205 protein-coding genes, 3 pseudogenes and 1 riboswitch (1 of these 209 cut by a window edge) are annotated in these 230,686 nt (G+C 44.4%); of the genes and pseudogenes, 98 read left to right on the plus strand and 110 right to left on the minus strand.

Annotated features, from left to right (window positions below):
- Together mnmG and M3I01_RS17430 are read right to left on the minus strand one after the other, a co-directional pair.
- Positions 1-1,501, minus strand: a 1,501-nt coding sequence (mnmG, locus tag M3I01_RS17425) for a tRNA uridine-5-carboxymethylaminomethyl(34) synthesis enzyme MnmG (RefSeq protein WP_255897214.1), incomplete at its 3' end; no start/stop codon positions are given.
- A gap of 965 nt (positions 1,502-2,466) precedes the next feature.
- Positions 2,467-3,522: an NAD(P)-dependent alcohol dehydrogenase gene (locus M3I01_RS17430; protein ID WP_255897204.1), complete on the minus strand. Its 1,056-nt coding sequence runs from the start codon at positions 3,520-3,522 to the stop codon at positions 2,467-2,469.
- Positions 3,523-3,710: 188 nt separating this feature from the next.
- Between M3I01_RS17430 and M3I01_RS17435 the strand changes: the two genes are divergently transcribed.
- The 11 genes and pseudogenes from M3I01_RS17435 (at position 3,711) to M3I01_RS17485 (ending at position 15,674) form a co-directional block, all read left to right on the plus strand.
- Positions 3,711-4,589 (plus strand): AraC family transcriptional regulator, encoded by an 879-nt coding sequence (locus M3I01_RS17435; RefSeq protein WP_255897203.1) that lies wholly within the window; start codon positions 3,711-3,713, stop codon positions 4,587-4,589.
- Positions 4,590-4,673: 84 nt separating this feature from the next.
- Positions 4,674-5,339: an acrylate utilization transcriptional regulator AcuR gene (acuR, locus tag M3I01_RS17440; protein ID WP_255897201.1), complete on the plus strand. Its 666-nt coding sequence runs from the start codon at positions 4,674-4,676 to the stop codon at positions 5,337-5,339.
- A 92-nt stretch (positions 5,340-5,431) separates the two neighbouring features.
- A complete protein-coding gene (gene acuI / locus M3I01_RS17445) occupies positions 5,432-6,412 on the plus strand; it encodes an acrylyl-CoA reductase (NADPH) (RefSeq protein ID WP_255897199.1) in 981 nt (326 codons plus the stop codon).
- A 124-nt stretch (positions 6,413-6,536) separates the two neighbouring features.
- Positions 6,537-7,694, plus strand: a complete 1,158-nt coding sequence (locus M3I01_RS17450) for a sugar diacid recognition domain-containing protein (RefSeq protein ID WP_255897198.1) — start codon at positions 6,537-6,539, stop codon at positions 7,692-7,694.
- Between the two features lie 190 nt (positions 7,695-7,884).
- Positions 7,885-9,242: pseudogene (locus M3I01_RS17455) on the plus strand (GntP family permease).
- A gap of 84 nt (positions 9,243-9,326) precedes the next feature.
- On the plus strand, positions 9,327-10,484 hold the full coding sequence (locus tag M3I01_RS17460) for a glycerate kinase (RefSeq protein WP_255897215.1): 1,158 nt from the start codon (positions 9,327-9,329) through the stop codon (positions 10,482-10,484).
- 131 nt (positions 10,485-10,615) lie between these two features.
- Entirely contained in the window at positions 10,616-11,686 is a 1,071-nt protein-coding gene (locus M3I01_RS17465; RefSeq protein WP_255897216.1) for a sensor histidine kinase, read from the plus strand.
- Positions 11,683-12,372, plus strand: coding sequence for a response regulator transcription factor (locus M3I01_RS17470; RefSeq protein WP_275565213.1), 690 nt, complete (start codon positions 11,683-11,685; stop codon positions 12,370-12,372). The genes M3I01_RS17465 and M3I01_RS17470 overlap by 4 nt, the downstream gene beginning before the upstream one ends.
- 44 nt (positions 12,373-12,416) lie before the next feature.
- Positions 12,417-13,070, plus strand: coding sequence for a potassium channel family protein (locus M3I01_RS17475; RefSeq protein ID WP_255897219.1), 654 nt, complete (start codon positions 12,417-12,419; stop codon positions 13,068-13,070).
- Between the two features lies 1 nt (position 13,071).
- Positions 13,072-14,439: a TrkH family potassium uptake protein gene (locus M3I01_RS17480; RefSeq protein ID WP_255897220.1), complete on the plus strand. Its 1,368-nt coding sequence runs from the start codon at positions 13,072-13,074 to the stop codon at positions 14,437-14,439.
- A gap of 200 nt (positions 14,440-14,639) precedes the next feature.
- Entirely contained in the window at positions 14,640-15,674 is a 1,035-nt protein-coding gene (locus M3I01_RS17485; RefSeq protein WP_255897221.1) for a virulence RhuM family protein, read from the plus strand.
- Positions 15,675-15,749: 75 nt separating this feature from the next.
- Here M3I01_RS17485 and mnmE read toward each other — a convergent pair whose 3' ends face one another.
- From mnmE to rpmH, 4 genes are all read right to left on the minus strand, one after another.
- Positions 15,750-17,129, minus strand: coding sequence for a tRNA uridine-5-carboxymethylaminomethyl(34) synthesis GTPase MnmE (gene mnmE / locus M3I01_RS17490; protein WP_275565214.1), 1,380 nt, complete (start codon positions 17,127-17,129; stop codon positions 15,750-15,752).
- A gap of 148 nt (positions 17,130-17,277) precedes the next feature.
- Entirely contained in the window at positions 17,278-18,930 is a 1,653-nt protein-coding gene (yidC, locus tag M3I01_RS17495; protein ID WP_255897222.1) for a membrane protein insertase YidC, read from the minus strand.
- A 94-nt stretch (positions 18,931-19,024) separates the two neighbouring features.
- A complete protein-coding gene (rnpA, locus tag M3I01_RS17500) occupies positions 19,025-19,423 on the minus strand; it encodes a ribonuclease P protein component (protein WP_112135447.1) in 399 nt (132 codons plus the stop codon).
- A gap of 8 nt (positions 19,424-19,431) precedes the next feature.
- Complete coding sequence (gene rpmH / locus M3I01_RS17505) at positions 19,432-19,566, minus strand: 50S ribosomal protein L34 (RefSeq protein ID WP_084035504.1); 135 nt, start codon at positions 19,564-19,566, stop codon at positions 19,432-19,434.
- 512 nt (positions 19,567-20,078) lie between these two features.
- Here rpmH and dnaA point away from each other — a divergent pair.
- The 4 genes from dnaA (at position 20,079) to gyrB (ending at position 26,400) form a co-directional block, all read left to right on the plus strand.
- Positions 20,079-21,635: a chromosomal replication initiator protein DnaA gene (dnaA, locus tag M3I01_RS17510; RefSeq protein WP_255897225.1), complete on the plus strand. Its 1,557-nt coding sequence runs from the start codon at positions 20,079-20,081 to the stop codon at positions 21,633-21,635.
- A gap of 32 nt (positions 21,636-21,667) precedes the next feature.
- On the plus strand, positions 21,668-22,765 hold the full coding sequence (gene dnaN / locus M3I01_RS17515; protein ID WP_255897226.1) for a DNA polymerase III subunit beta: 1,098 nt from the start codon (positions 21,668-21,670) through the stop codon (positions 22,763-22,765).
- Between the two features lie 104 nt (positions 22,766-22,869).
- Positions 22,870-23,976: a DNA replication/repair protein RecF gene (gene recF, locus M3I01_RS17520; protein WP_255897227.1), complete on the plus strand. Its 1,107-nt coding sequence runs from the start codon at positions 22,870-22,872 to the stop codon at positions 23,974-23,976.
- Positions 23,977-26,400: a DNA topoisomerase (ATP-hydrolyzing) subunit B gene (gene gyrB, locus M3I01_RS17525; RefSeq protein ID WP_255897228.1), complete on the plus strand. Its 2,424-nt coding sequence runs from the start codon at positions 23,977-23,979 to the stop codon at positions 26,398-26,400.
- A gap of 189 nt (positions 26,401-26,589) precedes the next feature.
- Here the strand turns inward: gyrB and M3I01_RS17530 are convergent, their stop codons facing one another.
- Both M3I01_RS17530 and M3I01_RS17535 read right to left on the minus strand, forming a co-directional pair.
- Entirely contained in the window at positions 26,590-27,873 is a 1,284-nt protein-coding gene (locus tag M3I01_RS17530; protein WP_255897229.1) for an NAD(P)/FAD-dependent oxidoreductase, read from the minus strand.
- A gap of 12 nt (positions 27,874-27,885) precedes the next feature.
- Positions 27,886-29,376, minus strand: coding sequence for an aldehyde dehydrogenase (locus M3I01_RS17535; RefSeq protein ID WP_255897230.1), 1,491 nt, complete (start codon positions 29,374-29,376; stop codon positions 27,886-27,888).
- A 214-nt stretch (positions 29,377-29,590) separates the two neighbouring features.
- On the opposite strand from M3I01_RS17535, the gene aguB reads away from it, so the two are divergent.
- Both aguB and aguA read left to right on the plus strand, forming a co-directional pair.
- Positions 29,591-30,469, plus strand: coding sequence for an N-carbamoylputrescine amidase (aguB, locus tag M3I01_RS17540; protein ID WP_255897231.1), 879 nt, complete (start codon positions 29,591-29,593; stop codon positions 30,467-30,469).
- Between the two features lie 8 nt (positions 30,470-30,477).
- Positions 30,478-31,554, plus strand: a complete 1,077-nt coding sequence (gene aguA / locus M3I01_RS17545; RefSeq protein ID WP_275565215.1) for an agmatine deiminase — start codon at positions 30,478-30,480, stop codon at positions 31,552-31,554.
- Between the two features lie 81 nt (positions 31,555-31,635).
- Here aguA and M3I01_RS17550 read toward each other — a convergent pair whose 3' ends face one another.
- Together M3I01_RS17550 and M3I01_RS17555 are read right to left on the minus strand one after the other, a co-directional pair.
- Complete coding sequence (locus M3I01_RS17550) at positions 31,636-32,757, minus strand: extracellular solute-binding protein (protein ID WP_317133938.1); 1,122 nt, start codon at positions 32,755-32,757, stop codon at positions 31,636-31,638.
- 85 nt (positions 32,758-32,842) lie between these two features.
- The gene (locus M3I01_RS17555; RefSeq protein ID WP_255897233.1) at positions 32,843-34,186 is read right to left on the minus strand and encodes a glutamine synthetase family protein; all 1,344 of its coding nucleotides are present in this window, start codon (positions 34,184-34,186) and stop codon (positions 32,843-32,845) included.
- Positions 34,187-34,426: 240 nt separating this feature from the next.
- Here M3I01_RS17555 and M3I01_RS17560 point away from each other — a divergent pair, with 240 nt between their 5' ends.
- Together M3I01_RS17560 and M3I01_RS17565 are read left to right on the plus strand one after the other, a co-directional pair.
- Entirely contained in the window at positions 34,427-35,704 is a 1,278-nt protein-coding gene (locus M3I01_RS17560; protein ID WP_275565216.1) for an NAD(P)/FAD-dependent oxidoreductase, read from the plus strand.
- Between the two features lie 103 nt (positions 35,705-35,807).
- Positions 35,808-36,461 (plus strand): TetR/AcrR family transcriptional regulator, encoded by a 654-nt coding sequence (locus M3I01_RS17565; protein ID WP_275565217.1) that lies wholly within the window; start codon positions 35,808-35,810, stop codon positions 36,459-36,461.
- 33 nt (positions 36,462-36,494) lie between these two features.
- Here the strand turns inward: M3I01_RS17565 and M3I01_RS17570 are convergent, their stop codons facing one another.
- The gene (locus tag M3I01_RS17570) at positions 36,495-37,316 is read right to left on the minus strand and encodes a response regulator transcription factor (RefSeq protein ID WP_255897236.1); all 822 of its coding nucleotides are present in this window, start codon (positions 37,314-37,316) and stop codon (positions 36,495-36,497) included.
- A 563-nt stretch (positions 37,317-37,879) separates the two neighbouring features.
- Between M3I01_RS17570 and M3I01_RS17575 the strand changes: the two genes are divergently transcribed.
- From M3I01_RS17575 to M3I01_RS17600, 6 genes are all read left to right on the plus strand, one after another.
- On the plus strand, positions 37,880-39,214 hold the full coding sequence (locus M3I01_RS17575) for a glutamine synthetase family protein (protein ID WP_112135420.1): 1,335 nt from the start codon (positions 37,880-37,882) through the stop codon (positions 39,212-39,214).
- Between the two features lie 123 nt (positions 39,215-39,337).
- Positions 39,338-40,429, plus strand: coding sequence for a polyamine ABC transporter substrate-binding protein (locus M3I01_RS17580; RefSeq protein ID WP_255897237.1), 1,092 nt, complete (start codon positions 39,338-39,340; stop codon positions 40,427-40,429).
- Positions 40,430-40,505: 76 nt separating this feature from the next.
- On the plus strand, positions 40,506-41,660 hold the full coding sequence (locus M3I01_RS17585; RefSeq protein WP_255897238.1) for an ABC transporter ATP-binding protein: 1,155 nt from the start codon (positions 40,506-40,508) through the stop codon (positions 41,658-41,660).
- Positions 41,661-41,713: 53 nt separating this feature from the next.
- Positions 41,714-42,589 carry an ABC transporter permease subunit gene (locus M3I01_RS17590; RefSeq protein WP_394358989.1) on the plus strand — a complete coding sequence of 292 codons (876 nt, stop codon included), beginning with the start codon at positions 41,714-41,716 and terminating at the stop codon, positions 42,587-42,589.
- The gene (locus M3I01_RS17595) at positions 42,589-43,398 is read left to right on the plus strand and encodes an ABC transporter permease subunit (RefSeq protein WP_255897240.1); all 810 of its coding nucleotides are present in this window, start codon (positions 42,589-42,591) and stop codon (positions 43,396-43,398) included. The genes M3I01_RS17590 and M3I01_RS17595 overlap by 1 nt, the downstream gene beginning before the upstream one ends.
- Positions 43,399-43,425: 27 nt before the next feature.
- Positions 43,426-44,130 (plus strand): glutamine amidotransferase-related protein, encoded by a 705-nt coding sequence (locus tag M3I01_RS17600; protein WP_255897241.1) that lies wholly within the window; start codon positions 43,426-43,428, stop codon positions 44,128-44,130.
- Positions 44,131-44,242: 112 nt separating this feature from the next.
- Here M3I01_RS17600 and M3I01_RS17605 read toward each other — a convergent pair whose 3' ends face one another.
- Positions 44,243-45,091, minus strand: coding sequence for an SDR family oxidoreductase (locus M3I01_RS17605; RefSeq protein ID WP_255897242.1), 849 nt, complete (start codon positions 45,089-45,091; stop codon positions 44,243-44,245).
- A gap of 83 nt (positions 45,092-45,174) precedes the next feature.
- On the opposite strand from M3I01_RS17605, the gene M3I01_RS17610 reads away from it, so the two are divergent.
- A complete protein-coding gene (locus M3I01_RS17610) occupies positions 45,175-45,600 on the plus strand; it encodes a winged helix-turn-helix transcriptional regulator (RefSeq protein WP_255897243.1) in 426 nt (141 codons plus the stop codon).
- A gap of 198 nt (positions 45,601-45,798) precedes the next feature.
- Here M3I01_RS17610 and fhuB read toward each other — a convergent pair whose 3' ends face one another.
- The 6 genes from fhuB to M3I01_RS17640 all read right to left on the minus strand — a co-directional run bounded on the left by fhuB (position 45,799) and on the right by M3I01_RS17640 (position 53,366).
- A complete protein-coding gene (gene fhuB, locus M3I01_RS17615) occupies positions 45,799-47,775 on the minus strand; it encodes a Fe(3+)-hydroxamate ABC transporter permease FhuB (protein ID WP_255897245.1) in 1,977 nt (658 codons plus the stop codon).
- Positions 47,772-48,707, minus strand: a complete 936-nt coding sequence (locus M3I01_RS17620) for an iron-siderophore ABC transporter substrate-binding protein (RefSeq protein ID WP_255897246.1) — start codon at positions 48,705-48,707, stop codon at positions 47,772-47,774. The genes fhuB and M3I01_RS17620 overlap by 4 nt, the downstream gene beginning before the upstream one ends.
- Entirely contained in the window at positions 48,701-49,468 is a 768-nt protein-coding gene (locus M3I01_RS17625) for an ABC transporter ATP-binding protein (protein WP_255897247.1), read from the minus strand. Before M3I01_RS17625 ends, M3I01_RS17620 begins: the two co-directional genes overlap by 7 nt.
- Complete coding sequence (locus M3I01_RS17630) at positions 49,456-50,199, minus strand: siderophore ferric iron reductase (RefSeq protein WP_255897248.1); 744 nt, start codon at positions 50,197-50,199, stop codon at positions 49,456-49,458. Before M3I01_RS17630 ends, M3I01_RS17625 begins: the two co-directional genes overlap by 13 nt.
- Before the next feature lie 17 nt (positions 50,200-50,216).
- Entirely contained in the window at positions 50,217-52,373 is a 2,157-nt protein-coding gene (locus M3I01_RS17635; protein WP_255897249.1) for a TonB-dependent siderophore receptor, read from the minus strand.
- A gap of 117 nt (positions 52,374-52,490) precedes the next feature.
- Positions 52,491-53,366 (minus strand): AraC family transcriptional regulator, encoded by an 876-nt coding sequence (locus M3I01_RS17640; protein ID WP_255897250.1) that lies wholly within the window; start codon positions 53,364-53,366, stop codon positions 52,491-52,493.
- A 275-nt stretch (positions 53,367-53,641) separates the two neighbouring features.
- Between M3I01_RS17640 and M3I01_RS17645 the strand changes: the two genes are divergently transcribed.
- The gene (locus M3I01_RS17645) at positions 53,642-54,769 is read left to right on the plus strand and encodes an MFS transporter (RefSeq protein WP_255897251.1); all 1,128 of its coding nucleotides are present in this window, start codon (positions 53,642-53,644) and stop codon (positions 54,767-54,769) included.
- A 52-nt stretch (positions 54,770-54,821) separates the two neighbouring features.
- Here M3I01_RS17645 and gmhB read toward each other — a convergent pair whose 3' ends face one another.
- The 7 genes from gmhB to def form a co-directional block, all read right to left on the minus strand.
- Positions 54,822-55,379: a D-glycero-beta-D-manno-heptose 1,7-bisphosphate 7-phosphatase gene (gene gmhB, locus M3I01_RS17650; RefSeq protein WP_255897253.1), complete on the minus strand. Its 558-nt coding sequence runs from the start codon at positions 55,377-55,379 to the stop codon at positions 54,822-54,824.
- A gap of 38 nt (positions 55,380-55,417) precedes the next feature.
- On the minus strand, positions 55,418-55,891 hold the full coding sequence (ybaK, locus tag M3I01_RS17655; RefSeq protein ID WP_255897254.1) for a Cys-tRNA(Pro) deacylase: 474 nt from the start codon (positions 55,889-55,891) through the stop codon (positions 55,418-55,420).
- A 12-nt stretch (positions 55,892-55,903) separates the two neighbouring features.
- Complete coding sequence (locus tag M3I01_RS17660; RefSeq protein ID WP_255897256.1) at positions 55,904-57,352, minus strand: TrkH family potassium uptake protein; 1,449 nt, start codon at positions 57,350-57,352, stop codon at positions 55,904-55,906.
- Between the two features lie 124 nt (positions 57,353-57,476).
- Complete coding sequence (gene trkA, locus M3I01_RS17665; protein WP_275565218.1) at positions 57,477-58,850, minus strand: Trk system potassium transporter TrkA; 1,374 nt, start codon at positions 58,848-58,850, stop codon at positions 57,477-57,479.
- Positions 58,851-59,220: 370 nt separating this feature from the next.
- Complete coding sequence (gene rsmB, locus M3I01_RS17670) at positions 59,221-60,579, minus strand: 16S rRNA (cytosine(967)-C(5))-methyltransferase RsmB (protein ID WP_275565219.1); 1,359 nt, start codon at positions 60,577-60,579, stop codon at positions 59,221-59,223.
- Entirely contained in the window at positions 60,576-61,562 is a 987-nt protein-coding gene (fmt, locus tag M3I01_RS17675) for a methionyl-tRNA formyltransferase (RefSeq protein WP_255897259.1), read from the minus strand. Before fmt ends, rsmB begins: the two co-directional genes overlap by 4 nt.
- 103 nt (positions 61,563-61,665) lie before the next feature.
- Positions 61,666-62,181 carry a peptide deformylase gene (def, locus tag M3I01_RS17680; RefSeq protein ID WP_255897260.1) on the minus strand — a complete coding sequence of 172 codons (516 nt, stop codon included), beginning with the start codon at positions 62,179-62,181 and terminating at the stop codon, positions 61,666-61,668.
- A gap of 261 nt (positions 62,182-62,442) precedes the next feature.
- On the opposite strand from def, the gene dprA reads away from it, so the two are divergent.
- Entirely contained in the window at positions 62,443-63,702 is a 1,260-nt protein-coding gene (dprA, locus tag M3I01_RS17685) for a DNA-processing protein DprA (protein ID WP_255897261.1), read from the plus strand.
- Between the two features lie 73 nt (positions 63,703-63,775).
- Here dprA and M3I01_RS17690 read toward each other — a convergent pair whose 3' ends face one another.
- Positions 63,776-64,195: an RNA-binding S4 domain-containing protein gene (locus M3I01_RS17690; RefSeq protein ID WP_255897262.1), complete on the minus strand. Its 420-nt coding sequence runs from the start codon at positions 64,193-64,195 to the stop codon at positions 63,776-63,778.
- Positions 64,196-64,239: 44 nt separating this feature from the next.
- Between M3I01_RS17690 and cysQ the strand changes: the two genes are divergently transcribed.
- Entirely contained in the window at positions 64,240-65,079 is an 840-nt protein-coding gene (gene cysQ / locus M3I01_RS17695) for a 3'(2'),5'-bisphosphate nucleotidase CysQ (protein ID WP_255897263.1), read from the plus strand.
- Positions 65,080-65,168: 89 nt separating this feature from the next.
- On the opposite strand, the gene M3I01_RS17700 is transcribed toward cysQ, so the two are convergent.
- The gene (locus tag M3I01_RS17700) at positions 65,169-65,762 is read right to left on the minus strand and encodes a TetR/AcrR family transcriptional regulator (RefSeq protein WP_255897264.1); all 594 of its coding nucleotides are present in this window, start codon (positions 65,760-65,762) and stop codon (positions 65,169-65,171) included.
- Between the two features lie 163 nt (positions 65,763-65,925).
- On the opposite strand from M3I01_RS17700, the gene fabF reads away from it, so the two are divergent.
- The 4 genes from fabF to M3I01_RS17720 all read left to right on the plus strand — a co-directional run bounded on the left by fabF (position 65,926) and on the right by M3I01_RS17720 (position 70,891).
- Positions 65,926-67,194 (plus strand): beta-ketoacyl-ACP synthase II, encoded by a 1,269-nt coding sequence (fabF, locus tag M3I01_RS17705; RefSeq protein ID WP_255897265.1) that lies wholly within the window; start codon positions 65,926-65,928, stop codon positions 67,192-67,194.
- 257 nt (positions 67,195-67,451) lie between these two features.
- Positions 67,452-68,390 (plus strand): LysR family transcriptional regulator, encoded by a 939-nt coding sequence (locus tag M3I01_RS17710; RefSeq protein ID WP_255897266.1) that lies wholly within the window; start codon positions 67,452-67,454, stop codon positions 68,388-68,390.
- Positions 68,391-68,498: 108 nt separating this feature from the next.
- Positions 68,499-69,170 carry a GntR family transcriptional regulator gene (locus M3I01_RS17715; protein WP_255897267.1) on the plus strand — a complete coding sequence of 224 codons (672 nt, stop codon included), beginning with the start codon at positions 68,499-68,501 and terminating at the stop codon, positions 69,168-69,170.
- Positions 69,171-69,376: 206 nt separating this feature from the next.
- Positions 69,377-70,891: an aldehyde dehydrogenase (NADP(+)) gene (locus M3I01_RS17720; RefSeq protein ID WP_255897268.1), complete on the plus strand. Its 1,515-nt coding sequence runs from the start codon at positions 69,377-69,379 to the stop codon at positions 70,889-70,891.
- A gap of 62 nt (positions 70,892-70,953) precedes the next feature.
- Here M3I01_RS17720 and M3I01_RS17725 read toward each other — a convergent pair whose 3' ends face one another.
- From M3I01_RS17725 to M3I01_RS17775, 11 genes are all read right to left on the minus strand, one after another.
- Positions 70,954-71,973, minus strand: coding sequence for an Ldh family oxidoreductase (locus M3I01_RS17725; protein WP_255897269.1), 1,020 nt, complete (start codon positions 71,971-71,973; stop codon positions 70,954-70,956).
- A 35-nt stretch (positions 71,974-72,008) separates the two neighbouring features.
- A complete protein-coding gene (locus tag M3I01_RS17730; RefSeq protein WP_275565220.1) occupies positions 72,009-73,034 on the minus strand; it encodes a trans-3-hydroxy-L-proline dehydratase in 1,026 nt (341 codons plus the stop codon).
- Positions 73,035-73,064: 30 nt separating this feature from the next.
- Positions 73,065-74,318: an NAD(P)/FAD-dependent oxidoreductase gene (locus M3I01_RS17735; RefSeq protein WP_255897270.1), complete on the minus strand. Its 1,254-nt coding sequence runs from the start codon at positions 74,316-74,318 to the stop codon at positions 73,065-73,067.
- A 35-nt stretch (positions 74,319-74,353) separates the two neighbouring features.
- Positions 74,354-75,307 carry a 4-hydroxyproline epimerase gene (locus tag M3I01_RS17740; protein WP_275565221.1) on the minus strand — a complete coding sequence of 318 codons (954 nt, stop codon included), beginning with the start codon at positions 75,305-75,307 and terminating at the stop codon, positions 74,354-74,356.
- Positions 75,295-76,257, minus strand: a complete 963-nt coding sequence (locus tag M3I01_RS17745; RefSeq protein ID WP_255897271.1) for a dihydrodipicolinate synthase family protein — start codon at positions 76,255-76,257, stop codon at positions 75,295-75,297. Before M3I01_RS17745 ends, M3I01_RS17740 begins: the two co-directional genes overlap by 13 nt.
- Before the next feature lie 88 nt (positions 76,258-76,345).
- On the minus strand, positions 76,346-77,068 hold the full coding sequence (locus tag M3I01_RS17750) for an amino acid ABC transporter ATP-binding protein (RefSeq protein ID WP_255897272.1): 723 nt from the start codon (positions 77,066-77,068) through the stop codon (positions 76,346-76,348).
- Complete coding sequence (locus M3I01_RS17755; protein ID WP_255897273.1) at positions 77,065-77,727, minus strand: amino acid ABC transporter permease; 663 nt, start codon at positions 77,725-77,727, stop codon at positions 77,065-77,067. Before M3I01_RS17755 ends, M3I01_RS17750 begins: the two co-directional genes overlap by 4 nt.
- A gap of 14 nt (positions 77,728-77,741) precedes the next feature.
- Positions 77,742-78,404 (minus strand): amino acid ABC transporter permease, encoded by a 663-nt coding sequence (locus tag M3I01_RS17760; RefSeq protein WP_255897274.1) that lies wholly within the window; start codon positions 78,402-78,404, stop codon positions 77,742-77,744.
- A 65-nt stretch (positions 78,405-78,469) separates the two neighbouring features.
- The gene (locus M3I01_RS17765) at positions 78,470-79,270 is read right to left on the minus strand and encodes a transporter substrate-binding domain-containing protein (protein WP_255897275.1); all 801 of its coding nucleotides are present in this window, start codon (positions 79,268-79,270) and stop codon (positions 78,470-78,472) included.
- 297 nt (positions 79,271-79,567) lie between these two features.
- The gene (gabT, locus tag M3I01_RS17770) at positions 79,568-80,845 is read right to left on the minus strand and encodes a 4-aminobutyrate--2-oxoglutarate transaminase (protein WP_255897276.1); all 1,278 of its coding nucleotides are present in this window, start codon (positions 80,843-80,845) and stop codon (positions 79,568-79,570) included.
- A gap of 84 nt (positions 80,846-80,929) precedes the next feature.
- The gene (locus tag M3I01_RS17775) at positions 80,930-82,393 is read right to left on the minus strand and encodes an NAD-dependent succinate-semialdehyde dehydrogenase (protein WP_275565222.1); all 1,464 of its coding nucleotides are present in this window, start codon (positions 82,391-82,393) and stop codon (positions 80,930-80,932) included.
- A gap of 363 nt (positions 82,394-82,756) precedes the next feature.
- On the opposite strand from M3I01_RS17775, the gene M3I01_RS17780 reads away from it, so the two are divergent.
- Complete coding sequence (locus M3I01_RS17780; protein WP_255897277.1) at positions 82,757-83,110, plus strand: hypothetical protein; 354 nt, start codon at positions 82,757-82,759, stop codon at positions 83,108-83,110.
- 58 nt (positions 83,111-83,168) lie between these two features.
- Here M3I01_RS17780 and M3I01_RS17785 read toward each other — a convergent pair whose 3' ends face one another.
- From M3I01_RS17785 to lpdA, 3 genes and pseudogenes are all read right to left on the minus strand, one after another.
- Positions 83,169-83,549 (minus strand): helix-turn-helix domain-containing protein, encoded by a 381-nt coding sequence (locus M3I01_RS17785; RefSeq protein ID WP_255897278.1) that lies wholly within the window; start codon positions 83,547-83,549, stop codon positions 83,169-83,171.
- A gap of 13 nt (positions 83,550-83,562) precedes the next feature.
- Positions 83,563-83,739, minus strand: a pseudogene (locus M3I01_RS17790) (type II toxin-antitoxin system HigB family toxin); the annotation flags it as partial.
- A 260-nt stretch (positions 83,740-83,999) separates the two neighbouring features.
- Complete coding sequence (gene lpdA / locus M3I01_RS17795) at positions 84,000-85,409, minus strand: dihydrolipoyl dehydrogenase (protein WP_255897279.1); 1,410 nt, start codon at positions 85,407-85,409, stop codon at positions 84,000-84,002.
- 139 nt (positions 85,410-85,548) lie between these two features.
- Between lpdA and M3I01_RS17800 the strand changes: the two genes are divergently transcribed.
- The 5 genes from M3I01_RS17800 to M3I01_RS17820 all read left to right on the plus strand — a co-directional run bounded on the left by M3I01_RS17800 (position 85,549) and on the right by M3I01_RS17820 (position 90,191).
- The gene (locus tag M3I01_RS17800) at positions 85,549-86,115 is read left to right on the plus strand and encodes a TetR/AcrR family transcriptional regulator (RefSeq protein WP_255897280.1); all 567 of its coding nucleotides are present in this window, start codon (positions 85,549-85,551) and stop codon (positions 86,113-86,115) included.
- A gap of 85 nt (positions 86,116-86,200) precedes the next feature.
- Positions 86,201-87,142 (plus strand): lauroyl-Kdo(2)-lipid IV(A) myristoyltransferase, encoded by a 942-nt coding sequence (lpxM, locus tag M3I01_RS17805; RefSeq protein WP_275565223.1) that lies wholly within the window; start codon positions 86,201-86,203, stop codon positions 87,140-87,142.
- Positions 87,143-87,197: 55 nt separating this feature from the next.
- Positions 87,198-88,142 (plus strand): oxygen-dependent coproporphyrinogen oxidase, encoded by a 945-nt coding sequence (hemF, locus tag M3I01_RS17810; RefSeq protein ID WP_255897281.1) that lies wholly within the window; start codon positions 87,198-87,200, stop codon positions 88,140-88,142.
- Positions 88,143-88,192: 50 nt separating this feature from the next.
- Complete coding sequence (aroE, locus tag M3I01_RS17815) at positions 88,193-89,002, plus strand: shikimate dehydrogenase (RefSeq protein ID WP_255897282.1); 810 nt, start codon at positions 88,193-88,195, stop codon at positions 89,000-89,002.
- A 31-nt stretch (positions 89,003-89,033) separates the two neighbouring features.
- The gene (locus M3I01_RS17820) at positions 89,034-90,191 is read left to right on the plus strand and encodes a GNAT family N-acetyltransferase (protein ID WP_275565224.1); all 1,158 of its coding nucleotides are present in this window, start codon (positions 89,034-89,036) and stop codon (positions 90,189-90,191) included.
- Positions 90,192-91,362: 1,171 nt separating this feature from the next.
- On the opposite strand, the gene M3I01_RS17825 is transcribed toward M3I01_RS17820, so the two are convergent.
- Positions 91,363-92,322, minus strand: coding sequence for a helix-turn-helix transcriptional regulator (locus tag M3I01_RS17825; protein WP_255897284.1), 960 nt, complete (start codon positions 92,320-92,322; stop codon positions 91,363-91,365).
- 177 nt (positions 92,323-92,499) lie between these two features.
- Here M3I01_RS17825 and M3I01_RS17830 point away from each other — a divergent pair, with 177 nt between their 5' ends.
- Positions 92,500-93,153, plus strand: coding sequence for a glutathione S-transferase family protein (locus tag M3I01_RS17830; protein WP_255897285.1), 654 nt, complete (start codon positions 92,500-92,502; stop codon positions 93,151-93,153).
- A gap of 122 nt (positions 93,154-93,275) precedes the next feature.
- On the opposite strand, the gene hmpA is transcribed toward M3I01_RS17830, so the two are convergent.
- Entirely contained in the window at positions 93,276-94,466 is a 1,191-nt protein-coding gene (gene hmpA / locus M3I01_RS17835; RefSeq protein ID WP_255897286.1) for an NO-inducible flavohemoprotein, read from the minus strand.
- 203 nt (positions 94,467-94,669) lie between these two features.
- Here hmpA and norR point away from each other — a divergent pair, with 203 nt between their 5' ends.
- Complete coding sequence (norR, locus tag M3I01_RS17840; protein ID WP_255897290.1) at positions 94,670-96,256, plus strand: nitric oxide reductase transcriptional regulator NorR; 1,587 nt, start codon at positions 94,670-94,672, stop codon at positions 96,254-96,256.
- Positions 96,257-96,354: 98 nt separating this feature from the next.
- Here the strand turns inward: norR and M3I01_RS17845 are convergent, their stop codons facing one another.
- Both M3I01_RS17845 and M3I01_RS17850 read right to left on the minus strand, forming a co-directional pair.
- Positions 96,355-96,783, minus strand: coding sequence for a group II truncated hemoglobin (locus M3I01_RS17845; protein WP_255897291.1), 429 nt, complete (start codon positions 96,781-96,783; stop codon positions 96,355-96,357).
- Between the two features lies 1 nt (position 96,784).
- Positions 96,785-97,000 carry a hypothetical protein gene (locus tag M3I01_RS17850; protein ID WP_255897292.1) on the minus strand — a complete coding sequence of 72 codons (216 nt, stop codon included), beginning with the start codon at positions 96,998-97,000 and terminating at the stop codon, positions 96,785-96,787.
- Positions 97,001-97,406: 406 nt separating this feature from the next.
- On the opposite strand from M3I01_RS17850, the gene M3I01_RS17855 reads away from it, so the two are divergent.
- A complete protein-coding gene (locus M3I01_RS17855) occupies positions 97,407-98,711 on the plus strand; it encodes an MATE family efflux transporter (protein WP_255897468.1) in 1,305 nt (434 codons plus the stop codon).
- Positions 98,712-98,716: 5 nt separating this feature from the next.
- Here M3I01_RS17855 and M3I01_RS17860 read toward each other — a convergent pair whose 3' ends face one another.
- Positions 98,717-99,493 carry a GntR family transcriptional regulator gene (locus M3I01_RS17860; protein WP_255897293.1) on the minus strand — a complete coding sequence of 259 codons (777 nt, stop codon included), beginning with the start codon at positions 99,491-99,493 and terminating at the stop codon, positions 98,717-98,719.
- 230 nt (positions 99,494-99,723) lie between these two features.
- On the opposite strand from M3I01_RS17860, the gene M3I01_RS17865 reads away from it, so the two are divergent.
- Positions 99,724-102,606 (plus strand): FAD-binding and (Fe-S)-binding domain-containing protein, encoded by a 2,883-nt coding sequence (locus M3I01_RS17865; protein ID WP_255897294.1) that lies wholly within the window; start codon positions 99,724-99,726, stop codon positions 102,604-102,606.
- A gap of 58 nt (positions 102,607-102,664) precedes the next feature.
- Here the strand turns inward: M3I01_RS17865 and M3I01_RS17870 are convergent, their stop codons facing one another.
- From M3I01_RS17870 to M3I01_RS17880, 3 genes are all read right to left on the minus strand, one after another.
- Positions 102,665-102,862 (minus strand): P-loop NTPase fold protein, encoded by a 198-nt coding sequence (locus M3I01_RS17870; RefSeq protein WP_255897295.1) that lies wholly within the window; start codon positions 102,860-102,862, stop codon positions 102,665-102,667.
- A gap of 143 nt (positions 102,863-103,005) precedes the next feature.
- Positions 103,006-103,812, minus strand: a complete 807-nt coding sequence (locus M3I01_RS17875) for a sulfite exporter TauE/SafE family protein (protein WP_255897296.1) — start codon at positions 103,810-103,812, stop codon at positions 103,006-103,008.
- Between the two features lie 72 nt (positions 103,813-103,884).
- Positions 103,885-104,775 (minus strand): LysR family transcriptional regulator, encoded by an 891-nt coding sequence (locus M3I01_RS17880; RefSeq protein ID WP_255897297.1) that lies wholly within the window; start codon positions 104,773-104,775, stop codon positions 103,885-103,887.
- Between the two features lie 149 nt (positions 104,776-104,924).
- On the opposite strand from M3I01_RS17880, the gene M3I01_RS17885 reads away from it, so the two are divergent.
- Positions 104,925-105,140: a DUF2798 domain-containing protein gene (locus M3I01_RS17885; RefSeq protein ID WP_255897298.1), complete on the plus strand. Its 216-nt coding sequence runs from the start codon at positions 104,925-104,927 to the stop codon at positions 105,138-105,140.
- Between the two features lie 101 nt (positions 105,141-105,241).
- Here M3I01_RS17885 and M3I01_RS17890 read toward each other — a convergent pair whose 3' ends face one another.
- The 3 genes from M3I01_RS17890 to M3I01_RS17900 form a co-directional block, all read right to left on the minus strand.
- Entirely contained in the window at positions 105,242-106,648 is a 1,407-nt protein-coding gene (locus M3I01_RS17890; protein ID WP_275565225.1) for an alanine/glycine:cation symporter family protein, read from the minus strand.
- Positions 106,649-106,976: 328 nt separating this feature from the next.
- Positions 106,977-107,624: a pyridoxamine 5'-phosphate oxidase family protein gene (locus M3I01_RS17895; protein ID WP_255897305.1), complete on the minus strand. Its 648-nt coding sequence runs from the start codon at positions 107,622-107,624 to the stop codon at positions 106,977-106,979.
- 21 nt (positions 107,625-107,645) lie between these two features.
- Entirely contained in the window at positions 107,646-108,095 is a 450-nt protein-coding gene (locus M3I01_RS17900; RefSeq protein ID WP_255897306.1) for a GNAT family N-acetyltransferase, read from the minus strand.
- Between the two features lie 115 nt (positions 108,096-108,210).
- On the opposite strand from M3I01_RS17900, the gene pdxR (M3I01_RS17905) reads away from it, so the two are divergent.
- The 7 genes from pdxR (M3I01_RS17905) (at position 108,211) to M3I01_RS17935 (ending at position 117,257) form a co-directional block, all read left to right on the plus strand.
- Complete coding sequence (pdxR, locus tag M3I01_RS17905; protein ID WP_255897307.1) at positions 108,211-109,719, plus strand: MocR-like pyridoxine biosynthesis transcription factor PdxR; 1,509 nt, start codon at positions 108,211-108,213, stop codon at positions 109,717-109,719.
- A 755-nt stretch (positions 109,720-110,474) separates the two neighbouring features.
- Positions 110,475-111,518: a ubiquinol oxidase subunit II gene (gene cyoA, locus M3I01_RS17910; RefSeq protein WP_255897309.1), complete on the plus strand. Its 1,044-nt coding sequence runs from the start codon at positions 110,475-110,477 to the stop codon at positions 111,516-111,518.
- On the plus strand, positions 111,518-113,497 hold the full coding sequence (gene cyoB / locus M3I01_RS17915) for a cytochrome o ubiquinol oxidase subunit I (protein WP_275565226.1): 1,980 nt from the start codon (positions 111,518-111,520) through the stop codon (positions 113,495-113,497). Before cyoA ends, cyoB begins: the two co-directional genes overlap by 1 nt.
- A 2-nt stretch (positions 113,498-113,499) precedes the next feature.
- Positions 113,500-114,111 carry a cytochrome o ubiquinol oxidase subunit III gene (gene cyoC / locus M3I01_RS17920; protein WP_255897310.1) on the plus strand — a complete coding sequence of 204 codons (612 nt, stop codon included), beginning with the start codon at positions 113,500-113,502 and terminating at the stop codon, positions 114,109-114,111.
- On the plus strand, positions 114,111-114,431 hold the full coding sequence (gene cyoD / locus M3I01_RS17925; protein ID WP_255897311.1) for a cytochrome o ubiquinol oxidase subunit IV: 321 nt from the start codon (positions 114,111-114,113) through the stop codon (positions 114,429-114,431). Before cyoC ends, cyoD begins: the two co-directional genes overlap by 1 nt.
- Positions 114,432-114,502: 71 nt before the next feature.
- The gene (gene cyoE, locus M3I01_RS17930; RefSeq protein ID WP_255897312.1) at positions 114,503-115,393 is read left to right on the plus strand and encodes a heme o synthase; all 891 of its coding nucleotides are present in this window, start codon (positions 114,503-114,505) and stop codon (positions 115,391-115,393) included.
- Positions 115,394-115,601: 208 nt separating this feature from the next.
- Positions 115,602-117,257, plus strand: coding sequence for a tannase/feruloyl esterase family alpha/beta hydrolase (locus tag M3I01_RS17935; RefSeq protein ID WP_275565227.1), 1,656 nt, complete (start codon positions 115,602-115,604; stop codon positions 117,255-117,257).
- 17 nt (positions 117,258-117,274) lie between these two features.
- On the opposite strand, the gene M3I01_RS17940 is transcribed toward M3I01_RS17935, so the two are convergent.
- Positions 117,275-118,024: an SDR family oxidoreductase gene (locus tag M3I01_RS17940; protein WP_255897313.1), complete on the minus strand. Its 750-nt coding sequence runs from the start codon at positions 118,022-118,024 to the stop codon at positions 117,275-117,277.
- Positions 118,025-118,295: 271 nt separating this feature from the next.
- Positions 118,296-118,835 (minus strand): hypothetical protein, encoded by a 540-nt coding sequence (locus tag M3I01_RS17945; protein WP_275565228.1) that lies wholly within the window; start codon positions 118,833-118,835, stop codon positions 118,296-118,298.
- Between the two features lie 311 nt (positions 118,836-119,146).
- Between M3I01_RS17945 and M3I01_RS17950 the strand changes: the two genes are divergently transcribed.
- Together M3I01_RS17950 and M3I01_RS17955 are read left to right on the plus strand one after the other, a co-directional pair.
- A complete protein-coding gene (locus M3I01_RS17950; protein WP_112135884.1) occupies positions 119,147-119,755 on the plus strand; it encodes a gamma-glutamylcyclotransferase family protein in 609 nt (202 codons plus the stop codon).
- Entirely contained in the window at positions 119,745-120,806 is a 1,062-nt protein-coding gene (locus tag M3I01_RS17955) for a class I SAM-dependent methyltransferase (protein WP_255897316.1), read from the plus strand. Before M3I01_RS17950 ends, M3I01_RS17955 begins: the two co-directional genes overlap by 11 nt.
- An 83-nt stretch (positions 120,807-120,889) precedes the next feature.
- On the opposite strand, the gene M3I01_RS17960 is transcribed toward M3I01_RS17955, so the two are convergent.
- Together M3I01_RS17960 and M3I01_RS17965 are read right to left on the minus strand one after the other, a co-directional pair.
- Entirely contained in the window at positions 120,890-121,939 is a 1,050-nt protein-coding gene (locus M3I01_RS17960; RefSeq protein WP_275565229.1) for an HAD family hydrolase, read from the minus strand.
- A 128-nt stretch (positions 121,940-122,067) separates the two neighbouring features.
- Positions 122,068-122,685 carry a LysE family translocator gene (locus M3I01_RS17965; protein ID WP_275565230.1) on the minus strand — a complete coding sequence of 206 codons (618 nt, stop codon included), beginning with the start codon at positions 122,683-122,685 and terminating at the stop codon, positions 122,068-122,070.
- A gap of 186 nt (positions 122,686-122,871) precedes the next feature.
- Between M3I01_RS17965 and M3I01_RS17970 the strand changes: the two genes are divergently transcribed.
- On the plus strand, positions 122,872-123,330 hold the full coding sequence (locus M3I01_RS17970) for a YehS family protein (RefSeq protein ID WP_255897317.1): 459 nt from the start codon (positions 122,872-122,874) through the stop codon (positions 123,328-123,330).
- Positions 123,331-123,425: 95 nt separating this feature from the next.
- Here M3I01_RS17970 and M3I01_RS17975 read toward each other — a convergent pair whose 3' ends face one another.
- The 7 genes from M3I01_RS17975 to M3I01_RS18005 form a co-directional block, all read right to left on the minus strand.
- Positions 123,426-124,454 carry a peptide ABC transporter ATP-binding protein gene (locus M3I01_RS17975; RefSeq protein WP_255897318.1) on the minus strand — a complete coding sequence of 343 codons (1,029 nt, stop codon included), beginning with the start codon at positions 124,452-124,454 and terminating at the stop codon, positions 123,426-123,428.
- On the minus strand, positions 124,451-125,419 hold the full coding sequence (gene dppD / locus M3I01_RS17980) for a dipeptide ABC transporter ATP-binding protein (RefSeq protein WP_275565231.1): 969 nt from the start codon (positions 125,417-125,419) through the stop codon (positions 124,451-124,453). The genes M3I01_RS17975 and dppD overlap by 4 nt, the downstream gene beginning before the upstream one ends.
- 11 nt (positions 125,420-125,430) lie before the next feature.
- Positions 125,431-126,345 (minus strand): dipeptide ABC transporter permease DppC, encoded by a 915-nt coding sequence (dppC, locus tag M3I01_RS17985; RefSeq protein ID WP_317133940.1) that lies wholly within the window; start codon positions 126,343-126,345, stop codon positions 125,431-125,433.
- 10 nt (positions 126,346-126,355) lie between these two features.
- On the minus strand, positions 126,356-127,366 hold the full coding sequence (locus tag M3I01_RS17990) for an ABC transporter permease subunit (protein WP_275565232.1): 1,011 nt from the start codon (positions 127,364-127,366) through the stop codon (positions 126,356-126,358).
- Between the two features lie 120 nt (positions 127,367-127,486).
- On the minus strand, positions 127,487-129,079 hold the full coding sequence (locus M3I01_RS17995) for an ABC transporter substrate-binding protein (RefSeq protein WP_255897329.1): 1,593 nt from the start codon (positions 129,077-129,079) through the stop codon (positions 127,487-127,489).
- 555 nt (positions 129,080-129,634) lie between these two features.
- Positions 129,635-130,504: an NAD(P)-dependent oxidoreductase gene (locus tag M3I01_RS18000; RefSeq protein WP_255897330.1), complete on the minus strand. Its 870-nt coding sequence runs from the start codon at positions 130,502-130,504 to the stop codon at positions 129,635-129,637.
- Positions 130,505-130,938: 434 nt separating this feature from the next.
- Positions 130,939-131,565, minus strand: coding sequence for an SGNH/GDSL hydrolase family protein (locus M3I01_RS18005; protein WP_255897331.1), 627 nt, complete (start codon positions 131,563-131,565; stop codon positions 130,939-130,941).
- A 149-nt stretch (positions 131,566-131,714) separates the two neighbouring features.
- On the opposite strand from M3I01_RS18005, the gene M3I01_RS18010 reads away from it, so the two are divergent.
- Positions 131,715-133,148, plus strand: coding sequence for a coniferyl aldehyde dehydrogenase (locus tag M3I01_RS18010; protein WP_255897332.1), 1,434 nt, complete (start codon positions 131,715-131,717; stop codon positions 133,146-133,148).
- Between the two features lie 254 nt (positions 133,149-133,402).
- Complete coding sequence (locus M3I01_RS18015; RefSeq protein WP_255897333.1) at positions 133,403-134,569, plus strand: MFS transporter; 1,167 nt, start codon at positions 133,403-133,405, stop codon at positions 134,567-134,569.
- 139 nt (positions 134,570-134,708) lie between these two features.
- Here the strand turns inward: M3I01_RS18015 and M3I01_RS18020 are convergent, their stop codons facing one another.
- Both M3I01_RS18020 and M3I01_RS18025 read right to left on the minus strand, forming a co-directional pair.
- Positions 134,709-136,694 (minus strand): methyl-accepting chemotaxis protein, encoded by a 1,986-nt coding sequence (locus M3I01_RS18020; protein WP_275565233.1) that lies wholly within the window; start codon positions 136,692-136,694, stop codon positions 134,709-134,711.
- A 162-nt stretch (positions 136,695-136,856) separates the two neighbouring features.
- Positions 136,857-137,606, minus strand: coding sequence for a DeoR/GlpR family DNA-binding transcription regulator (locus tag M3I01_RS18025; protein WP_255897337.1), 750 nt, complete (start codon positions 137,604-137,606; stop codon positions 136,857-136,859).
- A 143-nt stretch (positions 137,607-137,749) separates the two neighbouring features.
- Between M3I01_RS18025 and M3I01_RS18030 the strand changes: the two genes are divergently transcribed.
- From M3I01_RS18030 to M3I01_RS18055, 6 genes are read left to right on the plus strand one after another with little or no spacing between them, the layout of a single operon-like run.
- On the plus strand, positions 137,750-138,727 hold the full coding sequence (locus M3I01_RS18030; protein WP_255897338.1) for an ABC transporter substrate-binding protein: 978 nt from the start codon (positions 137,750-137,752) through the stop codon (positions 138,725-138,727).
- A 50-nt stretch (positions 138,728-138,777) separates the two neighbouring features.
- Positions 138,778-140,460 carry an ABC transporter permease gene (locus tag M3I01_RS18035; protein WP_275565250.1) on the plus strand — a complete coding sequence of 561 codons (1,683 nt, stop codon included), beginning with the start codon at positions 138,778-138,780 and terminating at the stop codon, positions 140,458-140,460.
- Entirely contained in the window at positions 140,448-141,503 is a 1,056-nt protein-coding gene (locus M3I01_RS18040) for an ABC transporter ATP-binding protein (protein WP_255897340.1), read from the plus strand. The genes M3I01_RS18035 and M3I01_RS18040 overlap by 13 nt, the downstream gene beginning before the upstream one ends.
- Positions 141,500-142,600 (plus strand): MBL fold metallo-hydrolase, encoded by a 1,101-nt coding sequence (locus M3I01_RS18045; protein WP_255897344.1) that lies wholly within the window; start codon positions 141,500-141,502, stop codon positions 142,598-142,600. Before M3I01_RS18040 ends, M3I01_RS18045 begins: the two co-directional genes overlap by 4 nt.
- Positions 142,584-143,138, plus strand: a complete 555-nt coding sequence (locus M3I01_RS18050; RefSeq protein ID WP_255897345.1) for a histidine phosphatase family protein — start codon at positions 142,584-142,586, stop codon at positions 143,136-143,138. Before M3I01_RS18045 ends, M3I01_RS18050 begins: the two co-directional genes overlap by 17 nt.
- The gene (locus tag M3I01_RS18055; protein WP_255897346.1) at positions 143,135-143,587 is read left to right on the plus strand and encodes a phosphatase domain-containing protein; all 453 of its coding nucleotides are present in this window, start codon (positions 143,135-143,137) and stop codon (positions 143,585-143,587) included. The genes M3I01_RS18050 and M3I01_RS18055 overlap by 4 nt, the downstream gene beginning before the upstream one ends.
- A 371-nt stretch (positions 143,588-143,958) precedes the next feature.
- Here M3I01_RS18055 and M3I01_RS18060 read toward each other — a convergent pair whose 3' ends face one another.
- A complete protein-coding gene (locus M3I01_RS18060; protein WP_255897347.1) occupies positions 143,959-144,369 on the minus strand; it encodes a gamma-glutamylcyclotransferase family protein in 411 nt (136 codons plus the stop codon).
- Between the two features lie 157 nt (positions 144,370-144,526).
- Positions 144,527-145,579 carry a bifunctional transcriptional activator/DNA repair enzyme AdaA gene (locus M3I01_RS18065; RefSeq protein WP_275565234.1) on the minus strand — a complete coding sequence of 351 codons (1,053 nt, stop codon included), beginning with the start codon at positions 145,577-145,579 and terminating at the stop codon, positions 144,527-144,529.
- Between the two features lie 229 nt (positions 145,580-145,808).
- Between M3I01_RS18065 and M3I01_RS18070 the strand changes: the two genes are divergently transcribed.
- The 6 genes from M3I01_RS18070 to M3I01_RS18095 all read left to right on the plus strand — a co-directional run bounded on the left by M3I01_RS18070 (position 145,809) and on the right by M3I01_RS18095 (position 150,906).
- Positions 145,809-146,570 carry a sulfite exporter TauE/SafE family protein gene (locus tag M3I01_RS18070; protein WP_275565235.1) on the plus strand — a complete coding sequence of 254 codons (762 nt, stop codon included), beginning with the start codon at positions 145,809-145,811 and terminating at the stop codon, positions 146,568-146,570.
- A gap of 33 nt (positions 146,571-146,603) precedes the next feature.
- Entirely contained in the window at positions 146,604-147,224 is a 621-nt protein-coding gene (locus M3I01_RS18075) for an FMN-binding negative transcriptional regulator (protein WP_255897350.1), read from the plus strand.
- A 476-nt stretch (positions 147,225-147,700) separates the two neighbouring features.
- A complete protein-coding gene (locus tag M3I01_RS18080) occupies positions 147,701-149,245 on the plus strand; it encodes an alanine/glycine:cation symporter family protein (RefSeq protein ID WP_275565236.1) in 1,545 nt (514 codons plus the stop codon).
- Between the two features lie 328 nt (positions 149,246-149,573).
- Positions 149,574-149,972 carry a hypothetical protein gene (locus M3I01_RS18085; RefSeq protein ID WP_275565237.1) on the plus strand — a complete coding sequence of 133 codons (399 nt, stop codon included), beginning with the start codon at positions 149,574-149,576 and terminating at the stop codon, positions 149,970-149,972.
- Positions 149,973-150,356: 384 nt separating this feature from the next.
- Positions 150,357-150,614: a type II toxin-antitoxin system Phd/YefM family antitoxin gene (locus M3I01_RS18090; RefSeq protein ID WP_255897353.1), complete on the plus strand. Its 258-nt coding sequence runs from the start codon at positions 150,357-150,359 to the stop codon at positions 150,612-150,614.
- A gap of 1 nt (position 150,615) precedes the next feature.
- On the plus strand, positions 150,616-150,906 hold the full coding sequence (locus tag M3I01_RS18095; RefSeq protein WP_255897354.1) for a type II toxin-antitoxin system RelE/ParE family toxin: 291 nt from the start codon (positions 150,616-150,618) through the stop codon (positions 150,904-150,906).
- 381 nt (positions 150,907-151,287) lie between these two features.
- Here M3I01_RS18095 and M3I01_RS18100 read toward each other — a convergent pair whose 3' ends face one another.
- From M3I01_RS18100 to dgt, 4 genes are all read right to left on the minus strand, one after another.
- The gene (locus M3I01_RS18100; protein WP_255897355.1) at positions 151,288-152,442 is read right to left on the minus strand and encodes a hypothetical protein; all 1,155 of its coding nucleotides are present in this window, start codon (positions 152,440-152,442) and stop codon (positions 151,288-151,290) included.
- A gap of 110 nt (positions 152,443-152,552) precedes the next feature.
- On the minus strand, positions 152,553-153,170 hold the full coding sequence (locus M3I01_RS18105) for a DNA-3-methyladenine glycosylase I (RefSeq protein ID WP_255897356.1): 618 nt from the start codon (positions 153,168-153,170) through the stop codon (positions 152,553-152,555).
- Positions 153,171-153,173: 3 nt separating this feature from the next.
- Positions 153,174-153,812: a Vat family streptogramin A O-acetyltransferase gene (locus tag M3I01_RS18110; RefSeq protein ID WP_255897357.1), complete on the minus strand. Its 639-nt coding sequence runs from the start codon at positions 153,810-153,812 to the stop codon at positions 153,174-153,176.
- 25 nt (positions 153,813-153,837) lie between these two features.
- Positions 153,838-155,346 carry a dGTPase gene (gene dgt, locus M3I01_RS18115; RefSeq protein WP_255897359.1) on the minus strand — a complete coding sequence of 503 codons (1,509 nt, stop codon included), beginning with the start codon at positions 155,344-155,346 and terminating at the stop codon, positions 153,838-153,840.
- Between the two features lie 202 nt (positions 155,347-155,548).
- Here dgt and M3I01_RS18120 point away from each other — a divergent pair, with 202 nt between their 5' ends.
- The 6 genes from M3I01_RS18120 to M3I01_RS18145 are packed head-to-tail and all read left to right on the plus strand — an operon-like array spanning position 155,549 to position 161,559.
- Positions 155,549-157,207: a phosphotransferase gene (locus M3I01_RS18120; RefSeq protein ID WP_255897361.1), complete on the plus strand. Its 1,659-nt coding sequence runs from the start codon at positions 155,549-155,551 to the stop codon at positions 157,205-157,207.
- On the plus strand, positions 157,197-158,093 hold the full coding sequence (locus M3I01_RS18125) for a GAK system ATP-grasp enzyme (protein ID WP_275565238.1): 897 nt from the start codon (positions 157,197-157,199) through the stop codon (positions 158,091-158,093). The genes M3I01_RS18120 and M3I01_RS18125 overlap by 11 nt, the downstream gene beginning before the upstream one ends.
- Positions 158,090-159,193, plus strand: a complete 1,104-nt coding sequence (locus M3I01_RS18130) for an HprK-related kinase B (RefSeq protein ID WP_275565239.1) — start codon at positions 158,090-158,092, stop codon at positions 159,191-159,193. Before M3I01_RS18125 ends, M3I01_RS18130 begins: the two co-directional genes overlap by 4 nt.
- Positions 159,190-159,900, plus strand: a complete 711-nt coding sequence (locus M3I01_RS18135; protein WP_255897366.1) for a histidine phosphatase family protein — start codon at positions 159,190-159,192, stop codon at positions 159,898-159,900. The genes M3I01_RS18130 and M3I01_RS18135 overlap by 4 nt, the downstream gene beginning before the upstream one ends.
- Before the next feature lie 58 nt (positions 159,901-159,958).
- A complete protein-coding gene (locus M3I01_RS18140) occupies positions 159,959-161,284 on the plus strand; it encodes a metallophosphoesterase family protein (RefSeq protein ID WP_255897369.1) in 1,326 nt (441 codons plus the stop codon).
- 5 nt (positions 161,285-161,289) lie between these two features.
- Positions 161,290-161,559, plus strand: a complete 270-nt coding sequence (locus tag M3I01_RS18145; protein WP_255897370.1) for an amphi-Trp domain-containing protein — start codon at positions 161,290-161,292, stop codon at positions 161,557-161,559.
- 97 nt (positions 161,560-161,656) lie between these two features.
- On the opposite strand, the gene M3I01_RS18150 is transcribed toward M3I01_RS18145, so the two are convergent.
- The 5 genes from M3I01_RS18150 to M3I01_RS18170 all read right to left on the minus strand — a co-directional run bounded on the left by M3I01_RS18150 (position 161,657) and on the right by M3I01_RS18170 (position 168,111).
- Positions 161,657-162,463, minus strand: a complete 807-nt coding sequence (locus M3I01_RS18150) for an inositol monophosphatase family protein (RefSeq protein ID WP_255897371.1) — start codon at positions 162,461-162,463, stop codon at positions 161,657-161,659.
- A gap of 15 nt (positions 162,464-162,478) precedes the next feature.
- A complete protein-coding gene (locus M3I01_RS18155) occupies positions 162,479-163,552 on the minus strand; it encodes an ABC transporter ATP-binding protein (protein ID WP_255897372.1) in 1,074 nt (357 codons plus the stop codon).
- Complete coding sequence (locus M3I01_RS18160) at positions 163,549-165,783, minus strand: ABC transporter permease (protein ID WP_255897373.1); 2,235 nt, start codon at positions 165,781-165,783, stop codon at positions 163,549-163,551. Before M3I01_RS18160 ends, M3I01_RS18155 begins: the two co-directional genes overlap by 4 nt.
- A gap of 85 nt (positions 165,784-165,868) precedes the next feature.
- Positions 165,869-166,900 (minus strand): ABC transporter substrate-binding protein, encoded by a 1,032-nt coding sequence (locus M3I01_RS18165; RefSeq protein ID WP_255897374.1) that lies wholly within the window; start codon positions 166,898-166,900, stop codon positions 165,869-165,871.
- A 185-nt stretch (positions 166,901-167,085) separates the two neighbouring features.
- The gene (locus tag M3I01_RS18170) at positions 167,086-168,111 is read right to left on the minus strand and encodes a LacI family DNA-binding transcriptional regulator (RefSeq protein WP_255897375.1); all 1,026 of its coding nucleotides are present in this window, start codon (positions 168,109-168,111) and stop codon (positions 167,086-167,088) included.
- A gap of 378 nt (positions 168,112-168,489) precedes the next feature.
- Here M3I01_RS18170 and M3I01_RS18175 point away from each other — a divergent pair, with 378 nt between their 5' ends.
- The gene (locus M3I01_RS18175) at positions 168,490-168,843 is read left to right on the plus strand and encodes a hypothetical protein (protein WP_275565240.1); all 354 of its coding nucleotides are present in this window, start codon (positions 168,490-168,492) and stop codon (positions 168,841-168,843) included.
- A 700-nt stretch (positions 168,844-169,543) separates the two neighbouring features.
- Here the strand turns inward: M3I01_RS18175 and rarD are convergent.
- Positions 169,544-170,458, minus strand: coding sequence for an EamA family transporter RarD (rarD, locus tag M3I01_RS18180; RefSeq protein WP_255897379.1), 915 nt, complete (start codon positions 170,456-170,458; stop codon positions 169,544-169,546).
- Between the two features lie 155 nt (positions 170,459-170,613).
- Positions 170,614-170,811, plus strand: a riboswitch (FMN riboswitch).
- A 151-nt stretch (positions 170,812-170,962) separates the two neighbouring features.
- Here rarD and M3I01_RS18185 point away from each other — a divergent pair.
- The 4 genes from M3I01_RS18185 to M3I01_RS18200 all read left to right on the plus strand — a co-directional run bounded on the left by M3I01_RS18185 (position 170,963) and on the right by M3I01_RS18200 (position 175,938).
- On the plus strand, positions 170,963-171,892 hold the full coding sequence (locus M3I01_RS18185; RefSeq protein ID WP_255897380.1) for a DMT family transporter: 930 nt from the start codon (positions 170,963-170,965) through the stop codon (positions 171,890-171,892).
- A gap of 245 nt (positions 171,893-172,137) precedes the next feature.
- The gene (locus M3I01_RS18190) at positions 172,138-173,346 is read left to right on the plus strand and encodes an MFS transporter (protein ID WP_255897381.1); all 1,209 of its coding nucleotides are present in this window, start codon (positions 172,138-172,140) and stop codon (positions 173,344-173,346) included.
- A 224-nt stretch (positions 173,347-173,570) separates the two neighbouring features.
- Entirely contained in the window at positions 173,571-175,721 is a 2,151-nt protein-coding gene (locus tag M3I01_RS18195) for an FAD-dependent oxidoreductase (protein WP_255897382.1), read from the plus strand.
- Positions 175,722-175,725: 4 nt separating this feature from the next.
- Positions 175,726-175,938 carry a hypothetical protein gene (locus tag M3I01_RS18200; RefSeq protein ID WP_255897383.1) on the plus strand — a complete coding sequence of 71 codons (213 nt, stop codon included), beginning with the start codon at positions 175,726-175,728 and terminating at the stop codon, positions 175,936-175,938.
- A gap of 95 nt (positions 175,939-176,033) precedes the next feature.
- On the opposite strand, the gene M3I01_RS18205 is transcribed toward M3I01_RS18200, so the two are convergent.
- Genes M3I01_RS18205 through M3I01_RS18230 form a run of 6 tightly spaced genes read right to left on the minus strand, consistent with a single transcriptional unit; the run spans position 176,034 to position 182,120 of the window.
- Positions 176,034-176,885 carry a DMT family transporter gene (locus M3I01_RS18205; RefSeq protein ID WP_255897384.1) on the minus strand — a complete coding sequence of 284 codons (852 nt, stop codon included), beginning with the start codon at positions 176,883-176,885 and terminating at the stop codon, positions 176,034-176,036.
- Complete coding sequence (locus tag M3I01_RS18210; RefSeq protein WP_255897385.1) at positions 176,878-178,344, minus strand: opine metallophore biosynthesis dehydrogenase; 1,467 nt, start codon at positions 178,342-178,344, stop codon at positions 176,878-176,880. Before M3I01_RS18210 ends, M3I01_RS18205 begins: the two co-directional genes overlap by 8 nt.
- A 1-nt stretch (position 178,345) precedes the next feature.
- On the minus strand, positions 178,346-179,125 hold the full coding sequence (locus tag M3I01_RS18215; protein WP_255897386.1) for a nicotianamine synthase family protein: 780 nt from the start codon (positions 179,123-179,125) through the stop codon (positions 178,346-178,348).
- Positions 179,126-179,158: 33 nt separating this feature from the next.
- On the minus strand, positions 179,159-179,944 hold the full coding sequence (locus tag M3I01_RS18220) for an ABC transporter ATP-binding protein (protein WP_255897387.1): 786 nt from the start codon (positions 179,942-179,944) through the stop codon (positions 179,159-179,161).
- Positions 179,944-181,008 (minus strand): FecCD family ABC transporter permease, encoded by a 1,065-nt coding sequence (locus M3I01_RS18225; RefSeq protein ID WP_255897388.1) that lies wholly within the window; start codon positions 181,006-181,008, stop codon positions 179,944-179,946. Before M3I01_RS18225 ends, M3I01_RS18220 begins: the two co-directional genes overlap by 1 nt.
- Positions 181,008-182,120: an ABC transporter substrate-binding protein gene (locus tag M3I01_RS18230; RefSeq protein ID WP_255897389.1), complete on the minus strand. Its 1,113-nt coding sequence runs from the start codon at positions 182,118-182,120 to the stop codon at positions 181,008-181,010. Before M3I01_RS18230 ends, M3I01_RS18225 begins: the two co-directional genes overlap by 1 nt.
- Positions 182,121-182,239: 119 nt before the next feature.
- Between M3I01_RS18230 and M3I01_RS18235 the strand changes: the two are divergent.
- Positions 182,240-182,572 (plus strand): annotated as a pseudogene (locus tag M3I01_RS18235) (pyridine nucleotide-disulfide oxidoreductase); the annotation flags it as partial.
- Positions 182,573-182,592: 20 nt separating this feature from the next.
- Here the strand turns inward: M3I01_RS18235 and M3I01_RS18240 are convergent.
- From M3I01_RS18240 to M3I01_RS18250, 3 genes are all read right to left on the minus strand, one after another.
- Positions 182,593-183,585 carry an NAD(P)-dependent alcohol dehydrogenase gene (locus M3I01_RS18240; protein WP_255897390.1) on the minus strand — a complete coding sequence of 331 codons (993 nt, stop codon included), beginning with the start codon at positions 183,583-183,585 and terminating at the stop codon, positions 182,593-182,595.
- Between the two features lie 63 nt (positions 183,586-183,648).
- The gene (locus M3I01_RS18245) at positions 183,649-184,119 is read right to left on the minus strand and encodes a hypothetical protein (RefSeq protein ID WP_255897391.1); all 471 of its coding nucleotides are present in this window, start codon (positions 184,117-184,119) and stop codon (positions 183,649-183,651) included.
- A 101-nt stretch (positions 184,120-184,220) separates the two neighbouring features.
- Positions 184,221-184,862 (minus strand): class I SAM-dependent methyltransferase, encoded by a 642-nt coding sequence (locus tag M3I01_RS18250; protein WP_255897392.1) that lies wholly within the window; start codon positions 184,860-184,862, stop codon positions 184,221-184,223.
- Positions 184,863-185,134: 272 nt separating this feature from the next.
- Between M3I01_RS18250 and M3I01_RS18255 the strand changes: the two genes are divergently transcribed.
- Positions 185,135-186,037, plus strand: coding sequence for a LysR family transcriptional regulator (locus M3I01_RS18255; protein ID WP_255897393.1), 903 nt, complete (start codon positions 185,135-185,137; stop codon positions 186,035-186,037).
- Between the two features lie 211 nt (positions 186,038-186,248).
- Here M3I01_RS18255 and M3I01_RS18260 read toward each other — a convergent pair whose 3' ends face one another.
- A complete protein-coding gene (locus tag M3I01_RS18260; RefSeq protein WP_255897394.1) occupies positions 186,249-187,148 on the minus strand; it encodes a LysR family transcriptional regulator in 900 nt (299 codons plus the stop codon).
- 142 nt (positions 187,149-187,290) lie between these two features.
- Between M3I01_RS18260 and M3I01_RS18265 the strand changes: the two genes are divergently transcribed.
- On the plus strand, positions 187,291-188,016 hold the full coding sequence (locus M3I01_RS18265) for a sulfite exporter TauE/SafE family protein (protein ID WP_255897395.1): 726 nt from the start codon (positions 187,291-187,293) through the stop codon (positions 188,014-188,016).
- A 5-nt stretch (positions 188,017-188,021) separates the two neighbouring features.
- Here M3I01_RS18265 and M3I01_RS18270 read toward each other — a convergent pair whose 3' ends face one another.
- The 4 genes from M3I01_RS18270 to M3I01_RS18285 form a co-directional block, all read right to left on the minus strand.
- Complete coding sequence (locus M3I01_RS18270; protein ID WP_275565241.1) at positions 188,022-188,873, minus strand: ABC transporter permease; 852 nt, start codon at positions 188,871-188,873, stop codon at positions 188,022-188,024.
- On the minus strand, positions 188,873-189,706 hold the full coding sequence (locus tag M3I01_RS18275) for an ABC transporter permease (protein WP_255897398.1): 834 nt from the start codon (positions 189,704-189,706) through the stop codon (positions 188,873-188,875). Before M3I01_RS18275 ends, M3I01_RS18270 begins: the two co-directional genes overlap by 1 nt.
- Before the next feature lie 110 nt (positions 189,707-189,816).
- Positions 189,817-190,965 (minus strand): ABC transporter substrate-binding protein, encoded by a 1,149-nt coding sequence (locus M3I01_RS18280; protein WP_176334069.1) that lies wholly within the window; start codon positions 190,963-190,965, stop codon positions 189,817-189,819.
- A gap of 12 nt (positions 190,966-190,977) precedes the next feature.
- Complete coding sequence (locus tag M3I01_RS18285; protein WP_255897399.1) at positions 190,978-192,063, minus strand: ABC transporter ATP-binding protein; 1,086 nt, start codon at positions 192,061-192,063, stop codon at positions 190,978-190,980.
- 181 nt (positions 192,064-192,244) lie between these two features.
- Between M3I01_RS18285 and M3I01_RS18290 the strand changes: the two genes are divergently transcribed.
- The 5 genes from M3I01_RS18290 (at position 192,245) to M3I01_RS18310 (ending at position 197,204) form a co-directional block, all read left to right on the plus strand.
- Positions 192,245-193,063: an MBL fold metallo-hydrolase gene (locus M3I01_RS18290; protein ID WP_255897400.1), complete on the plus strand. Its 819-nt coding sequence runs from the start codon at positions 192,245-192,247 to the stop codon at positions 193,061-193,063.
- Between the two features lie 4 nt (positions 193,064-193,067).
- Positions 193,068-194,117 (plus strand): LacI family DNA-binding transcriptional regulator, encoded by a 1,050-nt coding sequence (locus tag M3I01_RS18295; RefSeq protein WP_255897403.1) that lies wholly within the window; start codon positions 193,068-193,070, stop codon positions 194,115-194,117.
- Position 194,118: 1 nt separating this feature from the next.
- A complete protein-coding gene (locus tag M3I01_RS18300) occupies positions 194,119-194,886 on the plus strand; it encodes an inositol monophosphatase family protein (protein ID WP_255897404.1) in 768 nt (255 codons plus the stop codon).
- Positions 194,887-195,016: 130 nt separating this feature from the next.
- Positions 195,017-196,408: a sensor domain-containing diguanylate cyclase gene (locus M3I01_RS18305; protein ID WP_255897406.1), complete on the plus strand. Its 1,392-nt coding sequence runs from the start codon at positions 195,017-195,019 to the stop codon at positions 196,406-196,408.
- 256 nt (positions 196,409-196,664) lie between these two features.
- Complete coding sequence (locus M3I01_RS18310; protein WP_255897407.1) at positions 196,665-197,204, plus strand: YgjP-like metallopeptidase domain-containing protein; 540 nt, start codon at positions 196,665-196,667, stop codon at positions 197,202-197,204.
- A gap of 2 nt (positions 197,205-197,206) precedes the next feature.
- Here the strand turns inward: M3I01_RS18310 and M3I01_RS18315 are convergent, their stop codons facing one another.
- Both M3I01_RS18315 and M3I01_RS18320 read right to left on the minus strand, forming a co-directional pair.
- Entirely contained in the window at positions 197,207-197,878 is a 672-nt protein-coding gene (locus tag M3I01_RS18315) for a 7-cyano-7-deazaguanine/7-aminomethyl-7-deazaguanine transporter (protein ID WP_255897409.1), read from the minus strand.
- A 221-nt stretch (positions 197,879-198,099) separates the two neighbouring features.
- Positions 198,100-198,597, minus strand: a complete 498-nt coding sequence (locus M3I01_RS18320; protein WP_255897410.1) for an HPP family protein — start codon at positions 198,595-198,597, stop codon at positions 198,100-198,102.
- Positions 198,598-198,708: 111 nt separating this feature from the next.
- Between M3I01_RS18320 and M3I01_RS18325 the strand changes: the two genes are divergently transcribed.
- The gene (locus M3I01_RS18325; protein ID WP_255897411.1) at positions 198,709-199,263 is read left to right on the plus strand and encodes a TetR/AcrR family transcriptional regulator; all 555 of its coding nucleotides are present in this window, start codon (positions 198,709-198,711) and stop codon (positions 199,261-199,263) included.
- 27 nt (positions 199,264-199,290) lie between these two features.
- Here M3I01_RS18325 and M3I01_RS18330 read toward each other — a convergent pair whose 3' ends face one another.
- From M3I01_RS18330 to M3I01_RS18340, 3 genes are all read right to left on the minus strand, one after another.
- Positions 199,291-200,148 (minus strand): PA4780 family RIO1-like protein kinase, encoded by an 858-nt coding sequence (locus tag M3I01_RS18330; protein ID WP_255897412.1) that lies wholly within the window; start codon positions 200,146-200,148, stop codon positions 199,291-199,293.
- Between the two features lie 105 nt (positions 200,149-200,253).
- Positions 200,254-201,162, minus strand: coding sequence for a hypothetical protein (locus tag M3I01_RS18335; protein WP_275565242.1), 909 nt, complete (start codon positions 201,160-201,162; stop codon positions 200,254-200,256).
- A 551-nt stretch (positions 201,163-201,713) separates the two neighbouring features.
- Positions 201,714-202,964, minus strand: a complete 1,251-nt coding sequence (locus tag M3I01_RS18340; protein ID WP_255897414.1) for a DEAD/DEAH box helicase — start codon at positions 202,962-202,964, stop codon at positions 201,714-201,716.
- An 855-nt stretch (positions 202,965-203,819) separates the two neighbouring features.
- On the opposite strand from M3I01_RS18340, the gene M3I01_RS18345 reads away from it, so the two are divergent.
- On the plus strand, positions 203,820-204,782 hold the full coding sequence (locus M3I01_RS18345; RefSeq protein ID WP_255897415.1) for a carbohydrate porin: 963 nt from the start codon (positions 203,820-203,822) through the stop codon (positions 204,780-204,782).
- A 126-nt stretch (positions 204,783-204,908) separates the two neighbouring features.
- On the opposite strand, the gene gss is transcribed toward M3I01_RS18345, so the two are convergent.
- Entirely contained in the window at positions 204,909-206,783 is a 1,875-nt protein-coding gene (gss, locus tag M3I01_RS18350; RefSeq protein WP_255897416.1) for a bifunctional glutathionylspermidine amidase/synthase, read from the minus strand.
- Positions 206,784-207,016: 233 nt separating this feature from the next.
- Here gss and M3I01_RS18355 point away from each other — a divergent pair, with 233 nt between their 5' ends.
- Both M3I01_RS18355 and M3I01_RS18360 read left to right on the plus strand, forming a co-directional pair.
- Positions 207,017-208,096 (plus strand): alkene reductase, encoded by a 1,080-nt coding sequence (locus M3I01_RS18355; RefSeq protein ID WP_255897417.1) that lies wholly within the window; start codon positions 207,017-207,019, stop codon positions 208,094-208,096.
- Between the two features lie 325 nt (positions 208,097-208,421).
- Positions 208,422-210,767 (plus strand): bifunctional diguanylate cyclase/phosphodiesterase, encoded by a 2,346-nt coding sequence (locus M3I01_RS18360; RefSeq protein ID WP_275565243.1) that lies wholly within the window; start codon positions 208,422-208,424, stop codon positions 210,765-210,767.
- Positions 210,768-210,834: 67 nt separating this feature from the next.
- Here M3I01_RS18360 and M3I01_RS18365 read toward each other — a convergent pair whose 3' ends face one another.
- The 6 genes from M3I01_RS18365 to M3I01_RS18390 all read right to left on the minus strand — a co-directional run bounded on the left by M3I01_RS18365 (position 210,835) and on the right by M3I01_RS18390 (position 217,091).
- On the minus strand, positions 210,835-211,242 hold the full coding sequence (locus M3I01_RS18365) for a GFA family protein (RefSeq protein WP_255897421.1): 408 nt from the start codon (positions 211,240-211,242) through the stop codon (positions 210,835-210,837).
- Between the two features lie 164 nt (positions 211,243-211,406).
- Positions 211,407-212,180 (minus strand): 3-hydroxybutyrate dehydrogenase, encoded by a 774-nt coding sequence (locus tag M3I01_RS18370; protein ID WP_255897422.1) that lies wholly within the window; start codon positions 212,178-212,180, stop codon positions 211,407-211,409.
- A gap of 30 nt (positions 212,181-212,210) precedes the next feature.
- Positions 212,211-213,572, minus strand: a complete 1,362-nt coding sequence (locus tag M3I01_RS18375) for a TRAP transporter large permease (RefSeq protein ID WP_255897423.1) — start codon at positions 213,570-213,572, stop codon at positions 212,211-212,213.
- A 16-nt stretch (positions 213,573-213,588) separates the two neighbouring features.
- Complete coding sequence (locus tag M3I01_RS18380) at positions 213,589-214,191, minus strand: TRAP transporter small permease subunit (RefSeq protein WP_255897424.1); 603 nt, start codon at positions 214,189-214,191, stop codon at positions 213,589-213,591.
- 92 nt (positions 214,192-214,283) lie between these two features.
- Positions 214,284-215,342 carry a TRAP transporter substrate-binding protein gene (locus M3I01_RS18385; RefSeq protein WP_255897426.1) on the minus strand — a complete coding sequence of 353 codons (1,059 nt, stop codon included), beginning with the start codon at positions 215,340-215,342 and terminating at the stop codon, positions 214,284-214,286.
- A gap of 330 nt (positions 215,343-215,672) precedes the next feature.
- Positions 215,673-217,091 carry a sigma-54 interaction domain-containing protein gene (locus tag M3I01_RS18390; protein ID WP_255897427.1) on the minus strand — a complete coding sequence of 473 codons (1,419 nt, stop codon included), beginning with the start codon at positions 217,089-217,091 and terminating at the stop codon, positions 215,673-215,675.
- A 114-nt stretch (positions 217,092-217,205) separates the two neighbouring features.
- Between M3I01_RS18390 and M3I01_RS18395 the strand changes: the two genes are divergently transcribed.
- Positions 217,206-217,340, plus strand: coding sequence for a hypothetical protein (locus M3I01_RS18395; protein ID WP_255897429.1), 135 nt, complete (start codon positions 217,206-217,208; stop codon positions 217,338-217,340).
- A gap of 127 nt (positions 217,341-217,467) precedes the next feature.
- On the opposite strand, the gene M3I01_RS18400 is transcribed toward M3I01_RS18395, so the two are convergent.
- From M3I01_RS18400 to M3I01_RS18410, 3 genes are read right to left on the minus strand one after another with little or no spacing between them, the layout of a single operon-like run.
- A complete protein-coding gene (locus tag M3I01_RS18400) occupies positions 217,468-217,677 on the minus strand; it encodes a tautomerase family protein (protein WP_112135720.1) in 210 nt (69 codons plus the stop codon).
- A 9-nt stretch (positions 217,678-217,686) separates the two neighbouring features.
- The gene (locus M3I01_RS18405) at positions 217,687-218,055 is read right to left on the minus strand and encodes a nuclear transport factor 2 family protein (protein WP_255897430.1); all 369 of its coding nucleotides are present in this window, start codon (positions 218,053-218,055) and stop codon (positions 217,687-217,689) included.
- Positions 218,055-218,681 carry a glutathione binding-like protein gene (locus M3I01_RS18410; RefSeq protein ID WP_255897432.1) on the minus strand — a complete coding sequence of 209 codons (627 nt, stop codon included), beginning with the start codon at positions 218,679-218,681 and terminating at the stop codon, positions 218,055-218,057. The genes M3I01_RS18405 and M3I01_RS18410 overlap by 1 nt, the downstream gene beginning before the upstream one ends.
- 109 nt (positions 218,682-218,790) lie before the next feature.
- Here M3I01_RS18410 and M3I01_RS18415 point away from each other — a divergent pair, with 109 nt between their 5' ends.
- The 3 genes from M3I01_RS18415 (at position 218,791) to M3I01_RS18425 (ending at position 220,449) form a co-directional block, all read left to right on the plus strand.
- The gene (locus M3I01_RS18415) at positions 218,791-219,141 is read left to right on the plus strand and encodes a winged helix-turn-helix transcriptional regulator (RefSeq protein WP_255897433.1); all 351 of its coding nucleotides are present in this window, start codon (positions 218,791-218,793) and stop codon (positions 219,139-219,141) included.
- 266 nt (positions 219,142-219,407) lie between these two features.
- On the plus strand, positions 219,408-219,857 hold the full coding sequence (locus M3I01_RS18420; protein ID WP_255897434.1) for a PA2169 family four-helix-bundle protein: 450 nt from the start codon (positions 219,408-219,410) through the stop codon (positions 219,855-219,857).
- A gap of 142 nt (positions 219,858-219,999) precedes the next feature.
- On the plus strand, positions 220,000-220,449 hold the full coding sequence (locus tag M3I01_RS18425; protein ID WP_255897436.1) for a PA2169 family four-helix-bundle protein: 450 nt from the start codon (positions 220,000-220,002) through the stop codon (positions 220,447-220,449).
- A 105-nt stretch (positions 220,450-220,554) separates the two neighbouring features.
- Here the strand turns inward: M3I01_RS18425 and pdxR (M3I01_RS18430) are convergent, their stop codons facing one another.
- On the minus strand, positions 220,555-221,946 hold the full coding sequence (gene pdxR / locus M3I01_RS18430; RefSeq protein WP_275565244.1) for a MocR-like pyridoxine biosynthesis transcription factor PdxR: 1,392 nt from the start codon (positions 221,944-221,946) through the stop codon (positions 220,555-220,557).
- Positions 221,947-222,069: 123 nt separating this feature from the next.
- Between pdxR (M3I01_RS18430) and M3I01_RS18435 the strand changes: the two genes are divergently transcribed.
- The 3 genes from M3I01_RS18435 (at position 222,070) to M3I01_RS18445 (ending at position 225,900) form a co-directional block, all read left to right on the plus strand.
- Positions 222,070-222,678: an FMN-dependent NADH-azoreductase gene (locus M3I01_RS18435; protein ID WP_255897440.1), complete on the plus strand. Its 609-nt coding sequence runs from the start codon at positions 222,070-222,072 to the stop codon at positions 222,676-222,678.
- Positions 222,679-222,747: 69 nt separating this feature from the next.
- Positions 222,748-223,812, plus strand: a complete 1,065-nt coding sequence (locus M3I01_RS18440) for a TlpA family protein disulfide reductase (protein WP_255897441.1) — start codon at positions 222,748-222,750, stop codon at positions 223,810-223,812.
- A 30-nt stretch (positions 223,813-223,842) separates the two neighbouring features.
- Positions 223,843-225,900: a protein-disulfide reductase DsbD family protein gene (locus M3I01_RS18445; protein WP_275565245.1), complete on the plus strand. Its 2,058-nt coding sequence runs from the start codon at positions 223,843-223,845 to the stop codon at positions 225,898-225,900.
- 75 nt (positions 225,901-225,975) lie between these two features.
- On the opposite strand, the gene M3I01_RS18450 is transcribed toward M3I01_RS18445, so the two are convergent.
- From M3I01_RS18450 to M3I01_RS18460, 3 genes are all read right to left on the minus strand, one after another.
- Positions 225,976-227,616, minus strand: coding sequence for a diacylglycerol kinase family protein (locus tag M3I01_RS18450; protein ID WP_275565246.1), 1,641 nt, complete (start codon positions 227,614-227,616; stop codon positions 225,976-225,978).
- Positions 227,617-227,763: 147 nt separating this feature from the next.
- Positions 227,764-228,759: an ABC transporter substrate-binding protein gene (locus M3I01_RS18455; RefSeq protein WP_255897448.1), complete on the minus strand. Its 996-nt coding sequence runs from the start codon at positions 228,757-228,759 to the stop codon at positions 227,764-227,766.
- Between the two features lie 133 nt (positions 228,760-228,892).
- On the minus strand, positions 228,893-230,686 hold the 3' portion of the coding sequence (locus M3I01_RS18460; protein ID WP_255897449.1) for a B12-binding domain-containing radical SAM protein. The gene runs 135 nt beyond the window's last position; 1,794 of the gene's 1,929 nt are visible here — the last part of the coding sequence; the start codon falls outside the window, past its right edge; the stop codon is at positions 228,893-228,895.

Genomic DNA, 230,686 nt, shown 5'->3' on the forward strand with positions numbered 1-230,686 from the left:
TTTCCAATTTTGGATTAATAATATCTGATTCCGGTGAATTAGGTACAATCCAGCTTGATTTGAGTCGTTGTGTTTCAAGCTCAATCGCTTCGCGTTTTTTACAAAATGCAGCCCAACGTTCATCAGACACCAGACCCAATTCACGGCCTTTCTCTGTTAGGCGCATGTCGGCATTGTCTTCACGTAAAATCAAACGATATTCCGCACGACTGGTAAACATACGATAAGGTTCTTTGGTTCCCATAGAAATCAAATCATCTACCAATACACCAAGATAGGCTTCATCACGACGAGGTGTCCAAGCATCTTTATCTTGTGCCAGTAATGCCGCGTTTAAACCCGCCAATAAACCTTGCGCCCCCGCTTCTTCATAACCGGTTGTACCGTTGATTTGTCCGGCGAAAAACAAACCTGGCATGTGTTTGGTTTCTAAAGAATATTTTAAATCTTGAGGATTAAAGTAATCGTATTCGATAGCGTAACCAGGACGCATAATATGCGCGTTTTCCATTCCTTTCATCGAGCGAACTAGCTCAATTTGAACATCAAACGGCAAGGACGTCGAAATACCATTGGGGTAAAGTTCGTGTGTTGTTAAACCTTCTGGCTCAATAAAAATCTGATGTGAATTTTTATCCGCAAAGCGCACTATTTTGTCTTCAATAGAAGGACAATAACGCGGCCCTACCCCTTCAATTACACCAGTATACATAGGAGACCGATCCATACCAGCACGAATAATGTCATGAGTTCGTTCATTGGTATGGGTAATAAAACATTCAATTTGACGAGGATGCATCGCTCTATTTCCCATGTACGACATAACGGGCGTAGTGTCGTCGCCGGGTTGTGCTTGCATTTGGGAAAAATCAACTGAACGTGCATCAACTCTAGGCGGTGTACCTGTTTTTAAACGATCAACTCGAAACGGTAGAGCGCGTAACTTTTCGGCCAAACCTATTGAAGGTGGATCTCCAGCTCGGCCACCAGAATGATTCTGTAAACCAATGTGTATGATGCCACCTAAAAAAGTCCCCGCGGTTAACACGACGGTTTTACCATTAAAACGAATACCAGTTTGGGTAATAATACCTCGAGCGGCACCATCTTCAACGATGAGATCTTCTACGGATTGTTGAAAAAGCCAAAGATTTTCTTGATTTTCTAATTTATAACGAATAGCCGCTTTATATAATATGCGGTCAGCTTGAGCACGAGTTGCTCGAACAGCTGGACCTTTTCGAGAGTTCAAGGTGCGAAATTGAATACCTGCTTTATCGGTTGCCAATGCCATAGCACCATCCAAAGCATCAATTTCTTTTACTAAATGGGATTTTCCAATGCCACCAATAGCAGGGTTACAGGACATTTGTCCTAAAGTTTCAATGTTGTGGGAAAGTAACAATGTTTTAACGCCCATACGTGCTGAAGCCAAAGCAGCTTCTGTACCAGCATGTCCACCACCAACCACAATCACATCAAAGCGACTTGGGAAATCCACAGGAACCTCGGTATTACTAAATAGAAAAATGAATGAAAAACGATCAACTATCGATAAGGCCGCTTAGTATATAGGCAAAATTCTAAAAAGGAAGTGAGTGAAATCCCATTTACCCGGTCATCAATATTAATATATATAAGTAGTATATAAGGTCTTTTGTTATTGTTATGTTTATATAGGAAGCAAAAATCTGTTAGTAAGTATTTTTTATACATATAAATCATATTGATACAGCGATGACATCTTGTGAACTATCCCCCTCTCTTCCTGTGTTGTGGGTAACTTATTCCTGTGTATAAAAGTACCACTTATACACGGCCTGATTTTTACCTCTAAGTTGTTAAAAACTGTGCAAAACTTCTTATCAACCTATTACCATACTTATCAACAGGTGGTTTTTTTTAAATAGTCGATATTAAGTTGTTGATTTTTAAAAGTTTAATTTATTTTATAAGCATTTTTTTGCCTTTATTTTAAAAAAACAATCCACAAGCAAAAAAATTAAAATTTCTAATTAATTGTATTTTTATGACTTATAAATGTGAATAGTTTCCATAGACGCTGGTTTTCAAAGGGGTTGAAGCATTGTGGAGAAAGAAAGACAATTTTTTAAAATCACTCTCTGTGAGTAACTTTAATTTTTTGACTCTTTGAAAGTGACTTTAATCAAGGCTAACTGCCAAAATGAAGACTTGTTTGTATAGAGCAATAAAAAATAGCTACTTGTCGGTCGGAAAGGAAGGCTGACTGGGTCGTGATTGATAGGAATGTCACTGACTAGTAATGTAACTGACTAGCAATGAAGGCATCTCCTTAGTGGGCACGTCTTTCAAAAAAGTCACGTAAAAATGAAGGTTTGCTTTGTGGGGAGAAAGACAAATAAAAAAAGCGCCCTCTATACTTAATAGAGAACGCTTTTTATTGCTAGATTTTTTGTTCCTAAGAAGAACGAAGAAATTTAACGATTAGCTGTTTTTAAGGCTTTTCATGTCAATGATAAAGCGATATTTAACATCGCCTTTTTTCATGCGTTTATACGCCTCGTTGATATCTTGGATATTAATCATCTCAGCATCACATTCAATATTATGTTCAGCACAAAAATCTAATACTTCTTGAGTTTCTGCAATGCCACCAATCAAAGAGCCTGTCAGAATACGGCGTTTTAATACCAAATTAGCAGCATGAACAGTGGGATCCATTGGTTCAATCAAACCAACTAAAATGTGTACACCATCGACCTTTAAGCAATTGAGGTAGGGGTTTAAATCATGTTGAACAGGAATAGTGTCTAGTAAAAAATCAAAATTCATTGCCACTGCTTGCATTTGGGTGTCGTCGGTTGAAACAACAACGTGATCGGCGCCTTGTTTTTTTGCTTCGGCTATTTTATTTTCAGAACGAGTAAAAATAGTGACTTCCGCGCCCAATGCTTTGGCTAATTTAACCCCCATGTGACCTAAGCCGCCCATACCTAGAATACCAATTTTATCACCTGCTTTGACGCCATAATGACGCAGTGGTGAAAATGTGGTTACACCAGCGCATAATAATGGCGCTGCTTTACTGGCATCAAGTGCTTCTGGAATGGACAAAACGAATTTTTCACGGACAACGATATGATCAGAATAACCGCCGTAAGTTAAGGTGCCGTCAATTAAATCGTGAGCCCCATAAGTTCCAACGGGGTTATTATCACAATATTGTTCTAAGTCCGCTGAACAGTGTGAACAATGTTGACAAGAGTCAACCATACAACCAACGCCGACAACATCACCCACTTTGTATTTAGATACTTTACTGCCGATTTCTGTGACTTTACCGACAATTTCATGACCAGGAACGATTGGGTAATTACTTGGCCCCCAATCACTTTCCGCCGTATGAATATCAGAGTGACAAACACCACAATACAGAATATCTATATTTACATCGTCTTCACGAAGAGAGCGGCGTTCAAATGAAAATGGTGCTAAAGGGGTTGTTGCAGAGAGTGCCGCATACGATTTTGCTTGGCTCATAAATTATGACTCCAGAGTTTGAACATGAAATACGTGATGGCTAGTTTAGAGTAAATTTCCTCGTTTTGTGTTGTGCATTTTTGTTATAGTTTTGCCTATTCCTCTAAATAAAGAAAATTTAACTTTTCCTACACAATCTTGAGTGGATACTAAATTTATTGATTTTTTTATAGATAGGCCAATCGAAGATGACCGATAGAAACTTAGTTGATTTGATCAAAACTCTGATGATAGAGGATGGCTTTTTAGACACCTCAATTGCCAATGTTCGACTAATGCGCAGTGAAAAATCCTTCCCGAGGATGCCGCTTATTTACAGTCCAGGATTGACTATCATAGTTCAAGGTCGAAAAATTGGTTATTTAGGTGATCGTGAAATTCACTACAATTCCGGTCATTATTTAGTACAAACCCTTCCTTTGCCTTTTGAATGTGAAACCTTTGCCAGTAAAGAAGAACCCCTTTTTGGCGTGTCGATTAATATAGATCCTGCATTATTATCTGAGTTGGTTTCTGATACTACTGAAAGTAACTTAAAGCTGTCTGTACCTTATTTTCCCATGTCATCTGTTGCTATGAGTCCAGACATGGAAGAAGCCGTTAAACGACTTATTAGAGCGCTACATGATCCAAAAACCGCAAAAACCATGGGACAGAGTCGAGTGAGAGAAGTCATTTTTGAAGCTTTACAAAGCCCGCAAGGCGATGCTTTACGGGCCCTTGTTGTAAACCAAGGTCGTTTTTCTCAAATTGTCCATTCTTTGAAACAGCTGCAGTTGCAATTAGATCAAGAAGTGCGAATTGAACAACTCGCCGAAGGCGCCAATATGAGCGTTTCCAGCTTTCACCATCATTTTAAAGCCGTTGCAGGGTCTTCTCCTTTGCAATATTTAAAGAGACTCCGTTTATTGAAAGCGCAAATGCTGCTTAATCAAGGCCACCTAAATGTGGGCCAAATTGCTTTAGAAGTCGGCTACAAAAGCATTCATCAGTTTAGTCGAGATTATAAGCGGTATTTTGGTGTGCCACCGACCAAAGACAAGCAAAAAGATGAAGTGGCTGTGTGAAATAAGTTATACAGAAATTTGATTTTAGTAGACGACTGGTCTAAATTTATTGCTCTTGTGTTTTATCCGTATAGGTATGGCAATTTGCTCAATTTCATTCATGAACAAGACTTAATAATAAATGCCCCCGAAAAGCCTCGTCGAGGACGACCAAAAAAGCTGTCTGCTGATTCTTTTGATACGCGTGAATCTTTGTTAAGAGCAGGTATGTTAATGCTGACGGAAATCGGCTTTTCTCGTAGTGGTATTGACCCTATTTTAAAGTCTGTAGGGGTTCCTAAAGGGTCTTTTTATCACTATTTTTCTAGTAAAGAGGTGTTTGGTCTTGCTGTTCTTCAGCGCTATCGTTGTTACTTTGAAGCTAAATTAGATCGTTTTTTATTAGATGACGCTTTTTCTCCTTTAGAGCGATTGCAGCGGTTTGCAAAGGATGCTCAGGACGGTATTGTGCGTCATGACTTTAAACGAGGCTGTTTAGTGGGTAATTTAGAGCAAGAATCGCCTAATTTATCCAATGTGTTTCGTGAGCAACTTCAAGAGACTTATCAGAGCTGGCAAATTCGTGTCGCTGCGTGCCTTCTGCTGGCATTGAAAGCGGGTGAAATTAAGCTGCATAATTCTATTGAAGATACATCTCAAGCATTTTGGATTGGTTGGGAAGGTGCGGTTCACCGGACACGATTAATGAAAGACACTCAGCCCTTAAGTCTTTTCTTAGACTTCTTTATACAGGCGATTAAGGTGAAATAGCCTTGTTGTTCTCTGGAACCATGGAGCCAAGCATCATTACTTGGCTTTTTTTAGTTATTTAATTAGACGATCGGTCTAAAAGTGGAGGTAATATGTTTAAAGGTGTATTGATTACTCAAGAAGATAAAAAAAATTTAGTGTCTGTGACAGAATTGAATGAAAGCCAGTTGCCCGAAGGCGATGTCTTGGTGGATGTCTATTACAGTACGTTAAATTATAAAGATGGTTTAGCGATTACTGGTAAATCCCCCGTTGTTCGATCCTTTCCTATGGTGCCCGGTATTGATTTGGTTGGCAAAGTGACTCAGTGTGACTCAGACGCTTTTTCTGAAGGGGATTGGGTATTATTGAATGGTTTTGGGGTGGGTGAAATGCACTGGGGCGGATTGGCTGAAAAAGCACGCTTAAAAAGTGATTGGCTCATCCCACTTCCAAAAGGTATAGAACCTAAGCAATCTATGTCAATAGGTACAGCGGGTTACACCGCCATGTTGTCGGTTTTAGCCCTTGAAAAACAAGGTGTTATGCCTAATTCTGGCGAAATTCTTGTCACTGGGGCAAACGGTGGAGTGGGCAGCTTCGCCATTCGTTTGCTCAATCGTCTTGGTTATCATGTGGTGGCGTCAACAGGACGAATGGAAGAAACTGACTATTTAAAAGCACTTGGCGCCAGTGAGGTTATTGATCGCAATACGCTTTCTGAGCCGGGTAAACCTTTGCAAAAAGAGCGTTGGGCTGGCGTCATCGATTGTGTTGGTAGTCATACCCTAGCCAATGCCTGTGCGAGCACAAAATACGGCGGTGTTGTTACCGCTTGTGGCTTAGCGCAAGGCATAGACTTCCCTGCTTCCGTCGCACCGTTTATTCTGCGTGGCGTCAAACTCATCGGCATCGACAGCGTGATGCGCCCTAAAGCGGATCGTATTGAAGCTTGGCAGCGTTTAAGTGAATTACTACAACCACAAGATTTTGATGTAATCAGCACAGAAATTGGCTTAGAGGACGTTGTAGAAACGGCCTATAAATTACTTGATGGTCAAGTACGTGGTCGAGTGATTGTCGTAATAAGATAGGCTCTGTGATGAAAACAGCTTAGTTTATGGTGGAGTAAAAGCACAATCACAGATGCTATCTTGGCTGTTTTCCTTTCTTAACTTCAGTAATATGGCGTCGCCTTTATTATTGATTGGAGCCTCAATGTACGTTTTAGACCCAGCTATCGCCATGCAAATAGTCAGCCGTACCATGAGTATTTTGGGACACAATGTGAATGTAATGAACAATCGTGGTGTGATTCTTGGCTCGGGCGATAATCTGCGTATTGGTGCTATTCATGAAGGGGCGTTATTAGCGATTACTCAAAATAGAGTGGTAGAAATTACCTCAGAAGCCGCATCAGGACTTATAGGAGTAAAGCCCGGTATTAATTTACCTCTTCATTATCAAGGTCAAATTATTGGTGTTATTGGTATCACAGGGGAATTCAAAGAAATAACGCCTTACGGGCAGTTATTGAAAATGACCGCTGAGATAATCGTTGAGCAAGCCAATTTACAAGACAAACTACAATGGGAAAATCGCCAAAAAGAAGAGTTTATTCTGCAACTGATTAAGGGGGATCTCCGGGATAAACCTCAGCTCATCGAATGGGCTTCTCAGTTAGGTATTTCTCTTGAAACGCCTAGAGTTGCAGCGATTATAGAGGTGAGCGATATAAACTCTAAAACTTTGAATAACGGTCATGATACGAACAATCTGAAAGAGGTATTACACCTTTTACAGTATCCTGAGCGTGGAAATTTAGTCGCTATGACGTCTCTGAATCAACTGGTTATTTTAAAACCTGCTTTTTTAGATGGACATAACTGGGATCCTACCCTAGAAAGTGCGCGTATTGATGAACTCTTAAAACGTTTGCCTCATCATATCAAAGACGGTACAAAAATTGCTCTAGGGCATTATTTTCCAAATATAGATGGCATAGCGCATTCCTATCAAACGGCTCAGGAAACCTTGATCATTGGTAAGCAGTTTAACAATGAAGAGAGGAAGTATTTGTTTGAGGATTATTCTTTGCAGGTTTTATTATCTGGTCTTAAACATAATTGGCGAGGTGAGATTTTATCTAGTCATTACCAACAACTTCAATTCGCTGATAATAAAGGATCGTTACGAAAGACGCTCGCTGCCTACATTACTCATTTTGGGGATTTACAGCAGTGTGCTAATGCCTTACACATTCACCGTAATACGTTGCGGTATCGGTTAGATAAAATTCAACACATTACCCAATTAGACATTCATGCATTAGAGGGTCTTTTTAGACTCTATTTAGGCCAATTAATTGCGGATTAAATGACAGTAAAATGGCTTATTGAGAGTATAAAATTCAATAATTTTGTGCAAATGAACAAAAAAAGCATACAAAAGAGCGTTATATCCAGCTAAGTGGCTAAAGCTTAAGTTGGCTGTTTATTGAATAATAAAAGTCCTAAAAACAGGTGTCATTGACTCCAACACTAAAAATAAAAAAGGACATTACTCGATGAGCTTAGTACTGATCTTGATAGGGGTTATCGCCTTTATCGTCGTTGCAACATCTAAATTTAAACTTCACCCTTTCTTAACCCTGATATTAGCGGCATTTATCGCAGCGTTTGCTTATGGTTTACCTAGTAGTACCATTGCCAAAACGATTACATCGGGCTTTGGTGGGATTCTTGGATACATAGGACTAGTGATCGTCCTAGGTACGATTATTGGAACCATTTTAGAAAAAGCGGTGCCGCCATTACCATGGCCAATTGCGTTATTAAGCTTCTAGGAAAACGCTTTCCTACTTTAACCATGTCCTTGATTGGTTATATGGTTTCCATCCCCGTGTTCTGTGATTCTGGCTTTGTTATTTTAAACTCATTGAAACAGTCCATGGCAAATCGCATGAAAGTTTCCAGTGTGTCTATGAGTGTGGCTCTGGCCACTGGGCTTTATGCGACACATACCTTTGTACCGCCAACGCCTGGCCCTATTGCGGCGGCAGGGAACTTAGGCCTAGAGTCAAATTTGGGTTTGGTTATCTTGGTGGGTATTTTTGTCGCTGCTGTTGCGGCTTTGGCGGGAATGTTATGGGCAAATCACTTTACTAATATCGAGCCTGATGGTGAAGGCGCGGATGAACTAAAAGCTCAAAATGAAGATTACGAAACGTTAAAACAAAGCTACGGTACACTACCAAGCCCATTTAAAGCCTTTGCACCGATCTTTGTACCTATTTTATTAATATGCTTTGGATCTATTGCTGGTTTTCCTTCTGCACCTTTGGGAAAAGCGACTTTATACGATGCATTCGTCTTTTTAGGACAACCTGTAAATGCCTTGTTAATTGGCCTGTTTTTATCTTTATTACTGTTAAAAAGTGATAAAAAAATAGAAGAGTTTAGCGAGCGCATTAGCCAAGGTTTGGTTGTTGCTGCTCCTATTTTATTAATCACAGGTGCCGGTGGTGCCTTTGGTGCGGTTCTTAAAGCGACGCCGATTGGTGAATTTCTTGGTACATCATTGTCTGCGCTTGGTATTGGTATCTTTATGCCATTTATTGTCGCCGCCGCGTTAAAGTCAGCACAAGGGTCTTCTACGGTGGCTTTAGTCGCAACATCAGCTTTGGTTGCGCCAATGTTGGGTGATATTGGCTTAGCCAGTGAAATGGGTCGCGTATTAACCGTAATGGCTATTGGTGCGGGTGCTATGACGGTTTCTCATGCCAATGATAGTTTCTTCTGGGTTGTAACTCAATTTAGCCGTATGAGCGTATCACAAGCTTATAAAGCGCAAACGATGGCGACCCTGATTCAGGGTGCTACGGCAATGTGCCTTGTGTATATTCTGAGCTTGTTCTTACTTTAATAGATTGCTTTCGCGCTTATTTAGATAATTAGATAGGCGCACTTACTGCTTTGATTTAAAGATCAAAAGCATAAAAGGACGAGTATGAAAATCATTATTGCACCGGATTCTTTTAAAGAAAGCTTAACCGCGCTTGATGTCGCGAATGCAATTGAGACGGGCTTTCGTCAGGTATTTTCTGACGCGGAATACATCAAAGTGCCGATGGCCGATGGCGGAGAAGGCACGGTGCAATCTATGGTCGACGCGACGCAAGGTCATTTGGTCGACCTTGAAGTCACAGGGCCGTTGGGCAATCAAGTTAAGGCACAATATGGCATTTTGGGTACGGATAACGGTCAAGAACCAACCACTGCCGTGATCGAAATGGCGTCTGCTTCTGGTTTGCATTTGGTGCCACGAGATCAGCGAGATCCTTTCTTTACTACCAGTTTTGGTACTGGCGAGCTGATCAAAGACGCACTTGATCGGGGCATAAAGCACATCGTGCTTGGATTGGGTGGCAGTGCTACGAACGATGCCGGTGCAGGTTTAGCACAAGCGCTTGGCATTCAATTTAAAAACGATAAACAGCAAGCATTGCCGCTTGGTGGAATTGCATTGGCGCAATTGAGTTATGTTGATGTGAGTCAGGTACACCCTCTTTTGGCTGGATGTCGTTTTGATGTTGCGTGTGATGTTGATAATCCTTTGTGTGGCGAACGTGGCGCTTCCGCTATTTTTGGCCCACAAAAAGGTGCAACGCCCGATATGGTCGAGCAATTGGACAAGACGTTAGCCCATTTCGCGGATGTTTTAGTGCAAAATGGTTTTGACGATCACCGATTAGATTCCGGTGCAGGCGCTGCAGGCGGTATGGGGTTGGGCGCGAAAGTCTTTCTCAATGCGACACTAAAACCTGGTATCGAGATTGTTATGGAAACCGTTGGCTTAGCTGAAAAGCTTCAAGGCGCAGATTTGGTTATTACCGGCGAAGGTCGAATCGATGGCCAAACCGTCTTTGGTAAAACCCCAATGGGCGTGTTGAAACAAGCTAACGCAAATAGGGTTCCAACCATTGGTATTGCTGGTAGTTTGGGAACAGATGCAGAGGCTATTTTGGCTCATGGCATGTTGGCAATATTCCCCATAATTCCGGCGCTCGATAGCTTAGATAACGTCTTAGCTCAAGCTGAGATCAACCTAATTAACTCATCACGAAACATCGCCGCTACTATTCAATTAGGTCGTTTGATGAGCTAATTGATGTGATGGCCCACTTAATGTGATGGCCAATGAAAACGTTACGGTTTTTTTACGCGCCAATACCTCTGCCCTTTGCTACAGTCTTGCTTGTGCTCTTCCTTACTTAAAAGGCGTTGACAAGCGACACCATGAAAATGAAAACACCAACAATTCCCTCTCACTACTTAGCTGTGTTGGCTGTTAGCATGGCTTTGCTGATCAGCTATGGGTTGGATATTTGGCTTGGGTCCAATATTGCCGTTTTGCTGATTTTGCAATTGGCGGTGGTTGTGGTCGCTTTATACTGTCGTTCTCGTTGGGTGTATGGTGTGGCTCTGTTTGAAGCGCTTTGCTTTAACTTCCTGTTTACCATTCCGCGTTATTCGTTCGAGATGTTTAATGGCGATGACATGGTGAATTTACTGGTATTTCTGCTGGTGGCGGTGATCACCAGTAAATTGGCGGAGTTATATCAACATCAGCAACACCAATTAAAACAAGAGCAGCTGCGTAACAGTATTTTGTTGTCGGTTTCTCATGATTTACGCACGCCGCTGTCGACCATTATTGGTACTTTGAGTACTTTAAAAGAATACATGGATAAGCTCTCGGAGCAGGAAAAACAAGAGTTGCTAGACAGCGCCACCATCGAAAGTCACCGTCTTCATCAATACATAGAGAATTTACTGCAAGCGACAAAACTGCACCACGGCGTGGTGATACCAAGCGTGTCTGAGCAATCTGCCGTTGCCATTATTCATCTTGTTTTAGATCGCTTTAGTCAGCAAAAGCCCCGTTTAATCCTACAAATAGATGACAAGCTACCACTGGTTTCGGTGAGCGCTTCGCTTATTCAGCAGGCAATTTTTAATGTTATCGACAATGCCTTGCGATACTCACCAGCAGATAAAACGGTCACCATTTCGATAAAAAAATTAGATACAGATAACAAGCATTCACAGGTAGTTATAGAGGTACAAGATCAAGGGATTGGTGTTAGTTCAGCCCAGTCTGAGACTATCTTTGAGCTGTTTTACTCGGTCGACTCTTTCAAGCGAAATGACAGCGGTACTGGTTTAGGTTTAGCGGTATCAAAAGGCATTATTGCGGCTCACCATGGTTCTATTCAATCTATTCCTGTCGAGCAAGGCTGCTTGATTCGTATCTGTTTGCCTGCATGCGCTGAGCCGTCAATTAACGAAAAAGGTAATGCATCATGACGCCTTATAAAATCTTGGTGGTTGATGACGAACCACAAATCCACACCTTCATTCGAATTTCATTGGCTGCTGAAGGGTTTGATTATTATGGTGCAGAATCCATCGCCGCTGCAAAACATGTGATTGAACAAGAGTCACCACATGTATTGATATTGGATCTGGGATTACCTGACGGCGACGGCATGGATTTGGTCAACTTTGTGCGTGCCACCAGCAACACGCCCATTCTTATTTTGACTGCCCGGGATGAAGAAGATGAAAAAATTCGTCTGCTTGAAGCAGGCGCGAATGATTACCTAAGCAAACCCTTTGGTATTCGAGAATTGATTGTTCGAGCGAAAGTTTTGTTGCGGGATTTAGTAAATACCCAGGCATTATCAGACAGTCTAGAAGCCAGCGGTATCAAGTTAGAAATCAGCACCAATCAGGCTTGGTTACAAGGTTCACCCTTGGCGTTAACTAAGAAGGAATTTGCCTTTTTACGCATGTTGATGACCACGCCAGACAAACTGGTGATGCAAGAAGAGCTACTAGCCAAAATTTGGGGTGTGACTCACACCCGAGATTCGCATTACTTGCGGATTTTAGTCAGCCAACTGCGTAAAAAGCTCAACGATAATGCCAATGATCAGCGTGTTATCAAAACGGAACCTGGCTTAGGTTATCGCTTGTTATCGGACAGTTAACTCATTAAAAAACTCTCAAAAGGCATAAATAAAAGGTAATCAATATGGCGCATTTTACGGTGATTGGTTTAGGGCGTTTTGGTATTGCAGCAAGCATGGAGCTTATTTATTTAGGCCATACGGTAACGGGCGTAGATCGAGATGCAAAAATTGCTGAAAAGTATGTCGATGACTTCACTCAAGTAATGATTTGTGATTCCACCGACGAAAACGCGTTAAAAGAGCTCGACCTAATTAACAGCGATGCTGTGCTGGTGGCCATTGGCGAAGACATGGAATCCAGCCTGTTGTGCATCTTGGCGCTGAAAAAGATTGGCGTGAAAGAAATCTGGGTCAAAGCCAGTAGCCGCGCACATCACACTATTGTTTCCAAACTTGGCGTGGCGCGTATTATTCATCCTGAAGAAGAAATGGGTGTGCGTGTTGCTCAGGCACTGAATTACCCGATGGTGAATGATTACTTGTCTATCGGTCATGGTTTGTACGTGGTGGAAATTCATATCAAACCACAACTAGATAGGCGTCCTCTTAGCGATGTTTTAGACCCAGCAAAAGGAAAAGTCGATGCTGTGATGGTTAAACGTGAGCAAGAGACGTTTTTGCAATTAGATAAAACCTTTGTGCTGAAAGAAAAAGATATCTTGTTGCTGTGTGGCCCTCGCAGTGAACTAAAACACATTGCACCAAGGTTGGCTTGAGATGGTAAATTGGGATCCTGCCGTTGCCGCCATAGAACGTCACCCAAAAGCGGCGAAAAAAATCATGGCGGCGCCACCTTTGATTTTATGTGGTGGTTTCTTATTGCTGATTATTATCGGTACCTTGCTGCTTAAATTACCGATCGCTACCACACAACCTATTTCGTGGTTACACAGTGTTTTTACCGCCACGTCTGCTGTTACTGTGACTGGCTTAGTGGTAGAGGATACTGGCACTGCCTTTACCACGTTTGGGCAAGTGGTGATTGCGATTTTGATCCAGTGCGGCGGTCTTGGCCTAATGACCTTCGCTATCGTGACTCTCGTCGCGTTGGGCGGTCGAATTGGTTTTTTGCAACGCACGGTAGCCATTGAAGCATTCAATCAAACAGATGCCTCTAGCATCGTTTCTACGGCCAAATCAGTATTACTATTTTCCTTGATTGTAGAAATCATCGGTATGTTAATTCTCGCGGTACATTGGAGTGATACCTTGGGTTGGAAAACCAGTTTATTTCATGGCTTTTTCTACACCATCAGCGCCTTTAATAACGCCGGATTTGCGCTTTCCTCGGATAGTTTGATGCCCTACGTGGCCGATCCTATCGTGAATTTTACGATTAGCGGCTTGATCATCATCGGTGGTTTGGGTTTTTCCGTATGGATTGATCTGATGAAAAACCGCCGCTGGGCGAGACTTTCTCCCTACAGCAAAATGATGATTACCGGCACCATTGTCATTAACCTTGTTGCCTTGCTTGCCATCTATTTTATTGAATACAGCAACCCGAATACTCTTGCTCCACTTAGTGAAACAGGCAAATGGCTGGCGTCTTGGTTTCAAGCGGTTACCCCGCGCACGGCGGGTTTTAACACCCTCGCCATAGAAGAACTAAGAGATGCCACGACCGCGCTGATGTTAGTGCTGATGTTCATTGGTGGTGGGTCATTGAGTACCGCCAGTGGCATCAAGGTGGTGACTTTTATGCTGCTGGTCTTAGCAACCTACGCTTATCTGCGCCGTGATGAAGAAGTAAACGTTTTTAAGCGCGAGATTCCTAAGGAAGTGATAAGCAAAGCTCTGGCCTTGAGTATGATTTCCATCGGTGTCACTTGGTTAGCGATCTTCATTTTATTGGTGAGTGAAAAACACGCCCAAATGATCGACGTCGTCTTCGAAGCCGTCTCGGCATTGGGCACCGTTGGCCTTTCTCGTGGGTTAACCGGATCATTGAGTAACACGGGGGAAGGCATCATTATCTTCTTGATGTTCATCGGCCGCCTCGGGCCATTGACGCTGGCCTACTTCCTCGCCAGCCCAAGAAGCAAAAAAGTCCGCTATCCAAAAGTCAAAATGACCGTGGGATAGGGATTCTCCAGTGATGGTCTGGGGTTAGACGGAGGATAAATTTCTCTCGGCTCTGACTCACCTTTTTTTCAACTTTCTTTAGCTATCTTGATGTTTTCTCGCATTTTTAAATACAGTGGGATAGTGTTGATGGGTAAATAATATGAGCAGGGTTACTCTCATCAAATAGTAAGGATCAATAGAGTATAGAGGTTGACTGAATGACAGATAAAATCCCACAAGCACCTCAAGGTGAGTTTGTTTTATTCACCAGTGTTGACGGTCAAACCCGCGTCGAGTGTCGTTTTGAGTCCGATACGTTGTGGCTTTCTCAGGCTGCAATGGCTGAGCTGTATGATAAAGACGTTCGTACGATTAATGAGCACCTAATCAATATCTACAATGAAGGTGAGCTTGTACAAAACGCAACCATCCGGAAATTCCGGATAGTTCGATTAGAAGGTGCTCGTCAAGTTTCTCGTGAAATTGATCACTACAATCTCGAGGCAATTCTGTCGGTAGGCTATAGAGTTCGTTCGCAACGTGGTACACAGTTTCGCCAATGGGCGACACAAGTGCTGAAAGAGTACCTTATCAAGGGATTTGCTATTGATGACGAGCGCTTAAAAAATCCGCCTGTTGGTCATTCCGCGGTGCCGGATTACTTTGATGAAATGCTGGAACGCATTCGCGATATCCGAGCCAGCGAACGACGTATTTATCTGCGGGTAAAAGAAATTTTCACAATGGCCGCCGATTACGAGCCATCCAACCAAGAGACCAACCGCTTCTTTCAAATCATTCAGAACAAGCTTCATTATGCCAGTACACATATGACGGCCGCTGAGCTTATCGCTAGCCGTGTGGATGCCAGTAAATCGGATATGGGCTTAACTAGCTATAAAGGCGATGAAGTGCGCAAGACAGACGTCACTGTTGCAAAGAACTATCTACGTGAAGATGAAATCAAAGAGCTCAATCGTATCGTTAATATGTGGCTCGATTTTGCTGAAGACCAAGCTTTACGCCGCAAGCAGGTATTCTTGCAAGACTGGGCTGATAAGCTTGATCAGTTCTTGAGTTTTAATGATCGGGATATATTAAATGGAGCTGGAAAAATCTCCAAAAAAGCAGCAGATGATAAGGCTAAATTGGAATTTGACAATTTTGCAGAGCAGCGCCGTCGCTTGAAAGAGGCTGAGGGTGAACAAGCAAATATAGCGGCGCTCAATGCGATGGCTAACAAGGACAAATAGCCGCCATATCTAGGTTAGTGCTCCTGAATGAATTTTCTGAGCACATCTGACGCAAGAATAGAAAATACCTTCTAATCACTTCCCAATACAAAACGAGCCAAAAATACGGCCAAGCAAGTCATCACTGGTAAACGCGCCGGTGATTTCGCTCAGGGCTTGTTGGGCTTCTTTTAAATCTTCCGCGAGCAATTCCCCTGCGCCGTAGCCGTGAAGTTGCTCGTCCCCTGCGTCTAAAAAGCGTTTTGCCTTGTTAAGCGCTTCGATATGTCGACGACGAGCGATAAAACCGCCCTCTGTCGTGCTGTCGAAGCCCATAACGGCTTTTAGGTGATCGGTAAGATCATTAACGCCCTCACCTGTTTTTGCCGATAGAGAGATCACAGGGACACCTGAGACCATTTCAATGCCTGTGCTTTCTTTGGTTAAGTCGACTTTGTTACGCACTAAGGTTAGATGTTTGGTGTCGCCGAGTTTTTCCATGAATTCTGGCCAAATCTCGCTTGGATCTTTTGAATCAATAGATTGGCTATCGACCATCATTAAAATACGATCGGCTTTGCTGATTTCGTCCCATGCGCGCTGAATCCCGATGCGCTCTACTTCGTCTGGGCTATCGCGTAAGCCAGCGGTGTCGATAATATGGAGCGGCATACCATCTAGATGAATATGTTCGCGCAAGACGTCACGCGTTGTGCCTTCGATGTTGGTCACGATGGCGGATTCTTTCCCTGATAAGGCGTTTAGCAAGCTGGATTTTCCGGCGTTTGGACGGCCTGCTATCACGACGTTCATACCTTCACGAATCAAGGCGCCTTGGTTGGCTTCTTTTAAAACGGTTTGCAGCTTAGCTTGAATCCCAGCCAATTCCGCGGCGACTTTGCCGTCACCAATGAAGTCTATCTCTTCTTCTGGGAAATCAATCGCCGCTTCCACGTAAATACGCAGATTAATCAAGGCTTCGACCAGTTCGTCAACGCGCTTTGAGAAGGCGCCTTGCAAGGATCGTAGTGCGCATTTAGCCGCTTGCTCAGACGTGCTGTCTATCAGATCGGCAATGGCTTCCGCTTGGGTTAAGTCCATCTTATCGTTCATGAAGGCGCGTTCTGAAAACTCTCCTGGGCGGGCTAAACGTGCACCAAGGGCAACGCAATGACTCAACAACATGTCCATAATCACTGGACCGCCATGTCCTTGTAGTTCAAAAACATCTTCGCCTGTGAAGGAGTTTGGACCAGGGAAATACAGCGCTAAGCCCATATCGAGCTGATCGTCGCTAGCGTCTTTGAAGGGGACGTAATGGGCGTAACGCGGTTTAGGTTCAAAGCCGACGATTTGTTTGGCAATGGACAAGCTCTTTGGACCGGATAATCGGATGATCCCTACGCCACCCCGGCCGAGTGCGGTGGCTTGTGCGGCGATCGTGTCTTGGTCTGTGGCGTATTGGAAATCGGTCATAATCAAACTCTGTGCGGTGAACTGGAAAAAAGAATGAGTAGAAATTATCGCCATTGTCTATTAGCAAGGAAATCATGGCAATCTAAACGTAAAAAAGGCCTCCCAATGGGAAGCCTTTTTTATCGAAGAGCAGATTAACGCGAGTGCGTTATGCTTCTCGTTCGATACGTTTGGTAATGATGTACTGCTGTATGATCGACAAGCTGTTGTTGGTTACCCAGTACAAAACGAGACCGGCTGGGAACCACAAGAAGAAGAAAGTAAATGCGATAGGCATAATTTTCATAATACGCGCTTGCATTGGATCTGGAGGCGTTGGGTTCAACATTTGTTGTCCCATCATACTTAGACCCATCAAAATTGGCAGTATAAAGTACGGATCCATTACCGCTAAGTCATTGATCCAAAGGAAGAATGGAGCATGACGCAACTCAACGGATTCCATCAATACCCAGTACAAAGAAAGGAAAACTGGCATTTGAACCAAAATAGGTAAGCAGCCACCCAGAGGGTTAATTTTCTCTTTTTTGTACAGTGCCATCATGGCTTGCGACATTTTTTGTCTATCATCACCATGCTGTTCTTTCAGCTTAGCAATTTCAGGGCCGAATTTACGCATTTTCGCCATTGAACGGTAGCTTGTGGCAGACAACTTGAAGAAGATGGCTTTCACACAAACAACGATCAAGATAATGGCAATACCCCAGTTAATCACGAAAGATTGAATCAAGGTTAGCAACCAGAATAGTGGTTTAGCCAACCACCACAACCAGCCGTAATCGACAGTCAAATCTAGGTTTTCAGCAGTACTTTCAAGATGATCTTGTAGTTTTGGGCCAACGTAGAACGTAGAACTCAAAGTACCTTGTTTACCAGGTGCAATTTCAACAGGAGAACCTGTGAAGCCGATGATGTTGAAATCACCATTGGTTCGCGCTTGCAAGGTAACTTTTTGACCTTGTTCTGGAACCCAAGCAGTCACAAAATAATGTTGCAGTACGGCAATCCAACCTTTTGTTGTGGTTGTTTTAACCGGTTCTTCTTTCATATCCGAAAAAGATATTTTGTTGTACTTGTTTTGCTCATCCGATAACGCACCACCTAAATAAGGCTGTAGGCCCATGCTGGTCGCTTGGCTTGGATCTGGCGTATTGTCACGCTTGATTTGAGCAAACAAGTTACCGCGCCATGTTGAAGACGTTGCGTTGTCCACGGTGATCAACTGACGAATACGGTATTTTCCTTTGGAGAAGCGGAAAGTTTTGGTGTATTTAACGCCTTTTGCATCGGTGTAATACAGATTCACATCAAGTGAATCTTCACCATCAGCTAAACGGTAAGACGTCTTTTCTGCTTGGTAAACTGGGCGACCTTCAGTAGAAGCATCGGGACCATTTTGACCAACCAAGCCGCTTTGCGTCACGTATGTGCGCTCAGAGCCGTCTTCTAAGATAACAAAAGGATCAGGTTTGCCTAATTCTTTTTTGTACTGAAGAAGGGCTGCTTCAACAAGGTCACCACCAATAGGGTTAATAGCAACACGTAATGTATCGGTTGTTACTATAATCAATTTTCCTGGTGCAATATTAGTTGCACTTTGCGGAATTTCTATATTGGCATTGGTTGTGGTGCTTTGAATTGCCAAAGGCAAATCATCGCTCATTTGAGTATTTGTCTCAGATTGAGAGCTTTGAGCTACGCTTTGAGTGGACTGAGGACCATAATCTTGGCTCCACTGTAGAAACAGTAGGTAGCCACTGATAAAAAGCGCACCCCATAAAAAGTAACGTCTGAAATCCATGGTATTCAACTAATTTGTTTGGTTGGACAATAGGTTCACAGAACCCTGATTAAAATCACGCGCTATTAAACCAGCCTTTGGCAGTTTTTTCAGCCTATTTCTGCTTAGAGTGATCGCGTTTTTTATTTTGAGTGGGTTTTAGTGCTTTTTTCGCCAGTTGATCCCATGCTTTTTCCAAGCGTTTGTGCAGATCAGGGTTGTCTAGCTCTTTGATACCTTGCCGTGCTAGAAAGACAATGTCTAGACCTTCAAGGAGCGTTTTATTATGGCGAAATGAATCACGTACCAAGCGTTTGATACGATTCCTGCCCACCGCACGTTTATCCGTTTTCTTAGACACAATAAGACCCAACCGAGTTTGGTTATCATCTCGTTTTCGTGCCAATAAAAGGAATTCGCCTGCGAAGACTTTGGAGGAAGTGTCATTAAAGACGGATTGATAATCCCCGGCATTCAGTAGTCTGACATGCCGGGGAAAACAATAATCGGTCATCAGCGGTTTTATGCGCTTAATACCTTGCGGCCGCGGGCACGACGGCGAGCGACAATTTGGCGTCCGCTTTTAGTTGCCATACGAGCACGGAAGCCGTGGTTACGTTTGCGTTTCAAAACGCTAGGTTGGAAAGTTCTTTTCATCTTTATTCTCTCACTGAATGCAGTGTTTGAGTTTTGAGGGTTAGCGACCGCCAAGCCTCTACAATTGATCGTCAAATCAGGGCGCGGATTTTAGTGCCTTTCTCTAGTTAATTCAATGCCTAACACAGTTTTATTATTTAAAAAATGGTCTTTTAAAATATTAAACACTTACGCACAGAGTTTTACCCTATTAGTGGATAAATGAAATTAGAATATTTTTTCTTATCCACAGGCTTTGTTTTTATTTCATTATTGTGCATAAAAATCAAAAAGATAATCTTACTTATCCTTGTGTATAACATAAAAATAATTCATTATTACTGTGTGTATAACTCATCCTTTTATACACATGGAAAAACTTTATCTACTGATGTGTATAACATTGGCTGTTATTAACATTTCTCTCTTTTCGGCAGAGTTGTTCCGTTTTTTCTATTAATGTGTGGATAACTTCACATGAGCGAGGTAAAATCCGCTTCTTATCTGTCACTCAACCAGGGAGTACGTCTACAGTGTCTTTGGAACATTGGAATCTTTGTCTGCAGCGCTTGCAGGGTGAGTTTTCCACATCCCAGTTCAACACCTGGATCCGTCCATTACAGGCTGAAATGATGCCGAATGGAGAGTTGTGCTTAAGTGCACCGAATCGTTTTGTGTTGGATTGGGTGAGTAACAAATATCAAATGCGCATAAAAGAGTTATTGTCTGAATTTGCAGGTGATGATCTTGCCCCGCCTTTAAAATTGACAGTGACCGCTCAAAACTTTGCTCAAGCAAATCAGATGTCTCCACCTCCCCCTCCAATCCCTAGTGCGCCGGTTTCCAGCCCTTTAAATAATGAAGTGGCTAGAGAATCCGGCTATCGTCCTGGATTTGGGCTAATGGATGACGAAGAAGGCTCGCCACCAGCGGGTCTTGAATTTGAAGCCCCTTTGACACTTTCTGCGACGGGAAGAGGATTACGCGGGGAACTTGAACCGTATGAACAGGGTCAGTTACCTTTAGCAGCTCCAAAACGTAAAGTTCAGGTAGAAGGTGGGATCAATCACGGTGCGAATCTGAATAATTCATTTACCTTTGACAACTTTATAGAAGGTAAATCTAACCAGCTTGCTCATGCGGCCGCATTACAGGTTGCTGAAAATCCCGGTGGTGCATACAACCCTCTGTTTATTTATGGTGGCGTTGGTTTGGGTAAAACCCACTTAATGCAAGCCGTGGGCACCGAGTTAATGCGTCACAATCCGAATGCCAAAGTGGTCTATTTGCATTCTGAACGTTTTGTGGCGGATATGGTAAAAGCGCTACAATTGAACGCGATTAATGATTTTAAACGCTATTATCGTACGGTTGATGCGTTACTAATTGATGATATTCAGTTTTTTGCCGGTAAAGACCGAACACAAGAAGAATTTTTTCATACGTTCAATGCGCTACTAGAAGGTGGTCAGCAGATGATTCTAACCTGTGACCGCTATCCAAAAGAGATTCAAGGGCTAGAAGATCGTCTTAAGTCTCGTTTTGGTTGGGGACTAACGGTTGCTATTGAACCGCCAGAACTGGAAACGCGAGTCGCTATTTTGATGAGCAAAGCGGAAGAAAGTGGCATTAAGTTATCTTATGACTCCGCTTTCTTTATTGCTCAAAAAATACGTTCAAACGTGCGAGAATTAGAAGGCGCTTTAAAACGTGTTATTGCCAACTCACATTTTACGGGTCGAGCAATTACACCGGATTTTGTTCGTGAGTCCTTAAAAGACCTTTTGGCCTTGCAAGATAAGCTGGTAAACATTGATAATATCCAGCGAATTGTGGCGGAATACTACAAAATTAAAATCAGTGACCTACTGTCGAAGCGTCGTAGTCGGTCCGTTGCACGTCCTCGTCAAGTGGCGATGTCGTTAGCAAAAGAATTAACGAATCACAGTTTGCCAGAGATTGGTGATGCATTTGGTGGACGTGATCATACGACTGCCTTGCATGCGATTCGTAAAATAAAAGAACTGCAAGATACGGATTCGGATATCCGTGAAGACTACAAACAATTGATGCGAATTCTGACCACCTGATGGTCTAAGACTTTGAGTTTACGAGGAAAATAATGAAATTTTCAGTCGTCCGCGAGACACTTCTTAAGCCACTTCAACTAGTGGCAGGCGTTGTAGAGCGCAAGCAAACTATGCCCGTCTTGGCTAATGTTCTGCTTGAAGTTAAAGACCAAATATTAACCCTTACCGGTTCAGATTTAGAGGTAGAGTTAATTGGTCATGTACCATTAGATGAGTGCGAAGAGGGTCGTATTACCGTCCCTGCTCGTAAGCTGATGGACATTTGTAAAAGCCTACCTGACAGCGCAGTGATTGAATTTACACTGGATGAGCAAAAAGCCGTGATCCGCTCTGGCCGTTCACGCTTTAGTTTGTCTACGTTACCAGCGGATGAATTTCCAAATATTCAAGACATGCAAGGTGATTTGACGGTTTCTATTCCTCAAAACAGTGTACGTCGTTTGATTGATCGCACAGGCTTTGCTATGGCGAACCAAGATGTGCGTTATTATTTGAATGGCATGTTATTGGAAGTGGCTGATGGTCAGTTACGTGTTGTTTCAACCGATGGCCATCGATTGGCAACAGCGGTTGAAGATGCTCAAGTGAGTGGAGATTTGACGCAAGTCATTGTTCCTCGTAAAGGTGTTTTGGAACTAAACCGCCTATTAAATGACACGGATGAATTAGTTGAGCTTGCTATAGGCACGAATCATATCCGTGCCAAAGTCGCAGAGTATATTTTCACTTCAAAATTGGTGGATGGAAAATTTCCTGACTACCATCGAGTTATTCCTCGCAATAATGAAAAAATCATCATTGCAGATCGTTTAGAGCTGCGTCAGGTTTTCTTACGAGCGTCGATTTTATCAAACGAGAAATACCGTGGTGTACGCTTGATTTTGTCTAACGGTATGCTGCAAGTGTTTGCCAACAATCCAGAGCAAGAAGAAGCCGAAGAGTCGGTTTTGGTTCAATACCAAGGCGATAATATGGAAGTGGGCTTCAATGTTGGCTATTTGTTGGACGTATTGGGTGTTGTCGATACACAGGAAGTACGTTTGTCACTAAACGACTCTAACAGCAGTGCTTTGATTGAAGAAGCTGACAGTCATGCTGCGCAATACGTTGTTATGCCAATGCGTTTGTAAGCACGATCTAAAAAATCTGTTTAATAGCAATACAACCCGTTTGGCATTTTAGCGCATTAAATAGCCAAGCGGGTCTTCCCTACCCTAAGTAAGGTTTATCTGTTATGCCGCTGGTGCGTTTGGACATCTCTCATGTTCGCAACCTTTCTAGTGTGCGTTTTGAACCTTCGCCTCAAGTAAATGTGATTGTCGGAAAAAACGGCAGTGGCAAAACCTCCGTATTAGAAGCCATTCATTTGCTGTCGTTTGGTCGATCCTTTCGTAGCCATAAATACAAAACCTACATTCAATACGACAACGACGCTTGTGTTGTGTTTGCCCAGTTGCATCAAGCGCAAGGCAACCCGATTCCTGTCGGCCTGCAGCGTTATCGAGATGGTCAGATTGATGTGCGTATTCAAGGTCAACGCGCGCAATCGGTGATTGAGCTCGCTGAACGTCTACCTGTGCAGCTAATTAACCCTGATGCATTTCGATTATTAGAAGGATCACCGAGTATTCGGCGCCAATTTATCGACTGGGGTGCTTTTCATTTTGATAAAGGCTTCATTCATGCGTGGAGAGGCTGGCAAAAAGCATTAAAACAGCGGAATACCTTGCTCAGACGTGGTAAAATCTCCAGCAGTTTATTGGCGGCATTTGATCAGGAACTGATCCGCTTAGGTGGACAAGTGAATGAGTCCCGAAAAGCCTATGTGGAAAAACTCACACCACATTTCACGACCGTTTTGTCTTTGTTATCGACGGAACTGTCAGTTGATTTGCAGTTTTTTCAAGGTTGGGACGCACAGAAAAGTTTACAAATGGCGGTTGAAGCTGGGCGAGAGCGAGATATTGAGCTGGGTTACACACATACTGGCCCCCAAAGGGCAGATTTACGTGTAAAGACCGCCACGGGTGATGCGTTAGATTCGCTGTCTCGTGGTCAATTAAAGCTGGTGGTATCCGCGCTTAAAATTGCTCAAGGACAGCTACTGATCGATATGGGTCGCCCTCTGGTATTTTTAGTGGATGATTTACCAGCAGAGTTAGATGCCAATCATAGACAGAAACTCTGTCAATTATTGGAATCATTAAACAGCCAAATTTTTATTACCAGTGTTGAACCCGATACAACGGATTTTACTTGGGCCGACACAACAGACGTTCGTCAGTTTTCTATGAGTAACGGCGAATTGTCTCTATTGAGCAAAGGTTTGCAGGAGAGTTAAATGAGTGAAAATAATTACGATTCGTCCAGTATCAAGGTGCTCAAAGGACTAGATGCCGTACGTAAACGCCCCGGCATGTATATTGGCGATACGGATGATGGTACTGGTTTGCACCACATGGTATTTGAAGTCGTGGATAACTCCATTGATGAAGCCCTTGCTGGTCATTGTGACACTGTTACTGTGCTGATTCACCCAGATGAATCCATCTCTGTATCGGATAATGGCCGTGGTATTCCGGTTGATATCCATGAAGAAGAAGGTATATCAGCTGCAGAAGTGATCATGACTGTTTTGCATGCTGGCGGTAAGTTCGATGATAACTCTTATAAGGTATCTGGTGGCCTTCATGGTGTTGGTGTTTCTGTTGTAAACGCCCTATCTGAAGCCCTCACCCTTACCATCCGCAAAAATGGCAAAGTATACGAACAATTTTATGTGCATGGTGTGCCACAAGCACCATTGGCGGTTGTTGGCGATTCTGACGGCGCAGGCACCACCGTTCATTTCAAACCATCCCCTAATACATTCAACAACATCTTATTTGTTTATGATATTTTGGCGAAACGTCTACGTGAATTGTCATTCTTGAACTCAGGTGTGGCTATTCGATTAAAAGATGAGCGCACAGGTAAAGAAGACTTTTTCAACTATGATGGTGGTTTGCGTTCGTTTGTTGAGCATTTGAACACGAACAAAACACCGATCAACGACATTTTCCACTTTATTTGCCAACGTGATGACTTAGAAGACGGTATCGCCGTTGAAGTGGCATTACAGTGGAACGAAGGCTTCCAAGAAAACATCTACTGTTACACCAACAATATTCCACAACGCGATGGCGGTACTCACCTAGCCGGTTTTCGTGGTGCGTTGACGCGTACGCTAAACAACTTTATTGAAAAAGAAGGTCTAGCGAAAAAGCAGAAAGTCGCGACAACGGGCGATGATAGTCGTGAAGGTTTGACCGCCATTGTGTCTGTGAAAGTGCCCGACCCTAAATTCTCTTCTCAAACCAAAGACAAGCTCGTGTCTTCAGAAGTAAAAACTGCAGTAGAGCAGGAAATGAGTAAACGCTTTTCCGAGTACTTACTTGAGAAACCAGGCGAAGCCAAAATCATCGTGAATAAGATGATTGATGCGGCTCGTGCTCGTGAAGCCGCGCGTCGTGCTCGTGATATGACTCGCCGTAAAGGCGCGTTAGACATTGCCGGCTTGCCAGGTAAATTGGCAGACTGTCAGGAGAAAGACCCAGCGCTTTCTGAAATCTACTTAGTGGAGGGTGATTCTGCCGGTGGTTCAGCAAAACAAGGTCGTGACCGTCGTACTCAAGCGATTTTACCGCTTAAAGGTAAAATCCTTAACGTCGAAAAAGCACGCTTTGATAAAATGTTGGCGTCTGTTGAAGTTGGCACCCTAATTACCGCACTGGGTTGTGGTATCGGTCGTGACGAATTCAACGCCGACAAATTGCGTTACCACAGTATCGTCATCATGACCGATGCCGATGTGGATGGATCGCACATTCGAACTTTGCTGTTGACCTTCTTCTTCCGTCAAATGCCAGAAATCATCGAACGTGGTCACATCTTTATTGCTCAACCACCTTTGTTCAAAATCAAACGTGGCAAGCATGAACAGTACATCAAAGATGAAGCTGCCATGGACCAACATCTTATCGAGGTGGCGCTTGATGGTGCTCACATGCACGTTAACGCCGATGCTCCTGGGATTCAAGGCGAGTATTTAGCGAAGCTTGTACGTGATTACATTCACATTGAAACGGACTTAAATCGTTTGTCCCGTGTGTACCCAAAAGATGTAATGAGCAAACTATTGTACTGCAAAGCGTTGACACAAGAAAACCTTACCAACGAAGTGTCGGTATTGGAATGGGTCGAAGCGATTCGTAGCCAAATGCCACAAGATGCACGTACTGGTTTCCGTTTTGATTTCTCGGTTGAAAAAGACGATGAGCGCAATATCTACTTGCCTGTCGTTGATATTATGTCTCATGGTGTGTCGAACCGTTATCGTTTTGAAGGGGCTTTCTTTAATTCGCCTGAGTACAAACGTATTGTCGCTATGTCTGAAACTGTCGCGGAATTGTTTGGTGAAGAATCCTTCATTCAGCGTGGTGAACGTCGTGAAGCCGTGAAAACCATCAGCGACATGAAAGCGTGGTTGATGAAAGAAGCGTCGCGTGGCATGACAATCCAGCGATACAAAGGACTGGGTGAGATGAACCCAGATCAGCTTTGGGAAACCACCATGGACCCTGAAGCTCGCCGCATGCTTCGTGTTACCATTGATGACGCTGTTGCAGCGGATCAAATGTTCACGACCTTAATGGGTGATGAAGTTGAACCGCGTCGTAATTTCATTCAAGAAAACGCCTTGAACGTAGCGAACTTGGACATATGATTTTTTGATTAGCAAATAAAAAAGCGGTTAGAGCTATCACTCTAACCGCTTTTTTTATCGATTCCTGTGACACTTTGATGAACCACACTTCTTCCCGTTTACTCGTCCAACACAATAACGTATTTAAAAATCACTAAAGCCGCTCGAAAGCGGCTTTATTTTATGTTGATACGGTATTGAGGGTAAGAACTAAATGCCCAGCTTATCTCGTATATTGTAGTACGCGGCACCAACTGCGGTGTAAGGAATACGTAGTAGTCGCCCACCAGGGAATTGATATTGCGGCATGCTGGCGAATACATCAAAGCGCTCTGTATCACCGTGAATCGCATCGGATAGAATTTCTCCCATCAAATGGGAATTGGTCACACCGTGGCCTGAATAGCCTTGGGCGTAGTAGAGATTATCGCCAATCTTACCAACTTGTGGCATACGCATCATGGTCAGAAGAAAATTTCCTGTCCATGCAAAGTCGATTTTCACGTTTTGAAGAATCGGGTAGGTTTTGAGCATTTTCGGTACGATAATGGATTCAATTTTGCCTGGATCACGAGCACCATAGGTTGTCCCGCCCCCATAAATTAGTCGACCGTCTCCTGAGAGACGATAATAGTCTAATAAATAGTTACAGTCTTCGACACAATGTCCAGTTGGTAACAGTCTCTTTTGGATGTCTTCAGGTAAAGGTTCGGTGGCGATGACTTGGGTGCCACAAGGCATGGCTTTTTTCTCTACTTCTGGAAGTAAACCAAACATATAAGCATTACCAGCAACAACAATGGTGTCTGCAACAACAACGCCTTGTTTGGTCACCACTCTGCCAGGTTTTCCTGGTTCAAGACGAATGACTTCGGAGTCTTCAAAGATTTGACCACCGAGTTCTTCAAAGGATTTTGCTTGGCCGAGTACCAAGTTCAATGGCTGAATGTGTCCGCCCTTTCGATCTAATAAGCCACCAACGTAACGGTCTGATCCAATGTGGTCTTGAATCGATGAGGCTGAAAGCAATTCTAGCTCGTTGTGACCGTGTGATTCCCACAAGGCTTTTTTGGCTTTGAGGTCTGCAAATTGTTTTGGGTTGCAGGCTGCAAATACGTTGCCATGTTTTAGATCACAATCGATGTTGTATTTTTCGATGCGGTGGCGAATCAACTCAGAACCGGCAAAGGCCATTTTGGCCATTTTCTTGCCGATGTCATCACCGTAGCTTTTGAAGATGTAGTCGATGTCGCGGTTGAAGCTGTTAACGATCTGACCGCCATTTCGACCAGACGCACCGAACCCGATACGACTGCCTTCGACCACAATGACTCGTTTGCCTTTTTCCGCTAGGCTTAATGCAGTTGAAATACCGGTGAACCCTGCACCGACAACACAGACATCGCAATGATGTTCGCCAGTCAGTTGAGGACGAACGACTTTGTCATTAGCAGAGGCCGCGTAATACGAATTTGCATGATTTGGAGATGACATAGATAACCTCTGTTATTTTAAGCTGATCCAAGTGTTTTTAATTTCGGTGTATTTTTCCAGTGCATGCCAAGATTTATCGCGGCCATTACCAGACGCTTTAACACCACCAAAGGGTACCGTAGTGTCGCCATCACCCCATGTATTAACCCAGACCATGCCGGACTCTAATAGACGACTCACACGGTGCGCACGCCCCAAATCATTGGTCCATATTGATGCCCCTAAGCCATACTTTGAGTCATTTGCTAATTCGATGGCCTCTTCTTCAGTATCAAACAACATTACTGCTAACACTGGACCGAAAATTTCTTCGCGAACGAATTCCATCTCGTGACTGGCGTCCGTAAAGATGGTCGGTTTAGCATAGAAGCCTTGGCCTTTTTGATAATCAGGAATTCCCCCGTACGTAAGCGTAGCACCGTCTGCGATCGCACTTTCGATAAAGCGTGTGACGGTATCAAGCTGAGCTTTGTCGACCATGGGCCCCATTTTTGTTGCAGGGTCTAATGGATCGCCCGGCACGTAGGCTTTTGCTGCGTCGAGCAGTGCAACCATGAATTCGTCTTTGATACTGCGATGAACATACAAGCGGGAGCAGGCAATACATACTTCCCCTTGGTTAGTGAAGATAGCCGATGCAGCGCCTTTTGCGGCTGCTTGGATGTCTTTACAGTCATCAAATACGATGCAGGGTGATTTTCCACCTGCTTCGAGCCAAACCCGTTTCATGTTGGATTGACCCGCGTATTGCATCAGTAGTCCTGCCACGCGGCTAGAACCAGTGAACGCTAAGGTGCCAATATCGTGGTGCAGCGCAAGGGCTTTTCCAGCGGTATGACCAAAGCCTGGGAGGACGTTGAATACACCGTTTGGAACCCCTGCTTGGGTTGCTAACTCGGCAATTCTGAGAGCGCTCAACGGCGATTTCTCAGACGGTTTTAAAATGATGCTGTTGCCCGCAGCCAAAGCCGGTGCAATTTTCCACATCACCATCATTAATGGGTAATTCCAAGGCGTAATAATAGCGACAACGCCCAATGGTTCGCGGCTGATCAGTGCCAAATTGCCTGGGTTCGTTGGTGCGATTTCACCGTATAATTTGTCAATGCACTCCGCTGACCAGCGTAAGCTGTCGATCGAATCCGGCACGTCTATGCCAACCATTTCTGATATCGACTTACCCATATCCAAGGTATCGATTAAGGCCAGTTCATCTTGGTGTTGTTCTAGCAAATCTGCCCATTTTTGTAGGATACGTTTGCGCTTGTTCGGCGCCATATTCGACCAAACGCCGCTTTTAAATGCCGCTTTGGCCGCCGCGGTAGCAAGGTTCACATCCGCTTCATCGCAGCTGGCGACTTTTGCCAACAAGGATTCGTCCGTCGGATTGACACAATCAAACGTGTCTCCGCTTTGTGCAGGCGTGAAAACACCATTAATGTATGCGTCGGAATGCAGGCTAATTGTGTTACGAAAGGCTTGCCATTCTTTATAGGTTTTCATACGTAATTCCCTTCTTTGTCGTTGAACAAAAAACGTTCAATGAGTTGCTATGAATCTAAATTAACTGAATACCGCCCTTTCACACCATATCCCCGTGGGGGTATATCGTAATTTTCCGAACGCTCTAATATGACGTAATTCGCTCAAGAACAGCGTTTAGCTTTATAAACAATGAACACTACCTTAATAAAATATCGCTTGGAGAACTCTGCCTATGTCAAAGATAACGGTTGCTGCCACGCAAATGCATTGTACGTGGAATCAGAAAGATAACGTCGATCGTGCTGAAAAGCTAATACGTTTGGCGGCAGCAAAAGGCGCTCAAATTATTCTTATTCAGGAATTGTTTGAAACGCCATATTTTTGCATTGAAATTCACGAGCCTTATCATAATTTAGCCACAAGGCTAGAAGAAAACGTGGCTTTTAAGCGTTTTCAAAAACTGGCTATAGAGCTCAATGTTGTTCTGCCATTTAGTTGGTTTGAGAAAGCCGGACAAGTGCGTTTTAACTCACTGGCTATGATCGATGCTGGTGGCGAATTACTTGGCGTCTATCGAAAAACACACATTCCAGACAGCGATGGCTATCTTGAAAAATATTACTTTAGCCCTGGAGATACGGGCTTTAAAGTGTGGAATACTCGATTTGGTTGCATTGGTGTGGGTATCTGCTGGGACCAATGGTTTCCAGAAACAGCGCGTGCCATGGCATTAATGGGTGCTGATTTGCTGCTTTTTCCAACAGCAATTGGGTCTGAACCTAGTCAATCTGATCTCGATAGCATGCCTCATTGGACTAATACGATGCGTGGTCACGCAGCAGCGAATCAAACGCCAGTGGTTGCTTCTAATCGTATTGGCACTGAGCAGGCTGAACATCGTGATTTAGCGTTAACATTTTATGGTTCGTCATTTATTTGTGATGAGCGCGGTGAGCTCATCGAGCAAGCTGATCGCGACAGTGAATGTATTCTTGTGCATACGTTTGATTTGGAGAAAGTTCGCACTCAACGTAAAGCATGGGGGCTTTTCCGTGACCGTCGTCCCGAGCATTATGACGTCATCAAAACCCTCGATGGCCAAATAAAATAGGAGGTAGCATGTTAACCACGCCAAAAGCAGATGGTTTCTGGATGCCCGGAGAACATAGCCCACAGAGTACGGTATGGCTAGCATGGCCGACGCGTCCCGATAACTGGCGCGATAATGGCTTGCCAGCACAAGCGGCGTTTATACATTTTATTGAACGCTTAAGTGGATATGTCACCGTAAAATTAGCGGTTTTGCCCGAATTTGAAGCGCAAGCCCAAAGTATGTTGCCCTGTTCTACTCAGCTTTTTCCTATGGCCTACAATGACGCTTGGATGAGGGACATTGGCCCAACGATGCTGGTTAATGAAGCGGGTGTTAAACGAGCTGTAAATTGGAAATTTAATGCATGGGGCGGTGAATTGGATGGGCTCTATGATGATTGGTCTGACGATGAAAACGTCGCGACTCATGTCGCACAGCAAGAAGGCGTAGAAGGTTATGACGCGCCTTTTGTACTTGAAGGTGGCTCGATTCACTGCGACGGCGAAGGCACACTCTATACAACGGAAGAGTGTTTGTTGCACCCCAGTCGGAATCCTGAGTTAAGCCGTGAAGACATTGAAGCGCAGCTCAAAGAATACTTGTCGATTGATACTGTTATCTGGTTGCCTCTAGGGTTATTTAATGATGAAACCAATGGTCATATCGACAACATCTTGCATGTTATTCGCCCTGGGGAAGTATTACTGACAGTCTGTCATGATAAAGAAGATCCTCAATACGCCATCAGTCAGCAGGCATTAGAAATATTGTCTAGCGTACGTGATGCCCGCGGTCGTAACATTATTGTGCATGAGTTGCCTATGCCTGGGCCGCTATTTATGACTGAAGAAGAAGCTTCAGGGTTAGTACAGCCTGACCGTATGCAACGCGCAACAAATGATCGTTTGGCAGGCTCTTATGCGAATTGTTTAATTTGTAATGGCGCCGTGTTTTATCCATTACTAGATGAAAAAAACGACAAAATCGCCCATGGTGTCTTACAGACAGCTTTTCCCAACCACGAACTGATAGGCATTCCAGCGCGTGACATTGTGTTAGGGGGTGGAAACTTGCACTGTATTACACAACAAATTCCTGCTTAGTTTTCTTATTAAGTATCTGAAAAAAAATGCCTAGCAATCGCTAGGCATTTTTTATGTTTCTATAAGGACGGCTAAATGAGATCAGTGTCCAGTTTTAATATCCGTCCATAATCGCACCATTAAACGATCGATTTTTAACCCTCTTACCTTCTGAGCGAACATTTTTTTCTTCACTTCATCGCTTGGATAGATGCCTTTATTGTTTGCAATATCAGGGTCTTGTAATGACATGGCATCTAAGTTCGGATTGGCATAAGCAACGTAGTTTGAGACATCCGCAATGATTTCAGGGCGCAATAAGAAGTTGATAAATTTATAGGCTGCGTCTTTGTTTTCAGCGCCTTTTGGCACCGCGAGCATGTCAAACCAGATCTGTGTTCCCTCTTTAGGAATACTGTATTCGATGTTCACACCGTTGTCCGCTTCGATGGCTCGATCTTGTGCTTGAATGACATCTCCTGACCAACCAATGGCCACACAGATGTCGCCGTTAGCAAGCGCGCTGATGTATTGAGAAGAATGGAATTGACTTACATAGGGACGAACACTTTTGAGTAAGGTCGCGGCCTCACTGTCTAGTGCATAGTCTTTCGGATCGCGACTGTTTGGGTTTTTACCTAAATAGTTGAGCGTCAGTGGGTACAGTTCATCTGGTGAGTCTAAAAACATAACACCACATTTTTGCAGTTTAGCCATGTTCTCTGGTTTAAGCACTAAGTCCCAGCTGTTTACGGGCGCATTTTCCCCTAATACTTCTTTAACTTTATCGACGTTGTAGCCAATCCCCGTTGTTCCCCATAAATACGGTACGCCATATTGGTTGCCCGGATCGACAGCTTCGAGGAAGGACAACAGTTCTGGGTCGAGGTGTTTTAGGTTGGTTAACTGGTCTTTGTCCAGTTTGCCAAACACGCCTGCTTGAATTTGACGGCCCATAAAAGAGGCAGTAGGAACCACCAAATCATAACCTGAACTACCCGCAAGGAGCTTTGCTTCTAGTACTTCATTACTGTCAAAAACGTCTTGTATTACTTGAATGCCAGTTTCTTTTTCAAAACGTTCAATGGTATCTTCAGCAATGTAATCTGACCAATTGAAGAATTTTAGTGTTTCTGCAGATACGGAGGTGGCTGCCGTACCTAACGCACAGACGATACCCACAATCGGTAATATTTGGCGCATTTTATGATTTTTTTGTATCATGATTTGGTTCCTTCAATGATAAAGTTATATAAAACCACGCAAGGCTTTTTTATCCTTGTCATGATCTATAGCAGATTAAAAATGATTACACATTGAGCAAAAGATGTTCTCGTTCCCAAGAGCTTATGACCCGATTAAAGGTTTCGAACTCACTGCGTTTTACGCCCATATAAGCGGTGACAAAGTCATTTCCTAGGATGTCACATAATGGTTCGCATTCTTCCAATAGGCGCAAGCCTTCTTCTAGCGTTCGAGCAATTTCTACTTCCGGATGATCGGATGGAGGCTCATTGTTTTTGACAGGATCCGTTGGCTGTATTTTTTGTTTCATACCTAAATAGCCACAAGCGAGAGTCGCAGCAATGGCAAGATAAGGGTTGGAGTCGGCGCCAGGGAAACGGTTCTCTATACGTGTGGCTTCTGGTGGTGCAAAGGGAATGCGTAGCCCAGCGGTACGGTTATCAAATCCCCAATTCATATTGATAGGCGCTGCCATTTCCGGCGAAAAACGACGATAAGAATTGACGTTTGGAGCAAAGAAAGAAATCGCATTAGGTGTGAATCTCTGCAACCCCCCTAAATAGTGGTAAAACAATTCGCTGGGCTTACCGTTGTCGTCAAAGACGTTTTTGCCGGTTTTGGCATCCACCAAACTTTGATGAATGTGCATCGAGCTGCCGGGTTCGTTTTTCATTGGTTTTGCCATAAAGGTCGCATAGACACCATGTTTAAGCGCCGCTTCACGTAAAGTACGTTTGAACACAAACACTTGGTCAGCTAGGTCTAATGGGTCACCATGAATAAAGTTAATTTCCATTTGCGCGGCACCTGATTCATGAATCAAAGTGTCAACATCCAAATTTTGAGCTTCACAATAACTGTATAGCGTATCAATGATGCCATTGAATTCATTGACGGCATCAATACTGTATGAACGACGTGATGTTTCTCTCTTTCCTGAGCGCCCGACGGCAGGTTTCAGTTCATAGTCTGGGTCCGTATTGGGTTGGATTAAATAAAATTCGACTTCTGGTGCGATGATGGGCTTTAGGCCTTCTTTTTCGTAAAGCGACAATATGTGGCGCAAAATAGTACGACTAGCCAACGGATGAAGGTTGCCATCGGTGGTATAGCAGTCGTTGATTACTTGAGCGGTAGGTTCGTCGGCCCAGGGCACCATACGCAGTGTGTTTGGATCAGGCTTAAGTACCATGTCACGATCACTTGCGTCGATAATGTCGTAATGGTTGTCGGCCCAATCACCTGTCACACTTTGCACCAGAACGGTTTCTGGAATGCGACCAGTCTTCTCTGCAAGGAATTTGAAGGTAGGGTAAAACTTCCCCCGTGCGTTCCCTGTCATATCTGCTAGTGTTGACTCGACTTCAGTAATTGCATGCTCTTTTAAAAAAGCTTCAAACGCTGTCATAACTCACCTTAAGTTGGCTGCTTCACGAATATTTTTTGAGCAGTAAGTTATTATTTACTGCCTCTGCATTTCAATTTTTATTTTCTGGTAACCCGAATAATGCTTCGGTTTAAACATTATTTTACTTTGATCATTAAATCAACACCTCGTTAAAAAATAAGTTCAGATTCCAATTGACACTACCTATAAAATCGATTAATCATTCGGTTATTGAGTCTTGAACTATGATAGGAGTGCACCTTGAAGAAACACGAACCATCGTATTATGAAGCTACGGCGAAAAACGTAAGAGATCGTCCCCAATTGGTGGGCGATCACAGTGCCGATATTTGTATTATAGGTGGTGGATTTACAGGAGCATCTGCGGCGTTGCACCTTGCTGAGGCGGGTTACCAAGTCATTCTATTGGAAGCCAATGAAATTGGCTGGGGGGCATCAGGTCGTAATGGAGGGCAAATTTGCCAAGGCCATAATATGGGCCATGCTGATATGGTCAGTAAAGTAGGAAAAGAAACGGCTGACCTACTGTGGCAAACCTCAATTGATTCTGTGACCATGGTCAAAGATCTTATTACGAAATACCAAATTGATTGCGATTTAACCTCAGGCGTCTTGCACGTGGCCTCTAAGTCACGCCATGCCGATGAAATTAAAGAAGAGGTTCATTATAAACGCAACATTCTACAGTACGAGGGCGTCGACTTTCTCGATGCAAAGGCCGTATCCGATAAGCTTGGCACTGATCGGTATTACGGCGGTGAGTGGTACAAAGAAGGCGCTCACATTCACCCTCTAAATTTTGCGCTTGGGTTGGCAAAAGCCGCAGAGGCTCACGGAGCTAAACTGTACGATAACTCAGCCGTATTGGAATATCTCGATGGTAAAAATCCAGAAGTCATAACAGCGAAAGGCCGAGTGAAATGTCGTTATTTGTTGTTTGCTTGCAATGGTTATCTTGGGAATTTAAACGGCCCTGCAGCACGCAAAATAATGCCTATTAATAACTTTATTATCGCCACTGAGCCATTGCCAGAAGCCGTTGCTGATCGTATTAATCCTGATCGTATTGCAGTTGCTGACTCAAAATTTGTGGTGAACTATTATCGCTTATCACGTGACAGGCGCATGCTTTGGGGGGGAGGTGAAAACTACAGCCAACGTTTTCCTAAAGACATTGCTGGATTCGTCAAAAAACATATGGTGGCAACTTACCCAGAGTTAGGTGATTACCATATTGACTATGCTTGGGGTGGTACGCTTGCCATCACGCTTAACCGCATGCCGCATATTGCGCGTCAACAGGAAAACATATTTGTTGCTCATGGTTATTCCGGACACGGGGTGGCAATGGCAACCTATGCGGGGGCGATTTTTGCCAAGGCTGTACAAGGTTCGTTAGAAGAAATCGATGCATTTGAAAAGCTGCCTACTCGCGACTTCCCCGGCGGTACATTGCTACGTTGGCCGGGATTGGTCGCTGGCATGCTGTATTACTCGATGTTAGATCGTTTGCCGTGATTTGAAAAATGCCTAAGTATTGGTGTATTTAGTGCTCTTTGGTATGTGTATAATTTAAACAAATATTTGATGTATCCTGTTGATAAGGAAGCTACACCCAACCATGGCCACCCCCCCTACGACAATGAAAATTATGCAATCTGTTTCACCCCGCAGCGAGCCTGTTCAGTCTCGTTCTATTAAGCGTGCGCAGCAAATTTTAGATGTCACCAGTGAGTTACTGGAAACCGTTGGATTGAATGATCTAAACACAGCGATTATAGCGAAAGAAGTAGGCATTTCGGTGGGGTCGTTGTACCACTACTTTCCTAACAAACACGCCATCCTTTATGCCATGGGTAAGTCATGGCTCGACAGTATCGAAGAAGTACTTAAAGAGATCCAAGAGTGGACTCTAGAGGACATGACACTGGCGCACTTTATCGATCAAGTAGTGGATATCAATCTACGTACCTACCGACAACAGCGTGCCGTATTACGCTTGGTACAAGCGATGTTCTCGGTGCAAGAATTGCGAGAATTGGACGAACGCCATGATGACATGGTGATCTCACAAATGGCCAAAGTGTTTAAGCGTATTGGCTTCAAAAAACATATTCGTGAGCGAGAGCGTATTGCACGTTTATATCTAGAAGTGACTCATAGCACGTATTTGGTCGTGGTAAACCAAAATGAGCGTCGTGCTGCGCGTACCCTAGCCGATCTCAAGTTGATGCTGACTTGTGTTCTTGATCATCATCTTAATGAACCTGAATAATCACCTCTGATACAGACGATAACTGAATGTTAACTAACTCTTTTTTCTATCTAATGTATCTAGATGACTTAAGAATAAGGTAAAAATCTCAGACTGTGTTGAAGTGTCTAATCTGGCGTGAATGTTTTTCCGATGAACTTTAACGGTCCCGGCACTGATTCCTAGCTCGCTGGCGATGGACTTTGACGAGTGACCTTTGAGTAAGAGTCCTAGAATTTCCTGTTCACGAGTCGTTAATACACCGTGTGCAAAGCTTTTAAGTGCATATTTGAGTGGGCCTGAACTAGAGGCTCGTTCAACAAACTCCCCTGCTTGCGTCAACCAGAACTGACGAATCAACGCTTCCAATATAGGGAAGACGCTTTTCAAATTATTCAATTCTGTACGGCGAATCGATCCCACTACTTTTTGACGACCTAGTGAAACGGCACACGTTGTTGTTTTGTCTAATTCTACTAAGATATTAATCTCATCAACTAAATCAAAGTTACGGTAACAAGTTTGGTAGTACTGCGTTTCTTCAAATGAATCGGGTGCCATGTCAACCAAGCGATATACGCCTGGTGTAATACCTTGTTGGATGGCATTAAACAGAGGGTCTAGCAGGTAGGCTTGGTTTAAATACATCCTTAGAGTGTGGCTCTGTTCACTCGGGTTACTGGGATGAATTAAAAGCGGTTTTAGCGTTTTTTTGTACGTTACCATGATGATGGTATCAAAATAGCAAAGGTGACTAAGAGCGCTTTCTAAAGCAATGGGAAAACTAGGTACTCGAATGTGATTGGCGAGTGAGCCAAGGTCTTTCATTAGCTCGGGTAACGATAATTGTCCTCTAAGTGTATTGCTCGGCATCATGTTAAGTCCTTCCTCATGCACTGCTGTTTACAAGCAATGCATGAGCGTGCGCTGAACTTGCTTTTTTTTGAAAATATATAGAATGCAAACAACAGGCTACTTTTTTATTTGTGTGTGTCATTGAGATTAAATCGAGTTTTTACTCGGTTTTGTTCTCGTCTTTAAAATTGAACGTCTTGTATAAAATTTCCATCGACTTTTTCATTCTTTCTGTAGTAAAAATGAATACTTAACCTGAATGATTTTTCGGCTTATGAAGATTCAAAGTGCAGAGGTGCTGGCACTTTAAGTCATTCTTTATTAATACATATCAGTAAATTAGCTGAATGTGAAGAAAAGACGATATCTTTTTTAGAGTGATTTATATACAAGTGGTTTTATCTTTGCATATACCTACTCGGGGATAGTTACTCGCATCATTTGCTCGGGTTAAGGTAATTTATATCGGAAGAATTTGACTTTAATCCTATGAAAACAATATTAAAGTCGAATTAAAGCTCGATTATTAGATTAATGATGGCGCTTTCTTTCACAGTTAGACTAATTTCATAAGAGAACATTTTATGTCGGATATGTACGAAGGGAACAACGAGTTTGATCTGTTCATCACAGATTTAAACGGTAATCTACGCGGCAAGCGCATGCCCTCTAGTGGTTTAAAGAGCGTGATGACGCAAGGAGTAAAACTTCCTCAATCAGTGATTGGTTTTGATCATTGGGGTGATGATGTTCTCGATAACGGCATGGTTTTCGAGACTGGTGACAGTGATGGTTTGTGCTTGGCTGTCCATCCTGAGCCCATCTCTGTGCCTTGGGCTGAGTCTGCACGCGATCAAATTTTGGCCATGATGTACAACGTTGATGGCACACCATTTTACCCAGATCCACGCCAAATATTGACGCGAATTGTTAAGCGTTTTAAAGCGTTAGGTTACACGCCAGTGGTGGCAACGGAGCTTGAATTCTATTTATTAGATGGCCAGTCTGAAGCAAAGCGTCAACCTTCGCCTCCTATCATAGTGGAAGGCAACGGTGTGCGTTTGAATAAGACAGATTGCTACTCCATCGAAGAAATGGACGGTCTAGAAGGCTTTTTCGCGGAAGTGCGTAGAGCATGTGAAATCCAAGGTATCCCAGCAGACACTATTATTTCTGAGTTAGGCCCAGGCCAATTCGAAATCAACATGAAACACAGTAATGATGCCGTTCAAGCGGCAGATCACGCAATTATGTTTAAGCGTTTGATCAAAGGCGTTGCACGTCAGCATGACTTCGGTGCCACTTTCATGGCGAAACCTTATGCGGATAAGAGTGGCAACGGTTTTCATGTGCATTTTAGTTTGTTGGATGAGCAAGGTATCAATGTGTTCGACAATGGTACAGATGAAGGCTCCAGTTTGTTACAGCAGGCCGTTGCTGGATTATTGAACCATATGTCAGATTCCATGCTGGTGTTTGCACCACACATGAATTCCTACCGTCGTTTTCAAAATGGCGCTCACGCTCCAACATTTGCCAGCTGGGGGTATGAAAACCGTACTGTTGCAGTGCGTATTCCGGAAAGTGACAATGTGGCACGTCGTATTGAACATCGTGTGTCTGGTGCAGATGCGAACCCCTACTTAGTGTTGGCTGCCGTGTTAGGTGCTGCGTTACATGGTATCGAAGCCAAAATGTCACCGCCACAACCAATCGAAGGTGATGCGTATGCTATGTCAGAACATTTTGAACTTTTACCAAACCGTTGGGAATTAGCCACTGAGTCTTTTGCAGACAGCGCGTTCTTACGTGATTATTTAGGTGAAGAATTTGTGCGTGTTTACGGCGCAGCGAAAGAACAAGAGCAACAAAAAATACATGGCCGTATTTCCAATGTGGAATATGAAGCCTATTTATAAAACGCTTTGCTGATCAGAACTGCATTAGAAAATAGAGCCCGATAGAGGCTTTGCTTAAAATAAAAAACCACATCACAACTGGAACCAGTCAATGACAATTGGCTGATAATTGGAGAATCTTACATGAAACGCAATGTATTGAGTTTATTGATCGCTGGCGCAGCTTCTACGTTCGCTGTTAGCAGTTATGCAGAAGACGTTTTAAACGTTTACAACTGGTCAGACTATATGGCGCCAGGCGCTTTGGAGCAGTTTTCTAAAGAAACAGGCATTAAAGTTAACTACGATGTGTATGACAGCAATGAAGTTTTAGAAGCAAAGCTGATGGCTGGTGGTTCTGGCTACGATGTCGTCATGCCATCTAACTCGTTCTTTGAGCGTCAAGTTAAGGCGGGTGTGTATCAAGCAATTGATAAAAGCAAGCTGAGCAATTATGGCAATCTGGATCAAACCCTGGCTAAGCAAATTGAAAAGCATGATGCTGGCAACCTACATAATATTCCTTACGCTTGGGGGACGATTGGTATCGGTTACAACACCAAAATGATTGAGGAACGATTGGGTACTGCGGATATCGACTCTTGGGACATTTTATTTGATCCTAGTATCGCGGCTAAGCTGAATGATTGCGGTATCGCTGTATTGGATTCTCCAGCGGAAGTGATGTCGGTAGTCAATAACTATCGTGGTATTGATCCAAACTCAGAAGACAAAGATGAGTTGGTAGAATCCACCAAACTTATGTCTATTGCTCAAGACAATGTAAAATATTTTCACTCCAGTAAATACATTTCTGATTTAGCAAATGGCGATGTGTGTGTGGCAATTGGTTATAACGGCGATATTCTGCAATCGCAGAGTCGTGCGGAAGAAGCGGGCCAAGGTGTTGACATCAAGTTTGTCATTCCTAAGGAAGGCACTTTGGTATGGTTTGATTTAATGGCAATTCCTGCTGACGCGCCTCATCCAGAAGCGGCACATAAATTCATCGACTTCATCCTGAAAAAAGACATCGCTGCTGCGATCTCGAATTATGTTTTCTATGCAGTACCAAACACGGCCGCTGTACCGCTTTTAGATGAAGAAGTGGCGACAAATAAAGGTGTGTACCCAACTCAAGAAGTAAAAGAAAAACTGTTTGTGCAAGTTGCTCATGCTGCGCGTTTCGATCGCCTATTGACACGTGCTTGGACCAACATCAAAACTGGTCGTTAAGCAGCCTTCTGTACGTGGGTGACACGGTATAGTGTCACCCTTCTTGAATACTTATTACCATTCTGACAGGTGTTTTATGTCTGTGTCTTCTGTTTCTCCCATTGTGACCTCTCAATCGATGCCTGCTTGGCGTCAAAAAGACGCTGAGCCTTTTGTTCGTATTGAGCAAATCAATAAAGCGTTTGGCGATTTCACTGCAGTGAATAACGTCTCTTTGGATATTTATAAGAACGAACTATTTTGTCTACTGGGCGGATCGGGTTCGGGTAAAAGTACCTTGTTAAGAATGTTGGCGGGATTTGAATCCCCTACTTCGGGGCGTATTATCATCGACGGCGTGGACATGTCGAATGTGCCACCGTGGGAACGTCCGGTAAACATGATGTTTCAGTCTTATGCCTTGTTTCCACATTTAACAGTCGAAGCGAATGTCGCGTTTGGTTTAAAACGCGAAGGTTTGCCAAGCCATGAAGTGAAAAAGCGCGTCGCAGACATCTTAGACATGGTGCAATTGGGGCACCTATCTCGCCGTAAACCGCATATGTTGTCTGGTGGTCAGCGCCAGCGTGTGGCTTTAGCGCGTTCTTTGGTTAAGCGCCCTAAGCTGCTTTTGTTGGATGAGCCTTTGGGTGCGTTGGATAAGAAACTGCGCGAAGAAACACAGTTTGAATTGATGCGATTACAAGAAGAACTTGGTATTACCTTTGTCGTAGTGACTCATGACCAAGAAGAAGCGATGACGCTGGCAACGCGCATTGGTGTGATGAATAACGGCGTGATTGTCCAAACGGCTGAACCTCACGAAATGTATGAATACCCAAGCAATCGTTTCGTCGCGGAGTTCATTGGTAATGTGAATTTGTTTGACGGCACTGTGATCTCGGATGAGCGCGATAGCGCCTCGATTCAATGCGATGACACCAATGGCCTTATTTATTTGGATCACGGCATCAGCTGCGCGCCTAACCAAGTGGTAAACGTAGCGATTCGTCCTGAAAAAATGCGTATAGCACGCGAAGCATCCAATGCTGAAAATAACGCTGCAGAAGGGATTATTACGGAAGTGGCGTACATGGGGAGCCAGTCTATCTACAAAGTGCGTTTGCAGTCAGGGAAAGAAGTGCGTATCACGCAACCCAATTCTCACCGAGATACCGGTGAGCGTCTAACATGGGATGATCATGTATACCTATCTTGGGATGCCGACAGTAGCGTGGTACTAACATCATGATAAACGCACCTACCAATACAACACAGCCGACGCTGTTACAGCGTTTGCAAACCATGCGTCTGGGGCGCTGGTTTGTCATCCTAATGCCAATGTTGTGGTTGGCAGCGTTCTTTTTTATCCCTTTTTTGGTGGTGTTTAAAATATCGCTTTCAGAGGCAATGATTGCGGTGCCTCCCTACTCACCTTTATTGGAATGGGATCCAAGTAACGCCTACGCGACGTTAAAAGTCACCTTTGGCAACTATTTGTTTTTGTTTGAATCACGTTTTTACTTAGACGCTTATTTAAGCTCTTTGCGCATTGCCGCGGTGTCGACTTTTTTCACTTTAATCATTGGTTTTCCGATTGCTTATCTTATCGCTCGTAGTGGTCCGATGGCACGTACGATATTGTTATCCTTGGTTATTTTGCCTTTCTGGACGTCATTTTTATTGCGCGTTTATGCTTGGATGTCGCTGTTGAAAAAGAATGGTTTGGTCAACGACACATTGATGTCTTTAGGCTTGATTGATCAGCCACTGCAAATCCTACAAACGGATGTGGCTGTGTATATCGGTATTGTTTACACCTATCTTCCGTTTATGATTCTGCCGCTTTATACCACGCTAGAAAAAATGGACATGAGCTTGATTGAAGCCGCGAAAGATCTAGGTGCTAAGCCATGGCGAGCATTTTGTTCTGTCACTTTACCATTGGCGAAACCTGGCATCATCGCAGGTTGTTTGTTGGTGTTTATCCCTGCTGTTGGCGAGTTTGTTATACCTTCGCTGTTAGGCGGCTCAGATACTCTTATGATTGGACGTGTACTGTGGGACGAATTCTTCCTTAATCGAGATTGGCCTTTAGCGTCTGCTGTCGCGATCATTATGCTGATCGTCTTGGTCGGCCCCATTATGTTTATGCGAAATGGCAACAAGGAGGCAATGTAATGAAAGATCATTCCTTAGCTTTAAAGCTCAGTGCAGGTTTTGGTTTCTTGTTCCTATACGCGCCAATTGTTGCTTTGATTATCTACAGTTTTAACGAGTCTAAACTGGTGACGGTATGGGGTGGATGGTCACTTAAATGGTATGTTGAACTGTTCCGTAATGAACAGATTATGAACGCAGCCTGGGTGAGTTTAAAAATTGCGTTTATTAGTGCGACGCTTGCGTCGATACTTGGCACGATAGCGGGATTTGTTTTGAGTCGTATGGGCAAATTTCGTGGAAAAACCATGATGGCTGGTTGGGTGACGGCACCTCTGGTGATGCCAGAAGTGATCACAGGTTTGTCATTGTTATTGCTCTTCGTAGCAATGGAAAGCATGTTTGGTTGGCCTGCAGGTCGGGGTATGACGACGATTGTGATTGCCCACACAACGTTTTGCTTGGCGTATGTCGCAGTTGTCGTACAATCGCGTTTATCATCGATGGATGAAACGTTGGAAGAAGCGGCAATGGACCTTGGTGCAAAGCCTGTCTCGTTGTTTTTTCTGATTACGTTGCCATTGATTGCACCCGCGATACTGTCTGGCTGGTTGCTGTCGTTTACCTTGTCGCTTGATGATTTAGTGATTGCTAGTTTCGTATCTGGACCAGGAAACTCTACATTACCTATGGTGATTTTCTCTAAAGTGCGTCTTGGTGTCACCCCTGAGATTAATGCCCTAGCGACGTTAATGATATTGGTGGTTTCCATTGCTGTGATTGCGGCCATTTTCTTAATGCGTCGTCAAAATCGATTTCAAAATCCATAAGCGTTGTATTTTTGAGGTACGTTATTCATGAAAATAGGAATTCTTGCAGCGGGCATTACGCCTGATGTATTACGCTCTAAGTACCCTACTTATGCGGAAATGTTTGCTCAACAGATTGCGGCAATGGAGCCGGACTTATCGTTTGAGATATTCGATGTGCGTTTGGACGAATTTCCTGAAAGCATAGATTGCTGTGACGCTTGGTTGATTACAGGCTCTAAATCCGATGCTTATGGAGATGACCCATGGATCACGCGTCTGTGTGAGTTCATTTGTGAAGTGGATGCCAAGGACAAAGTACTGGTTGGCATTTGTTTTGGCCATCAAGTTATTGCCCGAGCATTAGGCGGGCGCGTTGCCAAATTTGATGGTGGTTGGGGCGTCGGCGTTCACCACTATCAAGTAGCAGAGAATGTTGCCACCCCTTTGGGCCGTAAAGACGTTGCTTTTTGTGCATTCCATCAAGACCAAGTGCTGGAAAAACCTGAAAAAATGATCAGCTTCCTTAGCAGTGATTTCTGCCAACACGCTGGTTTAATTTATAAAGATCGAATCTTGACTTTCCAAGGGCATCCGGAGTTTTCTAAAGCTTACGAAACAGAATTGCTTGACCTATACGACGGTGTCACCCTCACATCAGCGGTTGCTGCGAAAGCACGTGAAACCGTTGCGCAAGAAGAAATAGATAACCAACAACTGATGGCTTGGATTGGAAAATTCTTGAAAGGATAATGTTACATAACCACTAATGAGCAATCCCTGTAACGTATACACCAATAAGGCGCACCCGTCTCCGGATGCGCCTTTTGTAAGATTTTTATCCCTTTCCTTTCTTAAATACGGCTTACAACGCCGCTTTGATACTGTCTTCAATGGATGTTGTAGGACGTCCAATCAGTGTTGATAGATCTTTGCTGTCGTTGAATAAGGCTCCCTTTGACGCGCCGACATCAGAATCCGCTAATATGCCAGCAAAGCCTTCGGGTAAGCCCATGCCGACTAAAGCCTTGGTGTACTCTGCTTCTGGAAGGTTTTGATAAATCACGGCTTTGCCGCTGAGATGACTGATTGCTTGAGCGTATTCACTGAGAGTGAATGCATTGTCTCCTGCTAATTCGTATATTTTACCTGCTTGATTGTCACGGGTTAGCACGACTGCAGCCGCTGCCGCGTAGTCTGCTCGTGCTGCCGCAGAAAATTTGCCTTCACCTGCACTGCCTAGTACCGCGCCGTGCTCAAGTGCCATACCAATTGTTCCCGTGTAATTTTCAGAGTACCAGCCGTTGCGAAGCAATACATGCGGCACGCCAGATTCCGCTAATAGCTTTTCTGTCGCTGCGTGTTCTTCTGCCAAGATAAGCGATGAGGTATCTGCTTTTAAAATACTGGTGTAAGCGATGAGAGAAACACCTGCGGCCTTTGCTGCCTCGATGACATTTTTATGTTGAATTTCACGTTGACCGACTTTGCTAGAGGAAATGAGCAGTATTTTTTCTACGTTAGCGAGCGCTGTTACCAAGGTATCTGGTTGAGTGTAATCTGCTTGGCGAATGTGTACGCCTTTCTCGGCTAGGTCTTTTACACTGTCGATATTACGAACGGCTGCAACAATGTTGCTGGCGGCTGTTTTTTCTAATAAAGATTCAATGACCAAACGGCCAAGTTGGCCTGATGCACCTGTTACTAAAATCATGGTTTTCTCCTTTGAGTTTTAAGTTGATGAGAGTAGAATAAATCACTAACAAACTTTTAGTAAGTACATACAAAAAGGTAAGTATGAAGAAAAATCATTTAATTGAAGATCAACGAAAAAAGTCCGGATTATCAGCGCATTTTGAAAGAGGCGATGTATTTTCTGATCAGTGCCCTTCTCGGGATGTGTTGAAGCACGTGACGAGCCGTTGGGCTGTGTTGGTTTTACTGGCATTAAAAGGCGGTGAAACACATCGCTTTAGTGAACTGCGTCGTACTATTAATGGCGTAAGTGAGAAGATGCTTGCACAGACTCTACAAGCGCTAGAGCAAGATGGTTTTGTATTGCGAGTGGCATATCCTGTGGTACCACCTCATGTGGAATACAGTTTGACTGATAGTGGTATGCAAGTAGCGGAACATGTGGTCGGATTAGCAGATTGGATTGAAGATAATATCGCTACTATTTTAGATAATCAGTCTCAGCATATTGAAAAAATCAGTGCGTAATCGGTCTTGGTTGATCGCATTTTTATAGTGTAAATGAGGGTGTCAAAGCGATAAATAGAAAGTGAGTACTTACATATAATTACATTTTTTAACGTTTTTAAACCTCTGCCCTGATCTGCCCTACGCGAATTATTAGGGCTAGAGTTCTAGTTTATTCGATCAATAGACGTCGTCGTGACTGACTGTAAAAACAAAAAATTAGCCTTTTAAACGTTGACGATTTTTAAGCAAGATCACCATAAAATAAGCGCCTCCCAAAATCGCCACCATGGTTCCCGCGGCAAGATGATTAGGATAAATAACGGTTTGGCCGAGCCAATCGGACGCTTGTAACAGTGTGGCTCCTAATAGAGCGGACAAAGACAATTGCATGAGTACCGTTCGTGCTCCGAGTAAACTTGCTAAATGTGGCGCAACAATACTAATAAAGGCAATGGGGCCAAGCAATGCGGTTACTGTGGCGCATAACGCCGCCGCCAGCACTAATAGCAACACAAAGGTGGGTTTAACGGCGATACCACGAGCGGCTGCTGCCGTTTTCCCCATCGACATTAAGGTTAGCCAGCGATGCAAACTAAGAGTGATTAATATGAACACGCTGGAACAAATCATAAGCAGAATAGCTTGGTCTGGTGTCACTCGATAGGTTGAGCCCGCAAGCCAGCGCAAAATATCATAAATTTCTTCTGTACCCTTCATCAGGCTAAATTGAACAAATGTTTCTATTAATGCGGACAGTGCGACGCCTGTTAATATCATTGGCGCGGGGGCAAACCGAAATCGCTTGCCTAATAGAAGTAAAACAAACAGCGCACTCATACTGCCCGCAAAGGCGACAAGTGGCCCAAGTTCCCCTAAACGAATGCCTAAAAAAGTACTGCTGCCGACCAATGCGAGTACAGCGCCTGCAGACAAACCCAACAAGTCTGGGCTGGCTAATGGGTTGTGAATCAGGCGCTGCATAATGACGCCCGAGACGGCCATCGCGGCGCCAGCAAACAAACTAGCAGTAATTCTTGGCCAACGCAGTGGCCAGCTAAATTCATCAGGCCAGCGTAATTGATACTGGCTTTGTTCAATGTGTGACAGCACACCAATCATAATAACGAAGCAAAGTACTCCGATAATCATGATGAAACGATTACGTGAGAAAGGTTTTTTCCCATAAAGAATGTTGAAGTGACTGTTTTCTGTTTGGTGTAAGCGTTGTCTGATTAACCAAATCAATAACGGCGCACCGAGCAAGGCGGTTGTCAGACCTGTTGGAACAATATCCAATGTGAAATAGCTGATGAGCAAAGCAAGGTTATCCGCCGCGACCAGTAACGTCGCGCCGAGCAAGCTAGACCAACAGAGTTCTGATGTAGCGGTTCTTGCACCTAATAGACGCGCAAGATTCGGCGCGACCAATCCTAAAAAGCCAATAATACCCACCATGGTAATGGAAGCAGACAACATCCATAAACCAGCCAACATAAGCACTAAAAACAAGGCTGTGACATTAAGACCGCGACCTGATGCGGCGTTTTGTCCTAGTTTGAGCATCGTAAGCGGTTTACCGGCGTAAGCTAAAATGCCAATACCGATTAAACAATGTGGCCATAACCAGTGGAATTTATCCCAACCATTTTGGCTTAGATCCCCTGCTCCCCAGATAAACAGATTCTGCGCGTATTGATTGTTCAGCAAGATGAGCGCGGTCGTAATCGCGCCAAACAGTAAATTGACCGCCATCCCCGACAACACAATGGACAAGCCTGTCAGCTGCCTGACGCCACTGATAAGCAATACCAGAGCCAGCGCTAAGAGAGCACCCAACATGGCCGCCATGGCTTGATAGTGGGTTTGTCCTTCCGGCCAAAAAATAGCTAAAACAATCAGCCCGAGCCACGCGCCACTGGAAGTGCCTAATGTCACCGGAGACAACAAAGGGTTACGAGTAAGCTGTTGAATAACGCTGCCAATCAAGCCCATGACGGAACCCACCAGCAAGGCCATGACTAGCCTAGGTAAGCGAGAAAAAGCCCAATCCACTTGCTCGAAATCGGTTGATATATTGCCTTGTAAAATTAACCATTGGCTGTGAAAGCTTAGGTTATTATCGATTTGCAAAAAGCCAACCGATAATAAACATAAGACAAGAATCGCTGCGACGTTAGAAAACGATGACTTCATTGTTCATTCGCTACCTTAAGCAAAGCGTCTGTCATGGATTCCGCCAAATACTGCAAAGACATGGCGCCGCCGTATGTCCAAGTGGATTCGATTGACGCCACTTTATTCTGTTTCACAAAAGGCATGGCTTGCCATAAAGGCGATTTCGCTAGTTTCTCTTCTTGGTGAAAAGGTTGGAAATACAACACAACGCCTTGATTTACAGAGCGCAAAAACGTCAAACGCTTTTGCGCCAGACCCCATTGGCTGTTTTCTATCGTCATTGGGTTCTTAATACCCAGTTTTTCAAGCGCGTACTGTGGCATAGAGTTTCCACCATAAACATACGCCGACGTGGTATTGGCGAATCGCATCGTCACCACATCGGGTAAGCCATTCGGGAAGGCTCTTTCCAGTCTTTTTTGAAGTTCTAGAAACCTTGTTTCTCTTTGCGCTAATTTGGCCTTGGCTTGTTCTTCCTTATTCAATAACGTGGCTAATTTTAGAAACGCTTTATCTGCTTGTTCGGCGTTGTTGTGGTCTGCACGGTAGTTATCAAAAAAGACGACGGGAGCGATGCGTTCCAGTTTGGCTTGAATGTCTTTTTGTGCAAGGTTGATTAAGATGACATCGGGTTTGAGCTGCGCCAGCTTCTCTAAATTCGGCTCTGCGCGGTCGCCAATGTCTTGGGTTGCTGCTGGAATGTTAGGCACTCTAACCCATTCTGTGTAGCCTTTAATGTCTGAAATGGCGATGGGTGTGACCCCCAATTCGATGACGCTTTCGACTAACTCCCAACCGAGCGCGGCAACGCGTTTTGGTGTTTTGTTTACGAACGGGTCTAGCGAGTTATCTTGATGGTTTGTATCGCCATAGCCTAATGACGAAAAGCAGAAAGAAGCGAGCAAAAGGATTGTTGTAAAAAATGTTTTTGTGGAAGTGAGTGCTAACATACTAAAGCAACCTTACTATCATGTTGAGGGTGTTGAATAAGTGACATAGGAATACCGTAAAGTGCTTCTAAACGCTCTGGCTCCATGAGTTCTTTTGGTGAACCTTGAAAGAAACAACGGCCTTGTCGCATCGCCAGGATATGATCGGCGAACCGTGCCGCAAGGTTGATATCGTGAAGAATCACCACGATGCCCTGACCCGTTTCTCTATTGAGCTTTTGTAGCAGCGCCATGAGCTCATACTGATGGGCAATGTCTAATGCGGATGTGGGTTCATCTAATAACAAAACAGGCGATTCTTGCGCCAGCAACATCGCAATCCAAGCTCGTTGTCGTTCGCCGCCAGATAAATCTTCGATAAATTGATCTGCGTAATGGTTCATACTGACCTGTTCTATGGCGGTCGCTACAATCTTATGGTCTGCTTCTTGTAATCTTCCCCATGTTCCACGCCAAGGAAAACGGCCTAGTTGAACCAGTTCTCTGACGGTTAAGCCGGTGCTAGCGGGCAATGACTGAGGTAAAAAGGCAATTTGTTGAGCCAGCTTACGTTGTGATAATTGGCCTAAGGGGTAGCCATTAAAAGTCAGCTGACCTTGGTCTGGTACCAATTGACGTGCCAGACATTGCATTAAGGTGGTTTTACCTGAGCCATTGTGTCCAAGGATGACACACACTTTATTACTAGGAAGTTGAAGATTTGGAATATTCAGAATGTGTCGTTGACCTCGTTCAACACAAACGTGTGTTAGTTCAAACATGTAGCTCCTTGTTTGGCTTTAGTTTGCTTGGCCTTATGGGCACGAGGACAGTCTGCGCAGAGTGCACCATCAGCACGGCGAAAATGTAGGCAACAGGTACGACGAGTAAAAATGACTTTGTCTGTGTCCTGTTTTAAACGATTTAATATATTTGTCGGTAGATCTAGATACCTTGCCCACAATTGATATTCATTTTGAATATCAAAAAGGCTTGCTGATGCCCCAACGGCCGTTACCATGGTCGCCATAATCTGGTCGGCTAACAGCGCTTGATACAAGACTTGTTGTCCACCAAATTGATTGAGGTGGGCGGTTTGTAAGGCGTCAAATAATGTTTTGAGTTGTTTGGCGGTGTGTTGGACTAAGGCTTCATGCTCATCTGCTAGCCATTCACCATCGGGTAAAGCATAGCCAGCCACATAAGCTTGCTGCTGAGTTTGATGCAATCGTCCTAAACTGTTTGGAATGAGTTTGAGGTGATAGACGCAAATCAACGCCAAATAAATTGGTTGCCAGCAGCTTAATCCCCATGACCTTATGCGCCAATAAGGCGCACCCGCTTCCGGATGCGCCTTTTGCAAAGCGCTGTGTAAATTGGCTAAGAAGGGTTCCGCACAAGCCGCAGATAAAAGGTTTGGATCTTCTTCTAAGCCAGCACCTAGCTCAACCCCTTGTAAAGGCGCTAGATACTGTTTGCTCTCCAAGAAAAGACGGCTTAAATGTCTTTCCATCTTATTTACTCAACATGTTAGAACGCATAACGAGCGCTGACTTCGAAAGATCGCTGGTCGCCAAACCAACAATTAGATTCGTCATAACAACTGTAATAGGTTTCATCCAGCGCATTTGATATGGCTAATTTTACGCTGGCCCCTTTCCATTGAGGAGACAGCATGGCTAAGTCATAACCAATGGAGAGATCCACTAATGTGAAGGATGGTACTGTGTTGGAGTTCGCTGCGTTCAATTGCATTTGCCCAACATAACGCGCGCCTGCACCGAAGGATGCACCGGCCAATGCGCCTTGCTGTGGTGCATAGGTTATCCAAGTATTCAGCTGTTGCTCTGGCACCCAAATTGGTGTTTTTCCTTGGATACCGCTGTTGTCTTTGGTGACTTCCACATCTTGTCGTGTGTAAGCGGTTTTGATACTGACATCGCGAGTGATGGCTTGTTGAAGTTCTAGTTCGATGCCTTGTGACCGAACCTCACCAACTTGAATTTTGTCATAGGCTGAGCCATTTGGGTCGCGTGTTAAGACGTTACTTTTGACGATTTCAAATGCGGTTGCGGTAACGGCAATGTTGTTACGTTTGTATTTTAGTCCTGCTTCCCATTGGTCCGCGGTGGAGGTATCAAATGTATTGCCATTACGATCTGCTCCTGTGATGGGTTCAAAGCTTTGCGCATAGCTTACAAACGGAGCAATACCATTATCAAATTCGTATAGTGCGCCGATTCTTCCACTGAATTGGCTTTGGTCTACTTTGGTGTTTGTGTTGCTGCCATATTTGAGACCTTTTTCGGTTGCTTTAAAGCTATCGTAACGCCCACCAGCAATGAACACCCATTGATCTAGACGTATTTGATCTTGTAAGTAGAGGCCAAGTTGTTCCTTTTCGATAGTAAAGTCACTGCTGTAACCAGAGGCGGCAAAGTCGAGATTGCTTTTTACTATCTGATGGTGGTTTGGGTTATAAAGATCGATGCTTGGCGCGACGGCGTCTTCATATTCAATATCTGACGTGAGTGTTAAGTAGTCCACACCGACCAATACATTGTGTTCAGTATTGCCAATATCAAACACACCAGAGAATTGGTTATCGACATTCAAACCAGTTGACGCTTCATCAGTGAGGTATGCTCGACGATTTAATGTTCTTTCATCGCTGTCTAAACTTGTTGAATAGGTGTTTTCTTGGGCGGCTTTTGCCGTTGTAAATCGGGTATTTTGTAAAAAGCGCCACGTGTTATTGATGGTGTGGTCAAGTTTGTAACCCAGTAACAGCACGTCACGGTCATAGGTTTCCCAGTTTGCATCGCCTGCGTAACTATCGGAGGGCAATTTGCCGTTGATATTGTCGTAGACTGTGCCTTTTGAAGGCAACGCGGAATAGACGCCCATGCTTGGGTCTTGTTGGTAATACAGATTCAGGTTCAGTTGTGTATCGTCGCTTATTTTAAGATCAAGAGACGGTGCAATCATGATGCGTTTTTCATCCGAGGTCACCGCCTGCCCTTCTTTCTCGCGAATCAAAGCCACGACACGATAGTTCATCAGCTCATTCAATGCGCCCGTTGAATCGATGGAAACATCGCGTTTTTTATCGCTACCTAACGCTATTTCGACACTGCTTTGATCGGTTGATTGTGGTGCTTTACTGATGAGGTTCACCATACCGCCTGGTGGCATAGCACCGTACAGCGTGGACGTTGGTCCTTTAAACACTTCTATTTGATCCACAGCCGCCATGTCAATTTGTGGCTGTAAGTTCCAATCGTTATAGAGCAACTGCAGGCCATCATAGTACGCTTTGTCATTTTGGAACCCACGAATATTAAACAGATCCAAACGCGTTACTGCGCCGCCTCGTAATTCGGTATTAATCCCCGAAGAGTAACGCACTGCTTCCGCAACCGTTTCGATACCGCGCTGTTCTAAGCTGCCTGCATCGATAATAGAAATACCTTGAGGTGTTTCTTCTGGATCAAGTTGAGTTTTGGTGGCTGTATTTCGATAAGTCAGCCCTTTTACTTCTAAAGTACTTAACTGATCCTCATTAAGGTAAATTTCTTTATCTGTGCCTGTTGTTGTATCTGTGATATTCGCTGCCAATGAATAAGTCGATGCACTTGTGATCGCCAAGGCGAGTAATGTGGGAGGAAAGGACAAAGCCGTTTTCATTTTAACTCCGAGGATTGAATAAGTTTATAATTGAGAATGACTATCATTGTATTTATTCTCAAAGAGAAAACTTAACTTTTTGGTGCATCTTTAACGCAATCGGCTGTTTTGTTGTCTCTATCTTGGCTTAATCGGCAACCAGTATTCCATGTAGCTTTGGGAGCTTTTAGGGTCGTAATGGGGTTCATAAACTTCTAATTCGTAGCCTGAAATCCCATCGTAATCCGACTCTGGAAGCCAGCGATGGATAAACCACTCAACGGCTTGTTCAACCGCAGCTACTTTGCCATGAACGGGAATCACGGCGTATTCTTGCGACGGCACATCAATGGTGTCATACGTGTTTTTAGATTGGCCTAAATACCCTGCCCAGTAACACATCTGGTCTGGGTTCTGAGGATGGTAATGTGTGTCTATGATGCCGATGGGTTGAGCGGTAGGAGCGAAATATTCGTTCTTTGTATCTATGGTTTCCCAAAGCTGTGGAACACGCTCTATAAAATCTGGCGTCGAAGAAAATGGTCCGTGTATCCAACCATGCACACCATTAAGCTGGAAAGCATCGCGACTTTCGATTCGAATCTGAGTAAAGGCTTTTGGTTTGTTGCCAGCCTGAGTCTTTTCTGTCCGGTATTGTAAGGGTGTGCGCAGACCTTGGCGCTTTCCTCTTAGACGGTATTCACGAGGCGTGCAGTTAAACATGTTTTTGAAAGCGCGACTGAAGCTAATTTCTGAATCAAAGCCACATAATATGGCAATGTCTATATGTCTTTTTTGGCTCGAAAGTAACAGTTCTGCGGCTTTGCTTAAACGTAATTCTCTTATGTATTGCGCGACGGTGAGCCCTGTTGCTTCTCCAAAGACTCGTTGAAATTGCCAGCGGGACCAACAGCTTTTTTCAGCCAGACTTGCGACATGAATAGATTCATCCAAATGCTCATGAATGTAGTCTAAAACTTTTTCAATGCGAGTGAGTTTGTGTTGCAGAGGCATAATGTTCAAATATATAAATAATAATGATTATCATCTAATTTAGGCGTCATTGCCAATGCTTGTGTAGCAATTTGGCTATCGTTTTCATAAAGCATTATTTGACGTAAATTCGCTTGTCGTAGTAACCGATCTATTTTCACTGGGTGTCTATTAATTAATCAAGTTGCATGATTAAATAAAATTATGCTCGTTTATTCTGACGGACTCGAATTGTTAACCTCTCCCTAGGTTCATTAGGTTGTTTCAATCCCCAAAAAAATAATATGGATGCAGCTATGAAAGAATTAGCGCGTACCGCCACTTATTGCTCGATGTTTGTGGCAGCAGGTGCTGTGAGCGGAATACTTGGCCCAAGTCTTATTTACCTTGCTGATTTGATTCATGCTTCAGTGGCTGAAATCTCAGTCGTCTTTGGTGCACGAGCCATCGGCAATATTCTCGGCGCTTTGTTGGCAGGACGCATGTTCGACCGCTGGCAAGGCCATCATTACTTGATTCTTATGTTGGCACTGGTGATTGTTGGACTGGTATTGGTGCCCTTTTCTATTAATTTGCCGATGTTGGTGGCTTTATTCTTTTTGCTTGGCGCCGCGGAAGTCTCCGTCAATGCGGGTGGCAACATGATGATGCTGTGGCTACACAAAGAAAAAGTGGGTTCTTATGTGACCGTACTTCATCTTTGCTACAGCACAGGCTGCATGATTGCGCCTTTAGTGTTGGTTTTCAGTGAGTGGATGGGCCAAAATTATGGCGTCGGTTATTGGCTGTTGGCGTTGTATGCTCTACTGCTGCCCTTCTTATTATGGCGTCAACCGAGTCCACGCTTCAAAGCTCGTGAGAGTGAAGTGGTACCGGAAGCAAAACAGAAAGCAACGTTTCTGGCTTTTTTAACTGTGATCTTTGTGTATGTGGGTTTTGAGATCACGATCGCGGGTTGGATCAGTACCTATGGTATTTTGATGGGCGAAGGCCAAAACCAAGCGGCGGTGCTGGTGTCTTGGTTTTACGTGAGCTTGTCACTTGGGCGTTTAGTATCGGTGCCGCTATTACGCTGGATACCGTTGCAGCATGGTTTATATGGGCTGATCTTTTTTAGCATTATTGGTTCTGTACTTATGTTTGCTTTCCCTGATCTTTCTCTTGTTATTGTTGCTCTCTGGCTTGGCCTTGGGTGTTCTGCGATCTTCCCCATGTTGTTTGCCTACGCCAGCAGCATTATGTCTTTGAATGGAAAGCGAACGGGATGGATTTTTGTATGCTGCGGATTAGGTGCGTTGGTTGCGCCTTCATTGACGGGTCCCATTATTGATGCTTTTAGTGTGTCAGCCTTTCCCGTGGTGTTGATTGTGTTGGCGTTACTGATGTGGGTAAGCTTTCGTCGTTTAGAAAAAATGACTACTTAGGAAGGCTTAAATGTAAACAAGAGTAAGTGTTCACTTACTCTTGTTTACATTGTTATTGGTACTTGTGAAGTGTAGCAACAGTAAAGGCAGCAAGGTCGGTATAAATGTCGAAATAGAAATCGATGCTCTTGTATTGCGTCTCACGGCCTTTTCCAGTCAACACTAATACTGGCGAACAGCCGCGCAAGTTTCCTGCCTGAAGGTCTCTCAGAGAGTCTCCAACCATAATCGCCGGGCAGTCTTCGAAAGAGACACCTAACTGTTTTTCAATGTTTTCAATCATGCCGCTTTTGGGTTTTCGGCAAGTACAATTATCGTCTGGGCCATGAGGACAATATTGAATGCCTGAAATGGTACCGCCTTCTGCTTCGACCAGTGCCGTCATTTTATCGTGCATGGCATGCAATGTTGCTTCGTCGTAATAACCACGCGCAATGCCAGATTGATTGGTGACAACAAATACTTTAAAGCCCGCTTTTGACAATGCGGCAATGGATTTAATACTACCGGGTATGGGTTGCCATTCGTCAACAGATTTGACGTAGGCATCAGAGTCTTGATTGATGACGCCGTCTCGGTCTAACAAAATGATGGGTTTAGGTTGCGTCATGAAAGTACCTTAATGATGAATCTAGATAATGAGTGTGGCTATTTGTGTTCACCGATATCAGCGAAGATGGCGTTGCGACAAGTAAGGCTAAGGTCTTGTGGCGCGAGACCAATATCCAAACCTCGTTGTCCGCCGCTGACGTAAATTTTTTCAAGAGATTGTGCGCTTTGGTCTATGCAGGTCATGAGGCTTTTTTTCTGGCCAATAGGACTGATACCGCCAACTAAATACCCTGTGAGGCGTTCGGCTTCTTTGACGTCGGCCATGCGTAATTTTTTTACCCTGAGTGCTGATGCGGCACGTTTTAAATTTAACGTGCCGGTCACCGGTACAATGGCGACAAAAAATTGTTTATCGTCACTGACTAATAAGGTTTTGAAGACATCAGCAGGATCAAGATTTAGCTTTTGAGCGGCCTCTTCGCCAAAGTTAGAGCAATGTGGATCGTGCTCATATTCATGAATACTGAACTCGATCTTTTGTTTCTTTAATTGATTAATAGCCGGTGTCACCTTTGCTTACCTCTACTTTTGCCAAAACATTGGCGTGAATAAAACCAATAAAGTAAAGACTTCCAAACGGCCCAACAGCATAGAAAAACACAACATCCATTTAGCGGAATCACCAATATTAGTATAGCTGGCCGCTACATCGCCTAATCCCGGACCAAGGTTATTTAGTGTCGCGGCGACTGCTGACCACGCCGTTACTTGATCCAACCCTGTTGCCATCAAGCCAATCATTAAGACAATATAAACCAGCAAATACGCAGAGAAGAACCCCCATACGGCCGACACGACTCTTTCTTGAACCGCCTTGCCGCCGACTTTAACGGGAATAACCGCATTAGGGTGTATCAGACGTTGTATCTCACGGATGCCTTGTTTGAGGATCAATAGAATACGAATAACCTTCATACCGCCGCCAGTCGAACTGGCACAGCCACCGACAAATGAGGTGACGATTAATAAGAAGGGTAAAAAGTGTGGCCAGCTAGAAAAGTCTGACGTGCCGAAGCCGGAGGTGGTCGCGATAGACACACTTTCGAACACCGCATAACGCAGTGATGTGTCCCAGTCATAAGTCGAGGTCATGGCCAGTACCAGCGTGGAAAGAATGACGGTGCTGGAAAGAATCAATAAAAAGAAACGTGCTTCAGGGTCTTTGAAATAGTGCCAAACGCTTTTGTGACGCCAAGCGTAAAAATGCAAAGCAAAGTTGAAGGCCGACACAATCATAAAGAAGGTGCAAATCATCTCGATGGCGACACTGTTGAAGTAGCCGATGCTGTCGTCGTGAGTCGAGAAGCCGCCAATGGCGACGGTCGAGAAGCTGTGACAAATGGCATCGAATAAGCTCATACCAGCAATCCAATAACCTAAGGCACAAACACCCGTTAGCGTCGCGTAGATGTACCAAAGCGCTTTGGCTGTTTCGGCAATACGTGGCGTTAGCTTGGTGTCTTTTACCGGTCCTGGTGTTTCGGCACGATAAAGCTGCATACCACCGATGCCTAACATTGGCATGATAGCAACAGCCAATACGATGATCCCCATGCCGCCTAACCAAGTGAGTAGTTGTCGATAAAACAGAATGGACTGCGGTAGATCGTCAATACCTACAAGGATAGTTGCCCCTGTTGTCGTGAGACCCGAGATGGATTCAAACAAAGCGTCAGTAAAGGACAGGTCTGGATTTTCTGCTAAGAAAAAAGGCACAGAACCAAATAATCCCAGCACCGTCCAGAACAATACTGTTACTAAGAAGCCGTCGCGAATTTTCAATTCTCCACGCTCGTTACGAACGGGAAACCATAAAAGAAAGCCGCCTAATAAGTTCACGCCAAACGCATAAAGAAACGCATTAAGTGCACCATCAGAATAAATCAGAGAAACGATAATGGGCGGGATCAGCGAGACACTGAATACCATTACCAATAATCCAATGACACGTAAAATGACACTAAAATGCATACTTACTTCCTAGAACCTGATTTTTCTTTTATCAGGCCATTGTTAAAAATTCTGGCGAAAACCGTGCTTGGCTTTTTACTGGTATTACTTTTTGTCTTATTTTTTTGCTCTAACAAGAGTCTCATTAAAAGAAACTTAAACCCACTTGAAAGAGCTGCTCTACCGCGGGAATTTGTTTTTTATTCGTCACAAAGATGATCACGTGATCTTCTGCTTGAATAACCAATTCGCTGGTGGCGATGATCATATCGTCTTGGCGAACAATGGCACCGATTGTTGCACCTTCAGGCAAGTTCAAATTAGCGATGCTTCGACCGACTACTTTTGAGGAACGATAATCTCCATGCGCCACCGCTTCCAATGCTTCTGCTGCGCCTTTTCGCATCGAGTGAACATTCACCACGTCACCGCGTCGAATATAGCTTAATAGCGAACTGATAGTGGTTTGTTGAGGCGAGATGGCAATGTCGATCATGCCTTCTTGCACGATATCGACATAAGCAGGATTGTTAATAATCGTCATAACAGTACGAACGCCCAATACTTTTGCCAGCATGGACGACATGATATTCGCTTCGTCATTGTTGGTCAGCGCACAGAAGACGTCGGTGGATTCGATGTTTTCTTCAAGCAGCAACTCTTGTCTAGATGCATCGCCATTTAGGACAATGGTGTTATCCAATGTCTCGGATAAATAGCGGCAGCGCTCAGGGTCTCGTTCGATGATTTTGACGCGATATTCTTTTTCGAGACTTTGTGCCAAGCGCTCACCTATGTTGCCACCGCCCGCAATAATAATGCGTCGATAAGGTACGTCCAACGGACGCAGTTCACTCATCACATCCAGTACGTCACGTTGAGCGGTCAGGAAAAAGACTTCGTCGTTGGCTCGAATATAGGTATTGCCATCAGGCGAAATGGATTTTCCATCACGATAAATTGCCGCGATACGTGTTTGAATGGATGGCATGTGCTCTTTCAAAAAACTGATGGGTTGGTCGATTAAAGCCCCCCCTTTTTCAGCCTTAACAACGACGAGCTGTACTCTGCCTTCGGCAAACTCCATAACTTGCAAAGCGCCGGGGTAACGAATCAATCTGCTAAGGTGTTTCGTCACCTCTTTTTCAGGGCTGATTCGAACGTCCATAGGTAAGGCTTGATCGCTAAATAGCTCTGGGTATTTGGCATAAGCGCTTGAGCGTATACGACCGATTTTAGTGGGCGTCTTAAATAAGGTATGAGCGACCTGACAAGCGACCATATTGGTTTCATCTTGGTTGCTCACCGCGATCAGCATGTCGGCATCATTGCAGCCGGCTTGCTCTAATACATCTGGGTGTGAGCCACTGCCTTCCACCGTTTGAATGTCGAGACGATCTTGCAATTCTCTAAGGCGGGCTAAATCTGTATCAATGACGGTAATATCGTTATCTTCACTTGCTAGGTTTTCTGCAAGTGTGGCGCCTACTTGGCCCGCACCTATAATGATGATTTTCATAGTCTGCCTTAGAGCGTTATTGGTTTTTGGCTCTTTGTTAAGTTTGTTTATTCAATTATCAAAGTGAGTCGTGATGTCTGATCAAGTGTGCATATTTTTGCTTTAATCACGTAGTGCAAGTTTACCCACATAAAGACAATTATTTAACTTGAACTTGAGAAATACTCGGAATTAATTTCGTTGGGTTTTTAATTAAGCTTCTTTATTAGTTTGAGCGTTATGAAACAGAGAAAACAGTCTATTGGGGTCGTATTAAACTAGAAAGTGAAACGTAAAAAAGCCCAGTCAACTGTGTTCCATGTGAAACAATTGACTGGGCTTTTATTGAAAGTTGCTTATGTATTATAGATTTATGTGGTTCAGTCTGTGCCTATATTTTTTGAAGCAGGCAATAATAGAACCCATCGTGACTTTCTAGGCTAGGAAATAACTGGCGGCCATGGCTGACAGGAATCCCCCACTCTAGTGCGAAGTCTGCTGCTAGCGTGTTTAATGGAACTTCTGCCGCGTCTTTTTGAGTTTCAAGAAAGCGCTGAATTTGCAGCTCATTTTCTTCTGGCATTAAAGAGCACGTTGCGTACAACATAAAACCGCCAGGTTTTAGTGTCGTCCAAACATGATCCAGAATGTCACGCTGAATACTAACCATCTCATCAATGTCTGCGGGTTTGCGATTAATTTTAATATCTGGGTTACGACGAATTACGCCGGTAGCAGAACAAGGTACATCCAACAGAATCTTGTCAAAATGTTCGCCATCCCACCAAGCATCCAATTCACCAGCATCGGCGCAAATTAGCTTAGCGGAATAGTTAAGGCGCTCAAGGTTTGATTCAATTTTTTCCATACGCCAAGGTTCAAGCTCCACCGCGGTCAGTTCGACGTCGTCGGCTTTTTCTAGCAGGTGTCCTGTTTTACCACCCGGTGCTGCGCACGCATCGAGTATTTTATCTCCGGCTTGTGGCGACAATATATATGCAGAAAGTTGTGCGGCTTCATCTTGAACGCTAACAAAACCGTCTTCGAAATTAGGTAACTCTGCAACACGAACTGCATTTCTTAGGTACAGCGCGGCGCTTGAGAACTCACCTTCTGTTGATTTTATCCCTTTTTCCATTAGCGTCGCTTTGTATGTTTCACGTGAAACGCGACTCTCATTCACTCGTATACACATTGGTGGGTGCGTGTTGCTTGCTTCTATAATTTCTTCAAGCTGATCTGGCCAATGTTTGTTAAGCCGCTTAACCAGCCATTTTGGATGGTTGTATTCAATGGATGGCATGGCTTCTAATAGTTCAACAATGTCATCGGCCTCACGTTGATAGCGGCGAAGGACTGCGTTCATTAGTTTGGTTGCCCAATCTTTATTAAGCAATCTACAGGCTTCAACCGATTCATTAACCGCCGCATGGTCTGGTGTGTTCATGTAGGTCAACTGATACAAACCCAAAAGCAGCGTTGCGTATAGATCTGTGTCCTTTTCTTCAAAAGGGTGTTCTAACAAATGCAATGCGATGCTGTTCAGTTTTGGATACTGACGGCAAACACCGAAACACAGCTCTTTTAATAGAGGGATGTGTTCGCTAGCAACATCCAATTGATGGCGAGCGAGTTGTGTGCTGAGCGACCCTTGCTGAAGCAAAATGTTGCTGATGACTTCAATCGCCACTTGGCGAGCACTGTGCTGAATAGAGGTTGTGTCGGATGACATAGTATTTTTTTGACTCATAATGGTTGCTCGATAAGACCAAGGCGTTGGCCAATTTCTAAGGCCGCTTTGTGTTTTCCATTGAGCGCATCTTTAACTTTCATGCGCTTGCCGCCGGCAAATTGAATGTCTGTGATCAGGATAGAGCCTTGCCCTGTGGCCACGATTACCCCTTCTTTACTGACAACTAAAATATCGCCAGGCGTGGAAGCTTCATCGCTGACGCTTGCAATGTGCGCGGCATGAATTTTCATCACGCCCGCAAGACTGTTTGTGTAAGCCACGGGCCAAGGCGATAAACCACGGATTTGACGCTCAATCAATTCTGCCGACGCAGACCAGTTTATGTTCGCTTCTTGCTTGGTGAGTTTTGCGGCGTAGCATGTCAGGCTGTCGTCCTGTACTTCTGGTACGAGTGTGTTTGCTTTCAGCATTTCCAGTGCTTCGATTAAGGTGTCGCCTCCAATCATCGCTAAGCGGTCATGTAAGGTTGCTGAGGTGTCTGCTGGTTTTATATCGCAAAATGCTTTTAGCAGCATGTCACCCGTGTCTAAACCAACGTCCATTTGCATGATGGTAATGCCTGTTTCGCCATCACCTGCTATTAAGGCTCGATGAATCGGTGCGGCACCGCGCCAGCGTGGTAACAATGAAGCATGTACATTTATGCAGCCCAGTTTGGGCGTATCTAATACGGTTTTTGGCAAGATGATACCGTAAGCGGCAACAATCATGAGGTCAGCGTTAAGCTCAGCCAGTTGTGCTTTGTCTTCATCTAGTTTGAAATTCAGCGGCTGAAACACAGGAATGTTATTCGTCAGCGCAAGTTGTTTGACTGGGCTTTGTACTAGCTTTTGACCACGACCTGCAGGACGGTCGGGTTGGGTATAAACGCCGACTATGTCATATTGATTGGCCGCTTGTTTTTCAAGAATGGCCTGTAAGCTGGCAGCAGCGAATTCAGGTGTGCCGGCAAAAACAATACGCAATGGAGATGTTGGCATAAAGGTTCCTTAACAAAAAATCAGGCCAAAGCCTGATTTTAAAAATACTTGTATCAATGATCTAGACGTTCAAAAGGTCTAGTCGTGTCTAAAGCCGGATTGCTTAGCCTTCTTTTAGGGCTAATTTATGGGCTTTTTCTAGTTTGCTTTTAATGCGATTGCGCTTCAACGGCGACAAATAATCCACCATCAATTTGCCATCAAGATGGTCCACTTCATGCTGTACACAAACGGCCATCAACTCATCCACTTCCATTTCAAAGGGATTGCCATGGCGATCAAGTGCTTTGACTCTGACTTTGGCTGCTCGATAAAGGTGTTCATAGAATCCAGGGACAGACAAACAGCCTTCTTGAAATTCGTTAGGCTCATCGTCCAATACGTCAAACTCTGGATTTATAAAAACGATTGGGGCGTTGCGTTCTTCGGAGAAGTCCATCACGACAAGGCGGTGATGGTAATCCACTTGCGTAGCGGCTAAGCCCAAACCATTTTCGTCATACATGGTGTCTAACATGTCGTCGATTTTAGTTTGCAGCGCGTCAGTGAACTGGGTAATTGGCTTCGCAATTTTGCGTAAGCGTTTATCTGGGTATTCAAGTACGGTTAATACAGTCATGATCTTTTCCACGATGTGTCTTTGTTCATGAGTGGAGACGCTCTCTCCTACTCTTTTCATTCTGTCTATTGTAACGCAACTCTGTCTATTGAGCAGTCTTCTCATGGCGGTTTTTTGGTCAATATGATTGAATGGCATCTATAGCCACAGTCTATTGAGGCTTAGTTTGGTATTTTAAGTAAAGCATTGGGCAAGGAAAGCTCAGTTTTAAATGAGACGATTACTGTCTCGTCATCCGGATAAGCAAGGAAGCGTTTTGTTATGGATACATCTTATGCTGCAGGTCTAACTCAAACCGATTGGTTATGCCTTAGTTTTTTATCGGGAATCGGACCTGCTCGACTATCTCGCCTTTATACCTACCTAACGCAATTCCAATCAGATACATCACAGGATCAAACGGAAAAAGTATCGTTGTTTGAAGCGGATAATAATCCCCCCGACATCATTTCGTACGATGTATTGCGAGCGCTAAAATGGCCTGAGGTAACAGCGCGTCAGGCAATGGATTACCTATCCACGGGCACATTAACGGAGCAGCAAATCATCAAGCGCGATCAATCCTTGGCGTGGTTGGCGGAACCGCATCATTTTTTAGTGCTGCAAGAAGATCTATGTTATCCCAGTGAATTGAAAGAGATTAGCGTGGCACCTGCTTTTTTGTATGTTGAAGGTGATCGAAACGCTTTGGCTTTGCCTAAAATCGGTATTGTTGGAGCACGAAAATGCACTCGCCATGGTCGGGATATAACCTTTCAGCTGGCCGAACAATTGGCATCTCGTGGTATTTGTGTGGTCAGTGGTGGTGCTATTGGCATTGACACTGCTGCACATCAAGGTGCTTTGCAGGGTAAAACAACACCAACCATAGGCGTCATGGGAACCGGTTTATTGCACCACTATCCAACTCAAAATACCGCATTGTTTGAACAGATTGTAGAACAAGGTGGTGCTTTGATTAGTGAATACCCACTAACGACAAGTCCGCGCCCTCACCTCTTTCCGCCACGAAATCGAATCATCAGTGGTTTGAGTATGGGTGTGCTGGTCGCTGAGGCATCAATTAAAAGTGGATCATTGATCAGTGCCAGTTATGCCGTGCAGCAAAACCGAGATGTGTTTGCTTTGCCTGGCCGTTTGTCAGATAAACAGTCGGAAGGTTGTCATCAGCTTCTTCGACAAGGCGCAACCTTGGTTCGTAATGTCGATGATATTCTTGAGGAGTGCTCTGCAACGTCATTGCTATTTGAAAATACCGCAATGGCAGAAGATAAAACGACAGAGCGAGTTGTCGGACCCAGAAAAACGCCACTTCACGGATCACTTCATCAAATACCTAAGACAGCATCCGAAGGCGCAAAAACGTTGGTGACGGTTTTGGAAAAAGAAGCAACGGCAATGGATTTTGATGCCTTAATACGCCTTACACAAATGAATGCCGGCAGGATGATGCAGGCGTTAATGGAACTGGAACTGTCTGGGTGTATTGAGAATCGTGAAGGGCTTTACGGGCGTTGCTGATTTTACTCTCTATAAAATCAAATGTAGCTAATAAGAAGAGACGCTAAGTAGGCGCCTCTTCTTCACTTTTAGGTTAGTCTGAACCACTAAATATATCGTGCTTTAGTTGCTTAATATCACGACGCTCTTTTTTATTTGGCTTATGGTCCGTCATGATTCGACCACCGAAGGATTTGTTTTCGAGCGCGCGTTTTTCGCGTTTCTTAATTGACTCGGCGGTTTCTTCATACAAGAGTTGTGCTTCTGGCGCGCCACGACGTTGTCCACTAATGGCTATGATTTTCAGCACCTTTTCATCCCAGCCAGCTCGTATACCAATCAAGGCGCCTATTTCCACATTGCGACTGGCTTTCCCCTTGCTGCCGTTATAGGACACCTTGCCACCGTCAATGGCTTCTTTGCAAAGTGAGCGAGTTTTATAAAAACGTGCGGCCCAAAGCCACTTATCTAAACGAACGGCTTGTGGTGCCGACTGCTTTTCTGGTTTACTCATAAGGAATACGTTGACCCTATTCTGTTGTTATATTTGAGGCTGTTATGCAGGACATTAGTAAACACCCAATTTTCCAAGCTCTTCAAAAAATAATACACGATGCCGCCGATGTGATCATGGACATTTATCAACGTGCCGATTTAGGTATTGAGCAAAAAATGGATGATAGTCCAGTGACGGCTGCTGATCTAGCTGCACACAAAGTGATTCTAGCAGGTTTGCAGGCGCTTACACCGGATATTCCAGTCTTGTCCGAAGAAGGCGTCGTTTCGTTCGAGGAGCGCTCTGGGTGGCCTATGTTATGGATTGTCGACCCATTGGATGGTACCAAAGAATTTATTAAGCGAAATGGCGAGTTCAGCATCAACATAGCCTTAGTCGAAAATGGCGTGCCTATTTTAGGTGTTGTTTACCTACCGACCACAAGCGAAGGGTATGTTGGTGTTACTGAATCGTGGAAAGACTTACCAGTTGGTGCGTTCAAATGGCAAGGCAATGAATTTGAAAGCATTAAACTTCGCGATCCGCGTGATCCGATTATTGTCATGACAAGCCGCAGCCATGGCCCCGCCCTACCTGCCGATCTAAAAGCGACGTTAAAGTTGGCTTATGAGCAAGTTAGAGAGTTACCTAAGGGCAGTTCAATAAAAGGCTGTCGAATTGCAGAAGGCATTGCGGATTTACATTTACGTCGTGGACCGACCAGCGAGTGGGATACGGCGGCCCAGCAAGCGATAATCGAAGCCGCTGGCGGTATGCTCGTTACGCCAACGGGACAACCGTTTCGCTACAATCAACGTAAAACATTACTTAACGGACACTTCTTTGTCTCTGGGCCTGAACTCGCCCCAAGCGTTATTGACTGGTATAAAAAACAAGACTAAGGCGATTGGCTTAGTCTTGTTACCCTTCTCTTTTCCTTTTCAGTACTCACTCATCTTTTGTGTCACGTGAAACAATTGAACCTATGCACTTAACTTTCCCTAGTATGTAAACCACTGTTTAGACGCTTAACAATGCGTTCTTGAGCGCGTTTTAAGAAATCATTTTGCAGTGGCTGAGTGAAGGACCTGGCAATGGCGACAGTGCCAACTAATGACACCACCGTTTCTTCCGCTAAGGCGTCGGCGTCTTGGCTACCGCGCTTTTTCAAAATTCCCGCAAGACGTTCGACTAAACTGTCGAAGCAAGCTTGATAGGCTTGGCGAACTTTTTCTTCTGTGTGTGCGGCGTCCGTCACTAAAAATTCCAATGGAGACGGGTGTTTTTTATCGCTTTTACTCCAGCTCAAATAACGCGAGACGAGCGCTTTTAAATGCGTTTCTTTGTTCTCGGTTTGCTTGTCATCGCGAGCCCAAAAAGCATGTGACGTAGCGAATTGCATCGCGGCTTCGTACAAACTGCTTTTCGCTGAAAAATGCGCGTAGAACGCCCCGTGAGTCATGTTGGCTTTTTTCATGATCTGTGTGAGCGTGACGCGATCAAAACCGTGCGAGCAGAACAACTTAGCCGCGGCTTGTAAGATGCGTTGGCGAGTCTGTTCTTTGTGCTTTGGTGTGTAAGGCATGTTTAGTCTCCTAAACGTAATCTTTGTCTGTCGATTAATACTCTTCGAACGACCCCTTTCTTTAATGACATTGTACAAGGGGGTTTTAATATTATCTTGATCATATATAGACTCACTCTAGCATGGGGACTTTCTTTCTGCAGAAACTTAAGAGGGTTTTCTCATGTCGCTTAAAGACCGAATTGTTATTACAGGAATGGGTTTGGTGTCGCCACTAGGTTTGGGCGTGGCATCGGTTTGGGATCGATTGATACGAGGTGAGTCCGGTATTCGATTATTACCAACCACACTGTCCGATGGTTTGAACACACACATTGCTGGACAAGTGCCAAGTCACACGGAGCAGGACAATGGTTTGAATGAATCGGACTATCTGTCACCAAAAAATCGTAAGCGTGTAGATCTGTTTACATTATTCGCTTTGGCGGCGGCCGAAGAAGCCCTAACCCAAGCGAACTGGCAACCAACAACAGAAGAAGATCAGCAAGCAACGGCGACCATCATCGCAACCGGTATCGGTGGATTACCAACCATCACCCATGCGCAATCGGTATTAACCAATCAAGGCGCGCGTCGATTATCGCCTTTCACTGTGCCAGCGTTTCTTGCCAACCTCGCGGCAGGGAATGTATCGATCAAATATGGTTTTAAAGGACCGATTGGTACACCGGTGACAGCGTGTGCTGCGGGCGTACAAGCGATTGGTGATGCGATGCGTCTGTTGCGTACGGGTGAGGCGAAAGTTGCCTTGGCTGGCGGTACAGAAGCTTGTATCGATCCATTGTCTCTGGCTGGGTTTGGTGCATTGAAAGCATTATCGACACGCAATGACGATCCGGCAAAAGCGTCTCGTCCGTTTGATAAAGACCGAGAAGGGTTTGTGATGGGCGAAGGTGCTGGCTTGGTTGTGCTAGAAACCCTCGAACATGCGTTAGAGAGAGGCGCAACGCCGTTAGTTGAAATCGTGGGTTATGGCACCAGCGCAGACGCGTATCATCTAACTTCTGGGCCAGAAAACGGCGAAGGCGCAGCGCGTGCGATGCAAACGGCATTGACTATGGCGGGCATTACGGCGGATAAAATTGGGTATGTGAATGCACATGCAACGTCTACACCTGTTGGTGATCGTGGTGAAATCAATGCACTACGACGTATTTTTGGTGAGAAAATTAGTGACGTCGCCATCTCTTCAACAAAATCTGCGACAGGTCATTTGCTCGGCGCCGCGGGTGGCGTTGAAGCCATTTTTAGTGCTCAAGCATTAAGAACGGGTACGTTGCCGCCGACCTTGAATCTACACGAACCTGAAGAAAGTATGGCGGACTTGGATCTTATCCCATTGGTTTCACGTGAAAAAAGCGTTGAGTATGTACTGTGTAATGGCTTTGGTTTTGGCGGTGTGAACGCGGCGCTGATTCTGAAACGTTATTAGGTTTTAGAGAAACTTTGGATAGAAATATAACAAAGCAAAGAATGAAAAAAGGCGGCTTACCGAGCTGTCTTTTTTTATGGCAGTCAATTTTATTTAGCCATCCATTTGTTTGGCAACCAAGTTACCCGCTCTGGAAGCATCATCACGATACTCAATACGAGTAGCCTCAATAGTACAAATCCGCTAAATTCACCTATTTAGCGCAGGCTCATAATAATAAAATATGTTTAGATGATAGATAATAAATGGGAGCAATAATGAGTCTAAAAAACTACTCACTGGGGCAAGTCGGTGATTATGAGATTAAACAACTAAAAGTCTTTAAAATCGTGGTGGATTGCGGTGGGTTTTCAGCGGCGGAGACGTCTCTTAATATTGGTCGATCGACGATTAGTTTGCATATTTCTAATTTAGAAGCGCGTCTTAACCTTGTTTTGTGTAAGCGTGGTCGAGGTGGTTTTTCTCTTACCGAGGAAGGCGTCATTATTTACAAAATGACCGAGAACTTACTCGAATCTCTCGATACGTTTCGAACGACGGTGAATAACTTAAACGCCAGCTTAACGGGTAAGCTTCGTCTTGCTCTCTCTGATAAAATCAGCCTTGATCCTCGTAGCCACTTTCCTGAGCTCATCCAGCGTTTTTCTAATGAGGCACCAGAAGTTCTCATTACGACTAACGTCTCTTCGATGTCCAATATCGAACGCATGATACTAAACGATGAAGCAGACATCGGCTTTATACCGTACCACCGTAAACTAGATGGTCTGAGTTATGTTCATTTATACCGTGATGACTGTTACCTCTATTGCGGTAAAGATCACCCATTGGCAAGCATGTCATCTAAAGACCAAGAAGCTCAAGCAGATCAATACCCTGCCACCCATGCTGGCTTGAAACCACACGAAGCCGTTAGTGAGCAAATTTCACACATGAACCTCACCGCTATTTCCTATTTTTATGACAGCCGATTAGCGTTGATTTTATCGGGTAAATTTATTGGTTTTCTGCCAGAGCATTATGCTCACTCTTATGCAGAGACAGGCGATATTGTTGCGGTGGCACCGAATGATCGTTCTTACACACTTGGCGTCGCCGTTATCTGTAAGAAAACGACGCAGCCCAATAAGCCTCGTGAGTTGTTTCTCAAAGTATTGCACCAAACCGTAGAAGAATTAATTGTGGCTCCGTATTAGCCGTAAAATCGAGTATAATTGTTTTTTAGTTTGTCTATAAAGACGCTTTTGATTTCATTATGAAGTCATTGCTTGTCTTAATTCCATGTATCAAGTGAGGGTAGAAAATTGGCTCAAAAGAGGGCTGTCGTACGTCAAAGTTTGCCTGATGTCATCGCGACTGATTTGCGTAATCGAATTTTGTCTGGTGACCTAGCAGAAGGTGATCTTATTCGACAAGAATTATTAGCTGAAGAATATGATGTGTCTCGAATGCCGGTTCGAGAGGCATTGAAACGGCTTGATTCAGAAGGGCTGGTTGTTTTTATCAACAATAGAGGCGCAACTGTTACAAAGCACTCATTGGCTGAAATCGCTGAATTTTTTGATGTTAGGATTCTCTTAGAAGTTGATCTGCTTAAAAAATCCATACCATTAATGGACGAGCACCACTTTGATCAGTGCAGTGAACTGCTCGATGAAATGGAAGCATCATACGCCGCTGGAAATGTGGCTGACTGGGGGCCATTAAATGCGCAATACCACGCCATGTTGTATGAAGCGGCTAATCAAAAGCTGACGATGCAGTTGCTTGAACGCGTCAGTATGCAGGCCAATCGGTATGTCAGCATGCATATTGATCAACTCAGAAAAGCAGATAACGCTGAACATGACCATCGCTCTTTATTCAATCTAGCTCGTTTGCGTGATGTTGATGGCGCTGCAAATCTATTGAGAGCCCACCTTGAGAATACCAAGCAACAAATACTAGAGTTGATTGCAGCAACACGCTCTAAATAATCCATTTTGTGTTAACTGAATACTGTTGCTAAGGAAAGGCAGCGCTATTCAGTCCCCTCTTTATTGTCTACTTTACTAGTGTGGTTTAAATAGCTTACGGCTTCTTTATGATGCGTATACGCATATTACTTGTACAATTTGTATTTTTGGATACAATATCCACATAAAGATTCACTTCAAACGAATACTAATGGAGCAAGAACAACATGACTTTCATGCCACATGGTAAACATTTAATCGCTGGACAATGGATCACTTCAGATCAAACGTTCCAATCTTCCCCTGCTACTGGTGAAGCGCATGCCTTTGCAAAAGGTTCTGTTACAAATGTCAACGACGCCGTTGAGGCTGCAGAGCTGGCTTTTCTTGAGTATGGTTATTCTTCGCGCGAAATACGAGCCAATTTTTTAAACGCCATTGCCGATGAAATAGACGCCCGTGGTAATGACATTACCGCCATTGGTTGCGCAGAAACGGGATTGCCTGAAGCCCGATTAATCGGCGAGCGCGGACGCACATGTGGTCAGTTACGCTTGTTTGCACAACATATTCTGCAAGGTGATTATTTAGATAAGCGTCACGATGCGGCTTTGCCAGAGCGTCAGCCTCTTCCTCGCGCCGATTTAAAACTTATACAGCGCCCTATTGGTCCTGTTGCCGTATTTGGTGCGTCAAACTTCCCATTGGCCTTTTCCACCGCCGGTGGCGATACCGCTGCCGCTTTGGCTGCCGGTTGTCCCGTTGTCGTAAAAGGACACAGTGCACACCCTGGAACCGGTGAAATTGTGGCCGAAGCCATTCATGCGGCCATCACAAAGTGTGGTATGCCGGCTGGTGTGTTTAGTTTAATACAAGGCGGCAATCGTGAAGTCGGTTCTGCGTTGGTACAGCACCCATTGATCAAAGCGGTCGGCTTTACGGGTTCTTTAGCGGGAGGCCGTGCCTTATTTGATTTGTGTGCCGCACGTCCTGAGCCAATTCCCTTCTTTGGCGAATTAGGGTCCGTTAATCCCATGTTCTTGTTTCCTAATGCCATCGCAAACCGTGGGAAAGCGTTGGGCAAAGGCTGGGCCGCTTCTTTGACGATGGGAGCCGGACAGTTTTGTACCAATCCTGGGATTGCCGTGTTGCTCGCTGGCCCTGAAGCAGATGAATTTGTATCTACTGTGAGTAATAATCTATCATCAGTACCCGCTCAAGTAATGCTAACGGATGGGATTGCGCAAGCGTATCGTGCTGGTCAAAAACGCATTGCGGCGGCGACAGGCGTACGTGAAATACTGACAACGTCTTGCGAGTTACGTGATGCAACACCGTATCTATACGCCACAACTGCGGCAGAATGGCTGGAGAATACGGAACTAGCCGAGGAAGTATTTGGTCCATTAGGGGTGGTTGTTTTGGCCGCGTCGATTGAGGAAATGTTGCAAGTTGCCAAAAGCTTAGAGGGTCAACTGACTTGCACTATCCATTTGGATGAGTCTGATATTGGTGCCGCAAAAAGCTTCCTTCCTGTACTGGAGCGTAAAGCGGGTCGTATCTTGGCGAACGCCTTCCCTACCGGCGTGGAAGTGTGTGACAGCATGGTTCATGGTGGTCCGTACCCAGCGTCTACCAACTTTGGCGCGACGTCAGTAGGAACCATGTCGATTCGTCGATTCTTGCGTCCAGTGTGTTATCAAGATATCCCCGCGGGATTATTACCAGAAGACCTTATTTAATATTACGGTTTATTAGACAATAAAAAGCCGCGCCAAGAGCGCGGTTTTTTTTGCCTGAACCATTAGGATTTACGCAATGTGAGGAGCTCTTCGTACAATGTTCGAGGAATCTCTATCGCATCACGCTTCATGTTGTTCTCGCGAGCCACATAACGTCGCTGAGATGGCAAACGTGCGCCTTGATCAAGAATGTCTGCAAACAATCGCTCTGCTCGCTCATCATTGGCAACGGCTTTGCCACCGCTCAATAAATTCGGATCGATCGCGATCAGTATTTCGCCATGATAAGGCGCTTCGGGTTTGCCTTCGGCAAATTCCATACTTTCTTTACTGGTCAGGTCGTCGATAAGTGGCCCTGCCAGTAACTCAATCATGATCGACAAAGCAGAGCCTTTATAACCACCAAACGTCAGCATGGCGCCATTCATCGCGGCTTCTGCGTCTGTGGTTGGTTTTCCATCTTTATCGATAGCAACGCCTTCTGGTAGCGCCTTCCCTGCTCTGCGATACAGTTCAACTTCGCCTCTGGCAAATTGGCTAGTGGCAAAATCAAAGGTAAAGGGATGTTTGCCTCTGCGTGGCCAGCTGAACGCTAAAGGGTTGGTGCCTAACGTACCGCGAGTTCCACCAGCAGGTGCCACCCATGCATGGCTGGGAACCATGGCAATGGCGGCCAGTCCGGCTTCAGACAGTTTTTCGACTTCAGGCCAAAGTGCAGAAAAGTGATAGCAGTTATTAATAGCCAGCGCGGCAATGCCGTTTTTCTTTGCCTTTTCTATTAATTGTGGCAGTGCGGCCTGTAAGGCAAGTAAAGACATTCCCTTGTTGGCGTTGGCTCGAACCACCGAAGGGCCTGCGTCTGTGATGGTAGGTACTGCAGTGCCATCGATGCGTCCAGATTGGATACTTTCAACGCACATAAGTAGGCGATGAAGGCCGTGAGAGTGGCAATCATCTTGCTGACAGGCGTACATGATATCGGTGATGGAACGGGCGTGATCTTTATTAAAACCATTGTCCATGAGTATTGTTTCGCTTAGCTCGCGCATTTCAGCCAAACGTAGGGTGACGTTATCGCTCATACTTTCTCCATTATGTTTTATTATTCTTATAGAGGCTAGGCGCCCCAAGTATCACTCAGCTTATAACCTTCAGGCCACGGATCATCTGGGTCTAGCATATGCTGATGTGTGCCTGTAATCCATCCTCGTCCGCTGATTTGTGGAATCACGGCAGGGTGACCATTAACCTGAGTGGTTTCAATAATCTTGCCATTAAATTGCGAACCGATGATGGACGTTGCTGTTAGTTCTTGCCCTACTGCCATCAAGCCTTTGGCGTGCATTAGCGCCATTCTAGCGGAAACGGCCGTGCCTGTAGGGGAACGGTCGACTTTGCCGGGTTGTATTGCGACCGCCGATTTACTGCTAAACCCCTTATCTGTCGCTTCGAGCGGTCCACAAAAAGCACAAAAAGAAATGTGTTTCCAGTTCGGATTCGTTGGGTGAGTAAAGCCCAGTTGCTCGTTTGCGGCATTGGTGATTTTCACCCCCAGCTGAGCAATGGCTTTGGCTTCGCTTTCAACAATATCGAAACCTAATGATTGCGCGTCTACGATAACAAAACTGTCACCGCCGTAAGCGGTATCAACCATGATTGTACCTAATCCATCAACGTCCAAAGGCACATTGATCTTATCGACAAAGCTTGGCACGTTTTGCACAAAAATGCGCTGAGCTTTGCCGTCACGACATTCTGCGCGAACATACACGAGTCCACCGGGGGCTTCTAGAACGATGTCGGTGTAGGGTTCTTGCATTGGCAAGATACCACTGTCCAAGAGAACAGTGGACACACAAATAGAGTTGGAGCCCGACATAGGAGGCGTGTCTTCAGGTTCCATGATAATAAACGCGGCGTCAGCGTCAGGGTGTTTAGGCGGCACCAATAAATTTACATGACGAAACACACCACCGCGAGGCTCGTTCAACATGAAATTCCGTAAGGTTTTATCTTGCTCGATGAACGAGCGCTGCTCCCATAAGGTGTTTCCGGGTGGCGGTGTCACGCCACCAACAATCACATCACCGACTTCTCCTTCGGCATGGGCGGAAATAACATGGATCGTTTTACGGCTGCGCATTGGGCTGGATGTCCTCTAAAGTCTGATGAGTTATTGGAAGCGTGTTGCAGAGTAAGGTCGCATAGAAATATCGATTGGCCTTTCAGCCAGAAGATCGCTGACTAGCTCGGCCGTGCCGGCAGATTGAGTAAGACCTAAATGGCCGTGCCCAAAGGCATAAACGACACGTTTAGACTGAGTGGCGTAACCAATCACCGGCAAGCTGTCTGGCATGGATGGACGAAACCCCATCCATTGCACTCCTCCCGTAATGTTTAGATCGGGTAAGAAATGAGCGGCTTTATTGAGCAGAACATCGGCGCGTTTATAATTCGGTTTAAGAGACAGACCGCCGAGCTCTACGGCGCCACCGACTCGTATACCTTGCCCTGCTTTCGTCACAACAAAGCCGTGGTTACTAAAAGTGATGTGAGTTTTAAGATCAAACGCGCCAGCTGGCAATGTCGTGTTGTACCCTCGTTCGGTGTCGAGCGGTAAATTGTCACCCATTGATTGCGCTAATGTTTTTGACCATGCGCCTGCCGCGAGCACCACATAGCTTGCTTCATAATCTTCGTCATTGCTTTTTAAGAGGACGCTATTGTCTTTTAAATCAATCGCACTGATGGACGCAATGCGTATTTGACCACCTAATTTTTCGAAAGCGTCTGCTAAGTATTGTGTCCATTGGGCGGGATGGACGACGTTTTTCCATTCTGGAGTAAAAGCCGCATGGGTAAAACGGGGGTGAATACCGGGCTGGATGTTAGCGATGGCTTCAGGGCTTTCTAGAAACTCAAATACGACGCCGTGTTCTTTGCGAGTTTGCCAACCGGCAAGGCTTGCTTTGAATTCAGCGGCGCCTTCATACAGTTGTAACTGCCCTTCTCGTCGAATCAAGGATTCACCATTGACGGCGGTTATTTGGCGCTCTAAGGCGGCTTTTGATAACGCCATCAAACTGGCTTGTGCTGTGAGAGCGGCTTGATATTTGTCTTTCCAACTGGCTCGCCAGAACTGGAACATCCAAGGCAAGATTTTTAGCGCGTAAGCAGGACGAAGAGATAAAGGGCCAAGAGGGTCAAGGAGCCACTTCGGGGCTTTGCGCATAATACCCGGCGTAGCAAGCGGAATAACGTCCGCAAAAGCGAATGCCCCCGCGTTACCTGCGGACGTTTCAGCGGCGACGCCTTTACGGTCTAACACAAGCACCTGTCTGCCTTCCGACTGCAATTTAAGGGCGGTACTGATACCAATAATGCCAGCCCCGATCACAATAACATCCGGTTTTATTTTGTCGCTCATAGTAACTCCTTCCTCATAGTGACTCCTTGCTCGTGTTAGCTCCCTAGTACGATGCCTTTTCTGAGAGGATCGTTTGGGTTATTGATGAGAGTTGCTTCACGAGTGATAAAGGCCTGACCGGTAATAGACGGCACAATACTTCCTTTTGGAGCAGTTGGGCTGGTGGACACTTCATAGCTCAAAGTATAACTACTGCCAATGGTGCTTTCTTGATAAATTTCCTTACCAGGGGCAAGTCGATTATCGGCCGCAAGGCATGACAAGCGCGCTGAACAGCCCGTTCCGCAAGGTGATCTATCGTAGGCATCATCAGGGCATAGAACGAAATTACGCGTGTGTCCTTGCTTGGTAAGCGCAGGGCCATACAGCACAATATGATCGATAATACCGCCATTTCCCCCTTCAATACCTTGAGCGTAAATGGCTTCTCGAATGGCAATCCCTGCTTCTGTTAAACCACGAATATTGCTTGGTAGCACAGGTGTTGGGCTATCATCGACCATAAAGAACCAGTTACCGCCGTAAGCAATATCACCAGTCACTTTGCCAATACCTTCTACTTCTAGCGTGATGGCTTTTTTGAATCGGTAACTGTCGATGTTTTTTACGGTTATCGTATTTTTATCGCTCAGTGTGACTTCAACAATACCGACCGGTGTTTCTATTTTATGCGTGCCAATACCAATTTTGCCAATGTGAGCCAGTGTAGCAGCGACACCAATTGTGCCGTGCCCACACATACCAATGACCGCCGCCGCATCAAAATAGATAACACCAGCAACGCATTCAGGGTTCGTTGGTTCGGTCAATAAAGCGCCAACCATGGCCTCTTGCCCATAGGGTTCAAGCACCACAGAGCGATAGAAGTCTTTATATTCGGTTGCTAGACGTGCCGCCCGCTCCGTCAAAGGCCCTGATCCAAGATCAGGGCCTCCTTCTAGAATCACTCGGGTAGGTTCGCCTTCGGTATGGCTATCTACGATATGCATTCAGTAATCACTCCACCTTGTTTTACCCATTGAGCAAACCACGTTTTGAAAAGCTGGTATTGCTTTTCGCAGTATCTGCGTTGCTCTTCGTTTAGTTCATCTGTTTCATTAAAGTGTAGGCGATACTCTTCTTCACCATTCAATACCAATAGGTATTTAAAGAAGAGTACAAGCTCAGGGCCTTCATCAAAACTGGCAAGAACGGACATGGCTTCTTCTAGCTCTTGAGCTCGTACTCGTGCTTCTGCATTTCCAGTAGCGGCCATTTTTGAAAGATGCGTAAGCAACAGAACTTCTTTTGGTAATGCCGTCCCTATCCCTGTAATGGACCCTGTGGCGCCACAGTTTACGAACCCATGAAATACTCGAGTATCTACGCCAACCATCAACAATACTTCTTCATCGTTAGACGTAATGTTTTCAGCGGCATAGCGCATGGCTTCTTTACTGCCAAACTCTTTGAAGCCAATAAGGTTTTTGTGTTCTTTACGAAGTGCAAAGAAGACATCGGCTCGTGTTTCAAAACCGTATACAGGGCTGTTGTAGATGATGGCTGGAATAGACGGTGCCGCCGCAAGAATGGCTTTGAAATGATTAATTTGTGCAGAAATCACCGAGCCACGAGACAAAACACGTGGAATGACCATGAGGCCAGCGGCACCCACTTTCTCGGCATGGGCTGCGAGAGCGACAGCCGATTTTGTATTGATCGCACCAGTGCCGACCATCACAGGAACGCCCGCTTTCACAAGGCGGTCTACGCCTTCCATACGCTCTTCATCCGTCAACAACGGCCAATCGCCCATGGAGCCACAGTACACAACGGCAGACATGCCCGCCGCTATCATCTGCTGGCCTTTTTTTACTAAGGCATCGTAATCCGGTGTGCGGTCTGCTTTGCATGGGGTCATTAGTGCTGGTATTACGCCGTAAAAAATATCTTTGTTCATTCTGTAACCCTTTTGTTTTTATCAGTAGTTTTGTGTTTAATATTGTATGTTTAAACGAATAATAGACGTTGTCTTAAACTGCCATAGATTAGCGGACATTCATAAGAAATTTACGTGTGTGTTCTGACTGAGCGTCTTCAAAAATTTGTTGTGGTGGACCAATTTCTTCCATGATTCCCTCATGGAAATAAGCCACTCTATCGGAGACTTCTCGTGCAAAGCCCATTTCATGGGTAACGCAAATCATCGTCATACCCTCTTCAGCAAGAAGACGCATGGTGTCGAGAACCTCGCCTACTTTTTCAGGGTCCAGTGCCGACGTTGCTTCGTCAAATAACATGTATTCTGGTTCCATAGCGAGTGCGCGTGCTATGGCCAAGCGTTGTTGTTGACCACCAGACAGTGACACGGGGTAATTTTTTAATTTATCACCCAGTCCAACGTGTTTTAACTGCTTAGCGGCAAGCTCTAGAGCTTCCTCCTTAGACTTTCCTTTTACAATACGTGGCGCTAACGCCACATTTTCTAAGGTAGTTAAATGAGGAAAGCTGTTCCACTGCTGGAATACCATACCCAATTTTTGGCGCAATTTATTAATGTCAGTACTTTTAGCGTGTACATCGGTGCCATTGATATGAACCGTGCCTTGCTGAATGGCCTCAAGCCCATTAATGCAGTACAGCAAGGTCGATTTACCCGAGCCTGAAGAGCCAATAATGGACAACACTTCTCCCTTACTGACATCGAGGTTAATGCCTTTAAGAACATGAAGGTCGCCGAAGTGTTTATGTAGATCTCGTATTTGAATCATTTCGCCCACCTTTTTTCGAATCTAGAGGCATACAGTGAAATTGGATAAGAAAGCGCAAAGTAAAAAACGCCAGCGATAGACAAAATGAGCAAGGGTTCTTGTGTTCTCGTAATAAGAATTTGACTGGCTTTAAGTAACTCCACATAGCCCAACACAGAGACCAGCGCGCTGTCTTTCATCACCCCAAGCACAACACCGATCCAAGCAGGAAATACAGTACGGCCACCAATAGGCAGCACGACATGAAATAAATCTTGCCAGTAAGTGAGGCCAAGTGAGCGAGAAGCGCGACGCATAGACATTTCAACGGACTCTATTCCGCCTCTTGCCACGTTTGATACTAATGACGCGGTATAAAAAGTCAGAATGACAACACCAGAAAGGAATGGATTAAGATCCAAACCCACCATAGGGGCGAAATTGTAAAAAAGCACCAACTGTATAATCAGAGGAACAGAGCGAAAAACATCTAAAATAGGAGCAAGGATAATGCCACCGGCAAATCTGCTCTCATGGAGAATCCAGCCGAAAACACAGCCCATCACACTGCCGACGGTAATCGACAATATGGAAATCCAGAGCGTTTTAAGTGCCGCCTCGCCTAAAAACCAAAGATCATTTGGATTAAAACCGGTAAAGAAGCTTATAGGTTCTTGCATAATATAAAGCCTCGTTAATATCGAAATAGACGCATCGCTAGCAAGCGAGAAGCACCTAGAACTATTTTGACAATGACATAGTAAATAACCGCCGCGACGGCAAAGTACTCAAATACGCGAAAGGTTTTACTGGCAAAAAATTGAGTTTCTCCACTGAGTTCTTTAAAGCCGATCAGCATCCCTAGAGAAGACATCAGTACCGCCCAGACCATTTGATTGGTAATGGGGTAATAAACAATCCGTAAAACTTGAGGAATGACAATGCGAGTGTAAGCCTGCCAGCTATTCATGCCTAAGCAGCGAGCCGAGTTGATTTGCATCACGGGAATGGCTTGGAAACCGCCGCGAAAATTTTCAGCAAGGTAGCCTGCGCAATTAAAACTGAGCCCCGTTAAAATAATAACAAAGGGCGATAAGTTGATGCCAAAAGCACCTAAACCAAAACCAAAAAAGAACAGCTGGAACAGTGCGGGTGTGTTACGTGCGATTTCAATCCAGGTTACGGCAAACCACTTTAGTGGACCTGTCATATTCATGCGCATTAATGCCAAACAAAGGCCGATAACAACACCCAAAAACATCGCCAAAGAGGCTATTTCAAGGGTGACGAGACCTGCTTGGATCAGGTCGGGAAGGCTTTTTAAAACAGGCCGCCAATGGAAATTATAATCAAACATTCTGGTATCTCCTGAGGCTTCCCTTCTCATAAAAAGAAGGGAAGTGATGGGTCATCATTTATGTATTAATACATGACGCCTGGGATACGCAGATCAGGAGCATCACCTCCAACATATTTGCCCCAAAGCTCTTGGTAGCGACCTGAGCGAACTTGATGAGTAACAAACAGATTCAAGTAATTTAACCAAGTGACATCCTGACGTTTGCCAACAATAGACGTGTAATCCGCTACCCAAGGCATGCGCGGACCTGCTTCTAAATTCGCGTATTGCTGAGTGATGGGTTTGATAGCAGTATTTGTTGTGAGACCAATGTCAGCCTTGCCTTGCGCCACAGCGAGAAAGACTTCGTTTTCAGACTGGTAGCTCTGGTACAAGTTTTCTTCGCCCCATTTCGCTGCGATTTTTAACCACTCTTGTTCTGGTAGAGTACCTAGCGCAGCGGCGACGCGTTTGCCACGAATGTCATCAATGGACGTGATGTTACTTTTTGAGTTCACGACTCCCTGAGAATAATAAATGGCATAAGGAATACTGAAACCGACCGTTCGTGCACGGGCTAAACTGTCAGAGGTGCCACCAAATACAACATCGGCGCGACCTGTCGCGATAACTGGCAAGCGTTCAGACCATGTGAGAGGCATGATTTGCACATCCACTTCTAGCGACTTAGCTAGGTCATTACAGTAATCCACATCGAATCCTGCTGGTTCGTTATTGGCATCGCGATAGCCAATCGGTGGGAAATCAAGCACCACACCACAACGTAGGGTTCCTCTGTCTGCCACATCATCTAGCGTGTCTGCTGTGACCGAGACGGAATTCAGGGCGGCGATAGACAAAAGAGCCGTTATTATTTTCTTCATTTTAATATTCCTTTCTATAAGCAGTTTATTTTTGTTTTTACGGGATATTGGATACAAAATACATTTTACACCTGAAAGCGTCAAGAGAGACTTAAAAATTAAACAAAGAAAATCGTACAAAAAGAGGGGGATCTAGATCATGCGAAGTAAGTTTTTATTTTATAAATACATGATTTTAATAAGAATATTGAATGGAATAGAAGGGGTCAAAAATTTAAAAAGCCACTGTGTTACCACAGTGGCTTAGGACAAAGTTTATTCTTGCCAGCGGAAGGTGTTGCTCATTTCAAAAGCGGCTTAAACAAGTTCTTTAAAGCAGCGCTTGAAGATATCCATGCCTTCATCAATGATGCGCATCTCGATGGTCAATGCGGGCAAGAAGCGGATAACGTTGCCGCGAATACCACAAGACAACAGCACAAGGCCATTTTCGGCGGCTTTTGCGGACAGCTTCTTCGCCAATTCTGGGTAAGGTTTGCTGACATCACCATCGTGTACAAACTCCATGGCAATCATAGCGCCAGCGTTACGCACGTCGCCGATGATCTGTGGGTATTCCGCTTGCATTTCAGTGAGGTGTTTTACGAAGTGATCACCTACTTCTACTGCGCGCTCGCACAGTTTCTCTTCTTCTATCACATCAAACACCGCAAGACCCGCTGCACAACCGACAGGTGAACCGCCGTAAGTACCGCCAAGGCCACCAGGAATCGGCGCGTCCATGATGTCGGCTTTGCCCACAACCGCTGCGATAGGGAAACCGCCCGCGATACCTTTTGCCGCGGTCATAAGGTCCGCTTCGATGCCCGCTTGTTCGTGGCAAAACATGGTGCCGGTACGAGCAAAACCGGATTGGATTTCATCCATGATCAACAAAATACCGTGATCATCACACAAGGTGCGCAGTTTCTGTAGGAAGCTCGCAGACGCTTGGTAGAAACCGCCCTCGCCTTGTACTGGTTCGATGATAATAGCCGCCACGCGAGAAGGCTCAATGTCGCAGGTAAAGCGCAGGTTTAAGTCCTCTAGCGCTTGTTCTTCCGAAATACCCAAGTAATCATTTGGATAAGGAACATGGAAAATATCGCTTGGGAATGGACCAAAGCCAATTTTGTACGGGTTCACTTTGCCGGTTAAGCCCATGGTCATGTTCGTACGACCGTGGAAACCACCGTTGAACGCGATAATGCCAGGACGACCCGTGTACGCGCGCGCAATCTTCACGCAGTTTTCAACCGCTTCCGCACCGGTTGTCACGAAGATGGATTTTTTCGGCGTGTTACCTGGCGCCGCCGCGTTTAGTTTTTCCGCTAACGCAACCGCAGATTCGTATGGGCTGACCATCACACATGTGTGAGTGAAGCGTTCTACTTGCGCCAAAACGGCCGCTTTTACTTTCGGGTGATTGTGACCTGTGTTCACCACGGCAATGCCGGCACCAAAATCAATATGACGTTTGCCTTCCACGTCCCAGATTTCGGCGTTTAAAGCACGATTAACGTACACTGGCGCCATGTTGCCTTGACCACGTGCGATAGCACTTTCTTTGCGTTTTTGTAGATCAGCGTTGTTCATTTTTCTTCACCTTATCAATAGATGGCTCAGCATGATATTTGCCATGTAGAGTCTGAGTTATGTCGTCAGTTATTTTGCAGTGGGTTACGCTAATCCACCCATGCACATGTATTTGATCTCAACGTATTCATCGATGCCGTACTGAGAACCTTCGCGGCCACTTCCAGACTCTTTCACACCACCAAATGGCGCGACTTCACTGGAAATAATGCCTTCGTTAATGCCCACCATGCCGTATTCCAAAGCTTCAGAAACACGCCAGATACGCGCAATATTTTGGGAATAGAAGTAAGACGCCAAGCCAAATGGAGTATTGTTCGCCATGGCAACGGCTTCTTCTTCGGTTTTGAATTTAAACAAGGGCGCAACAGGACCAAAAATCTCGTTAGAGAAAATGTCCATGTCTTCGGTCACGCCCGTTAAAATGGTTGGCTCGAAGAAACGCTCGCCCGCTGCTGACTTGTTTCCGCCGATGAGCGCTTTCGCGCCTTTGGCAACGGCATCGCCCACCAATTGTTCGACTTTGCTGATGGCCGCGTTATTAATGAGTGGCCCAATGGAAACGCCGTCAGAAAATCCATCGCCGGTTTTGAATGTTGCCACACGCTTCGCTAATTTTTCAGCGAACGCATCGTACACGCCCTCTTGAATCAACAGGCGATTTGCACACACACAGGTTTGGCCAGCGTTACGGTATTTCGACGCGATCGCGCCTTCAACAGCGGCGTCTAGGTCGGCATCGTCAAACACGATGAAAGGCGCGTTGCCGCCTAACTCCATCGAGGTACGCTTCACGGTTTGCGCACATTGCGACAGCAATAATTTGCCGACTGGTGTTGACCCAGTGAACGACAATTTACGCACCGTTGGGTTGCCTGTCAGTACGCCGCCAATGGCTTTGGCGTCTTTACCGACAACGACGTTTAACACACCGGCCGGAATTCCCGCTTGATGCGCCAGTTCCGCTAGTGCAAGCGCGCACAACGGTGTTTCGTCAGACGGTTTGATGATAATCGCACAACCCGCCGCCAGCGCTGGGCCGGCTTTACGAGTGATCATCGCGATTGGAAAGTTCCATGGCGTAATAGCCGCGACCACACCAATGGGTTGTTTTATCGTTAATATACGTTTGTCTTTCGCAAACGTGGGAATGACATCGCCATTTAAACGACGCGCTTCGTCGGCAAACCAATCAATAAAGGACGCGCCATAAGCGACTTCCCCTTTGGCTTCAGCAAGCGGCTTGCCTTGCTCTAATGTCATTAAGGTCGCTAAGTCGTCTTGGTTATCGAGAATAAGTTGGTTCCAACGACGTAATAAAGTAGCGCGTTCTTTTGCTGTTCGGCCTTGCCATTCTTTTTGGGCTTTTTCAGCGGCTTCAACCGCCAGCGTTGTTTCTTCCGCACCTAAGTCTGCGACGTCTATAATGTGTTCACCGTTTGCAGGGTTGGTAATCGAAAACGTCTTACCCGACTTAGCACCGACCCACTCACCTCCAATATAAGAATGGCTTTTTAATAGAGTAGGCTGAGATAGTATTGCTTTCATATAAGACTCCAAGCTTGGCGACGTAGGTTGATGAATAAGTGAACCGTTAGACTAACAACCGCACTGTTAATAGCAATCCATAGTAGGCAATAGTCGACGTTTGAAAAATGAGACGCTATCAATTCAATGTTTGATGTTGTTCAAACATTGTTTGAGGGAAAATCTGTTTTGGCGTACAGACAACGTATAAAAAAGCGTTGCGCATTTCATGTGTCTTCGAAGGGGAGGCTTAGGGAGGGGGTGAATTTGATGGTTAACCAGCTAAAAGCGATCCGTTGAAAACGGCGGAAAGATTACGCGAAACACAAGTTACCTATAAAATAGAAAGGGCTAACGTGATGGGGTTCATTCAGGAGAACAGTTTTGCCTTATTTAGAGCAGTTTATGCAGCAGTGGAAAGCGTATTTGTTGAACGAGTTTACCGCTCACGGGCTTGGTTATCTGGAAACAGAGGACGGTGATTTTTTTGATATCAAAGCTAATTCCTTGGCCTATTTTTGTTGGCTACGGACGACTTCTAGAGCGGATAATGGTTTGGATGAATCAAGAGACGCTATCGCTTGGAAGATGCTAGAGAGGCAGTTAAGAGAACTCGCGAAAAAAGCCGAAAAAGGCACCTTTTATCTTGTCTCTAAGCTGCATCTCGAAGAAAGCCAAATTCAGATTAGTCTCAATTTCAGCTACGACGATGAACAGCATATTGTTTATGTAAGTTGATATGTATTTCGGACTAGGTTCTGCATTCCATGAAAGATAAAAGTCAAAGCCATTTTGATCAAACGGCTTTTTCATTATCTAAGCGATAGTCTTTAATCAAACATTCTAAAGGAATATGCAGGCCTTTATTTAAGCTGCGAATCATGGTTAGGCTTAGTCGTCTTTTCTTGTTTAGCACTTCACTGACGCGACTACGCTGACCTAAAAACTCCATTAAGTCGGTATCTTTTAATCCCATTTGCTCCATACGGAACTTGATCGCTTCTATCGGGTCTGGTGGGTCGATAGTGTGATGTTTTTCTTCATAGGCTTCCGCAAGCGCCGCTAATATTTCGATTTCATCGCCTTCTGGCGTATTAGGTTTAGCGCCACGAAGGCTTCGCATGCGTGACACTGCTGTATCAAAATCATCATCGTTTTTAATAGGCTTAATATTCATTTTTCTACCTCTACTAAAGTGAATCTACATCCACTTTGTCGTATTGCTTGTGAGTGCCAACGAAAAGAACATAACAATGAGCGTTTTCATAAGTGACTTCGACAACTAAGCGATATTTATTGCCATGGATATTGAAAACAACCTTATTGTTTTTCACTATGCTCACGCTTCGATAGAGCTCTTTAATATCATGCGGTGTTTTCTATTCCGCTCGCTTGGCTTCGTCATGCCATGCTTTCAAGGGCTGCTCAGAATCTTGGTATTTCTTTTGTTCCCAAAATTCTCTTAATGTTCTTTTAGTGAATATTCTCATGTGACTGACCTTCCATGTAAGTCAATTTCCCATTATGGGAAATATTTTTTGCATTACAACTATTTTTTCCCAAAACGGGAAAAGCCGACTACAAGTCGGCTTTTTATCGAATGAATTATAAAAGGTGTCCAAAAACGCTATTTGGCCTTTTTCGCTTTCTTATTCGGTAAGTCGGTAATGGTTCCAGCTCCTAACTCCGCTGCTAAGCCAACCGTTTCATGAAGACTTGGATGAGCATGAATCGTTAAGGCGATGTCTTCCAGTGTGGCACCGAATTCAATCGCTAAAGTCAGCTCCCCAAGTAATTCCCCTGCATGAGAGCCAACGATACCAGCGCCTAAGACGCGTTCTGTTGCTTCGTCGTAGATGAGTTTGGTTTTGCCCTGAGTCACGCCAGACGCGATCGCTCGGCCGCTGGCGCTCCAAGGGAAAACAGCGGTTTTGACGGTAATATTTTGTTTCTTCGCTTCGGTTTCCGTCAAACCAACCCAAGCCACTTCTGGGAAGGTATAAGCAATGGAAGGGATCGCCAGTGGTTGGAAGTCCACCTTGTGGCCCGCAATCACTTCGGCCGCTGCGTGGCCTTGGTGAGACGCTTTGTGCGCTAGCATCGGGCCATGTGTTACATCACCAATGGCGTAAATATTGGATACAGATGTTTGGCACTTGCCATTAGTCAATACAAAGCCGCGTTCGTCTAGCTTTACTCCGACGTCAGAAATACCCGCGGTTTTGCCATTCGGAGAGCGACCAACGGCGACGAGTACGGCGTCTACCGCTAGATTGCGTTCGCCGTCTTTGTCTTGCAAGGTGACATTCAAGGCTTCAGGCGTGGCTTCTATGTTGGTGACTTGGGTCTTGGTTAAAAACGTCATGCGATCTTTGTTTACTTGCTCGAACACGCGAACGAGATCTTTGTCGGCGCCGGTCATGATTTGCTCACCAAGCTCCGCGACGGTGATTTTCGCGCCGAGTGATTGGTAAACCGTTGCCATTTCTAAGCCAATAATACCGCCGCCAAGCACCAATAGATGCTCAGGAATGCGCTCAAGCTGCAGTGCGCTGGTGGAATCTAAAATTCTTGAGTCTTCATAAGGCACAAAAGGCAGTTTAATAGCACGAGAACCGACGGCAATAATGGCATTTTTAAATGCGACTTTTTCCTCTGAACCGTCTTTGGTAACAATAATGGAGCTGGTGGAGTCAAACTTACCTTCGCCATGAAGTACGGTAACTTTTCTGCCTTTGGCCATCATGGTTAGACCGCCGGTTAATGTGTCTACGGTGGATTGTCTGTGTTGTCGAATGTCGTCTAGATTGATGGTTGGTTTAGCAAATTGCACGCCGTGAGACGGTTCGTCGGCCATGAGGATTTTTCCAGCGACGTGCAAAAGTGCTTTAGAGGGAATGCAGCCGACATTGAGACAAACGCCGCCCAAGGTGTCATGGCGCTCTATCATGGCAACGGTTAACCCTAAATCTGCAGCACGAAAGGCGGCCGCATAACCGCCAGGACCGCTGCCTAAAACCACAAGATCGTATGTCATTATTTACTCCGTTCGTTGTTTTTTCGAGGAAAGATAAAAGCTATCTATCACTAGGTAGGTTAAATATAACTTGTGAATTTACGTTGGGTCAATAAAATACCTATCACCAGATAGACAAATCTTGCGATGAGACACCTTAATGACTGTTGAGAAAAATGACACAAAGAACAAAATACAGGACGCCGCTGAACGTTTAATTATTCAAGGTGGCTATGGCGCGTTTAGTTTTCGTGATATTGCCGAAGAAGTCGGTATTAAGAGTGCAAGTGTTCACTACCATTACCCGACCAAAGGCGATCTTGCTTCGGCGGTCATGACCCGTTATATCAATGAGTTTTCAGTGCAGCTACCCAATCCGAATGATGAGCGTCTCGACCCTAACGTGATGTTGGAGGGGTTCATTAATGGCTTTAAAGCCAAAATTGTTGACCACCAGGATATGAGTCTCTGCACTATGCTGACGGCGGATAAACACATCTTGCCAGACGAAGTTAGCGCTGCCCTTGCGACATTTTATAATGTCAAAATAGAATGGTTAACCTTGCTTTTTATGCGCTTGGCATCTTTGCCGGAAGCGCAGGCGAAAACACAAACGATTCAGTTTCTCGCCACACTCCACGGTGCTTCTGTTTTGGTGCAAGCAACCGGTAATGCGGAATTTTTTGAAAGTGCCGTGTCTTATTGGAGAATGGCATACGTTAAATAAAAGACGCTATATAAAATAACGGCTTCCTTGGGTAACATGATTCTCCAATAGAAAAATTCACTTATAAATGAACGAAACGACCAACATGACTACATCAGATAAAAACCTGCATAACCCTAAGTTTACATGGCGTTTTCTTGCCCCACGGTTTTGGCCCACTTGGCTGGTAGTACTGTTTGCGCTTGTCTTGGCTTATGTGCCCTTTCGTATACGTGACAAGTTAGCGACGAAAGTCGTTCCTTTGATTATGAAGAAAAAAAGCGGAGCGTTAAAACGCGCTCGCTTAAATATTCAGCACTGTTTTCCAGAAAAGTCGTTAGAAGAGCGAGAAACTATTTTACGTAGGAGTTTAGAAACCGCTGCCCAATTTTGTTTTGCTTACGGTGAGCTGTTGGTTCGTAGCGATAAGTATAAAAAAAGCCGCAATGAGATCATTGGCGGTGAGAATCTGTTTCCTTTGTTGGATCGAGGCGAAAATGTCATTACCTTGGTGCCGCATTGCTGGTCCATTGATTACACGGGTTCAATGTTAGCCTCGCTTGGCTACACCGTGACAACCATAATGAAACCTCAAAAAAATCCATTAACCGATTGGTTATTGCACACCCAACGTATGCAGTACGGACGTGGTGTTGTTTACCCTAGAAGTGCAGGCATTAAACCCTTTCTTCAATCGGTTAAAAAAGGGTATGTAGGTTATTACCTGCCAGATGAAGATCTAGGAGCTCAGCATTCGGTTTTTGTGCCCTTTTTCGGCGCTGAAAAAGCCACCATGAAAGGCTTGGGCAAGCTAACCAAATTAACAAAAGCCAATATCGTGCCTATGTTTCAAGCCTATAACGCAAAAACAGGGAAGTATGAACTGCATATTTCCCCAGCGCTTGAGAACTTTCCTACGGGTGATGACACTCAAGATGCCATTGTGATGAACAAGGCATTAGAAGCCATGATTGAAACACACACAGAGCAGTACATGTGGATTTTGAGTTTGCTGCGCAGCCGACCTGATGGCACTACGCTCTATTAGTTATAAAGCGTTAAGTGCATGATTTCTTTTAGTATTCGATTTAATGGAGCCAGATATGTCTGAGCGCTCAACCTCCCCTCATGATATAGACATTCATGCGGTTAAAAATTATCTACTCTCTCTTCAAGATGCGATCTGCTCATCTTTAGAAACAGTTGAACCTTCTATACGATTTAAAGAAGACGCGTGGGACAGACCAAACGGCGGCGGTGGCCGAACACGCGTCATCGCGGGTGGCGATGTCATTGAAAAAGGCGGTGTGAATTTTTCGCATGTGATGGGCGATAACCTTCCGCCTTCCGCAACAGCGGATCGTCCTGAACTTGCAGGTGGTCGATTTGAAGCCATGGGCGTGTCGTTGGTGATTCATCCAAACAACCCAATGGCTCCCACCTCTCATGCCAATGTGCGTTTATTTATTGTTTATAAAGACGGAATGGCACCTGTTTGGTGGTTTGGCGGTGGCTTTGATCTGACGCCTTATTACGGCTTTGATGAAGATTGTGTTCATTGGCACCAAACGGCACACGATGCCGTTGAGTCCTTTGGTGAAGGCTATTATTCTCGGTTTAAAACATGGTGTGACGAGTATTTCTATCTAAAACACCGCGGCGAACCTCGTGGTATTGGTGGTTTGTTCTTTGACGATTTTAACGAAGGTAGCTTCGAACAGTGTTTTAGTATGATGAAAGCCGTGGGTGACGCTTACGTAACGGCCTATTTACCTATATTAGAGCGTCGTAAAAACCTGCCTTTTAGCGAGCAGCAGCGTGACTTTCAACTGCATCGTCGTGGACGTTATGTTGAATTTAATTTGGTGTTCGACAGAGGTACGCATTTTGGTTTGCAAAGCGGTCTAGGTCGTACGGAATCCATCTTGATGTCATTACCGCCGGAAGTACGTTGGACGTATGAGTATCAAATTGAACCTGGCAGCGAAGAAGCCAAGTTAACCGACTATTATCTAACATCGAAAGATTGGCTTGCTGGAATTGAATGATACTCAGCTTAAGCCAATCGCGTTTTACAGAATAAATAAGAGGATACATTTTGGATCAATATGTTGTGGTTGGTAATCCGATTGCTCACAGTAAATCGCCTAGTATACATAAGTATTTTGCCGAGCAAACACAGCAAGAACTTACCTATTCGACGCTCTTAGGCGACGATGTTCAATTTGAGCGCCAAGTAAGAGACTTTTTTGCCAACAGCGGCAAAGGCATGAATATTACGTTGCCGTTTAAAGAACGTGCTTATGCCATGTGTGACGTATTAAGCAAGCGAGCAGAACAAGCTGGCGCAGTGAATACCTTGCTTATGAGTGAAAATGGCGACATTTTCGGCGACAATACCGACGGTTTCGGCATGGTTCGGGACATAACGCATAATCATGGGCGAGTATTAACCGGCAAGCGTGTGTTGATTTTAGGCGCTGGTGGAGCGGTGCGTGGTGTGCTTGAACCTCTTTTATCTGAGAAACCAGAATCTGTCACCATTGCCAATCGTACTGTCGAAAAAGCGCAGGCGTTGGCTGAGCATTTTGATTGTTTAGCTTCGACATTTGAAGGGTTAGAAGGTGAGTTTGACATTATAATCAATGGTACATCGGCGAGTTTGTCCGGCAATCTACCGCCATTAAAAGACGAATTAGCGGGCTCGAAAACATGGTGTTATGACATGATGTACGGCAAAGAACGTACGGTATTTCTACAATGGGCCGATGACCATGGCGGCAAAGGAGCAGACGGTCTTGGTATGTTAGTGGGTCAAGCCGCAGAAGCGTTTTATCTATGGCGTCAGGTTCGTCCTGACACCGCCAGCCTAGTTGCCTTGATGCGCAAACAAATGGAAGCCAGCTGATCAGTAAAATAAGCGAACGAAAGGACACCGTATGAAAGCGCAATGGTTCAATTCTGTTGATCAAATAGGCGAAGCCAAGTGGCAGGCGGCTATTGGAGAAACGCGTTATCCCTTTGCGCAATTTGCCTTTCATAAAGCCTTAGAGCAAAGCAAAAGTATCGGTGATGGCACAGGCTGGTATCCAGAATATTTACTGGTGATGGACGATGATGACGCCCCGCTTGCCATTGCACCCACCTATTTAAAAACCCATTCTCAAGGTGAATTTGTCTTTGATTGGTCGTGGGCAGACGCTTACCAGCGTTACGGCATGGATTATTTTCCTAAACGCATTTGGGCGATTCCCTTCTCCCCGGTCACGGGTTTAAGAATTTTTTCTCGCCTCGATCCAAAAGGCGATGACGTTCAGTTTTCCCATCTGTACCCTGCGCTTGCGCAGTTGATGACACAAGCAAACCAAGATCGAGGTTTTTCAAGCTGGCATCTGTTATTCACCAAGCCTGACCACGCGGCCTTGTTCGCGCCAAACAAAGACCTACTGCATCGTATTTCCTGTCAGTTTCATTGGTTTAATCGTGACTATCAGGACATGGAGCATTACTTTTCTTACTTCTCCAGCCGCAAGCGCAAAGCCGCGCGTAAAGAGAGAGAGAAAGTCGCCAAGCAAGGCGTGACACTCACGCGTACGCTAGGCAATAAACTCACTTCGGCCGAGATCGACTTCTTCTACTTGTGCTATCAATCGACATACGCCAAACGCGGCCAACAAGGGTATTTAACGCGTGAATTTTTTGGCGAATTAGCCGATACCATGGGCGATAAAATTGTTTTGGTACAAGCTTACCGAGATGAGGAGGTGATCGCGGCTTCGTGGTGTTTCTTCGACAATCACTCATTATATGGCCGTTATTGGGGTTGTATGGAAGAAGTTGATTGTTTGCACTTTGAAGCGTGCTATTACCAAGGTATCGAATTTTGTCTTGAAAAAGGGTTACAGCATTTCGACCCAGGCACTCAAGGAGAGCACAAAATCGCCCGCGGCTTTGAGCCCGTTTTTAGTCATAGTATTCATTACATAGCCCACGAGGGTTTTCGTGATGCCATTGGTAACTTCTGTGAGGAAGAAGCGGAATCAGTGCGTAGATATCATCAAGATACCCACGCCTTGTTGCCGTTTAAAGAAAATTAACTTATCCATGTTCCATTCAAGCGCTTTGTATTTATTAGCTTTTTTCCGCTCTGCTGAGCGGGTAACTTTTTGCTAGCGCCCAAAAAGTAACCAAAAATTCGCTTTAGACATTAAATGCCTGATTTTTTGTGTAGGCACATAATTGTTCCCTTACGCTCGTTGTTACGTAAGGTATTGATGGATTCTTTATGTGTTTTAGAATCTAGCTTTACTATGTCTCGTGAGGATATCATGGTCGTTCAATCAGGATTGAATCGAATATTTTTCGCTGAGGGTAAAGTGCTCCAAGTGATGACACCAAAGGCCTAAGTCTCTTCCCCTTTTAAAAGGGAAAGACGGAAGATGGGGTTTTGTCTTTTGTTTTGTATTGGTGGGACGGAACTTAAAGGAAGCAGGCCTCTTTAGAACCACCAGAAATAATATCCTACAGTTAGTACTACTATTAGAGTTGCGAACACTGCATAGACCACAACTACTCGTTTCTCCAAATAGGTCATTCCCTTAGCGTGTCGATCATGATTATTTATATCTAATCTAAGCTGATCTATGAACGCAAACGCTTTTCCTACTATATTCATAAATCTTTGAGTTACTTGGTAAAAATGAAGCTCTTTCAGTGTAATGTTCTTTATACCGCTTAACTTCAGGTATTTCAGAAACCATGATGATTTCGAATGAGCTTCGGTCTACCCCTTTTCCAACCAAGGAGCTAGTAGATTGAAGATGAAATAAGAGAGAGTCTTTATCCTTAAGGCAACCTGGTGTAATTGCAAACCGTTTATCATTCAGCCTTGCTGATTTATCGCTGTATATAATCGATTGCAGTCGCTCTCCCTCTCCCTCGTCATTCTTATAGCCAACAATGTATATAGCATTACTTGGTACTGTTCTCATCTCTCCGTTAATAGTTTGATATTGAGCACTGTAAGTCTCTAACGTAACAATGTTGTTATTGTGTAAACTATCAATAATCGGATTCCAACCTTTCTTCCTCTTTTTAGTAATGTACTTCCCCTACTAGTTGCTAGCACAATTCTTTGTGGCCATTTTTTGCTATTTCCTAGGACCTTATTTATATCAACACCGTATCCGTTACAGCCATAGCCAGATATGGGCTGATAATTACGCTGAACAATTTCAAAAATTGTTCTGCTTAACTCGGCGCTGTATTTCAGTGATATAGCACTGCCAAGGACGACACCAGCTCTTCCATTGCTAAGCGTAGTTCTGGTGGGCCAATGACTTCTAGTTCGGCGCCAAAGCGCAACAGTTCAGCGCAGCCGTGTACTGATTCGCCTACTGGCAATTTAGCTCGATGCCAGCCGGAATCGTCCATTGGCTCAATCGTCGCTTGATTCACCGCATAAGAAGAGCACGCAAACTGCATGATCTTAACGCCCAACGCGGTTAAACGTACTTCGGCAATAATCGGAAATTGAATCGCTTCCATACGACGTAAACTATCCTGCCAAAACGCCGCTAAATTGAAGTCTTTGGGGCGTTCAAAATTCTCATCCAGTAACGTCAGGGATTCAATACGGGATACGCGATAGGTCCGAATGTCATTATCTACCTGCGCGAGCAAATACCACTGTCCACCTTTTAAAACGATGCCCAGAGGTTGGGTCTGACGCTTTACTTCGGCTTTCCAACTTTGATATTGTATGACAACACATTGCTGTTCTAATACCGCTGTCATCAGTGTTGGCAAGTAGGTGACTTGTTCATCGTCAGCAAACCAATTCGGCGCATCCAGCAAAAATCGGCTCTGTAAGCGGTCGGACTCGTAGCGCATGTCTTCCGGCAAGGCGGCTTTCAATTTCAATTGTGCATCGGCAAGGGTAGCTTGTAATCCCATCTTTTGAGCTGGGCCTGATAAACCAGTCAGAAATAACGTTTCAGCTTCCTTCGCGGAAAGTCCATTTAAGCGGGTCCGGTAATTGTGTAACAGCCGATAGCCACCTTGTACGCCTTGCTCACTGTAAACGGGCACGCCAATTTCACTAAGCGCATCGATGTCTCGATAAACTGTGCGGATCGACGTCTCACAGGCGTCAGCTAATGCACGCGCGGTGACCTTTTCATGGGTCTGTAACATCATCAGGAGTTTCAGTATTCGGCTGGCTCGCATGGGGTTCTCCTTTCGTTGCACTAAGTCGCCGTGCTATGTCATCTGCCAACTAACAGCGCTAAGCGAATTTTATTTTGTCAGTATAAAGGAAATACCTGACATCAGGTGGCAGGTTTAATCGCTAACATAACTCATGTAGCAAGCACTATTTCTCCAATTTTTTTTGAGGTAACTGACATGAATAATATCCACGACAACACAGCTCGAAACAATGGCTCCATCACCCTATATCATGCCCCACAAACCAGAGGCACTGGCGTTTTGGTTTTGCTAGAAGAATTAGGTGTACCCTATGAGATGAAAGTGCTGAATTTTAAAGCAGGAGAAAACCAGCAACCGGAATTTTTAGCGATAAACCCTTTGGGTAAATTTCCAACCCTTGTTCATAATGACACTATTGTCACGGAACAAGTCGCTTGTTACCTATATTTGGCCGATCTGTTCCCTGAAAAAGGCCTCGCTCCAGCCCTTAATGATCCTAAACGTGGTGCCTATTTGCGCTGGATAGCCTACCAAGGCAGCAGCTTTGAACCCGCTATGATCGACAAAGCCTTTAATCGCTCTCCCGTTGAGGCTTCTCAACTGTCTTATGGCAGTTTTGATAAAATGCTAAAAACTGTGTTCGACCAAATAGCCAAAGGCCCTTATTTATTGGGGGAGCAGCTTTACGCGGTAGATATTCTTTGGGGAATGAGTTTGAAATGGTGTCGTACGTTTGGGCTAATCACGACGAACCCTGTGGTCGACGCTTATATTGAACGCATTACCTCACGTCCAGCGTTTGTTAAAGCGGAACAGCAAGACCAAGCGTTGTTGCTTGACCACTCGTAGTCAATCGCCTTTTATAAGGCATAGCATTTAGCAACCTTCTCCCTCTTAGCTGAGGGAGAAGGTCTTATTTAGCGTGGGTCACCTTCTCTTATCTTCAAGGGAAGGGTCGAGAAGGGTTAAAATCACACGTCTTTATGTGGGCCAAACAATTCGTAGTGAATACGATCTGCTTCTACACCAAGCGTTAACAGCTGTTGCTTAACAAACATCATGAAACCAACCGGTCCGCACAAGTAGAATTCGCCATTCGAAATCGGCAATCCTTCTTTGATAACGTCTAGCTGCATGTTGCCTTGATAAACGCCCTCTTCTGTTTTGTCTGTTTGCTCATACCAAGTGTGTACGTTTAACGCCAAAGACCCTTTTAGACCGTTTACATGGCTTTTAAAGGAATGCTGATCTTGGTTTGCACAAGCATGCAAGTAATGGACTGGCTGCGCGTAGCTTTGTTTGGCGAATGTGTTCAGCATGGCTTGCATTGGTGTTAAGCCAACACCACCAGAAATAAGTACGACAGGCGTTTGCTTGTCTTTAAAGAAGAAGTCACCTGCAGGTGGCATGGCTTCGATTTCGTCTCCTACGTTTAGGTGATCGTGTAGATAATTGGACATAACGCCGGCCATGTCGTCGCTGCCTTCGCGTTTTACACTGATGCGATACGTCTGGTTATTTGGCGCGGTTGATAGCGAATATTGACGTATCTCATCGTATTCACTGCCTTTTGGATGTAACTTAATGCCCAAGTATTGGCCTGGAAGATAGTCGATGACTGGACCACCGTCGGTTGGTTCAAAAACAAAGCTGGTCACCAGATCAGATTCAGGTGTTTTTGATGCGACACGAAAGCGGCGAAAATCGGTCCAACCACCGGCTTGAGCGGCACGTTCTTTATAAAGATCGCCTTCTATTTTGATAAAAATATCGGCCAATTGACCATAAGCGGCAACCCACGCTTCTTCGACGTCTTTGGTAAACGCCTCTGGCGCAAGTTCGCGCAATGTTTCGATCAAATGATGGCCGACAATATCGTATTGATCTGGTTGAATATTAAAGCTGGTGTGTTTATGAGCGATACGCATGACGGCGCTGGTGAGCACTTCTAGATTGTCGATGTGTGTTGCGTAAGCGGCAATGGCGTTGAATAAGGCCGCAGGTTGACCGCCAGTCTTTTGGTGCGTCATATTAAATACGTGTTTTAGCTCAGGGTTGTGCGAAAACATGCGTTTGTAAAAGTGCTCAGTAATAGCTGGTCCTGCGGAAGCAAGCAGCGGGATAGTGCTTTTAACTGTGTCTATGTGTTGTTGAGATAACATTTTTGTTTCCTTTTAAACGATGAATAGTAATTTCTTATCTATAGTAGTGCTAAGAACATGCCAACTAATAATATACCTATAAATCATTGGCTTACGTTATTTAGGTTTGATAGTGAGTCAATAAGACTCACAAATAAAGAAGTCTATATGATATGTTAGAGTCTAAATGACACGGTTAGTCTTTCTTCTTATGAGTGATGATCATGAATCAGGTTTCCAATAACGCCCTCCTTAGCTTTGCTTTAGATCTTGCCAGTGCTGTGACGCAACCCAATCGTTTTGAACAATTAGTCTACGCGGTACGCGCTACGATCAATTGCGATGCGGTTGTATTGCTGATCCATAACAATGCGGTGTTGACGCCGATTGCTCAGCGAGGCTTGTCAGAAGACCTAATGGGTCGACGCTTTACGATTGCGGAGCATCCGAGGTTAAAAGCGATTTGTGGTGGGCATTACCCTGTTCGCTTTGCGGCCGATTCCCCTCTTCCAGATCCATACGATGGCATGGTGCTGGGCCATGATGAGCAGTTACGAGTGCATTCTTGTATGGGGGTGCCCTTGTATCTGGAAGGAAAATTGATTGGTGCTGTGACGCTAGACAGTATCTTGCCGGGTGTTTTTGATGACATAGATGCTCGTGCTTTAGAAATCATTGGCACCATGGCCGCGATGACCTTAAACACCGCCATTTTGATGGAGCAATTAGAAAATAAGTCACAACATGCCCAGCATGTTTTAAAAGTGATGAGCGAACAAACTCTCGAAATGATTGGGCAAAGTAAGGTCATACAAGAACTTAAACAGTCTATCGATTTGGTTGCACCGTCAGATTTTGCCATTCTGATCGAAGGGGAAACCGGTGTTGGTAAAGAGCTGGTGGCGCGTGCACTGCACGAACATTCCTCTCGATTTGATGCGCCTATGGTGTATGTCAACTGCGCGGCGATTCCTCAGCATCTTATCGAAAGTGAGCTATTTGGACATGTAAAAGGCGCGTTTACCGGCGCCGATCGCGATCGCCAAGGCAAATTCTTATTGGCCGATGGTGGTACGTTGTTTTTGGATGAAGTCGGTGAGCTGCCACTAGAAGTGCAAGGGTCATTACTCAGAGCGATTCAAAATCAAGAAATTCAAGCGGTCGGGAAAGATCAAATTCGCAAAGTGGATGTGCGCATCATTGCGGCCACTAATCGACATCTGGAAACGGAAGTTGCGGAGCATCGTTTTCGTGCTGACTTATTTCATCGACTCAGTGTGTTCCCTATAAAAGTGCCGGCGTTACGAGATCGCCAAGGCGATGTTCCTTTACTCGCGGGTTTTTTTGCTGAGCGCTTTCGTCGTAAATTAGGTTTGCAGCAACTGACATTATCGCCATCAGCAATCCACCTGTTAGAAGCCTACCATTGGCCTGGTAACATCCGAGAGCTAGAGCATGTGATTTCGCGCGCGGCCCTATTTGCAAAAGCAGAGAACGCAAAAGACGAAAGCCCTACAAGTATCACCGTTATCTCACCTGAGCATTTAACAGGGTTACAAATTGAAAAGGGTTCTAAAGAAGAGATACAAAGCGTGATAGAACATACGCCGAAAGACGCTATAATATCCAATGAACCAATCGATTTACGTGAAAAAACAGAGACTTACCAGCGCAACATGATTCGACAAGCATTAGAGGTAACAGAGGGAAACTGGACCAAAGCCGCCCAGCATTTATCCATGGATCGAGCGAACCTAGCAAGATTAGCAAAACGGCTGGGTATTCGTGTTACCAAAGAAGTTCGAAGTTAAACCCCCTCCCAACCTCCCTCTTAGCAGGGGGAGGAGCTAGTGCTTGTCTTGCTCCCTCCCCTTATCTTCAAGTGGAGGGGGAGGGGTTTTAAAAGATGTTAAGCATTATGCCGAGCAGCACTGACTTGTCGAATGCGTTCAGCAGGAAACTCAAGCTTCGGAAGTAGGTACGCTTTTACGTCTTCTGGGTAACCCAGTTCGTCCAGCGCGGCGGCCATACAATTTAGCCACATGGCTTTTTCTTTTTCAGTGATGATTAGATGTGCATGGGCCTGAGGTAGGCTAATGGGCCCATACTTTTGTGTAAATAACTTTTCGCCACCCATCCAACCGGATAAGAAAGACACCAGTTTGTCGATGGTCAGTTCAAGGTTATTTGGATGCATGTCAAATAACGGTCTGAATTCTGCTGTGTTTTCCATGATGCGGTAAAATGTTTCTACCAGCGTTTGCAAGCCAGTGAGACCACCTACTTTTTGTAAGGTGCCATCTCTTTCACCGTAAACAGGTAGGTTAGAATCGGTCATTTTATTCTACGTCTTGTTTGGAGGTGTTTGGCTGATTTTGCTCTTTTTTAGCCGCTTTTTCACGATCCATTTTGATTGAGTTACGATAGCCGCCTAGTGCGGCCAAAGCGCCGATGATAAAACTCATGTACAACGGAATTTCAAACAACATAGTGATACTAATAAAAACACAACCGACGGCCAAACCTTCAATAAAGGGTTTAAGTTGCTTGGGCATAAGTTTTCTCCGGAAGATGAAAAATAAGCGCAAGTTTAGCAAATTTATACGACGATGCGAGCCAGATTGTGGAAAAAAGCATGAGTTATCCCATATTTGAGAAATATAGAATCAACTGTCTTTTATTTTCTTGCTATGTGGACAAGTGATTGAAATACGAAATTAATGGTCATGTATGGTCTCCTTGTGGTTGAAAAACGCACAAAAACATTAAGGTCTGACGCTAAATGTGAATAACTGCTATGATTTTCCACAGATCACGGCAAGTAACAATGATTGGTTTGGTTGAGTTTTATCCACAAAATATGAAATATCCACAAGTGAGACTCGTGTGTCGAAGTTATCCCTAAATTCTATCGTTTGCGCACATCGTGCAAATGCCCCACTGAATCGCAAGATTTGGCATATGGCATGGCCACCGATGATTTCAAATATCACAACACCCCTACTTGGTTTGGTTGATACGGCGGTCGTTGGACACTTGGGAACGGCAACACATCTTGGCGCTGTTGCGATTGGAGCAAGTGTTTTCAGCTTCTTATTTTGGGCGTTTGGTTTTTTGCGGATGGGCTCGACGGGGTTGACGGCTCAAGCTCTGGGCCAAGGCGATGATAGACGGGTTCGTGAGCTGTTGTTACAGTCGATTTTAATGGGCATTTTCATCGGTTTAATGTTGATACTGTTTCGTGCCCCTTTGATCGATCTTTTTATTCATTTGATGGCGCCCAGTGCGGATGTTGAACCTTGGGCACGCATTTATTGTGAAGCACGAATTTTCAGTGCGCCAGCGGTATTAGCAGGCTATGCCTTAATGGGTTGGTTTTTTGGCGTACAGTATTCCAAGGGCGCGCTGTGGATGTTGCTGGTGATCAACGTCGCTAACATGGCGCTCGATTATTTTGCCGTTTACGGTTTAGGAATGGCCAGTGACGGCGTAGCGTGGGCGACGGTTTTTGCGCATTACATCGGTGTGATAGTTGCGGGCATTTTAGCGTGGCATAAGCTGAAAGGTTTCTCGGGTCATGTACCCATGCGAGCGTTGGCGCAGTGGCGTGAATATGTAGCGCTGGTGCAAGTAAATCGTTATTTGTTTGTGCGCACTATTCTCTTGTTGCTGGTGATGTTGTTTTTTACCGCTCAGGGCGCGCGCCAAGGCGATTCCATTCTTGCCGCCAATGCCGTTTTACTGACTTTTTTGATGATCATCTCGAATGCGTTAGATGGCTTTGCGTTTTCTGTGGAAGCCTTGTGTGGTGAATATTATGGCCGTAAAGACAAGGCCAACTTTAAGAAAGTGATTCAGCTTTCAACCTATTGGGCTTTGTTGGCGGCTTTGATTTTGATGTTCATTTTCTGGATTTTTGGTAATCAAATCATTGGCTTATTGACGAGTGTTCAAAGCGTCCGTGACGACGCCGCACTGTACCTACCTTGGCTGATTTTCTTTCCACTGTTGGGTATTTGGTCGTTTATGTTGGATGGCATCTTCATCGGTACAACCAGCGTAAAACAAATGCAAAATACCATGATTATCTGTGTTCTCGGTGTTTTCTTTCCTGTTTGGTACTTCTCTCAACATCTTGGTAATGAAGGCCTAGGCAATCATGGTTTATGGCTTAGCCTTGCTGTGTTGTTCATTGCTAGAGCGATCACGCTATATTGGTGTTATTTACAAAATATGAAGAAAGGCGTGTGGTTTAAAAACCAGTAATCCTATCAACGCGGATTTTGGTGCTCGTTTCTTCGTAGCGAGCGCTGTATCCGTGTTTCTTCTTGGCGCATTTTAAGTAAGTTATCTTCCACAAATACCAAGTGTGTGTGAGCGGCGGCTCTCGCCTCTTCTGCTTTACCTTCCATGATGGCTTGATAAAGGTGAGTGTGCTGCTCCATAACACGCTGCCGTGCGGCTTTTTTCTCGAATAAATTCTTTAAATTACTCGAAATACTTTTTGCTAACATAGCGTGCAGACTGCGTAGCGTGTGTAACAAGACCACATTATGAGCCGCTTCGGCAATGATCATGTGAAACTCTACGTCGAGCTTGGCCTCCAGCGCGAAAGCTTGGTTTTGGTTGGCTTCTACCAGCTGAGTAAAGCACTGTGTGAGTTTGTCTTTATCGGTGTTGGTGCTTCGCAATGCGGCGTAATAAGCGGCAAGGCTTTCCAATGCGTCACGAAACTCTAATTGGTCGTATAAGAACTCGTCGTGGGCGCAGAGTAAATCTTGCAGCGGATCGGCAAAAGAACTACCAAGTTGTTCTGAAACATAGGTTCCGCCGCCATGACGACTGAATAATACGCCGCGAGCGATCAGCTTTTGAATGGCTTCTCGTAATGACGGACGTGACACGTCAAATCGTGCGGCCAGTTCACGCTCTGCTGGGAGTTTTTGCCCTGCCGTGAAACTGCCTTCTACGATCATGCTTTCGAGTTCTTTCATGATGATGTCGGAGATTTTGGGTTGTTTAACACGACCAAAGTGATTGGATTCCATGATTTTCCCTAAAATTAGTTTCTTTAAAGACTTCTGTGCATAACTTAAAAAGTGGTAAAACCAATTGATATTGTCGCTAAAATACACGAAATGGTGTCTAAACTAGTAGTTGACAAAGTTTCTCAAGCTTCTTAATGTTCCTTGTATTCAGAAGGTAAATTGGTCTTACCAATTTGTCTAGCATTTATTCTTTGATAATAAAAAATAGGCTACTCGCCGTGGAATGTCTGATGAACTCTGCCTCAACTGCTAATGACTCGCTTGCTTATAAAGCAGCGCAATACCGTGATCTATACCTTGCCCTGAAAGACGCTAAAGACGGCGCGATTGATGAGACTCGATTAATCCAAGACCCACTTCGAACGTTAGCGTACGGGACGGATGCGAGTTTTTATCGATTGATTCCACAACTTGTAGTGCGCGTGGACAACGAAGACGACGTGCAGTTGGTGTTGAAAGAAGCCAGAAAACGCCATTTACCTGTGACGTTCCGTGCCGCGGGGACTAGCTTGTCGGGGCAAGCAGTAACAGATTCCATCTTGATGCAATTATCGGATCAGTGGAAAGGCCATAAAATTCATCAACATGGCCATAGTGTTTCCCTTCAGCCCGGTATTATCGGTGCTCGAGCTAATCAATTGCTCGCGCCGTTTCAACGAAAGATCGGACCAGATCCCGCGTCCATCAATGCCTGTATGATTGGTGGCATCGCAGCGAACAATGCCAGCGGCATGTGTTGTGGAACCGCACAAAACAGTTATCACACAATTCAAAGTGCGCGTTTAATTTTCGCTGATGGTTCTTTATTGGATACCGCTGACGACGCCAGCCGTTTGGCGTTTGCTAATAGCCACGCTGATTTATTAGATACATTAACGCGCTTATCAGAGAGCGTGAAAGCCAATATCGAATTGGCCCATAAAATCAGACACAAATATCGATTAAAAAATACTACAGGATACAGTTTAAACAGCTTGATCGACTTCGACGATCCGTTCGATATTCTGCTGCATTTGATGATTGGCTCAGAAGGCACTTTGGGTTTTATCAGCGAAGTGACCTATGAAACGGTATTGGATCATCCCATCAAAGCCGCCGCGATGATCTTCTTCGATAACATGGAAGTCACTTGTCATGCAGTAACCGCTTTAAAAAGCGCGCCAGTGTCGGCGGTGGAATTAATTGACCGTGCAGGTTTGAAAGCCGTGGAAGACAAGCCTGGCATGCCTGAGATGTTAAAAACGCTTGGACCCAATGCCGCGGGATTATTGATTGATGTTCGTGCCTCCGACACGAAAGAATTAGACGCTAACCTTGTGGCTGTTTCTGAAGCATTAAACGGGTTAGAGACGATTAACGAGATTAAATTTACCCAAGACAAAACCATTTACGACTCTTATTGGAAAATCCGAAAAGGCCTGTTTCCTGCGGTTGGCGCGGTGCGCCCTGTTGGTACCACGGTGATCATTGAAGACGTGGCTTTCCCTGTTGAACAGCTTGCAGAAGGTGTATTGGAGCTTCAAGGTATTTTTCAGAAGCACGGTTATTCTGAAGCCATTCTGTTCGGTCATGCGCTAGAAGGTAATTTACACTTTGTGTTTACTCAAGGCTTTGAAGACCCAGCGGAAGTCACTCGTTACGAAAAGCTGATGAATGAAGTGGCGCATTTAGTCGCCGTTAAATACCAAGGTTCCTTGAAAGCAGAACACGGCACAGGCCGAAATATGGCGCCGTTTGTTGAGCTGGAATGGGGTAAAGAAGCCTACGATATTATGTGGGAAATCAAACGTGCCTTTGACCCACAAACATTATTGAATCCAGACGTCATCCTTTCTCACAATGCAAATTTGCATGTGCAGAATTTAAAGCCAATGCCAAAGGCAAACGACAAGGTTGATACTTGTATCGAATGCGGTTTTTGTGAACCTATTTGTCCTTCTAAATCGCTTACATTAAGCCCTCGCCAACGAATTGTTATTTGGCGTGAAATTCAAGGTTTACGTGCTTCAGGAAAAGACCCTGAACGCCTGTCGGTATTGCAAAAAGACTATGATTATCAATCGATTGACACTTGTGCAGCCTGTGGTTTGTGTTCAACACAATGCCCTGTTGGCATCAACACGGGTGATTTAACGAGAGAGCTACGACACGACAGAAACCCAGACAGTAAAGTCGGCTATTGGGTCGCGGATCATTTTGAAGGTGTCACCAAAACCGCTAAGCTTGGGCTGACTGTTGCTAATGGCGCGCGTCATATTCTTGGAGATTCAGGAATGAACTTGGCGACGTCTATGATGAATACGGTGACTGGCGGATTGGTTCCTAAATGGCACAACCAAATGCCGAAACCAGCGGGCTTGATTCCTGTGATTCAATGCAATGATTTGGAATCGACAGATACTTTAAAAGAAGTGGTTTACTTCCCTAGTTGTGCAACGCGAGTGATGGGTGTTGGCCCACATTCAAGCGACAAACGGACGGTTATGGACGTGATGTTTTCTGTACTTAAAAAAGCAGGCTATAAAATAATTGTACCTGAAGGTGTTGAAAGCCAATGTTGCGGCATGGCATTCCAGTCCAAAGGTCAATTCGATGCGGCAAAGCAAAAAGCCAATGATCTCAATAGTTTATTGTTAGCCGCGAGCGACAATGGCCGCATACCTATTGTTTGTGACGTGAGCCCTTGCTTGCTACGCATGAAGGAAAGCCTTGATCCTCGCTTAGAATTACACGAACAAGTGGGCTTTCTATCAACGCATGTGATGCCCAATCTAAGGATGAAAGAAAAACTCGGCAAAATAGCGCTTCATGTTACTTGCAGCACAACCCGCATGGGACTTGCCGACAGCTTCGTGCAGCTGGCACATCAACTTGCCGACGAAGTCGTGATTCCGCCAGACATTAGCTGCTGTGGCTTTGCGGGCGACAAAGGCTTCTCGACACCCGAACTTAACGCCAGCGCTTTAAAGACCTTAGCCAAAGCGGTAGAAGGCTGTGAAGTGGGTTACTCAAACAGCCGCACCTGCGAGATTGGTTTATCAGAACACAGTGGCATCGAATATCATTCCATCGTTTATCTGGTTGATCAATTGTCGCACCCTTTAGTTTCTTAGGCTCGCTTATTAATAGGACGTTTTGCTTGCGTCACTGACGTCGTCAGCGCAAAACGTCCTATTGAACTGCTTGTATAATTGGTGAATTCGTAACAAAGAAAGTTTTCCCTGTTCCCCACACGCCATTGAGGTTTACAACATAGACATTATCTTTTGTGTCGCGCCCTTTTAAATATTGAGTAAAACGCTCCGCGAGTTCTTTTCGATTATTCCCTGCCGCGCAACCGGCAAAGGCTTCAGTTTTGGTATCGCTCATAGGGCATTCCTTTGTTAAATCAACCTAATAATAGTCTATGTCACAAAATCAAAGTTTCATGCCAGTCACAAGATCAATCCTGCGCGGATGTTTGCGCTTTAGCGTCGGGGCGCGGGTTGATCTGGTGATAGCGACACTGCGGACTAAAGCATAAACGTTGAATACAAGCCAAATCCACAAACGATGAGTAGCGCCCAGCCGACGAATTGAAAGAAGACGGGTGTTTCGGCTTTTTGAATGCGGTTGTGGAGCTTTTGCCCAAACACATGGCCCAGTAAGGCGCATGGTAATAACCAAAGCTGATGAATAAGTTGTAGGTCGATGCCAGCGATGAGGAAAGACACCATTTTGATCATCACGAGAATGAACCAGAGCACAAACAGAGTATCGCGAAGTTGGTGACGCGGTACTTTGGTGGCGAAGACGGAGACGATGAGCGGAGCGCCAATTAAGGAGGTGCCGCTGACGTAGCCGCCGAGCATAAGGAAGATGGTGTCGAGGAATTTGTTGTTGGTATAAAACGGTTTATTGAGGATATAAGACACGGCGAATACGGAGACGATGACAAAAATCACGCCGGTGACGATGTTGCCCGGTAAGGTCAATAAACCAAATACGCCAATCAGTTTGGGCACAATCATGATGCCGAGGGCTTTTTTTAAGTAACCCCATGCAATGTTGCCCTGCTCTTCTTTCGGCGCTTTACCTTGCTCTGCGGCGAGGATGGCTTGCTGTTTGGTCTTTTTCGCTCCTTGCCAAGCAATCCAGCTCGAAAATACGAGCAAATGCACGGAAATGATCGGTAAGAATAATAACGGGTCGTTTTTCACTAGTAATAGGAAGGGCAAAGCAAGCACGGCACCGCCAAATCCTAAGCCACTGCGAACAAAGCCGCTCCAAATAAAAATGGCGCCAATTAAGGCATATTGCCACCAGATTAAGTTTTCCATGCTTGTCCTTTGGGAATATCAGAGAAAGAGAGTTGACGCTTTGGTTAGTGTAACTAAGTTTTCATTTATAGACTAAGGGCTTGGGTGAAACCAAGTTTGTTGTTTAAGAAATTGAGTTAACTCATCTCTCAATAACTTGGCTCTGGCTGACAAGCTACGTCGATAAGGCCAGACGAAAAAAATCTCTCTATTTTGACCACGCCATTCTGGTAATACTCGAATCAACTCACCTTTTTCAAGTGCGTCATACACCATGCTCATGGGCATTAATGCAACCCCTGCGCCAGCTTTGGCAAGGTTGAGTGTGATATTCATATCGTTACTGATGTGTTGGTGTTCTTTTTTCAGCGGGTGTATTTCACCTTTGTCATTCGTTAGTAACCAATCGGGGCACACGTTGGACGCGATACTTGGAGCGTGTTGTAAGGCGTCTATCGACTCAGGTAGAGGGAATTGCACTTGGGGTGATATGACTAAAATTGGAACAATGTGTCCAAGACGTTTTTGAATCAATGAAGAGCTAGGTTGATTCCCAGAGCGTAAAGCGATGTCTGCACGAGTGTCTCTTATGTCTTGTAGCGTATTGCTCAGTTCTATATTTAATTCAATATCTGGATATCGTTTTACAAAATCTTGCCAAAATGCATTCAGTAGTCCACTGCCCAGGTTTACCGGAGCCAATACCTTTACGCTGCCTTTTAAACTGTTGAGAGTTTGATCTAGGTTGGAAATACGCTGGTCTAAGGCTTCGATAAATTCAGCACATTCTTGATAGTAACTTTCCCCCACAGGCGTGAGCGTTAGCCCTTTTGTTGAACGATGTAATAACTGGCATCCTAATTTCTCTTCGAGGGCGCTGATACGACGAGATACCGTCGCGATGGTCATATCAAGATGCTGTGCAGCAGCAGTGAAACTGCTTTTATTAGCAGTGGTGATAAAAATTTTTAGATCATCTAGCATTTTGCAATTTTGTAAATTCAATTATAAAAAATCAGTATATTTACAAATATTGTTATTTGCTAGTCTTTAAAAAGGCATTGAGTCGTTTACTGACTTTCCGTTTGGGCACTTTTTTAGAGAAGGAATGGAAAGTTCATTAGGAGAGAAAAATGAAACATAGAATTATTTTTGCAATATTTATGTCGTTTACACTGTCGTTGTTTATGTCCGCGTGGATTACGTATTTGAACATTGGTATTAGATCAGACTTTGTTACGTTTTGGATGGGGGCTTGGGCATTGGGATGGCCTGCTGCAGGTATTATCTCTTTTATTGCTGGGCCATTTTTACACAGTTTGGCTCATAAAATTGCCAGTAAGGTTTAAAGCAGTTTGGTAACATTAAACCTGAACTAAAGTTTAAAAAACCGCTAATCAGAAGTTAGCGGTTTTTTATTGAGCTTTTATCTAGTGTTAGATGAAAGCTATTATTTCTGAGGTTTTTCGTCCCAAACGGTTAGATCGATGTCATCTCGTACTTCTGGGTAGTCGTCTGAGTTGAATACTGGTGTATGGGTTTTAAGCTGAGCAAAATAGTCTTTGGTTAACTTCACTACGGTGCCAGACAGCATCATGATCGCAATCAGGTTAATGGTCGCCATTAAGCCCATTGCTGCGTCGGCAACATTAAATACCATTGCTACGCTTTCGTATGCGCCCCATGGAATCATTGCGAGTGCCAAAATGCGCAGAATGAAAATCCCCGGTTTGTTTGCCCATTTAAGATACGTCAGTGCATTTTCTGCGTAACTGTAGTTACCTATGATGGAGGTGAACGCAAAGAAGAAAATAGCCACTGCCACAAAATACTGCCCTGCGCTGCCGATATGTGTTGTCACTGCGGTTTGAGTCAAGGTGATTCCTGTTTGACCGTTCCCTAACGCACCAGAAAGTAGAATCATCAAGGCGGTTGCAGTACAAATTAGGATGGTGTCAATGAACACACCTAATGATTGAACCATACCCTGTGATGATGGATGGTGAGGGTTGGGTGTGGCCACGGCTGCGATGTTTGGCGCTGAGCCCATACCAGCTTCGTTCGAGAACAAACCGCGTTTTATACCATTCAGCATTGCCCCTAACACACCGCCAGCGGCTTGTTCGATGCCAAATGCGCTTTTAAAGATGAGTGCGAACGCAGCAGGAACTTCGTCGATGTTCACGAAAATCACGTATAACGCGACCAAAAGATACAGCACGGCCATAAATGGCACGACTATTTCGGCAAAGCGTGCGATTTTCTTGATACCGCCGAAGATCACAATCGCTGCTAATGCCATGATCACCAAGCCTGTTACGTTAGTATCAATCCCAAACGCGCCTTCCATAGCACCCGCAATGGAATTTGCTTGTACCGCATTGAAGACTAGGCCAAAGGCTAAAATAAGCGCCAGAGAGAAAACCGCGCCAGCCCAAGGGGCTTTTAATCCTTTACTGATATAAAAAGCCGGACCGCCACGCAATTGGCCATTTTGGTCGCGCATTTTATAAAGCTGTGCAAGCGTGCTTTCAGCGTAAGCCGTCGCCATGCCAATTACAGCAACAACCCACATCCAAAAAATGGCACCAGGTCCTCCTAAGAATAAAGCGACTGCCACACCGGTCATGTTGCCAGTTCCAACTCGGGAGGCAAGACTTGTACAAAGTGCTTGAAAAGGAGAAATTCCACCACGGTCAGATTGCGGTGCTTTAAGAACGGTGCGAATAAATTCTGGAAAATGGCGGATTTGGATAAAGCCTAAACGCAATGTGAAATATACCCCCACCGCTAGGAGGCCATAAATGAGGATGTAGCCCCAGAAAATCGTATTTAAAAAGTCTATGATAGCGGCCATGTTAGGCACTCCCTTAATTCGATAATATCGATTGTTTTATTGTTCGTGGGTTGAATGATAGGAATGCATTTTGATAAAAATGCACCCTAAGAAACGCGCAGAAGCTTAAAAAAGTGTGCAAGATTAGCGAATTTATTGAAAACCGCAAGGCAAAAACCACGATAATGTGCACAAATAGTGCATAAAAAATGGGTTTACTCGGTTTGGATAAAGCGGGCTTAATTTGAAGGGGAAAATGACGTGGCACCATGAGCTGCAGGGCGACCCATGGTTAACCAATCAAATTTTATGCAATGCCGGTTGATGACTTGATTTTATGAATTAATGGTCAGTAGGCGTTTGGATTGGTCGGTAAGGCGAAGTCTTTTGTTTGAATCGGGTCTTGCTCTGCCTTAGCCCATTTTTTGTCTAACGGAATGACGCCAGCCCAAACAGGCCAATCGTTGTCTTCTGGGTCATCAATCGGCGGTTCCGCTCGCATCTTGATTGACGCTTCTTCTATTTTGATTCGAACTAAGCCTGTGGCTTTTATCTCTATGTCATTGACGGGGCGTAATTTTTCCCAGCGGCCGGGGCTAACTTTGTCTAAAAATAGTTTAAATTGACGAACTTTTTCTTCTTTATCATCAATCAGTTCTGGAACTCCAAATAAAGTCACGGAGCGATAGTTTACTGAATGGTGCATCGCTGAACGCGCCATGACCAAACCATCCAATTGGGAAATGTTGATGCACACCTTTTCAGGTTCGTCGATTGGGCCTTTGACGTTACGTGCTTTGGAATGAGCGTGCCAGTAGAAGTAGTCGCCTTCGCGCCAGTGGCACGTTGGTGTGACAAAGACTTGTCCGTCTTTCGTTTGACCAACATGGCACATTAACGACGCATCCATAATATTAAACGCAGTTTCTTTGTCGTATTGAGCGCGGTTTGGCCCACGCTTCACTTTACTTAATGCTGTTTCGAGAGAGTCGCTCATCATGCTTGTCCTAACTATTTTTTAAAGGTCCAATTCGTAATAAAAACTTTGGCTTTTACTAAAGCCAATTTTTTTATACAGAGCTTGCGCGGGCAGGTTGCTTGCAGAGGTTTCTAGTACCAAACCTCGTGCGCTGGTTTGTTTCGCCAGTTCTTTGGCGTTTTCTATGAGCTTTTCTGCAATGCCTTGTTTGCGATAATTTGCATCGACAAAAAGGTCATTTAGCAACCAGAGTTTTTTTAGTCCTGTTGACGAAAAAAGTGGGTAGAGTTGAACAAAACCAATCACGGTATTGCCTTGCATGCTGTCCTCAGCAATGAAAATAACAGACTCTTGTTGTTCTATTCGAGTTTGAATAAAGTTCGTTGCCAGTGCGATATTATTTTCACATTGATAAAAATGTCTGTATTGCTCAAATATCGAGACAGTAGAGTTCAGGTCTTCTAGTTCTGCTTTGCGGATGTTAATCACCTGTCGTATGTCCTTTTAATGATTGTGGATGGCAAGGGATAGCGCTATAAACAACAGTAGCCAAATCTGGCTTCTTTAAAAATAGCCAGAATGAATATAAAAAATCAGGCCAGTTATGAAGCATGCGATTGCTAGTTTACGTTTTTCATTAGATGAAAATGGAGCACCCTATTACCAACAACTGATGGGACAAATTCAGCAGGGCGTGGTATCGGGAGAGTTGTCTGTGGGCGACAAACTGCCCTCTTCTCGTTTTTTGGCTGGGTCGTTAGGCGTGTCACGAAGTACCACATCACGGGCTTATGATCAGTTAATTGCAGAAGGCATTTTAACCAGCGAAGAAAAGCGCGGAGTGTTCGTTGCGGCGTTGCCGATGGTGAGTAATCGCTTGAAAAAAACACCAAACTCTTCTGCTCCATCTACTCCGAAGGATTCAGAAACGTTGGCATTTGATTCGGGTGTTGATGTGTCCGTGTTTCCAACCAAAGAGTGGGCAGCAAGTATGCGGCGAAGTTGGTTAAATCCAGATTTAACCGTATTGCAAGGCGGTTATTTAACTGGGTATCCAAGTTTAAAAGAAGCCATTGTCGACTATTTGTATCGCGTTCGTGGCCTTGAGTGTGTGGCTGAGCAAGTGATTGTGACGGCGGGCGCTCGTGATTCATTGTTGCTTCTGCAGCATGCAATCACGTTATTGGCTCGCTTGGAAACGAATTCCGGTGAGCGCTTAGATACTCCAACCATGAAATGGTGGACGGAAGAGCCCACTTACCCGCCCATCCGCGAGGCGATCCGTTCGCATGAACAAACCGGTGCGCTGCTGATTGACGAAGAAGGACCGTGCCTGCCCGCGAGTGACATTGTTTCGAATGTGGCGGTAATGACACCAAATCGACAATACCCACTTGGCGTGAGCATCAGTTCTGCTCGCCGTCAACGCTGGATTCAAGCGATGCAGATGACGAATCCACGCTGGTGGCTAATAGAAGATGATTACGATAACGAGTTTGTGTATCAGGGCCGGAGTAATGTGCCATTTATGCAAACAGTGAGTGTTCATGATCAAGCAAAAGATCGGGTTTTCTTTGTGGGCAGCTTCTCAAAAGTGTTGTTTCGCGGCTTAAGGTTGGGGTTTATTGTCGCACCTGTGATACATGTGCCAGTCTTACAGCAAAGCCAACGAGAATTAGGGTCATCCGCGTCGTTACCGATTCAGCCTGCGGTGGCGGATTTTATGCAGCAAGGCCATTTTGACCGACATATGAATCGTATGCGTCGTCATTATCGACTTAAGCGCGATGCGCTGTTAATTTTATTAGAGGCGCATTTAGCGACGTGGTTTGATTGGAAAAAACCACGCGGCGGTATGCATGTCTTGATTGAAATTAAACCCGAATTTATTTCTTTGGTTCGCACAGAGGCTGTTTTAGATCAGAGAATTGCCCACGACATCGCCAAGAACGGTATTCTACTTTCTACCTTGTCTGAGCATTTTTCTCACAAACAGCATCATGACGGTCGATTTGGCTTTGTGTTGGGGTTTAGTGGGCCATCGGAAGAAAAAATGCGAAAAATAATTATCGCACTAGAAAAGTGGTTTACCGAGACATTAGGCAATGTGTAAGACTTACAAATTGTAAGGAATTTGTACTGAAAGAGTGCTAACCTCTGTGTTTTAACATTCAGTTGTCAGAATTTACTCAAGACAAGAATGTGAATTTTTATGAAAAGACCGTGAAGCAAACAGAAACAAAGGCTAAACTAGACTTTGTGCGACTGTTTTAATTTTGCTATATTTCGCACACTTAAAATCGTATGACGCGAATAAAAACAGCATTTTCATTTTAGTTTTTATGGGTTGGATGAAGAAATTGAACATTTTTCAAGACATTCTGCATTTTTCTGTGCATTCGTTATCCAGCGTTTTGGCGGCCTCTGTGCGTCCATTTATTACCATACCTTGCTTGTTTTTGTGCGTTTTTGTATTTACTACATTATTCTCTTCATCTGTCGAACCTATTCTTAATTCGGGGCTACTTTTTGGTCTCGCATTAATCACCCTGTTATTGGTTAGTTATTTGTCCCTTATGATAAATATCAACCCTGCTCGCCAAAAAATGGCCTTCTTTTTAACTCGTGTTGATGCTCCTAATGAGTACTTCAGTCGTGCTGAGGCACGATGCACGAAGAGATGTAGAGCTCCCTTTTTCAGATTTAGGTGATCCAAAAAAACCATTGCTGCGTTAATACTCTTAACTAGGTAATGGTCTTTGTGCTGTTTTCAGTGTGGTGATCTTTACTGAAATACCCGGCATTGCCGGATTTTCGTTCTGTTGCTTGATGGTCAGGCGGCAGTTTTGTGAACCTCGGGGTTAGAGGATGATTCTCTTGTTAACTCGTATCCTAAGTAAAGTCGCTTTGGCGGTAATGGTGGGCTTGCTCGCCGGTTGTCAGGGTGGTGTGCTCGATCCTAAAGGGCAAGTTGGTATTGAAGAAAAGCAACTAATTATTGTTGCCACTTTATTGATGCTTCTTGTTGTGATTCCTGTCATCTTCATGACGCTTTATTTCGCTTGGAAATATCGTGAAGGTCGTGACGAAATCTACGAACCAAAATGGTCGCATTCCACAAAAATTGAAACTATAGTTTGGGCGATTCCAATCGTCATCGTCATTATTCTTGGCGTGATCACATGGAAATCTACTCATGCATTGGATCCTTACAAACCTTTGAAATCGGATAAAGATCACATCAATGTTCAGGTCGTTTCGATGAACTGGAAATGGTTGTTTATCTATCCGGACCTTGGTATTGCTTCTGTGAACGAGCTTAGATTCCCAGCAAACGTTCCTGTTGCTTTCCAAATTTCATCTGAAGGCACGATGAACTCTTTCTTCATTCCGCAACTGGGTAGTCAAATTTACTCGATGGCAGGCATGGTGACTAAGCTTCATTTGATTGCTAATGAACCAGGTACGTTTGATGGTATTTCCGCAAATTACAGCGGTGCCGGATTTACTGGGATGAAGTTCAATGCGATTGCCACTCCAACAGAAGCTGATTTTGATGCTTGGGTTGAAGGTGTTAAGGCTGGAACTCATGATGTCATTAACAATGGCATATTGGATCAAGCAGCCTATGAAAAACTAGCTGAGCATGACCTAGATGAACATCATATTGAACCAACACCTGTTCAATATTACAACTCAATTGTATCAAGTATTTTTATGGACAACGTTATGAAGTTCATGAAAGACCACGGCAAAGTTGAGTTGCTTAAAGGGACAGTGTTTGATTCTAAAATGATTCACGATAATTCCAGCCATGGTGAAATGAATCATGGTGAAATGAACCATAGTGATATGAATCATGACGAGTCTCAAAACTCATCGCATGATATGCATACGGAGGCTGAAAAATAATGTCTGCACTCTTAGGCAAACTATCGTGGGACGCTCTTCCGTACGACCCGATTGTTATTGGCACATTATGTGTCGTTGCAATCGCGGGTTGTGTACTCGCTTTCCTACTTATTAAGTACAAATTGCTCGGCGTACTCTGGAATGATTGGTTGACCTCTGTTGACCATAAAAAACTGGGTATAATGTATATCGTTCTGGCATTAGTGATGCTTATCCGTGGTTTCGCGGATGCCATTATGATGCGTTTGCAGCTCGCGCTTGCAACGAACGGGGATCCGGGTTATTTACCTCCAAGTCACTACGACCAAATTTTTACGGCTCACGGTGTCATCATGATCATCTTTATGGCAATGCCATTTATGATAGGTCTGATGAATATTGTTGTACCGCTACAAATTGGTGCTCGTGACGTAGCTTTCCCATTCCTAAATAACCTTAGCTTCTGGCTAGCGGTGTCTGGTGCGATATTGATTAATATTTCATTGGGGCTTGGGGAATTTGCGAAGACTGGTTGGGTAGCCTATCCGCCACTCGCTGGCTTGCAATACAGTCCAGGGGTCGGGGTTGACTACTACATATGGGCACTGCAGATATCCGGTATCGGTACGACATTAACAGCAGTGAACTTCTTGGCTACTGTTTTCAAAATGCGTACACCAGGTATGAAGTTGATGGATATGCCGATCTTCACTTGGACCTGTACTTGGGCCAATATTTTGATTGCTGCATCATTCCCGATTTTGACTGCTGTTCTAGCAATGTTGACGCTTGACCGTTACTTAGATTTCCACTTCTTCACGAATGATGGTGGCGGTAACTCAATGATGTATATCAACTTGTTTTGGGCTTGGGGTCACCCTGAGGTGTACATCCTTGTACTTCCAGCATTTGGTATCTTCTCTGAGATCATTTCTACCTTTACTGGTAAACGCTTGTTTGGTCATAAATCTATGATCTGGGCAAGTGGTGCGATTTCCATTCTTGGTTTCATCGTGTGGCTGCACCATTTCTTTACCATGGGTTCAAGTGCGAACGTAAATGCCTTCTTCGGTATTATGACAATGATCATTGCCGTGCCGACAGGTGTGAAACTGTTTAACTGGTTGTTCACTATGTACCGTGGTCGCCTTCGCGTGACGGTTCCGGTTCTATGGACACTGGGTTTCATGGTGACTTTCACTGTTGGTGGTATGACTGGTGTTCTTCTAGCATTACCTGGTGCTGACTATGTATTGCATAACAGCCTATTCTTGATAGCTCACTTCCACAACACCATCATTGGTGGTGCGGTATTTGGTTATCTAGCGGGTTTTGTTTTCTGGTTCCCGAAAGCGATGGGCTTCACACTTAATGTGAAGTTGGGTAAAGCTGCTTTCTGGTGTTGGTTAGTTGGTTTCTTCATGGCCTTTATGCCTTTGTACGTTCTAGGCTTCTTAGGTATGACCCGCCGTCTAAACCATACAGATAACCCTGATTGGAATATTTGGTTGTATATCGCTTTGGTTGGTGCCTTTGTTATCTTGGCAGGTATTATCTGCCAGTTGCTACAATTGTACGTCAGCTTCCGCGACCGCAAGGACAACATGGACACTACTGGTGACCCATGGAATGGACATACGCTTGAGTGGTCTACGTCGTCTCCGCCGCAGTTCTACAACTTTGCGGAACTACCTGTTGTGTCTGATATCGACGCTTTCACTGATATGAAAGAAAAAGGTACAGCCTACGTTCGTAAAGAAAGCTATGCGCCTATCCATATGCCTAAGAATACGAACGCTGGGGTTATCATCGGTGCTCTTATTACAGCATTTGGTTTTGCAATGATCTGGCATATTTGGTGGTTAGCAATCGTTGGCTTGATAGGTTCTATTGTGGCCTTTGTGGTTCGCGCCTACACCAAAGATGTTGATTACTATGTTCAGCCTGATGAAATCGCTCGGATCGAAAATGAGCACCTAGATAACGTGGCTAAGGGGTAATCATGAGCACGACACATATGAATACGCACGATGCTCACGAAGTTGATGCGCATCACGATACTGGTGGAGACACGGTATTTGGTTTTTGGATTTACCTAATGACGGATTGCTTGCTATTCGCATCCGTCTTCGCTACCTACGCTGTGCTCTTTATGAACACAGCGGGTGGAGTGTCTGGTAAAGAGATTTTTGATCTTGAGTTGATTCTTGCGGGAACGGCTGCGCTACTTATTTCAAGTATCACATTCGGTTTTGCAATGATTTGCGCTCATAATAAAAATCGTACTGGCACATTAATGTGGTTACTTGCGACTTTTATTTTTGGTGGTGTCTTTATCGCACTAGAAATATATGAGTTTCAGCATTTAATCCATAATGGCAACGGTCCTCAAGCCAGCGCATTTTTGTCAGCGTTTTTTAGCCTTGTTGGCTTGCATGGTTTGCACGTTACTGCTGGCTTGATTTGGATGGTTATTTTGGCTGTCGAAATCATGGTTACAGGGTTAACAGGCCGATCAATGACTCGTCTGGCTTGTCTAAGCTTATTCTGGCACTTTTTGGATATAATCTGGATTTGTGTTTTCACCGTTGTTTATCTGATGGGGGCGATCTAATGAGCGATCATTCTTCTGAAGCGCACTCACACGGTAGTGTTAAGTCTTATATCATTGGGTTTATCTGGTCAGTTATTTTGACTGGTATTCCATTTTGGATGGTAATGACGGAAGCGTTCGATAAGGGTCCAACTTACATAACAATTATATTGTTAGCGGTTGTTCAGATTTTTGTACATTTGAAGTATTTCCTTCACTTGAACTTCTCTGACCAAGGTAAGCTGGACACTTATTCATTTATTTTTGCTGCTGTTGTTATTGTGATGGTTGTCGCGTTATCCGTATGGATTATCTACGCTTCCAACGCAATGATGATGTAAGCAGAGCTATCTGATGAATATGCGGACTTCTTTCATGATAAGTGATATGTGTCCGATGGGAGTTTATAAAGATGTTTAAGCGTTATCTTCAGGTAACAAAACCTGGCATCATTATGGGCAACCTCATCTCTGTTGCGGGAGGCTTCTTTTTAGCCTCTCGTGGCGAGATTGACTGGATACTTATGCTAGCGACGGTGATTGGCTTGTCGTTGGTGGTTGCTTCTGGCTGTGCCATTAACAACTATGTTGATAGAGATATTGATGCCAAAATGCAGCGTACACGTAACCGTGTGACTGTAAACGGAGAAATGTCAGGTAAAGCGGCGTTCTTCCATGGCGTTGTATTAGGTATTGTTGGTTTTGCTTTACTCGCATTTTTCACTAATTGGGTCGCCGTCGCTTTTGCGGTATTCGGTTATGTGGTTTATGTTGGTTTTTACACACTTTACTTTAAGCGCAAGTCCGTTTATGGGACTTTTGTTGGTAGCTTATCTGGCGCTGTGCCTCCTGTTGTAGGTTATTGTGCCGCAGCGGGTCAGTTCGATGCTGGTGCGGCGATTTTGCTGACTATGTTTTGTATTTGGCAAATGCCACATTCTTACGCTATCGCTATTTTTCGCTACAAAGATTACGAAGCAGCGGGCATTCCTGTATTGCCTGTTTCTCAAGGTATAGCGAAAGCTAAACGACACATCATTTTTCACATTGCCCTCTTTGCGATAGTGGCGGCGCTTTTACCGCTGACGGGTTATGTTGGGATTGGCTTTATGGTCGTTGCGTTGGCAACCAGTCTTTGGTGGCTTGCTATGGCGTTACGAGGTTATCGTCCGGGTATTGATGTGAATGGTTGGGCACGACAAGTGTTTTTCTTTTCTATCATTACGGTTACTGCACTTAGCGTGACAATGGCGTTAGACTTTAATGAAGTGTCGCCGAACTTACTGGTGTTTTCAGCACATTAAGCTATATTTTTAAAAAACGGGCTTCTGAGCCCGTTTTTTATTTTAACGCATATCCCTTCCTTGTTAACTTCCTATTTTGTCAATTATTCGCTATTTTGAATGCCTGCTCGTTAAATCTCATTATCAAACAATAACGCTTTTTTCTATGATTGTTATTATTTGGTATGTGCCTTTGATTTGACGCCCACAATCAAAAAGGATGATGTGAATGAAAACGCTTTTAACTTTATTGACGTTGGTAATAACGCTTTGCTTGTTGGCTTCGAATACAGCTTATGCAGATGCGGTACGTTGCCAAGCGTTATTAACCAAAGCGCCAGAAAAGGTTCAGATTACGGCGGTCATGCAAAGGCCAAATAAAGAGGTAAGAAGCCCTTATTGCTTGGTCACAGGTATTATGGCGCAACGAATAGGCGTTGATAGTAAATTATATTCCATACAATTCGAGCTACGTTTGCCCAATTATTGGCAAGGGCGTTTCGCTTATCAGTTTAATGATGGCGAAGTGAAGCCAGCATTGGGCGCGATGACAGGGCTTCTTGGTTCACAGTATGCAATTAACCAAGGCTTTGCGGTTGTTTCAAGCAACGGTGGACACGACGCAAGAGCTAATCCTGAGACAGGTCTTGCTGGAGGCACCGTGTTTGGTCACGACCCAGAAGCACGTCGTGATTACGGTTACAGCGCTGTACAAAAACTCAATCCGGTTGCTCGTTCTTTGGTTGAAAGCTACTACCAAGCTCCGATCAAATATTCTTACGGCATTGGCCAGTCCAATGGTGGTCGTATGGCGATGGTCGCCGCGTCTCGTTTCCCTGATATGTTTGATGGCTTATTAGTGGGTTATCCCGGTTTCAACTCGCCCAAAGCCGCGCTGCAACATGCTTGGGATATACAGGCCTTACATCGCGTCAATGACGATATTAGCCAAGCGTTAACTCAGCGAGATTTGGACGTGTTTGCGAAAAGTATTCTTGATCAATGTGATGCACTAGATGGCATCAATGATGATATGATTTTTGCCACAGAAGCTTGTCAAAATGTCTTCCAGCCAAAAGCCTTAGTTTGCACCAATAATTTTGATCGAGACTGTTTATCACTTAATAAAGTTGCTGCTTTGATTCGCATGCACAAAGGGCCACACAACTCAAAAAACCAAGCGTTGTACACTAGTTGGGACTACGACGCGGGTATTCGCTCTACAAATTGGCGTATGTGGAAAGTAGAAAGCACGGTATCCGCTTGGAGTAATAAACCCATTGGCGTCGTGATGGGCGCCGCTTCTTTAGCACATATATTCACCACGCCTTTTACGAATGTCGCCGGCGATATTTATTCTCTTGAAGACTACTTACTCGCATTTGATTTTGACAAAGATGCGCCCAAAATTTATGGGACGAATAATCAATTTAAAGAATCGGCGATGTCGATCATGACCCCGCCTGATGCCGTAAAACCAACACTGACTGAGTTCAAACGGTTGGGCGGAAAAATGATGATTTTTCACGGTAACAGTGATCCGGTTTTTTCCGTGAAGGATAGCATGCGCTGGTATGACTTCTTGAATTTCGCTTTAGAAGATCGAGCCCATGAGTTTGTGCGTTTGTATCGAGTTCCGGGTATGCCTCATGGTCAGGGCGGGCCATCTACGGATCAATTCGACATGCTTCAGCCATTGGTTTCATGGGTAGAAAGGAAAAAATATCCTCAGGAAGTGATGGCGGCAACTCGTTCTAAAAATCCAGAGATTACCGCTCGCATGGCTGGTATGACACGCCCTTTGTGTCCTTATCCATCTTACGCTAAATACAAAAAAGGCGACTTTCTTAAAGGGAGCTCTTTTCAATGTGTTGTCGCCAAATAATATAAGTCTCTTCTGGGTTAACGGCCGCCGCCTACGTCAATAAAACCACCTGTGGTGTAGCTGGCTTTGTCGCTGAGTAACCATAGAATTGCTTCAGCGACTTCTTTTGGTTGCCCACCACGTTGTAGCGGCAGATTGGGGCTGATTCGATCAACACGTCCTGCTTCGCCGCCGTCGGCGTGCATATCGGTGTAAATCAAACCGGGTCGAACGACATTCACGCGAATCCCATCATTGGCGACCTCCAGTGCAAAACCTCTAGAGAAAGAGTCTACCGCCCCTTTGCTCGCCGCATAATCCACATATTCATTTGGAGAACCGTACACAGAAGCAAGAGAGGAAACGTTAACAATGCTGCCGCCTGAGCCGTTTTGGCTGATTGCCATGTGCTTAAAGGCCGCTTGACTGCACAGCATCGTCCCGAAGACATTGGTTTCAAAAATGCGTTTCCAGCGGCTCAGGTCGGTTTGAGAGAACGACATTTGAGTTTCTAAAATACCCGCGTTGTTTACGAGACCACGAATGGCGCCCCAATGAGTATGAATGTGATCGAATAATTCGGTGACTTGTTCTGCATCACTTATGTCGGCTTGTATGCAATGCGCTAAGCCGCCAAAGGCGAGAATATCGGCGACAACTTTCTCTGCTGACGTTGCGCTCTCTCTATAATTAATAATGACTCGATAACCTTGTTGGGCTGCCAATTTAGCGGTGGCCGCCCCAATGCCTCTCCCTCCGCCAGTGATCAATAAAATAGGCTTGTTCATATCATTCTCCCTGTATTCTTACCGACGATGGTTTAACAATAACCTGCTTCATTCAGCAAAACCAAATGACAAATTATTACGACGTTGTAGTTCGCTCTCTTGGGAAATTCCTTAAACTTTATAAAGTGTTAGTGAAATCGCTTATGCCCTAGGCTTTCAGGATCCAGCTTACTTTACTCGTATTTTAAACGCTTAACTGGTACTGCCCCCAAAACTTTCAGGCTAAGGGTGGTGCCTAAATCCTCTGAATATTTCGCCCTGTAGGAGGACTTTACATCCTGTCTCGAATTGGGCTAAGGGGGGCAAGAGGTGGCATACTCTGGAATAGTGAAGCAACATCACACCACGGATAAGGTAATACCCCCACCCAATCCAATATTTGGCTCGCATAATCAGGGGAAAGTAAAACCATCTGTTCAATGGTTATTGTTAAGTGATCCGCTAATGGAACGGGTTCATCATTAAAGACCCAGTCATAACTTCCGTTCCCCACACGCACAGCCCCACCGTCTTTTTCCGTCATACAGACTAACCAATCACAAGATAAGGCATTTTTATCGCTTGTTAGAGAGTCTGAAACACAAAAGGTATAGACGTTTTCATATGTCTGGCCGAATTTTCTTACCAATACTTCAGAAATTTCATTCAGACCAAGGGTATTAGAGGGAAAGGCGATGTTTTCTGTCTTCAAAATCATTTTAAGACTCGCCGAATCAGTAAACGCCTCTTTCAATAAATGTGGCCTGTTACCATCCTTGGCATAAATATATTGACAAATTTGGCGCTTTTGAGTCTCAATTATACTACCCATGTTTACAACCTCCTCGGTTCAGTGTGAATTTGCGAATGTATGCAACAGCAAGACTGACAGCGGCTGCACCATTAATCATAACTCATCTGATTTCTTTGGTAACCCAATGCGCCAAGCACTTTAGGCGTAGAGGAAACACTGCAAATTTAAACGATTTTGGTCATAAATCTGGTTTTTTTACCATCACACATCAAGCTTGAAAGGCATTTTTTGTGTCTTTGTCGATCAATGTAGACATAAGCTAGTACTGTCTACGGGCACACGTTATCATGCGCACTTATCTATTATCTTGGTTTTGTCTGGAGGCTGGCATGAGCTCATTAGATCGACATTTTATTTTGGGCTATGGAAGCTTAATCAATGGCGAAAGCCGTGCGATGACGGGTGAAACGGGGAATGTTTGGCCGGTTAAATTGCAGGGCTTTGAACGCCATTGGTCGGTGATGTCAGTCGATTATGGTATGAGCTCGGTTGCGGTTATTGAAGCACCGGAAAAAGCCTGCAATGGCGTATTAGTCGAAGTACCATACGATCAATTTCCTTTGTTTGATGAACGAGAAAAAGGCTATCAGCGAGTCATGCTTAAAGCTGAACAGTTAATAGCGTATCAAGACGATCCTTTACCAGAAGGCACGTATTGGGTTTATCATACTAGGGATGTGGTTGAGCCTCATCATCATTGCCCCATTGCGTTGAGCTATCTTGATGTTATTTTGTCTGGCTGCTTAGAATATGGCGATGCGTTCACACAAGATTTCCTGACGTTAACCAAAGGCTGGACATCGCCTCTACTGAATGACCGAAAAGCACCCCGTTATCCTAGAGTGCAACCAGACCTTGCGACAGAGCGTTTGAATATATTATTAGCGCCTGTAACCACCCTTACTATTAAAGAGCTATCCGTAACTTATGAATCTTAACTCGACGAGTCAATTACTGGCACGCAACGAAGACGAACTTTCTGGTAAAATTTTATTTGCCAATCCAGAAGACACGTACCCTCAGAATTTAAGCAAACAAGCCGATGTGTCTGCTTGGTGCCAATCAAAAACCATTTATGATGCGTTGACGCGAGTCGGTTTTGCGGAAGAAAAGCTGTCTTTGTCCGCGCAATGGTCTGTCAACAATGGCAGTGACTTTGATCACATTGTGATTTATCAGTCAAAAGCCAAAGAATTATTAGACTACTTACTAGCGGCAGTATTGCCTCTTTTAAAAGAAGGCGGTCGAGTATGGTTGGTGGGAGACAATAAAAGCGGCGTGAAATCCTCTATGAAGCGTTTAGAGGTCGGTTTGGACGAAGTAGGTAAACATGATGGCGCCAAGCACTGTTTACTTTACAGCGGCTTCAAGCGCCGTCCTGCTAAACCTTTTGTGTTCGAAGACTGGATTGTGACGTGGAAACAAGACGTGGCAGGACAAAGTGTGACGTTATGCAGTTTGCCGGGCGTGTTTGGTCACGGTAAATTAGACAAAGGCACTGAGCTTTTCTTGAATCAACTGAACCAACATCGCTTTATTAGCGACGTGGCCAACGCTCGCATACTCGACTTTGGTTGTGGCGACGGTATTCTTTCTCTTTGGCTACACAATAAAACAGGCGCACACATTACCGCACTGGATGACAGCGCATTGGCGTTAAAGGCAACGGAATTAACGTTTGCGGCAAACCAACTAAGTGATGCCGTGACTTTGGTTGCTTCGAATGGTTTGTCAGAAGTAAAAGGTCGCTTTAATTATGTCGTCTCAAATCCGCCTTTTCACAAGGGCGTAAATACCGATTACAGCATAGCGGAAAGCTTTTTCATGACGATCAAACAGCACTTAACATTGAACGGTGAATTGTTTGTTGTGGCGAATGACTTCTTACGCTATCCGCCAATGTTAGACGCCGCATTGGGTTCTCATACTCGCCTTTTCCGAGACAAAGGCTACGCGATTTATCAAGGCCGACAACCGAAAAAACGCTAAAATCTAAGTTTTTGGCTTAACAAAAAAACGCGCATATCTTCACAGAATGCGCGTTTATTTTAGTTTATCTATTGCGGTCTATTTTAGTGTAATTGATCTGGCGTCACGACTAACCAGTTTTTATCCGCTGTCACTGGCTGACCTAGAGCGGATTGCTGCTTAGCGGCATCATCCCACCATGCTTCCATCTGCTTCATGTATTTCGCTTTGCGGTTGACCCAAATACGCATGCCGCCTTTATCGGTATCTGTACCGTTGAACAACATGTAACCATCGGAAAGAGGAGAATCTCCCGCCACTAATACGGGTTTTTTCCACTGATCAATCCACCCAAGGATCGAACCAAGTTTGCCTTCGTACCATGTCATAGGGTTCATCAAGAAGGAGGTTAGTTGTAAGTCAAGGTTCTTTTCTTGATCATACGTCCCCTTCTTGATTTGCAGTCTCGACGTGGTTAAATCGCCTGTTTTCGTGTCTTTTAACAGCATGTTTACACCAATAACATTCTCAGGTTTAACGTTATAGCCGTATTGAGGATCGCTGGCGATCATTCGTACGATTTCTTCGCTCGCTGCCGTCATTACATAGACTTCAATGCCATTTTCTTGAAGACGGCTATAAAGTTCCGTCATACCGGCAAAGACTTTAGGTGTGTTTACGCTGCTTTTTACGACCTTGTCACCATCGTAATAAGTGATTGGAACGGGTTTATTGTAAGCCATCACTTCATCTACATAACCTTTGAGTTCTTTTAAGGTGAATCCAGCGAAGATTTGAGCGACCCACGGATAGCAGACTAAATTATCAATCTCACAGAGGCGATAGTAATAGCTGTTTAGGCTTTCTTTGTAATCGACGGTGTCTTTGAATGGAATCAACTTTAACGATTCGTCCATCGTTTCTCGGGTTAACAAACCTTTCATTTCCAAATAAGGCAATAGAGATTCTTCTATATCGTACTGGTAGCTGGTGTTATCCATATCGAATACAGCATAAGCACCAGTATTCGCATTTTTCTCGATCATTGTATTGAGTTCATCAGCAACGCTTTCGGGCCAGTGAGTGAGCTCGGTTGCGTAGATAGATACACTGCATAACATGAGAGAAGTACAGAGAATAGATTGGAATTTCATAAGGCTTCCTTATTTCATTAATGAGTGATAAGGGTAACGTTTGTAAGAACTCAATACCAATATCAAAAGCGACATATTCTTGCTCACTAATAGGATAGAGATGAGAAAACTAGTGGCTATTTAGATGGTTAACGTTCAGTAAAGACCAATTTAGCGGCCAATAAAGCGAAACTCGCGGCAAAGGCTCGTTGTAGATATTTTGCCACGTTAGAGGAGCCAATTAAGTATTGGCGCGCTTTGCTAGCAAGTACCCCGTAGAGAATAAAAACCACGAGAGTCATGCCCATAAAAATACCGCCAAGCAGCAACATTTGGCTAACAGAAGAACCTGCATTTGCGACGATAAACTGAGGCAAAAAAGCCAAGAAAAAAATTGTGAGCTTTGGGTTTAATACATTGATCAAGCCGCCCTTTAGCGCAACTTGTAATAGATTGATATTTTGAGTTCCTTTTTTTTCCAACGTTAAGCCGCCTGTTTCTCTCCACATACACCAAGCCAAATAGAGTAGATACGCAACACCGACAAACTTCACGACCTGAAATGCCAATGCGCTGGTATTAAGAATAACTGCCAAGCCAAAAATACTCGCTAACATGGAAGGCACGATGCCTAAAGTACAACCCAATGCCGCCGCGAACGAAGCACGCACTCCCTGAAAAAGCCCTGTTGAGAGGGTGTAAATAACGCCAGTGCCGGGGATCAGAACCAGAATAAGAGACGTGATTAAAAACTCTGTGCTTACCATTGGCTATTCCTTTATTTGTTGGCGTTAGGCTGTATTTTTTATTCTGGACTAATGATAGCTCAAAATACGGTGGTTATTATCCAAATAATAAATAGGGCGCTTTCCCCAACTCTGTTAAAATGATAACGATGAATCTCGCAGCCCATTATGTTGATGGCGCTGACACCCTAACACTAGGAATTTACTGTGAACAATAATGATATCTTGCGCCGCCTTCGCTACACTTTTGATCTTAAAGAGCTGTCCATTGTAGACATTTTTTCTTCTGCAGATGGCGTTGCAACACAAGAAGAAGTGGTTAGCTGGCTGAAGAAAGAAGATGACGCAGGTTATGTTGAAATGATCGATCTAGAGATGGCAACGTTTCTAAATGGCTTCATCAACACCAAACGCGGCAAACGTGAAGGCCCACAACCTGAGCCTGAAAAGCGCCTGACCAACAACATAATTTTTATGAAATTGCGCATCGCTTTGAATCTGCAATCGGAAGAAATTTTAGATATTATGCAATTGGCAGAATTCAACCTTAGTAAGCATGAACTGAGTTCTTTTTTCCGCAAGCCAGACAACCGTCACTACTGTGAATGCAAAGACCAAATTCTGCGTAATTTCTTGATGGGAATACAGAAACACTATCGAGCGTAAGCTATTCACGAGTCACTTTTTTTGAGCATAAAAAAACGCCCTTTCGGGCGTTAAAAACTCACTGGGAGTGAATATCCTTTTCGTGCTGTTAACCTTTAAGCGGCACCTTCCTCAAGTATCTCAATTCGGTTTTCTTCTACGGCGTGACACGCAATTAAATGTCCTTGTTCTTGGCTTTCTTCGCTGTCTAATCTCAATACTGGCGTTTCGCTGCTGCAGCGGTCGTTTGCATAGCTGCAACGTCCGTGAAAAGCACAGCCAGATGGTGGATTAAGTGGCGAAGGCAGTTCGCCTTCTAGCTTAATACGAACACGGCGCTTATCTGGTGAAAGCTGTGGCGTACTGGAAAGCAAGGCCAATGTGTAAGGGTGCTTTGGATTTTCGAACAGTTGTTTACACGAACCTTGTTCAACCACTTTCCCTAGGTACATCACCATCACATCATCGGCGATGTGTTCCACCACGGACAAGTCGTGGGAAATGAACACATAGCTCAAACCAAACTCTTGCTGTAGATCCATCATCAAGTTCAATACTTGCGCTTGAACCGACACGTCAAGCGCTGACACAGGCTCGTCTGCGACGATGACGTTTGGATCGAGCATAAGGCCGCGAGCGATGGCAATACGCTGACGCTGCCCACCAGAGAACATGTGCGGGTAGCGGTCGTAATGTTCTGTCTTTAGACCCACTTTCGCCATGATAGCGAGGGCTTTCTTTTTGCGTTCAGCTTTAGAAAGCGTGGTATTGATCACCAAAGGTTCTTCTAAAATAGAGCCGATTTTCTTACGCGGATTCAATGAGCCGTAAGGGTTTTGGAAGATGATTTGGATCTTCTGACGTAACTTAGCTTGAGCGTCTGCGCTCAATGTTAGTAAGTCTTCACCTAGGTGAGCCAAGCTACCACCAGTCGGTGTTTCAATCATGGTGAGCATGCGACCAAGGGTGGATTTACCACAGCCAGATTCGCCTACTACTGCAAGGGTTTTGCCTTTTTCAAGGTTGAAGCTAATACCATCAACGGCTTTCACTACTGCGTTTGGTTTGAAGAAGCCTTGTTTTACCTGATAATGCTGTTTTAGATTTTCAGCTTTTAAAATTAATTGGCTATCGGATTGGTTCATGCGGATGGTCTCCCTTCACTGTCCAATGGCGTGTGGCATTTCACTTGGCGATCAAGGTCGCCTTGGTTCGCAGGTTCAACCTTGCGGCAATGGTCTGTCACGTAAGGGCAGCGAGGGCTTAACAAGCAACCCAAAGGACGATCGTATTGACCCGGCACCACACCTGGTAAGGCTTCAAGTCGTGCTTTACCCGCTGCCGATTCTGGTAGCGATGCAAGTAAGGCTTGCGTGTATGGGTGCTTTGGTGTGCTGAATACTTCTGACGCAGGGCCAGATTCAACAATTTGACCAGCGTACATAACAATCACGCGATGAGCGACTTCGGCAACTAGTGCCAAATCGTGAGTAATTAACACCAAACCCATTTGCTTTTGACGTTGTAAGTCGATCAACAAGTCGATGATCTGCGCTTGAATGGTTACGTCAAGCGCCGTAGTCGGCTCGTCAGCGATCAATAGACGTGGATTACAGCCAATGGCCATGGCAATCATCACTCGCTGGCTCATACCGCCTGAGAGCTGATGTGGGTAGTTGTCCAAACGTGACTCTGGCGCTGGGATGCCCACTTGAATTAATAGTTCTATGGCGCGCGCTTTCAGTTCTTTTTTGCTGCCGCCTTGATGGGTTTTCAAGGCTTCAATGATCTGATAACCCACGGTAAAGCAAGGGTTAAGGCTGGTCATCGGATCTTGAAAGATCATCGCAATGTCGGAACCGGTAAGTTTACGACGTTGCTTTTCTGGCATGGCTTGCAGATCTTGGCCATCAAAGGTTAATTGATCTGCACTTACCTTACCGGGGAAATCGATCAAGCCCATGATGGACAAAGAGCTCACACTCTTGCCGGAGCCAGATTCGCCAACGATGCCGAGAACTTCCCCTTCTTCGACCTTGTAACTGATGTTATCCACGGCGCGAAAATTGCCGAAGGTAACGCTTAAATTTTCCAACTGTAACAGTGACATAAAAACCTCTCTTACTGTTTCAACTTGGGATCAAGGGCATCACGTAAGCCATCGCCCATGAGGTTAAACGCCAGTACGGTGATCAAAATCATCAAACCGGGGAAAGTAACTACCCACCACGCGCGCTGTACGAACTGCAACGCATTGGCCAACATAGATCCCCATTCTGGGGTGGGTGGCTGCGCGCCAAGACCCAGAAAGCCCAACGCCGCCATGTCAAGAATCGCACTGGAAAAACCAAGAGTGGCTTGTACGATAAGTGGCGCTAAACAGTTTGGTAAAATACAAACAAACATCAAACGCAATGGACTGGCGCCGATCACGCGAGACGACGTGACGTAATCACGGGACATCTCCGCCATGGTGGCGGCACGAGTCAAACGCACATAATGCGGCAGCGAGACAATGGAAATGGCGAGCGCAGCGTTGACGATGCTTGGCCCTAAAATCGCCACAATGGCAATGGCCAAAAGCAAGCTTGGCATAGCCAACATAATGTCGACGATACGCATAATTGCGGTGTCGATCATGCCTTTGAAATACCCAGCCACAAGACCCAGTAAAATGCCGATTACTAAAGACGCGGTCACGGCCACGATGCCAACCGCAATAGAAAGACGAGAACCATAGATCAAACGCGATAAAATATCGCGGCCTACGTCATCGGTTCCCAGAACAAAAGACCAATTACCGCCTTCTAACCACGCTGGTGGCAACAAAAGCGCATCGCGGTACTGATCGGATGGTGAATGGGGGGCAACAAAGTTGGCGAATACCGCCATGAAGCAAATTATGGTGATAATAACAAGGCCAGCGACGGCGCCTTTGTTAGTACGAAAATAATGCCAAAACTCTTGAAATGGCGTCATGGGTACTGGCGCAGTGACGACGCCGCTGTCCGTTGACGTTTTTATAGAAGTTGTCATAACGTCTCCTTTATCGGCTGTGTCGAATGCGTGGGTTTACAATGCCGTAAGTAATATCTACCAAGAGATTTACGACAATGATGATACAGGCAACAATTAAAATACCGCCTTGTACAACGGGGTAATCACGGCGTCCAATGGATTCGATCAACCATTTACCAATGCCCGGCCAAGCGAACACGGTTTCGGTCAAAATCGCACCAGACAGCAAAATACCGACTTGCAAACCGATCACGGTAATGACAGGAATTAAGGCATTGCGCAGCGCATGAATCACAATGACTCGCCAAGGCGCGATGCCTTTCGCACGAGCCGTTCGAATGTAATCTTCGCTTAGTACTTCCAACATAGAAGAACGGGTCATACGAGCGATTACAGCCATAGGAATTGTGCCGAGGACGATACTGGGCAAAATAAGGTGTGACACGGCGGACGAAAAGGCGCCAGCTTCGTCAGACAACAAAGAGTCGATCAACATGAAGCCAGTGACATTTTCAATCCAATACACCACGTCGATCCGCCCCGAGACGGGCGTCCAGCCGAGGTTGACGGAAAATACCAGCATTAATAACAGTGCCCACCAGAATATGGGCATCGAATAACCAGTGAGAGAAAAAGTCATCACTGAGTGATCAATAAAGGTTCCACGTTTAACCGCTGCAAAAATACCGGCGGGTAAACCAATGAAAATAGCAAAAATAGCGGCACAAGTGGCCAATTCTATAGTGGCGGGAAATAGAGTGAGGAACTCTTTCATCACAGGCTCTCGGGTGATAAGAGAATTGCCTAAGTCTCCTTGTAAAACCCCGGTTACGTAGTGAAAGTATTGAACATATAGCGGCTGATCAAAGCCTAATTGTGCACTAAGCTCGGCATGGCGCTCTGCGCTCACACCGCGTTCTCCGGCCATCACTTCGATGGGGTCTCCGGGAATTAAGCGAATAAGAGTAAAAGTCAGCAAGGTAATTCCGATGAAAGTCGGAATAACGAGGCTTAAGCGACGAAAAATAAATTGGAACATAAAGGGCGGGCTCTCTTGCGATGTTATGTGATCGAGCAAGGTGCTCGGTCAACAAAACACCTACTCGCATCTCAGCGAGTAGGTGTTTCATAGTCCGAAGGACTTACTTCAAAACGTCGATTATTTGCTGACGTTATAGAAGTAGTGACCACCAAGTGGATCGATTTTGTAGCCTTTTACTTCTTTACGAATTGGCTCGTACACGACAGAGTGAGCAATCGTTACCCAAGGCGCTTCGCGTTTGAAAACAACCTGAGCTTCTTCGTAATCTTTAGTACGTTTTGCTTTGTCAGACGTTTGTTTTGCTTTTAGAAGCAAGTTGTTGAACTCTTCGTTACACCATTGTGCACGGTTAGATCCGCCAACAGCATCACACCCTAGCAATACATATAGGAAGTTATCTGGGTCACCATTATCACCAGTCCAACCTAGCAATACCGTATCGTGCTCACCTTTCTTAGAACGGTTTAGGTATTCACCCCATTCGTAAGAAACGATTTCGGCTTTAACGCCAACTTTAGACCAATCCTCTTGCATGATTTCAGCCATACGACGAGCATTTGGGTTGTATGGGCGTTGTACTGGCATTGCCCAGATATTGGTAGAGAAACCATCTGGATAGCCGGCTTCAGCCAATAATTTTTTCGCTTTCACAGGATCGTATGGGTAATCCACGACTTTCTTGTTGTAAGACCACATGGTTGGTGGAATTGGGTTTGTAGCCACTTTACCTGCGCCTTGGAAAACCGCGTTAATGATCGCGTTTTTATCGGTTGCATAGTTTAGAGCTTGGCGAACACGAATGTCAGTAAAAGGTTTTTTCTGTGTGTTGAACGCAAGATAACCGACGTTCAAACCTTCTTGACTCATTAGGTTGATGTTTGGATCAGATTCCATCTGTTTAAGGTCAGCTGGATTCGGGTAAGGCATCACATCACATTCGCCTGCTTTTAGTTTCGCGTAGCGAACAGAAGCGTCTGGAGTGATAGAGAAAACAAGACGATCGATTTTCGCTTTACCTTGCCAGTAGTCTTTAAACGCTGTGTAGCGGATCAAAGAATCTTTTTGATACTGAACTTTTTGGAAAGGACCGGTAGCAACTGGATCAAGATCCAATTTCTCAGGTGTGCCTTTTTTCATGTAGAAATCGGCTTGCTCTTTCGAAAAGATAGACGCAAAGTCCATTGCAAGGTTAGCAATGAAAGGTGCTTCTGGTTTGCTCAAAATGAACTTAACAGTGTAGTCGTCGACTCTCACCATTTTTTTGATCAAAGTGTCCATGCCCATGCCAGTGAAGTACTCATAAGAGCCGCCAGAGACTGTGTGGTAAGGGTTATTTTTGTTGCCCTGACGGTCAAAAGTGAAGATGACATCGTCGGCATTAAAATCACGTGTTGGTGTGAAATCTTTAGAAGTATGGAACTTCACGCCTTTACGCAAATGGAAAGTGTATTCAAGACCGTCGCTAGAGACGTCATAGCTTTCTGCTAAGCCAGGCACTGTTTCTGTTGTGCCCAGTTTGAATTCAAGTAAACGGTTGAACATGTTTTTCGATGTCGCATCGAAAGTGGTACCAGCCGTATAAAATGCAGGGTTAAAGCCTTCAGGGCTACCTTCTGAACAATAAACCAGTGTGGATGCAGCGTGAGCAGAAGTGCCAATTGCTCCAGCCGCCATGAGTGCAAGCGTAAGTTTTGCTAGCCCTTTTTTCATTGAAACTCTCCATTAACGTAATTATATTTCGTGTTAAACACGTGGGAAGTCGAATTAAGGTGTTCGTTACTTTTGTGATTTTTTTTGGCGGGCAAAGAGCCTTCTTTAATTAATATGAGAAACAAACCCCATCCAAACTCCTAGTTTAAATGGGGTTGTTCTGCCTCATCCTTGAGCCCCCTTTAGCCATAGATGGTGGAAGAACCACCAAAAACAGCGTCTTTGAAGATTACTCAAGCCTATCTAAATGACCAATCGAAATAACGATATACCCTATGCATGGAATGAATACCAACTGGCGATAAGGGCTGAAGAGGCTTGTAAACAAAGGTTTTGAAGACAAAGGCGTTATGTAAAAAATGTGGAATAAAAGAGGTCGTTTTTTTTAAGGAGTAAGAAATGTTTCGGTATTTTTATGTAATTTCGACATTTATAGTGTGATTTTGGCTATTAAACGAGAGGTATCAAAGACAATAAATGAGCGACAGAACAAAGAGATAAATAAGCGAATCCTCTAAGATTTTTAAAAAATTCTTAGAGGATTAAATCATGAAGTTAGGCTTTTTTATCGAAGGCTTTCACGAGTACCGATGTGTCTTGGCGACCACGGCCTTCCGCTATGAGATCTTGATAATCTTCATCGACGGCTTGAGTCAGTGGCAGCATTAACCCCATTTTTTCAGCGTGAGCCAAACACAGCCCTAAATCTTTATGCATCCACTCGATGGCGAAGCCAAAATCAAACTCGTCTTTTGACATGGTTTCACCGCGATTCTCTAATTGCCAAGAACCCGCCGCGCCATGTTTTAGGGTATCGACTAACGTAGCGACGTCCAGACCGGCTTTTTGAGCAAAACGAATGCCTTCGGACAAACCAGACAACACGCCACCGATAAGAATCTGGTTGACCATTTTGGCAATTTGGCCATTGCCAACTGGTCCCATTAATGTGCTGGCTTTTGCATAACAATCGAGCACAGGCTGAGCTTTATCTACATCGCTTTTTTCGCCGCCAATCATCACCGTAAGCACACCATTCACAGCACCGGCTTGACCGCCCGAGACAGGTGCGTCCATAAAAAAGAAACCATGTTCTTGGGCTGCTTGATGTAACTCTTTGGCGACCTCTGCCGAAGCGGTTGTGTGGTCGATAAATAACGTGCCTGCTTTGGCGTTTTGAAAAGCGCCATCTAGGCCTAAATAGACGGCGCGTAAATCGTCGTCGTTCCCCACACAAGTTAAAACAATGTCGCTATCTTGTGCTGCAAGCGCGGGTGTCGCTGCGTAAATGCCGGTAAATTCCTTGCACCAGTTTTGGGCTTTTTCTGTCGAGCGGTTGTAGACGGTAACAGCATGTCCCGCTTTGCTAACGTGCCCTGCCATTGGGTAACCCATAGTACCTAGTCCGATGAAGCTGACTTTCATTGTTTTTTCCTTTTGTCTTGGTTCGTTATTGCTAGATCATACGGATTTACTCGTTGATTACGAGGTACAAAAAAGACGAATATCAGGCATACAGAAGGGTGTTTTTAAGTGTTTTTGCACGATTGAGTGGCATTTTCGTTGATATTTGGATAAAGGAGATTCGCCTAAATTTCCTGTGGATAAGTTTGTGCAAGAAAATTTAGACGATGGATTATTTCATTAAAAAGCGAGTATTTGTAAAGAATCGTGCATATATCATACGATTTTCATTCTTTCCTTATCGGCTGCAAGTTATTGCCTGTTTTGTCAAGGGCCATAAGCAAGATTATTTGAAGAAAATACATCTTAAAAATCTAATATTTAATGATTGATTATTTTTTCGTCTTTTATTGAAATTAACTTGATTTTATAAAAAACCATTAAAAAACAATATACTAGCTCTTTATTGCATCTTTAATGAGCATATAAACCGCTTGGGCGAGTTGTTCATTTGCTTTTGTGTCTAAATGCACGCCATCAGCCTCGCTGGGTTGTAAAATGCCAGCTGCATTAAGGAAAATGCAATGGTTATGAATGGCAATATCTTGGTAGTGCTGATGAAAATGTTGTGACTTTTCAACGGCTCCGTCAAAACTTTCCGCCATAGAGCCCGTTGGGGATAAAATATTTGGCGGAGCGATCACCACAAGGCTTGGGTGAGGGAAATCGTGAGAATCTGGCATTCTTGACTTCCCGATCAATTTCTCAACGCCTTTTGCCGCTTCAAAGGCGCCAACATGAAAGTGTCGCTTCAGGTCATTGGTTCCCAACATTAAGATTAAAATATCGACAGGACCGAAGGTTTCTAATGCCGCTTGGAGATACGCTAAGCCATTTCTGCCTTCTAAGAAGGGGTCATTCCAGATAGTAGTTCGGCCTGGTAAACCAAAATTAATGACTTGATGCTGACTGCCTAATAACCCGTTTAGGAGGGTAGGCCAGCGCAAATGTTTAGGGTAGCGTCCACCATTAGGAATGCGCCCCCAAGTGAGAGAATCGCCATAACATAAAATAGTCGCCATGATTTGCTCCTTGCATTCTGTGTGAGTCATTAGATAGTGTAGTTAATGAAGCGTAGGTTTGATCGATAATCGTCGCTATAAAATAGAGATTTCACAATGCGTGTCAGGGTTTGATCATAAAATAGGAATGCGCATAAGAAGAGGCCACCATGACAGTCACCGTATCACCTTCTTTTTCTTCTAAAGATGATATTCACTCGGCGTATTCTCGGCTGAAAAATTTGACTCAGCAAACACCTTTTCCAACGGCAGAAGAGCGTCGACAATGTTTGCAGCGTTTACAAGCGGCATTATTGGATAATGAAGGACCTTTATTAGACGCTTTGCAGTCAGACTTTGGGCATCGTGCTCCGCAAGAGTCAAGACTGCTTGAGCTCATTCCTATTATGGGAGAGATAAAACACGCCAAACGGCATTTATCGAAGTGGATGAAGGCGTCTCGCCGACGTGTGCACATTAGTACGCTACCTGGGAGCGCTAAGGTGCTCTATCAACCTAAAGGCGTAGTAGGAGTGATCTCACCTTGGAACTATCCTGTCTTGCTATCTCTGGGGCCTTTAGTGGGTGCTTTGGCGGCGGGAAATCGGGTGATGATGAAAATGTCGGAGTTCTGTCCAGAAACGAATCGTGTGTTGCGTGACATAGTGAATCAATCACTTGGTGAGAATTGGGCGGAAGTAGTCGAAGGCGAAGCAGAGATTGCCAACGAGTTTAGTCTGTTGCCGTTTGACCATTTGCTGTTTACTGGCTCGACTTTAGTGGGTCACATTATTATGCGCAACGCCGCCAAGCATCTAACGCCAGTCACACTGGAATTAGGCGGTAAATCGCCATTACTTGTAGCGCCTTCTGCCGATTTAAAAGACACTGCGAAAAAGTTGGTGTTTGGCAAAGTCCTTAATGCAGGGCAAACCTGTGTCGCCCCAGATTATGTATTGTGCCATCAGGATCAAAAAACACGCTTGATTGACTATATTAAACAGGAGCTCGCCGCGTATTACCCTGACGGCGTTATGAGCTCCGATTACACCAGTTTGATTAATGTCCGCCAGTTGGATCGCCTGAAAGGTTATCTAGTTGAAGCACGAGCCGCTGGTGTCGAATGTGACAACTTGATGCCGCAAGGGCCGGTAGAAAGTAATGGAAAACTGGCCTTTCATATCGTGCATCAGCCGGACGATGGGTTAAGCGTGATGCAAGACGAGGTATTTGGACCTATATTACCGATTCTGACGTACTCCAATATGGATGAGGCGTTATCGTATATTCAACAAAGACCTCGACCTTTATCAATGTACTTATTTACTCAGCAAAGTGACGATCAGACGCGATGTGAAGAACGCATTGTGAGTGGCAGTTTGGTAATCAACCACACACTCGTTCAAGTGGCACAAGCAGATTTGCCGTTTGGTGGTATTGGGGCGTCTGGAATGGGGGCGTATCATGCTGAAGAAGGTTTCCGCACGTTTTCTCATAGTAAGTCCGTGTTGCGCAAGCGTGGACCAAATACCTTAGCGCTGCTACGACCGCCTTATCGACGAGGAATGCATAAACTGATCGCCAAATACTGGCCTTTTTTATGAGGCTTTATTTCAAAACTCGTTAACACTTTTAAGTTAAGCCAGTGAGGTGATATCTGTACTTTACTGGCTTTTTTATACTCTTTTTTTGCTGCCTTTATTTCCTGTTTATCTTTAATACAATCACGTTTAGTTTTAACGAAGGTTAACTATTACGTTAAACACAGTTCATTTCAAAAGAATTTATGTGGCTTTGTTGGTTATTTATACTCTTCGTTCAATGATCACCTCGATAATGTTAAGGGATGAAATTAATAATGATGAAAACGTATGTGTATCCCACCTTACTTGTGCTCGTCCTATTTACGGTCACTTTTGCCGTTAACTTACAAGCTCCGTTATATGGCGTATATGCTCAAGAAAGTAATGTTGGCTCCGTTGCTGTCACCATTGCATTTGCCGCTTATGTGGCAGGGTTACTACCGACGTTACTTTTCCTCGGAGGACTGTCTGATCGTGTGGGGCGAAAGGTGCCAATTATTATCTCATTAGCCCTAGGGATCGCCGCAACGGCTTTATTAGTGGTGTCGCCAAATTGGGCCAGTCTTTTTGTTGCTCGGCTGCTGCTTGGCGTTGGTACAGGGTTAGCAACAACGTCTGGCGCCGCTTATATGACAGAGCTAGTAGGTGAAAATAAGGCGGGCACTGCCACTGTTCTTGTTACTTCAGCCACCTCTCTTGGCTTTGGCAGCGGGGCATTAGCGACGAGCTTTAGTCTTAGTTTATACGGGCCAACGCTTTTGCCTATTAGCTATATTATTCTCTTTATATTGGGAACGGTGCTCATTATGGCATCGGCTATGATGCCGAAGACAGATAAAACAAAAAGCCTTTCATTGTTTAGACTACCTGTTTTCCCTTCAGGAACATGGGTATATGGACTTGCTATGATGTTATCTTGGGCGACAACAGGCATGATCATTGCCGTCGTCCCTTTAGAGCTGAAGGCATTGAAATTAGACCAGTGGATTGGGTTGGTTATTTTTCTTGGGATATTTGTAGGCTTTCTATGTCAGCCTCTAGCAAGAAAAATAAGCTCGTTTAAGTCGCTCACTTTAGGCCTTATTTTTATTCCTGTCGGTTTTTTTGTGATTATATTAGGGGCTGTTTCTTCTTCAATATCTTTAATTCTTATTGGCTCTTCTATCACCAGCGCGGCAAGTTATGGCTTTCTCTATCTTTCTGCCTTATATGAGTTTGGTTCTAGAGACCCTAAAAATAGAGCGAGAGCCACGGCCGGCTTGTTTATTTATGCCTATGCTGGCTTTTCAATTCCTGTTGTTCTTAGTGGCGTATTAGCCGATCTTTTTGGCGTGATAGTCGCTATGAAAATATTCATGCTTTTTATCACCATTGTGACGGTATTTATTTCGATGTTGTGTTTCTTTAAAAGAAAAAGTGCCAGCTCCCATGTTTTAACATGAGCTTTATCCAATCGTTTGGAAGGTCTATCACTCAATTCATTTTACGCAGGAAAAAAACCAATCTTTACCTTCTTTTACGACCATAAAAAAGCTCATGATGTTGCCATCATGAGCTTTTTTCACGCTTCTATTTTGGTGTTTATTTTAGTTCGTTGAGTCGATTTGCAATTGCATCGATTTCTTTACTCATACGACTAAGGTGACTCGAGTCACTGGCATTACTGCCTGTCAGTTCCTGCAAGCGAGACACAAACATACTCAAATCTTGAGATACTTTTTGTTGTTCTCCAGCGGCTACAGAAATTTGCGTTGCTTGGTCCGTAATTTGCGAGAACGCATCCACCACCTGTTGTAAATGGCTTGCTGTTGATTCTGCAGTTGTTACGGCCCTTTCTGTTTCACTGTGACCAAGCTCCATTGAAGTAACAGACTCCTTAGACGCGACTTGTAAGCGGCCTAGCACCTGCTCAATCTCGACCGCGGAGCTTTCACTTTTCGCAGCAAGGTTTCGAACTTCATCCGCTACCACCGCAAATCCACGACCCGTTTCACCAGCCCTTGCGGCTTCGATAGCGGCGTTTAGTGCCAATAAGTTCGTTTGCTCTGCGATATCCCGGATCACGCCTAGCATGCCATTGGCGCGACGACTGTCTTCGTCGAGTTGGAGGATGTTTGTCTGTGCTTGTTTCATAGCACTGGTTAATGAACGCATGGTTTCAATAACCATATTCATTTCTTTACCACTATTGCGAACGTCCTTATGTATCCGCTCAACGGTAGCTTTGGTTTCGTTGGCGTACATGGCAACATCATGAGATGTGGCACCGAGCTGTTCGGTCGCTGCGGCGAGCGTGATATTTTCATCGCTCAAACTGTTGGCTTTGTTTAAAAAGTCGTTACTAAATTTGCTTAGACGACCCGCATCACCCACTAGGTTCGCGGACTCTATGTGAATCTGCTCAAGTAATTTTTTCAACTTATCGCCATAAGCGTTAACGGCTTGACGTAAATCGCCCAGTTCATTCAACTTACCAACAACCAACTCTTTAGTACTGCCACCATCGGCTAAGTCTTGGATCTGTTGTGTCGTTTGATTGACCTTGCCAAGTAAACTACGGAAGAAGGAAACGGCAATGATGCTAACAATGATTAACAACGCGCCGATCGTTAACATAAGGAACCAACCCATATTTTGGGCCGTTTCTATCATGCGAGCTTTGGGAACGACTAAACCAATCGTCCAGCCTGTTTGAGGATGCTTGAATAAATCAACATAAGCTGCGCCCCCCAAAATCTCATCATTATCAAGAGAGACTACTTGTTTACTACCGGTCAGCTTAACCAACGCGGGTTTTAACCAAGGTAGTTCGCTGCCAAGTTGGCTTGCTGTCAGCATGCTGCCATCACTTTTGACTAATGCGGCTTTGCCTTTTGGAAAACTTAATACTTGTCCCGTTTGGTCAATAGCGAATACATAGCCTTGATTTTCTGTGCCATATTTTTCTAGCGTTTTCGTGATGCCATCCAACATCATGTCGACAGTCGAGACACCGGTGAATTTACTGTCCTCTTTCATTGGAATGGTACAAGTCACCATCGGGATGTTGGTAACGGGATCAATGTAGGCTTCAGACCATGCACAAAGCTTAACCGATGCGGTTTTACCGACCTTGTACCAACCTTCATTATGATACCCAGATCCTGCTGGATCATTGTAATCGTCTAAATAGCTCATTTTAGAGCCATCACGGCCCCAGAAAAAACTGCGACGTTCTGTGCCCTTATTAAAAGCAGAGGGTTCAGGCCAAATACCACCACCAGCGATGCTTTTGTCATCGTGATTATTAATAATGCTGGGAAATACTTTTTTGAAGAGCGCTTCATCTTTAGGAAGTTGAGACCCCGCGAGAGCCAGTGTACTGGTGAGAAGTTGAATTTTTTCCAGCTTCGCGCTGAGTAGCTCACTTAACCCTTGTTGGTTAACGGCGATTTGTTTTTGGCGTTCATCGGTAAGATCGGGCTTTACTTTTACTTCAATGACGAGATAAATACTGGCCAGAGCGAGTAAAAGAATCACGACTAAGCCTATACCTATCTGCTGACTGATTCTAATGGGGGACTTCATAAAAAAACCTCAAACTGTGCAATACATGTACTAAGACAATAGACCGATATAAAGACTCAGAGCAAGTGCATTTTGTACTCAATTTGCGATTGTTATTATTTGCTATTTAGAGCGGACCAATATGAATGAACATTTTATCGCTGACGTAACCGATTTTTTTGTTTAGTACAGTATTTCGACACCTTGATAAGTGAGGGTGCTTAATAAAGCAGGTGCAGGTTGTTGGTCGGTGATAACACAATCATAATCGCTCATTTTCCCCCATAAACAGCGGGATTCTGTGTCGAATTTTGTGCTGTCGATCACTAAAATACGATAGTGGCAATGTTCCACTAACGCTTCTCTGGCCATGACTTCTTCATCAGTAAAATCAAATAAGCTGCCTTGTTTATTGGTTGCTGCCACAGAAAAAATACCAATATCGGCGCGATAGCGTTGGAAAAAACGCATGGCATCGCCGCCAATCACATCTTGGTCACGCATCCGTACACGCCCGCCCGAAATCGTCAGCTCGCAATCGGGGTGTTCACATAAGTTGCGCGCGGCATGCAAGTTAGTCGTCATGACTTGCAGACCTTTAAACGGTGCGAGTTGGCTCGCCACTTCAGCAACACTTGAACCGCTGCCGAGAAAGATCGATTGATAATCCGCAATCTTACTCACACAAAGGTCGGCGATATGTTTTTTGCCCGCGGCATGACGAATCCGTCGTTGGTCAAAGCTGATATTTTCGCGATGAGGAAACGGAATGACTTCGCCGTGGCTACGCAGTATTAGCCCTTTTTCTGTTAATAATCGAATGTCTGAACGAATGGTTTGCACCGAAACCGAAAACTGGTCTGCGACGGCTTGTAACGTCTGTCTTCCTTGTAAATTCACCCATTGGACAATGTCGTGATGTCGCTTGTTCATAGGATTTAGTCCTTTTTAGTGTGTTTTTTTACGTGGCTTTTCGAAACGAAAGAAGATCGGTATTAAACGAAAACTTTTTGTCACTATAGTGTCAAATTGTGTCGGTATTGTTGCAACTCCCTTATCAAAAAGAGAGTTTCCCAATGACCGTCAAGAAGACTTTATTGATATGCGCAGCGGCACTTGCTTTTCCTCTTTCTGCGCAAGCTCAAGAGACGTTGACCCTTTATACCAGTCAGCCAAACAAAGACGCACAAATGACAGTGGACGCTTTTGAAGCGGCAAACCCGAATATCAAAGTGGAATGGGTTCGCGATGGCACCACGAAATTGATGACAAAGTTGCGCGCTGAATTGTCTTCTGGCGTGGTGAAACCTGATGTGTTGTTAATCGCCGACAGCGTGACGATGGAATCCATGGTGTCGGACGGTTATTTAGAATCCTACCTAAGCCCTAACCGTGCAAAATACGAAGACAGCTTGTACAGCGACAAAGGTTATTACTACGGCACAAAATTGATCACGACGGGCATTGTTCGTCATCAAAAAGCACCACAGCAGCCAACGGATTGGTCGGATCTAGCAAAGCCTGACTATAAAAACCAAGTGGCTATGCCAAGCCCACTTTATTCTGGCGCGGCGTTGATCCATTTGGCGACGTTGACGGACGAAAAATCGTTAGGTTGGAATTACTACGAGCAATTGCATACTAATCAAGTGAAAGCTCAAGGTGGCAACGGCGGCGTATTAAAAGCCGTTGCGTCAGGCACAAAACCGTATGGCGTCATTGTGGATTTCTTGGCCATTCGCGAAGCGGCGAAAGGCTCGCCAATCGAGTTTATCTTCCCTAAAACGGGCGTAAGCATGGTGACGGAACCTGTTGCGATTATGAAAGGCGCGAAAAACAAAGCGGCCGCGAAGCGTTTTGTGGATTTTCTATTGTCCAAAGACGGCCAGCAGCTGGTATTGGAGCAAGGTTATTTGCCCGCTCGTGGTGACATCGGCGTCCCAGCCGGCTTTCCTAAGCGTGACGCGATTCGTTTGATGCCATTCGATGCCGCGAAGACCCTAGAAAACAATGAAGTGAATAAAGCCCGCTTCAGCAAGATCTTCGAAGGTTAAGCAGAATGACACCTTCTTTGTTTAAAGCACGTGTTATGGATGGATTGACGATGGACAGCCAGCTTCGCTGGTTGTCCATCGGACTCTTCATCTTGATTGCGACCTTGAGTGTCGTGCCCAGTTTGCGTTTGCTGGTGGAAGCGCTAAGTCATGTTACGTTTTCGGCGTCATCGCCTTTGGCAGAGGTATTACGCAGTGAGCGTACTTGGGTTGCCTTGAGAAACAGTTTTTATACGTCTGGTTTAGGTACCTTGATTGCGGTGATTCTGGGTTGCGGTTTTGGCTTTATTGTCACCTTGACGAACATTCGTGGTCGCGCGATTTGGGTGTTTTGTTTCATGTTGCCGATGATGATCCCACCCCAAGTTACGGCGCTGAGTTGGTTGCAACTGTTTGGACCGGCGAGCCCTATTTTAAACACATTGGGCATGGCGCCAGCGTTAGGCAGCCCACAGCCGATGTATTCAGCAGAAGGCATTGCCTTGTTGTTGGGAATCCAAAGTGCGCCCTTGGTGTATCTCGCGCTTCGAACGCAACTTATTGCATTACCGCAAGACTTAATGGAAGCCGCGCAGTTAGCAAAAGCATCTCAGTGTCGAGTTTGGTTCGACATCATAGTGCCGTTGTGTCGCAGTGCGATTATCGCGGGTGCCGCATTGGCATTTGTGTCGTCACTGGGTAATTTTGGTATTCCTGCAATGCTGGGTATTCCCGCCGGTTACATTGTTTTGCCTACCTTGATTTATCAGCAAATGGCGGGATTCGGTAACGATATGCTGAGCCAAGTGGCTGGGTTATCGATGATCATCGCTTTATTGGTTTTGGCGGGCATGTTGTTACAGCAATGGTTACAGCAACGCAGCCGTTATGCCTTACTGGGTCACACGGCGCAGTCGATTTCATTTCGGCTACAGCGCTGGCGTTTGCCATTGGAAGTGCTGTTGGCCTTGGTACTTTGTTTTATTTTAGTCGCGCCTTTGTTTGCCTTGGTAGTGAGTTCATTGGTGCCCGCTTTGGGCATGCCTCTCACCGCTGATACCATTACTTTTTCTGCGTTTTACGAGATGATCAGCCGCCAAGGTGTGACCGCAAGAGCGTTTGAAAATAGCGTTTTCTTGGCTTTTTCCTGTGCTTTGGTTCTCATGTTGGTGTCCTTGCCTTTGGGCTATTTGTTGATGCGTTTGCCAATGCGCACCAGAGCCGTGATTGCCAGCTTGATCGAAGTGCCTTACGCCATTCCCGGTATTGTCTTGGCGATTGCCTTTATTTTGTTGTTTGCCAAACCCTTGCCGTTTATCCAAGTGAGCCTGTACGGCACCTTGGGCATTATTTTTTTGGCGTACCTTTCTTGCTTTTTGAGTGTGTGCTTGAAGCCAGTATTAAGTGCCATGTCTCAGTTGGATCCTGCGTTAGAAGAAGCCGCTCAGCTGGCTGGAGCAAGACCAATACAGCGTTTGATCGACATTATTTTACCTCTCACGGCACCCGCTTTTTTCGCGGGTGGGTTATTGGTATTTCTTATCTCGATCAATGAACTGACGGTGTCGGCTTTGTTGTGGAGCGCGGGTAACGAAACCTTAGGCGTACTGATTTTTAACCTAGATGAAAGTGGCGACAGCGTACTGGCGTCAGCCATTGCCGTGCTGGTGGTGTTGCTGGTCGCAGGACTGATGAGTCTATTGAGCTTGTTTGCTTCGCGTCTGCCGAAAGGAGTGATTCCATGGCACGATTAATATTAGACAATATCCATAAATCTTTTCATGGCGAGCCCGTTGTTAAGGGCTTGAGTCTGACTATTGAACCTGGCGAATTTGTCGCGCTGCTTGGGCCAAGTGGCTGTGGTAAGTCGACGATTCTAAGAATGTTAGCGGGATTTGAACCGGTTTCCGGCGGACAAATCATTCACGGAGCCGACTGTCTTTCTAGCGCGAGACAGCATGTTCCGACGGAAGACAGAAATTTCGGCATGGTGTTCCAATCTTATGCGCTGTGGCCGCACATGAGCGTCAAAGACAATGTTGGCTATCCGCTTAAAGTGCAAAAAATCAATGTGGCGGAACGCAATAAACGCATTCAAGAAGCCTTGGAAATCGTTCAGCTCGAAGACTACGCCGATCGGTTGCCAGCGCAGCTTAGCGGCGGACAACGTCAGCGTGTGGCCTTGGCTCGAAGCTTGGTGACCGAACCGGATGTGGTGTTATTTGATGAGCCGCTGGCGAACTTAGATCGTCATTTACGTGCCACCATGGAAGAAACCTTCCGCGCGTTTCATAAGCGCACGGGTGCGACCATTGTGTATGTGACGCATGATCAATCCGAAGCTATGTCGTTGGCGGATCACATCGCGGTCTTAAACAAAGGCCAATTAGTGCAATGGGGAACGCCGCAGGAATTGTACGCGACGCCGAAGAACACTTGGTTGGCGAACTTTATTGGTCGAGGTTCCGTGTTGAACGTGGAAGCGGTTGAACCACAGCAATACATTAATAGCGCCGATTTACATCGTTTGATTGCTGGTTATTCACCACAAAAAATCACCAGTAATGTATTGGTTCGACCACAAGATATTGTGTTTGTCGATGCGAGTACCGATGCCAGTCTTGATTCACTTGAAGTGAGCGTGCGCAACTGTATTTTCCGTGGTGAGCGTTATGACATCGAATTAACGCTAGATAATGGCCAGACATTATTGGCTTACAGCGATGTGCCGATGACGCTCAGCAGCAAATGTCATGTTCGTCTTGGGCAAGCTTGGTCGCTTGAGAGTGAATCATGAACGTCAGCATTGATATTCTCAGCGGCGCAGGTCGAAAAACGGCTGCCGCGATTTTGGTCACTTATCAAGCGTCACCTCACGCTAGAACGCTGCGCTTTTTGCTCGATGCTGGTGGCGCGTTAGAAGCGGGTGAAGCCAAGGGCTGGACACAACCCGATAATTTGGATGCCATATTCATTTCCCACGATCACCAAGATCACATGGGCGGGTTAGACGGCGTCGACAGCAAGGTTCCGGTTTATGCGACCTTGTTGGTGCAGAAACAACTACCGAGTCATCTGAATTTACAGACTTTGCCGGTGTGCGGCACGACGGTGGTTGAAGGCATTGACGTCACCACGGGCTCCGCAGGACATTCATTTGGCGGTGTTTGGTTGCATCTCAATATTGGGAAGGGTGTGTTTTACAGTGGTGATTTTAGTCTGGAATCCACTTTATATCCTTTCACTATGCCGCCGAAAGCCAGCATCGCCTTGCTCGATGCGTCTTATGGTTTGTATGACAACTCGTTAGAGCAATGTAAAAGTGCCTTGGTGAATTTTCTCGACGATGAACGAGCGTTACTAATGCCGGTGCCACAAAGCGGCCGCGCATTAGAAATTGCGTGCTGGCTTACGTCTTTTGGTTTCGACGATTGGACATTGGGCGACGATTGTTTGTCGCCAGAGTCGGCTTTGTCCGCGCCAATAGAAGGTATTTGCACCGAGGTTCGTCCTATTTTAGAACGTATTAAGCGTCAGCCGTTTAACCCAAACGCCAAAGTGGTGTTATGCGGTGACCCTGATGGCATGAGTGGCGAAGCGGAAGTGTTACTGCAGCAGCCCGAGCGTTATTTGCCCGTTTATACCGGACACCTTCCTGAACACGCGCGCCAGGCTGTTAGTGAAGACAAGGCACATTTTGTCCGTTGGAACGTGCATCCTCGAAAGCGAGACTTAAAACGCCTTGTCGATCATCTAGAGTGCGATGTGTGTTCGCCTCTTTTTCACCATATGAAAGATCTAAATGAATGGCGACAGGCTCTTGGCCCAAGCGTCACTGCAGATTCTTATACTGAGTTAGATTATACAGAGTTAGATTATGACCTTACTGTCTAAGCCTTTTGTCTTTGCTCGTCATGCGCAAAGCGAGTACAACGCCGCATTTCGCATTGGTGGTTTTACCGACAGCCCATTGAGTGAAAAAGGCATACAACAAGCCCAACAAGCAGCGCCGATTCTGAATGCTATTGGGTGGAGCGCGGTGATTACCAGCACGCTGCAACGCACTCAACAAACGGCGTTTCATGCGGTGCCTGAACACGCCATTTTACCCTACGAGCAGCTTAAAGAACGTAATTGGGGGGACTTAGAAGGTTGTCCTATTGAGCAGCAACTAGCCTATGAAATCACGCCGCCCAATGGTGAATCTTGGCATGACTTTGAAACCCGTGTTATCAGCACGCTAAACACCATTTTAAGTGAACACGACTGGCCGTTAATCATTGCGCATTCGGGCGTGTACCGCGTGTTGAATAACGTGATTAATGGCACACCGTATTGCCCCAGAATTGGTAACGTTACCCCCATTTCTTTCGCCCCCAGCCAAGATGAAAACGGCTGGACTATCTCCCCTTTTAAAGGAAATTTCGTATGACTCCAAACGCCGTTATTGTTGATTTAGATGGCACCCTTGCTGAATTTGATCACACCCAAGTTGCCCATTGGGTATTGGGCGCTGAAAAGCATTGGGACCCATTTTTCGAGCACATGAAACATGCGCCAGTGATCGAAGATGTCTTGCGTTTGGTAAATATTCTCAAGCAACAAGGTCAACATATTTTAATTTGCAGTGGTCGCCCAGAATCTCATAAGCAACATTCGATTGATTGGATTCAAAAACACAATATACCGTGCGATGGTATGTATTTGCGTCCTGATAATGCCGACGCTGTGCCTGATGAAGAAGTCAAAAAAGCCTTGTTAGAGCAAATTCATCGCGATGGTTTTTCGCCTTGGCTGGTTTTAGATGATCGCGATGCAGTGGTACAAGGCTGGCGTAATTTGGGACTGACTTGCTTACAGTGCGCGCCGGGGGACTTTTAACCGCTGCGTGCAATGGCGTTTTTGACGTGCTAACCTTTCCTAAATTTAAATCGGAAAGGTTCACTTCGTACCATGAAAACTCTACTCGCAATTTTTTTTATTGTGGCGGTGGTTGGCTGTAGTAAAAAAGAGCTATACGGCAATTTACAATACAGCCATGCCAGTTCGTGTGACCGCTTAAAATCGACCCAATACGATGATTGCATGAGTCAATACAATGACTCGTATGAGGACTATACCCAAAAACGCACAGGTACATTTAATAAATAGAATGATGTGCCCCGTGTTTCGTCAAAAACCAACACCTTGTTAGTGATCATCGTTTGGGAAAGTATGGGTACATTGACGAAAGGTTATGTTGTATGTCTTGGCTACATGGATTGTGTGCCTTGGTGAGTCATCGTTGTTCTAGAAAATCGTGTCCAGTCGCCTGCTTCCATGTAGGGCGCGTTGTCTAAAGATTTGTTGTAAAGGTAAATCCAGCCTCGACCATACGGCGAAAAAATACGTTTTCGAATGTACATTGAAGTGTCTACCGCATTTGGATCGTAGCCTTCAAGCCGATCAAGTTCTTCTAAAATCTCATCCGATACGTCATACCATTCCACCCGAATTCGACCACCGTCGTCATGGGTTGATACAATGCCTGGGAAATCGCCTAAATTGTGCATACGGAAGCCCGTCAACCAGCCAAGACCGATGCGTTTGCATTCCGAAATTAACGTATGATTGTTTAAACCTTCGCGAAGAGTTCCATATACAGCGACAATGTTGGTGGGCATGTTGAATTCCATCTTATAGCTATCAAAGTGCACACGATGGACTTGCTTAGAGTGCATTTCAAGCTCTGTAGAGGGAAATTACATTGCCATGACACAACCTTGATGTATTCATGAAACTACGAGCCCTGAGACGCAGTTTTGTAAGCAGATCTGTTCATCAGCAGTGGTTTTTTTCATGGTCGAGTAACCAGCGCTTTCGTTCTAATCCGCCTGCGTATCCGGTTAAACTGCCGTCTTTGCCAATCACCCGATGGCAAGGAATGACAATGGCAATGCGATTCATACCATTAGCGCGAGCGACAGCTCGAACCGCTTTGGGGTTATTTAAGCGTGTGGCTTGTTCTTGATAACTTGCGGTTTCGCCATAAGGAATTGTGCCAAGCGCTTGCCAGACGCCATTCTGAAAGTCGGTGCCAGGCGTGTGAAGCGGCACGGTGAAATGTTGTCGGTTGCCTAAGAAGTATTCTTCTAACTCTTGTTTGAGTTGCTTCGTATGTGCGTTTTCACCCGCGACAATAGGGGCTTTTAGACGACGCTGTAAATCTTCAAATTCGGTTTCTAACATGCGTCGATCAACAAATTCTAGCAAGCAAATACCGTCGTCCGTGGCGCACACAAACATAGGACCAATCGGTGTGGTAAGTCGGTCGATTAGAATCACTGGATTCTCCAAATTAAGGGTCGGCGAATGGCCGAGTATTTTTTTAAAAGTGTAACCGAAACCACTCAAAGAGTCGTAGCCTGAATCCAATGCAGCGTTAGTCGCACTTTTCCCTGTTTTCAATTCCTGAAACGCATAATTAATACGATACATGCGCTGAAAGGTTTGAAACGTCATGCCGTAATGTTGATTAAACCAACGTCGAACAAAGATCGGTCGTATGTTGGCTTCTCTTAATTGCTGATCGGTGATTTTTGCTTTGGTGCAGTCTCGTACCAAATCCATTGCGGCTTTCACTTCATCAGGTGCTTCATGCGCATTCTCTGTTGGACGGCAGACTTTACAAGGACGAAATCCGGCGTCCATTGCGTCTTTAAAATGAGTATAAAACAGTACGTTCTCACGCTTTGGTTTACGGGCTCGACACGTCGCAATACAAAAAATCGACGTGGTTTTGACGCCGACAAAAAACACACCCACGTAACTAGGTTCTCGACTCAACAAGGCTTGATAATAACCGTCGGCTTGCTTCTCATTTGTTATTAACATGTTTTTGTCCGTTGCTGGTTATCAGTTTAAATGCCACTGAGTCAGGTTAGCGTGATTTACTTGTTCGCAACAACCGAAAACTGGACGAGCATTTTTAATTTTCTATCGAAGAGCATGTTTAGTTAAATAGCGTGAAGAATCCTTTGTCACTCTGTCTGATACTCCTTATTATTCGTTCTCTCTTTTGATACTTTTCTGACTCGCATACGGGTCTTTTTAGGACGATGTTATGGATTACAGTCTATTTACCATTTCACTTTTGATTGGAACGGGGTTTATTGCTGGCATTATAAATACACTGGCGGGTGGCGGTTCTAATTTAACGTTACCGGCGTTAATGGTCATGGGCATGCCTGCCGACATCGCCAATGCGACCAATCGCGTTGGCGTGTTCTTACAGAATGTCACCGCCACATTTGGTTTTCGCCAAGCCAAAAAGCTCGACACTGCGGACATCATGCCGGTGATGATTCCGTCTTTATTGGGTGGCGTGGTCGGTGCGTTTGCCGCGAGTTACGCACCCGAAACATGGCTTAAGCCGCTGTTGCTAAGCGCGATGATCGGCATGACGTTAATTATGATCATTCGTCCTACCTTAATCGCTCCGCCAGAAGGCACTGTACCTTTTAAAGTAAGTGAAAAGCCGAGCGCGTGGATCGCTCTGTTTATTGCCGGTATTTACGGTGGATTTGTCCAAGCGGGGGTGGGTTTTATTTTAATTGCAGCGCTAGCAGGCACATTGCGCTACGACCTTGTTCGCACCAATGCGTTAAAAATGGTCTGTACACTGGGCTTCACTGCACTGGCGTTGGGGGTGTTTATCTGGAATGACCAAATCCTCTGGATTCCCGGTTTAATACTCGCTTCTGGCACCATGTTAGGTTCTTATCTTGCGGTAAAAATGGCGATTAAAGCCAACCCAAATCACCTCAAATGGTTCCTTTTCATCATGACGGTGTGTGGCAGTGCCGCGGCGTTATTGAGTGATTGACTATTTGTATTCTGAATAAAGGATAAGCCATCAATGTACGCACCAAAACATTTCGAAGTGAAGGATCAAGCTGAGTTGCTTGAATTTATTAACGCATTTCCTTTCGCTTCCCTAGTGACCAATGGCACAGAGGGCTTAAACGCCGATCATATACCTATGAGGGTTCACGTCGATGCTGACAGCAAAGTGTTCCTACAGGGACACATCGCCAAAGCAAATACACTTTGGCAAAAAGTCGCGAACAAAGCCGATGTGTTGGTCATATTCCAAGGTGAGAATGCCTATATCTCACCCAACTGGTACCCATCGAAACAACGTGATGGCAAAGCCGTCCCTACGTGGAACTATCAAGCTGTTCATGTCAAAGGCTCAATCGAATTCATTCATGACGTTGAGTGGAAACTGGCACTGTTAGAAAAACTCACCAACATACATGAGCAAACCCAGTCTGCCCCTTGGTCAATGTCCGATGCACCACAGGAATACATAGATAGACTGCAAGCTGCTGTTGTTGGAGTAGAAATAGAAGTGACGGACATACAAGGTAAATTCAAACTCAGCCAAAACCAAAGTGATGAGAATAAAAGTGGTGTACGAGAGGGTTTAACCACAACAAAGCATTCTATGGCGGAGCTGATTCAAAAGGTTAATTAATTTTATCTCTGTCCATTATCTAAGGCTACTTTTCAATGCTAAAGGCGGCATTTTACAAGGCGCAGTCAGCTCTATTTTGTATCTCTCATTGAAGTCAATTCATTTATCTTGTCTATGTTGAAAGGCCGCTAGGTTCAGGGATAAATAAAAAAATGCACATTTTTTGCTTATTTTTATAAAAAAGGGCATATTACGAGAGTGGTTGAATCAAATTGGTGCAACCAGCTAAAGGTTTGATTTTAAGTGCATGATTCAAATCGTATTTTTATGTCCGGCATCATTTCTTATACATAGATACCCTAAGGATATTTTATAGAATAAATAGTAAGTAGCTCGATCACTTTTTATTCTATAAAACTTCCAATTATCTATGACGCCTTTTAGGCGCTGTCGAAAGTCATCACCATGCAGCAGCTTTAAAAAGATATCAAAAAATACATGTATGGAAAATACTTACTATTACATTAGGAGAGAAAATGAAATTAATAAGAGAATTTTTTTTAGGCTGTTTAGTCGCCTTTAGTACAAGTGCTTTTGCTGAAGAAGCAAGCTCGTTTAAGCAAAGCATTGCTTCATTCAGTGAAAGTGTCGACGGATTTTTTAACGATTATACTGGTTGGTTTGTCGGTTTAATTTTTAAAAGCGTACCAATTGGTGAGGTGGGCTTTCCAATCATTGTTGGTTGGTTATTGCTAGCCGCTCTGATCTTTACTCTTTACTTTGGCTTTGTTCAGTTTAAACGTGCTGGCATGGCGATTGATATCGTAAAGGGCAAATACACTGACCCTAATGCTAAAGAAGACGGTGAAGTATCCCACTTCCAAGCGTTAACAACGGCGCTGTCAGGTACGGTTGGTCTTGGTAATATTGCCGGTGTTGGTGCAGCGTTGGCTATTGGTGGACCGGGTGCGACTTTCTGGATGATCGTATGTGGTCTTCTAGGTATGGCATCTAAGTTTTGTGAGTGTACTTTAGGTGTGAAATACAGAACGGTTTTACCATCAGGTGTTATCTCTGGTGGTCCAATGTATTACTTAAGCCAAGGTCTTGCTGAAAAAGGCTTAGGCGGTTTAGGTAAAGTATTGGCCATTGGTTTTGCGCTAATGTGTATTCTAGGCGCGTTAGGTGGCGGTAACATGTTCCAAGCTAACCAAGCTCACGCCATGCTTACTTACGCTTTTGATGTTCCAAGCGAATACGGCGTTATTACAGGTCTTGTACTTGCTGCTTTAGTATTCTCGGTTATCGTTGGTGGTATGCCATCAATTGCATCGGTAACAGAGCGAATTGTTCCGTGGATGGCGGGTTTGTATATAGGTATGGCGATCATTGTCATTCTTGCGAATATTAGCCAAGTTGGCGCTGCATTCAGTGCTATTTTTGAAGGTGCATTTACCGGTGCTGGTGTTGCTGGTGGTTTTATTGGTGCATTGATTCAAGGTTTGAAACGAGCAACATTCTCGAATGAAGCCGGTGTTGGTTCAGCAGCGATTGCTCACTCTGCGGTTAAAACAAAAGAGCCTATTACGGAAGGTCTAGTATCATTGTTAGAGCCGTTCATCGATACGGTTGTGATTTGTACAATGACCGCTTTGGTTATCACAATTGCAGGCTTGAACGTGGGTCCATTCGATGGCAGCGGTTTAACAGGTGTAACTCTGACCGCAGCATCATTTACTGAAACAGCTGGCGTATTTAAGTACTTACTAGCGTTAGCGGTTGTGATGTTTGCATTCTCTACGATGATTTCTTGGTCATACTACGGATTGAAAGCATGGACTTACTTGTTCGGTGAAGGTAAGAAAATCGAATTGGTCTTTAAACTGATGTTCTGTGTTTTTGTTGTTATTGGTGCCACTATCCAGTTTGGTGCGGTTATCGACTTCTCTGATGCGGCTATCTTCGCAATGTCTATTTTTAACATTATCGGCTTATACTTCTTGATGCCTATTGTTAAGAAAGAATTGGCATCGTTTATTGCTCGCGTGAAGTCTGGTGAGATCAAAACGTACGAGAAATAATCACGGTATAAACGTTATTAAGTAATCAAGTAATCAAGTAATTAAGTAATTAAGTAATTAAGTAATTAAGTATTATAAAAGCCCACTACCGTGGGTTTTTTTATACGTTAGTTTCATCATTAAAAAGTGTCATTAATATATCTGCACGATAGAGAAAAATATGAACGAAAATGATTCTTGTGTTGTTAATCTAGAGCGAAGCATTCTTAAGGATGGACCTGATTTTCTATCGCACAAACTCTTTATCTATAACGATACTGTCTACATAAGGCCAACACTCATCGCGATGTCGTTTTGTGTCATATATATTGTAGTGGGGTGTTTTTTAATGGGGCTTTCACTATACATTTTTGGGTTTTCAACGAAATACGACCTTGTCATTTTTTTAGGTGGCTTTGGTATTGCGATTACAACGTTTGGATTTTCCCTTATTAGACCTTTCCTGCGTCACTCCAGCTTTAATAAGCGATTAGGTATCTTTAATAACCATAAAGATCATAATGTTCAGTTACAGAACATTGTTTCCTTTCAAATAAACAACAAAATTATTAAACGTAAGCATGGGCTAAATTACCCTTGTTATGAACTGAACTTACTGACTCAACATGGTCGCAGAATTAACATCCTGAACCATAATGACCTACAGCAAATAGAGCATGACGCCTCGTTATTAGAAGCGTTTTTACATATTGAGGTCAGAGACTACTGCAAGGAAATTATTCTATAAGAATAGAAGGCTAGCCATCGGCCTTTTTTGAATCAAAGTGATGATCTACTAGAATATTTTAAGTTAATATCAGTAAAGACCAATATAATAAAGAATATACAGGTCTTTGATCTGCTTTTAGTCTTTAAATAAATCAAGTGTTTCCGGCATGTACGCCTTCACAAATAAAGATCCAAATGTAGTTAGTTGTGTGGTTTGAATAAGGTTTTCAGTTTTTATTAATGTGTCATACCCAAATCACGCGACACTTTTTCTACAAAACCCGCGCATTTGACTGTTTCACGGAAAGCGTATCTCGTCCGATTTTTTGGTATCGATGTGTATTGCTAAAAGGCTTGAACCTATATCGAGTGATATTTTCTGATTTTTAAGGTCGTTTATTTTATGAAAACTGAGCTAGTAACAACCCTTAAAAGGCAGGCGACCAAAATCTTAGCGGATCTTCATCAAACGAAAGAGCCCGTGCTGATTACAGAACATGGTCAGCCATCAGCCTATCTTCTTGATGTTTCAGATTATGAATTTATGCTTGAGCGCATGAAAATATTAGAAGGCATAGTCCGCGGGGAAGCAACGATACAGGATGGACGAACGCTTTCTAATGATGACGCTAAGGAGAGAATGTCTAAATGGCTCAAGTAACATGGACGCAGCCCTTGAGAACGTAAACGAACTAGCCGAATACATTGCACTATCTAACCCACAGGCGGCTAGAGCACTTGTGAAAAATATTTTTGCGACTGTTGATAGGCTGGATGTATTCCCTTTGTCAGGCCGTATTCCAGAAGAACTTAACGAATTCAACTATCGGGAAGTCATTGTTAATCCCTGTAGAGTTTTCTATAAAATTCAAAATGATGACGTTTATATTTTGTACGTACTGCGTCAGGAAAGAGACGTCCGGCGTTATATCATTGAATTGAGTAAAAACTGATGCCCTATGGAAATTCGACAGTTTAAAACTGCTGATGCAAAAGCCATTACCAATCTTTTCCACGGTTCAGTGCATTCAATTCTTGGTGTTTGACGTGTGAACGAAGACCATGCAGATCTACATTGGCGATTTTCGCCGCATCGGTGCCTTTTAATTAGTAACCCTGTCTCTTTCAAAACACGCTACTTCGTACTCGGGCTAATGTCTGGGTTATCGTGCATTGCTGTGACCAGCAACAAACGACGTTCAGGCCAGAAAATGTTTCGATTCAATGATTGGCTTTTCACAGTGTGAGTGCGAAAAATGGCGGTCTTACATAAGGGGAATAAAAACCGCTCCGTGATAGGTGCCTATCACTGAGGATTTATGGCGGTGTTTTGATTAATTGCAGGCGAGCGTGTCTACGTCTGACAATACTGCGTAATAGGTTAGGCTTGGTTTAATTGAACTGGTCATTTTTTTGGCTTCGAAAGTCGCCGGTATAGTGATGCTTTTATAGTTATTAAGGGTAATCTCTGGTTTGGTTAAATACCCTTTGGATGCAATGGTTCTACTGGCATTTATGCTGGCTTGAATGTCTAATTTTAGTGCTTTCCCATCTTTGTCCAGTAGTTTAGAGAGCATTTTGAGTTCATCTGGGGTGAATGAAAATGCGGCATTTAAAGAAAGGCTAGCTTCCTCGTTAGCGTTGTAATACAGCTCTTCTGCCGCCAAGGTCATGGTAACGATTTTTAATCGGCCAGCGTCGGGGCGCTTTTGGAGTAATCCTAGTTCAGAGCAAGACATCTGATAGCGTTCAATAATTAGACCCTTTATTACAGTATAACCAGAGGCCTTTTTATTTGAGTTTACGGTTGCCGAATTTGACTCTGATTGAACAACCACTCCACTTTTCAACTCATGGTTTTCTGCCCAGTTATAGACTATTTGATTGGGTGCGATGGCGAGCGCTTCTACTTTCAAGCTGGCTTCTTGTAATGCCAGTAGCGCATTTTCTTTTGTTTCTCTCTCTGTCGCGCAAGCCGATAGTGCCTGCCGTTTTTCATCAGAGGTTATATTCTTTGCGTCTTGAATTGGGTGATTCGTCAAACAGGTTAAAAAATGTGTATTTGAAGTGACGTATTTTAAAGATAATTTCTTTTCTTCGGTGATGGCTTTAAGTAGATCTGCAATGGTTTTACTTGGAGACATCTCATCGCTTTTAGAAGGGTAATATTCTTGATAAATTCTTCCTTTATATCCTGAATTTGGGTTTTCGTTTGTAGTCGTCGAAAAATCTAGCGTACTGAGGCAGTTAGACGTGAAAGGAGAGCGATAGCCACTTGCGACACAAACTTGTCCGACCCTTAGCCCTAGTTGCCCATTCAAAGAAACATAGGTTGTTTGTAATGGGTGGCCTTGGATAAACCACTTGGAAGGGTGCATTCCAACGCCATCGTTCTGAGCGGAGACGGTTAGACTATCCACCACATTGAGTTGAGTGTTTGAGCAAGCGGTTAATAGTGAAATAAAAATAAGATAGAGTAGAGAGCGCATAACAGCTTGCCTTTTTTATTTACGATTTCCTGACAAAGATAGATTGTTTTTCGATCATCGGCAAGTTCGCCTTTAGGGTAATCCTTTTAAAAAGCATCATCTTCAGTTCTTCAGTAGTTCTTCAGTGCTCGCGGCCTTTTAAACACCTTTCTTGCTTTGTCTATTTCTTCTCGCATAAAACATCCTTCGGCATGGTCGTTGATGAGTCCCATGGACTGCATGAAGGCGTACAGTGTTGTTGGGCCGACAAATTGCCAGCCACGCTTTTTAAGTTCTTTCGAAAGGGCGACAGACTCTTCGCAGATCGTTTGCGTTTCTGGTGGGGGAAGGGTGCTTGCGTTGGGTTCGTAACGCCATAAAAACGCCGCCAAAGATCCTTCTATTTCTATCATTTCTATTGCGCGTTTAGCGTTGTTGATGACGGCGAGAATCTTGCGTTTATTTCGCACAATCCCTTTGTTATTAAGCAGTTTTTCGACATCGTCATCATCAAATAACGCCACTTTGTTGAAGTCGAAATGATAAAACGCGCGACGAAAATTTTCGCGCTTAGTCAGAATGGTTCGCCAGCTCAGGCCTGATTGAAACGTTTCTAGGCAGAGCTTTTCAAACAAACGCCGATCGTCATCAATAGGAAAGCCCCATTCCGTATCGTGGTAATCAGGGAAGTCTGGTGCAGAGCTCGCCCATGCGCAGCGGTGGTTATCGTCTGTCATGATTTTAGTCATGGGTCAGTCGTCTTTTGCGGCTTGTAAACGGCTCAAATCAGCGCCGACGATCGCGTCTAGGTGTCGGGTGATTTTCTCTGCGCTCCAATTCCACCAAGCCATGTTTTGTAATGTTTGAATCGTACTGTCATCAAAGCGATATTTGATGATTTTTGCAGGGTTGCCTCCGACGACGCTGTAAGCGGGAACATCAGCAGTGACCACAGATTTGCTGGCGATGATGGCGCCGTTTCCGACGGTGACGCCGGGCATGAGGGTGGCGTCGTAGCCAATCCACACATCGTTTCCTACTGTCGTATCACCTTTATAGGGGAGATCACCTTCTTTGGGCGCGGCTTTTTCCCAGCCATTGCCGAAGATGTAAAACGGATAAGTCGAGAACCCTGCATTGGCGTGGTTTGCGCCATTCATGATGAATTTGACGTCTTTTGCGATAGCACAAAACTTGCCGATAATTAATTTATCCCCAATAAAATCAAACTGATAAAGCACATTTTTTTCGAAGCGTTCAGGCCCGTCAGGATCGTCATAGTAGGTGTAATCGCCGACAATGATATTGTCACGGCTAATGAAATTTTTAAGATAACCCACTTGTGGGAATCCATTCATAGGTTCTTTGTTATCTGGGTTTGGTCCTTTCATTTGTTGTCCTATTCCACTGGTGTTGTTAACTGTCAATCACATGCAAGGCGCGGTATTCGTCGTAGGCGAATTGGTCTGTCATGCCACTGATGTAGTCTTGGATTAAACGGCAACGGAAGTAGAACTCCCAAGCATTGTCGCTGATGGCTTCAAGTTCGCTGCCTTTGAAGTGATTTTTAAAGCCCGTTAGTTTTTCAATGGCTTGTTGGTAAGCGGCGAGATGTTTGCCTGAAAGCTTATTGCACAATCGAGTCTCATAAATGGGCGTTTCTTTTGCTTTGTTGATGATACGAGTGAAGGTATTTTTGTCTAACGTGAGCAGTGGTTTGTAGATGTCTAATAAACCAGTGATGATTCGATAACCTTGTAATTCGCGTTTTTGAACTTCTTTGGCGCTGAAAACGTATTTAAAGGCCACGGCTTTGAGGGTTTCTAGTAGAGCATGACAGGTGCTTTTGTCTTCTACCAAGGCCTGATTGTATGTGCCGTTGAATATGGCTTCAATGTTGTTTTTAAACTGATTACTGGCGTGTTCAACCGCGCGAGTGTTAATCGCAACACGAAAAGAGACGAAAAAATCGCCTACGATATTGGATACTATGTAGCGTTCTTTGGATTTTTTAATTAGCTCTTCCATTAAGCTTTTTTCGTTATCTTTCACTGAGTAGCGTTGGCTTTGCTCAATAAACTCTTCTTTTAGCTTGCCGAGGAGTTCATCAAATTTCAGAATGCCTTTTTCCACAGCGTCTTCGATGTCGGCAATACAGTAGGAAATATCGTCTGCGGCTTCCATCACATAGGCAAATGGCGAGCGACAACCTTCTTGTATTTCCAGTGCTTTATTGATGTCTTTGATAATGGGAACTTCACTCAGATAAAAGCCAACTTTCTTTTTCAAGTAGCTTTGTGGGTCATTTTCTTCTTCTTTGGGTTTGTCCTGATCAGCTCGTCGAGTGTATTTAATAATGCCGGACATTTGCGTGTAGGTTAAATTAAGCGTTTGGAGTGAATGAACGATACGCAAGGCCTGCGCATTGCCCTCAAAGCTGCCTGTATCTTGTTTCAGTGGTGATAGCATTTCATCTGAGTCTTTTATGTCTTCTCGTTCGAAAAGTTCTGTGATGTGGTCATGGAACCATTGTTTTATCGCTTCTTCACCAAAATGACCAAAAGATGGGTTACCGACATCATGCATAAGACAAGACATTTCGACGATAGATTCAAATTGGCGCTCTAAGTCTTCTAATCCATATTCTTGTCGTTTGTCTTTGCCCAGTTTTTTAACGATTTGCTGACTGATAAAGCGTCCGACTTGTTGAACTTCCATGGAATGCGTTAAACGACTTCGCACCGCGGCGTTGCGTTCTAACGGGAAAACTTGGGTTTTCTGCTGCAAGCGGCGGATGGCGGCGGAATTGATAATGCGGCCGCGATCACTTTCAAAGTGCCATAAAGCCGCTTGCTCATCATCGCTGGAGTTGAGGCTGTTATGTTGGCGGTTAGAGCGGATTTTTTGTCTAAAATTGATCGGCATTGTGAGCATCCTTGACCTATGTTTAGTATGACTACTTTGGATAGTAACCAGTTTTTTATTGTTAGGTCATCTCTATTTGACGATTTTTTAGCCTATTTTATGCGATTTCGCCGACTTTACATTACCCTGTAACATAACTGTCATCTAGATGTTTTCTAGTATCTGTATAGTCTGAAGTAATGTATTAAGGTCACAAATATTTATGCCTTCAAACCCCGTTTTATTGACGCTTCAAGAACATGTTCATTTTCTCTTGAATGAAGTTGAAACACATTGCCATATAGTAGAACTGTTTTTCACATCAAGCGCTACCGGATTGCTGTCCAATATTCGTGGCCGACGCGGCTATGTTCAAGCGCTGCGTGAGAAAGCAGACATTGAAACGGCTCGCTTATTAGAGCGCCGTAAAGCCAATACGACGTTTCATGCACAAGTGAACGGAATGCACTCTTTGGTGATCGCCCTCGAAATGCTGACCAAGCATTGTTTTGATTGTGTGCGTGAAGGAACGTTAAGTGCGCCCTATGAACATCCTACCGGTCAAGATTGTTGTAAATTGGTTAAGCGCATACGACGTGCTTTGCGACTCGTTAAAGTCGGTGTGGCCGATAATCGGCGTCGCACTGGAATCAAGTTAGGTCGACGCACACATAAGCTGCTCGCCAGCTACAACGAACTGCAAGCACAGACATTACAAGCCAAATTAACCTTGAGCGATGAGCAGTTACAAGCGTCGATTTTAAGCAATGTTGGTTTAAAGCGATTGATTGAGCAACTGAGTGTGGTGGCGGAAGCTTTGATTAAGGCCGATCTTGGCCAAGTTGCGACCTTGCAGAATTACCCTCATTTATTGGACAGTGCGTCTAACCTTAACTACAACTTGAAAGATCTAAAAGTCAGGCGTTTAGCATTAACTCGGTCTGGCAGTGCGATTGCAGCGATCTCGCATAAAAGTGAGTCCGGAAAAAATGTGCTCGCGGTCTACAAAGAGGGAGATCGCATCAAAATTGATGAGGAAGTGGCGGGTGTGAACCATTGGCGCACTATCGACCCTCGGCTTGCGCCCAGCGTTCTTTCTCAAACAGGAAGGCCGAAGAATGGCGAAGAGAATGAGCAATCGTCTTTGTTAATCGAGCATATTCCGGGCAAAACGTTAGAAAAACTGTTGCTTGATGGTGACAAAGACGGCGTACAGGCCGCCCTTAACATTTTGTTTAAAACACTCAACCGGACGTGGAAAACCACGTTAACGCCAGAACCGTGTACGGCAAAGTTTATGCTTCAGCTGCAAAAACGGATTGGCGACAGTCGCAGGGTTCATCCTGAATTTTTTAAAGACGAAGAACGTATTTGTGGCTATGTGAGTACCAGTTTTGATGAATTGGTGGAAAGGGTTGCCACACAAGAAGTGCAATGGCGTGTGCCCTTTTCGGTGCTGACTCATGGTGACTTTAATGTTGATAATTTAATCTATGATGATGTTGAACAGCGTATTTATTTTATCGATCTGCATCGCGCGTCTTACTTTGATTATGTGCAGGATTTGTCGGTGTTAATGGTGTCTATCTATCGCTTGCAGGTGCTCAGCGGCACGACGCGAAAGCAAATGATGGAAAGTGCCAAAGCCGTGTATCGTTTTGGGCGACGCTTCGCTAATCGACAACAAGACGCCACGTTTGAAGTGCGATTAGCCGCAGGTTTGGCGCGTTCATTTGCGACCTCCACACGTTTTATTTTTGATAAAAAACTGGCGTCTCGTATGCATTTACGTGCTCGGTATTTGCTGGAACATTTAGCGAAGCTGACGCCAGAACAAGCTCAGACATTTACCTTACCACTGAAGGAAATTTATGTTGAATAAGCCAAAAATCGGGGTCATTGGTATCCCGGGGAAATGGTCTACGGAAGTGTTGGCCGATCGATTAGAAGAGCGCACGGGATTTCGTGCGGTGATTGACATGAATCAGGTCGAATTGCGTTTAGACACTCAGCAACTAATGTATCAAGACCTCGACCTAATGACGTTGGATGGCTTGATTATCAAAAAAATCAGCGAGGTGTATTCACCTGCGACAGAAGACCGTATCCACATGCTGTCTTATGCGGAACGTGCTGGCGTGAAAATGTTTAGTCCAACGCAGAGTGTTGGTAACTTGGTGAATCGATTGAGCGGCACATTGGCGTTGCAGCAAGGCCATATTCCGATGCCAAAAACACGTGTCACCGAAAGCGTAGAGCAAGCGTTTACGACAGTGCGAGAATTTGGTTCTGCGATTTTGAAGCCGCTGTACTCCACCAAAGCACGCGGCATGATTATGCTGACCAAAGACGACAGCGACGAATTTGTTCGCAACGCATTGGACGCGTATCGCCAGAGTCAGACCATTTATTACATTCAGCAAACCGTGAAATTGGATGGTCGTGATCTGGGCATGGTGTTTGTTGGTGGTGAATACCTTTGTACTTATGCCCGTGTTGGCAATAAAGACTCTTGGAATACCACGATTAACAGTGGTGGAAAATATGAATTGTTTGAACCTGATGCGGCACTGATTGAACTAGGCCGTCGAGCGCAATCTTGTTATGACTTGAGCTTCACTACCGTCGATATCGCCTTGACGGATCAAGGCCCTGTGGTGTTTGAAGTGTCGGCATTCGGTGGTTTTAAGGGCGCGTTGGAAGGTTGTAATATCGACGCGGCCAGTGTGTACGCCGACTATATTTTGAAGGAGATCACCAAAGCATGATTAAAACATTATTGAACCTATCCCATGTGGATGAAGGGCTGACCCATTGTGTTCATGATATTCGCCTGACGTTTGCAGAGTTGTCTATCACGGTGCATTCCAATGAAGCCATGTTACTCGCTGCTTTGGCTGATTATTATCGTAGTTATTTAAAAACCAAAACGAGCACGACGTCGTTGGATCTGTATGTCATAGAACAAAGCGTTATTGGCGATGATTTGGATTGGTTAGAAGTGCCTAGAGAAGCGGACAAGCAAGGTCGAAAAGAAGGCTTTCTTGATGTCGTGGACGGCCGTTGGATTAAAAAATTCAAAACGGGCATGGCCTTTTTACAGCGAAGAGAAAAAGCCATTGCGGTGGGCCCTTGTGTAACGAATTTGGCGCAGATCATTAACTTTATTAACAACCAGTTTCTTAATCACTATTTGCGCCAAGGTTTTACGCTGGGACACGCGTCTGCATTTAGTGTGAAGGGCGACGTAACGGCCATTGCTGCGGGTTCTGGCGGTGGTAAATCCACATTGATGCTGCGTTGTCTTGAAAACGCAGAGCGTGATTTTCTCACCAATGATCGACTTTTACTAAAAAAAACAGAATTGAAAAAAACCGAACAAGGAACGTCCGCGATTGGCTTGGCAAAATTGCCTCGGGTGAACCCGGGCACCTTACTGCATTCCGATCGTTTGCGTCACATTCTGCCGGAATCTCGGCAAGACGTGTTATGCCAAATACCTCGAAATGAGCTATGGTCATTAGAGGAGAAGTACGATGTACAGATCGAAGACAATTATGGTGAAAATCGAGTACAGCTCGCGGGAAATTTGGCTCGTCTGATTATGCTCGATTGGTCATTGGACAGCTCGGAACCGACACAAATAGAGCGAGTAAATTTATTGCAGCAAGCCGATGTGATAGAAGGACTGCGCAAACGCCCAGGGCCTTTTTATCAAGATCAAGACGGCGCTTTTGCGGACCTCACGGCCATTGACTCTGTGACGCACTATGTCAGCGAACTCGACAATGTGGCGGTTTATCGCTTAACGGGCAAAATCGATTTTGACCGTGCTTATGATTTGATTGCTACCTTGGATCACTCATGAGTGCTCGTATCGCGCTGATTCGTCACGGCGCTTACGAGCAATTGAAAAATGTCCCGAGCGCTTTGCAGCCTTTTCCTCTGACTGAGGAAGGCGAGCAAGAAGTGCGACAACAAGCTCGCACGTTTGGTGAGTGGCTAACGCACAATGGTTTGCGACTTGACCCACAAGTGGATTCGTCGACCTTATTGCGAGCGTGGCAGACGGCGATGATTTACACCGAAGAATTACATGAACATTTTGATAGTGAACCACAAGTGGTGTCGTTTCCTGCTTTGTGTGAGCGCAGTGTTGGCGCCGTTGCTAACTTGCCAGTAGAAGAAATCGAACGGATTTTAGCACTGGATCCGCGTTTTTCCACACCGCCAAAAAATTGGAAATCAGACAGCGACTATTGTTTGCCTTTCGATGGTGCCGAGTCATTGTTACAGGCCGGTCAAAGGGTGGCGGATCATATTCAAGCATGGCGATCTCAACAAGCCATCTATGAAGGTAAGCATGAAGGCGATGGTTTGGTTAAGTTGTTGGTGGGGCATGGGGCATCGATACGTCATGGGGCGTTTCATTTAAGTGTCATACAATTTTGCGATATTAAACGGCTAAGTATGTTTTATGGTCATCCCGTTGTGTTGGAATTTGCTAACGATCAGCCAATACAAAAAGGTTTCGGTGAGTGGAAACAGCGTCAAATCCATGATGTACTCGATTGAACATTCCGAATGTAAAAAGCGTTTTGTCATTTAATTTAATTTGAAAGGTAAACCAAGTATGCAGAGCCCTATTCCCGCTATCATAGATCGTCCTAATCACACGGAGATTATGGCTCGTTTACCGAGTGAATGGACGTCGTGGCCTCGGGATGATAGCTCGGTAAACAGTCATGTTTTGACCACCAATAAAACGCCATCGCGTTTTAAAAAGAACAAAATACGTTGGCCAAAGCGTGCCGTGGTGTTTATTTCCGATCCGCATGCCGACGCGTATGCATTTGAAGCGTCTTTGATCGCCGCGGGCGTTGCAGAGCGTAAAAAGAAAGCCGGATTAGGCCACCTTACCTTGACGAAAAAAGGCCGTCAGTCGGAAATTATTGTCGGTGGCGATTGTTTGGATAAGGGGCCGAGTAATCTTGAATTACTGCGCAGCGTGAAGCAGCTTTATAAACTAAAAGCGCGAGTTACCTTATTGGCGGGCAATCACGATTTGCGTTTGTTAATGGGGTTATTGGCGTTGGCGCGTAAAAAAGACGTGGGCAACCAGCATTTTTTTGTGCGAATGGGAAAGAAAGTGGTACCGCTGTTTCGTGAAGTGTTTGACGAATATTTAGCAGACACCAAATGGGACAAAAAAATCCCCGATGAAGACGCCTGCCGTAAGCTGCTTTTCCCTGGAGACGATTGGTTTAAAGAGTTTCCATTTCACGCCGCCGGTTTTTTGACGTCAGAAGGTATCGATCGTGAAGTGCGTAAAATGGAAACGAAGAATCACAGTTTCGAAAAACATTGTCAGTCTGCTGGCTTAAGTTTGCGGCAGGTGTATGCGACCTCGCTGAAATGTCAGCAGTTGTTTCTGTATAAAAAAGGCGAATTCAACTGGTTTTTCCGCAAAATGGAGTTGGTTGCTAAGCGTGGGTCGTTTCTATTTCTGCACGCTGGACTGGACGATAGCATGGGGCAAATGTTACTTAAGAGCGGCACAAGCTACGCGAACAAAGCGTTTCATCGTAATTTGAAACGTCGAGATCTATTCAGCTTTTACTACAGTTCCATCGCTAATACGTTTCGTACTAAGTATCGGGATGCCGACCTTCCTTTGACGGCGCGTGGCGTGGAAGCGATCCACAAAGCGGGCATTCATGTGGTGGTACAAGGACATATCAACCGTCAACAAGGCCAACGCATCACCATTAAAAAGGGATTGGTTCATGTGGAGGGGGACATCACGCTGGACTCTCATTCACGCAAAGTAGAAGGGCTTAAACACTACGGTATCGGCGCGACACTAATAGATAAAGACACCGGCATCGTTGGCCTAAGTTGCGACTATCCAACGGCCAAAGTAATGACGGCCGAAGAATTACAAGGGATCTACGAATAAGCATTATGAAATCGAAAACAGAATTTAAATACGAAGCCTTACTTGATCCAGACGATATTCAAGATGTACTAAAAGCGCTCTCTAAGGGACTTTGCAAAGGAAAGCTGGAGTTTAGCGACGAAAAAGAAGGCACATTACAGCTTGATCCAAAAGGCTTGTTACGACTAAAGGTAACCGCGTCGGATGACGAAGACAGCCAGCAGTTTGAAGTCAAAGTTCGCTGGGAGAAACGCCCAAAACGATTGAATAAAACGGCACCAATGATCTCGTCTTGAGCCCTGTTTAATTTTTTAGAAAAAGGCACAAAAAAATCCGCCTATTTGTTGATTAAAACAGCAAGGCGGCGAAGTTGGGAGATATTCGTTTAGAGTGTTAAATGCCTGTCATTTTGTTGAGTGATATTTTGAGTCCACTCGCGGACACCAGCAAAGGGTTGCCTTTGAGTAGCCCTTCTCCTTCTAAAAAATTGTTGGTTACGCCACCGGCTTCGTCCACCATGATGAGACCTGCTAGGCAGTCCCAAGAGTTGATATGGGGCTCGTAGTAACCAATCAGGCGACCTGACGCCACATAGGCCAGCATGAGCGCGCCAGAGCCATTACGGATGAACATACCGCCTTCATTTAATAGCGTTTCGATAAAGTTAACGCAAAGAGAGGATGGAATTCGGTGAGAGGTTCCCACTCCCATCACACCTTCTTGTACGGAATTTACCTTGAGCGTTTCGACTCTTTTGTCGTTCACAAAACAGCCTTTACCCGCGATAGCGCTAAAGAGCTCGTTGCTGTTTGGATCAAATATCAGACCGCACGCGATTTTGTTGCTCACCATCAGTGCAATCGAAATACACCAAGAGTGCATGCCGTTGAGGAAACACGCTGTGCCATCGATTGGATCAATCACCCACAAATACTCGTTGTCGCCTTTGGTGGTGCCTTGTTCTTCGCCGAGGAAACCATCTTGTGCAAAGTGTTTTTGTAAGCCTTCAATGATGGTGGTTTCTACATTACGGTCGGCAATACTGACCACGTCTTGGGGCTCCATTTTTGTTTCAACCACTAACTTGTCTCGATTCCGAAAATAGTCTAGTGCTTGTGCGCCGGCGACCTTTATCACTTTTTCGGCTTGCTCGAATCGGTCAAGAACCGCTTGATCTATTAGGTTATGAGCTAAAAACATGAGTTGTACTCCACTCTAAGCTGTCTTAACTAATGCAAGACCGCGATTTGAAAACGCAATAGACACATCGGAACCGACGGGAATTGCTTGCTCAACACGATAGTCAACGACGAATAAGCTACCCACTTCAGAATCGACATCGTATTGCATTTGGTTGCCTAAATAGGTTGCTCGTCTGACGTTGCCCGTGAGCCCCGTCGATTGATGATCAAGCTTGGATAATCGGACAGAACTTGGGTGTACCGCCAACTGTACGCGGCCCTTGCTAAAGTCACGTTGTGGCAAGGAACAACGCAATGCGCCAACGGCCACTTCCGCGGTTTGACCGTCGGTAGCGATGATGTCGGCGTCGATTAGATTGGCGTCGCCAATAAAGTCGGCAATAAAGCTTGAAGCTGGCGCCTCATACAGTTCACGAGGGCTGCCTTCTTGAGCAATCACAGAGCGGTTCATCACAATAATACGATCAGACACGGCAAGCGCTTCTTCTTGATCATGGGTGACGTATACCGCGGTCAAACCGATTTTTTGCTGAAGTTCGCGAATTTCTTCACGAACGTGGCGACGTAATTTGGCGTCTAGATTTGATAATGGCTCATCAAGTAACAAGACTTCGGGTTCGAGAACCAAGGCGCGAGCCACGGCGACACGCTGTTGCTGACCACCCGATAATTCACTGGGATAACGTTCTCCGTAGCCTTCTAAGCCAACCAACTCTAATCCTTCCTCACTCTTTTCTTTGGCTTCGACTTTGTTCACGCCGCTGGCGCTCAGACCATAGGCGACGTTTTCAGCCACCGTCATGTGAGGAAACAAGGCATAAGATTGAAACACCATGCTGACGTCACGATCGGTCGCGGGCAGATGCGTCACGTCTTTGTTACCAATCATGATGCGCCCAGACGTTGGGTGTTCCAGCCCCGCCAGCATTCGTAACGTAGTGGTTTTTCCGCAACCGCTTGGCCCTAATAAGGTGACAAGGTTACCCGGTTCAATAGTGAAAGATACGTTATCAATGGCAGTCACATTGCCAAAGGTTTTAATGACGTTTTCAAAGCTCACTGAGCCTGATTTGTAATGAAGACTCATGCGTGTTTCTCCTTTAGAGAAGGGCCTGAATTAGAGGATGATGTTGTTGAGGCAGAGACAGATACGTTGCGTCTTAAGCGACGCTCCCCAACAAACACATTGATGCCGATGATTGTGGTCAACATGACTAGAATCAGTACGCTACAGTAGGCAATGGCAATGCCGTACTCGCCGTTTTCTACCAGCCCAATAATGTAAGACGTCGCCATGTTGTGATCGGCACTGACAAGGAAAATCACCGCACTGACCGAGGTGATGGCTCGTACGAAGCTATACACCAACGCCGCGATAATCGCAGGACGTAATAACGGAAGTATGATGCGTCGGAACGTCATTAGACTGTTTGCGCCCAAGGTCAATGAGGCTTCATCTAAGCTCTTGTCTAATTGGCTCATCGCCGCAATGCCACCGCGTACACCAACAGGCATATTACGGAAGACAAAACAGATAATTAGAATCACGCCCGTGCCAGTGAGTTCCAACGGTGGAACGTTAAAGGCAAGGATATAACTGATACCGATAACCGTGCCTGGAATAGCAAAACTCAGCATGGTGCCAAACTCAAAAGCGCTTTTCCATTTGAACTGCTGACGTACCAATAGGTAAGCGGTGAGCAAGCCAACGATGGCGGTGAATGGTGCGGCAATGGCTGAAATACTCAGTGTCGTCCACAGAGAATCCCACGCGGCACCTTCCCAAATGACACCAAATTCCCCCCAGCCAATAGAAAATGCATCCTGATAATGCTGGAAAGTAAAGCTGTTGTCGTAGCCCCAGTTCTGCACAAAGCCACCAAACATGATCATGCCGTAAATGACGATGGTTAACGCTGCCCAAGGTAGAGCTGTCATGTAACACGCCAGTTTCATGCCATGGTTTAAGCCCATGTACGTGCCGGAATCCGCTTTTCCTGTCACGGTAGTGTACGATTTTTTGCCGATCCAATGACGCTGTAGAAAAAAGGCACTCAAGGTGAAAAATAGCAAAATGATGGCCAATACTGCCGCATAACCTTGGTCGTTTTGCGCGCCCACAATGGCGAAGAATATTTCCGTAGATAGCACGTCAAAATCACCGCCAAGCACCATCGGATTACCGAAATCGGCCAAACTTTCAATGAAGGCAAGTAAAAAGGCATTGGCTAAGCCCGGACGCATGAGCGGCAGAGAGACGTTAACAAAAGTATGCCAGCGGTCTGCTCGCAAGGTTTGAGAGGCTTCTTCCATTGAAGGACTAACGCCTTCAACAACACCAATCAACACCAAAAAGGAAATAGGGGTAAAAGACAGTACTTGAGCGAAAAAAACACCGGGCATGCCATAGATCCATCGACCGGGCTCAATATTGAACACATCAGCGACGATTTCTGTTACTACGCCAGAGCGGCCAAATAATAGAATCAGCGCTAAACCAATGACAAAAGGCGGTGTGATAATCGGTAAAACGGTGAGCAGGCGTAAGAATTTTTTCCAACGAAAGCCGGTGCGTGTTACCACTAATGCGAAGGACAAACCGAGCAAGGTCGTGATAGTCGCTGTCAAAAGCGCCAACGTCAGAGAATTCCAAGCGGTTCCGCAAGTATAACCATCGCTTAAACAGGATAATGACCAAATGTTATCGCTAAATAATTTACCAAAGAACGCGGTCGGCGCAAACACACCGTCGTTATTCATAAAGGCGCTGATCAATACTTGGCTAACGGGGAAAAAAACAAACAAGCCAACCAAAGCAACGATCAAACCTATGCTACCAGTAACAAATACATCGCCCTTCAAAAAACCGGTTGCTGCGAGCCCTGTCGTGAGCAGTATCAAAAAAGACAAACCGCAGAGCATGGCGCCGTAACCTAAGCCATATTGCTGTTGTTCTAACTCACCAAATAAGGTGTCTAACCCAACAAACTGCCAACCACTGATACCAATGGCAAAGCCTTGAGACATCAGGTAAATAAGGCCAAAAGCCCCCGAAAAAATCAGGTAGCGGCTGTATCGTGGGTCATTCTTTTGTAATGAAATGAGCCGTAATGGTGCGATTAAAGGTAAGGCTAACGGCAGCAGCCAGAGCTTGTCACCAAGTATTCCTTGTAGAATTGCTGGCGCGTAATACAGATCGGATGGGTAACCGTCGGTTAACCAAACAAAGGACCAAAAGCCATCTTCAAGCAGATACCACGGCATTAGAAAAAAGCCGATCCAGCCGAGTAACAGCCACGGGATAAAAGAGTGTTTCACGATCGATACTCCAAACAGTAACTTGAGTCTCTACTGGGTGCGATGACCCAGCAGATCTCAGGAAAAACCAAATGTGTCTGAATGATTAACGTGGTAGAGATTTGATCTCAGCATCCCAACGTTGCAACAAATGTTGGCGCGTGTCCGCAGACCCATATTTTGCAAAGTCGTAATCGATCAGTTTTAGAGTATCGAAGTCAGGCGCGCCTGGTGGCGTGGTTGCCGATTTGTTGGATGGTACTTGATAAGCATTGGCTTTTTCGGCCATGGTTTGAATATCTGGACGTAAGGCAAACTCGGCCCATATCTTCGCTTCTTTTAAATGACGAGCGCCTTTTACTATGCTCATCGATCCCACTTCATAACCAGTACCTTCACAAGGTGCGACGGCTTTGACGGGGTAACCTTTTTTCACTTGCTTGACGATGTCGTGAATGAAGGTGATACCGATGGCCGTTTCACCATTGGACGCGGCTTTAATCGGCGCAGAGCCGGATTTTGTGTATTGGTTGATGTTTTTATGTAGCTGAGCAAGGTAATCAAATGCTTGATCTTCGCCCATCATTTGCACAAAAGTCGCCAACGCCGTGTATGACGTGCCGGATGAATTAGGATTGGCAACTTGCACTTCGCCTTTGTAGATTGGCTTGGCGAGGTCTTTCCAACATTGTGGTGCTGGAAGTCCTTTGGATTTTAGAATGTCTTCATTGTAGCCAAAGCCCAGTGCGCCCGCGTAAACACCGACAGTACGATAACCAGATACTTTTGCTTGATTCTGAGCCCAATCACGTAGATCAGGAAGGGCTTTAGGTTTATACACTTGAGTGAGTTTTTCTGCCGCCGCTTGAAGGTGTGGATCACCGGTGCCACCCCACCAAATATCAATTTTTGGATTTTTCGATTCCGCTCGCAGTTGAGCGTAAGCTTCGCCTGAGCTCTTACGAATAAGAGCGACATCAATGCCTGTTTCTGCTTCAAAGCTTGTTTCCATCAAGCTACACCAATCTGTATCGGTTGAACAAATAACATTTAGCTTACCTTTTGCCATCGCAGGTGCGGCGCTGAGTGTCGCCGCTGTCGCGAGAGCAAGGCTAAGGATATAGGGAGAGTTTTTCATTTTTATATTGCCTCCTGATGTTTTGAATAGTTGTGCATACGTATGAACAACAAAATAAGCATACTAGGCAAATTACGATAACGAAAGGATAATTTCAAAAAAAATAAAAACGAAATAAAAATTCTATTGTGATCAATAGGTAACGAAATACCGAGTGTAAAAAACCTGATTATTGGTGGGGGAGATTAATCGCTGGAGGGTTTTGTTAAGGTAGAGCGGTAGATAAGTTTAGCCGCAATAGCTTGTTTACTCGGAGGAGATGAGGGTAACTTCAATCTATTTAGCAGCGTTTGCATCACCGCTTTTGCCATGGTTGTTGAGGGTTGTCTGAGCGTGGTTAAATCGTACGATTTGTAGCTTGCGAGGGCCACATCATCACAGCCAATCACACCGATTGATCGTAGGTCGCTGGTGGACAGTTGTTTTTTCGCGGCATCTAAAAAACCACAGGCAATATGATCCATGCAGAAAAACACACCATCTGGGCGGTTTTTAAGTGCCAATATGTGGGTGGCAATCTGGTAACCACTTTCATAGTTTCCTGCTTCACAAAAGACTTCACTTGCCTGAACGGTGCCTTTATCCAGATAAGGGCTTAGATGATTTAAGAAACCTTTAGCGCGCATTACGCTACTGAAGCTTGGGCTTTTGGCTCGTATAACGACAAGATTGGTTTTACCGGATTTCAGAAAGGCTTCGGCGGCCATTGCGCCAGCATTTTCATTGTCTAAATTGACGATGTCTGCTTCGTCAGAATGTTCAGTTCGATTCACTAATACCACGGGAGTACCGTGTTTGATGAAGGCTTTACCAATACTTTCGCTGGGTGTACCAGAGGTAATAATGACGCCGCTGAGTTGATATTGAATCAGCCCTTGTAAGTCTTCATCGATGGTTTGTCGATTGGAGACGTCCATCACCATGGGACGAAGCCCACAGTTTTGTACTTCGATGATTAATTTATGTAGAAACTCTGAACGAAACGGATCTTCCAGACCAGCGGTTACAAGACCGACTAGGTCGCTGCGCTTTTTAATCATGGTTTGAGCGGCTTTATTTACCTGATAACCCAGTTGCTCTGCGGCGACAAAAACGCGCTGACGTGTTGGCTCAGATATTCGGCTATTTGGGTCAAAACTTCTCGATACCGTTGATTGAGAAACGCCCGCCAAAATGGCGACATCGGCAGAAGTGGCATTGCGCTTGTTCATGTTTTTGCTCTGATGAATGTTAAATCACGACCTTCCTGACAGTTTTAATAGTTTACATTACATTGGATTCGATGTGCGTAACGTAACGTGTTTTTGCCAAAAACGGATTAGTTCTTATTCCATGTTGCGTCGATTCCGCTCGGTCTTTTCTCCTTTTTTGATTAGAAATGTGAAATACTATTGATAATAATTCACAACAACTTTTTTGTTGTACTCGAGCGTGACTTGGATTCGTCTTTTCAAATACTAAAAAGGAGAAGGGCTTTGGGAATGTATAAGAACCTCATCTTTATCATTAGTTTGATGTGCTCGCCGGTAATCATTGCCGCGGGACCGTCAATTAACGAAATAAACTCCTGCCTCGCGCTGGTAGATTTTGTGGATATAAAATTAGACGAATCTTCTGATCAATATGATGCTGGTGACATGGTACTCATTCATAAAGGTTTGTCTGCTTACAGCGAGTTTCTCCAACATGATATTATTACTCCCAGGTTGTTAAGCATGTACGGAGGAAATGCGGATCGAGCAAAGCTAATGCAAAGGCTGTTTGAAAGACAAAGAAAATCTTTTTTTCGACATCTTGATGAACGCTATACACAGAAAAAGCTTTTAACAGATTATGCGTCGGTTATTCATGATTGCTCAGGAAAAACGCGTCTCAGCGTAGGGGTGGAGGAAGCATTAAAAGCCGCTCTAGATAATATGAAGACGTTGGCAAAGCAAAAATAGGGCCTTTACTTTCTTTGTTAAAAAATAGGCATGACGTTATGACATACCATGGCCGCTATTTTTCGATTTGATTCTTACTCTACTTTCAAACCAGTTCTTAAAATCCAATAGGCTGCACCATTAAGTTGGCTGTCGACAGTAAGTGTTGCTCGTTTAGATAATTGAGCCGCTCTGTGTTGACGTCGTGCTGAATGTTTTTTTCACCCTAGATTCGTTCGGCTTCATAAGGTGTGTTTGCTGCAATGATAGTATAAGGATGTTGTTGTGGGACGACGGTACGAAATGTACGCGTCATTTCTACTTTATCATGGCCTATCATGGCCTATCATGGCCTATCATGGCCTATCATGGCCTATCATGGCCTATCATGGCCTATCATGGCCTATCATGTAGGAGGCAAGACTTGAAAAATACGTCTTTTCAGACCATAAATCAATGCGTTAAGTTGCCAGTACTGAGGGAAAAGAAGCCAATCGGCTTGTTTTATTTCGTCTAGATGTTCGTACATGGACTCGGGTTTGATATATCTCACATGAGGTAAGTGGGGCGTCCTCAAATAGTCAGTCGCCAAACAGGCCGCGATTGTGAGGCCTGAGATGAAAAAAAACAAAAAAGAGAGTGATATTGGTGGAACTAATTGGTGTGAATTAGATTATTGAGAATACATGACCCGTAGCGAGTCATGTATAAATGGGTAGAGTTACAGAGTTTCTTTTTTAGACGTGAAGTTCACCGCTTTAGTTTTTCGTATGCGACGAATAGAGTCCACAATCAACATGGCAAGAGCGGACCAAATAAGCACGAAGGTTGTGAGTTTTTCCGCGCTTAATGGCTCGTCATATAAGAACACCGCTAGAAAAAACATCCCCGTTGGACCAATGTATTGGAAGAACCCCAGCGTCACGAGACTGACTCGGTTCGCCGCCGCCGCAAAGCACATTAACGGAACCATAGTGACAGGACCCGCAGCAAACAGTAACCAATTTATACTCGCATTATTTTCGAAAATATTGGCAGTAGGGGAATCACTCATCATTAAATACAAGAGAGCGAAAGGCAAAAGAATGGCTGTCTCAATCGCCATGCCGGTAAAGCTATCAACAGCTATTTTTTTACGTACTAAACCATAAAATCCAAAGGTAATCGCTAGGGAAAGCGCAACCCAAGGCAATGAGCCAAACTGAATGACTTCAAAAACCACGGCGCAGAAACACAGAACGACTGCCGCTTTACGTACTCTATCCAGCTTTTCTTTAAAGAAAATGACACCCAATAAAATACTAATTAATGGGTTAATGTAATACCCCAAACTGGCGCTTAACATTTGATTGTTTTGTATCGCCCAGATAAATGTCCCCCAATTCACCCCGATCAAAATCGTCGATACAAGCATGGCCATCAAAGTTTTAGGTGATCGCAAGACGGTTTTCAATGCATTGGTATAACGCAGTAAAATGATTAAAACCAAGACGATAAGGCACGACCAAATCACTCGATGAGCAAGGACTTCCGTCGCGGACACGAAAGACATCTCTTTGAAATAAATAGGCGCGATGGCCCACAGAGTAAACGCCGTTAGCGCATAAAAAATGCCACTTCGAGAAGAGCTTTGCATTGAAATCATCCTTTTCAATGAATGTTTATTTTTAGAGAGTGAGTGTATAGGAATATGACGCGCGTTAGAAACAGAGTATTTCACTATCGTGTTCACAGTTCTTATTGCCTAAATAAGATGATGCGTTTAAAGTTAAACGATAATTTTTTACATTAATCGAACTTCGGGGCGGGGCGAAACTCCCCACCGGCGGTGATTTTGAATAGGTTTGCTAATCTAATCAAACAGCCCGCGAGCGCTTCATTCTTTTTATTGTGATGACGAATCTGTCGTTATGGTACATCGAATTAAGGTCAGCAGATCTGGTGAGACTCCAGAGCCGACGGTTACAGTCCGGATGATAGAAGATCGACCAAGCAACGAAAAAAACATGACTCTTTATTGAGTGATGGTTCTGTTCGTTGGCGCCATTTATGCGTTTTAGTTTGCATTCCCTTGGTTATGTAAACGGCTTGGTATATTCCTCATCACCCCTGTACATCTTATTCGCTGGAGAAACCAAAGATGGCAGGTACATTTTTTATCATGATCGCGTGTTTCACGTGGGCACTTGATACCTTAATTCGTTACCCTTTGTTGGGCGCGGGTTATTCCACTCTACAAATTGTATTAATTGAACATCTCACCTTGGTGCTGTTTGTCAGTCCTATGCTGTGGCGCTATCGCCATGTTTATCGACATATGTCGATAAGTGGCTTTTCATGTTTGTTTTTTATTGGCGGTATCGGTTCGGCCATGGGGACCTTGGCGTTCACCGAAGCCTTTCATTATTTGAATCCAACCGTTGTTATCTTACTTCAAAAGTTACAGCCCATCGTGGCAATTTTGCTAGCGTATTGGCTATTAAAAGAACAAATTGAAACGCATTTTCTTCGCTGGGCGGCGGTTATTTTATTCGGCAGCTTTGTGATGATGTGGCCAGATCTACGTTTGTTGGGCGATGCGCAATGGCATTATTCGAGTGATAGCGCGAGCCTTTTAAAAGGCTATGGCTACACGTTGATTGCGGTGATTGCATGGGGCGCCGCGACGGTGTGCGGTAAATATTTATCCCATCAGCACATGCCAGCGAATGCGATTATGTCAGGTCGCTTTGTGGCTGGACTGTTGGTGTTATTGCCTTTGGCGTTGGCGCAATCTGATAGCTTGACGACGATGACATCGGTGGATTTCAGCTTAGTCATCGTCATGGCCTTGTTGAGCGGATTCATCGGGATGTGGTTCTATTATCAAGGGCTCAAAACCGTACCCGCACAACTCGCCACTTTGGCCGAACTGTCTTTCCCTGTGTTTGCCGCCGCCATTAATTGGCTGTTCTTGGACATGGGATTAACGGGTTATCAAATCATCGGCGGCTTGATGTTGATTTTCGGCAACATCGGCCTGCGCATGAAAGAGCTGAGAAGAACGGATTTAGCGTCAGCGGCTCAGTAGTATTGATGGCAAAAAGCCGGATGCTTTATAGGTCAGGCTTTTTGCTAGTCTTTTATTCTCTCATTTGTTTTGCCGTTCGAGGTGCTGCTCTCATACGGTATTATTTCCTCTTTTGATTCCGTAAATAGTCACCCTTTTTTGCTACTTTTTGTTTTAGAATAGCGCTCTATATTTGTCCATAAGGTCAACTTTAAGTGCGTCGCTCGATCTTGATGGCTTATATCTGGTCTACAAAAGGAAGCTCAATGCCAAGTACCCCCTCTTATTCGTCGGTTGTTGCATCAAAAACGCAATGGTTGGAAATCATTTTGCTTTGGATTGCGGGGATTTCTGCCGCCATGCAATTTGCCAAGTTTTCTGTCTCCTTTGATACCTTGTTAAATCATTATCAAACCACGGCAACATTAACAGGCGCTGCGCTGTCTGCGGTGGGATTAATTGGGTTAGTGTTTGGTGTGTCTGCGGGCATGATTGCTAGCCGTGTTGGGTATTTAAAAGTGTTGGTAGGTGCTTTGCTGCTGGGTGGCTGTTTGTCGTTTATTCAATCTTTTTTACCGCCGTTTAATGTGTTGTTTGTCACCAGAATACTAGAAGGACTTTCTCAGTTAGGCGTTGTTGTGGCTGCGCCAACGTTAATTGCGAAGTTAAGCGCGCCTCAGCATAAATCATTGACGATGGGCATCTGGGGAACGTTTTTTGGCGTTGCGTTTGCGGTATGCGGTTGGGTCGGTAAAAACCTTCTAGATCAATATGGCTTGTCTACGTTGTTTTTGAGTCATGGTATTTTGATTTCGACCATCGGTGTCGTGTTACTGGTCATTTTGAGGAAAAACCCCGTGTTGGATTTGGCGCCTGCTGCTGACAACCAAGGTGGATTCTTTTCTCAAATGATGAGGATTTACCGTAATCCACGTGCTCTTTTACCGAGCTTTGTTTTCCTATTTTATACCTGCACTCTGGTGTCTGTGTTGACTTATGTACCTGGTCTGATCAGCGAGCTGTCTTTGCAGAAGTGGATGTTGGTTCTATTGCCTTTAATCACTACGAGTGGAACATTTTTAGCGGGCGCCATTGCGCAATACTGGATGCGACCTCAACGAGTGGCATTGGTCGCGTATTCTGGTGTGGCGATCAGTGCGCTGGTTTTGTCATTGATTGGCGATACGGCGCTGTTGTTTTGTTTGGTGGTTGGTGTCATGGTGTTGTTTCTTGGTATGGTGCCAGGTGCTTCGTTGGCGATGATTCCAACGTTGGCACGTAACCCAAGCGAGCAGGCTCAAGGTTATGGTTTGCTGGCCCAATTTGGTAATCTTGGTGCGACAGTAGGACCGCCAACGTTTGCTACTGCCTTAGTTGCTTACGGTTTGTCTGGACTGGTGGTGTTGGTATTGTGTGTTTGTTGTTTCGGTATTTTGTTTAGTCTTTTGGCTGGGCGTATTAAAACCGTCTCTTAGTGGTCTGCTTTCTCTGCTAGATGCTTACCTAAACCGCGTTTTTCTCGCTAAACGCGGTCTTCATTTTTTCCTGTCTCGTATTTGTTTTGCGTGTTTTAGCTTCTACTTTTAAAAATAATCTATCTTGCTGTAATAATTCGAGCCTGTATTGTGTCTAACTAACATTCACTTAATTGAGCTATTTTATTTTTCCCGAGTCGAAAGGCTCTGTTGGAGCGTTGGTAATGAAGAAAATCGGATTGTTGGTGTTAATCGCTATTTTGGCTGCGGGGTTTTTCTATTTTGATCTGCACCAGTTATTAACATTGCAGGGTTTGAAGTCCGGCCTCGCTCAGTTTGAAACATGGCGGGCTGAAAGCCCTCTGCTCGTCGGTGGCGCATTTTTGATTTTGTATGTCATTGTAACTGCCTTGTCTTTACCCGGTGCTGTGATTATGACTCTGGCGGCGGGTGCATTGTTTGATTTAGGTTGGGGTCTGCTTATCGTTTCTTTTGCTAGTAGCATTGGTGCGACCTTGGCGTTTCTTGTTTCGCGTTATTTGCTTCAAGACATGGTGCAAAAGCGCTTTGGTGATCGTCTTAAAGCGATCAATGAAGGCGTTGAAAAAGAAGGCGCGTTTTATTTGTTTACGCTTCGTCTTGTTCCTATTTTCCCTTTCTTTTTAATCAATTTGTTGATGGGACTGACGACTATTCGTGCAGTGACATTTTATTGGGTCAGCCAAGTTGGTATGTTGGCGGGCACGTTTGTTTTCGTTAATGCGGGTACGCAATTGGGACAGTTAGAAAGTTTATCCGGTATTTTATCGCCTTCCTTGCTGTTGTCTTTTATTTTGTTAGGCGTATTCCCTTTGATTGCTAAAAAATTATTGAATGTTATTAAAGCGCGTCGTGTGTACGCGGGTTTTACTAAGCCAAAAACATTTGACCGTAATCTGATTGTTATTGGTGGAGGTGCTGGCGGTTTAGTAAGTGCTTACATTGCAGCGGCGGTAAAAGCCAAAGTGACGCTAATCGAAGCCAATAAAATGGGTGGCGATTGCCTCAACTATGGTTGTATCCCAAGTAAGGCTTTGATCAAGAGTGCGAAAGTAGCGCAGCAAATGCGTCATGCTGAACACTATGGTTTAGACAGCAGTGAGCCGACCTTTTCGTTCAAAAAAGTCATGGCGCGTGTTCATGATGTGATTAGTAAAATAGAGCCTCATGATAGTGTCGAGCGCTATACGAACCTTGGTGTAGACGTTGTACAAGGTTACGCTCAATTAATTGATCCTTGGACAGTAGAAATTAAGCTAAACGATGGTGGCACTCAGTGTTTGACAGCGCGGAGTATTGTTCTGGCGACGGGCGCGCGTCCCTTTGTCCCTGATTTACCGGGTTTGAATGACGTGGGTTATTACACCAGTGATAACTTGTGGGAAGAATTTGCTAAGTTTGATGAAGCGCCAAAACGTCTTGTCGTATTAGGTGGTGGCCCAATCGGTTCTGAATTGGCGCAAAGCTTTGCTCGTTTAGGTTCTAAGGTGACTCAGGTTGAACGTGCAACGCGAATTATGGCGAGAGAAGACGAAGAAGTGTCTGAACTTGTTCAAAAAAGTATGAGATCCGATGGCGTCACGATCCTGACGTCTCATAATGCGATTCGTTGTGAAAAAGAAGGGGATGTTAAGCGCTTGATCGTTGAAAAAGACGGGGTTGAAAGCGAGATTGAATTTGATGCGCTACTTTGTGCTGTTGGTCGTCAAGCACGTCTTGAAGGGTACGGTTTAGAAAACTTAGGCATTGAAACCAAGCGTACTATCGTCACCAACGATTACCTTGAAACCTTGTTTCCGAACATATTTGCGGTAGGCGATGTGGTGGGTCCTTATCAATTCACTCACGTTGCCGCTCATCAAGCTTGGTTTGCAGCGGTGAATGCGTTGTTTGGTACATTCAAAAAATTCCGTGCAGATTACCGAGTGATTCCATGGGCGACCTTTGTTGATCCTGAAGTGGCTCGCGTTGGCTTAAGTGAACAAGATGCGAAAGAGCAAGGCATCGCTTATGAAATGGTTCGTTACGGTCTTGATGACCTAGATCGCGCCATTGCAGAAAGCGCGACGAAAGGCTTTGTGAAAGTCTTAACCGTGCCGGGGAAAGATAAAATCTTGGGCGTTACCATTGTGGGAGAACATTCTGGCGAGTTATTGGCTGAGTTTGTTTTAGCAATGAAACACGGCTTAGGTTTGAATAAAATCTTAGGCACGATTCATACCTACCCAACATGGGCGGAATCCAATAAATACGCAGCAGGCGAGTGGAAACGCGCTCATACACCAGAGCGCATATTGGCTTGGGTCGAAAAATACCATACATGGCGTCGAGGTTAAGTGGATGAAAAAGTGGCTGATTATCTTGTTCGCTGTTATTGGACTGCAAAGTGCGGTGGCCAATGCTGAAAACGCCTTTGATCACTCATTAGAGGCATTTTTGGTGAATTATGCTGAGAATCTGAACTTGACAGCGGAAGTGATTGCGAAAGTAAAAAGCAAAGATTTAAGCATCAAATTCTTAAGCTACGATTGGAATCTAAATAAGATATTGTAAATCGGTTTAAATAGAGCAGCAAAAAAAGCTCATATAGGTTGTACAATACTGCGCCTTAAAGAAGGGCAGTATTGTACATACGTAGGGCTTTTTTATTACTTAGCTATTTTTAATTTATTCTCTGGCCAAGAAAGTAAAATGCAAGAAACGACAATAATGGCACCACCTAAAATCGTTAACCAATCTGGGATTTCACTCCAAAAAATCACCCCCCACAAAATGTTAAATGCTAAGCCAATATACCGTGTAACGGCAACGATACCTGCATTTTCATGTGTAAAGGCCTTGGTTAAGAAAATTTGTCCCAATAGGGAAACCACACCAATAGCCATTAAGTACATCCAAGCTATTCCCTGCGGCATAACAAACTCATCTTTCATCAGAATGGCCGAGATAACTGTCGCGGTAGCCAAAAAGTAAAATATAATCTCATACGTGTGGTGGCTTTTACTTAAATGCCGAATGGTTACCGACGCACTTGCGGCAAATACCGCACTCGCAATACCTGCAATGGCATACACATTAAATGCACTGTAGCCAAAGGGATCCACCACCATTCCAACTCCGACTAAAATCATAGGCAGTAAAATTTTGGCCTTGGTTGGCAAGCGCTCTCCAAAAAGAAAATTAGAAAGAATAATCACGAAGAAAGGTGATAAATAAGCCAAAATAGCGGCATCAGCCAATGGTATATGAGCAATGGTATATACAAATGCCAACAGATAGAGCGCTCCAAATATCCCCCTAAGGACTAATAAAGGCACGCCTTGGTTTGAGAATGTTACCCGAGCTTGAAACATTAAAAAAAGCACCAAAACGGTTCCAATAATACTACGGAAGAAAACGATCTCCGCACTTGGAATAGTTAAACTTGCCGCTTTAATAAGAGCATTCATCACGCTAAAAACTAATGCCGACGCGATAGCTAGAAAAACCCCTTTATTCATTATGGTTCCTTAGGTTACGGTTCGTCATGGAAATATTATAATCAAGTGAATTCAAAATGATGTCGACAACGTGCTGGGATGACTGCCTTAAATTATTGATAAGTTTATTGTTTAGATTGTTTTTTTCTAAACGAAAGTTTGTTTCAAACCATGTTTCAAACCGAAAAATGAATTCTGAAATTGCCATAACAGAAATTTGCAAAGCCTTGGCTAGAAAATAAAAGACATACATGGCTTTCATGTCCTCTAACGGCACCCTGGGTAATGTGAATACATCACCATGATAAGATGCCTTGGGAAATGCTACCGCAGAGAAATCAAAATAACGGCCAGCGTCATCAGGTTCTGAAAATGGATCGACCAAAATAGATGCATAACGTACGTACAGCAAATATTCCTGCTTATTAGTCGGATATTTTTCAAAATTTTCAATATCGAAACGCCCAATACTTTCCTCTAAAACAGGATAATTATCATCGTTAAGAAACTTTAATAAGTTGATCGGCTCTGCATTTAGCCTTATCACAATTTTTGAGATTTCCTTCCATAATTGCACCATTTCTTTCATCGCAGTTGGTGTGATTGGGCCTTCGGGAAAAAGTTTATACATATACTTCGGCGGGCCTGTTTTCTTTAATATTTGCTCTAAAGAAAATGGGTTAACGAACAAAGGAGGATGGACATAAGCCGTAATACTCCTCGCCTCCACACTAAAGCAATCAGCCATAGTAATCACATCGATATCAACTGAATTCAACATATCAACTAATACACCCATTACATGTGAAGAGCGTTTTTGATCAACTAAATTAGATGCTGATATGTAAATTCGTTTCTTACGAGCTTTGGTTATGACATTAATCCGGCTGCTTATCCATTTGTCACTCACATCTTTCAGTACTGTATTCTTATCATTGAATACCGTGCTCTTTGTCGCAGCAAAATAAGTCGAAAAACTCAATACTTCAATATTGCGATTGGTGCATTGAAACTGATGTTTAACAATTAGATGCGAGCCAAATGAAGGTGACAGTAAAATAACACGCTTAATCTTATCGAGCTGCTGCAATGGAATTTGCTTTAACACATGCTGATAGCAGTCGGCGGGTACACAAAGCACTATGGTATCCCACTGATTATCAATGTGCGTTAATTGTTCATAACATTGATCAAAATGAGCAGTGCCCGCCAGTGATGATAATGCTGGCTTAGTTGATCTCACGCTAACTTGATTAAGTTGTTTATATTGTTGAAGAAAGTCGGACCAATGATCCGAACAACGACTAGCAATACCGAGCCGTTGTGTCCAGCCACGAGCAAAAATCACAGCCATTTGAACAGCGGCGGGGCCGGCACCAATGAGTAACGTATTACCTAGAGCCTCTCTATTTTTTTGATCTTTTTGACTACTACCAATTTGGGAGGAAGAGGTTTGAGCTGCAGATATTAAATTATCCATGTCAGCATTTCTCCATCATAACCACTTCGTACACGGCATGTTGATTTTCAAGCGATATATTACGCCAACCAAGAGATAAATTCGGGTTGAATGGGTAATTGAATGCCGATTTTATGCCATTACCAAACCGCACTAGAATACAGGTATTTTCAGATATTAGAGGCCGAAGCTGCGCCAATGCTTCCCATTTATGTTCAACAAGAGATGCTATGATTACATGAGTTGGTGTATAACGCTTTAGAACCTCATTAAGCGGTTCATGAGTAAAGGAAACCTTTCGGTTCATATTACTAAGGCTCAATGCCAGTTGTACGGCTTTTTCATCAATATCGACCCCCAACACATTGGCACCTGTCAATTGAGAAATAGTGATGACTGATAGTGGATACGAACCCGAACCAATAAACAGAACTTTGGAGCCCTGATGTATTTTTGCTTCTTTCAGCTCTGCCGACGCGCTGATACTCAGCCTCTCTAAATACTGAGTCATGTCTAAAGTGTGTGATTTCGCACACTCTGACTGATGCTTTTCCAACCGGCATAAAGCATGAACCGCAGTTTCTCTTAACTTCTTTAACTGTCTATCTACTTCTCCACAACCTAAATGACGCTGCCATGTATCTTGATGGCTAGGATCGCAGATAAAATCGCACAATTGATCTAAACATTCTTGAACGAGGAGATAGCATTCGCAGCTTTCTAAGCTGTATCGAGATAAAGATGCAAGCTGCGCTTCAAAGGAGGTAATCTCCGTAAGGAGTTGATATTTAGCAATTAACATAAGTTCCGTCTCACATTTTTTTGGACAATCTAACTAGGTAATCTTGCGATCCTGATTATAAGATGGAGTAGGCCGAGTAGGCGTAACGTGCCAATGACCTTGGTTGCAACATCCTACATCAACTTCCACTTGATACACTTGCTCAAGTAAATCTGGTCTGAGCACGAGCTTCGGTTCACCAGAGGCAACTACGCTGCCATTGTTAAGCAATAAAAGCTGATCGCTATAGCGTGCAGCTAAGGATAAATCATGCAAAACAGCCACTGTTACAGCACCACTGTCGCTAGTATATTGTTTGGCGAGATCTAAAACTTGAACTTGATGACGTAAATCTAAAGCGCTTGTTGGCTCATCGAGCAACAGTATTTTAGGTTTAGATATCAGTGCTTGAGCCATAGCAACCATTTGCTGCTGACCACCGCTTAATGCACTGAATCGCTGTGTTGACATTGCCAGAAGACCTAAGGATTTCAGCATGTTTTCTGCGAGTAATTGCTGCTCTTCATTTACCCGCCATGTTAGTTGACTCACTAATCCCAGTAGTACCATTTCAATTACAGTTAACTGACTAGGCGATTTATTTAACTGACATAAATAAGAAAAGCGACTCACAGGAATAGATTCAGACCCGCTACGGGTAACAACAGTGCCTTTATAAGGAATTATTCCCATCATAGCTTTCAATAAAGTGGTTTTGCCTGTTCCATTTGGCCCCAAGATGGCCGTAAATTGTCCACCTTTAAAGTTAGCAGATAGATTAGACAGGATAGGTTTTCCTCCTAACGACACCGATAGCTCTTCAACACAAAGGTTATTCATTATGCGAACCTCTTACTAACGAGTAAATAAAGAAGAAAAGGTACACCTACTAATGATGTGACAATACCAATAGGAATAATGGTTCCGGGCACTACTAATTTAGAGACCAGAGAGGCAAGCGCTAAAACAAGTGCTCCCATCATGGTTGCCATGGGTAAGTAAAATCGTTGATCTTCCCCTACCAACATGCGGGATAAATGTGGTGCCACCAATCCAATAAAGCCGATCGTTCCGACAAAAGACACTGCTCCGGCAGTTAACAAGGAACAAAGAAAAAACATGCGTAGTCTGAGTTTTTCAGTTCGAATTCCCAAACTCTGAGCTCGCTCATCTCCTGCCGATAATGCCGTCAACGCCCATATTTGTGGTGCAACATAAACGAGTGAAAAGATTAAAATGACACCGGCTACCCAAACGGATGTCCAACTGGCTTTCAACAAACTACCAAATAGCCAAAAAACAATTTGCTGTAAGACTTCTGGAGACGCCATGTACTGAACAAGAGATTGCAATGCTTGGAAGAAAAAAAGCACGACTATACCCGCAAGGATAAGTACCTTCGGATCCATATTTCGCCCTTTTCCAATAAAGAAAATAGCTAAAGTAGACAGCGCAGAGGTAATAAAAGCCGACACTGGGATACCTAACCAAGCGTGCCCAAAAATGGTGAGGCCAGACAGCATAGCTACTGCAGCACCAAACCCAGCGGCGGCAGAAACACCTAAGGTATATGGGCTTGCTAACGGGTTCGCCAGCAAGGTTTGCATTAGTCCACCTGCAAGGCCTAAAGATGCGCCAACCACTAAACATGTAAGTGTTAATGGCAGCCGTAGCTGCCAAATAATAGTAGAGTGAAGAGAGTCTCCACTAGGCCCAAGCCACAAGGTATTTAACACATCGCTGACGTTCATCCATGAAGCCCCAACACCAAGATCGGCCATGATAATTAAGATTAATGCAACAGCCGTCAAAGAAATAAAGCGTAATCGTGATCGATTTAATTCAGCATAAATCCTTTTCGGTTTTGGGCTTTCTGGAATGGCGTTCTCAACAACCGTTTTCATTAACCATCAACCCGAATCATAAATGTACCTTCTAGTTTCTGAGGCATAAACTGTTCAAAAAATGCTTGGTGAGTTTTCTTAGGATCAATGTCGTTGAATGCTTCAGGGTAAATAGATTTAGCCAGAAACTGTAAGAAGACATGGTCATAAATAGTTCGTGTACCAGGATGGTACATTCCATAAAAATCATGACTTTTTATTGCACTAAGGTTATTCCAGCCTTGGCGACTCAGGTACGGTATATAGCTAGCTTGGGCTTGCTTTTCCGTCGTGCCAAATCCTAATAATGCACTGTTGTCATACTTAGACCAATGAGCGCCAGACACAAAGATCACTTCTGGATCTTGGCTTAATACATATTCAGGTGTTAAATGGGCAGAGCCTTCAAACTTTCCTGTTGCGATATTATCAGCCCCAGCGAGGTCTAGTAACTTACCCCACATAGCGGTAGAGTAACTCTTCCCATATTCCTCAGCACCACCGGTACCAATTTCAACATACACACGTCGAGCGCGTTTTTTTGTTAGATAGTCAGTAACACGGCGTTGAACGTCCATAACGGTTGCTTCATATTCATTCGCTATTTTCTCTGCTCTCTTATCTGTGCCCATTACTTTACCGATCACACGAGTGCTTGCTAAATGTTTATCGACAGTTTGAGCATTGAAATCAACGACAACCACTTTAATGCCAGCACGCTCTAACAAATCAACTTTGTCACCAAGTGATTTATATTGCCAATCTGCCAATAATGCGACATCCGGTTTAATAGTTAGTAATTTCTCAAAATTAAATGTTCCTGTATAAATTGAACCAGAATCTTCTATCGTACTCAATTCAGGTATGATTTTTGTGTACATTGCCCATTGAGATTGACGAAAATCTTTCCAAGAGTCTTTAGGAAAAATAGCTACTTTGCTATAAGCGTCCGGTCCAGCAATGGCAAGAAAATCCTCAAAATAAAAACCAAGAAAAATACGTTCAGCAGATTTTTCTAAAGTGATATTTCTACCAATTACATCTTTAAATTCAATATTTGCTTGAGCCGATGTCGCTAGAAACGCACATATCATTGCAATGGATAAGAATAACTTGTTCAGTCCTTTCATCATTTCACTCCGAAATAAATGTTATAACATAACGATTTTAATGTATAAGCGTGACAATATCCTGACTGAGAATGAATATCAATGCTTATGTTGAAATATGAATCTTAGGTTCATGAGCGAAAATTGCTTATGAAATGGTTCGTTATAGCCTTGATGACTTAGATCGCGCCATTGCAGAAAGCGCGACGAAAGGCTTTGTGAAAGTCTTGACCGTGCCGGGGAAAGATAAAATCTTGGGCGTTACCATTGTGGGAGAGCATTCTGGCGAGTTATTGGCTGAGTTTGTTTTAGCGATGAAACACGGCCTAGGTTTGAATAAAATCTTAGGCACGATTCATACTTATCCGACATGGGCGGAATCCAATAAATACGCAGCAGGCGAGTGGAAACGCGCTCATACACCAGAGCGCATATTAGCTTGGGTTGAAAAATACCACACATGGCGTCGAGGTTAAGTGGAGGAAAAGGTTGGGGGTTAAGCCATTTCATTATTGAGCGGTGGTTTTACTATCACGGCGCCGAGTCTTTGTTCTGATTCAACCCTTCTATGTGCATCCGCTGCTTGCTCATATGAATACGTCTTGTCGACAATGGATTTGATTGTCCCTTCTTCAATCATCTTTTTAAGAGTGAGTAGCTCTTCCTCTTTTTCTCCAGCAAAAATAAACGTTGCCTTTTTGTCAGTAAATTTAGATGTCATGATCGATCTTAGCATGTCAGATAGGCGAGGGTTGGCGAGTAAATAACGTCCATTGGGTTTGAGCATGTTAACCCATGCAGAATAAGAGCTTGTCGCGACTATATTAAAAATCACGTCAAAGGTTTGACCACTTTCTGTGACGTCTTCTTTGGTATAGTCAAAAAAATTGTCTGCTCCGATACTGCGCAGCATTTTTTCTTTAATGCCGGTATCGACTACAGTCACCTTGGCCCCCATTGCCTTAGCTATTTGCACTCCAAAAATACCAATACTGCCACCTGCTCCATTTATTAATAGGCTTTCACCTTTTTGAATATTTGCTTTTCGCAAAAAATGAAGCGCATTTAAACCACCTAATGGTAAGGCCGCCGCTTCTTCAAAACTCAAATTAGTCGGTTTCGTAATGATAGTGTAGCTAGCAGGTAGGCATATAAATTCGGCATGTGCGCCCAACCGTAGATTAGATACCCCAAAAACGTTGTCACCAATGTTAAATTTCGATACTTCTTTTCCAAAGGACTCTATTTCTCCTGAAAAATACCCGCCTAATACTTGGTTCTTCGGCTTTGAAATTCCCAAAATAAGTCGAAGAGGTAGCCAAAACCATTTTACTGGAAAGTGAAAGCTTCTCATTTCACAATCAGCTTTTGTTACTTCTGCAGCATGGACCTTAATTAAAACTTCATTGTCTTTTGGTATCGGTTTTTTAATGTCTCTTACTGTTAGTACATTCGGTGTCCCATACTTTTCATAAATAATGGCTTTCATGTGTGTCCTCAATATTCACTCTGTTTTTTTTGACTAAATTTCGACTGTTGACGGCGACACTCCCTAGAGGGGGAATTGAAGCCCCAATACGCCTATTAATAATGGAATAGGCGACGTGGCTATTATCAGTGAAAATAGAAATGTTAGTGGCGATAATTTTTTATAGTAGCCGTAACTCATTGCTATGCCTCCACCACCTCCTAAGACAATATTACCCGGCATATTTAAAAGAATGATCAACGCAAATATAGGCGAGTAATTTGATAGTTTGTGTGTGGTTTCTGAAACAATGATGTTGCTAAGTTTATTATTTAAAAGGCGGTTGCCTTTTATTCCTCCTCCAAATAAAAAAGCGATGAACAGGCCTACGACCGTTGCTACATATGCAAATATAACGCCTTTCACTCCGAATATAATCATGACAGCAAGGCCCACTTCGATACCAGGGAAGTATGGAACGGCTAAAAGAATGGCATAGATGATGGAAGCCAACACCAAAATCAATGTAGCATTCAAAAATTCACTGGCATTCAATAAACTTACTACATCCGTCTCTGTAACTGTAAACTGGTACAGTAATGCGAGAGAAACAAGACAACACTTTATCGCTATGTTGAACCACGAAAAGGTATTTTTCACTGGAGTATGTTTTGTGGCGGTTTGTTTTTCTTTGCAATCAAAAATAAACTATTGCTACTAGCTTGCCATTGATAATCAATAGTGAAACCTGATGAAATATGAGCGTCAATAAGAGCCTGACTACTGAAGAATCTCAGCGATGGGAAAATACCTAGCCAATACATTACTGGCCAAACAGACTTTAAAACAACATAGAAACCCGTTAAGCAAACGGTGCTGCTGACAAAAATACCGCCAGGCTTAAGTAATTCATAGGCTTTATCTATTGTAGATTGTTTATCGTCAACCAAGTGGAGCACGCTATGCGCCATGACAACATCATAATGATTTTTTTCTTTTGATAGACTTTCAATGTCTTTGCACTCAAAAAAAACATTCTCAATAGACAGTGATTTCGCTTTTTCTTTGCATATCTCAATCATAGTTTCAGAAAAGTCTAGAGCATGGATACGCTGTACAAAAGGCGCGTGTATTAGGGCTGTCGTCCCTGTGCCACAACCAATTTCTAAAACCTCCATTTCAGGCTGAAGATAATTCTGAGTAATTTGTAATTTCTTTTCATATGAGGCTTGATCAGCAACTGGACTTTTTGCATATTTATTAGCAACTTTATTCCAGAACTTTATTTTTCTATTCATAACACTCTCCATAATAAGAACTCATTGTAGGTATGCACATACATAAATAAAATAGCTAAATTTGCGTATATGGATTGCATTTATGCATGGATAAAATAATGAACGGTTGACGTGATATGTGTAGATAAGGTGCTTTACAAAAGGTGCGCGTGACAGAGCCGCTATCGCTATTTGAGCTGTCACTATAAAGGTGCATATCGGTATATAAAATAGTAGGATTTGCGTAACTGAAATGCGTTTATGCATAGATCAGATGGAAAGGTATTAGAGAAATGGATTGGAAATCGATTAAATTTGATTGGAATCATGCAAGGGCATTTTTTGTAACGGCGGAGGAAGGTTCTCTTTCAGCGGCAGCCAGAGCATTGCAAACCACTCAATCTACCCTTAGTCGACAAGTATCAGCTCTAGAACAAGAAATTGGCGTGACACTTTTTGAGCGGGTAGGCAGAGGTTTAGTCATTACTCCAAGTGGCCTGGAGCTGATTGAATATGTTAAAGAAATGAGCGAAGCGGCAAATAAATTTTCTTTAGCCGCATCTGGAAGATCAAATCAAGTGGAAGGGTCGGTCTGCATTTCGGCAACTGAGGCTTTTGCTGTCTTTTTACTGCCGCCGTTATTAAAAAAATTACGTGAACAAGAGCCAGGAATTTCGATTGAACTTGTTGCTTCTGATGTGTCGAGTGATTTGAGACGACGTGAGGCTGATATTGCTATACGGCATTATCAACCAAATCATTCTGACTTAATTGCCAGAAAGCTTCAAAACGGTAAGGCTTTTCTTTATGCGAGCCCTGATTATCTTCATAGTATTGGTCACCCGAAAACGTGCTCTGAATTAGAAAAAGCCGACTTTATTGGCTTTGCCAACAATGACGCGTATGTGAAGGGAATGAGTGAGATCGGATTGTCACTCAATTCGAAAAATTTCCCCTACACAACAGCAAACCACATGGCACACTGGGCTCTTGTTAAAGAGGGCGCCGGTATTGGTGTGATGTTTGAGTATATTGGCGAAAGAGAGCCAAAGGTTTGTAAGGTTTCTGACCAAATTTCGCCTTTTATCGCTGAAACTTGGGTTGTTACTCATCGGGAGTTACGAACAAATCTTAGAATAAGGCGGGTTTACGATTTTTTAATGGAAGAATTAACCAACATTTTCAAGCCTACATAAAGCGTGGCAATATCTAGTCGTTAACCTCTACTTTATCCTCATACCATATCGAGTCAGAAGCCTTTTGTTACCTTTTTACTATGGCGTTTACGATCAGGTGGGCTTGATTCTTTCTCGCTCTCAAAATGGACGAGCAACATTACTATCCCCGTAACGCTCTCGTCATTAAACAACAGAGTTTAAATCACTTGTTTCATGTGTGATGAAGAACTTATTTTTCTATGGGAGAAAGGTTCTTCATCATCTCCCAAAATAGGTTTGCCTGATAGCTTTGAGTTTGATGACGCAAACGAATCATAAAAATCGGCAGTTGGTTTTGTGAGGTAAAGTTTTCAACGTCTATTGGCACCAACTGACCATTTTCCAGTTCGGACTGAATAATGTGTTTGGGCATTCGCGCCCATCCAAGGCCATGCATCAGCATGGTTTTTTTTGTCTGAAAATCATTTACGTACCAGCGCTTTCCCGTTGGTAAAATGTAGCGATGGCCGTTTTCGGTGGAATTCGCAGTGGTGTTGGTGACCAAAATTTGCGGAATGCCATAAAGCGATTGTTGTTTTACTTTGTTACCGTTGATGCTGAGTGTATCGAGCAACTCTGGGCTCACCACCGTCACCATAGTGATCTTGTTTAACTCAATAAAGGCGTGTCGATCATCTAAACCATATCGTGGCCCAATGGCAATCTCACACTGATTCTTGGTGAGCGCTTCTTGTACGCCGTATAAGTGGTCTGTTGTGATGTCCAAAGACGTGTCTGGGTACTGTTTCTGAAAGGCTTTGATGCGCATCATACTGTTGTCATCGACCGCCATCTGACTTAAGCAAAGGTGCAGCGGCGCTTCTGTGCCTTTGGCCAAATCATGACCAAGGTTTTCCAGCTGTTGCGCTTGAGAAATCAGTTTTTTACTTTGTTGAAAAAACGCATGGCCTTCTGCGGTTAACGTTGGGCGATAGCTGTCTCGGTCAAATAATAAAATCCCGTATTGTGCTTCCAATGTTTTGACGGCGGCACTGATGCCCGGCTGAGTTTTGTGTATTGCATCCGCCGCAGAGCGAAAACTTCCTGTTTCGACAACCGCGATAAAGGCTCTGAGTTGATCGAGTTTCATAATGACACCACACGATAATTAAATATGATCGTTTTAATAATAAAACGAGATTATTTATTGTTCATTATTTGCCGTATTATTGCACGCATAAACGAACAGATTGGTTGTTCCATTGTCGTTATCAATCAATAAGGAGGAATAAGTGGATTTGTCATTGGCTGTGTTGTTTTTGGCGGGTTTGATTACCGGCTTTTCAAAATTTTCAGTCGGCGGTATGGGATTGCTGGTGTTGCCGATAGTGATGATCGCGTTTCCTGGCCCTGAGGCGCTGGGCGTCTTGTTGCCGCTTTATATCATTACCGATTTAATGGCGATTGCCAGTTATAAAAGCAAAATTGATTGGTCTGTTTTAGCGCGATTTCTTCCCTTGGCTTTTTTGGGAGTATTTGTAGGAAGTTACTTTTTGGCCAATGTCGACGCCGATCAATTTCTGACCTTCCTCGGCGTTACCATTCTTGCAATGATTGGGTTGGGGCTTTATCTCGACTTTCGTCCCGCTGCGTTTATGCGTAAGCCTTGGGCGGCCTATTCAATAGGGTTCTTTGGCGGCGTGATTAGTATGATCGCCAATGCCGCGGGGCCAATTTTTAGCTTATTTTTACTAGAGCAAAAATTGGAGAAAGCCTCGTATGTCAGCACTCGGGCATGGTCATTTTTCATTATTAATCTGGTGAAATTGCCTTTTTACATCGGCCTCGGTTTATTGTCGGTCGAGAGTACCGAAGCCAGCTTATACGCGATTCCAGGGCTGATCATTGGCTCGTTTATTGGTTTTCATTTCTTGAAGAAAGTGAACCCAATCCAGTTCAAATGGATGATCCGTATTATGTCGGCCCTGGCGGCGTTTAAGCTGTTTCTGTTTTCTTAACGTGATTATTTCCCCAGTTTAGACAGCATCTCAGGTCGCATGAATTTATGAATAATTACCATGAACAAGATAGAAGGCACGAGCAAAATCAAGGCGGTAATAGACGCAATTTGATAATTGCCTTCCATACTGGCGGTATAAAGTAAAAGTGGCAGAGTGCTGATGTTTGGGGCCCCGACAAAGAAAGTGCCCGTGAATTCATCTAATGATTCTAAGAAGACAAAAATGCAGCTCGCCACAAGACCCGGAGCCGCTTGAGGGAGAACGATATGGAAGAAGGTATAAAAAGGTCCAGCGCCTAAGTTTCGAGACGCACGCTCTAACATAGGATCTGTTGAGCTGAACGCCGCCACACTGATCCAAATCGAAAACATCAATCCATGCACGCTGTGTACTAATATCACGCCCAACAAAGTACCGTTCAGTCCGAAGTCGTAAAAAAGACGGGCAATGTTCATGTATACAGTGAGATTTGGAAACGCCTGTGGAATCAAAAACAACAGCATCCAAAAGACTCGAAATGGCATGCTCTGTTTTGACAGCGCATAACCCGCTGGTACAGAAACCAACAAGCAAACGAGGACGGTTAAAACCGCAATCAATAAGCTGGTGAGCAAGGAGCTGGACACGTCGCTGTAAGGGTTAAAAACTTGATGCCAATACTTGAACCCCCATTGCGTTGGCAATGAGTGCGGGAAGTACCAAGTTTCTGTCACTGTCCAAATTAATAGGTTGACGATTGGGCCAAACAGAACCAAGGCGAGCAGTAATATAAACAAGCTTTGTAGCCAGAAATTCAGACGCAAAGAGCGGACTCTCAAACGGTCAAATAGACTTGAGTTTCGTGTAGTGCTCATCAAACAGCTCCTTTTTCTTTTAGGTTCTGACGAAGGTAAAACCAAGCCAAGCCAGCACAAATGGCATACGACACCAAACCAAGCGCATTCGCGACGTGATAATCGCCATAGGAATTAATTCGAAACGCCATGTCTGCGGTCATCATGGTCGGAGAACCTGTGCCAATCATTAGAGGAACCGACAGCACGGACATAATAGTGACGGTGGATAACACCATGGCCACACCGATGCTGGGCGTAATTTGTGGCAAGATAATTTGAAATAAAATGCGAAAACGAGACGCGCCTAAATTACGGGCGGCACGTATTTGTGAATCGTCCAACGCCGCCATCGCACCAGAGATTAACAAAGTAGAAAAAGCCATTTGCTTCCAAACAAACGTAATAATAATGCCCGTCCAACCAAGGAAGGACACGGTTTCCATTGGTGTTAACAAGCCCGCTTCAATAAAGGCGTTATTCATCAGACCATTCTTGGCTAAAAAAGTCCGCATCATTTGTGCGGTGACAATGAAGGGAATAAACAAAGGCAAGCGATAAAGAAAACCCAGCAAGCCGACTAAAACACGGAACGGCGACAGGGTAATTAGCGCCGCAATGGAAATCGATAAAACCGCTAAAATTGACACCGAAATCAGCACAATGAAAACGGTAAAGAGCATGTCTTTTGAATACAATTCAAAGGCTTTATGTAGATGAATTAATGTAAAGCCACCTTGGTCCGTAGTCACGGCTGAATAGAGCGAGAAACACAAAGGGTATAAAAAGAAGATACCGACCATGAGTGCAGCGGGTGCGACCAGCCAAAGGTTATGAGATGTCGTTTGACGCATATTTCTTTTTTCCAATAACGAACACGGGATAAAATCGCCCTGAGCAAAATAACTCAGGGCGTTAGTCGAGTGATGAATGCACTCAATGGCTCAACTAGATACTCAATAACCTAGTTAGAAACGTTACGTTCGTAACCTTCTTTGATGTCGTCAAAATAAGGTCCGATTGGGAAACTCTTACCGTATTTTGCTAAATCGCTTGGTGTGATTTCGGCAAAAAGCTTTTCCCATGTTGCGCTGTCTAGCTTGCTCTTCACTTGTTCAGCATCAATGCCTGGGTACCAGTTAAAGCGTTTTACAATGCCTTCGGCCTGTATTTCTGGGCTTGTTGCTAGTTCGATAAATTCACGAGCAAGCTCTGGGTGTGCGGCTTTTGTTGGCGTCACGTAGTACATAGGTTGGCCAGGCATGCCTGGGGCGATCAAAGATAATTTCATTGATGGTGGGATTTTGCCCTGCTCTTTCCAGCTGTAGAACATATCCACCCAAACAGGCCCCATGAAAATTTCGCCACGATTTAACATATCCAATGTGCCAGCGTTGCCTGGTGTAAAGGTGATGTTCTTGTTGAAATCTTTAAGGTCTGCGAAGGCTTTGTCCCATGATGCAGCGACATTTTTGTCATAAGGCGCGCTGGAAAGCGTGTCTGCTTTGGTGCCGTAGGCATAAATCCAACCGGTTACAAAACTCACGCCTGACATGCCATTTTTAATGCCGTTGTAGCCAAAGGACTTTGGATGTTTTTGCGTCCATGTGACGAGTTCGTCATAAGACGTTGGTGGGTTGGTCACGAAATCACTGTTGTAAGCGATGGCGGTTTGGCTATGAAACATCGGCATGACATAGCCTTCTACGTTTACGCCAAGCGCATTTATAGCACTGTCACGAGTGACCATTTTACCTGTTTTGATGTCTGTTCGATATTTTGAAAGCAGACCACCTTCCACCATCTCGCCACCAATCTTTTGGTGAACAACAGCAACATCAATGTCCCAAGAATCCAAGCCGCTGCTGTTTTGTGCTGACAGCTTTTCTTTGATTTTATGAGAACCTGCATCGCCAGGGCCTGTGCCTACGACATTCACTTTTACGCCTGGATGTGACGCCTCAAATTTTGGGGCGAGGTACGTTTTTACGTAGTCGACCATATTTTGACCGCCGGCAGAAACCACATTTAATGTGGTCTGTGCGTGTGCAAAACCTGAAAATTGGGTAAGACCAATGGCGGCAAGTACAGCTATCTTCGTTTTATAGAACATGGTTTATCCTCATTAATTTGACTGAAATGGCATGGTTGTTTGAAACACTGAATGCTCAACGTCTTGGGCGTAAATATGCAGTGCATCGGGTAGGACACGTAAAGTCACGGGAGTCTGTTCAGACAGGTTTTGATCGTGTTCTGCCTGTATTGTGTGCTTCCCGCAGCGCACACTAATTCGATAATTATTGCCAAAAAAAGCACTTTGCTCGACGACACCTTTGATGATTAATCCATCGTTGCTTAAGTCATTTTCGGGATTTTGTTGAGTTGAGAGTGAAACGTTTTCACTACGAAAATACACACTTGAGGGTTTGCTTGGATTATCTAGCTGACCGCTAAGGTTTAAAGCGAAAGCGTCGTCCGATAATGGCCAATCGATGTGATTGTCTGCGCCCATAAAGTCGGCTACAAAAGGCGTGCTGGGGTGATGGTAAATTTCTTCTGGTGTCCCAATCTGTTCGATTCGACCTTGGTTTAATACCGCAATGCGATCTGCCATGACTAAGGCTTCTTCTTGGTCATGGGTGACGATCAGCGAAGTAAAACCAAGTTGTTTCTGCAACGCTTTGATCTCGTGGCGTACGCTCAACCTGACTTTGGCGTCTAGGTTGGAAAGCGGCTCATCAAGCACCAATACATCGGGGCGAATCGCCAACGCTCGCGCTAAGGCGACACGTTGACGCTGTCCGCCAGACAGCGCGGTGACTTTTTCGTTTTCTAATCCGTTAAGCTTTACGATGTCCAACAGTTCCGCCACGCGAACGTCTATCTCCGCGCGTTTTATCTTTTTCACTTTTAGGCCATAGGCAATATTTTGTGACACTGTCATGTGAGGCCATAGTGCGTAGCTTTGAAAAACCATGGTGATGTTGCGTTTTTCAGCAGGTAATTGAGAGATAGCACGCTGACCGGAGAAAATCTCACCGTGACTGACGGGAACAAAACCACACAGCGCATTCAACAACGTGGTTTTTCCACAGCCGGATGGGCCAAGTAAGGCAATCATTTCACCTTGCTCGACGTTCAAGTTGATGTTGTTCAAGATCAACTTATTACCGTAGCCCGCTTGTAGATTTTCTATTTGTAAGTGCGCCATGCCTTGCTCCAAGTGCAATAAAACGTTTGCCGGAGATCTTTTTTCACTTTTTTTCATGAAATGAACACGTGTTCATCGTTCTGTAAAAAAAATGCAATCTATAACCGACATGATGGGTGCCTACTTTGTCGGATCTTTATGACAATTTAATTAAACTAAAAAGACATCTTGGTGAGACAGTATGAAAATTGACGTAATTGGTTGTGGCAGCGCGTTCTCTCAACGCAACAATACCTCTTCCATTAGGATCATCGACTCACAGCAAAACCAATGGCTCATCGACTGTGGACCGACGGTGCCAAGAGCTATTTGGCAACGTGATATTGGTGTGAATGACATACAGGTAATTTATTTTACGCACATTCATCCTGATCACAGTTCTGGGTTAGCAGCGCTGATTAACCAATGGAAAAGCTTTCAACGCACTGAGCCGCTGACCATTTTTTGCCAAACGGAACAAAGAAAGCCATTGGAAGCGCTGGTGGCATTAGCGGTTTGGCCTGAAACAGAGGTGTGTTTCGAGATTCATTGGCAGGATATTCATGATGCTTTTGAGTGGAAGCATTGGCAGATTCGCACCGCCAATACACAACATGAAATGGCCAATCGAGCGATTCGAATTGAGATTGACCAGCAAACAGTATTTTTTAGCGGCGACGGACGACCAACGGCCGCCAGCCAAGCATTAATGCTTGGTGCGGATATCGCTTTTCAAGAATGTGCGTCTTTTGATGCTTTGCCAGCAGACTCTTCTCATGGCGATTTACCCGACTGTGAACGATTACTAGCAGAAACGAGCGTCAAGGCGCTGGGGATTTATCATTGCTTTGATGCCGCGATTCCTAGTCTGCTTGGCGCCGTTCGGCATACGCCGAACTTATTTGTCAGCCAAGACGGTTTGGTTGTTGATTTGGACGATGATAATTATGTTCAGTGCACGCTGGATGCTACCTCAGTCGGTTTTATTCCGATGGGCTCCGTTTCAACAGAAAAGGAATAGAAAATTGACGAATACTCGAAAAAGAGGCTCAGTCACGGCGGAAGATGTCGCGAAACTCGCCGGTGTCTCGCGCGCTGCCGTGTCTCGTACATTCAGTAATAACGGCAGCGTCGCGCGCGAGACGCGCGAAAAAATAGTAAAAGCCGCCAATGAACTCGGCTACCAAGTGAATTTTTTGGCGCAAGGATTAAACCGTAAACGCAGTCAGTTAATCGGCGTTGTGGTCGCGCGCTTAAGCGATCCTTTTCGCAGTAGTTTGTTAGAAGGCTTATTGAGCGAAATCCAACGAAAGGGTTATCAAGCGCTGGTAACGGAGGTGCGGGATGATGACGAATTAGAAATGACCATTCGACGTTTTACGCAATTTCGAGTGTCTGGGGTCATTGTCACATCGGGGCAGCCGCCAGCGAATTTAGTCAAAGAGTGCGTTCAACACAATATTCCAGTCGTTGGCATTAATCGTCATATGGACATTCCCGACGTGGATTTTGTTTGTTCGGATAACCACATGGCGGCGGTGCTCGTATCGGAGCAATTGATTCGCTCTGGTTGTTCTCGTGTGGGCTGGTTGAACTATGAAAATTCGACGTGGTCTGGCATTAATCGAGGCGACCTGTTTCGTCGTATCATGATGGAAGAAAATGCGTTTGATGAGGCTGATTTTGTTGAAATAACCGCGCAAATCGATGGTTACGAAGGTGGTAGAGACGCCGCTCATGTTTTTTGTAAGCAAGGACAACGTGTTGATGGTATTTTTTGCGCCAACGCTCAACTTGCGTGCGGTTTTTTAGATGGCATGCGTGAAAATGGCTTTGATGCGCCAAACGATTTTCACATTATTGGTTTTGATAATACGCTTCAAACGACGCAATACAGCTACCGATTAACAACGATTCATCAAGACGTACAGCAAACCGCACAGCGGGTTTTGACTTGCTTGGAAGCACGAGGACAAGATCCACATATTCGTCAGCGTTTCGAAGAAATCCCCGTGAAATTAATGATTAGAAACACATCGCCAGATGTGGGTTCAATGAATAAAAGGATGCCATAGAATGGAAAATGAATACCAAATTTTAGAATCGGCAATTAAGAAAGCCGGAAGGCGTGCTCAGATTATTCGCCAGTCTGGATTGTCGGTCACGGTCAAAGGGCGACAAGATTTCGTTTCTGAAGCGGACGTGAGCGTAGAAAACGAGCTTAAAGAGGTGATCCATGCCTTGTTTCCTGAGGATGGTTTTTTAGGAGAAGAAAGTGGTTTGGTTCTAGGGACGGTTACGAAGAAAAGTGGTGTTTGGGTGATCGACCCAATCGACGGCACAACAAACTACCTTCAAGGCATGGACTATTGGTGTATTTCCGTCGCTTACGTGATTAATGACGTTATTCAACTTGGCTTTGTTTACGCACCGGACAGAGACGAATTTTTCTTCGCGCAGCGAGGTAAAGGCGCGTATCTAAATGGTGCTTCACTCACGATCCAAGAGCCTGAAAAGGGGCAAGCCATTATTGGTGTCGGGCGCTCTAATCGTCGGCCATTGCAGGCGTATTTTGATCTTCTTGTGGTGTTGGATACGAACAATGTCGAGCATCGACGTTTTGGCGCTGGCGCTTTAATGCTGGCTCATGTTGCTTCAGGGTTGGTGCATGGCTATTTCGAATCTCATCTCAATAGTTGGGATGCTCTAGCGGGTCTGTTACTGATTGAAGAGGCGGGAGGTCGAGTGCCTAACTTTCTTGAAAATGATGGGTTATTGAATGGGAATCCAGTGTGGGCAGCGAGTTCACAGTTGTGGCTGGATTTGAATTATGTGCTTAATTAGGTAAATAAAAATCGCTGTACAAAAAACATACAAAAAACATTGAGTGTTATCTTGTTTTGCTTTGGGTTCTCGCGTATTTATGTCTGTTAGCCCTAATATTATATAAGAATGCTCTTTAGTGGATATTTGTATGGATATAAGCCCAAAGGATGACATTCGGTTAGAAGATGTTCTAAACACCACTCCTGTTGCTGTTGGTTGGTCTAGTGTTTCTTCCGGCCGTATTGAATACGTAAACAAGGCCTTTCGCGATCTTTTCGGTTATACCTTAGATGATATACCTGATATTGAAAGTTGGTATTCGAGTGTGTCATCAAAACCTCAATACTATCAAGATGTCATAGAACCTTGGATCAAGGAATGCCAAGAAAGCGATGTCGCGCATGCATTAAAGACAATGCTGCATTGCAAAGATCGTTCGCTCAAGCAAGTCAGCGTGACTTTTTCTTTGGTGGGAGACAAGCGGCTTTGGTACTTCAGTGATATTACTGATTATTGGGTTGCTGAAAAAAGACTGCGTGCACGCAGTGAAATGCTCGAGATGGTCGCAAAGAGCTCTGCATTAAAAGATATTCTTAATGTTATTGTGAAACAGATTCAACAAGAAAGCCCCTTCTCATTATGCAGTGTTTTATTATTTGATAAAGCCAATCAATGTTTAAAGCTCGGCGCCGCACCGGATCTTCCTGATTTTTATAATAACGCGATTGATGGCATTAAAATTGGTGCGAATGTTGGTTCTTGCGGTACCGCGGCTCACTTAGGAGAGCGTGTTATTGTTGACAACATTCATACGCATCGATATTGGAAAAACTTCACTCAGCTTGCTCGCGAAGCGGATGTTGCGGCTTGCTGGTCGGACCCTATTATGTCCTCTAAAGGCGACTTATTAGGCACGTTTGCTATTTATAAACGTTTCTCTTCTTCTCCGACAGACAAAGATTTCGAACTTATTAACTTCGCGAGTAATTTGGCGAGTATTGCCATTGAGAACTTTAGGGCGCAGGAAGAACTTGAGCGAAGAGCGCACTTCGATCATTTAACTGGACTGGCAAACCGAAGACAATTTTTTGAAAAATGCGAAATTATTCTTAATCAATCGAGGGAAGCTCATTCATCTTTAGCGATTATTATGATGGATGTGGACCATTTTAAACAAATAAACGATGATTATGGTCATAAATCGGGTGATTTAGCGTTACAGCAGCTTGCAGAAACGAGTATGTCTATTTTGCGAAAAGAAGATCTAATCGCCCGAATTGGAGGAGAAGAGTTCGCTATTTTATTACCCCTTACAGGGAAAAAAGAAGCCTTACTAATCGCTGAGAGGCTGCGCTCAAACATTGAAAGCTGCCGCTTACTTAGCCCAGATAATGAAAAGATTCATATTACGGTGTCGTTGGGCGTGGCGTTTAAACAAGGCGGTCGTAGTTCGGTCGATGAGTTATTAAATAAAGCCGATAAAGCCTTGTATCGATCCAAAGCGTTAGGTCGAAATTGTGTATATCTTTTAGAGGATTGAAGCGATTCACACACTGTCTAGCGTCATATACTAACAAAGCTACTTCTGTTTATTTTTTTGATTCCCCCTTATGCAAAAATGTATTGGGTTGAAACGATAGGAGTTGTAACGCGGTGAATACTAGAAAGTGCGGTATAATATTCGGCGAGAAGTGAAGTTAGTGATAGGCGTTATAAAACGGCATTGAGTCGTTGTCTTAGCTTGAGTGCTAACTTTGTATATTTCGCAGTTTACGCCTTTCAGGATATTGCTTTTTATGCCCAAGACATCATCAGCCACTCGCCCAAAAAATCAATCTAGTGGTTATTTGAGGGGCTACAGTGAGCAAATTCAACGTCAAGTAGAGGCGTTGCTAGACACGGAAAAAACTGGCGAGCTATTACTTAAAAAATACCCTAAAGCACATGAGCTAAGTGGCACCCGCCCGCTCTATGAATATGCAATAGAGCTAAAAAATCATTTTATGCGCAGCTCTTCTCCCATCAGTAAAGTGATCTATGACGATAAAATTCACGTTATCAACAATGCGCTTGGTTTGCATACCTATGTGTCTCGTATGCAAGGCAATAAACTGAAAGCAAAGCATGAAATTCGTATTGCTTCTTTGTTCCGAAATACACCAGAACCGTTACTAAAAATGATATTGGTGCACGAGTTGGCTCACTTACGTGAAAAAGAACACAACAAAGCTTTTTATAAGCTTTGTTGTTATATGGAGCCTGATTACCATCAATTAGAATTCGATCTACGGCTGTACTTGAGTCATCGAGATCGATTTGGTGATCTTTGGGGGTAGGCTTACTGTTTGGCGCTTGCCAACGTAAAGTCTGGTTTAATCGTGGTGATTCTTTTTTCCAAATAGTTAAGCAGTATTCCGTACATTGGAATGAATAATCCAAGGCTGACAATCAGCTTAAACGCAAAATCCGCCAGTGCAATCTCTTGCCAATGCTGTGCCATGAAAGGGTCTGGGCTCTGGTAGAAAGCGATACCAAAGAACGCCAATGTATCCAAGCCATTCCCAAATAACGTGGATGCCGCTGGTGCAATCCACCATTTTTTAAGTTGGCGAAGGCGATTAAATACTTGAATATCAAGTACCTGACCAAGTAAATACGCCAAAAGACTGGCTATCGCAATTCGTCCTACAAACCCATTGAATGAGGACAAGGTCTCAATTCCCTGAAACGCCCCTTGAGCGAACAAAACAGACAAAACGTACGATACGATTAGTGAGGGGATCATCACTAAAAAAATGATTTTACGTGCTAATGACGCACCGAAAATCCGTACTGTTAAGTCGGTTGCTAAAAAGATAAAAGGGAAGGTAAACGCACCCCAAGTGGTATGGAACCCTAGAATAGTAAAGGGGATTTGTACTAAGTAATTGCTCGAAGCAATAATTAGCAGGTGAAACATCGCAAGATAAAGCAAAGCTTTAGCTTGTTGCTCTGTAGTGAACGTACTCATATTGTGGCCTTTTTCGTTTGATTGGGGTGAGGGAACCCAAATATAGGTGTTCGATTGTTGAAACGAACCGTCTGTTTTGATTAATTTTTTACTCCGTATTCGACCAGTTGACCAAATACGGAGCGGAATTATACATTAAATATCTGGTTAAAAAAGAGTCATATAGAAAAAACACGAATAGTCATGAGCAATAACAGAAAGCATTCATCGCCCTCACGCTATTAAGGTTTTAATCTGAGAGGATAACCTATGCGTGAAATGCAATTATGATAAAACCACCCGAACAGAATAATAATCAAACACCCAGACAAAACTGGCGTGAATAAAAAATCCCACGATACGTTGAGCGACAGTACTAAGATTGGGTTCGCCCCCGCTGGAGGGTGCAGAGTATTTGTTAGCATCATCAAAGAAACGCCTAACCCAACGCTGATGGCGATGCTTATGGGCGTCACTTCCCAATAATACAAAGTGATTAGGCCAATGGCCGTTGTCAGTAGGTGTCCTCCGAGGATATTTTTAGGTTGCGCTAATGGGCTTTTGGGTAATGCAAACAGAATAACCATGGTTGCGCCAAAAGGCGCCATGATTCCAAGGTATGAAGGCGCTATTTGTGCGCCTTGTGCCATGATAAAAATGCAGACTGTCGCCCCCATGCCCGCCAAAAAAACAGTAAAAATCCGAGAGCGATAAAGTGCAGTAAACCGATGTAATCGCATGACTAAGTCCTTTATTTGAGTGGGCTATGAGGTATACCGATCTGTCTCTATTATGGTAGACAACTCTGTATACCTGTGTCAATATTCTTTTAAAGCAAGAGGGGGAAAGTAATGTCTAAACCTGATTTATTGATACATACGGCGTTTAAACTTTTTTACGAGCATGGCATTCATGCTGTGGGCGTCAATGCCATTTTGGCGGAAACAGGGGTGGCAAAAAAAACGCTCTATCGTCACTTTGGCAGCAAAGATGCTTTGGTCGAAGCGGTGCTTATTTATAGAGATCAGGTCTTTATGGATTGGCTTATATCAAGAATGATGGCAGCAGGAGAGGGTAAATCGGCGATTTTGGCGTTATTTGATGCTCTTGATGATTGGTTTCATGACAGGGTGGATGTTTTGTTGCCTTTTAAAGGCTGCTTTTTTGTGAAGGCAAATGGTGCGTTTTCGAATCATGCCGTGAATGATTTGTGCCAAAAGCATAAACAGAATATTACGTCTTTTATTCAAGCTAATCTGGTTGGTTGTTCGTCTATGTTGGCGCCATCGGATTTGGCCCAAAGTATCAGCGTATTAAAAGAAGGGGCTATTTCACAAGCCTATGTTGCGGGTGACCTAGAAGCGGCTAAGAGAGCAAAAGCCATGGCTGTTGCTCTCTTAGGATAATATGAAAAATCTGTGTCTATTTTTAGACTAATCTTCGTCGTCGGTCGTATTGATTCGGGCTAAGCGTTCTTGCTCTTCTTCAAACGCTTCTTTAATTTCCGACAGAACAGAATCTACATCGGCTTCTTCGGTTGGCTCATCAAATAAACCGGTTAGTACCGTTTCTGTTGTTAGCTTACCGGCTTCAAATAATGACCAAATTTCTTTGGCGTATTTTGTTTCCAGCAACTCGGGTGCTGACATGCCGTAGTAGTTACGCATGTTGTTGATATCGCGCTCTAGCATCCATTCCGCATTATTGTTTGCAGCGGCATCAACGGCTTGAGGTAAATCAATGATGACAGGGCCATGAGAATCAACCAGTACGTTGAATTCAGATAAGTCACCATGAATTAAACCAGCACACAGCATGCGTACAATGTCTTTTATAATGGTGTCATGATCTCGTTTGGCTTGTTCTTCACTAAGAACTACGTCATTCAAGCGAGGAGCGACTTCGCCGCTGTCGTCAGTGACAAGCTCCATTAGCAAGACGCCATCAAAGCAACCGTAAGGCGTAGGCGCACGAACACCCGCAGCGGCTAAGCGATATAACGCATCCACTTCCGCATTCTGCCAGAGGTTTTCTTGCTCATCTCGGCCAAACTTGGAGCCCTTTTCCATTGCTCGTGAGCGTCGGCTATTGCGAACTTTTCGACCTTCTCTGTATTGAACGGCTTGCTTAAAACTGCGCTTACCGGCTTCTTTATAGACTTTCGCGCAGCGGATTTCTGATCCACAGCGGACTACATAGACAGTCGCTTCTTTTCCGCTCATTAATTGTCGAAGGACTTCGTCTATTAAGCCATCTTCGATGAGGGGTTGTATTCTTTTAGGGATTTTCATGCGGCTCGTTATACAGTGATTAGATGACAAATGAAACTACCAGAAATAGAAATTAGACTATATTTCTGATGAGGCGAAATCATTTTTACCCTTTCATCATTAGGGCTATTCATTGAAATTACGCTTTTTATATTCATTTTTGACTAGATATTCAACCATATCATTGATTTTCATACCTTTTTCCTCTGCCAGTGCATTTAGTTTTTGCTTTGTATTTAGCGTCATACTGATGCTGTAAGGCTTTTTTCCACTCGATTTTTCTCGAAATTTTTTCTGACTCCACGCCTTCTTCATTTTATCAATGATGAGAGCTTTACGGTCTACGTTATCAGATAAATCGATAGTAGCAATAACCGCTGCTTTTTTTTCTGAATCGTTGCTTGGTATCCAAGCAGGTTCTAGCGGTCGTTGCGTAATGTTTTGGAGGTAAGACCACGCCCAAGCCCATTGGGAAGGATTATTTTCTTCGAACCAATGCGTTATGCCTTCATTAATACGTATGTCCTGCCATTTACTTTTAAGGTGATCAAGGATGTCCTGCTGTTGTTGGGCGTCCGCTTCACCATCATAAAAAGCGGTAAGAACATCGTTTTGCCTGTCTGCCGCATTTTCTCTTTCTATAGTAAAGGCTTTTTCTGCCAGTAACAGCAGCTCGTTGTCTTTAATGACGTCTTTTTCTAGGTCCGTTTCTGTTTTCTTGGTTTTGCCTTTGAGATAACACCAAGCCCAGTTACATAACCGTTCGTCTTTTTTATCTAACCATCGAAAATAACTGGAAGGAAGTTGAGTGGATTTAAAAGCAGAGCGCATCTGAGTTGAAAAATTCTGAGGAGCCCGGTTTTTCTTAATGAGGTTGTCTAATTCTTCATTCAGTTTATTTACGCGTTCTGTTGGCGAGTTACCACGTAAGTTTTTTAGCGAAGCGCTTCTTATATTTTTTAGTAAATAATCCACATAAAAAGTACATTCTCTTTCGGATGCGGCGTCCAGAAATTCAGCGTTGCTTTTGAGCATTTTTTATTACCTTTTGGTATATAGATATTCCATTAAGATAAAAACTACGGTGTAGAGTGTTCCGTAAATATTACGTGTATTTGTGTAAGTTGACAATAATTTTACAGTTGATTTATTGATTATATTTTCTAATAAAGATGATATTTTTTATCAAAAAATAGGCATTTTTCAGTCTTTTGACGATTGAATGTGGCTTTTAGTTAAAAGGTTATGAGAAAGGTGGTTTTTAGATGAGATTGATGTGTACCCTCGTATTTTGTTCATGTTGTAGCCTGACAGGGGCATTGAATAGAGGAATAAACGGGTTGAGGAAGTTGAGTTATTAGAAAAACAGGATGACTTTGTGTTTTTGATAATGTGAAGTGACAGTAAGAGGGTTTCAGCAAAACTAAACGAAAAGTAGGCGAGAGTGAGATATTTGGATTCGGTTGGTATTTTTATAGTTTGGGGGGTAATAGAGTCATAGAGGGGGATTTAATAAGGAACGGCTACGAATATGCTATCCGTAGCCGTGCTAAGTCTACATTCAGGGTAGTTTGGTTATGAATGGCCTAACGGCGCTTTTTCTTTGGCTTTTTATCTCTTGAAGAGTGTAAGCCAAGCGCTTTTGCTCTTTGTTCTTTTTTAGAGGGTTCGCGCTTTTTACTGGGCCTATCGACTTTATTTAAATCAGGTTCGAATCCAGGCAACCACTGTGGAACAAATTGCTCACCGACGAGTTTTTCGATATCGGTGAGTAAATAGCGCTCTTTTTCAGAGACTAAGGAAATAGCAAGCCCCGTTGCGCCAGCGCGCCCCGTTCTACCTATTCGATGAATGTAATCTTCTGCGTTATAAGGTAGTTCGTGATTCACTACATACAGTAGCTGCTCAATGTCGATGCCTCGTGCTGCGACGTCGGTTGCTACTAGCGCTCGTACTTTGCCAGCCTTAAAGTCCGCTAAGACACGATCGCGTGCCCCTTGAGATTTATCACCGTGAATAGATTGGGTTGCTACCCCGTCTTTCTGCATTTCTTTTGCTAATTCATCTGCACCTTGTTTAGTACGAGTGAAAATAAGTACTTGCTGCCAATTTTTTGAGCCAATTAAATACGATAAGAGCGCACTTTTGCGATCTTTATCAACGGCGTAAATAGTTTCCTCAACTTGAGTTGCCGTTGTATTACGATTGTCGACCTCGATGAGTTTAGGGTCTTTTAATAAGACTTTACTGAGTGCAAAAATGTCGTCATTAAAGGTGGCGGAAAAGAACAACGTTTGCCGCTTATAAGGGAGGGTTTTCAGTATTCTTTGGATGTCGATGATGAAACCCATGTCGAGCATTCGGTCGGCTTCATCTAACACCAAGGTTTGCACAGCGCTTAAATCAATGAGTTTTTTCATGACCAATTCAAGCAATCGCCCCGGTGTTGCGACCAATACATCGCAACCATTTCTTAGCGCATCAAGTTGTACATTAATGCTCGCCCCGCCATAAACGACAACGGATTTTATGGGTAGATTCTTGCTGTATTTTACAAAGCTAGCATGGACTTGTTGTGCAAGCTCACGAGTGGGCGTCAATACAAGAACCTGGATTCGGGAGGCATTATTTGCATTCTTAGCTTGTAGTATTTTGTGTAGAAGAGGTAAGGCAAACGCCGCCGTTTTCCCCGTCCCAGTTTGGGCGCCGGCCATGACATCTTTCTGTGCGAGTACGGCTGGAATGGCTGCTTGCTGAATGGGGGTGGGAATTGCATAGCCTAATTCGTCTATGACATCGGTGATTTCTTTAAGAAGTCCTAAAGAGGTAAAACTCATGAGTATCTCGCTGGTTATAAAAGGCGCTGAATAATGGCGCTAGTGTAGCATTGCATAAAAGAGGTCGGCTTTATTATTTGCTTTGCATGATGAAGTAAAGAGTGACGGTGGTGCCATAGTATGGCGCACCTATTAAAGTGACCGCTTTCGTATGGTTAAACACGACAACCCATACAGCACGACGATTAAAGCTGAAAAGAAAGTGGGATCGATTCCCCAGTGAAGGCTGATCGGTCTGATCATGAATAAGCTAAAAGCCACGGGGAGTAAAAGCAGAAACATACGGCTAATGCTAATGGTGAGCGTAAAGCCCTCCGCACAATGCCGACAAGCTTGAGCTCGGCGCAGGCTTTTTTTAAGGGTTGAGAGTGGCAGTGTTGCTTCGCAATGTGGGCATTTCATAGGGCAGACCTAAGTTGTGGTTTATTGTCGATGCGCGACAGTCTGCATGAGTCTTTGAGATGGCACAAGTTGAGGCGTTTAAAGGACGAGACGAAGGTGACGATAACCCTTCATTTATAGCATGGTTTATAGTGTTAGTCTTCCTAGCCAACTTGGATTCACTCATGCTCATACTTGTAATTAAATAACTAAAAAAGACGAGGCTTAACATTTGCGTTCTTATTTTTTGCTTATTGTTTTTTAACAATATAATCAAACTTATTTTTTATCCTTATATAACAGATCGTTAAGTATACTTCTTTTAAATTTCAGGAATTAAGTAAAAAATAAGAATAATTATCAACCGCGTTTCGTTGTAATAAAATTACCAAAATGTATCATTGTTTTTGAAAACATACGTTTTTGACAAGCTCTATTTATTATAAAAACAACATACATTTAGGTCTGATAATCATGAAAAAATCTATTATACATACTGCCATTGTTAGCAGTATTTTGTCTGTCAGTGCAGCCCATGCCGCCCCTTCTTTTGATGCTAATTTCGAGTTAAATACCGATGCTATTTCTAAGGCAGAAGGCGATACGACGTATGATCAAAATGGTCGTGTTGAGTTGAATGCATACAGTAAACATACTGCAGGTGATAACTTCTTCGCAGGTAAAGGTACTGTTCTGTTAAATACGGATGGTGAAGCAACGGTTGACGATGCTTTTATTAAGCTGGGTAATAGTACTTGGGATGTCCAGCTTGGTCGCTTTGAAGGGGTGAATCTATTTCCGCTTGGTAAAGACACCATGGTCGAACACGTTGCTGATGTTGACGTTTATCAAGCGAATAAAGTACGTGGCCGTGCTGGCGATGATGGTGGACAAATTGCTTTCCACTTTAATGCGAGTGAAAACGTAAAATTCGAAATCGATACGGTTTTTGGTGATGATGATACAGCGGGTGACGATACCGCTGCTATCTCAGGCATTCGCCCATCTGTTACGTTTATCACGGATGCTGCGACGTTCACGGCTGGTTTTGAAAGCGTTAAGTACGACTTGACGGCGGGCGGCGATGTTAGTCAATCTGGTTATGCTTTAACCGCTAACTTTGATGTTGCCGCTACGAACGTTAATCTTTCTGCTGCTTTCATGGACGATGATAATACCGATCAGAAAGTATCTTCTTTTGCGGCAAACATGACCTATGGGAATTTTGGTTTGGGTGTGATTGGATCGAATGTTGATAACAAAACAGGCGATGATCCGTCTTTGTTAACGACGTATGTGGCTTACACAATGCCAGTATTAGACATCGAAAATGCGACCGTTACATTAGCAGGCTCCTACTCCACCGCGGATAAAGTTGCCGCTGGCGCAAATGATAAAACAACCGCAGCACGTGTTCGTTTTAACTATTCGTTCTAATGCATAGTTAAAGATAAGAACAATACCGCTGGTTATTCCCTTTTCTGGCGATATTGTTCTTTCTTTATGCGAGCTTTTTACCCTTGCCCTTCATGTCTATTGGTTATCCAGTATTTCCTATTGCTATTACTCAATAACGCGCAAGGTCATTAAATCGCTGTCTTTGGTGATGACCAATGTTGGATCAACGCGCAAACAGCTGCCAGCATAGTGCCCAGCCACGGAAAAAGTACAGACTTGTGAGCGGTAGCCTTCAATGTCGGGCAGTTTCCAAAGTGCTTGAAATATTTGGTCCTGATGGGAAAAACGACCCGCAGTTTCTTCCATCAAAGCGTCTTCACCATCGAATAAACTGATGTTAAAACCACAACGGCCAGCAATAGGTTTACTCACATAGCCGTTGGTTTTAAGCGAGTCGCTTAATTCAAAAGACGATTCCAATAAATAAGGATGATCAGGGAAAAGCAGCCATAAAACAGGTAAAATCGCTTTATTGCTCGGAATAAGTGTCCAAAGTGGTTCATATACCATTACGTCTTTGCGTAACAACACATCCACTAAACGTGGCGCTGTGCTGCGTGGCACATCGGTTTGATAATCGCGTAGGCGTTGCTCGTCATCATCACATTCCGCGCGGATCTGATCTAACGCGGTTTCCCACGCCCATGTTTTCCAAACCCAGCGAATTTTAATGCCATCCGCATCCACGACGTCGCCGGCATCGTCCCAACGTAAACTGCTAACGCCTTTGATGATTTTGCAATGTAGGCCCGCTTTTTCCATGGTGCGTTTCATGAAAAGAGCGTGATAGTTTTCTTCAAGATCGGTGTCTTGCATGATGTGAATCACACCTTTCACGTCGCTGTTTTTCCACGCTTCAATCAATTCGTCGACCAGTTCCGTAGCAGAGCCATCTCCTTCATTGCCGCCATAATGCTTAGCCCATTTATCTTGGATGATCCCCGCTTCCATATAGCAAGAGGCCGAGTCACAGTTGTACTCGTAAACCTTGATACCTTGTGCAGATACGCTGAAATCGAACCTTCCAGTGATCATTTGATTACGACGATTATCCCAAGATTGATGAATCTTCGGCCACAGCGCCGGCGGAATGTTAAAGCTAGATAAAAGTTCATCGTTTTGTAATACGTAGTCTGTCGCGTGCATAAATAAAGCGTGCAATTCGTTGGTGGCGCGTTTCAGTTCCCGTTCAGCGGTTTGTGTCATGACCATGTATTTGTGGTCGTCTTCGACTCGGCTGGCGAGTTTGTGTCCACCCATCATATCGACAAAGGCTTCTTCCGCTGGGTTGGCGATATTTAGCCAAGCGCGTGTGGCTTGACCCTTGTCTGGCACATGGCGTAGTTGTAGGTCGAAAAGTGTTGGATCGTCAGGCTCTATATTTTCTGCATGCTGGTCATTGTCGGTTTGAATGACCCAACCTAAAATAGACGCGTCACCATAGGAGCAGCGTAACCAATAACCGCCATCGTCGCTGATTCGTGCTTCTAGTTCGCGGGAATAGTTTTGCCCTTCAGGCCAAACATGGTGACCAACGTTTTGTTCAATCAAATGCAGGCGATCCGGCATGACTTTGGTGATAATGGCAACATGGCCGGTGACTTCAAATTCGCCACCTTCGCTCCAAATTAACAAGGAGCCGACTTCTGGATGACGCAAGGATCCATTACGAAACGATTTCAGCGGTAAGCGGCTTTCGTCGACAATCAGTCGAGCGGACGTCAGACGGAAAATATCGTACGCCATGGCGACGTCATCAAAGATGTAGCCTTTATTGAGATACAACCAACGACGAGCAAACTCAACACATTGCCATTTGTAACCCATGAAAACGCCGTCCACATAACTGCGGTACGCATGACGATTGGGTAACTCGTTGTCATCGGCAGAATCGTAATCAGACGAGTAAACAGGGACGTTGCCTGGTGCTATGCCTAACAAGGTGCCAAAGGGTGTTGGTTTAGTGGAATCAGATACCATCGTGGTGAAATCCCTCACGCAAAAGCGTTTAATAGGGTCAAAGAAAAGACGATAAGAACACCGTCTTGGTGCTCGCAATATAGTCCTTGCAAAGTGGGCCTGCAAGCACTGAAAAGGTTATTTAATGAGCGACTATTCAGTAAAGAAAGTGCACGAGATTGTTTTTTAAAATTACTGCCATATGTAGTGTTTTATCTTTGATATCAAGATTGAAACTTATTCTGGAGCTCATCATGACAACTGCATCAACAACACTGTTTAGCCCTGTCAAATTAGGCGATTTAGAGCCGCCAAACCGTTTTGTAATGGCGCCTTTAACGCGCACACGCGCTCCTGGGCACCTACCAAACGCTTTGATGGCTGAGTATTACGCTCAGCGTGCTAGTACTGGTTTGGTCATTACTGAATGTACTATGGTAACTGAAGGCACCTCGTCTTTTGGAGACGATCCAGGCATTTATTCGCAAGAGCAAATTGAAGGCTGGAAGTTAACGACAGACGCGGTTCATAAAGCTGGTGGTCGTATTTTTATGCAAATTTGGCATGGCGGTCGCGCTGCGCACCCATTACTGAATGGCGGTAAAGATGCCGTCTCATCAAGTGCACTTGCAATCGAAGGTGAAACGCATACGCCGGAAGGTAAAAAGCCGTATACCGTACCGCGAGAATTGACCGTAAGTGAAATCAAAGCAATAGTGAACGATTTCCGACAAGGCGCGATTAATGCCAAAGAAGCAGGCTTTGATGGTGTTGAAGTTCATGGTGCGAATGGTTACTTGATTGATCAATTTTTGCGTGAAAGTGCGAATAAACGCACAGACGAATACGGCGGTTCTTTCGAAAATCGCGCACGATTTTTAACCGAAGTATTAGAAGCTGTGACAGAGGTTATGGGCAGTGGTCGAGTAGGATTACGCCTTTCACCTTTGAACAGCTTCCAAAGTATGAAAGAAAGTGATCCTCTCGCGTGGACTCGCTTCTTGGGTGAGTACCTAAATCGTTTTGATTTGGCTTACCTTCATCTGATGCGTGCTGACTTCTTTGGCTTACAAAAAGCGGATGTGGTGAGTGTGGCCCGCGAAGTTTACAAAGGCCACTTAATGGTTAACATGGGTTACAGCCCAGAAGAAGCGAACCAAGTGATTGCGAGTGGCCAAGCCGACAGTGTGGCATTTGGTACTGGCATCCTTGCGAATCCAGATTTCGTTGAGCGAGTTAAAGAAGGCGCAGAATTGAATCAACCAAATTCTGATACCTTCTATACGTCAGGCGCAGAAGGGTACACAGACTACCCGTTTATGACCGCGTCCTAGAGAATAGAAAATAACGAATAGAACACCACACGATTAAAAACGCCAAGGCAACTGCCTTGGCGTTTTTATTTGTGCGTTTTGAATGCCATTCATTTGCCTGTGTTTTATCAAAGAAAAAAGTACCTTGTTCAACACGGTTTAATGATTACAAAAGTGAACAAACGCATTTGAAATATGTGTGCTAGGTTTAAGTGTATATAAAAGAAGGTATGTTTGATCAGAATGCGATCGGACATAAAGCCATTTAGCTTGAATCTTTTGAGTGCAAACAAGGCACCTCAGAATAATTAAGGAAAAGAGCTAATACACTTAATTAGAGTTTAAGATGTTAAATACACTCAAAGGACGACTGTATCTTCTCTCAATTTTGATCGTTCTACCATTATACTGTTTTATTTACTGGAGCTTTGACTACAGCCGCGTCATCGTGCAAGAAGAATTGTTGAAAGCTGCAAAACTTGTTTCCAACCAAGCCGCTGAAAATCAACAGTCCTTGGTGGATTCTACTCAGCGCTTCTTGACATCATTAGTGTCTATTTCCCATATCCAACAACCCAATTCCGATGGCTGTCGTCGTTTTGTGCAGGAATTAACCCCCCTATTTGAGGGGTACGTCAACATTGGTGTCCCAAATGACAAAGGCATTTTGACCTGTAATGGCACGCAGTTGAAAAAAACCGTTGATGTGAGTGATCGACAATACATTCGTGACGCGCTGACCAAAAAAAGCTTTACCACAAGTGGCGTACAGGTAGATCGAGCGATGGGGCACCCCACGATTAATTTTGCTTACCCTGTGCCAAGCCGTGAAAATGAGACTGTTTCGGTTGGTGTCGCAGTGGTGGTTATTTCGCTCGATTGGTGGAGTACATTGCTTAGTCGCAATAATTTGCCAACTGACAGTGTTGCTTACGTATTGGACAGCAGTGGTCAGGCAGTGGCCAGTTATCCGAAAAATACGAGGTTTGAATATCCCGGGCATTTCAACACCATTTGGCAAAGCGATGACGGTGTTAATAGGATCTTTAATAAGAGAGAAGTGCTAAATAAAGATGGGCAAGTTCAGCTGACTTTCCTGACCGGCATGGCAGTTGACCAATCTCTTCAAATAGTTAATGAGCGCTACACTCTCATGGCTGTCATTTTTTCAATCCTTGTTTTGGTGATTTATGCGCTTTTTCAACTATTTTTTATTAATACAATATCGAGGCCATTACACAGACTTTCTGATCTTGCGCTTCGATTAGGTCGAAATGAACCTATTTATGCTGTCCGTTCTATTGGTGTTAAGGAAATGGACGATTTGCAGGGTTGTTTTATTAAAATGGCCGAGGGTAAATCTCAAGCCGAGGAAGAAATTATTCGGCTGGCTCAAACGGACAGTTTAACGGGAATGCCAAATCGTGACGCGTTTAATCGAAAGCTCTCAGACATTCTTGTTGTTGCAAAGGAAAATAAAAGCAAACTGGGGATCGTCCTAATTGATTTGGATAATTTCAAAGAAGTAAATGATACTCGTGGCCATGAGGTGGGAGATGACGTACTCAAAGAGATGGCGGAGCGTTTTACCCAGAACTGCTCTAATGCGCACTTTATTGGTCGGATCGGTGGTGATGAATTTATTTTCTTATTTGAGGGCGAGCATTCTAGTTCTGAAAAAATGTTAGTCCTAAGTGAAGAGATAATACGCTTAGTCAAACAACCTTTTACGGTGGCCTATGGTGATGTTGTTATGTCGGCCAGTGTGGGTGTTGTTCTTTACCCTGATGATGGAGAAAATATTAGGGAATTAATGGGCGCAGCGGATCAAGCGATGTATCACGCCAAAAAATGTGGGCGCGATACCATTCGCCGATTTAACAAGGAGTTAAAAGACACACTTATACAGAAAATGGCGTTGATTAAAGATTTACGTCACGCTATCTGTAATCAAGAGTTTTATTTGGTGTATCAACCCATTATTAATAGACAAGGCTTAGTCACAAAATTTGAAGCGCTTATTCGCTGGCAGCACCCAGAAAGAGGTTTGATATCACCAGATCAATTCATTGGGTTTGCCGAGGAATCAGGTCAGATTTTAGAGATAGGGGCTTGGGTTATTAACGAAGCGAAACGAGCTTTGCCGAAAATTCGTCAAGTGTACGGCAGTGACGCACAGGTCAGTGTGAATGTTTCACCTATGCAGCTATCGAACCATCACGATAATACATGTCAATTTTTGAACAGTTTGCTTACTCCGGACGATAATACGGAAGTAACGCAGCAAAAAAATGGCTTAGTGGTTGAAATAACTGAGCACCTTTTGATGAACTTAGATGAAAATACTCGCAAAGCACTGCTCGGCTTTCGGGAAAAAGGTATAGAGGTTGCTTTGGACGATTTTGGGACAGGCTATTCCTCTCTTTCCTATTTGATGAATTACGACATCGATTATTTAAAAATCGATAAAAGCTTTGTACAAAAACTGGATGACGAATCTTCCTCTGTGTCGCTATGTGAGGCCATCATTTCTATGGCGCATAAACTTAATATGTCAGTTATTGCGGAAGGTGTCGAAACGAAAGAACAGCGTGATGTATTACTAGAGTATGGCTGTGATTACCTACAAGGATTTTTCTTTTCCAGACCAATGAAATTGGATCAAGTTCTCGTATATAAACAGGAAAAATAAGATTAATAGACTCATAACAAGAGCGTACGTTTACGCGCTCTTGTTATGAAAATGATCTTCATAATACTTAACTCGGCATGCCGTCGAATGCTGGAACATCGACTAAGCTCTCATCCCAGTTGCCTTTACTGTCCATGAATATGTGCGCTTGAGGCTTGATATCAACGTCTGTGTCTAAACAGCCAGCAGGCACTGCAACCAACCCTCGAGCTTTGGCGTCGGTGGGCACATTTGATCCGCATAGCGAACAAAAAGTGCGAGCGAAATGGGTTTCTTCGTGGCGATAAAAGCGTATTTTATCCTCACCGCTTAACCAGCGTAATGCTGCGCCCGGCGCGAATAGACTCGCGCAATGAGCTGAACCTGATGTTTTACGACAACGACTACAATGACAAAGGAAAAACTTTTTAAATTCGCCTTCTAATTCAAATTTAACCGCGCCGCACAGGCAAGATCCAGTGTGAAGGTGACTCATAGTGACGTACTCCTAATGACGTAATTTTTATTATAGATGGCAGGATTCATCATTGTTAGATATTTTATTTTGGTATTAGTAGAGTACAAAAAAATGACCTTAAAGCAATATTAAGGCCATTTTTTACTTTCCGAAACGCATTTGAAGACTTTTTTTGACTGTTTCTATTGCGCGGTATACCCCCCATCAATGACGATAGCTTGTCCAGTTACGCCTTTTGCCGAAGGGCTGGTGAGAAACAAACAGTAGTCCGAAATTTCATCTACGGTGAGTAAGCGTCGTTGCGGCACCAGCGGCCAAATGACTTCTTCTAATACGTTGTCGAGGGAGACGTTGCGCGTCTTTGCTAACTCTGCCAGCTGATTCCTCACCAAGGGCGTGTCCACATAGCCGGGACACAGCGCATTGATGGTCACACCAAAAGGCGCGGCTTCGAGTGCTGCGACCTTAGTGAGGCCAATTACGCCATGTTTGGCAGAGTTATAGCCTGCTTTCCCTGCAAAACCGATTAAGCCATTAATTGACGCCATATTAATGATTCGACCATCGCCTTTTTCTTTCATCAGCGGCAGTATTTTCTTGATCGCCAGAAAGGGCGCGATCAACATAATGTCGATTAACCGACGGTACGTTTCTGAAGGAAATTCTTCAATGGGCGCAATATATTGAACACCAGCATTATTGATCAGAATGTCGATGTGGCCAAATTGCTCAATGGCGGAATCTATGGCGCCCATAAACTGCGTTTCATTGGTGACATCACAGGCAAAGAAAGCACAGTGCTGATTAAATTCAGACAGTCGATTTTTAGCGTCTTCGATTGCACTCTGACTGAAATCTAAAATGGCGACATTCATATTGGATTTGAGAAATGCATGGGCAATCTCTAACCCTATGCCACTGGCCGCTCCCGTAATTAAGACTGTTTTATTGTTCATTTTTTATTCTCCAAACTGGAAAGCAAGCGGCTAACCGTAAATTACTTCTGGTAACCAAAGGACGAGATCTGGAAATAAGAAGACCAAAAGTACCGCCAACAACTGCAAAAGGACGAATGGAATGACGCCTTTGTATATGTGTAGTGTGGTCACACCAGGTGGTGCGACACCCTTGAGATAGAAAAGAGAGAAGCCGACAGGAGGCGTTAAAAAAGAGGTTTGTAGCGCCAAAGCAAACAACACTACAAACCACACCAAATTGAAATCTAATGCGACAACGACGGGGCCGACAAGCGGCAGTAGTATCAAACTGATTTCCAGCCAATCTAAAAAGAAACCAGCGACAAAAGCGATCAAAAGGATGACCACGATAATGCCAGCGGGTGACAAGGGAATACTTTGTAGTAAATCGCTGATGAACTCGTCACCACCAAGCGTTCTTAAGACCACCGCAAACGCCGTTGCGCCTAAGAAAATGCCGAATACAAAGGACGTTGTAATAGTGGTTTTACGACACACTTCGGCCAACACTTTCATGTTGAAGCGTTTGTTCAAAATGGCCAATAGGGTTGCACCTAATGCGCCCACACCAGCGGCTTCGGTAGGCGACACAATCCCCATAAAAATAGAGCCCAAAACCGAAAGAATAAGCGCGAGAGGCGGAAAAACAGCCTTTAGCGCAGACCAGATTAATCCCATGGTAACGGGAGGTAAATTCTGCGGAGGTTGGCAGACTGATGGGTTAAATATGGCGGACAAGATGACATAGACAATGTACAAGGCGCCGAGCAATAACCCCGGAATCAACGCCCCCATAAACAAGTTGCCGACAGAAAGAGAAAGCTGATCCGCCATGATGATCAACATGATGCTAGGGGGAATCAAAATTCCTAAGGTTCCCGACGACGCAACAATACCACTGGCGAAGGAAGGCGAATATTTTTGCTCTAACATCACTGGCATAGACAGCATAGCCAGCAACACCACGGACGCACCAACGATGCCCGTTGACGCCGCAAACAAGATACCGATTAAAATGACGGCCACGCCCAGTCCACCTCGAAAGCGACCAAACAAATTAACAAAGTTCACCATCAAGCGTTCAGCGACACCGGAACGTTCCAGCATAAGTCCCATGAAAATAAACATAGGCAGGGCGACGAGCACCCAATTGCTCATTTGGGCGTAAATCCTTTGGACGATGGTGCCGTAAATGCGCCAATCGTTCATATAATAGGTGTCCCAATCCAGATATTGAGACGTTAAAACACCAATGACACTGAAGACAATTGCCAATCCCGCAAGAATCCAAGCAACTGGAAAACCAGAAAAAATCAATAAAATAAAACAGCCAAGCATGGCTATAACTAAGAGTTCATATGCTTCGAACACAAACTTCCCCTGACAATTAGCCTTTTGAATGGCTGTTATGAGTAGATACGCCTCTAAGGAAAGCGACACAGCGAAGCCAGCGAGAAGTGGCTGCCATGATCAACAAAGCCAGTGCGATCAAAATGAATGACTTGAGAATCCAACGCATTGGCAGACCATCAAAAGATGGCGATACCTCGTTTAGTCGATAAGATCGCTCAACAAAGGGAAGGGCATAGCTAAACATCACAAAACAAAAGGGCAATAATAAAAGGCTGATTCCAACGATTTCCACCCACACTCTTCGTTTCATTGGCCAATGTTCAGCCAACGCATCAACGCGAACATGACCATCGTGAATAAAACAGTAGGACAGACCGAGCATGAAACCAACAGCGTACAAGTGCCATTGCAGTTCCTCTAACGCCACAAATGTTGTATTGAAAAAGTAGCGCATTAGGGCGTTGCCTACGATTAGGAGCATTAACGCTAACCATATCCAAGAAGTGCATCGGCCCATTTTTTCAATAAAAGATTCGAGATATTGTGACACCTTGGTATGAGGTAGCTCGGCAATATTAGAATGCGATAATTTCGCCTCGATTTCAGCTAAATTCAATTCAGTCGATGGATCGGACATGTCTTTCCCCTTTGATTCCGGATGGTTTATACATCCAGTGAAAAACGTCGGCACCCTAAGGTGCCGACTCACTTAACAGAGTTCAAATAGAGTTATTTCGTACCCCAATCACGTGGTAAATAGCCGAATTTTTTCCAAGTGCTGTGCTCTTTCTGGAAGGCTTTCATAGAAGAGTAGATCTTGTTAAATTCAGGGTTTTCAGCAGAATGACGCGCCATGACTTTGTCTGTTGCTTCTTCAAAGGCGCTCAAGATTTCAGGAGAATACTGATGCAGTTGTACGCCTTTTTCTTTAAACCGAGTCAATACACCACCTTGTAGCGCTTCTGACTTAGATATCGACATAGTGTTGGCGGCCACACAGGTATTCTCAATCAAAGATTGTGTTTGTTTGTTGAGGTTGTTCCAGTCATTCATGTTGATATAAAGGAACTGGTTAGTCGAAGGCTGGTGCCAACCTGGAAGGTAGTAGTGTTTGGCCACTTGATAAAAACCAAGCTGCTCATCCACCGTAGGAATAGAGAATTCGGTGCCGTCCAAAACGCCGGTTTCTAAGGCTTGATAAAGTTCGCCACCCGGAAAGACATTGATCGACATGCCGAATTCAGACATGATTTCACCGCCAAGTCCTGCTGCGCGAAATTTAAGACCGTTTAGATCGTCAACGGATTTGATTTCTTTTCGGAACCAACCCGCTGCTTCTGGGCTAATAGTGCCGCAAAGAATAGGATAAACATCGTAAGGCTTGAAAAGCTCTTTGAGCATTTTATCGCCGTCGTGATAATACATCCACGCGGTAAATTCATTTGATTCAAGGCCAAATGGCGTTGCGCCGAACAGTGCCGCCGCTGGGATTTGTCCCCATTCGTAGCCCATCCAAGAGTAGCCTGCAGAAACATTGCCTGCGCTGACGTTATCAAAAATACTCAGGGCAGGGATTAACGAACCAGGTTCGAACACTTGAAGTTTGACTTTTTTGCCACTCATGTCGCTGAGCATTTTTGACACTTCCGGCATGGTGTCACCCAGTGCCGTTAAAGAGGAAGAGAACGCCATGGGTACTTGCCAACGGACTTTGTCGAAGTCTGCATAAGAAGGCATCGCGAAGCTTAAGGTGGTTAAGCAAGTTGCTGTTATCAAAGCATTTTTCATTTTTTAATCCTATTATTTTTATTGTGTGTTCTTTCAAATCATAGAGAGCATAGCTTGTTCCGTGTACGCCATAGGCAACTATGGTGCTGTCTATGGCCTTATCAAGAAGAGTGCCATAAAAACAAACTGCTTTGTTTTCAATTGGTTAGTGAGTTTTTATCGTTTTCGATAACAATGAAGTCAATTTATTTCCGGAAAATCGGACGGTTTTCATAGAAAATAGAGTGCTTTCTCTTTAACTATAGTCCGACAAATAAGACAGTATCCGATTTTTGGGACGATATGGCGTGTTTCTTGCTCTTTCTTTGCACGTTTTTCCTAACCGAATGATCAGCTTATTCCGTGCTTATCGAGCTTTTCGTAGAAAGTGGATTTACTGATACCAAGTTGTTTCGCGGCTTTTGTTCGGTTGTCACCGCATTCAATCAGGGCCGTTTTGATGATGTTTCTCTCTGCTACATTGAGCTGATCTTTTAGGCTGCCGATAGGTGGCGTGATACCAAGAGGCGCATGGTTTGGCGGCGATAGATTTTCGGTTTGAGATACTTGTGTCGGTAATAATGAAAGTGGAATTTTTCGATCATGACTGGTGTAGAACGCGGCTTCCATGACGTTTTCAAGCTCACGGATATTGCCTGGCCAGTTGTACGCCAGCATAGCCGTCAACGCCTGCACGGTGAGTTTAGGGGCACGGCGACCGGTTCTTCTAGACAGCTTTTGTAGGAAAAAATCGGCGAGTTTGGCGATATCTTCGCGGCGTTCTCGCAGTGGTGGGAGGTCAATCGCCACCACGTTGATACGATAGTAAAGGTCTTCTCTGAAATCCCCACTTGCTATTAAGCTTTCTAATGGGCGATGTGTCGCGGTGATTAGGCGAATATTCAACGGGGTTGATCCTATGCCGCCCACGGACTCGACTTCTCGGTCTTGTAACACACGAAGCAGTTTGGCCTGCATCAATAAAGGTAAGTCGCCGATCTCGTCGAGAAACAAAGTCCCGCCATTGGCTAATTGGAATTTACCGGGCTTGCCGCCTTTTTTTGCACCGGTAAACGCGCCTTCTTCATAGCCGAATAATTCACTTTCTAACAAATTTTCTGGGATCGCGGCGCAATTGACTTTAATAAATGGAAATTCCGCCCGATCAGACAGCTGGTGGATGGCATGGGCGTATAGCTCTTTCCCTGTTCCAGATTCGCCACGAATTAATACTGTTACGTCACCGGACGCCACTTGCGTGACTTTGGCACTCAAGGATTTCATCACCTGACTGTCACCGATGATGTCATTTAGGTGAAAGTTAGCCCCCGTGTTGGCCTTGTCGGAGGCGATGCTTTTTTGGTATTGAAAATCTTGCTCGGCCAGAAGGGCTTTTATGTGGCTGTTAATTTGCTTCCATTCATGAGTATCATGAAAAATCACTGTGCCCACCGCACCAATGACCTCGCCTTGATCGACGATGGGGAAGCGGCTAGCAATCATGTTACTGCCTAAAATCTTCTGAAAAGACAACCGCTCCGCTTGGCCTGTTTGCACGGTAATGTGCATACGAGTGTTTTCAATGACGTCGGTGACCTTTTTTCCTTTCACATCCTCCGCCTTCACACCGAGAAAGCGTGCATAAGGTCGGTTGATGAAAAAAATCTTTGCTTGATGGTCGACAATAACGACCCATTCTTCCATCGCATTCAAAATGGCTTTGTAAGTGTTGGCTGCCTGCGAGAGTTTTTCTAGTTTCTTTAATGACATTTCAACTCCGCTTATTGTTCCGTGATGAATCAATCCGCTTTTTTGTTATTGGTTTTTTGTCTAAGCAAACATTCTAATCTAAATAAGCTGCTTTTCCTTAACTTAAGAATCGACATGAACATACTTAAGCAAACCATCAGCAGCGGCTTGCATTCGTTATTGGCTGATCTCTTTATCGACGCGGTACGAAAAAGTGCTTATTTATTTCATCAAAAAGAAGGCATAAAGACACAGTCGTTTGTTATTTAAACATTGCAGGGTTGAAAAAAAAGAGCCGCTACTTCAGTAGAGACTCTTTTGTAGAGGTTATGCTTTTTTTAGTAGACGCTTACCGTAGTACAATATTTCGGTGAGTCTCGCTAAAACAACCGTATTGCTAGGGTTTATCGAGCGTTTTTCTATACTCTTCTACGGGTAATCCCCCTATTCCCCAGTCTTCTAAATCAACCTCATTGATGACTACAAAGGTGGTTGCTGGAGACTTGCCGAGTACCTCTTTTAATAAATCGGTTACGCCTTTGATGAGGGCGGATTTTTGATCTTGTGTAACACCTTCACGGGTGATTTTTATATTTACGTAGGGCATGTTTCGTTCCTATTTTTCTATGATTTGAAAGACTTTCGCAATGATTTTCCACTGACCATCCTCGCGAATTAGGGTTAAGAAATCCACAAAATCCCGCGACCCAATGGCGCATCTCACTCTGGCTCTGGCAGTATTTTCACCAGCCAATTCGATGCCATCAATACAATCTTTTCTGGGTTCTTGGCGGGAGGCAGGCGATTCTCGCTGTGCAATGATTTTTCGGTATTCACCCATTCCATAACACAAAGTGGGTGATTCATCTGCTGTGATATAGATCGCTCGTTCATGAAACACCATATCGAACTTATCAAGGTCACAGTAATAGAGCGTGTCGAAATAGCGATTGAGTACTGTTGTAATGTCAGAGAATGCGTCCATTAGAGTGCCTCACTTTTAATGAGGCCTTCAGCGAGCATGGCCTTCTGGGTTGCTGGGCGGTTATAGATTCTTTGCATGAAGGCATCGGTATAGGGCCAACGCTCAAGTGATAAACCAATAAAATTAGACCAATTCAAAATCACAAATGCGTAGGCATCCGCAACCGTATAATGTTGGCCCATTAAAAAATGGCGGCCATCCATTAAGCGAGTCTCAATGGATTCAATACGTTTGGCTATTTTTTCTTCCGTTAGTTTTTTTGTGTCAGCGTTCAAGGCAATATTTGAAAAAAATGGGCTATAGGCTTTATGCAATTCAGTGGCAAGGTAACCTAAAAGCTCTTGCAGACGGGTATGTTCAAAGCTATCGCTAGAAGGCATGAGTGCCTGTTCTGGGCTTAAATTGCCTAAATATTGAAGTATCGCAATGTTTTCGGTGAGTACGTCGGCATTATCAAACCCTAGTGCGGGAACATAACCGTTTGGATTAATGGTGTTGTATTGAATACCTTGGCTAGTCGTGCCTTTTTCGGTATTAACTTCTTCTAATTCAAACGGCAAATTTAGTTCGTTTAGGAGAATGTGTGATGCCATTGAGCAGGCGCCTGTTTTGTAATAAAGCTTCATAATGTGTCCATAGATTGATGAATAAGTAGATATATAGTATCTAACCTATTGCTAGTTACCATAGGTAACCTATAAAATCAGGTTTCTCTCCAGTAACCTGATTACCTTTATGGCATTGAAACTACGAAAAAATAAAAGCCCCCTCCCACCAGAACCCTGCGCACTGACAGACTGTATGGCACTCATTTCTGGCGCATGGGCTCCTAACGTTATTTGGTGTTTGCGTATGGAGCCAAGGCGCTTTAATGAACTGAGAGTGGATATTCCACCGATTTCAGCCAAAGTATTGTCTACTCGACTAACGGAATTGAAGGCGCGTGGACTAATAAATAGAAATGTCCTTCCAACCTCGCCACCTTCTGTTGAATATGAGCTGACGGCGTTTGGTCAAGAATTGATTCCAGCGCTTGATGCTATTGTTCAAGTTGGGCACAAACTGAAATTAAAAGAATCTGAGTGACATAAGGCTCAGTAGTACACACTTTTCACCACAGTGGCACACTTGAAAGGCTTAGAGGCTAGTTTAGATCAAGAGTTGCGGCTTGAACTCTAATGATAATTGCGCTGTAAATTATGAAGAAAACACAGATTGTAAAAGACTCTCTACTTTTTGCATAAAGTATGGAGCCTATGTGTATTCCCAGAAACTGGGTTGTTTTTATGGGCTCTATCGCCAACTATTTAACCAGCAAAACGAAATACACAAAACGCTAATCAGGAGGAAACATGCAAAATCAAACAGATCAAGTCAAGCACATTACAGACATTATAAAAGTGATGAATGGTGGCATTGAATTCTACCAAGAAGCGAAAACTAAATTGGATACCACTGCTTACCAAGCCTTCTTTAATCGCATGATCAGTGCCAAACAAGAAGCAGCGGCAGAGCTACAACAATTCGCAGTCCAAGAAAAAGGGCAACCAGAGACCGACACCAGTAATGTGGTGAAAATGCGTCAAGCTTACACCAAGTTGCTATCTAAGGTTTCCAGCGATTCCACTGCCTTTACTTACATTGATCAATTAGAAGAAGTGGAAGACAAAGTGCTAGAAGAGCTCGATCTTGCTCTTGAAAGAGAGCAAAAGCAGGACTGTGAAGTCACGCTTCAGCGGATCAAAGTCAGAATGAAAGAGTGTCATGACGAAATGAAAGCCCTGCAAAAAGAAGCGGCTTAACACTCATAATAGAGTCATCTCTTTTCTCTAAGTTTGCTCGATTCAGTAAGAAAGAGACTCGGGGAAAGGGCGACTGAATGATGACATTAGGATAAATGACATTAGGAAAACGAAGTAAACGAAACGCTAATCAGGAGGAAACATGCAAACTCAAACAGTTCAGACTAATCATATTTCAGACATTATAAAAGTGATGAACGGTGGCATTGAATTCTACCAAGAAGCGACAACCAAATTGGATAACACCACTTACCAAGCCTTTTTTAATCGCATGATCAGCGCGAAAGAAGAAGCGGTTGCAGAACTTCAAAAATTCGCCGTCCAAGAAGATGGGCATCCAGAGACCGACACCAGTAACGCGGTGAAGGCACGCCAGGCTTATACTAAGTTATTGTCTAAGATGTCTAGCGACACCAGCTTCACTTATGTTGATCAGCTAGAAGAAGTGGAAGACAAAGTGCTAGACGAAATTGACGCTGCGTTAGAGAAAAAACAAGCGCAGGATTGCGAAGTCACGCTTCAGCGCGTCAAAGTCAGAATGAAAGAGTGCCACGATGAAATGAAAGCACTGCAAGTGACCATTCAGCACTAAGAGAAAAGGTCGATGTAATACCGAGAAAAATCAAAAGCCAGCATTCACAGATTAAGGGTGATTGCTGGTTTTTTTTGCTTATAGAAAAGATAGTCAAGCGGAGCTTTAGCTAGTACATATAACCGCTTCAGCAATAAGTGTTTTTAAACGGTAAGCCAATTCGATGCACTCTTTTTCTGTGTGAATGTTGGTAAAACTTAAAATCAGAGTTGGGTGAACGCGCCCAGATGACCATTTCGACAAAGCTTGAGCAAACAGCCCTGCTTTCATCATTTTATGACAAAGTTCAGCATCGTTTGCATTTTCATCTGTCAATTTTAATAGCATGTGCATGCCACCGGGTTGTGGCTCGATTGACACCATGTCACCTAATACTTTTTGCAATACATTAGCCATTAGCTCTCGACGCTCTCGATACAGCTTTCTCATACGCTGAATATGTCGAGAAAGGTGACCTTCTTGCATAAAGGCCAGAACACAGGCTTGAGTTAATGTGGGGACATTTCCCGTATACAGCTCTGAACATCGTTCAAACCGAGCTATTTGGCTTTTTGGAACGACGATATAAGACATTCTCAAACTGGGGAAAAGCATCTTACTGAAAGTGCCTAAATACACCACTCTATCCTGAGTGTCTAAACTTTTTAAGGCTCGTAAAGGAAGGCCTGTGTGTCTGTATTCGCCGTCATAGTCGTCTTCAAATATCCAGCTCTGATTTGTCTCTGCCCAATTCAGTAGTTCCTGCCGGCGTCGAAGAGATAAGGAAACACAGGTTGGGCTTTGATGTGCAGGCGTGACAATAATCGCATCGGCTTGGATATTTGTCGGTAAATGGATGCCTTCTTTATCGACTGGAATCGAAACGCTATTGAAATGGTTGTTGGATAAAATGTGTCTCGTCAGTGGGTAACCAGGATCCTCTATTCCGACATTGGCTTTTTCTTTCAAAAGCACATGTGTCGTCCAATTGATAGAATGAACATAGCCTGACGTAATAAACACTTGAGTGCCATCGCACTGGACGCCTCGAGAAAGCTGTAGATATTGAGCAATTGCGATTCTTAATTGAGGAAGACCATAAACGGAAGGATGAGCAAGGTCCTCCATGCCGATGTTTCGTGCGCACCTCGCGGCCATTCTCGACCAAACTTGCCTAGGAAAGGCATCTAAGGCAGGGAGACCTAATTGAAACGGTAAAATGTCAACGGTTTCGATTTCAGAATGAAATCCAGGCTGTCGGGTATTAACTTTGGCCTTTCTGACTTTTGATTGATCGTATAGATTTTTACTTACTCGTGTGCCCGCTTGACCTTTAGATTCAATATACCCTTCCGCTTTTAACAGTGAATAGCCTTCTTCGACTGTTCCTCGTGCTACGCCCATTTCTTTCGCCAGTGTTCTAGCGGATGGAATGCGCTCACCCGGTTTTAAGGTTCCTTGTGAAATGGCCGTGTGAATTCGTTGATAAACCTGTTTGTAGGCTAGCACTTTTGACATCGTTCTTCTCATACGCTTTATGGTATATAAAAATATCCAATTTATGGCTCTTATTATGAGCCATATCTATTTGTATCATACTGACCATTATGGTGAAACCAGTACATAGCCTTAGAGAGATATATGAATGTATTAGTGATTAATTGCAGTCCCAAGCAAACAGAGTCGTCGTCTTATTATGTGGCACAAAGCATGATTGCGACATTATCAAATTCGGTTCCAGTCGAGGTCGAAATCATTGATGCAACAAGACTTCCTCATATCGATAGCGCCTATGCAGACGCGTTATGTTCTCCTGATTGTCACCACGATCTGAGTGTCGGAAGTCTGGCTTTGTCGGAGCAGTTAATTGCTTCTCTTGATGCTGCAGATATGGTGATTATTGCTTCACCAATGCACAATTATTCTGTGCCCTCTAGCTTAAAAAGCTGGATTGATCATGTGGTCCGAGCCGGAAAAACATTCAAGATTACTGCCACAGGAAAGCATCCGTTGCTAGAGGCTAAGCCTGTTTATATTTTAGTGTCGTCAGGCAGCACCTTTTCTGGAGAGGCAGCGTACCAGCCTGATTTTTTTACCCCTTATATGCAAGCAGTGTTGGCGACCATTGGACAAAATCAAGTATTTTTCTTCCCTATTGAAGGCACTGTCAGTACCAAGGCGTTCGTACAGCAGAAGATAGAGACGATTCAGCGTCGAGTATCTGAGCACCTTGCGGCTACTGTGATGTAGTTCGATTTTCCTCTCCCGATCCCATTCATTTTTGCAATATTTTTACGACTCAATAATAGGAGCATTATTATGATAACGCGCTTTAATACTATGTTTAAAAAGCCACTGGTGGCACTTATGTGCTTATTTGCACTCGTTCAAGTTTCTCATGCTGAAGAAGACTATTCGGAGGAGGGCGAACGACGAGCAAAGTCGGCAGGTGAGTCTTTGGTTGGCACACCTGCCCCGCAAATGAAGGTTGAAACTATTGATGGTAAAACCATCGATTTGGCAGAAATCTACGGGAAAAAGCCGGTTTATATTAAGTTTTGGGCGACGTGGTGTGTTCCATGTCGCGAGCAAATGCCGGGCTTTGAAGATGTTTATAAGAAGTATGGCGACAAGGTTCAAGTGATCGCGGTGAATACTGGCATCAGTGACAACCTAACATCCGTGACCGCTTTTCGTGCCAAATATGGGCTGACCATGCCTATTACCATCGACAATGGCGAGTTGGCTCGCGTATTTAATTTGCGTGTGACACCTCAGCATTTGCTGATTGATAAAAATGGTCAGTTTGCCTATTTCGGCCACAAAGATGATAAAGAGTTTCATCAAGCTTTGGACAAAGTGGTTGCGGAAAGAATCAGCAGTAAGCCGTTAAATAATCCAGTATTTGTGCCAAAAGAGTCCGGTTATCAAGTTGGGGATACCGTGTCCGACTTGTCTTTTATCACCATTGATGAAGAGCCTCTTGATATTAAATTTAAGACAACAAGCGCCCAAAAAGTCGCAGTGGTGTTCTTTGGTCCTTGGTGTGAATGGTATCTAGAAGAAACTGAGCCGAAAACCTCTCAAGCTTGTACTCGTGTTCGTGAGTTGCTGGAAGAAAAATCAACCGCATCGAATATCCAGTGGGTAACGGTATCAACCAACTTATGGGCGTCTGTTGATGAGTTGAAAGACTACCGCGTTAACTACGGAACCAGTTTGCCAATTGTATTTGATGCTGATGGATCGTTGTTTAAGCAGTTTGGTGTCAACCAACTTCCTACGATTACGCTAATTGATCCTGATGGAAAAGTAAGCTTGAAGAGCTCTATCCAAGACGATGACTTTGGCGTAGCGCTCAAAACAATTTCAACTTTTAAATAACGATTATTATTTAAAACATAAAGGCGCAGTATGAAACGGTTTGCTCATTTTATTACATGGTTTGTGTTCTTGGTATGCTCATCGCAAATCATGGCAAATGAACAGGGCGATGATTCGCGCCTGATTTCTATCTCACTCATAACAGAGTCAGGAAACCCATCTGCTGGAAGCACTCAAGATCTGGCCATCATTATGACACCTAAAAAAGGCTGGCATGGTTATTGGATTAACCCTGGTGATGCTGGTTTTCCGAATAACTTGAATTGGCAGTTACCTGATGGTGTTAGCGTAGGCGAAGTGCAATACCCTGCACCTAGCCAGCTGGTCGTCAGTGATATTATGAACTATATCTATCACGGCGAGTACGCTTTGCTGGCACCTATTACGATTGATAAAGGTATTGCGGCAGGCACATCGTTGACCATCAGATTGGGCATGAGTTATCTCGTCTGTGATCCATCAAGTTGTTTACCAGAACAGCAAACGATTGAAAAAACGTTCACCGTTGGTGAAGGGGGGCTTGACCAAGGTTTGCAAAATCAATTCAATCAATGGCGTCAAAAACTGCCCAAGCCCATGGATGCAAAAGGTCAGTTTGCCATTGATCATGGTGTCTTTAAGCTGTCCTTGCCACTACCAAGTTCTATGGCTGCGGATGATGCGCATGTCTATCCCATTATTAATAATACGATAGTCAATAATGCCAAACAGATCTTTCGCCACGAGGGTGATGTGCTGAGTATGCAGACTCCATCGGGGGAGGCGTTGGGAGATTTGTTTGAAGGCGTATTGGTGTTGGACAAAGGCATTTCCCTTCACTTTAGCGCAACTAAAACAGACAGCGCAGGGCTTTCTGTTGCAATGGCAGGGACTACAAACGCGATAAATCAAAGTAGCTGGATGATTGGAATAACGGCGTTCTTCGGTGCGATTCTAGGCGGACTATTGTTGAATATCATGCCGTGTGTCTTTCCAATATTAAGCCTAAAGATTTTAAGTCTTTCGCATCAAGGATCAGAAAAGAACGCGAGAATGGGAGCGGTGGCTTATACCCTTGGCGCCGTGTTGGTCTGTGTACTATTGGGTGGTGTTATTTTAGGGCTCAGAGCATTGGGGCATCAGGTTGGATGGGCATTTCAATTGCAAAGCCCTGCAGTGATCGCCGCGTTGATCGTACTCATGAGTGCAATAGGGTTTAATTTAGCGGGCTTATTTGAAATTGGCACATTAACCTCAGGCTCTCGTCTACAAGACCAAAAAGGACCAATGGGCGATTTTTGGACTGGTGTGTTGGCGGCATTTATTGCAACCCCCTGTACAGGGCCTTTTATGGCGACCGCCTTAGGCGCGGCTTTAATCTTACCGATTGGCGTTGCTTTCGTGATTTTTGCCGGTTTAGGCTTTGGTATGGCATTGCCCTTTTTGTTAGTGGGCTTTGTACCAAGTTTACGCACTCGCTTACCCAAGCCCGGTGGTTGGATGGTCACCGCACGACGTATTTTATCTCTGCCTATGTTCATAACCGTATTAGGGCTGGTTTGGATATTGATGCGTCAATCCAATAACGATTATGTTTTGTCCATATTGATGGTGACGATGTTATCCACTTTCGGCTTGTGGTTGACTGGTTTATGGCAGCACTCACAGCATAAAGGAAAATGGTGGCCGACCATCATATTGACGTTGGTGCCATTGTTTGTCGTGTTGAATTGGGTGTCAGATACACCTGCTCCATCCAATAAAAACGAGCAAACAGAAACGGTCGCATTTAATCAGGAAACCTTAAATGCGCTACGTGCAAAGCAAGATGTCTTTTTATATTTTACGGCCGATTGGTGTTTAACCTGTAAAGTGAATGAAAAGACCTCTATTGACCGACAAGAGGTGAAGGACGCACTGAAACAACAAAGTGTTGTTACTATGGTGGGTGACTGGACAAATGGTGATAGCCAAATGACGGCCTTTTTATCCGAGCATGGGCGTTCCGGTGTGCCTCTGTACTTATGGTATAAAAAAGGCGTAGATCAACCGAGGGTTCTGCCACAAATACTGTCTCCTTCAACGCTGATTGACCAAGCAAAAAATTAGTCACAGTAAGCAGACGCGAGGCTAGAGTGTACGATTGTCGTACGCTCTAGCCTAGAGTCAAATAGAAGTGTCGCTTTAGCCCAGTGCAGACTCTGGTACGACGACACTCAAAGATTGAGGTTTCACCACGACTTCAAGCTTATCTGCTTGGCGCTCTTCACCGTCGACGACATAATGGCCGACTTGGCTTATATCCACCGTGACCCGCTGAGCCGTACGATGAAACACACCGCTGTTACCTTCTGGCGTGTCACTGTCTTCATTTCGGTCCCCCATCCCTAGCAAGGCTAATTCCGCCAAATTTAAAATCTGCATACGCTCAGGATCTAGCCAGGTTAAGTCCAATTTGCCATCCATGATATTCGGAACGCCTTTCCCTTGCGCTAACAAGGTGGTGATAGGCGCGGCATTGGCAATGGTTAGACTCGGAGTCTTGATGGTAAACGGTTCGTCGTCGTTCAGTTGTACGGTAAACTCATGGATCTCATTCTGACCGATGGCTTCCCATAAACCCTGCAAATAGGCGAGCTGGCCACTGGTGTTTTTTTTTCTTCGGTCGGCTTTTTCAATCATTTGTTGCTCAAATCCAATCCCAGCAAGTAACAGCATTAACTCGCCATTACAGGTGGCGGTGTCGATTCGCTGCTCGCAGCCGTCGATCAAGTTCAAACACATGGTTTCCAGAGATGCGATTTTCGACAACGTCCCGCACAGCGCGTGACTTAAGGCATTCGCGGTACCAAAAGGAATAATACCCAGCTTAATAGGGGTTCCTACCAGCGCCGCCGCTACCTCGGTAATGGTGCCATCACCGCCACAAGCAATCACCATATCAGGCGATGTTTTTACCGCCTCTTTGGCCAGTACCGTACCGTTCATTTCTGGTGTTGTTGTTTTGACCGTTATATCAAAGTAGGCAGATAAATAGCGCAAAATCGTTTCTTGATCTTCTTCCCACTGACGCCTTCCAGAAACAGGGTTCGCGATCAACCACGCGGTATTGCGAACCACTAAGCGCTTATCGTCCAATGCTTGTGTTAAATGCTTAAACTGACGCTTGTTAAGCCGTGCGGTTTGACGAATAGCGCGTACTTTATTCATAACCTCAGCCGGTGAGGATGTAGGGTTCTGACTAAGTAAATACGCCGCCATCATAAAAACAGAACGACCACGGCCTAAGGCGCAATGCACCACCACCGAACGACCTGTTTTGCGATGAGTGTGAATCCAGTTTAGCGCACGCTGTATTTGTGTATCAGAAGGAACAGAATGATCAAGGATGGGAATGTTTAAATAATCTATATCGGCTTGAAAAGCGACCCAGTTCATCGAACTGAATTCCGCCGTGACATCCAACACCGCACTGATATTTTCGCTTTTAATCGCGTGAATATCGGAGGGAAACAGGCGTCTGGCAAGGTACAAGCCGTCGTCTATTTTTTGTAACGCAGGAACCGTATCCGTGCTTCTCGCCCAACTGTTATAAAGCTGTGTGCTCCATAAAAAAGGCATAAATACCCAGCGAATATAAATAGGCACAGTGCCATCGGAACGTTTGCGAAAAATAGTCGGTTTGTTGAGAAGGTAAGCCAGACTGACAGAAAAGAACGACAGGGCAAACCATGCCCAAGCCAACTTAAAGTACACAGTGCTGGTCATAACACCCAAGAAAACAAAAAAGGCAGTGACCAATAAATAATAATTTGGATTAAACAATACATCTCTCCTAGCATCCAGCCATTTGCCAGAAGAGTAGCATCACTTTCTAAATAAAAGCCAGCGTTAGGCGCAGCGTAACGTTGGCAGGAGCCGAAAATACCGCTCTTTCTTGAAACATTAGAAAGAGCGGGCGAAGGGTTAAAATTAGAGTGCTTTTTCGATTTTCGCAGCAACGTCGCTAGAAACCCACGCTTTCCACGTTTTAGGGTACTGCTCTAAAAAGTGATACATGGCCGCTTCACCGTCGGCTTGATTGTCTTCCATCCAGGCTAATAGTGTGCTCATTTGTTGGTTGGTAAAGCCGCGTTTTGCGAAGTATTCAAAGGCTTGTGGCTCACGTTGAGCAAAGGATTCTGTCGTTATCGTTTGCACCGGAGAAGGTGGGTACATGGTCACTTTTGGCGACACGCAGTCTGGCTGAGTCGTACAGTTACGATATTCCTCTACGTCTGCGCCAGTGCCAAAGTCCACTTTCACCATGTTGTACTTGCCCAGTACAGGCGTCGGAGACCAGTAGTAACCAAACCAAGCTTGGTTTCGATCATAGGCTTTAGAAATGGTGCCGGCGAGTCCCGCACCAGAACCTGGATCAATCAGTTCAAAACCACTTTCGTCTAGTTTAAGTGCATTGAAAAGGTGCTCGGCCGTAATCTGGCATGTCCATCCTGCAGGGCAGCCATAAAATGCGTGCTTGGTATCGCTTTCAGGGTGGGCAAATAAATCGGCATGCTTGATAACACCTTCAATGGTGGCCATTTCTGGGTATTGTTTGACTAAATAAGCGGGAACCCAAAAGCCTTCTTCACCACCATCAAGCAAGGATTTTCCAGCATAGCGAAGGCGTTTTTCAGCCACGCCTTTATCCAGTGCTTCTTTTATGCCGTTGGTCCAAAGTTCGGGTGCAACATCAGGCTTGCCCTTTTCAATCATCGATACGCCCGTTGGGACGCTATCACCCGCGATCAGCTCGGCATCACACTGATAGCCGTTATTAAGAATGAATTGATCAACGTGGGCAATCAGACTGGCGGAGTTCCAGTTCATGTCAGCTATGGTAAAGGAACCACAGTCTGCAGCACTGGCATTAATGGAAAAAGCAGAAAGCAGCATAACAGGAAGTACTGAAGGCATAATCTTCATTTGACTGGGTTCCTATATCATTATTAGAAAACCAATTATAAACATAAGAAATAATAAGAAAAAATGGGTCATACAGAAAAAGCTATTTTATCTGATGCCCGTTATTTTCCAAAAAGCTTTTTAGAAACTGCGTTTAACTGCTAACAATCAGGTTGTTAATGGCTTTCGAGATCAGGTCTTTTTTCACCAGTGTGCGTTTCACTGGTTGTTCAAACCAGAAGCTCATTGGCTGATCAAAGCCGATATCGTGCATGTAATTGTAGAGCGCTTTACGCAGTCCTTCGCCCAGCATTTCATGATTTGTGCCCGTTGGGTCGGTGAAATCCACGTCGTTTTCAGCGAATAAAATCTCAGGACGTTCAGCGAGCGTGATGCCAAACTCTTCAGGATTAATACCGATCGGGCTGTGCGCGGTGGCCGCAAAACGGTGCCAGAAAGCAGACTGAAAGCAGCCTTGAGCCATCATCTGGCGTACCATTTCCAACGCATCGATGGTTTCTTGCTCGGTTTGCGTGGGGAAACCATACATTAGATAAGAATGAACCAGTATATCCGCATCACTGAAGGCTTTGGTGACACGGGCGACTTGCTCGACACTCACGCCTTTTTTCATCAGTTTTAGCAATCGGTCGGACGCGACTTCAAGTCCACCGCTGACCGCGACACAACCGGAATCCGCCAACAACTGACAGCGTTCTGGCGTAAAGGTTTTTTCAAAGCGAATATTGCCCCACCAACTGATCACCACGCCGCGTTCAATTAATCGTCTTGCTAGCGCAAACAAGGCCTTTGGTGGCGCGGCTTCGTCGACGAAATGGAAGCCGGTTTGTCCGGTTTCTTCGATCAATTCTTCGATTCGATCGACCAAAATATCCGCACCAGCGGCATCATAGCGATCAATATAATCCAGCGTCACATCGCAAAAGCTGCATTTACGCCAGTAACAACCATGAGCAATGGTCAGCTTGTTCCAACGGCCATCACTCCAGATGCGGTGCATCGGGTTGAGCATCTCACATAACGACAAGTATTCGGTTAATGGCAAGCCATCGTAAATCGGCGTGCCAACATCGGTTTGGGGTATATCGTGCAGCTCAGCGTTTTCATTGTAATGTACGTATTGCTCGCCGTTTTCGTCTTCTGCAAGGAAGTAGGTGCGCACCAAGTCGTCTATTTCGCGTTTGCCGTCAAAGTATTCCAGCAAGGTCATAAAAGGACGTTCGCCGTCATCGAGGCAGATAAAATCAATAAACTCAAACACACGAGGGTCTTTTAAGGCGCGCAATTCGGTGTTCACAAAACCACCGCCCATAACGATTGGAATGTCAGGATTAATCGCTTTACAGGTTTGCGCAATACGCAGCGCGCCCAACATATTACCGGGGAAGGGAACGGTTAGCGCCACCACGCTGGGTTGGGTTTCTTCCAGATACATTTCGACCAATTGCTCTAGAATCTCGGAACTAAAACTGGGCTCGCCCATGACGGTGTCGTAGAGGTTGTCGAAGCTTGGATTCGCCGCCGCAAGACGCTCGCCGTAACGGCTGACTTCAAAATACGGGTCAACGCCTTGCGTAATCACCGCGGACAAATCATTGATAAACAAGGTCGCCAAATACTTGGCTTTGTCCTGTAACCCCAAGCTGCCAAAGGCGGTTTTAAGAATGTCGCCAGATACCGCTTCCATTTGAGCAATCGCGTCAAACGCGGGGCCTTCTGGTAAAAAACGACGGGACACAATGCGCAGTGCAAGGCTTGGGTCTTTGCCTTGTAAAAAACGGATAACCGGTTCAACCGCGAGGCGATAGCGATCAAACTCCGCCATAAAAGTGTAGATCACATCGGGCAGTTCATCGTCTTCAAATGACTCGAAATTGTCTTCTACATGCTGACGAATAATGTCCAGCGCGGGTGCTGTCATCATCTC

Source organism: Marinomonas maritima (assembly GCF_024435075.2).
Taxonomy (GTDB): Bacteria; Pseudomonadota; Gammaproteobacteria; order Pseudomonadales; family Marinomonadaceae; genus Marinomonas; species Marinomonas maritima.

What these genes read in the sequence shown, in the direction of transcription:
- M3I01_RS17430 (WP_255897204.1), bottom strand. Translation starts at nt 3,522, where the DNA reads ATGAGCCAAGCAAAATCGTATGCGGCACTCTCTGCAACAACCCCTTTA.
- M3I01_RS17435 (WP_255897203.1), top strand. Translation starts at nt 3,711, where the DNA reads ATGACCGATAGAAACTTAGTTGATTTGATCAAAACTCTGATGATAGAG.
- acuI (WP_255897199.1), top strand. Translation starts at nt 5,432, where the DNA reads ATGTTTAAAGGTGTATTGATTACTCAAGAAGATAAAAAAAATTTAGTG.
- M3I01_RS17450 (WP_255897198.1), top strand. Translation starts at nt 6,537, where the DNA reads ATGTACGTTTTAGACCCAGCTATCGCCATGCAAATAGTCAGCCGTACC.
- M3I01_RS17460 (WP_255897215.1), top strand. Translation starts at nt 9,327, where the DNA reads ATGAAAATCATTATTGCACCGGATTCTTTTAAAGAAAGCTTAACCGCG.
- M3I01_RS17465 (WP_255897216.1), top strand. Translation starts at nt 10,616, where the DNA reads ATGAAAATGAAAACACCAACAATTCCCTCTCACTACTTAGCTGTGTTG.
- M3I01_RS17470 (WP_275565213.1), top strand. Translation starts at nt 11,683, where the DNA reads ATGACGCCTTATAAAATCTTGGTGGTTGATGACGAACCACAAATCCAC.
- M3I01_RS17475 (WP_255897219.1), top strand. Translation starts at nt 12,417, where the DNA reads ATGGCGCATTTTACGGTGATTGGTTTAGGGCGTTTTGGTATTGCAGCA.
- M3I01_RS17480 (WP_255897220.1), top strand. Translation starts at nt 13,072, where the DNA reads ATGGTAAATTGGGATCCTGCCGTTGCCGCCATAGAACGTCACCCAAAA.
- M3I01_RS17485 (WP_255897221.1), top strand. Translation starts at nt 14,640, where the DNA reads ATGACAGATAAAATCCCACAAGCACCTCAAGGTGAGTTTGTTTTATTC.
- mnmE (WP_275565214.1), bottom strand. Translation starts at nt 17,129, where the DNA reads ATGACCGATTTCCAATACGCCACAGACCAAGACACGATCGCCGCACAA.
- yidC (WP_255897222.1), bottom strand. Translation starts at nt 18,930, where the DNA reads ATGGATTTCAGACGTTACTTTTTATGGGGTGCGCTTTTTATCAGTGGC.
- rnpA (WP_112135447.1), bottom strand. Translation starts at nt 19,423, where the DNA reads ATGACCGATTATTGTTTTCCCCGGCATGTCAGACTACTGAATGCCGGG.
- rpmH (WP_084035504.1), bottom strand. Translation starts at nt 19,566, where the DNA reads ATGAAAAGAACTTTCCAACCTAGCGTTTTGAAACGCAAACGTAACCAC.
- dnaN (WP_255897226.1), top strand. Translation starts at nt 21,668, where the DNA reads ATGAAATTTTCAGTCGTCCGCGAGACACTTCTTAAGCCACTTCAACTA.
- recF (WP_255897227.1), top strand. Translation starts at nt 22,870, where the DNA reads ATGCCGCTGGTGCGTTTGGACATCTCTCATGTTCGCAACCTTTCTAGT.
- gyrB (WP_255897228.1), top strand. Translation starts at nt 23,977, where the DNA reads ATGAGTGAAAATAATTACGATTCGTCCAGTATCAAGGTGCTCAAAGGA.
- M3I01_RS17530 (WP_255897229.1), bottom strand. Translation starts at nt 27,873, where the DNA reads ATGTCATCTCCAAATCATGCAAATTCGTATTACGCGGCCTCTGCTAAT.
- M3I01_RS17535 (WP_255897230.1), bottom strand. Translation starts at nt 29,376, where the DNA reads ATGAAAACCTATAAAGAATGGCAAGCCTTTCGTAACACAATTAGCCTG.
- aguB (WP_255897231.1), top strand. Translation starts at nt 29,591, where the DNA reads ATGTCAAAGATAACGGTTGCTGCCACGCAAATGCATTGTACGTGGAAT.
- aguA (WP_275565215.1), top strand. Translation starts at nt 30,478, where the DNA reads ATGTTAACCACGCCAAAAGCAGATGGTTTCTGGATGCCCGGAGAACAT.
- M3I01_RS17550 (WP_317133938.1), bottom strand. Translation starts at nt 32,757, where the DNA reads ATGATACAAAAAAATCATAAAATGCGCCAAATATTACCGATTGTGGGT.
- M3I01_RS17555 (WP_255897233.1), bottom strand. Translation starts at nt 34,186, where the DNA reads ATGACAGCGTTTGAAGCTTTTTTAAAAGAGCATGCAATTACTGAAGTC.
- M3I01_RS17565 (WP_275565217.1), top strand. Translation starts at nt 35,808, where the DNA reads ATGGCCACCCCCCCTACGACAATGAAAATTATGCAATCTGTTTCACCC.
- M3I01_RS17570 (WP_255897236.1), bottom strand. Translation starts at nt 37,316, where the DNA reads ATGATGCCGAGCAATACACTTAGAGGACAATTATCGTTACCCGAGCTA.
- M3I01_RS17575 (WP_112135420.1), top strand. Translation starts at nt 37,880, where the DNA reads ATGTCGGATATGTACGAAGGGAACAACGAGTTTGATCTGTTCATCACA.
- M3I01_RS17580 (WP_255897237.1), top strand. Translation starts at nt 39,338, where the DNA reads ATGAAACGCAATGTATTGAGTTTATTGATCGCTGGCGCAGCTTCTACG.
- M3I01_RS17585 (WP_255897238.1), top strand. Translation starts at nt 40,506, where the DNA reads ATGTCTGTGTCTTCTGTTTCTCCCATTGTGACCTCTCAATCGATGCCT.
- M3I01_RS17590 (WP_394358989.1), top strand. Translation starts at nt 41,714, where the DNA reads ATGCGTCTGGGGCGCTGGTTTGTCATCCTAATGCCAATGTTGTGGTTG.
- M3I01_RS17595 (WP_255897240.1), top strand. Translation starts at nt 42,589, where the DNA reads ATGAAAGATCATTCCTTAGCTTTAAAGCTCAGTGCAGGTTTTGGTTTC.
- M3I01_RS17600 (WP_255897241.1), top strand. Translation starts at nt 43,426, where the DNA reads ATGAAAATAGGAATTCTTGCAGCGGGCATTACGCCTGATGTATTACGC.
- M3I01_RS17605 (WP_255897242.1), bottom strand. Translation starts at nt 45,091, where the DNA reads ATGATTTTAGTAACAGGTGCATCAGGCCAACTTGGCCGTTTGGTCATT.
- M3I01_RS17610 (WP_255897243.1), top strand. Translation starts at nt 45,175, where the DNA reads ATGAAGAAAAATCATTTAATTGAAGATCAACGAAAAAAGTCCGGATTA.
- fhuB (WP_255897245.1), bottom strand. Translation starts at nt 47,775, where the DNA reads ATGAAGTCATCGTTTTCTAACGTCGCAGCGATTCTTGTCTTATGTTTA.
- M3I01_RS17620 (WP_255897246.1), bottom strand. Translation starts at nt 48,707, where the DNA reads ATGTTAGCACTCACTTCCACAAAAACATTTTTTACAACAATCCTTTTG.
- M3I01_RS17625 (WP_255897247.1), bottom strand. Translation starts at nt 49,468, where the DNA reads ATGTTTGAACTAACACACGTTTGTGTTGAACGAGGTCAACGACACATT.
- M3I01_RS17630 (WP_255897248.1), bottom strand. Translation starts at nt 50,199, where the DNA reads ATGGAAAGACATTTAAGCCGTCTTTTCTTGGAGAGCAAACAGTATCTA.
- M3I01_RS17635 (WP_255897249.1), bottom strand. Translation starts at nt 52,373, where the DNA reads ATGAAAACGGCTTTGTCCTTTCCTCCCACATTACTCGCCTTGGCGATC.
- M3I01_RS17640 (WP_255897250.1), bottom strand. Translation starts at nt 53,366, where the DNA reads ATGCCTCTGCAACACAAACTCACTCGCATTGAAAAAGTTTTAGACTAC.
- M3I01_RS17645 (WP_255897251.1), top strand. Translation starts at nt 53,642, where the DNA reads ATGAAAGAATTAGCGCGTACCGCCACTTATTGCTCGATGTTTGTGGCA.
- gmhB (WP_255897253.1), bottom strand. Translation starts at nt 55,379, where the DNA reads ATGACGCAACCTAAACCCATCATTTTGTTAGACCGAGACGGCGTCATC.
- M3I01_RS17660 (WP_255897256.1), bottom strand. Translation starts at nt 57,352, where the DNA reads ATGCATTTTAGTGTCATTTTACGTGTCATTGGATTATTGGTAATGGTA.
- trkA (WP_275565218.1), bottom strand. Translation starts at nt 58,850, where the DNA reads ATGAAAATCATCATTATAGGTGCGGGCCAAGTAGGCGCCACACTTGCA.
- rsmB (WP_275565219.1), bottom strand. Translation starts at nt 60,579, where the DNA reads ATGAGTCAAAAAAATACTATGTCATCCGACACAACCTCTATTCAGCAC.
- fmt (WP_255897259.1), bottom strand. Translation starts at nt 61,562, where the DNA reads ATGCCAACATCTCCATTGCGTATTGTTTTTGCCGGCACACCTGAATTC.
- def (WP_255897260.1), bottom strand. Translation starts at nt 62,181, where the DNA reads ATGACTGTATTAACCGTACTTGAATACCCAGATAAACGCTTACGCAAA.
- dprA (WP_255897261.1), top strand. Translation starts at nt 62,443, where the DNA reads ATGGATACATCTTATGCTGCAGGTCTAACTCAAACCGATTGGTTATGC.
- M3I01_RS17690 (WP_255897262.1), bottom strand. Translation starts at nt 64,195, where the DNA reads ATGAGTAAACCAGAAAAGCAGTCGGCACCACAAGCCGTTCGTTTAGAT.
- cysQ (WP_255897263.1), top strand. Translation starts at nt 64,240, where the DNA reads ATGCAGGACATTAGTAAACACCCAATTTTCCAAGCTCTTCAAAAAATA.
- M3I01_RS17700 (WP_255897264.1), bottom strand. Translation starts at nt 65,762, where the DNA reads ATGCCTTACACACCAAAGCACAAAGAACAGACTCGCCAACGCATCTTA.
- fabF (WP_255897265.1), top strand. Translation starts at nt 65,926, where the DNA reads ATGTCGCTTAAAGACCGAATTGTTATTACAGGAATGGGTTTGGTGTCG.
- M3I01_RS17710 (WP_255897266.1), top strand. Translation starts at nt 67,452, where the DNA reads ATGAGTCTAAAAAACTACTCACTGGGGCAAGTCGGTGATTATGAGATT.
- M3I01_RS17720 (WP_255897268.1), top strand. Translation starts at nt 69,377, where the DNA reads ATGACTTTCATGCCACATGGTAAACATTTAATCGCTGGACAATGGATC.
- M3I01_RS17725 (WP_255897269.1), bottom strand. Translation starts at nt 71,973, where the DNA reads ATGAGCGATAACGTCACCCTACGTTTGGCTGAAATGCGCGAGCTAAGC.
- M3I01_RS17730 (WP_275565220.1), bottom strand. Translation starts at nt 73,034, where the DNA reads ATGCGCAGCCGTAAAACGATCCATGTTATTTCCGCCCATGCCGAAGGA.
- M3I01_RS17735 (WP_255897270.1), bottom strand. Translation starts at nt 74,318, where the DNA reads ATGAGCGACAAAATAAAACCGGATGTTATTGTGATCGGGGCTGGCATT.
- M3I01_RS17740 (WP_275565221.1), bottom strand. Translation starts at nt 75,307, where the DNA reads ATGCATATCGTAGATAGCCATACCGAAGGCGAACCTACCCGAGTGATT.
- M3I01_RS17745 (WP_255897271.1), bottom strand. Translation starts at nt 76,257, where the DNA reads ATGAACAAAGATATTTTTTACGGCGTAATACCAGCACTAATGACCCCA.
- M3I01_RS17750 (WP_255897272.1), bottom strand. Translation starts at nt 77,068, where the DNA reads ATGATTCAAATACGAGATCTACATAAACACTTCGGCGACCTTCATGTT.
- M3I01_RS17755 (WP_255897273.1), bottom strand. Translation starts at nt 77,727, where the DNA reads ATGCAAGAACCTATAAGCTTCTTTACCGGTTTTAATCCAAATGATCTT.
- M3I01_RS17760 (WP_255897274.1), bottom strand. Translation starts at nt 78,404, where the DNA reads ATGTTTGATTATAATTTCCATTGGCGGCCTGTTTTAAAAAGCCTTCCC.
- M3I01_RS17765 (WP_255897275.1), bottom strand. Translation starts at nt 79,270, where the DNA reads ATGAAGAAAATAATAACGGCTCTTTTGTCTATCGCCGCCCTGAATTCC.
- gabT (WP_255897276.1), bottom strand. Translation starts at nt 80,845, where the DNA reads ATGAACAACGCTGATCTACAAAAACGCAAAGAAAGTGCTATCGCACGT.
- M3I01_RS17775 (WP_275565222.1), bottom strand. Translation starts at nt 82,393, where the DNA reads ATGAAAGCAATACTATCTCAGCCTACTCTATTAAAAAGCCATTCTTAT.
- M3I01_RS17785 (WP_255897278.1), bottom strand. Translation starts at nt 83,549, where the DNA reads ATGAATATTAAGCCTATTAAAAACGATGATGATTTTGATACAGCAGTG.
- lpdA (WP_255897279.1), bottom strand. Translation starts at nt 85,409, where the DNA reads ATGACATACGATCTTGTGGTTTTAGGCAGCGGTCCTGGCGGTTATGCG.
- M3I01_RS17800 (WP_255897280.1), top strand. Translation starts at nt 85,549, where the DNA reads ATGACTGTTGAGAAAAATGACACAAAGAACAAAATACAGGACGCCGCT.
- lpxM (WP_275565223.1), top strand. Translation starts at nt 86,201, where the DNA reads ATGACTACATCAGATAAAAACCTGCATAACCCTAAGTTTACATGGCGT.
- hemF (WP_255897281.1), top strand. Translation starts at nt 87,198, where the DNA reads ATGTCTGAGCGCTCAACCTCCCCTCATGATATAGACATTCATGCGGTT.
- M3I01_RS17820 (WP_275565224.1), top strand. Translation starts at nt 89,034, where the DNA reads ATGAAAGCGCAATGGTTCAATTCTGTTGATCAAATAGGCGAAGCCAAG.
- M3I01_RS17825 (WP_255897284.1), bottom strand. Translation starts at nt 92,322, where the DNA reads ATGCGAGCCAGCCGAATACTGAAACTCCTGATGATGTTACAGACCCAT.
- M3I01_RS17830 (WP_255897285.1), top strand. Translation starts at nt 92,500, where the DNA reads ATGAATAATATCCACGACAACACAGCTCGAAACAATGGCTCCATCACC.
- hmpA (WP_255897286.1), bottom strand. Translation starts at nt 94,466, where the DNA reads ATGTTATCTCAACAACACATAGACACAGTTAAAAGCACTATCCCGCTG.
- norR (WP_255897290.1), top strand. Translation starts at nt 94,670, where the DNA reads ATGAATCAGGTTTCCAATAACGCCCTCCTTAGCTTTGCTTTAGATCTT.
- M3I01_RS17845 (WP_255897291.1), bottom strand. Translation starts at nt 96,783, where the DNA reads ATGACCGATTCTAACCTACCTGTTTACGGTGAAAGAGATGGCACCTTA.
- M3I01_RS17850 (WP_255897292.1), bottom strand. Translation starts at nt 97,000, where the DNA reads ATGCCCAAGCAACTTAAACCCTTTATTGAAGGTTTGGCCGTCGGTTGT.
- M3I01_RS17855 (WP_255897468.1), top strand. Translation starts at nt 97,407, where the DNA reads ATGGCATGGCCACCGATGATTTCAAATATCACAACACCCCTACTTGGT.
- M3I01_RS17860 (WP_255897293.1), bottom strand. Translation starts at nt 99,493, where the DNA reads ATGGAATCCAATCACTTTGGTCGTGTTAAACAACCCAAAATCTCCGAC.
- M3I01_RS17865 (WP_255897294.1), top strand. Translation starts at nt 99,724, where the DNA reads ATGAACTCTGCCTCAACTGCTAATGACTCGCTTGCTTATAAAGCAGCG.
- M3I01_RS17870 (WP_255897295.1), bottom strand. Translation starts at nt 102,862, where the DNA reads ATGAGCGATACCAAAACTGAAGCCTTTGCCGGTTGCGCGGCAGGGAAT.
- M3I01_RS17875 (WP_255897296.1), bottom strand. Translation starts at nt 103,812, where the DNA reads ATGGAAAACTTAATCTGGTGGCAATATGCCTTAATTGGCGCCATTTTT.
- M3I01_RS17880 (WP_255897297.1), bottom strand. Translation starts at nt 104,775, where the DNA reads ATGCTAGATGATCTAAAAATTTTTATCACCACTGCTAATAAAAGCAGT.
- M3I01_RS17885 (WP_255897298.1), top strand. Translation starts at nt 104,925, where the DNA reads ATGAAACATAGAATTATTTTTGCAATATTTATGTCGTTTACACTGTCG.
- M3I01_RS17890 (WP_275565225.1), bottom strand. Translation starts at nt 106,648, where the DNA reads ATGGCCGCTATCATAGACTTTTTAAATACGATTTTCTGGGGCTACATC.
- M3I01_RS17895 (WP_255897305.1), bottom strand. Translation starts at nt 107,624, where the DNA reads ATGAGCGACTCTCTCGAAACAGCATTAAGTAAAGTGAAGCGTGGGCCA.
- pdxR (WP_255897307.1), top strand. Translation starts at nt 108,211, where the DNA reads ATGAAGCATGCGATTGCTAGTTTACGTTTTTCATTAGATGAAAATGGA.
- cyoA (WP_255897309.1), top strand. Translation starts at nt 110,475, where the DNA reads ATGATTCTCTTGTTAACTCGTATCCTAAGTAAAGTCGCTTTGGCGGTA.
- cyoB (WP_275565226.1), top strand. Translation starts at nt 111,518, where the DNA reads ATGTCTGCACTCTTAGGCAAACTATCGTGGGACGCTCTTCCGTACGAC.
- cyoC (WP_255897310.1), top strand. Translation starts at nt 113,500, where the DNA reads ATGAGCACGACACATATGAATACGCACGATGCTCACGAAGTTGATGCG.
- cyoD (WP_255897311.1), top strand. Translation starts at nt 114,111, where the DNA reads ATGAGCGATCATTCTTCTGAAGCGCACTCACACGGTAGTGTTAAGTCT.
- cyoE (WP_255897312.1), top strand. Translation starts at nt 114,503, where the DNA reads ATGTTTAAGCGTTATCTTCAGGTAACAAAACCTGGCATCATTATGGGC.
- M3I01_RS17935 (WP_275565227.1), top strand. Translation starts at nt 115,602, where the DNA reads ATGAAAACGCTTTTAACTTTATTGACGTTGGTAATAACGCTTTGCTTG.
- M3I01_RS17940 (WP_255897313.1), bottom strand. Translation starts at nt 118,024, where the DNA reads ATGAACAAGCCTATTTTATTGATCACTGGCGGAGGGAGAGGCATTGGG.
- M3I01_RS17945 (WP_275565228.1), bottom strand. Translation starts at nt 118,835, where the DNA reads ATGGGTAGTATAATTGAGACTCAAAAGCGCCAAATTTGTCAATATATT.
- M3I01_RS17950 (WP_112135884.1), top strand. Translation starts at nt 119,147, where the DNA reads ATGAGCTCATTAGATCGACATTTTATTTTGGGCTATGGAAGCTTAATC.
- M3I01_RS17955 (WP_255897316.1), top strand. Translation starts at nt 119,745, where the DNA reads ATGAATCTTAACTCGACGAGTCAATTACTGGCACGCAACGAAGACGAA.
- M3I01_RS17960 (WP_275565229.1), bottom strand. Translation starts at nt 121,939, where the DNA reads ATGAAATTCCAATCTATTCTCTGTACTTCTCTCATGTTATGCAGTGTA.
- M3I01_RS17965 (WP_275565230.1), bottom strand. Translation starts at nt 122,685, where the DNA reads ATGGTAAGCACAGAGTTTTTAATCACGTCTCTTATTCTGGTTCTGATC.
- M3I01_RS17975 (WP_255897318.1), bottom strand. Translation starts at nt 124,454, where the DNA reads ATGAACCAATCCGATAGCCAATTAATTTTAAAAGCTGAAAATCTAAAA.
- dppD (WP_275565231.1), bottom strand. Translation starts at nt 125,419, where the DNA reads ATGTCACTGTTACAGTTGGAAAATTTAAGCGTTACCTTCGGCAATTTT.
- dppC (WP_317133940.1), bottom strand. Translation starts at nt 126,345, where the DNA reads ATGACAACTTCTATAAAAACGTCAACGGACAGCGGCGTCGTCACTGCG.
- M3I01_RS17990 (WP_275565232.1), bottom strand. Translation starts at nt 127,366, where the DNA reads ATGTTCCAATTTATTTTTCGTCGCTTAAGCCTCGTTATTCCGACTTTC.
- M3I01_RS17995 (WP_255897329.1), bottom strand. Translation starts at nt 129,079, where the DNA reads ATGAAAAAAGGGCTAGCAAAACTTACGCTTGCACTCATGGCGGCTGGA.
- M3I01_RS18000 (WP_255897330.1), bottom strand. Translation starts at nt 130,504, where the DNA reads ATGAAAGTCAGCTTCATCGGACTAGGTACTATGGGTTACCCAATGGCA.
- M3I01_RS18005 (WP_255897331.1), bottom strand. Translation starts at nt 131,565, where the DNA reads ATGGCGACTATTTTATGTTATGGCGATTCTCTCACTTGGGGGCGCATT.
- M3I01_RS18010 (WP_255897332.1), top strand. Translation starts at nt 131,715, where the DNA reads ATGACAGTCACCGTATCACCTTCTTTTTCTTCTAAAGATGATATTCAC.
- M3I01_RS18015 (WP_255897333.1), top strand. Translation starts at nt 133,403, where the DNA reads ATGATGAAAACGTATGTGTATCCCACCTTACTTGTGCTCGTCCTATTT.
- M3I01_RS18020 (WP_275565233.1), bottom strand. Translation starts at nt 136,694, where the DNA reads ATGAAGTCCCCCATTAGAATCAGTCAGCAGATAGGTATAGGCTTAGTC.
- M3I01_RS18025 (WP_255897337.1), bottom strand. Translation starts at nt 137,606, where the DNA reads ATGAACAAGCGACATCACGACATTGTCCAATGGGTGAATTTACAAGGA.
- M3I01_RS18030 (WP_255897338.1), top strand. Translation starts at nt 137,750, where the DNA reads ATGACCGTCAAGAAGACTTTATTGATATGCGCAGCGGCACTTGCTTTT.
- M3I01_RS18035 (WP_275565250.1), top strand. Translation starts at nt 138,778, where the DNA reads ATGGACAGCCAGCTTCGCTGGTTGTCCATCGGACTCTTCATCTTGATT.
- M3I01_RS18040 (WP_255897340.1), top strand. Translation starts at nt 140,448, where the DNA reads ATGGCACGATTAATATTAGACAATATCCATAAATCTTTTCATGGCGAG.
- M3I01_RS18045 (WP_255897344.1), top strand. Translation starts at nt 141,500, where the DNA reads ATGAACGTCAGCATTGATATTCTCAGCGGCGCAGGTCGAAAAACGGCT.
- M3I01_RS18050 (WP_255897345.1), top strand. Translation starts at nt 142,584, where the DNA reads ATGACCTTACTGTCTAAGCCTTTTGTCTTTGCTCGTCATGCGCAAAGC.
- M3I01_RS18055 (WP_255897346.1), top strand. Translation starts at nt 143,135, where the DNA reads ATGACTCCAAACGCCGTTATTGTTGATTTAGATGGCACCCTTGCTGAA.
- M3I01_RS18060 (WP_255897347.1), bottom strand. Translation starts at nt 144,369, where the DNA reads ATGCCCACCAACATTGTCGCTGTATATGGAACTCTTCGCGAAGGTTTA.
- M3I01_RS18065 (WP_275565234.1), bottom strand. Translation starts at nt 145,579, where the DNA reads ATGTTAATAACAAATGAGAAGCAAGCCGACGGTTATTATCAAGCCTTG.
- M3I01_RS18070 (WP_275565235.1), top strand. Translation starts at nt 145,809, where the DNA reads ATGGATTACAGTCTATTTACCATTTCACTTTTGATTGGAACGGGGTTT.
- M3I01_RS18075 (WP_255897350.1), top strand. Translation starts at nt 146,604, where the DNA reads ATGTACGCACCAAAACATTTCGAAGTGAAGGATCAAGCTGAGTTGCTT.
- M3I01_RS18080 (WP_275565236.1), top strand. Translation starts at nt 147,701, where the DNA reads ATGAAATTAATAAGAGAATTTTTTTTAGGCTGTTTAGTCGCCTTTAGT.
- M3I01_RS18085 (WP_275565237.1), top strand. Translation starts at nt 149,574, where the DNA reads ATGGGGCTTTCACTATACATTTTTGGGTTTTCAACGAAATACGACCTT.
- M3I01_RS18090 (WP_255897353.1), top strand. Translation starts at nt 150,357, where the DNA reads ATGAAAACTGAGCTAGTAACAACCCTTAAAAGGCAGGCGACCAAAATC.
- M3I01_RS18095 (WP_255897354.1), top strand. Translation starts at nt 150,616, where the DNA reads ATGGACGCAGCCCTTGAGAACGTAAACGAACTAGCCGAATACATTGCA.
- M3I01_RS18100 (WP_255897355.1), bottom strand. Translation starts at nt 152,442, where the DNA reads ATGCGCTCTCTACTCTATCTTATTTTTATTTCACTATTAACCGCTTGC.
- M3I01_RS18105 (WP_255897356.1), bottom strand. Translation starts at nt 153,170, where the DNA reads ATGACTAAAATCATGACAGACGATAACCACCGCTGCGCATGGGCGAGC.
- M3I01_RS18110 (WP_255897357.1), bottom strand. Translation starts at nt 153,812, where the DNA reads ATGAAAGGACCAAACCCAGATAACAAAGAACCTATGAATGGATTCCCA.
- dgt (WP_255897359.1), bottom strand. Translation starts at nt 155,346, where the DNA reads ATGCCGATCAATTTTAGACAAAAAATCCGCTCTAACCGCCAACATAAC.
- M3I01_RS18120 (WP_255897361.1), top strand. Translation starts at nt 155,549, where the DNA reads ATGCCTTCAAACCCCGTTTTATTGACGCTTCAAGAACATGTTCATTTT.
- M3I01_RS18125 (WP_275565238.1), top strand. Translation starts at nt 157,197, where the DNA reads ATGTTGAATAAGCCAAAAATCGGGGTCATTGGTATCCCGGGGAAATGG.
- M3I01_RS18130 (WP_275565239.1), top strand. Translation starts at nt 158,090, where the DNA reads ATGATTAAAACATTATTGAACCTATCCCATGTGGATGAAGGGCTGACC.
- M3I01_RS18135 (WP_255897366.1), top strand. Translation starts at nt 159,190, where the DNA reads ATGAGTGCTCGTATCGCGCTGATTCGTCACGGCGCTTACGAGCAATTG.
- M3I01_RS18140 (WP_255897369.1), top strand. Translation starts at nt 159,959, where the DNA reads ATGCAGAGCCCTATTCCCGCTATCATAGATCGTCCTAATCACACGGAG.
- M3I01_RS18145 (WP_255897370.1), top strand. Translation starts at nt 161,290, where the DNA reads ATGAAATCGAAAACAGAATTTAAATACGAAGCCTTACTTGATCCAGAC.
- M3I01_RS18150 (WP_255897371.1), bottom strand. Translation starts at nt 162,463, where the DNA reads ATGTTTTTAGCTCATAACCTAATAGATCAAGCGGTTCTTGACCGATTC.
- M3I01_RS18155 (WP_255897372.1), bottom strand. Translation starts at nt 163,552, where the DNA reads ATGAGTCTTCATTACAAATCAGGCTCAGTGAGCTTTGAAAACGTCATT.
- M3I01_RS18165 (WP_255897374.1), bottom strand. Translation starts at nt 166,900, where the DNA reads ATGAAAAACTCTCCCTATATCCTTAGCCTTGCTCTCGCGACAGCGGCG.
- M3I01_RS18170 (WP_255897375.1), bottom strand. Translation starts at nt 168,111, where the DNA reads ATGAACAAGCGCAATGCCACTTCTGCCGATGTCGCCATTTTGGCGGGC.
- rarD (WP_255897379.1), bottom strand. Translation starts at nt 170,458, where the DNA reads ATGCAAAGCTCTTCTCGAAGTGGCATTTTTTATGCGCTAACGGCGTTT.
- M3I01_RS18185 (WP_255897380.1), top strand. Translation starts at nt 170,963, where the DNA reads ATGGCAGGTACATTTTTTATCATGATCGCGTGTTTCACGTGGGCACTT.
- M3I01_RS18190 (WP_255897381.1), top strand. Translation starts at nt 172,138, where the DNA reads ATGCCAAGTACCCCCTCTTATTCGTCGGTTGTTGCATCAAAAACGCAA.
- M3I01_RS18195 (WP_255897382.1), top strand. Translation starts at nt 173,571, where the DNA reads ATGAAGAAAATCGGATTGTTGGTGTTAATCGCTATTTTGGCTGCGGGG.
- M3I01_RS18200 (WP_255897383.1), top strand. Translation starts at nt 175,726, where the DNA reads ATGAAAAAGTGGCTGATTATCTTGTTCGCTGTTATTGGACTGCAAAGT.
- M3I01_RS18205 (WP_255897384.1), bottom strand. Translation starts at nt 176,885, where the DNA reads ATGAATAAAGGGGTTTTTCTAGCTATCGCGTCGGCATTAGTTTTTAGC.
- M3I01_RS18210 (WP_255897385.1), bottom strand. Translation starts at nt 178,344, where the DNA reads ATGGATAATTTAATATCTGCAGCTCAAACCTCTTCCTCCCAAATTGGT.
- M3I01_RS18215 (WP_255897386.1), bottom strand. Translation starts at nt 179,125, where the DNA reads ATGTTAATTGCTAAATATCAACTCCTTACGGAGATTACCTCCTTTGAA.
- M3I01_RS18220 (WP_255897387.1), bottom strand. Translation starts at nt 179,944, where the DNA reads ATGAATAACCTTTGTGTTGAAGAGCTATCGGTGTCGTTAGGAGGAAAA.
- M3I01_RS18225 (WP_255897388.1), bottom strand. Translation starts at nt 181,008, where the DNA reads ATGAAAACGGTTGTTGAGAACGCCATTCCAGAAAGCCCAAAACCGAAA.
- M3I01_RS18230 (WP_255897389.1), bottom strand. Translation starts at nt 182,120, where the DNA reads ATGATGAAAGGACTGAACAAGTTATTCTTATCCATTGCAATGATATGT.
- M3I01_RS18240 (WP_255897390.1), bottom strand. Translation starts at nt 183,585, where the DNA reads ATGAAAGCCATTATTTATGAAAAGTATGGGACACCGAATGTACTAACA.
- M3I01_RS18250 (WP_255897392.1), bottom strand. Translation starts at nt 184,862, where the DNA reads ATGAATAGAAAAATAAAGTTCTGGAATAAAGTTGCTAATAAATATGCA.
- M3I01_RS18255 (WP_255897393.1), top strand. Translation starts at nt 185,135, where the DNA reads ATGGATTGGAAATCGATTAAATTTGATTGGAATCATGCAAGGGCATTT.
- M3I01_RS18260 (WP_255897394.1), bottom strand. Translation starts at nt 187,148, where the DNA reads ATGAAACTCGATCAACTCAGAGCCTTTATCGCGGTTGTCGAAACAGGA.
- M3I01_RS18270 (WP_275565241.1), bottom strand. Translation starts at nt 188,873, where the DNA reads ATGAGCACTACACGAAACTCAAGTCTATTTGACCGTTTGAGAGTCCGC.
- M3I01_RS18275 (WP_255897398.1), bottom strand. Translation starts at nt 189,706, where the DNA reads ATGCGTCAAACGACATCTCATAACCTTTGGCTGGTCGCACCCGCTGCA.
- M3I01_RS18280 (WP_176334069.1), bottom strand. Translation starts at nt 190,965, where the DNA reads ATGTTCTATAAAACGAAGATAGCTGTACTTGCCGCCATTGGTCTTACC.
- M3I01_RS18285 (WP_255897399.1), bottom strand. Translation starts at nt 192,063, where the DNA reads ATGGCGCACTTACAAATAGAAAATCTACAAGCGGGCTACGGTAATAAG.
- M3I01_RS18290 (WP_255897400.1), top strand. Translation starts at nt 192,245, where the DNA reads ATGAAAATTGACGTAATTGGTTGTGGCAGCGCGTTCTCTCAACGCAAC.
- M3I01_RS18300 (WP_255897404.1), top strand. Translation starts at nt 194,119, where the DNA reads ATGGAAAATGAATACCAAATTTTAGAATCGGCAATTAAGAAAGCCGGA.
- M3I01_RS18305 (WP_255897406.1), top strand. Translation starts at nt 195,017, where the DNA reads ATGGATATAAGCCCAAAGGATGACATTCGGTTAGAAGATGTTCTAAAC.
- M3I01_RS18310 (WP_255897407.1), top strand. Translation starts at nt 196,665, where the DNA reads ATGCCCAAGACATCATCAGCCACTCGCCCAAAAAATCAATCTAGTGGT.
- M3I01_RS18315 (WP_255897409.1), bottom strand. Translation starts at nt 197,878, where the DNA reads ATGAGTACGTTCACTACAGAGCAACAAGCTAAAGCTTTGCTTTATCTT.
- M3I01_RS18320 (WP_255897410.1), bottom strand. Translation starts at nt 198,597, where the DNA reads ATGCGATTACATCGGTTTACTGCACTTTATCGCTCTCGGATTTTTACT.
- M3I01_RS18325 (WP_255897411.1), top strand. Translation starts at nt 198,709, where the DNA reads ATGTCTAAACCTGATTTATTGATACATACGGCGTTTAAACTTTTTTAC.
- M3I01_RS18330 (WP_255897412.1), bottom strand. Translation starts at nt 200,148, where the DNA reads ATGAAAATCCCTAAAAGAATACAACCCCTCATCGAAGATGGCTTAATA.
- M3I01_RS18335 (WP_275565242.1), bottom strand. Translation starts at nt 201,162, where the DNA reads ATGCTCAAAAGCAACGCTGAATTTCTGGACGCCGCATCCGAAAGAGAA.
- M3I01_RS18340 (WP_255897414.1), bottom strand. Translation starts at nt 202,964, where the DNA reads ATGAGTTTTACCTCTTTAGGACTTCTTAAAGAAATCACCGATGTCATA.
- M3I01_RS18345 (WP_255897415.1), top strand. Translation starts at nt 203,820, where the DNA reads ATGAAAAAATCTATTATACATACTGCCATTGTTAGCAGTATTTTGTCT.
- gss (WP_255897416.1), bottom strand. Translation starts at nt 206,783, where the DNA reads ATGGTATCTGATTCCACTAAACCAACACCCTTTGGCACCTTGTTAGGC.
- M3I01_RS18355 (WP_255897417.1), top strand. Translation starts at nt 207,017, where the DNA reads ATGACAACTGCATCAACAACACTGTTTAGCCCTGTCAAATTAGGCGAT.
- M3I01_RS18360 (WP_275565243.1), top strand. Translation starts at nt 208,422, where the DNA reads ATGTTAAATACACTCAAAGGACGACTGTATCTTCTCTCAATTTTGATC.
- M3I01_RS18365 (WP_255897421.1), bottom strand. Translation starts at nt 211,242, where the DNA reads ATGAGTCACCTTCACACTGGATCTTGCCTGTGCGGCGCGGTTAAATTT.
- M3I01_RS18370 (WP_255897422.1), bottom strand. Translation starts at nt 212,180, where the DNA reads ATGAACAATAAAACAGTCTTAATTACGGGAGCGGCCAGTGGCATAGGG.
- M3I01_RS18380 (WP_255897424.1), bottom strand. Translation starts at nt 214,191, where the DNA reads ATGTCCGATCCATCGACTGAATTGAATTTAGCTGAAATCGAGGCGAAA.
- M3I01_RS18385 (WP_255897426.1), bottom strand. Translation starts at nt 215,342, where the DNA reads ATGAAAAATGCTTTGATAACAGCAACTTGCTTAACCACCTTAAGCTTC.
- M3I01_RS18390 (WP_255897427.1), bottom strand. Translation starts at nt 217,091, where the DNA reads ATGTCATTAAAGAAACTAGAAAAACTCTCGCAGGCAGCCAACACTTAC.
- M3I01_RS18395 (WP_255897429.1), top strand. Translation starts at nt 217,206, where the DNA reads ATGAACATACTTAAGCAAACCATCAGCAGCGGCTTGCATTCGTTATTG.
- M3I01_RS18400 (WP_112135720.1), bottom strand. Translation starts at nt 217,677, where the DNA reads ATGCCCTACGTAAATATAAAAATCACCCGTGAAGGTGTTACACAAGAT.
- M3I01_RS18405 (WP_255897430.1), bottom strand. Translation starts at nt 218,055, where the DNA reads ATGGACGCATTCTCTGACATTACAACAGTACTCAATCGCTATTTCGAC.
- M3I01_RS18410 (WP_255897432.1), bottom strand. Translation starts at nt 218,681, where the DNA reads ATGAAGCTTTATTACAAAACAGGCGCCTGCTCAATGGCATCACACATT.
- M3I01_RS18415 (WP_255897433.1), top strand. Translation starts at nt 218,791, where the DNA reads ATGGCATTGAAACTACGAAAAAATAAAAGCCCCCTCCCACCAGAACCC.
- M3I01_RS18420 (WP_255897434.1), top strand. Translation starts at nt 219,408, where the DNA reads ATGCAAAATCAAACAGATCAAGTCAAGCACATTACAGACATTATAAAA.
- M3I01_RS18425 (WP_255897436.1), top strand. Translation starts at nt 220,000, where the DNA reads ATGCAAACTCAAACAGTTCAGACTAATCATATTTCAGACATTATAAAA.
- pdxR (WP_275565244.1), bottom strand. Translation starts at nt 221,946, where the DNA reads ATGTCAAAAGTGCTAGCCTACAAACAGGTTTATCAACGAATTCACACG.
- M3I01_RS18435 (WP_255897440.1), top strand. Translation starts at nt 222,070, where the DNA reads ATGAATGTATTAGTGATTAATTGCAGTCCCAAGCAAACAGAGTCGTCG.
- M3I01_RS18440 (WP_255897441.1), top strand. Translation starts at nt 222,748, where the DNA reads ATGATAACGCGCTTTAATACTATGTTTAAAAAGCCACTGGTGGCACTT.
- M3I01_RS18445 (WP_275565245.1), top strand. Translation starts at nt 223,843, where the DNA reads ATGAAACGGTTTGCTCATTTTATTACATGGTTTGTGTTCTTGGTATGC.
- M3I01_RS18455 (WP_255897448.1), bottom strand. Translation starts at nt 228,759, where the DNA reads ATGAAGATTATGCCTTCAGTACTTCCTGTTATGCTGCTTTCTGCTTTT.